The 225169-nt window shown below is 70.4% G+C and carries 229 protein-coding genes, 5 pseudogenes and 1 riboswitch (2 of these 235 only partly in view); of the genes and pseudogenes, 143 read left to right on the top strand and 91 right to left on the bottom strand.

The window, feature by feature from the left end:
* On the top strand, positions 1–1254 hold the 3' portion of the coding sequence (locus tag VV01_RS17090; protein ID WP_050670946.1) for an FAD-binding dehydrogenase. Its footprint begins 414 nt before the window's first position; 1254 of the gene's 1668 nt are visible here — the last part of the coding sequence; the start codon falls outside the window, past its left edge; the stop codon is at positions 1252–1254.
* Between the two features lie 170 nt (positions 1255–1424).
* On the opposite strand, the gene VV01_RS17085 is transcribed toward VV01_RS17090, so the two are convergent.
* Positions 1425–1916 (bottom strand): HIT family protein, encoded by a 492-nt coding sequence (locus VV01_RS17085; RefSeq protein ID WP_197275084.1) that lies wholly within the window; start codon positions 1914–1916, stop codon positions 1425–1427.
* Between the two features lie 128 nt (positions 1917–2044).
* Positions 2045–2875: a DinB family protein gene (locus VV01_RS17080; RefSeq protein ID WP_050670945.1), complete on the bottom strand. Its 831-nt coding sequence runs from the start codon at positions 2873–2875 to the stop codon at positions 2045–2047.
* A gap of 150 nt (positions 2876–3025) precedes the next feature.
* Here VV01_RS17080 and VV01_RS17075 point away from each other — a divergent pair, with 150 nt between their 5' ends.
* From VV01_RS17075 to VV01_RS17060, 4 genes are all read left to right on the top strand, one after another.
* Positions 3026–4180, top strand: coding sequence for an AI-2E family transporter (locus VV01_RS17075; RefSeq protein ID WP_157508898.1), 1155 nt, complete (start codon positions 3026–3028; stop codon positions 4178–4180).
* Between the two features lies 1 nt (position 4181).
* Positions 4182–4691 carry an NUDIX domain-containing protein gene (locus tag VV01_RS17070; RefSeq protein WP_050670943.1) on the top strand — a complete coding sequence of 170 codons (510 nt, stop codon included), beginning with the start codon at positions 4182–4184 and terminating at the stop codon, positions 4689–4691.
* Positions 4692–4887: 196 nt separating this feature from the next.
* Positions 4888–5421 carry a GNAT family N-acetyltransferase gene (locus VV01_RS17065; RefSeq protein ID WP_050670942.1) on the top strand — a complete coding sequence of 178 codons (534 nt, stop codon included), beginning with the start codon at positions 4888–4890 and terminating at the stop codon, positions 5419–5421.
* Positions 5418–5723, top strand: a complete 306-nt coding sequence (locus tag VV01_RS17060) for a DUF2087 domain-containing protein (protein WP_050670941.1) — start codon at positions 5418–5420, stop codon at positions 5721–5723. The genes VV01_RS17065 and VV01_RS17060 overlap by 4 nt, the downstream gene beginning before the upstream one ends.
* A 77-nt stretch (positions 5724–5800) precedes the next feature.
* Here the strand turns inward: VV01_RS17060 and VV01_RS17055 are convergent.
* Positions 5801–6417, bottom strand: a pseudogene (locus VV01_RS17055) (response regulator).
* Positions 6414–7655 carry a sensor histidine kinase gene (locus VV01_RS17050; protein ID WP_197275083.1) on the bottom strand — a complete coding sequence of 414 codons (1242 nt, stop codon included), beginning with the start codon at positions 7653–7655 and terminating at the stop codon, positions 6414–6416. Before VV01_RS17050 ends, VV01_RS17055 begins: the two are co-directional and overlap by 4 nt.
* Positions 7656–7810: 155 nt before the next feature.
* Between VV01_RS17050 and VV01_RS17045 the strand changes: the two genes are divergently transcribed.
* From VV01_RS17045 to VV01_RS17035, 3 genes are all read left to right on the top strand, one after another.
* The gene (locus tag VV01_RS17045) at positions 7811–8857 is read left to right on the top strand and encodes an ABC transporter permease (RefSeq protein ID WP_050670939.1); all 1047 of its coding nucleotides are present in this window, start codon (positions 7811–7813) and stop codon (positions 8855–8857) included.
* A complete protein-coding gene (locus VV01_RS17040; protein WP_050670938.1) occupies positions 8854–9537 on the top strand; it encodes an ABC transporter ATP-binding protein in 684 nt (227 codons plus the stop codon). Before VV01_RS17045 ends, VV01_RS17040 begins: the two co-directional genes overlap by 4 nt.
* Positions 9538–9694: 157 nt before the next feature.
* Complete coding sequence (locus tag VV01_RS17035; RefSeq protein ID WP_050670937.1) at positions 9695–10483, top strand: S1 family peptidase; 789 nt, start codon at positions 9695–9697, stop codon at positions 10481–10483.
* Between the two features lie 262 nt (positions 10484–10745).
* Here VV01_RS17035 and VV01_RS17030 read toward each other — a convergent pair whose 3' ends face one another.
* The 7 genes from VV01_RS17030 to mobA all read right to left on the bottom strand — a co-directional run bounded on the left by VV01_RS17030 (position 10746) and on the right by mobA (position 18902).
* On the bottom strand, positions 10746–11354 hold the full coding sequence (locus VV01_RS17030) for a bacterial proteasome activator family protein (protein WP_050670936.1): 609 nt from the start codon (positions 11352–11354) through the stop codon (positions 10746–10748).
* 285 nt (positions 11355–11639) lie between these two features.
* Entirely contained in the window at positions 11640–14444 is a 2805-nt protein-coding gene (locus tag VV01_RS17025) for an FtsX-like permease family protein (RefSeq protein WP_157508897.1), read from the bottom strand.
* A gap of 1 nt (position 14445) precedes the next feature.
* Positions 14446–15168 carry an ABC transporter ATP-binding protein gene (locus VV01_RS17020; RefSeq protein ID WP_050670934.1) on the bottom strand — a complete coding sequence of 241 codons (723 nt, stop codon included), beginning with the start codon at positions 15166–15168 and terminating at the stop codon, positions 14446–14448.
* Positions 15165–15734, bottom strand: a complete 570-nt coding sequence (locus VV01_RS17015; protein ID WP_050670933.1) for a PadR family transcriptional regulator — start codon at positions 15732–15734, stop codon at positions 15165–15167. The genes VV01_RS17020 and VV01_RS17015 overlap by 4 nt, the downstream gene beginning before the upstream one ends.
* An 87-nt stretch (positions 15735–15821) precedes the next feature.
* Positions 15822–17264 (bottom strand): glycosyltransferase family 39 protein, encoded by a 1443-nt coding sequence (locus VV01_RS17010; RefSeq protein ID WP_157508896.1) that lies wholly within the window; start codon positions 17262–17264, stop codon positions 15822–15824.
* Between the two features lie 37 nt (positions 17265–17301).
* Entirely contained in the window at positions 17302–18279 is a 978-nt protein-coding gene (locus VV01_RS17005; RefSeq protein WP_050670931.1) for an NAD(P)H-quinone oxidoreductase, read from the bottom strand.
* Between the two features lie 26 nt (positions 18280–18305).
* A complete protein-coding gene (mobA, locus tag VV01_RS17000) occupies positions 18306–18902 on the bottom strand; it encodes a molybdenum cofactor guanylyltransferase (protein WP_050670930.1) in 597 nt (198 codons plus the stop codon).
* Between the two features lie 381 nt (positions 18903–19283).
* Here mobA and VV01_RS16995 point away from each other — a divergent pair, with 381 nt between their 5' ends.
* Entirely contained in the window at positions 19284–20234 is a 951-nt protein-coding gene (locus VV01_RS16995) for a PDDEXK family nuclease (protein ID WP_050670929.1), read from the top strand.
* Positions 20235–20378: 144 nt separating this feature from the next.
* Here the strand turns inward: VV01_RS16995 and VV01_RS16990 are convergent, their stop codons facing one another.
* Positions 20379–21143, bottom strand: coding sequence for an IclR family transcriptional regulator (locus VV01_RS16990; protein WP_050670928.1), 765 nt, complete (start codon positions 21141–21143; stop codon positions 20379–20381).
* Positions 21144–21244: 101 nt separating this feature from the next.
* Between VV01_RS16990 and hutH the strand changes: the two genes are divergently transcribed.
* From hutH to VV01_RS16970, 4 genes are all read left to right on the top strand, one after another.
* Positions 21245–22801, top strand: coding sequence for a histidine ammonia-lyase (hutH, locus tag VV01_RS16985; RefSeq protein WP_050670927.1), 1557 nt, complete (start codon positions 21245–21247; stop codon positions 22799–22801).
* Between the two features lie 107 nt (positions 22802–22908).
* Complete coding sequence (hutU, locus tag VV01_RS16980) at positions 22909–24564, top strand: urocanate hydratase (protein ID WP_050670926.1); 1656 nt, start codon at positions 22909–22911, stop codon at positions 24562–24564.
* Between the two features lie 35 nt (positions 24565–24599).
* The gene (locus VV01_RS16975; protein ID WP_050670925.1) at positions 24600–26009 is read left to right on the top strand and encodes a purine-cytosine permease family protein; all 1410 of its coding nucleotides are present in this window, start codon (positions 24600–24602) and stop codon (positions 26007–26009) included.
* Between the two features lie 39 nt (positions 26010–26048).
* A complete protein-coding gene (locus VV01_RS16970; RefSeq protein ID WP_050670924.1) occupies positions 26049–27440 on the top strand; it encodes a hypothetical protein in 1392 nt (463 codons plus the stop codon).
* Between the two features lie 6 nt (positions 27441–27446).
* Here VV01_RS16970 and VV01_RS16965 read toward each other — a convergent pair whose 3' ends face one another.
* Positions 27447–27920 carry an aminoacyl-tRNA deacylase gene (locus VV01_RS16965; RefSeq protein ID WP_050670923.1) on the bottom strand — a complete coding sequence of 158 codons (474 nt, stop codon included), beginning with the start codon at positions 27918–27920 and terminating at the stop codon, positions 27447–27449.
* 180 nt (positions 27921–28100) lie between these two features.
* Between VV01_RS16965 and VV01_RS16960 the strand changes: the two genes are divergently transcribed.
* The 10 genes from VV01_RS16960 to VV01_RS16920 all read left to right on the top strand — a co-directional run bounded on the left by VV01_RS16960 (position 28101) and on the right by VV01_RS16920 (position 39496).
* On the top strand, positions 28101–29279 hold the full coding sequence (locus tag VV01_RS16960) for an allantoate amidohydrolase (protein ID WP_050671992.1): 1179 nt from the start codon (positions 28101–28103) through the stop codon (positions 29277–29279).
* Positions 29276–30592: a formimidoylglutamate deiminase gene (locus VV01_RS16955; RefSeq protein ID WP_050670922.1), complete on the top strand. Its 1317-nt coding sequence runs from the start codon at positions 29276–29278 to the stop codon at positions 30590–30592. The genes VV01_RS16960 and VV01_RS16955 overlap by 4 nt, the downstream gene beginning before the upstream one ends.
* Positions 30589–31746, top strand: a complete 1158-nt coding sequence (hutI, locus tag VV01_RS16950; RefSeq protein ID WP_050670921.1) for an imidazolonepropionase — start codon at positions 30589–30591, stop codon at positions 31744–31746. Before VV01_RS16955 ends, hutI begins: the two co-directional genes overlap by 4 nt.
* A gap of 209 nt (positions 31747–31955) precedes the next feature.
* Positions 31956–33194, top strand: coding sequence for a sensor histidine kinase (locus tag VV01_RS16945; protein WP_157508895.1), 1239 nt, complete (start codon positions 31956–31958; stop codon positions 33192–33194).
* A complete protein-coding gene (locus VV01_RS16940; RefSeq protein WP_050670919.1) occupies positions 33191–33871 on the top strand; it encodes a response regulator transcription factor in 681 nt (226 codons plus the stop codon). The genes VV01_RS16945 and VV01_RS16940 overlap by 4 nt, the downstream gene beginning before the upstream one ends.
* 71 nt (positions 33872–33942) lie before the next feature.
* Complete coding sequence (locus VV01_RS24685; protein WP_269431135.1) at positions 33943–34065, top strand: hypothetical protein; 123 nt, start codon at positions 33943–33945, stop codon at positions 34063–34065.
* 69 nt (positions 34066–34134) lie between these two features.
* Positions 34135–34884, top strand: coding sequence for an ABC transporter ATP-binding protein (locus VV01_RS16935; protein WP_050670918.1), 750 nt, complete (start codon positions 34135–34137; stop codon positions 34882–34884).
* Position 34885: 1 nt separating this feature from the next.
* Positions 34886–37324 (top strand): FtsX-like permease family protein, encoded by a 2439-nt coding sequence (locus VV01_RS16930; protein ID WP_050670917.1) that lies wholly within the window; start codon positions 34886–34888, stop codon positions 37322–37324.
* Between the two features lie 294 nt (positions 37325–37618).
* On the top strand, positions 37619–38836 hold the full coding sequence (locus VV01_RS24955) for a sigma-70 family RNA polymerase sigma factor (protein WP_050670916.1): 1218 nt from the start codon (positions 37619–37621) through the stop codon (positions 38834–38836).
* 234 nt (positions 38837–39070) lie between these two features.
* Complete coding sequence (locus VV01_RS16920; protein ID WP_050670915.1) at positions 39071–39496, top strand: hypothetical protein; 426 nt, start codon at positions 39071–39073, stop codon at positions 39494–39496.
* A gap of 76 nt (positions 39497–39572) precedes the next feature.
* Here VV01_RS16920 and VV01_RS16915 read toward each other — a convergent pair whose 3' ends face one another.
* The 4 genes from VV01_RS16915 to pdhA are packed head-to-tail and all read right to left on the bottom strand — an operon-like array spanning position 39573 to position 43399.
* Entirely contained in the window at positions 39573–39872 is a 300-nt protein-coding gene (locus VV01_RS16915; RefSeq protein WP_050670914.1) for a DUF4333 domain-containing protein, read from the bottom strand.
* A gap of 49 nt (positions 39873–39921) precedes the next feature.
* Positions 39922–41277 (bottom strand): dihydrolipoamide acetyltransferase family protein, encoded by a 1356-nt coding sequence (locus VV01_RS16910; RefSeq protein ID WP_050670913.1) that lies wholly within the window; start codon positions 41275–41277, stop codon positions 39922–39924.
* A complete protein-coding gene (locus VV01_RS16905; RefSeq protein ID WP_050670912.1) occupies positions 41274–42281 on the bottom strand; it encodes an alpha-ketoacid dehydrogenase subunit beta in 1008 nt (335 codons plus the stop codon). Before VV01_RS16905 ends, VV01_RS16910 begins: the two co-directional genes overlap by 4 nt.
* Positions 42278–43399 carry a pyruvate dehydrogenase (acetyl-transferring) E1 component subunit alpha gene (pdhA, locus tag VV01_RS16900; RefSeq protein WP_050670911.1) on the bottom strand — a complete coding sequence of 374 codons (1122 nt, stop codon included), beginning with the start codon at positions 43397–43399 and terminating at the stop codon, positions 42278–42280. The genes VV01_RS16905 and pdhA overlap by 4 nt, the downstream gene beginning before the upstream one ends.
* 69 nt (positions 43400–43468) lie before the next feature.
* On the opposite strand from pdhA, the gene VV01_RS16895 reads away from it, so the two are divergent.
* The 3 genes from VV01_RS16895 (at position 43469) to VV01_RS16885 (ending at position 45600) form a co-directional block, all read left to right on the top strand.
* Positions 43469–44005, top strand: a complete 537-nt coding sequence (locus VV01_RS16895; RefSeq protein ID WP_050670910.1) for an Lrp/AsnC family transcriptional regulator — start codon at positions 43469–43471, stop codon at positions 44003–44005.
* A gap of 78 nt (positions 44006–44083) precedes the next feature.
* A complete protein-coding gene (locus tag VV01_RS16890; RefSeq protein WP_050671991.1) occupies positions 44084–44467 on the top strand; it encodes an ankyrin repeat domain-containing protein in 384 nt (127 codons plus the stop codon).
* A gap of 191 nt (positions 44468–44658) precedes the next feature.
* Entirely contained in the window at positions 44659–45600 is a 942-nt protein-coding gene (locus VV01_RS16885; RefSeq protein WP_050670909.1) for a hypothetical protein, read from the top strand.
* A 134-nt stretch (positions 45601–45734) separates the two neighbouring features.
* Here VV01_RS16885 and VV01_RS16880 read toward each other — a convergent pair whose 3' ends face one another.
* Positions 45735–46022, bottom strand: coding sequence for a DUF4235 domain-containing protein (locus VV01_RS16880; protein WP_050670908.1), 288 nt, complete (start codon positions 46020–46022; stop codon positions 45735–45737).
* A gap of 117 nt (positions 46023–46139) precedes the next feature.
* Positions 46140–46243, top strand: a riboswitch (TPP riboswitch).
* 55 nt (positions 46244–46298) lie between these two features.
* Here VV01_RS16880 and VV01_RS16875 point away from each other — a divergent pair.
* From VV01_RS16875 to VV01_RS16865, 3 genes are read left to right on the top strand one after another with little or no spacing between them, the layout of a single operon-like run.
* Complete coding sequence (locus VV01_RS16875) at positions 46299–47426, top strand: thiamine ABC transporter substrate-binding protein (RefSeq protein ID WP_050670907.1); 1128 nt, start codon at positions 46299–46301, stop codon at positions 47424–47426.
* Positions 47423–49078 carry an ABC transporter permease gene (locus VV01_RS16870; protein WP_050670906.1) on the top strand — a complete coding sequence of 552 codons (1656 nt, stop codon included), beginning with the start codon at positions 47423–47425 and terminating at the stop codon, positions 49076–49078. Before VV01_RS16875 ends, VV01_RS16870 begins: the two co-directional genes overlap by 4 nt.
* Entirely contained in the window at positions 49063–50064 is a 1002-nt protein-coding gene (locus tag VV01_RS16865; RefSeq protein ID WP_331456461.1) for an ABC transporter ATP-binding protein, read from the top strand. The genes VV01_RS16870 and VV01_RS16865 overlap by 16 nt, the downstream gene beginning before the upstream one ends.
* A 47-nt stretch (positions 50065–50111) precedes the next feature.
* Here VV01_RS16865 and VV01_RS16860 read toward each other — a convergent pair whose 3' ends face one another.
* Entirely contained in the window at positions 50112–51815 is a 1704-nt protein-coding gene (locus VV01_RS16860; RefSeq protein ID WP_157508893.1) for a VWA domain-containing protein, read from the bottom strand.
* A gap of 58 nt (positions 51816–51873) precedes the next feature.
* The gene (locus tag VV01_RS16855; RefSeq protein WP_050670903.1) at positions 51874–52728 is read right to left on the bottom strand and encodes a glycerophosphodiester phosphodiesterase family protein; all 855 of its coding nucleotides are present in this window, start codon (positions 52726–52728) and stop codon (positions 51874–51876) included.
* A gap of 155 nt (positions 52729–52883) precedes the next feature.
* On the opposite strand from VV01_RS16855, the gene VV01_RS16850 reads away from it, so the two are divergent.
* On the top strand, positions 52884–54020 hold the full coding sequence (locus VV01_RS16850; RefSeq protein ID WP_050670902.1) for a phosphatase PAP2 family protein: 1137 nt from the start codon (positions 52884–52886) through the stop codon (positions 54018–54020).
* Here VV01_RS16850 and VV01_RS22465 read toward each other — a convergent pair.
* Together VV01_RS22465 and VV01_RS16845 are read right to left on the bottom strand one after the other, a co-directional pair.
* Complete coding sequence (locus tag VV01_RS22465) at positions 53907–54689, bottom strand: thioesterase family protein (protein ID WP_071606422.1); 783 nt, start codon at positions 54687–54689, stop codon at positions 53907–53909. The two genes, VV01_RS16850 and VV01_RS22465, sit on opposite strands and share 114 nt — an antisense overlap.
* 10 nt (positions 54690–54699) lie before the next feature.
* A complete protein-coding gene (locus VV01_RS16845; protein WP_050670901.1) occupies positions 54700–55488 on the bottom strand; it encodes a helix-turn-helix transcriptional regulator in 789 nt (262 codons plus the stop codon).
* A gap of 157 nt (positions 55489–55645) precedes the next feature.
* Between VV01_RS16845 and VV01_RS16840 the strand changes: the two genes are divergently transcribed.
* The 5 genes from VV01_RS16840 (at position 55646) to VV01_RS16820 (ending at position 59451) form a co-directional block, all read left to right on the top strand.
* A complete protein-coding gene (locus VV01_RS16840; RefSeq protein ID WP_050670900.1) occupies positions 55646–56548 on the top strand; it encodes an ABC transporter ATP-binding protein in 903 nt (300 codons plus the stop codon).
* Positions 56545–57741: an ABC transporter permease gene (locus VV01_RS16835; RefSeq protein WP_197275082.1), complete on the top strand. Its 1197-nt coding sequence runs from the start codon at positions 56545–56547 to the stop codon at positions 57739–57741. Before VV01_RS16840 ends, VV01_RS16835 begins: the two co-directional genes overlap by 4 nt.
* Positions 57742–57849: 108 nt before the next feature.
* Positions 57850–58755, top strand: coding sequence for a hypothetical protein (locus VV01_RS16830; protein WP_157508892.1), 906 nt, complete (start codon positions 57850–57852; stop codon positions 58753–58755).
* 135 nt (positions 58756–58890) lie between these two features.
* Positions 58891–59208, top strand: coding sequence for an EthD family reductase (locus VV01_RS16825; RefSeq protein ID WP_050671990.1), 318 nt, complete (start codon positions 58891–58893; stop codon positions 59206–59208).
* Between the two features lie 39 nt (positions 59209–59247).
* A complete protein-coding gene (locus VV01_RS16820) occupies positions 59248–59451 on the top strand; it encodes a hypothetical protein (protein ID WP_050670897.1) in 204 nt (67 codons plus the stop codon).
* A gap of 80 nt (positions 59452–59531) precedes the next feature.
* On the opposite strand, the gene VV01_RS16815 is transcribed toward VV01_RS16820, so the two are convergent.
* Positions 59532–60455, bottom strand: coding sequence for a GNAT family N-acetyltransferase (locus tag VV01_RS16815; RefSeq protein WP_050670896.1), 924 nt, complete (start codon positions 60453–60455; stop codon positions 59532–59534).
* Positions 60456–60459: 4 nt separating this feature from the next.
* A complete protein-coding gene (locus VV01_RS16810) occupies positions 60460–61893 on the bottom strand; it encodes an aldehyde dehydrogenase family protein (RefSeq protein ID WP_050670895.1) in 1434 nt (477 codons plus the stop codon).
* 121 nt (positions 61894–62014) lie between these two features.
* Here VV01_RS16810 and VV01_RS16805 point away from each other — a divergent pair, with 121 nt between their 5' ends.
* Positions 62015–62503, top strand: coding sequence for a glutathione peroxidase (locus VV01_RS16805; protein ID WP_050671989.1), 489 nt, complete (start codon positions 62015–62017; stop codon positions 62501–62503).
* 30 nt (positions 62504–62533) lie between these two features.
* Here the strand turns inward: VV01_RS16805 and VV01_RS16800 are convergent, their stop codons facing one another.
* A complete protein-coding gene (locus VV01_RS16800) occupies positions 62534–62971 on the bottom strand; it encodes a cupin domain-containing protein (protein WP_050670894.1) in 438 nt (145 codons plus the stop codon).
* Positions 62971–63693, bottom strand: coding sequence for a VIT1/CCC1 transporter family protein (locus VV01_RS16795; RefSeq protein WP_197275081.1), 723 nt, complete (start codon positions 63691–63693; stop codon positions 62971–62973). Before VV01_RS16795 ends, VV01_RS16800 begins: the two co-directional genes overlap by 1 nt.
* A 134-nt stretch (positions 63694–63827) precedes the next feature.
* Between VV01_RS16795 and VV01_RS16790 the strand changes: the two genes are divergently transcribed.
* Both VV01_RS16790 and VV01_RS16785 read left to right on the top strand, forming a co-directional pair.
* A complete protein-coding gene (locus VV01_RS16790) occupies positions 63828–64487 on the top strand; it encodes a DUF5819 family protein (RefSeq protein WP_157508891.1) in 660 nt (219 codons plus the stop codon).
* Entirely contained in the window at positions 64484–65503 is a 1020-nt protein-coding gene (locus VV01_RS16785; RefSeq protein WP_082221053.1) for an HTTM domain-containing protein, read from the top strand. The genes VV01_RS16790 and VV01_RS16785 overlap by 4 nt, the downstream gene beginning before the upstream one ends.
* On the opposite strand, the gene VV01_RS16780 is transcribed toward VV01_RS16785, so the two are convergent.
* Positions 65484–66959 (bottom strand): phytoene desaturase family protein, encoded by a 1476-nt coding sequence (locus VV01_RS16780; protein WP_050670891.1) that lies wholly within the window; start codon positions 66957–66959, stop codon positions 65484–65486. The genes VV01_RS16785 and VV01_RS16780 overlap by 20 nt on opposite strands.
* 178 nt (positions 66960–67137) lie before the next feature.
* On the opposite strand from VV01_RS16780, the gene VV01_RS16775 reads away from it, so the two are divergent.
* From VV01_RS16775 to VV01_RS24680, 8 genes are all read left to right on the top strand, one after another.
* Positions 67138–67953, top strand: a complete 816-nt coding sequence (locus VV01_RS16775) for a M57 family metalloprotease (RefSeq protein WP_050670890.1) — start codon at positions 67138–67140, stop codon at positions 67951–67953.
* Between the two features lie 142 nt (positions 67954–68095).
* Positions 68096–68902 carry a TIGR03084 family metal-binding protein gene (locus VV01_RS16770; protein WP_050670889.1) on the top strand — a complete coding sequence of 269 codons (807 nt, stop codon included), beginning with the start codon at positions 68096–68098 and terminating at the stop codon, positions 68900–68902.
* Positions 68899–69624, top strand: a complete 726-nt coding sequence (locus VV01_RS22890) for an acyl-CoA dehydrogenase family protein (protein ID WP_157508890.1) — start codon at positions 68899–68901, stop codon at positions 69622–69624. The genes VV01_RS16770 and VV01_RS22890 overlap by 4 nt, the downstream gene beginning before the upstream one ends.
* A 10-nt stretch (positions 69625–69634) precedes the next feature.
* Positions 69635–70417 (top strand): enoyl-CoA hydratase family protein, encoded by a 783-nt coding sequence (locus VV01_RS16760; protein ID WP_050670888.1) that lies wholly within the window; start codon positions 69635–69637, stop codon positions 70415–70417.
* Positions 70414–71244, top strand: coding sequence for an SDR family oxidoreductase (locus VV01_RS16755; RefSeq protein ID WP_050670887.1), 831 nt, complete (start codon positions 70414–70416; stop codon positions 71242–71244). Before VV01_RS16760 ends, VV01_RS16755 begins: the two co-directional genes overlap by 4 nt.
* 6 nt (positions 71245–71250) lie before the next feature.
* The gene (locus VV01_RS16750; RefSeq protein ID WP_050670886.1) at positions 71251–71862 is read left to right on the top strand and encodes a TetR/AcrR family transcriptional regulator; all 612 of its coding nucleotides are present in this window, start codon (positions 71251–71253) and stop codon (positions 71860–71862) included.
* 47 nt (positions 71863–71909) lie between these two features.
* The gene (locus VV01_RS16745) at positions 71910–73475 is read left to right on the top strand and encodes a long-chain-fatty-acid--CoA ligase (RefSeq protein ID WP_050670885.1); all 1566 of its coding nucleotides are present in this window, start codon (positions 71910–71912) and stop codon (positions 73473–73475) included.
* 108 nt (positions 73476–73583) lie between these two features.
* The gene (locus tag VV01_RS24680) at positions 73584–74018 is read left to right on the top strand and encodes an acyl-CoA thioesterase (protein ID WP_331456459.1); all 435 of its coding nucleotides are present in this window, start codon (positions 73584–73586) and stop codon (positions 74016–74018) included.
* A 22-nt stretch (positions 74019–74040) separates the two neighbouring features.
* Here VV01_RS24680 and VV01_RS16735 read toward each other — a convergent pair whose 3' ends face one another.
* Positions 74041–74316, bottom strand: a complete 276-nt coding sequence (locus VV01_RS16735; protein WP_050670884.1) for a type II toxin-antitoxin system RelE family toxin — start codon at positions 74314–74316, stop codon at positions 74041–74043.
* The gene (locus VV01_RS16730; protein WP_050670883.1) at positions 74313–74582 is read right to left on the bottom strand and encodes a type II toxin-antitoxin system Phd/YefM family antitoxin; all 270 of its coding nucleotides are present in this window, start codon (positions 74580–74582) and stop codon (positions 74313–74315) included. Before VV01_RS16730 ends, VV01_RS16735 begins: the two co-directional genes overlap by 4 nt.
* Positions 74583–74835: 253 nt before the next feature.
* Here VV01_RS16730 and VV01_RS16725 point away from each other — a divergent pair, with 253 nt between their 5' ends.
* Both VV01_RS16725 and VV01_RS16720 read left to right on the top strand, forming a co-directional pair.
* Entirely contained in the window at positions 74836–75267 is a 432-nt protein-coding gene (locus tag VV01_RS16725; RefSeq protein ID WP_050670882.1) for an NUDIX domain-containing protein, read from the top strand.
* Between the two features lie 33 nt (positions 75268–75300).
* Complete coding sequence (locus tag VV01_RS16720; protein ID WP_050670881.1) at positions 75301–76386, top strand: DNA polymerase III subunit beta family protein; 1086 nt, start codon at positions 75301–75303, stop codon at positions 76384–76386.
* Here VV01_RS16720 and VV01_RS16715 read toward each other — a convergent pair.
* Genes VV01_RS16715 through VV01_RS16705 form a run of 3 tightly spaced genes read right to left on the bottom strand, consistent with a single transcriptional unit; the run spans position 76379 to position 78735 of the window.
* On the bottom strand, positions 76379–77185 hold the full coding sequence (locus VV01_RS16715) for a DivIVA domain-containing protein (protein WP_082221050.1): 807 nt from the start codon (positions 77183–77185) through the stop codon (positions 76379–76381). The two genes, VV01_RS16720 and VV01_RS16715, sit on opposite strands and share 8 nt — an antisense overlap.
* Positions 77182–78354, bottom strand: coding sequence for a globin domain-containing protein (locus VV01_RS16710; RefSeq protein ID WP_050670879.1), 1173 nt, complete (start codon positions 78352–78354; stop codon positions 77182–77184). Before VV01_RS16710 ends, VV01_RS16715 begins: the two co-directional genes overlap by 4 nt.
* A gap of 3 nt (positions 78355–78357) precedes the next feature.
* A complete protein-coding gene (locus tag VV01_RS16705) occupies positions 78358–78735 on the bottom strand; it encodes a group I truncated hemoglobin (protein ID WP_050670878.1) in 378 nt (125 codons plus the stop codon).
* 224 nt (positions 78736–78959) lie between these two features.
* Between VV01_RS16705 and VV01_RS16700 the strand changes: the two genes are divergently transcribed.
* Positions 78960–81014: a penicillin acylase family protein gene (locus VV01_RS16700; RefSeq protein WP_050670877.1), complete on the top strand. Its 2055-nt coding sequence runs from the start codon at positions 78960–78962 to the stop codon at positions 81012–81014.
* Positions 81011–81541 (top strand): GNAT family N-acetyltransferase, encoded by a 531-nt coding sequence (locus tag VV01_RS16695; RefSeq protein ID WP_050670876.1) that lies wholly within the window; start codon positions 81011–81013, stop codon positions 81539–81541. The genes VV01_RS16700 and VV01_RS16695 overlap by 4 nt, the downstream gene beginning before the upstream one ends.
* A 9-nt stretch (positions 81542–81550) precedes the next feature.
* Here the strand turns inward: VV01_RS16695 and VV01_RS16690 are convergent, their stop codons facing one another.
* The 5 genes from VV01_RS16690 to VV01_RS16670 form a co-directional block, all read right to left on the bottom strand.
* Complete coding sequence (locus VV01_RS16690) at positions 81551–82234, bottom strand: DUF6445 family protein (RefSeq protein ID WP_050670875.1); 684 nt, start codon at positions 82232–82234, stop codon at positions 81551–81553.
* 123 nt (positions 82235–82357) lie between these two features.
* On the bottom strand, positions 82358–83071 hold the full coding sequence (locus tag VV01_RS16685) for an ABC transporter permease (RefSeq protein WP_050670874.1): 714 nt from the start codon (positions 83069–83071) through the stop codon (positions 82358–82360).
* Positions 83071–84000, bottom strand: coding sequence for an ABC transporter ATP-binding protein (locus tag VV01_RS16680; protein WP_050670873.1), 930 nt, complete (start codon positions 83998–84000; stop codon positions 83071–83073). The genes VV01_RS16685 and VV01_RS16680 overlap by 1 nt, the downstream gene beginning before the upstream one ends.
* Positions 83997–84914 carry a hypothetical protein gene (locus VV01_RS16675; protein ID WP_050670872.1) on the bottom strand — a complete coding sequence of 306 codons (918 nt, stop codon included), beginning with the start codon at positions 84912–84914 and terminating at the stop codon, positions 83997–83999. The genes VV01_RS16680 and VV01_RS16675 overlap by 4 nt, the downstream gene beginning before the upstream one ends.
* Positions 84911–85828 carry an ABC transporter ATP-binding protein gene (locus VV01_RS16670; RefSeq protein ID WP_050670871.1) on the bottom strand — a complete coding sequence of 306 codons (918 nt, stop codon included), beginning with the start codon at positions 85826–85828 and terminating at the stop codon, positions 84911–84913. Before VV01_RS16670 ends, VV01_RS16675 begins: the two co-directional genes overlap by 4 nt.
* A 63-nt stretch (positions 85829–85891) precedes the next feature.
* Here VV01_RS16670 and VV01_RS16665 point away from each other — a divergent pair, with 63 nt between their 5' ends.
* On the top strand, positions 85892–86416 hold the full coding sequence (locus tag VV01_RS16665; protein WP_197275079.1) for a gamma carbonic anhydrase family protein: 525 nt from the start codon (positions 85892–85894) through the stop codon (positions 86414–86416).
* A gap of 130 nt (positions 86417–86546) precedes the next feature.
* Here VV01_RS16665 and VV01_RS16660 read toward each other — a convergent pair whose 3' ends face one another.
* The 3 genes from VV01_RS16660 to VV01_RS16650 all read right to left on the bottom strand — a co-directional run bounded on the left by VV01_RS16660 (position 86547) and on the right by VV01_RS16650 (position 88261).
* Positions 86547–87116, bottom strand: a complete 570-nt coding sequence (locus tag VV01_RS16660; RefSeq protein ID WP_050670869.1) for a GDSL-type esterase/lipase family protein — start codon at positions 87114–87116, stop codon at positions 86547–86549.
* 225 nt (positions 87117–87341) lie between these two features.
* Positions 87342–87533, bottom strand: a complete 192-nt coding sequence (locus tag VV01_RS16655; RefSeq protein WP_050670868.1) for a hypothetical protein — start codon at positions 87531–87533, stop codon at positions 87342–87344.
* An 8-nt stretch (positions 87534–87541) separates the two neighbouring features.
* Positions 87542–88261, bottom strand: a complete 720-nt coding sequence (locus tag VV01_RS16650) for a PaaX family transcriptional regulator C-terminal domain-containing protein (RefSeq protein ID WP_050670867.1) — start codon at positions 88259–88261, stop codon at positions 87542–87544.
* A gap of 72 nt (positions 88262–88333) precedes the next feature.
* On the opposite strand from VV01_RS16650, the gene VV01_RS16645 reads away from it, so the two are divergent.
* From VV01_RS16645 to VV01_RS16630, 4 genes are all read left to right on the top strand, one after another.
* Positions 88334–89962, top strand: coding sequence for an acyl-CoA dehydrogenase family protein (locus VV01_RS16645; RefSeq protein ID WP_082221047.1), 1629 nt, complete (start codon positions 88334–88336; stop codon positions 89960–89962).
* A gap of 123 nt (positions 89963–90085) precedes the next feature.
* A complete protein-coding gene (locus VV01_RS16640; protein ID WP_050671987.1) occupies positions 90086–90421 on the top strand; it encodes an ArsR/SmtB family transcription factor in 336 nt (111 codons plus the stop codon).
* Positions 90421–91326: a cation diffusion facilitator family transporter gene (locus VV01_RS16635; RefSeq protein ID WP_050670865.1), complete on the top strand. Its 906-nt coding sequence runs from the start codon at positions 90421–90423 to the stop codon at positions 91324–91326. The genes VV01_RS16640 and VV01_RS16635 overlap by 1 nt, the downstream gene beginning before the upstream one ends.
* A complete protein-coding gene (locus VV01_RS16630) occupies positions 91323–91778 on the top strand; it encodes a DUF3291 domain-containing protein (RefSeq protein WP_050670864.1) in 456 nt (151 codons plus the stop codon). The genes VV01_RS16635 and VV01_RS16630 overlap by 4 nt, the downstream gene beginning before the upstream one ends.
* A gap of 3 nt (positions 91779–91781) precedes the next feature.
* Here the strand turns inward: VV01_RS16630 and VV01_RS16625 are convergent, their stop codons facing one another.
* A complete protein-coding gene (locus VV01_RS16625) occupies positions 91782–92738 on the bottom strand; it encodes a helix-turn-helix transcriptional regulator (protein WP_050670863.1) in 957 nt (318 codons plus the stop codon).
* Between the two features lie 116 nt (positions 92739–92854).
* On the opposite strand from VV01_RS16625, the gene VV01_RS16620 reads away from it, so the two are divergent.
* Positions 92855–93250 carry a RidA family protein gene (locus VV01_RS16620; protein ID WP_197275197.1) on the top strand — a complete coding sequence of 132 codons (396 nt, stop codon included), beginning with the start codon at positions 92855–92857 and terminating at the stop codon, positions 93248–93250.
* A gap of 35 nt (positions 93251–93285) precedes the next feature.
* Positions 93286–94194, top strand: a complete 909-nt coding sequence (locus VV01_RS16615) for an aminoglycoside phosphotransferase family protein (protein WP_197275077.1) — start codon at positions 93286–93288, stop codon at positions 94192–94194.
* A gap of 4 nt (positions 94195–94198) precedes the next feature.
* Here the strand turns inward: VV01_RS16615 and VV01_RS16610 are convergent, their stop codons facing one another.
* A complete protein-coding gene (locus VV01_RS16610) occupies positions 94199–95128 on the bottom strand; it encodes a DAPG hydrolase family protein (RefSeq protein ID WP_050670861.1) in 930 nt (309 codons plus the stop codon).
* A gap of 103 nt (positions 95129–95231) precedes the next feature.
* Here VV01_RS16610 and VV01_RS16605 point away from each other — a divergent pair, with 103 nt between their 5' ends.
* Positions 95232–95762: a Dps family protein gene (locus VV01_RS16605; RefSeq protein WP_050670860.1), complete on the top strand. Its 531-nt coding sequence runs from the start codon at positions 95232–95234 to the stop codon at positions 95760–95762.
* 13 nt (positions 95763–95775) lie between these two features.
* On the opposite strand, the gene VV01_RS16600 is transcribed toward VV01_RS16605, so the two are convergent.
* Entirely contained in the window at positions 95776–96138 is a 363-nt protein-coding gene (locus VV01_RS16600; protein ID WP_050670859.1) for a VOC family protein, read from the bottom strand.
* A gap of 107 nt (positions 96139–96245) precedes the next feature.
* Here VV01_RS16600 and VV01_RS16595 point away from each other — a divergent pair, with 107 nt between their 5' ends.
* Positions 96246–96665 carry a hypothetical protein gene (locus tag VV01_RS16595; RefSeq protein WP_197275076.1) on the top strand — a complete coding sequence of 140 codons (420 nt, stop codon included), beginning with the start codon at positions 96246–96248 and terminating at the stop codon, positions 96663–96665.
* Positions 96662–96997, top strand: a complete 336-nt coding sequence (locus VV01_RS16590; protein WP_050670857.1) for a YnfA family protein — start codon at positions 96662–96664, stop codon at positions 96995–96997. Before VV01_RS16595 ends, VV01_RS16590 begins: the two co-directional genes overlap by 4 nt.
* Before the next feature lie 25 nt (positions 96998–97022).
* On the opposite strand, the gene VV01_RS16585 is transcribed toward VV01_RS16590, so the two are convergent.
* Positions 97023–97421, bottom strand: coding sequence for a DoxX family protein (locus VV01_RS16585; protein WP_050670856.1), 399 nt, complete (start codon positions 97419–97421; stop codon positions 97023–97025).
* A 129-nt stretch (positions 97422–97550) separates the two neighbouring features.
* Here VV01_RS16585 and VV01_RS16580 point away from each other — a divergent pair, with 129 nt between their 5' ends.
* The 3 genes from VV01_RS16580 to VV01_RS16570 all read left to right on the top strand — a co-directional run bounded on the left by VV01_RS16580 (position 97551) and on the right by VV01_RS16570 (position 99968).
* Complete coding sequence (locus VV01_RS16580) at positions 97551–98066, top strand: putative immunity protein (protein WP_050670855.1); 516 nt, start codon at positions 97551–97553, stop codon at positions 98064–98066.
* A gap of 153 nt (positions 98067–98219) precedes the next feature.
* On the top strand, positions 98220–99512 hold the full coding sequence (locus VV01_RS16575) for a hypothetical protein (protein ID WP_050670854.1): 1293 nt from the start codon (positions 98220–98222) through the stop codon (positions 99510–99512).
* Between the two features lie 102 nt (positions 99513–99614).
* Positions 99615–99968: a VOC family protein gene (locus tag VV01_RS16570; protein WP_050670853.1), complete on the top strand. Its 354-nt coding sequence runs from the start codon at positions 99615–99617 to the stop codon at positions 99966–99968.
* Between the two features lie 38 nt (positions 99969–100006).
* On the opposite strand, the gene VV01_RS16565 is transcribed toward VV01_RS16570, so the two are convergent.
* From VV01_RS16565 to VV01_RS16550, 4 genes are all read right to left on the bottom strand, one after another.
* Entirely contained in the window at positions 100007–100276 is a 270-nt protein-coding gene (locus tag VV01_RS16565; RefSeq protein ID WP_050670852.1) for a type II toxin-antitoxin system RelE family toxin, read from the bottom strand.
* Complete coding sequence (locus tag VV01_RS16560) at positions 100273–100557, bottom strand: type II toxin-antitoxin system Phd/YefM family antitoxin (protein ID WP_197275075.1); 285 nt, start codon at positions 100555–100557, stop codon at positions 100273–100275. Before VV01_RS16560 ends, VV01_RS16565 begins: the two co-directional genes overlap by 4 nt.
* Before the next feature lie 63 nt (positions 100558–100620).
* Positions 100621–101049, bottom strand: a complete 429-nt coding sequence (locus tag VV01_RS16555) for an organic hydroperoxide resistance protein (protein ID WP_050670851.1) — start codon at positions 101047–101049, stop codon at positions 100621–100623.
* Between the two features lie 60 nt (positions 101050–101109).
* A complete protein-coding gene (locus VV01_RS16550) occupies positions 101110–101652 on the bottom strand; it encodes a hypothetical protein (protein ID WP_050670850.1) in 543 nt (180 codons plus the stop codon).
* 144 nt (positions 101653–101796) lie between these two features.
* Between VV01_RS16550 and VV01_RS16545 the strand changes: the two genes are divergently transcribed.
* Positions 101797–102366 (top strand): TetR/AcrR family transcriptional regulator, encoded by a 570-nt coding sequence (locus VV01_RS16545; protein ID WP_050670849.1) that lies wholly within the window; start codon positions 101797–101799, stop codon positions 102364–102366.
* Here VV01_RS16545 and VV01_RS16540 read toward each other — a convergent pair whose 3' ends face one another.
* Positions 102367–102684: an AzlD domain-containing protein gene (locus VV01_RS16540; RefSeq protein ID WP_082221046.1), complete on the bottom strand. Its 318-nt coding sequence runs from the start codon at positions 102682–102684 to the stop codon at positions 102367–102369. It abuts the gene before it with no gap.
* Positions 102681–103367, bottom strand: a complete 687-nt coding sequence (locus tag VV01_RS16535) for an AzlC family ABC transporter permease (protein ID WP_050670848.1) — start codon at positions 103365–103367, stop codon at positions 102681–102683. Before VV01_RS16535 ends, VV01_RS16540 begins: the two co-directional genes overlap by 4 nt.
* 46 nt (positions 103368–103413) lie before the next feature.
* Between VV01_RS16535 and VV01_RS16530 the strand changes: the two genes are divergently transcribed.
* Positions 103414–103764, top strand: coding sequence for an HIT family protein (locus VV01_RS16530; RefSeq protein ID WP_050670847.1), 351 nt, complete (start codon positions 103414–103416; stop codon positions 103762–103764).
* Here VV01_RS16530 and VV01_RS16525 read toward each other — a convergent pair.
* The 4 genes from VV01_RS16525 to VV01_RS16510 form a co-directional block, all read right to left on the bottom strand.
* Positions 103750–105108, bottom strand: coding sequence for a cytochrome b (locus VV01_RS16525; protein ID WP_050670846.1), 1359 nt, complete (start codon positions 105106–105108; stop codon positions 103750–103752). The two genes, VV01_RS16530 and VV01_RS16525, sit on opposite strands and share 15 nt — an antisense overlap.
* An 89-nt stretch (positions 105109–105197) precedes the next feature.
* Complete coding sequence (locus tag VV01_RS16520) at positions 105198–105683, bottom strand: MarR family winged helix-turn-helix transcriptional regulator (protein ID WP_050670845.1); 486 nt, start codon at positions 105681–105683, stop codon at positions 105198–105200.
* A gap of 19 nt (positions 105684–105702) precedes the next feature.
* Positions 105703–106698 carry an alpha/beta fold hydrolase gene (locus VV01_RS22885; RefSeq protein ID WP_050670844.1) on the bottom strand — a complete coding sequence of 332 codons (996 nt, stop codon included), beginning with the start codon at positions 106696–106698 and terminating at the stop codon, positions 105703–105705.
* Complete coding sequence (locus tag VV01_RS16510; RefSeq protein ID WP_050670843.1) at positions 106680–107657, bottom strand: phosphotransferase; 978 nt, start codon at positions 107655–107657, stop codon at positions 106680–106682. The genes VV01_RS22885 and VV01_RS16510 overlap by 19 nt, the downstream gene beginning before the upstream one ends.
* Positions 107658–107703: 46 nt before the next feature.
* On the opposite strand from VV01_RS16510, the gene VV01_RS16505 reads away from it, so the two are divergent.
* From VV01_RS16505 to VV01_RS16490, 4 genes are all read left to right on the top strand, one after another.
* Positions 107704–108459, top strand: a complete 756-nt coding sequence (locus tag VV01_RS16505) for a methyltransferase domain-containing protein (protein ID WP_050670842.1) — start codon at positions 107704–107706, stop codon at positions 108457–108459.
* 69 nt (positions 108460–108528) lie between these two features.
* Positions 108529–109758 (top strand): HNH endonuclease, encoded by a 1230-nt coding sequence (locus VV01_RS16500; RefSeq protein ID WP_050670841.1) that lies wholly within the window; start codon positions 108529–108531, stop codon positions 109756–109758.
* 27 nt (positions 109759–109785) lie between these two features.
* The gene (locus tag VV01_RS16495; protein ID WP_050670840.1) at positions 109786–109992 is read left to right on the top strand and encodes a hypothetical protein; all 207 of its coding nucleotides are present in this window, start codon (positions 109786–109788) and stop codon (positions 109990–109992) included.
* 27 nt (positions 109993–110019) lie between these two features.
* Positions 110020–110475 carry a hypothetical protein gene (locus VV01_RS16490; RefSeq protein ID WP_050670839.1) on the top strand — a complete coding sequence of 152 codons (456 nt, stop codon included), beginning with the start codon at positions 110020–110022 and terminating at the stop codon, positions 110473–110475.
* A gap of 95 nt (positions 110476–110570) precedes the next feature.
* Here VV01_RS16490 and VV01_RS16485 read toward each other — a convergent pair whose 3' ends face one another.
* On the bottom strand, positions 110571–111482 hold the full coding sequence (locus tag VV01_RS16485) for an alpha/beta fold hydrolase (protein WP_050670838.1): 912 nt from the start codon (positions 111480–111482) through the stop codon (positions 110571–110573).
* Between the two features lie 114 nt (positions 111483–111596).
* On the opposite strand from VV01_RS16485, the gene VV01_RS16480 reads away from it, so the two are divergent.
* Entirely contained in the window at positions 111597–112094 is a 498-nt protein-coding gene (locus VV01_RS16480) for a CGNR zinc finger domain-containing protein (RefSeq protein ID WP_050670837.1), read from the top strand.
* 18 nt (positions 112095–112112) lie between these two features.
* On the opposite strand, the gene VV01_RS16475 is transcribed toward VV01_RS16480, so the two are convergent.
* Together VV01_RS16475 and VV01_RS24790 are read right to left on the bottom strand one after the other, a co-directional pair.
* On the bottom strand, positions 112113–112610 hold the full coding sequence (locus tag VV01_RS16475) for a DoxX family protein (protein WP_050670836.1): 498 nt from the start codon (positions 112608–112610) through the stop codon (positions 112113–112115).
* A 91-nt stretch (positions 112611–112701) separates the two neighbouring features.
* Positions 112702–113544 (bottom strand): helix-turn-helix domain-containing GNAT family N-acetyltransferase, encoded by an 843-nt coding sequence (locus VV01_RS24790; protein WP_050670835.1) that lies wholly within the window; start codon positions 113542–113544, stop codon positions 112702–112704.
* A gap of 93 nt (positions 113545–113637) precedes the next feature.
* Here VV01_RS24790 and VV01_RS16465 point away from each other — a divergent pair, with 93 nt between their 5' ends.
* Positions 113638–114990 carry an NAD(P)-binding domain-containing protein gene (locus VV01_RS16465; RefSeq protein WP_050670834.1) on the top strand — a complete coding sequence of 451 codons (1353 nt, stop codon included), beginning with the start codon at positions 113638–113640 and terminating at the stop codon, positions 114988–114990.
* A complete protein-coding gene (locus VV01_RS16460; protein ID WP_197275073.1) occupies positions 114987–115670 on the top strand; it encodes a cutinase family protein in 684 nt (227 codons plus the stop codon). Before VV01_RS16465 ends, VV01_RS16460 begins: the two co-directional genes overlap by 4 nt.
* Positions 115671–116302: 632 nt before the next feature.
* Here the strand turns inward: VV01_RS16460 and VV01_RS16455 are convergent.
* From VV01_RS16455 to VV01_RS24950, 6 genes and pseudogenes are all read right to left on the bottom strand, one after another.
* A complete protein-coding gene (locus VV01_RS16455) occupies positions 116303–116548 on the bottom strand; it encodes a hypothetical protein (protein WP_050670832.1) in 246 nt (81 codons plus the stop codon).
* 76 nt (positions 116549–116624) lie between these two features.
* Positions 116625–117439: pseudogene (gene istB, locus VV01_RS16450) on the bottom strand (IS21-like element helper ATPase IstB).
* Positions 117439–118338, bottom strand: a pseudogene (locus VV01_RS16445) (Mu transposase domain-containing protein); the annotation flags it as partial. The pseudogenes istB and VV01_RS16445, both read right to left, overlap by 1 nt.
* A gap of 26 nt (positions 118339–118364) precedes the next feature.
* Positions 118365–119570 (bottom strand): annotated as a pseudogene (locus tag VV01_RS16440) (IS3 family transposase).
* Between the two features lie 45 nt (positions 119571–119615).
* Positions 119616–120473 (bottom strand): helix-turn-helix domain-containing protein, encoded by an 858-nt coding sequence (locus VV01_RS23430; RefSeq protein ID WP_071606420.1) that lies wholly within the window; start codon positions 120471–120473, stop codon positions 119616–119618.
* Positions 120474–120600: 127 nt separating this feature from the next.
* Positions 120601–121110 (bottom strand): TnsA-like heteromeric transposase endonuclease subunit, encoded by a 510-nt coding sequence (locus VV01_RS24950; protein ID WP_407942940.1) that lies wholly within the window; start codon positions 121108–121110, stop codon positions 120601–120603.
* A gap of 398 nt (positions 121111–121508) precedes the next feature.
* Between VV01_RS24950 and dnaK the strand changes: the two genes are divergently transcribed.
* The 4 genes from dnaK to VV01_RS16410 all read left to right on the top strand — a co-directional run bounded on the left by dnaK (position 121509) and on the right by VV01_RS16410 (position 125656).
* Positions 121509–123413 (top strand): molecular chaperone DnaK, encoded by a 1905-nt coding sequence (dnaK, locus tag VV01_RS16425; RefSeq protein ID WP_050670830.1) that lies wholly within the window; start codon positions 121509–121511, stop codon positions 123411–123413.
* On the top strand, positions 123410–124087 hold the full coding sequence (locus VV01_RS16420) for a nucleotide exchange factor GrpE (protein ID WP_050670829.1): 678 nt from the start codon (positions 123410–123412) through the stop codon (positions 124085–124087). Before dnaK ends, VV01_RS16420 begins: the two co-directional genes overlap by 4 nt.
* Before the next feature lie 85 nt (positions 124088–124172).
* Positions 124173–125210: a DnaJ C-terminal domain-containing protein gene (locus tag VV01_RS16415; protein WP_050670828.1), complete on the top strand. Its 1038-nt coding sequence runs from the start codon at positions 124173–124175 to the stop codon at positions 125208–125210.
* Positions 125207–125656, top strand: coding sequence for a heat shock protein transcriptional repressor HspR (locus VV01_RS16410; RefSeq protein ID WP_050670827.1), 450 nt, complete (start codon positions 125207–125209; stop codon positions 125654–125656). Before VV01_RS16415 ends, VV01_RS16410 begins: the two co-directional genes overlap by 4 nt.
* A gap of 11 nt (positions 125657–125667) precedes the next feature.
* Here the strand turns inward: VV01_RS16410 and VV01_RS16405 are convergent, their stop codons facing one another.
* Entirely contained in the window at positions 125668–126480 is an 813-nt protein-coding gene (locus VV01_RS16405; protein ID WP_050671983.1) for an SGNH/GDSL hydrolase family protein, read from the bottom strand.
* Positions 126481–126591: 111 nt separating this feature from the next.
* On the opposite strand from VV01_RS16405, the gene VV01_RS16400 reads away from it, so the two are divergent.
* Positions 126592–126966, top strand: a complete 375-nt coding sequence (locus VV01_RS16400; RefSeq protein ID WP_050670826.1) for a VOC family protein — start codon at positions 126592–126594, stop codon at positions 126964–126966.
* On the opposite strand, the gene VV01_RS16395 is transcribed toward VV01_RS16400, so the two are convergent.
* Positions 126960–128987, bottom strand: a complete 2028-nt coding sequence (locus VV01_RS16395; RefSeq protein WP_050670825.1) for a discoidin domain-containing protein — start codon at positions 128985–128987, stop codon at positions 126960–126962. The two genes, VV01_RS16400 and VV01_RS16395, sit on opposite strands and share 7 nt — an antisense overlap.
* A 139-nt stretch (positions 128988–129126) precedes the next feature.
* Here VV01_RS16395 and VV01_RS16390 point away from each other — a divergent pair, with 139 nt between their 5' ends.
* Together VV01_RS16390 and VV01_RS16385 are read left to right on the top strand one after the other, a co-directional pair.
* Positions 129127–129714, top strand: coding sequence for a TetR/AcrR family transcriptional regulator (locus VV01_RS16390; RefSeq protein ID WP_197275072.1), 588 nt, complete (start codon positions 129127–129129; stop codon positions 129712–129714).
* A 26-nt stretch (positions 129715–129740) separates the two neighbouring features.
* Positions 129741–130001, top strand: coding sequence for a ribonuclease E inhibitor RraB (locus VV01_RS16385; protein WP_050670823.1), 261 nt, complete (start codon positions 129741–129743; stop codon positions 129999–130001).
* Here VV01_RS16385 and VV01_RS24455 read toward each other — a convergent pair.
* Together VV01_RS24455 and VV01_RS24450 are read right to left on the bottom strand one after the other, a co-directional pair.
* The gene (locus VV01_RS24455; protein ID WP_231635260.1) at positions 129998–130213 is read right to left on the bottom strand and encodes a macro domain-containing protein; all 216 of its coding nucleotides are present in this window, start codon (positions 130211–130213) and stop codon (positions 129998–130000) included. The genes VV01_RS16385 and VV01_RS24455 overlap by 4 nt on opposite strands.
* Positions 130214–130404: 191 nt before the next feature.
* Positions 130405–130584, bottom strand: coding sequence for a hypothetical protein (locus VV01_RS24450; RefSeq protein WP_050670821.1), 180 nt, complete (start codon positions 130582–130584; stop codon positions 130405–130407).
* 191 nt (positions 130585–130775) lie between these two features.
* Here VV01_RS24450 and VV01_RS16370 point away from each other — a divergent pair, with 191 nt between their 5' ends.
* Together VV01_RS16370 and clpB are read left to right on the top strand one after the other, a co-directional pair.
* A complete protein-coding gene (locus tag VV01_RS16370; protein WP_050670820.1) occupies positions 130776–133772 on the top strand; it encodes a S8 family peptidase in 2997 nt (998 codons plus the stop codon).
* Between the two features lie 219 nt (positions 133773–133991).
* Positions 133992–136559 carry an ATP-dependent chaperone ClpB gene (gene clpB / locus VV01_RS16365; RefSeq protein ID WP_050670819.1) on the top strand — a complete coding sequence of 856 codons (2568 nt, stop codon included), beginning with the start codon at positions 133992–133994 and terminating at the stop codon, positions 136557–136559.
* A 105-nt stretch (positions 136560–136664) separates the two neighbouring features.
* Here clpB and VV01_RS16360 read toward each other — a convergent pair whose 3' ends face one another.
* A complete protein-coding gene (locus VV01_RS16360) occupies positions 136665–137582 on the bottom strand; it encodes a hypothetical protein (RefSeq protein WP_050670818.1) in 918 nt (305 codons plus the stop codon).
* Positions 137583–137819: 237 nt separating this feature from the next.
* On the opposite strand from VV01_RS16360, the gene VV01_RS16355 reads away from it, so the two are divergent.
* Complete coding sequence (locus VV01_RS16355) at positions 137820–138380, top strand: peptidoglycan-binding domain-containing protein (RefSeq protein ID WP_050670817.1); 561 nt, start codon at positions 137820–137822, stop codon at positions 138378–138380.
* An 18-nt stretch (positions 138381–138398) separates the two neighbouring features.
* Here VV01_RS16355 and VV01_RS16350 read toward each other — a convergent pair.
* Positions 138399–139096, bottom strand: a pseudogene (locus tag VV01_RS16350) (alpha/beta fold hydrolase).
* A gap of 257 nt (positions 139097–139353) precedes the next feature.
* Here VV01_RS16350 and VV01_RS16345 point away from each other — a divergent pair.
* From VV01_RS16345 to VV01_RS16335, 3 genes are all read left to right on the top strand, one after another.
* The gene (locus VV01_RS16345) at positions 139354–140028 is read left to right on the top strand and encodes a YdeI/OmpD-associated family protein (RefSeq protein WP_050670815.1); all 675 of its coding nucleotides are present in this window, start codon (positions 139354–139356) and stop codon (positions 140026–140028) included.
* 121 nt (positions 140029–140149) lie between these two features.
* Complete coding sequence (locus tag VV01_RS16340) at positions 140150–140881, top strand: LppX_LprAFG lipoprotein (RefSeq protein WP_050670814.1); 732 nt, start codon at positions 140150–140152, stop codon at positions 140879–140881.
* Positions 140859–142565, top strand: coding sequence for an MFS transporter (locus VV01_RS16335; protein ID WP_050670813.1), 1707 nt, complete (start codon positions 140859–140861; stop codon positions 142563–142565). The genes VV01_RS16340 and VV01_RS16335 overlap by 23 nt, the downstream gene beginning before the upstream one ends.
* Here VV01_RS16335 and VV01_RS16330 read toward each other — a convergent pair.
* The 3 genes from VV01_RS16330 to VV01_RS16320 form a co-directional block, all read right to left on the bottom strand.
* Entirely contained in the window at positions 142550–144022 is a 1473-nt protein-coding gene (locus VV01_RS16330) for a flavin-containing monooxygenase (RefSeq protein WP_050670812.1), read from the bottom strand. The two genes, VV01_RS16335 and VV01_RS16330, sit on opposite strands and share 16 nt — an antisense overlap.
* Positions 144023–144159: 137 nt before the next feature.
* Complete coding sequence (locus VV01_RS16325) at positions 144160–144405, bottom strand: hypothetical protein (RefSeq protein ID WP_050670811.1); 246 nt, start codon at positions 144403–144405, stop codon at positions 144160–144162.
* A gap of 23 nt (positions 144406–144428) precedes the next feature.
* Positions 144429–144647 (bottom strand): superinfection immunity protein, encoded by a 219-nt coding sequence (locus tag VV01_RS16320; RefSeq protein ID WP_231635259.1) that lies wholly within the window; start codon positions 144645–144647, stop codon positions 144429–144431.
* Between the two features lie 245 nt (positions 144648–144892).
* On the opposite strand from VV01_RS16320, the gene VV01_RS16315 reads away from it, so the two are divergent.
* The 17 genes from VV01_RS16315 (at position 144893) to VV01_RS16235 (ending at position 159851) form a co-directional block, all read left to right on the top strand.
* A complete protein-coding gene (locus tag VV01_RS16315) occupies positions 144893–146482 on the top strand; it encodes a Re/Si-specific NAD(P)(+) transhydrogenase subunit alpha (protein WP_050670809.1) in 1590 nt (529 codons plus the stop codon).
* Positions 146479–147870, top strand: coding sequence for a Re/Si-specific NAD(P)(+) transhydrogenase subunit beta (pntB, locus tag VV01_RS16310; RefSeq protein ID WP_050670808.1), 1392 nt, complete (start codon positions 146479–146481; stop codon positions 147868–147870). Before VV01_RS16315 ends, pntB begins: the two co-directional genes overlap by 4 nt.
* Before the next feature lie 98 nt (positions 147871–147968).
* Positions 147969–148445, top strand: a complete 477-nt coding sequence (locus tag VV01_RS16305; protein WP_157508886.1) for a DUF3592 domain-containing protein — start codon at positions 147969–147971, stop codon at positions 148443–148445.
* 93 nt (positions 148446–148538) lie between these two features.
* On the top strand, positions 148539–148811 hold the full coding sequence (locus VV01_RS16300) for a hypothetical protein (RefSeq protein WP_157508885.1): 273 nt from the start codon (positions 148539–148541) through the stop codon (positions 148809–148811).
* An 8-nt stretch (positions 148812–148819) separates the two neighbouring features.
* On the top strand, positions 148820–149479 hold the full coding sequence (locus tag VV01_RS16295; RefSeq protein ID WP_157508884.1) for a hypothetical protein: 660 nt from the start codon (positions 148820–148822) through the stop codon (positions 149477–149479).
* Positions 149480–149498: 19 nt separating this feature from the next.
* Positions 149499–150170 (top strand): prepilin peptidase, encoded by a 672-nt coding sequence (locus VV01_RS16290; RefSeq protein ID WP_050670804.1) that lies wholly within the window; start codon positions 149499–149501, stop codon positions 150168–150170.
* Positions 150171–150383: 213 nt separating this feature from the next.
* Entirely contained in the window at positions 150384–151067 is a 684-nt protein-coding gene (locus tag VV01_RS23970) for a hypothetical protein (RefSeq protein WP_197275071.1), read from the top strand.
* Complete coding sequence (gene cpaB, locus VV01_RS23965) at positions 151064–151864, top strand: Flp pilus assembly protein CpaB (RefSeq protein WP_050670802.1); 801 nt, start codon at positions 151064–151066, stop codon at positions 151862–151864. The genes VV01_RS23970 and cpaB overlap by 4 nt, the downstream gene beginning before the upstream one ends.
* Complete coding sequence (locus tag VV01_RS16275) at positions 151864–153447, top strand: AAA family ATPase (RefSeq protein ID WP_050670801.1); 1584 nt, start codon at positions 151864–151866, stop codon at positions 153445–153447. Before cpaB ends, VV01_RS16275 begins: the two co-directional genes overlap by 1 nt.
* Complete coding sequence (locus VV01_RS16270; RefSeq protein ID WP_050670800.1) at positions 153444–153788, top strand: hypothetical protein; 345 nt, start codon at positions 153444–153446, stop codon at positions 153786–153788. The genes VV01_RS16275 and VV01_RS16270 overlap by 4 nt, the downstream gene beginning before the upstream one ends.
* A complete protein-coding gene (locus VV01_RS16265; RefSeq protein WP_050670799.1) occupies positions 153788–155086 on the top strand; it encodes a CpaF family protein in 1299 nt (432 codons plus the stop codon). The genes VV01_RS16270 and VV01_RS16265 overlap by 1 nt, the downstream gene beginning before the upstream one ends.
* Complete coding sequence (locus VV01_RS16260; protein WP_050670798.1) at positions 155083–156009, top strand: type II secretion system F family protein; 927 nt, start codon at positions 155083–155085, stop codon at positions 156007–156009. Before VV01_RS16265 ends, VV01_RS16260 begins: the two co-directional genes overlap by 4 nt.
* A complete protein-coding gene (locus VV01_RS16255) occupies positions 156009–156893 on the top strand; it encodes a type II secretion system F family protein (RefSeq protein ID WP_050670797.1) in 885 nt (294 codons plus the stop codon). Before VV01_RS16260 ends, VV01_RS16255 begins: the two co-directional genes overlap by 1 nt.
* Positions 156890–158095 carry a sensor histidine kinase gene (locus VV01_RS16250; RefSeq protein ID WP_157508883.1) on the top strand — a complete coding sequence of 402 codons (1206 nt, stop codon included), beginning with the start codon at positions 156890–156892 and terminating at the stop codon, positions 158093–158095. Before VV01_RS16255 ends, VV01_RS16250 begins: the two co-directional genes overlap by 4 nt.
* Complete coding sequence (locus VV01_RS16245; protein WP_050670795.1) at positions 158092–158706, top strand: response regulator transcription factor; 615 nt, start codon at positions 158092–158094, stop codon at positions 158704–158706. The genes VV01_RS16250 and VV01_RS16245 overlap by 4 nt, the downstream gene beginning before the upstream one ends.
* Positions 158707–158829: 123 nt before the next feature.
* Positions 158830–159072 (top strand): hypothetical protein, encoded by a 243-nt coding sequence (locus tag VV01_RS16240; RefSeq protein WP_157508882.1) that lies wholly within the window; start codon positions 158830–158832, stop codon positions 159070–159072.
* Positions 159073–159188: 116 nt separating this feature from the next.
* On the top strand, positions 159189–159851 hold the full coding sequence (locus VV01_RS16235; protein ID WP_050670793.1) for a hypothetical protein: 663 nt from the start codon (positions 159189–159191) through the stop codon (positions 159849–159851).
* A 46-nt stretch (positions 159852–159897) separates the two neighbouring features.
* Here VV01_RS16235 and VV01_RS23960 read toward each other — a convergent pair whose 3' ends face one another.
* Positions 159898–160290, bottom strand: coding sequence for a hypothetical protein (locus VV01_RS23960; RefSeq protein ID WP_231635258.1), 393 nt, complete (start codon positions 160288–160290; stop codon positions 159898–159900).
* Positions 160291–160384: 94 nt separating this feature from the next.
* Here VV01_RS23960 and VV01_RS16225 point away from each other — a divergent pair, with 94 nt between their 5' ends.
* The 3 genes from VV01_RS16225 (at position 160385) to VV01_RS16215 (ending at position 163377) form a co-directional block, all read left to right on the top strand.
* Positions 160385–161353 carry an OmpA family protein gene (locus VV01_RS16225; RefSeq protein WP_197275070.1) on the top strand — a complete coding sequence of 323 codons (969 nt, stop codon included), beginning with the start codon at positions 160385–160387 and terminating at the stop codon, positions 161351–161353.
* A gap of 75 nt (positions 161354–161428) precedes the next feature.
* Positions 161429–162787, top strand: coding sequence for an OmpA family protein (locus tag VV01_RS24665; protein ID WP_082221035.1), 1359 nt, complete (start codon positions 161429–161431; stop codon positions 162785–162787).
* Positions 162787–163377 (top strand): hypothetical protein, encoded by a 591-nt coding sequence (locus tag VV01_RS16215; RefSeq protein WP_050670789.1) that lies wholly within the window; start codon positions 162787–162789, stop codon positions 163375–163377. The genes VV01_RS24665 and VV01_RS16215 overlap by 1 nt, the downstream gene beginning before the upstream one ends.
* Before the next feature lie 13 nt (positions 163378–163390).
* Here the strand turns inward: VV01_RS16215 and VV01_RS16210 are convergent, their stop codons facing one another.
* The 3 genes from VV01_RS16210 to VV01_RS16200 form a co-directional block, all read right to left on the bottom strand.
* On the bottom strand, positions 163391–163870 hold the full coding sequence (locus tag VV01_RS16210) for a hypothetical protein (RefSeq protein WP_050670788.1): 480 nt from the start codon (positions 163868–163870) through the stop codon (positions 163391–163393).
* Positions 163871–163873: 3 nt separating this feature from the next.
* On the bottom strand, positions 163874–165427 hold the full coding sequence (locus VV01_RS16205) for a hypothetical protein (protein WP_050670787.1): 1554 nt from the start codon (positions 165425–165427) through the stop codon (positions 163874–163876).
* 116 nt (positions 165428–165543) lie between these two features.
* On the bottom strand, positions 165544–165909 hold the full coding sequence (locus tag VV01_RS16200) for a DUF192 domain-containing protein (protein WP_050670786.1): 366 nt from the start codon (positions 165907–165909) through the stop codon (positions 165544–165546).
* A gap of 218 nt (positions 165910–166127) precedes the next feature.
* Here VV01_RS16200 and VV01_RS16195 point away from each other — a divergent pair, with 218 nt between their 5' ends.
* Positions 166128–167582, top strand: a complete 1455-nt coding sequence (locus tag VV01_RS16195) for an OmpA family protein (RefSeq protein WP_050670785.1) — start codon at positions 166128–166130, stop codon at positions 167580–167582.
* Positions 167583–167591: 9 nt separating this feature from the next.
* The gene (locus VV01_RS16190) at positions 167592–168029 is read left to right on the top strand and encodes a hypothetical protein (protein ID WP_050670784.1); all 438 of its coding nucleotides are present in this window, start codon (positions 167592–167594) and stop codon (positions 168027–168029) included.
* On the opposite strand, the gene VV01_RS16185 is transcribed toward VV01_RS16190, so the two are convergent.
* The 3 genes from VV01_RS16185 to VV01_RS16175 form a co-directional block, all read right to left on the bottom strand.
* A complete protein-coding gene (locus tag VV01_RS16185) occupies positions 167992–170334 on the bottom strand; it encodes a serine/threonine-protein kinase (protein WP_050670783.1) in 2343 nt (780 codons plus the stop codon). The genes VV01_RS16190 and VV01_RS16185 overlap by 38 nt on opposite strands.
* 81 nt (positions 170335–170415) lie before the next feature.
* On the bottom strand, positions 170416–171435 hold the full coding sequence (locus tag VV01_RS16180; protein WP_050670782.1) for a hypothetical protein: 1020 nt from the start codon (positions 171433–171435) through the stop codon (positions 170416–170418).
* Positions 171436–171521: 86 nt separating this feature from the next.
* Complete coding sequence (locus VV01_RS16175; RefSeq protein ID WP_050670781.1) at positions 171522–171878, bottom strand: winged helix-turn-helix transcriptional regulator; 357 nt, start codon at positions 171876–171878, stop codon at positions 171522–171524.
* 150 nt (positions 171879–172028) lie between these two features.
* On the opposite strand from VV01_RS16175, the gene VV01_RS16170 reads away from it, so the two are divergent.
* Positions 172029–172916 carry an NAD(P)-dependent oxidoreductase gene (locus VV01_RS16170; protein WP_050670780.1) on the top strand — a complete coding sequence of 296 codons (888 nt, stop codon included), beginning with the start codon at positions 172029–172031 and terminating at the stop codon, positions 172914–172916.
* Between the two features lie 79 nt (positions 172917–172995).
* Complete coding sequence (locus tag VV01_RS16165; protein ID WP_050670779.1) at positions 172996–174525, top strand: AMP-binding protein; 1530 nt, start codon at positions 172996–172998, stop codon at positions 174523–174525.
* 133 nt (positions 174526–174658) lie between these two features.
* Here VV01_RS16165 and VV01_RS16160 read toward each other — a convergent pair whose 3' ends face one another.
* Complete coding sequence (locus tag VV01_RS16160) at positions 174659–175450, bottom strand: exodeoxyribonuclease III (protein ID WP_050670778.1); 792 nt, start codon at positions 175448–175450, stop codon at positions 174659–174661.
* A gap of 123 nt (positions 175451–175573) precedes the next feature.
* Between VV01_RS16160 and VV01_RS16155 the strand changes: the two genes are divergently transcribed.
* From VV01_RS16155 to VV01_RS16070, 18 genes are all read left to right on the top strand, one after another.
* Positions 175574–176329 (top strand): SDR family NAD(P)-dependent oxidoreductase, encoded by a 756-nt coding sequence (locus tag VV01_RS16155; RefSeq protein ID WP_050670777.1) that lies wholly within the window; start codon positions 175574–175576, stop codon positions 176327–176329.
* Entirely contained in the window at positions 176326–177528 is a 1203-nt protein-coding gene (locus VV01_RS16150; protein ID WP_157508880.1) for an AMP-binding protein, read from the top strand. The genes VV01_RS16155 and VV01_RS16150 overlap by 4 nt, the downstream gene beginning before the upstream one ends.
* Positions 177529–177538: 10 nt before the next feature.
* Positions 177539–178309 (top strand): SDR family NAD(P)-dependent oxidoreductase, encoded by a 771-nt coding sequence (locus VV01_RS16145; protein ID WP_050670775.1) that lies wholly within the window; start codon positions 177539–177541, stop codon positions 178307–178309.
* A gap of 32 nt (positions 178310–178341) precedes the next feature.
* Entirely contained in the window at positions 178342–178896 is a 555-nt protein-coding gene (gene pyrE, locus VV01_RS16140) for an orotate phosphoribosyltransferase (protein WP_050670774.1), read from the top strand.
* A gap of 435 nt (positions 178897–179331) precedes the next feature.
* On the top strand, positions 179332–180726 hold the full coding sequence (locus VV01_RS16135; protein ID WP_050670773.1) for an MFS transporter: 1395 nt from the start codon (positions 179332–179334) through the stop codon (positions 180724–180726).
* A 2-nt stretch (positions 180727–180728) separates the two neighbouring features.
* Positions 180729–182837 carry a molybdopterin oxidoreductase family protein gene (locus tag VV01_RS16130; protein WP_050670772.1) on the top strand — a complete coding sequence of 703 codons (2109 nt, stop codon included), beginning with the start codon at positions 180729–180731 and terminating at the stop codon, positions 182835–182837.
* Positions 182834–184486 (top strand): FAD-dependent oxidoreductase, encoded by a 1653-nt coding sequence (locus tag VV01_RS16125; RefSeq protein WP_050670771.1) that lies wholly within the window; start codon positions 182834–182836, stop codon positions 184484–184486. The genes VV01_RS16130 and VV01_RS16125 overlap by 4 nt, the downstream gene beginning before the upstream one ends.
* Positions 184483–187101 carry a nitrite reductase large subunit NirB gene (gene nirB, locus VV01_RS16120; RefSeq protein WP_050670770.1) on the top strand — a complete coding sequence of 873 codons (2619 nt, stop codon included), beginning with the start codon at positions 184483–184485 and terminating at the stop codon, positions 187099–187101. Before VV01_RS16125 ends, nirB begins: the two co-directional genes overlap by 4 nt.
* Positions 187098–187445 (top strand): nitrite reductase small subunit NirD, encoded by a 348-nt coding sequence (gene nirD, locus VV01_RS16115; protein WP_050670769.1) that lies wholly within the window; start codon positions 187098–187100, stop codon positions 187443–187445. Before nirB ends, nirD begins: the two co-directional genes overlap by 4 nt.
* Positions 187432–188574, top strand: coding sequence for a uroporphyrinogen-III C-methyltransferase (gene cobA, locus VV01_RS16110; protein ID WP_050670768.1), 1143 nt, complete (start codon positions 187432–187434; stop codon positions 188572–188574). The genes nirD and cobA overlap by 14 nt, the downstream gene beginning before the upstream one ends.
* A 16-nt stretch (positions 188575–188590) precedes the next feature.
* The gene (locus tag VV01_RS16105; RefSeq protein WP_157508879.1) at positions 188591–189712 is read left to right on the top strand and encodes a uroporphyrinogen-III synthase; all 1122 of its coding nucleotides are present in this window, start codon (positions 188591–188593) and stop codon (positions 189710–189712) included.
* Positions 189712–190380, top strand: a complete 669-nt coding sequence (locus VV01_RS16100) for a sirohydrochlorin chelatase (protein ID WP_050670766.1) — start codon at positions 189712–189714, stop codon at positions 190378–190380. Before VV01_RS16105 ends, VV01_RS16100 begins: the two co-directional genes overlap by 1 nt.
* Before the next feature lie 133 nt (positions 190381–190513).
* The gene (locus tag VV01_RS16095; protein ID WP_050670765.1) at positions 190514–191263 is read left to right on the top strand and encodes a hypothetical protein; all 750 of its coding nucleotides are present in this window, start codon (positions 190514–190516) and stop codon (positions 191261–191263) included.
* A 165-nt stretch (positions 191264–191428) separates the two neighbouring features.
* A complete protein-coding gene (locus tag VV01_RS24785) occupies positions 191429–192316 on the top strand; it encodes a LemA family protein (RefSeq protein ID WP_071606415.1) in 888 nt (295 codons plus the stop codon).
* A gap of 352 nt (positions 192317–192668) precedes the next feature.
* A complete protein-coding gene (locus VV01_RS16085) occupies positions 192669–193397 on the top strand; it encodes a transglycosylase family protein (RefSeq protein WP_157508877.1) in 729 nt (242 codons plus the stop codon).
* A gap of 248 nt (positions 193398–193645) precedes the next feature.
* Complete coding sequence (macS, locus tag VV01_RS16080) at positions 193646–194782, top strand: MacS family sensor histidine kinase (protein WP_197275068.1); 1137 nt, start codon at positions 193646–193648, stop codon at positions 194780–194782.
* A 22-nt stretch (positions 194783–194804) separates the two neighbouring features.
* Positions 194805–195473 carry a response regulator gene (locus VV01_RS16075; RefSeq protein ID WP_050670763.1) on the top strand — a complete coding sequence of 223 codons (669 nt, stop codon included), beginning with the start codon at positions 194805–194807 and terminating at the stop codon, positions 195471–195473.
* Between the two features lie 97 nt (positions 195474–195570).
* Positions 195571–197289 (top strand): DUF2339 domain-containing protein, encoded by a 1719-nt coding sequence (locus tag VV01_RS16070; RefSeq protein ID WP_197275067.1) that lies wholly within the window; start codon positions 195571–195573, stop codon positions 197287–197289.
* Between the two features lie 62 nt (positions 197290–197351).
* Here VV01_RS16070 and VV01_RS16065 read toward each other — a convergent pair whose 3' ends face one another.
* The gene (locus VV01_RS16065) at positions 197352–197996 is read right to left on the bottom strand and encodes a DedA family protein (RefSeq protein WP_050670761.1); all 645 of its coding nucleotides are present in this window, start codon (positions 197994–197996) and stop codon (positions 197352–197354) included.
* 88 nt (positions 197997–198084) lie between these two features.
* Here VV01_RS16065 and VV01_RS16060 point away from each other — a divergent pair, with 88 nt between their 5' ends.
* Positions 198085–198948, top strand: a complete 864-nt coding sequence (locus VV01_RS16060; protein WP_050670760.1) for an ABC transporter substrate-binding protein — start codon at positions 198085–198087, stop codon at positions 198946–198948.
* Here the strand turns inward: VV01_RS16060 and VV01_RS16055 are convergent.
* Positions 198945–199535 carry a DinB family protein gene (locus VV01_RS16055; RefSeq protein WP_050670759.1) on the bottom strand — a complete coding sequence of 197 codons (591 nt, stop codon included), beginning with the start codon at positions 199533–199535 and terminating at the stop codon, positions 198945–198947. The two genes, VV01_RS16060 and VV01_RS16055, sit on opposite strands and share 4 nt — an antisense overlap.
* Positions 199536–199625: 90 nt before the next feature.
* Between VV01_RS16055 and VV01_RS16050 the strand changes: the two genes are divergently transcribed.
* From VV01_RS16050 to VV01_RS16020, 7 genes are all read left to right on the top strand, one after another.
* Complete coding sequence (locus tag VV01_RS16050) at positions 199626–200585, top strand: helix-turn-helix transcriptional regulator (protein ID WP_050670758.1); 960 nt, start codon at positions 199626–199628, stop codon at positions 200583–200585.
* Positions 200586–200595: 10 nt separating this feature from the next.
* Positions 200596–201252 carry a TrmH family RNA methyltransferase gene (locus tag VV01_RS16045; protein WP_082221032.1) on the top strand — a complete coding sequence of 219 codons (657 nt, stop codon included), beginning with the start codon at positions 200596–200598 and terminating at the stop codon, positions 201250–201252.
* A 41-nt stretch (positions 201253–201293) separates the two neighbouring features.
* A complete protein-coding gene (locus tag VV01_RS16040; protein WP_050670756.1) occupies positions 201294–201677 on the top strand; it encodes a YciI family protein in 384 nt (127 codons plus the stop codon).
* Positions 201674–202033 (top strand): YciI family protein, encoded by a 360-nt coding sequence (locus tag VV01_RS16035; RefSeq protein ID WP_050670755.1) that lies wholly within the window; start codon positions 201674–201676, stop codon positions 202031–202033. The genes VV01_RS16040 and VV01_RS16035 overlap by 4 nt, the downstream gene beginning before the upstream one ends.
* On the top strand, positions 202030–203280 hold the full coding sequence (locus VV01_RS16030) for an RNA polymerase sigma factor (protein WP_050670754.1): 1251 nt from the start codon (positions 202030–202032) through the stop codon (positions 203278–203280). Before VV01_RS16035 ends, VV01_RS16030 begins: the two co-directional genes overlap by 4 nt.
* Positions 203281–203512: 232 nt before the next feature.
* The gene (gene fbaA, locus VV01_RS16025; protein ID WP_050670753.1) at positions 203513–204538 is read left to right on the top strand and encodes a class II fructose-bisphosphate aldolase; all 1026 of its coding nucleotides are present in this window, start codon (positions 203513–203515) and stop codon (positions 204536–204538) included.
* Positions 204539–204540: 2 nt separating this feature from the next.
* Entirely contained in the window at positions 204541–204945 is a 405-nt protein-coding gene (locus VV01_RS16020; protein ID WP_050670752.1) for a DUF3151 domain-containing protein, read from the top strand.
* 101 nt (positions 204946–205046) lie between these two features.
* On the opposite strand, the gene VV01_RS16015 is transcribed toward VV01_RS16020, so the two are convergent.
* Positions 205047–205880: an ABC transporter permease gene (locus VV01_RS16015; RefSeq protein ID WP_050670751.1), complete on the bottom strand. Its 834-nt coding sequence runs from the start codon at positions 205878–205880 to the stop codon at positions 205047–205049.
* Positions 205877–206881, bottom strand: coding sequence for an ATP-binding cassette domain-containing protein (locus tag VV01_RS16010; RefSeq protein ID WP_050670750.1), 1005 nt, complete (start codon positions 206879–206881; stop codon positions 205877–205879). Before VV01_RS16010 ends, VV01_RS16015 begins: the two co-directional genes overlap by 4 nt.
* Before the next feature lie 86 nt (positions 206882–206967).
* Between VV01_RS16010 and VV01_RS16005 the strand changes: the two genes are divergently transcribed.
* The 3 genes from VV01_RS16005 (at position 206968) to VV01_RS15995 (ending at position 210089) form a co-directional block, all read left to right on the top strand.
* Positions 206968–207699 (top strand): TetR/AcrR family transcriptional regulator, encoded by a 732-nt coding sequence (locus VV01_RS16005; protein ID WP_050670749.1) that lies wholly within the window; start codon positions 206968–206970, stop codon positions 207697–207699.
* Positions 207700–207727: 28 nt separating this feature from the next.
* Entirely contained in the window at positions 207728–208717 is a 990-nt protein-coding gene (locus VV01_RS16000; RefSeq protein WP_050670748.1) for a helix-turn-helix domain-containing protein, read from the top strand.
* Positions 208718–208799: 82 nt separating this feature from the next.
* Positions 208800–210089, top strand: coding sequence for an adenylosuccinate synthase (locus VV01_RS15995; protein ID WP_050670747.1), 1290 nt, complete (start codon positions 208800–208802; stop codon positions 210087–210089).
* Positions 210090–210148: 59 nt separating this feature from the next.
* Here the strand turns inward: VV01_RS15995 and VV01_RS15990 are convergent, their stop codons facing one another.
* Entirely contained in the window at positions 210149–210847 is a 699-nt protein-coding gene (locus VV01_RS15990; protein ID WP_050670746.1) for a TetR/AcrR family transcriptional regulator, read from the bottom strand.
* Positions 210848–210938: 91 nt separating this feature from the next.
* Between VV01_RS15990 and VV01_RS15985 the strand changes: the two genes are divergently transcribed.
* Together VV01_RS15985 and lysS are read left to right on the top strand one after the other, a co-directional pair.
* The gene (locus VV01_RS15985; RefSeq protein WP_050670745.1) at positions 210939–211484 is read left to right on the top strand and encodes a dihydrofolate reductase family protein; all 546 of its coding nucleotides are present in this window, start codon (positions 210939–210941) and stop codon (positions 211482–211484) included.
* 62 nt (positions 211485–211546) lie between these two features.
* Complete coding sequence (lysS, locus tag VV01_RS15980) at positions 211547–213322, top strand: lysine--tRNA ligase (protein ID WP_050670744.1); 1776 nt, start codon at positions 211547–211549, stop codon at positions 213320–213322.
* A 15-nt stretch (positions 213323–213337) separates the two neighbouring features.
* Here the strand turns inward: lysS and VV01_RS15975 are convergent, their stop codons facing one another.
* The 4 genes from VV01_RS15975 to VV01_RS15960 all read right to left on the bottom strand — a co-directional run bounded on the left by VV01_RS15975 (position 213338) and on the right by VV01_RS15960 (position 218220).
* Positions 213338–214486, bottom strand: a complete 1149-nt coding sequence (locus VV01_RS15975) for a winged helix-turn-helix domain-containing protein (RefSeq protein ID WP_050670743.1) — start codon at positions 214484–214486, stop codon at positions 213338–213340.
* Between the two features lie 29 nt (positions 214487–214515).
* A complete protein-coding gene (locus tag VV01_RS15970) occupies positions 214516–214809 on the bottom strand; it encodes a chorismate mutase (RefSeq protein WP_050670742.1) in 294 nt (97 codons plus the stop codon).
* Complete coding sequence (locus VV01_RS15965) at positions 214806–217025, bottom strand: HelD family protein (RefSeq protein WP_050670741.1); 2220 nt, start codon at positions 217023–217025, stop codon at positions 214806–214808. Before VV01_RS15965 ends, VV01_RS15970 begins: the two co-directional genes overlap by 4 nt.
* A 148-nt stretch (positions 217026–217173) precedes the next feature.
* Positions 217174–218220: a helix-turn-helix transcriptional regulator gene (locus tag VV01_RS15960; RefSeq protein WP_050670740.1), complete on the bottom strand. Its 1047-nt coding sequence runs from the start codon at positions 218218–218220 to the stop codon at positions 217174–217176.
* A gap of 275 nt (positions 218221–218495) precedes the next feature.
* On the opposite strand from VV01_RS15960, the gene purD reads away from it, so the two are divergent.
* Positions 218496–219764 (top strand): phosphoribosylamine--glycine ligase, encoded by a 1269-nt coding sequence (purD, locus tag VV01_RS15955; RefSeq protein WP_050670739.1) that lies wholly within the window; start codon positions 218496–218498, stop codon positions 219762–219764.
* Between the two features lie 66 nt (positions 219765–219830).
* Here the strand turns inward: purD and VV01_RS15950 are convergent, their stop codons facing one another.
* A complete protein-coding gene (locus VV01_RS15950) occupies positions 219831–221210 on the bottom strand; it encodes an MFS transporter (RefSeq protein ID WP_197275066.1) in 1380 nt (459 codons plus the stop codon).
* A 170-nt stretch (positions 221211–221380) separates the two neighbouring features.
* Here VV01_RS15950 and VV01_RS15945 point away from each other — a divergent pair, with 170 nt between their 5' ends.
* On the top strand, positions 221381–222271 hold the full coding sequence (locus VV01_RS15945) for a phosphoribosylaminoimidazolesuccinocarboxamide synthase (RefSeq protein WP_050670737.1): 891 nt from the start codon (positions 221381–221383) through the stop codon (positions 222269–222271).
* Between the two features lie 11 nt (positions 222272–222282).
* On the opposite strand, the gene VV01_RS15940 is transcribed toward VV01_RS15945, so the two are convergent.
* A complete protein-coding gene (locus VV01_RS15940) occupies positions 222283–223611 on the bottom strand; it encodes a family 4 glycosyl hydrolase (protein WP_050670736.1) in 1329 nt (442 codons plus the stop codon).
* A gap of 160 nt (positions 223612–223771) precedes the next feature.
* Between VV01_RS15940 and VV01_RS15935 the strand changes: the two genes are divergently transcribed.
* Positions 223772–225169, top strand: partial view of an SDR family NAD(P)-dependent oxidoreductase gene (locus VV01_RS15935; protein ID WP_082221251.1) — the 5' portion only. Its footprint extends 54 nt past the window's final position; the window shows 1398 of its 1452 coding nt (coding positions 1–1398); the start codon lies at positions 223772–223774; its stop codon lies beyond the right edge, outside the window.

Genomic DNA, 225169 nt, shown 5'->3' with positions numbered 1-225169 from the left:
CGCTTCCACATCGCCTGGGGCACGGGTACGGGCGTGGTCAAGCCGTTCGTCGACGCCGCGGTCGAGGCGGCCAAGCAGGGGCTCATCACGTTCAAGCACCGGCACCGCGTCGACGAGCTGATCGTCGAGGGAGGCGCCGTCGTCGGCGTACGAGGCACGGTCCTGGCGCCCGACCACGCCGAGCGCGGGGCTGCGTCCAACCGTGATGCTGCAGGCGACTTCGAGCTGCGCGCGCAGGCCGTCGTGGTCTCGACCGGTGGCATCGGTGGCAACCACGACCTGGTGCGCGAGTTCTGGCCCGAGCGCCTCGGGCAGCCGCCGCGCGACATGATCACGGGCGTGCCGGCGTACGTCGACGGCCGTGGCATCGGGATCGCCCAGGACGCAGGGGCGCGTCTGGTCAACCGCGACCGCATGTGGCACTACGTCGAGGGCATCCAGAACTGGGCGCCCGTCTGGCCGAAGCACGCGATCCGCATCCTGCCCGGGCCGTCGCCGCTGTGGTTCGACGCGCTCGGGCGGCTGCTGCCCGCGCCCTACCTGCCCGGCTACGACACGCTCGGCACGCTGAGGTACCTGCGCACCACGCCCGACATCGCGCAGTACGACCACTCCTGGTTCATCGTCACGCAGAAGATGATCGAGAAGGAGTTCGCGCTGTCGGGCTCGGAGCAGAACCCCGACATCACGGGCCGCGACCTCAAGCTGCTGGCCAAGACCAGGCTCGGCAAGGGTGCACCCGGGCCGGTGGAGGCGTTCAAGTCGCACGGTGCCGATTTCGTGGTGGCAGAACGGCTCTCGGACCTCGTCGCCAAGATGAACGCGCTCACCGAGTCGCCGCTGCTGGACGCCGACCTCGTCGAGAAGCAGATCGTCGCGCGCGACCGCGAGATGACGAATCCGTACACCAAGGACGCGCAGGTGCAGGGCATCCACAACGCCCGTCGCTACCGCGGCGACAAGCTCGCCCGCGTCGCGTCGCCGCACCGCGTGCTCGACCCGAAGGCCGGCCCGCTCATCGGCGTCAAGCTGCACGTGCTCACGCGCAAGTCGCTCGGCGGCATCCAGACCGACCTGTCCTCGCAGGCGCTCACCGCCGACGGCACGCCGATCCCCGGTCTGTACGCCGCGGGCGAGGCTGCTGGGTTCGGTGGCGGTGGCGTGCACGGCTACAACGCGCTGGAGGGCACGTTCCTCGGCGGCTGCCTGTTCTCGGGCCGGGCCGCTGGGCGGGCGATCGCTCGCGCCATCTGAGCCGCAGCGCTGGTTGAGCCGGCCCTCGCTGGTCTCGACGCGGTCCTTCGGGAGCGCTCCGGACCAGCTCAACCAGCGGTGTGGCTCGGGCGACAGGGTGGTTCGTCGGTGACTGTGCACTGGTTCGTGTGGTGAGCCAGGTCGTTCGCGCGTGGTCCGACAGCGCCGGTTCAGCCGTCGTAGGCCCGCCTGATGCGTTCCGCGAGCGCGGTGTCGGCGGCGTGATCGGGCGGGAGGACGCCGTGCTCCGTCATGATCGCGACGAACTGCTGCTCCCGGTACGGCGTGCCGGGCGGGAGTGCGGCGATGTGCCAGTGCAGGTGTGCATTTCCTTGCTGGCTTCCGAGCGAGTAGACATAGGTGCGCTCACTGAGCACCACCGACTCCAGTGCAAGGGCGACGCGGTGGACGAACCGCATCAAGGCCGCGAACTCGTTCTCGGTGAGGTCCCGGACGACGTGCTCGACGTGACGTCGTGGCGCGGCCAGGAGCTTGCCGCGAAGGGTCGGGAACCGGTCGAGGAACGCGACATGATGCTCGTCCTCGGCGACGACCAGATGCTCCTTTCCCGGCTCTCCGGCGAGGAAAGCGCAGATGAAGCACTCCTCGGCGAGGGTCTTGCTTTCGTAGGCCGCGAGGTCCATCGCGATACGGTCCGGCACCCCGCCCATCATGCCGGTCCGACCGCGTACACCTGGTCTCGATACGGATCCGGCACCTGGGTTGAGTAGGTGAGCGTCTTCGCCGGTCGAGTAGGCGAGGAACGAGCCGTATCGAGACCCGCTCCGCCCTACTCGACCGGCGAGGGCTCGACCGGCGGGGTGGCGGCGAGGGTCGCGAGGTCACGCTCGGCGTACCTGCGGTGCTCCCACTCCTCGTTGAGGACGATGAGCAGCGGCTTGCGCACGGGGAACGACACCGGCGGCGGCCAGCCCGGGCCGTCGACGGGTTCGGTCTCGCGGTCGAGGTCGGCGTCGGTGAGCCCGTCGACGTACGCGCGCACCGTCGCCATCCGGTCGCGACGCAGCTCGAGCACCGTCGCCATCCGGTCGCGACGCAGCTCGAGCACCTCGTCGAGCGACGGCCGAACGCTCCGATCACGAGGAATACCAGGCGTGTCCGGCATCTGATCCCACGGCAGGTCGAGCGGGCGCCAGGGTGACGGGTCGCCGAGGAGGCCGCGTCGTACCCATGCGTCGGTCGCGAACGACAGGTGCCGCAGCGTCTCGATGAACGACCACTCGCCGTCGACGGACTCGTGCAGCAGGGCCGGGTCGAGGCCGCGGGCGGTCTCGACGGTCGACGCCCAGATCCGCTCGACCTCGTCCCAGGCGCGCCGGAACCCGTCGGCATCGGTCGGTCGCATGAGCACCCGGCCGGGCTGACGGCGATCGAGCTCGGCCTCGATCAGTGGCGTGACGTCGACCTCGTTGATCACCAGGTTGCGCATGTCGCCGGTGACCGTGACGTCGATGAGGTCGACGTCCTGCAGCACCGCTCCGTCGAACGCGACGTTGCGCATCGTCGTCCGGCTCAGGTCGACGTGGCTGAGCCGCGACCCGGTGAGGTCGACCTGCTCGAACCGGCTGTCGGTGAGGTCCTGCTGGATGAACTCGGCCATGCCGCGCACGGACCCGGTTCCGGACGGTCGAGCGCCGGAACACGGCGTGCGAAGGGCGAGGCCGGCGGCGTACGACGGTTGGGCCCGCGCCGTACGACGAGCCGGCGGGCGGCGTACCGGCGCGTCGCCGACCGTGGGAGGCTCGTGCTCATGACCGCTCCCGAGCCGCCTGCGTCGTCCGCGGGCCCGACCGGCGGTGCGCGCGACCCGCGGCTCGAGGTGACCTACGGCGTACGCGTCGCGGCGTGGTGGTCGGTCTGCTTCGTCGCGATCGTGGTCGGCGTCGCCGTCCTAATCCGGCTGCTCAACAGCATCAGCCTGGTCACCATCACCGTGGCGGTCGCGGTCATGATCACGGCGCTGCTCGAACCCGCCGTCCGCGCGCTCACACGGATCGGCGTGCCCCGGGCGCTCGCCGGCATCGGGGTGTTCGTGGTCGGCATCGCCGTGCTCGGGCTGTCGATGTGGTTCGTGGTCTCGCAGGTCACCGACGCGGCCGGCGACATCCAGACCCAGCTCGACCAGGCCGCCGACGACATCAAGAACTGGCTCATCACCGGCCCGCTCGAGCTCAGCGAGCACGACGTCGACGAATACACCACGAGCCTCGGCGACACGATCAGCGACAACCGGAGCAGCCTCGTCAGCGGCTTCCTGCGGACCGCGACCAGTGCGATCGGCGTCATCTCGGGCTCGGTGTTCTGCCTGTTCGCGACGCTGTTCCTGATGCTCGACGACGGCAGCATCTGGCGCTGGTTCGTGCGCATCTTCCCGCCGCACACCCGCGAGCACGCCCACGAGGGCGGGGTTGCCGCGTGGCGCACGCTCGTGGTCTACATGCGCAGCCTGGTGCTGCTGGCCGCGCTCAACGCGCTCGCGATGGTGCCGGTGATGATGATCGCGGACATGCCCCTCGTCGTACCCATGGCCGTGCTGCTGTTCCTCGGGTCGCTCGTGCCGCTGATCGGGGTGCTCGTCGCGGGCGTGATCGTCTGCCTGATCGCGTTCGTCGCCAACGGTGTCACGACCGCGATCGTCATGGCGGTGGCGCTGATCCTGATCGTCCAGCTGTTCGGCAACCTGCTCAACCCGATCATCCTGGGCAAGTTCGTCAACATCCACCCGCTCGCGATCCTGGTCACGGTCACGGCGGGCACGCTGCTCGCGGGCATCTTCGGCGCGTTCGTCGCCGTGCCGCTGGTGGCGGTCATCAACAACGTCGTCCACGCCGTACGCACTCATCACGCCACGATCGCGCCGGCACCGACGGGCGCGACGGCCGGCACGCTCGACGAGGAGGCCTGACATGTCGGCACAGCAGCCCGGACTCCTGCGACGGGTGGGTCTGCGGGCGTTCCGTCTGCTGCCGGCCGGCCCGAGTCACGCGATCATCCGGGTCGCGGCGCCGACCTTCTCGATGGGTGCGGTCGCGCTCATCGAGTACGACGGCCGCATCCTCGCGCTGCGCCAGGACCACCGCACCGGCTGGAGTTTGCCCGGCGGACTGGTCGACAAGGGTGAGCAGCCCGACGAGGCCGTCGTCCGCGAGGTCGCCGAGGAGACCGGGCTGCGCGTGACCGCCGGCGACGTGTTCGCCTGCGTCGTCGACCCCGACGTCCGGCACATCGACATGATCTACCGCGTGCGCTGCGACACCGAGCCCGAGGTCGCGGTGGCCAGCGAGGCGCGGGCGGCGTCCTGGTTCGCGGTGCACGAGCTGCCCGACCCGGACAAGCCGACGATGCGCATCCTGCGCGCCGTCGAGGCCGCCCACAGTGAGCGCGCTCCGGGGCGGGTGCTGGCGTCGGCTTCGTAGGACGGCCCGCCGCTCACAGCCGACCCGCTCATCGCACGCTTCCTCAAAAGGGTGCGCCGCGGTCGGGGCTTCTGGTCATCGCACGCTTCCTCACAGGGTGCGATTGTGCTCACGCTTCTTCACAGGGTGCGCTGGGTCGGGCCGCCGTCCGACAAACGCGTTGACGGCGTACGGCGATGCACGGCACGGTGCGGGGGTGCTGATCCGACGTGAGCAACCGGCCGACATCGAGGCGATCCGTGAGGTGACGGCGGCGGCGTTCAGGGGCGTCGAGCACAGCGCCCCGCCGGTCGAGCCGGGTGGTGACCCGGGCGAGGCGACTCTGGTGACGTGGCTGCGCGCGGACGGCGGCTGGGTGCCCGAGCTGTCGCTGGTCGCGGTCGACGGCGACGCACTGGTCGGTCACGTCGTCTGCACCCGAGGGACACTCGACGGTCGGCCCGCGCTCGGACTCGGCCCGCTCAGCGTCAGCCCCGACCGGCAGCGCGCCGGCGTCGGCTCCGCCTTGATGCACTCGGTCCTCGGCGCGGCCGACGCGCTCGGCGAACCGCTCGTCGTCCTGCTCGGCGACCCGGCGTACTACTCGCGCTTCGGTTTCGTCCCCGCCCGCACGCTCGGGGTGGCGGCGCCGGACGAGGCGTGGGGCGACTACTTCCAGGTCCGCACGCTCAGCGCGTACGACGGTCAGCGCGGCCGCTTCATCTACGCGGCACCTTTCGACCGGCTGTGAGCGCGAGCCTCGCGGAACGGGTGGTCGCCTCGCAGCCCCGGTTGGCGGCGTTCATCCGCGACGAGCGGCTGACCCGGATCCCGCGCCGACCGGCGATCGCGGCTCTCCTGTACGACGCCGTTGCGGCTCAGCTGCCGCCCGGCACGCCGATGTCGGAGACCGACGTCAACAACCTGCTGCGCGAGATCTACGACGACGTGCCCACGTTGCGCCGGGCGCTCGTCGACCACGGTCATCTGTGGAGGTCTGGTGACGGCCAGAGGTACGAGCGGCGCGATCGTGCGCACGCCCGTCAGAAGTGAGGCCACGCACGGTATGACGCACAGAGCGGTGGAGCGCACGCTAAGTCACGCCGAACGGCCAGGCGCCGCGAGCGCCGTCAGCGCAGCAGGCCGGACTCGCGGGCCGCAGCCACCGCGGCCGTGCGCGAGTCGACGCCGAGCTTGGCGTAGACGTGGACCAGGTGCGACTTCACGGTCGCCTCGGTGACGAACAGCTGCTTGGCGATCGCGCGGTTGGTCGCACCGGACGCCACGAGCCGCAGCACGTCCAGCTCGCGCTCGCTCAACGACCGCACCGGAGAGCGCAGCCTCGTCACGAGCCGCTGCGCGACCACGGGAGCCAGCACGGTCTCGCCCGCGGCCGCCCGGCGTACGGCGTCGACGAGCTCGGCCGGCGGCGCGTCCTTGAGCAGGTAGCCCGACGCGCCGGCCTCGACCGCCCGCAGGATGTCGGCGTCGGTGTCGTACGTCGTCAGGATGAGCACCCGCGGCGGCGCCGGCAACGCGAGGATCTGCGTGGTGGCGGCGACGCCGTCGATGCCGGCGCCCATCTGCAGGTCCATCAGCACGACGTCGACCGGCGACCCCTGCGCGGCTGAGACCGCGCCTCACCGCTGGACGCCTCGGCGACCACATCGACACCCGACGCCTCGAGCAGCGCACGCAACCCCGCGCGTACGACGGGGTGGTCGTCGACCAGCAGCACGCGCGTCATGAGCCGGCCGCCAGCGGCACGGACGCACCGATCGCCGTGCCCTCACCCGGCGACGACTCGACCGTCAGCGAACCTCCCACGTCGGCCAATCTCTCACGCATCGCTCGGAGGCCAAAACCGCTGCCGTTGCTGCGAATTCGAGCAGAAGCAGGATCGAAACCGCGCCCGTCGTCGACGACGTCGAGACCCACCGCGTCGTCCTGATAGGTGAGCGTCACGGCCACCCGTGACGCGTCGGCGTGCTGCCGGACGTTGGCGAGCGCACTCTGCGCAAGACGCAGCAGCGCCACCTCGATCGCTGTCGGCAACGCCTGCGCCGAGCCGTCGACGACCAGGTCGGTGCGCAGCTCGGTCTGCTCGCCGAGGCGGCCGAGCAGCCGACCGAGCGCAGCCGGCAACGGTGCTTCCGACAGCTCGTCGGGAGTCAGGGCGAGTACGACGGTGCGCGCGTCCTGCAGGCCCGTCACCGCGGTCTGCTCGACCTGCTCCAGCAGTCCGCGCAACCGCTCGGCATCCGAAGAACCCGTCCGCCCCGCCGCGTCCGACGCCGGCCCCGTCAGGCCCGCCCGCGACAGCAGCACGATCGAGGAGAACCCCTGCGCCAACGTGTCGTGGATGTCGCGCGCCAGCCGCGAGCGTTCGGCGAGGACACCGGCCTGGCGCTGAGCGACCGCGAGCTCGTCGTGCGTGGCGACCAGGTCGTCGCGCGTCGCGGTGAGCTGCTGCACCAGCGACCGCCGCGCCTCGCTCTCGGCGCGCAGCTGGCTGTAGACCCACGCGACGCCGACGGCGACCAGCGCGCCGAAGCACGGCCCGATCACCCGCGCCGCGGTGCCCTCACCGTCGGCGTTGCTCACCTGCGCGATCACCACCACGACGGTCATCAGGACGACGGTGAGCAGCGCCGGGACCCGGGGGAGCAGGTGCATGACCAGGAAGAACAGCGCGAACGCGATCCAGCTGAGCTCGGGGTTGAGCAGCACCCCGACGACCCAGAGCAGGACGAGGCCGGCCACCCACCAGCGCCCGGCCACGGGCGAGGCGCGACGGCGCGAGAGGACCAGGCCCGCGGCGTACCAGAGCACCATCGCCGTGCAGCCCGCGACGACCCACGCCGTGCGCTCGCCGGTCTGGATCGCGCGCACCGTGCCGACCGCGAGGAGCAGCACGAACAGCCCGTGCATCGCCAGCTGCATGCTGCGGATCACGGGACTGCTCGGGGCGTGGGTAGCGGTCACCGCTCCGACCGTAGCCACGGATCCCGCCGTACGCCTGCTCGCGGCATCCATCGAAAGGTTGAGTCACGAGCCCACCGGTTGCGCGATGGCACGCGCGCGAGAACGCGATGTGATTGCCAAGACCTCGAAAAGCACTGAAGAAGAAGGGATCTCGCATGTTCCTCGCGCTGCGCGACCTGCGTTTCGCCAAGGGTCGCTTCGCGCTGATGGGCGCGGTGATCGGGCTCATCAGCCTGCTCGTCGTGCTGCTGACCGGCCTCACCGCGGGCCTGTCCCAGCAGAGCGTCTCGGCCATCACCTCGCTGCCGGGCGACCACGTCGCGTTCAGTACGCCGGCGGACGGCGAGTCCGCGTCGTACAGCTCCAGCCGGCTCGCCGCCTCGCGCCTGCCCGCGATCGAGAAGCAGAAGGGCGTCACGGACGCCGCGGCCCTCACGATCGCGCCCGGTCGGGTCGACGTCGGCGGCCACGACACGGCGGTGTCGTTGTTCGGCGCGGCGCCCGGCTCGTTCGTCGCACCGCGCGGCCTCACCCCGAGCAGCGTCGTGATCAGCACCGACCTCGCCGACGAGCAGCACGTCTCCGTCGGCGACACCGTCCGCATCGGCCGCACGTCGTACGCCGTCGCCGGCGTGGTCGACGACGCGTCGTTCAACCACACGCCCGTCGTCTGGGCTCCGCCGTCGGCGCTCGCGGGCACGGGCGGCGGGGGAGAGGTGATCGCGCTGCGTACGGGCGACGGGTTCGACACGCGCGCGTTCCAGCAGGCTGTCGGCGCGAAGGTCATGACGACCGACGACTCGCTGTCGGCCATCGGGTCCTACACCGCCGAGAACGGCTCGCTCACCCTGATGCGCGCGCTGCTGCTGGCCGTGTCCGCCCTGGTCGTGGGTGCGTTCTTCACCGTGTGGACGATCCAGCGCACGCTCGATCTGGCCGTGCTGAAGGCCGTCGGCGCACGCACCGGCTACCTCGTCCGCGACGCGATGAGCCAGGCGCTCGTGCTGCTGCTCGTCGGTGGCGGCATCGGCACGCTCGTCGCCGCCGGTCTCGGCACGCTCGCCGGCAACGCCGTGCCGTTCGTCGTGGACGCGTCCACCACCGTCATCCCGCTGCTGATGCTCGTCGCCGTCGGCATGGTCGCCGCCCTGCGCCGCATCAGCACCGTCGACCCGATCACCGCCCTGGGAGCCGCCCGATGAGCACTGCACTCGCCCTCACCGACATCACCGTCACCTACCCCGACGGCGACCGCCGCCTCACCGCCCTCGACCGCGTGTCGCTGCGAGTCGACGCCGGCGAGATGGTCGCGGTCGTCGGTCCGTCCGGCTCCGGCAAGTCGACCCTGCTCGCGGTCGCCGGTCTGCTGCTCACACCCGACAGCGGCCGGGTCGAGATCGACGGCCGTGACGTGAGCGGGCTGCGCCGTGGAGACGCGGCCGACGTGCGGCGTACGACGCTCGGTCTGGTGTTCCAGCAGTCCAACCTGATCGAGTCGCTCACCGCTCGTGAGCAGCTGCAGATCGTCGCGCGCGTGGCCGGCAGTCGCGGGCCGGAGGTCGACGCCCGGGCCGACGAGCTGCTGGCCGCGGTCGGTCTGACCGACGCCGCCGGGCGTCGTCCCCACCAGCTGTCCGGCGGTCAGCGCCAGCGCGTCGGCATCGCTCGCGCGCTGATGAACGACCCGGCTCTGCTGCTCGTCGACGAACCCACGTCGGCGCTGGACCACGAGCGGGGCGCCGCCGTCGTCGCGCTGCTCGCCGAGGTCACCCGCGAACGCGGCGTCGGCACGGTGATGGTCACCCACGACCGGTCGTCGCTCGCTGCCGTGGACCACACCGTGGAGATGGGGGACGGTCGACTCGCCGCGCTCGCGTCGTAACGGGGAGCGTTGCTGCTGCTCGACATTCAGCCCGAATACGTTCTGTACGAATGAGGCACCGATGCTTTGCCTGCGCGTGACCGGTCGCTTCCCTCGACCAGGGCGGAACGTTCGTACGGTCATCCGGTCAGTCTTCCGATCAGGACGGATCCCCCCCATGCACCGCAGCAGCAAGCGCACTCGGCTCGCCCTGGCGATCACCGCGGCCACCGCCGCGACGTTCGCCGGTATCGGTTCAGCACACGCCGTGGAGGGCCCGCAGCCCATCGTCGGCGGCGAGATCGCCCACACGTCGGACACGCCGTGGGCGATCCAGATGTCCAACACCGCCTCGCCCTCGCCCACCGGCGAGTACTGCGGCGGCACGCTCGTCGCCGCCAACAAGGTGGTCACCGCTGCGCACTGCGTCGAGGGGACGTCCGCCTCGTCCTGGACTGCCGTCCAGGGCCGCGACGACCTGGCCGACACCAGCGTCGGCAAGGAGTCGGCGATCAGCGACATCTGGTACGACCCGTCGTACGGCCAGGGCGCCCACGACGTCGCGGTCGTCACGCTGGCGACACCGTTCGAGGGTGTGCCCACGCTGCCGCTCAACCAGGACACGTCGGTCGGCGAGAGCGGGGCAACCGCAACGGTGTACGGCTGGGGCGAGACCGAGGGCACCGGACCGGCCGACACGTTCCAGAAGGTCGACGTCCCGCTGATGGGCGACGCCTCGTGCGCGTCGGCGTACGGCAACGAGTACGTCGGTGAGGGCGAGGTCTGCGCCGGCTACGAGGAGGGTGGCAAGGACTCCTGCCAGGGCGACAGCGGCGGCCCGCTCGTCGTCGGCGGCAAGCTCGTCGGCATCGTGTCGTGGGGCCAGGGCTGCGCCGACGCAGGCAACCCGGGCGTCTACTCCGAGGTGTCGACCTACTACGACGAGCTGACGTCGCACATCGGCTGACTCGCCGCGCCGCTGCGCCGACACCTGTGAGGGTGAGCAGCCGGCGTACGCGTCGGCCCGGCGGCCGGCGTACCGAAGACCAGTCCGGGGAGCCGTGGTGGGTCCTTTCCCCGGACTGCAGGGAGAACGGCTCCCGTACGACCTGTGCAGGGCGTACGGGAGCCGTTCTGTGTCTGCGTCTCCGACGAGACGACCCGCACCTTCCGAGACGACCCGCAGATCCGCGAGTCGTCTCGTCAAGGGCGGGTCGTCTCGCCGGACGTCAGAGGTACTGACCGGTCGGGCCGGACTCGCCCGTGTCGGGCCGCTGGCCCGGCATCCCGGGAACACCCGGCATGCCCTCCGGGCCGACGCCGGCCTGGCCGCCGTGGCCCATCGGCAGGCCGCGGCGCATCGCCTGCAGCTGCGCCTGGGCGGCCATCTGCTGGGCGACGATCGCGGTCTGGATGCCGTGGAACAGCCCCTCCAGCCAGCCGACAAGCTGGGCCTGGGCGATGCGCAGCTCGGCGTCGGACGGCGCCTCGTCCTCGGTGAACGGCAGCGCGATCCGCTCCAGCTCGTCGACCAGGTCGTCGGACAGGCCGTCCTTGAGCTCGGCGATCGAACGCCGGTGGATGTCGGCGAGCCGCTTGCGCCCGGCCTCGTCGAGGGGAGCGCCCCGCACCTCCTCGAGGAGCTGCTTGATCATCGAGCCGATGCGCATCACCTTGGCCGGCTGCTCGACCTGATCGGCAGGGCTGGCCTGCGCCTCCTCGCCGTCCTCGGTCGGGGGCTGCGCGACGCCCATGCCGTCGGGCGTGACGACCACGATGCGCTGCTGGTCCGGCCCGCTCTGGTCCTTGTCCTGCTCTGGTGTCTCGTCGTGGGACATGCCCCCATCCTGACTCACGCTGATGACGCCGCCTCCGGTCGAGTGCGCATGGTCGCGATGCGACTCCGCTAGCGCTTCGTCCACTCGACCAGTGGGGCGGGGCTCAACCGGCGGGGCGGTGCTCGGCAGACCTCGTCTGCGAGCAGTGTGCACTGGTTCGCGTGGTGAGCCAGTCGCTCAGGTGGCTCACCACACGAACCAGTGCACAGCAACCGCCGCCCCCTCTCCCGAGCCCAGAGCCCCACCTCCGCAGGCTGCGTCGTCCACCCGAGCCCCGCTTCGCTGTCAGTCGATGCGGCGTACGAGCACCGGCGGCCGGGCGCGTACGGCCAGCGCCGCCAGCAGCCCTGCGAGCAAGGGCACCCCTATGGCGACACCTGCGAGCTCGGCCCAGGGGATCGTGAGGATGTTGCCGATCCGACCGTTGGGGCCGGGGTATGGGCCTGGATCGGTGAGCGGGTAGGTCGCCGCGATGCCGGGCACGAAGCCGGCCGCGAGCCCGAGCAGACCTCCGACCAGGCCGATGGCCGCGGCTTGCCAGCCGGCGATCAGACGGCGCGTACTGCTGCTCGCACCGACCGAGGCCAAGGTCGCCTGATCGCGACGGCCCTCTGCATACATCAGCGCTGCTGTGATCTGGGTGACGACAAGCATGATCGCGGCCATGATCGTCACGAGCGCGCGGATGACCTTCAGCGTCGGATCCTGTGGCCCGCGCTCGACCACGACATACGCATCGTCAGGTGCCCGGTCGGCCACCCGCTGAACGGCGGCGGTCGTGTCCTTCGCCCCTGACATCAGCAGCTCACGGGTTGTCACCTGCCATCCGAAGCGGCGAGCGGTCTCGGGTGTGATGATCAGGGCCCATCCTCGACCGAGCAGTGGCGACCCACGCCCGACTGTCGCGTGCACGAGAGCCACGCTCACCTGCTGGTCGACGCGGAACCCAGTGGGTTGGCCCGCCCGCAATGACAGAGCGCCCGCCACGAGACGCGTTGACCTGCCGTGGGGTGAGGCGGGTGGGTTGTACAGACCCGCCACCGGTTGGTGCACGACGAGTGCAGCGCCGAGTTCGAGGTCCGCCCGCTGCGCCGACGACAGACCGGCGTACGCCTGAGCCAGGCGGGCCGGCATCACGGCCAGTCCGTTGTTGAACGGGCCGTACGTCGAGGGTGCTGCGCATCGACCGCTCTGGTCCTGCAAGGTCTGCACCGCGGTGCAACCAGGTCGTTGTACGACGACGGCTCGGGTGCGACTCGTACTGGCTGCGTCGCTGTCGCCCGCGGCCACTGCGTCACGGACCGTGCCTATTGACTCGACCCTCAGTCCCTCATTGCGGGCTTGCGCCGCGACGGCGGCCAGGGTTGCGGGAACACCCGACGAGTAGCCGTAGCCCAGAGGAGCGCTCGGCGCGTAGTCCTGGCGGGCACGCTCAGCCTGGCTGTTACCGGCGATCGCGAGGGCAGTGGTCAGCGAGACGACCGCAAGGATCGCGGTGACGCCGGCCACGGATCGCCCACGCTGGCGACTGAGGTCGCGGATGGCGACGCGCGCGGTGAGAGGCAGCAGTCCGACGACACGGCCGAGCATGCTGAGCAGCCACGGAAGAATCATGACGGCACCGAGGAACATGGCCACGGCAGCGACTCCGATGGAGCCTTCGCGGTTGTCCAGTGTTGCGTCACGAGCGACCGTGATGATCGCTGCTCCACCGAGCACAGCAAGAATCAGGCCGACGATCGGCCAACCCGTGCGGACGCGTCGAGGTGACACCTGTCCGCGCAGAACCTGGACGAGGTTGGTGCGACTGGCCTGCACGGCCGGGACGAGCGCTGCCACGACCGCGGCGAACGACGCAAGCCCGACGAGGCCGGCGCCGTACGACCAGCGCAGGTCGGCCGGACCCCACACGTCGTCAGGTCGCTGGGACTGGATGATCTCCGAAGCGGCGACGCCAAGGACGCCCCCTGCACCGACGGCGATCACCGACGAGAGTGCGCCGAGGACCAGCGCTCGTGCCAGGACATAGCGGCGCATCATCGCGCGTGTGGCGCCGTTGCTGCCGATCTGACCGAGCGCCTGCCGGTCTTGAGCGCTGCCAGAGGTGAACGCCGGGCCGGCCAGCATCACCGTCAGCAGGACGACTCCGACCACGAGCAGGGTGACGACGAGTCGCATCTCGCCCTGATCTCCGGGTGGCGTGAGCTCGTTCTCCTCGACGTGGGCGCTGCCCGGACTGGTGAGGACGTGGCGGCTGAAGACGACCATGCCGTAGGTGTTGAGCCTGCGCACCTCGTCCCAGACGACGGGCGTGCTTCGGTCGAGGAGGTAGGCCGAGGTGTCGTAACCGGCGGAGGCCGGCAGGGTCACCAGAGCCTCGTGCCGGGGTGTGTCGGCTGTGCCCACCACACGCAGTGTCCGCACCGGATCGGCGGCCTCGCGACCGGTCCGCGTGGACACCGTGCCTGTGGTGGAAAGGCCACGACGCACGCCGCTCGGTGAGACGAGGACCTCGTCCGGTGACGTCGGCCATCTTCCGGAGGTGAGCGTCGCCATGCCCTTGTAGGCACGATCGCGGCCGTCGATACCGAGCACGCTCACCCGAGGCCGACGTTCGCCGAGGTCGACGCGGTAGGACGAGGTCGTCGTGGTCAGCACGCGACCGCCAGTGACCTTCTGCACCGCGGCCGTCGGCGGCATGTACCAGCTGCTGTCCGATGTGCTCGGTCGCGAACCCTGTGGCTCGCCCGGCAGTCGAGCTGCAGGCTTGTCCGCCCAGGTCCTGACTGCGCCGTCGCTGCTGTTCGGATCGGCTCCCTGACTGAGCCGGGTGTCGCCGAATCCGAACTCCAGCCGCGCCTGCGCGTCGCCCATGTCGCGCGTGATCGTCTCGCGCGACGAGGCGTCGTAGGTGAAGAGGACCGTTCCACCTGCAGCCACGATCAGCGTAGGTATGCCGACCAGCAGGGTGACGAGCACTGACCGCCCCCAACGACGGCGGACATCGCGCATCGCGAGGCGCACCATGAGGCGCCAGCTCGCCCACCACGACATCCGCCGTGTCGACGTGAGCTCCCCCGAGCTGTTCACGTCAGGCTCCCGTGGACAGCAGCGACTCGGCCGACGCCGAGATGCCGGTGCTGTCAACGACTTTGCCGTCCCTCAAGAAGACGACGCGGTCGGCCCAGGCGGCGTGCCGCGCCTCGTGCGTGACGAGCAGCCCGGCCGCGCCGTCGTCGCAGCGCTGGCGGAGGACCTGCAGCACCGCGTCACCCGTCGTCGAGTCGAGGGCACCGGTGGGCTCGTCCGCCAGGACCAGTCGGCGCTCGCCGACGAGGGCCCGGGCGATCGCGGCGCGCTGCTGCTGGCCGCCGGACATCTCCTCGGGGAAGCGATCGGCCAGATCGTGAATTCCCACTGCCTCCAACGCTTCTGAGGCGTGCTTCTTCGCGACGCGACCGCTGATGCCGTCCAGCTCGAGAGGGAGGGCAACGTTCTCGACGGCGGTCAACGACGGGATGAGGTTGAGGTCCTGGAACACGAAACCGAGTCGTCTGCGCCGCAGCACCGCGACCGCACGGGCAGGCATCGTGGTCAGGTCCTCGCCGCCGACCAGGACCTGCCCCGACGACGGACGGTCCAGCGCGCCGGCGATGTTGAGCAGGGTCGACTTGCCGGACCCGCTCGGACCCATGACCGCCACGAGCTCGCCCGCCTCGACGGTCAGGTCGACCTGGTCGAGGGCGGTCACCCGGCCTCCGCCGTCGCCGTGCAGCCGGGTCACGCCGATCAGCTGCAGCTCGGGCGCACTCATCGGGAGACCCGCTCGGTCGTCGTACGGCGATCGGTCGCCTCGGCCGGTGCCGTGGGCCGCACCTGCGCGAGACGTGACTCGACGTGGTCGAGCCAGCGGATCTCGGCCTCGGACTGGAAGACGAGGCTCTCCAGCACCAGGCTCCAGGCGAGGTCGTCGCCGGCGTCGCGCTTGAGACGAGTGAGGTCGCGCAGGTGGGTCATGGTCGCCGTGCGCTGAGTCTGGACGACACGCGGCACGTCGACGCCGGGCAGCGTGACGGCGAGCGCCAGCTTGATCGCGAGCTCGTCGCGGGGAGTCTGTGCCCGGTCGACCGGGGCCGACCACCAGCGGTCGACCTCGGCCCGACCGCCGTCGGTCAGGCGGTACTCGATGCGACCCTCGTCGTCGGCTTCTCCGGAACCCTCGACGAGACCGTCACGTTCGAGGCGGGACAGCGTCGTGTAGACCTGCCCGACGTTGAGCGGCCAGGTGCCACCCGTGCGTGACTCGAACTCCTGGCGCAGCTGCGCGCCGTACATCGGGTTGGTGGCGAGCAACGCCAGCAACGAGTGCTTGATCGACATGAGACCCCCGTGGCCTGGGTGAATACTCGGTATGCATCCACCACGCGAGGAGATGTATACCGAGTATTCAGGGGAGTGGTCAAGGGGTCACGAGCATGTCCACAGTGCGACGGCGTTGCGGGAGCCGGTCTCGGTGTGGGTCAGCGCGCAGCCGGACCGGGCGAGCACCCGCATCTCGGCGCGGCCCGTCCACGGCGCCCGGTTGCGATAGACGACGACCACGGTGCGCGGGTGCGTACGACGGACGGCGGCGAGCGCGTCGGCGTCCGGGACATCGGGCAGCATCAGCGCGGTCGGCCGTGGCGGCACCGGCGCTCGTGACAGGTCGGTCAGGCCGACGAACGCCTCCGGGTACGCCGCCGCCAGGGTCCGCGTCGAGGTGTCGAGGAACACGACCGCGCCGCCCTGACGCTCGACGGTGTGGACGACGGCGGCGAGCTCGGCGGTGCGCTCCCATCCCTTGGCGTCGAGGGTGCGTTGGGCGCTCCACGCCGGGACCGCGCTGAGAGCGAGCGTCGCGACGGCGATCAGGGCCGCGCGTCCGGGGAGGCGGGCGAGCCCACGGCCGACGAGGAGTGCGTACGCCGGCAGGCACCACGCGACGTACCTCTCCGCGTACATCGACGAACCCACGAGGCTCGGGGCGAGCAGGAGCAGCGGCGGCCCGAGCGCCCACATGACGAGGGCTCCGCGGGCGGTCGAGCGTGCTGCGACGCCGACGCCGGCGAGTGCGAGCAGGGCGATGAGCAGGACGCCCGACGCGTACGCCGGAGCGCCCGTCGGCGCGGGCCCGGCGGTGAGATGGCCGCCGAGTGCCGACACGACGTCGCTGGCGCCGTTGGTGAGCCAAGCGACCTGCTCGGCCTGCCGCCGGCCCGCGATGACGAACGGGACCAGCACCACGAGAGCCGCGGCCGTCCAACCGAGCCAGCGCCGTCGTACCGCGCGAGTCACGAGGAGCGCGTGCGGCAGCACGATGAGCAGCGCGGTCACCTGCGTGAGAGCGAGTGCGACGAGGCAGAGTGCGTACGCCGCCCACCGGCTGCGGGACGGCAGTGCGTCAGCGCGGGTCGGCAGCGCGTCAGCGCGTATCAGCAGCCAGGTCGCGAGCACGGCGAGCAGGACAGCCAGCGCTGCCGGGCGGGCGTCGAGGCCGGGCCAGCTGAGGCCTGGGACGGTCAAGGACGCGGCGCCGGCGTACCACCCGGTGCGGCGGTCGTCGAGCCGCTGGGCGACGGCGGCGACCAGCCCGCACGCGCCGGCGATGCAGACCGCCGACGGCAGACGCACCGCGAACGCACTGCTGCCCGCGACGTCGACCCACAGGTGCAGCAGGGCGTAGTACGTGCCGTGGACGAGGTCCATGTGGTGCAGCACCGACGCGAGGTCGCGCCAGGGCAGCGCGACGGCCGCCTTGGTCGAGCCCTCGTCTGCCGACAGGCCGGGCCGGCCCAGGTGGATCATGCCGAGCAGCAGCGCGACGACGGCCACGACCCATGACGGGCTCACCCCGCCCCGCCCCCGGTGCACGCACGAACTCTAAGCGCCCGTACGCCGGGCGCGTGCCTCAGACGGTCAGGAGCACCTTGCCGATGTGTGACGACTCGTCGAGCAGGCGGTGCGCGTCGGCGACACGGGCGAGGGGGAGGCGGTCGTGGACGACGGGGTGCACTCCGCCGGTCTCGATCATCGGCCAGACGTGCTCGCGGACGGCGGCGACGATCGTGGCCTTCTCGGCGCGGGGGCGAGCACGCAGGCTCGTGGCGATGACGGCGGCACGCTTGGTGAGCAGCTTGCTGATGTCGAGCTCGCCCTTGATGCCGCCCTGCATGCCGATGATGACGAGCCGGCCGTTGACGGCGAGGGCGTCGAGGTTGCGGTCGAGGTACTTCGCACCGATGACGTCGAGGATCACGTTGGCGCCGGAATCGCCTGTGGCAGAAGCGATCTCGGCGACAAAGTCCTGCTCCTTGTAGTTGATCAGGATGTCGGCGCCGAGCTCGCGGCAGGCGTCGAGCTTGGCCTGGCTGCCGGCGGTCACGGCGACGCGGGCGCCTATGGCCTTGGCGAGCTGGATCGCCATCGTGCCGATGCCGCTCGACCCGCCGTGCACAAGGAACACGTCGTCCGGCTGCAGGTCGGCGGTGAGGAACACGTTGGACCACACGGTGCACGTCACCTCGGGCAGTGCGGCGGCATCGACGAGGTCGACACCCTTCGGCACCGGCAGCAGCTGGCCGGCCGGGACGGCGACCTGCTCGGCGTACCCGCCACCGGCGAGCAGCGCACACACCTCGTCGCCGACCGTCCAGCCCTCGACGCCCTCGCCGACCTGGCTGATCGTGCCGCTGACCTCGAGGCCGGGCAGCTCGGACTCGCCCCTGGGCGGTGGGTAGAACCCCTGGCGTTGCAGCAGATCGGCCCGGTTGACCCCGGCCGCGGCGACGTCGACGATTACCTCGCCCTCGCGCAGCGTCGGAGCGGGCACCTCGGCGAGGGTCAGTACGTCCTCGTCGCCGAACGTCGGAAGCGTGATCGCCTGCACGCCTCCGACCGTAACCCCGACGGCTGTCAGTCGCGGGGTCGCTCCAGTCGTTCGAGGTCGGCGGGGGTGTCGACGTCGGCGGCCTGCTGCTCGCCCACCGGCAGCTCGGCGACGGTCAGCGCGTCGAGCAGCCGGCGCATCGGCGCGTTCGCGGTGGGTTGGGGGAGGGCGCGGCGTACGACGTCGGTCCTGTACGCCGCGAGCAGCGGCTGCCGTCGACCGCTCGGGTCGATGGCGACGACGGCTTCGGCATCATTGGTGTCGGTGGCGTCGTCGTCGGCGGTGCCGGCGCTCGTCGCGCCCAGGGCCGCGACGAGCTGGGAGGCTGCGCGACCGGCGTACGGCATGTCACCGGCGATGAGGACGAGCACGCTGGTGTCGACGAGGGGCAGCGCAGCCTCGACGGCGGCGAGCGGGCCTGCGAATGCTGGGGACTCGCGGGTCCAGGTGACGTCGCGGCTCGTACGCCGGCGCTCGCCGACCGCGACGACCGGCCAGTGCTCGGGCAGGTCGGCGAGGAGGCGGTCGAGGACGGTCGTGGCCCCGAGCGGCGCGCGCGTCTTGTCGGAGCCGAACCGGGACGAGCGCCCGCCGCACAGCACCACAGCGGTCACGTCGCTCATGGCCTCACCGTATGTGCGGGGCGTGGTCCGCGTCCGCACCCTTTGAGGAAGCGTGAGGTGGTGCTCTCGCTTCGTCAAAGGGTGGCTGGCTGACTGGCGCGCACCCTTTGAGGAAACGTGAGGTGGTGCTCTCGCCTCCTCAAAGGGTGGCTGGCTGACTGGCGCGCACCCTTTGAGGAAGCGTGAGGTGGTGCTCTCGCTTCGTCAAAGGGTGGCTGGCTGACTGGCGCGCACCCTTTGAGGAAACGTGAGGTGGTGCTCTCGCCTCCTCAAAGGGTGGCTGGCTGACTGGCCGTCCACATCCGCGCTCGGCGCCGGGCGCTGTCCACAGGCGATGGCGTCGGGCTGGCCGGCCGGGTGGGCGCCGAGCACCGTTGTGGCATGACCTCACCGAAGCGCTCCGTCGTGCGTGGCCGCGAGCGTCGGCTCGCCCGCGAGAAGGCGGCCGAGCCGCTCGCCGCTCTTCACGGCGGTGTCGCATCGCGCTCCATGCTGCGCGCGGCCGGCATCAGTCGGTTCGACGTGCGCTCCGAGGTCGAGGCCGGTCGCTGGCACCTCCACGGTCAGCAGACGGTGGTCGTTGATGGTCGGCGTCCGAGCGGTGCTGGTGTGTGGTGGGCGGCGATCTGGGAGGTCGGCCGCGGCGCGGTGCTCGACGGGGTGGCGTCACTGCTCGCCCACGGCCTGACCGGGTTCGCCAGCGCATGTGTCGACGTCAGCGTGCCGGTGGGCAACCGCCCTCATCGACCGCCCGGCGTCGTGGTGCACGTCCCGGAGCACCTCGGCCCGACGATGGACACGGGTGTGCCTCGTACAGCCGCCGAGGTGGCAGTGATCAGGGCCGCGACCTGGGCGGTCTCCGACAGGCAGGCCGCTCTGCTGATCGCCATGGCTGTGCAGCAAGGGCTGGTCCCCACCGACCGGCTTGCGGCTGGGTGGGCGCTGGTCAAGCGATGTCCGCGACGTGCCTTCCTCGACCAGGTCATCCGCGACGTCTGCGACGGGGCTCACGCGCTCGGTGAGCTCGACTTCGCCGAGCTCTGCCGTGAGCGTGGACTGCCGGTGCCGACGCGTCAGAGCGTGCGGCATGGTCCTGGCGGTCGGATCTACCTCGACGTGGAGTGGCCCGACCACGGTGTAGCGGTCGAGATCGACGGCGGTCATCACTTCCGTGGGCTTCAGCCGATCGACGACGCGCTGCGCCAGAACGACGTCGTGGTCGAGGGTGCGGTCGTCCTGCGGATCCCGCTGCTCGGCCTGCGCCTCGCTCCGGACCGGTTCATGGATCAGGTGGCTCGTGCGCTCACGCTGGCCGAGCAGCGCGCGAGCTGAGCCGCGCCTCGCTGACTGGCGCGCACCCTTTGAGGAAGCGTGAGGTGGTGCTCTCGCCTCCTCAAAGGGTGGCTGGCTGACTGGCGCGCACCCTTTGAGAAGTCGTGAGGTGGTGCTCTCGCTTCCTCAAAGGGTGCAGCGAGATCAGGGCGCGCGGTGGCCGAGGCGACGGGACAGGTCGGCGGCGGCGCGGCGTACGGCGTCGACGGCAGCCGAGCGCTCGTCCTCGGACACGCGCTCATGCGGGAACGTCACGGCGATGCCCGCTGCCGGGTGCCCGTTGTGGTCGAGCGCGGCAGCACCCACGGACGCGAGGCCGGGCGTCACGGAGTCCTGCTCGGCGGCGTACCCGCGGGTGCGTACCTGCGACAGCTCCGACCGCAGCGCCGACAGCGAGAGCGGGCCTTGTCCGTGCCGTTGGACGAAGTCGTCGCGCGAGGCGTAGAGCGCGCGCACCTGTTGGGGCGGCAGCGCGGCCAGGATCGCGAGGCCGGACGCGGTGAGCTGGGCGGGCAGCCGTACGCCGACGTCGGTCACCAGCGACGGCCGGCCCTGGGCGCGCTCCTCGATGACGTAGAGCACGTCGCGGCCGTGCAGCACGACGAGGTGCGCGTTGTGCGTCGTCTGGTCGACCAGGCGGGTGAGCACCGGGCGCGAGATGCGTTGCAGCGGAGCCTGTCTCGCGTACGCCGAGCCCAGCTCGAACGCCGCCACACCCAGCCCCCAGCGCCGGTCGTCACCGAGATGACTGACGAAGCCGGCATCGCGCAGCACCGACAGCAGGTGATAGGTCGACGAACGCGGCAGGCCGAGGTCGCGGGCGATGGCGGCGGCCGGCATGGGTTCGGCGTGGCGGGCGAGCAGCTGGAGCACCGCGATCGCCTGGGCGGCGGCGGGCGCGTTGGTCATGGGCCCAGCATGGCGCAGCCGGGTGCTGCACGTCTCGCATCTGAGACAGGTGAGCGCGCTCACGCCTCGCGCGGGGCTGTGAACGCCGCTCCAATGGACGAATGACCACCGTCACCACCGCCGAGGTCGTCGTCGGCACCGGACCGTTGTCGTTCGAGGACGTCGTCGCCGTCGCCCGTCACGACGCACCCGTTCGTCTGTCGGACGAGGCGCTCGAGGCCGTACGCCGAGCGCGCACCGTGATCGAGGACCTCGCCACCGACACCGTCCCCCACTACGGCGTCTCGACCGGCTTCGGCGCGCTGGCGACCCGGCACATCCCGCTCGACATGCGCGCCCAGCTGCAGCGCAGCCTGGTCCGGTCACACGCGGCAGGCTCGGGCCCCGAGGTCGAGCGCGAGGTCATTCGCGCAACCATGCTGTTGCGCCTGTCGACCCTCGCGACCGGCCACACCGGCGTACGCGAGGAGACAGCGCAGGCGTACGCCAACCTGCTCAACGCCGGCCTGACCCCGGTCGTGCACGAGTACGGCTCGCTCGGCTGCTCCGGCGACCTCGCCCCGCTCGCGCACTGCGCACTCGCGGTGATGGGTGAGGGCCAGGTGCGCGACCGCGACGGCGAGCTGCGCGACACCGCAGAAGCGTTGAAGGCCAACGACATTCGGCCGGTCGAGCTGCACGAGAAGGAGGGCCTGGCCCTCATCAACGGCACCGACGGCATGCTCGGCCAGCTCGTGCTCGCCATCACCGACCTGCGACAGCTGCTCAAGACCGCCGACATCACGGCGGCCATGTCGGTCGAGGGGCAGATGGGCACGGACGACGTGTTCGCCGCAGACCTGCACGAGATCCGCCCTCACCCGGGCCAGGCTCTGAGCGCGGCCAACCTGCGAAAGGTCATGGCTGACAGTCCGATTCGCGAGTCGCACCGCGACCCGGAGGCGTGCACCCGGGTGCAGGACGCGTACTCGCTGCGCTGCTCGCCGCAGGTCGCCGGCGGTGCGCGTGACACGGTCGAGTACGCCGCGCAGGTCGCCTCCCGCGAGCTCGCCTCGGCGATCGACAACCCCGTCGTCACCCGCGACGGTCGGGTCGAGTCCAACGGCAACTTCCACGGTGCGCCGATCGCGTACGTGCTCGACTTCCTCGCGATCGTGGCGGCCGACCTGGCATCGATCAGCGAACGACGGACCGACCGTTTCCTCGACAAGGCCCGCAACCACGGGCTCAACCCGTTCCTCGCCGACGACCCCGGCGTCGACTCGGGCCACATGATCGCGCAGTACACCCAGGCCGCGATCGTGTCCGAGATGAAGCGACTCGCCGCGCCCGCGTCGGTCGACTCGATCCCGTCGAGCGCCATGCAGGAGGACCACGTCTCGATGGGCTGGTCCGCGGCGCGCAAGCTGCGGCGTTCGGTCGACGGCCTCACACGCGTACTCGCCGTCGAGCTCCTCACTGCCGCAAGGGCGCTCGATCTGCGTGCGCCTCTCAAGCCGGCGCCTGCGACAGCCGCCGTCGTCGCCGAGCTGCGCAAGTCGACCGAGGGGCCGGGCACCGACCGCTACCTCGCGCCGGAGATCGAGAACGCCGTCCAGCTCGTCGCCACCGGCCAGGCCCTCGCGGCCGCCGAGACCGTCACGGGCCCACTCGACTGACCGCCGGCGTACGACAACCGAACGACACCGACTGGCGAAGACCGACTGTCCGGCACTCCATGCACTGCCGGACAGACGAGATTCGTCGTACGACGAAGGAGACTGACATGGAAGGCGCACGGCCCGTACGGGCGAACCGCGGGACCCAGCTGACCACGCGTTCGTGGACGACCGAGGCTCCGCTGCGGATGCTGCAGAACAACCTCGACCCCGAGAACGCCGAGCGCCCGGACGACCTGGTCGTCTACGGCGGCACGGGCCGGGCGGCTCGCGACTGGAAGTCGTTCGACGCCATGGTCCGCACTCTCACCACGCTCAAGCCGGACGAGACGATGCTCGTGCAGTCGGGCAAGCCGGTCGGCGTGATGCAGACGCACGAGTGGGCACCGCGGGTGCTCATCGCGAACTCGAATCTTGTTGGAGACTGGGCGAACTGGCCCGAGTTCCGCCGTCTGGAACACCTGGGCCTGACGATGTACGGCCAGATGACGGCCGGCTCGTGGATCTACATCGGCACGCAGGGCATCGTGCAGGGCACGTACGAGACGTTCGCCGCTGTCGCCGAGAAGCGGTTCGGTGGCACGCTCGCCGGCACGCTGACGCTGACGGGTGGCTGCGGTGGCATGGGCGGCGCGCAGCCGCTGGCTGTCACCCTGAACGAGGGTGCTTGCCTGATCGTCGACGTCGACGAGTCGCGGCTGCGGCGGCGCGTCGAGCACCGCTACCTCGATGAGGTCGCCGACAACCTCGACGACGCGATCGACAAGGCCGTCAAGGCCAAGAACGAGAAGCGCGGCTGGTCCGTGGGCGTCGTCGGCAACGCTGCCGAGATCTTCCCCGAGCTGCTGCGCCGCGGCGTACCCATCGACATCGTCACCGACCAGACGTCGGCGCACGACCCGCTGTCGTACCTCCCCGAGGGCATCGACCTCGACGACTGGCACGAGTACGCCGACAAGAAGCCCGAGGAGTTCACCGACCGGGCGCGTGCGTCGATGGCCAAGCACGTGCAGGCGATGGTGGAGTTCCAGGACGCCGGTGCCGAGGTCTTCGACTACGGCAACTCCATCCGTGACGAGGCCCGTCAGGGCGGGTACGACCGGGCGTTCGAGTTCCCGGGGTTCGTGCCGGCGTACATCCGGCCGCTGTTCTGCGAGGGCAAGGGCCCGTTCCGCTGGGCCGCGCTCTCCGGCGACCCCAAGGACATCGCTGTCACCGACAAAGCCGTGCTCGACCTGTTCCCCGACAACGAGCGGCTCCACAAGTGGATCAAGGGTGCTCAGGAGCGAATCGCGTTCCAGGGCCTGCCTGCTCGCATCTGCTGGCTCGGTCAGGGCGAGCGCGACAAGGCCGGCCTCGCGTTCAACGAGCTCGTGCGCAAGGGCGACATCTCGGCCCCGATCGTGATCGGCCGCGACCACCTCGACACCGGTTCGGTCGCGAGCCCCTACCGCGAGACCGAAGCCATGGCGGACGGATCCGACGCCATCGCTGACTGGCCCCTGCTCAACGCGCTCGTCAACACGTCGAGCGGCGCGAGCTGGGTGTCGATCCACCACGGCGGTGGCGTCGGCATCGGCCGTTCCCTGCACGCCGGCCAGGTATCCCTGGCCGACGGCACCGATCTCGCGGCGCAGAAGCTCGCCCGCGTGCTCACCAACGACCCGGCCATGGGCGTGATCCGTCACGTGGACGCGGGCTACGACATCGCCGAGGAGACCGCACGCCGCGAAGGCGTACGAATCCCCATGCAGGAGAGCTGAGTCCGCAGGACTCAGCCGAGCTGAGGGAGACGGCCATGGGTGCCGCGACCACCGTAGAACGACGCAGTATCGAGCCGATCCCCGCTGAGGAGAGGCACGGCAGTCCCCGGAGCCAGTTCACGCTCTGGTTCGGGGCCAACATGCAGATCACGGCGGTGGTCGACGGTGCCCTGGCCGTCGTCTTCGGCGCCGACGCGATGTGGGCGATCATCGGCCTGCTCATCGGCAACGTCGCCGGCGGTGCGGTCATGGCGCTGCACTCGGCGCAGGGTCCGCGCCTGGGGCTGCCCCAGATGATCAGCAGCAGAGCGCAGTTCGGCGTCCTCGGCGCCGCGCTGCCGCTCGTGCTGGTGATCATCATGTACCTCGGGTTCGCCGCGACAGGAACGGTGCTGTCGGGGCAGGCGATCACCAAGATCCTGCACGTCGACGCGTCGTGGATCGGCATCGTCATCTTCGGTGCGCTGACGTTCGTGGTGGCCGCGTTCGGCTACCGCTGGATCCACGCGCTCGGCCGGGTCGCGACGGTCATGGGCATCCTCGGGTTCGCCTGGCTGACGTACAAGCTGTTCGCCGACTACGGCGCCTCGACGCTGCTCGGCGACCCGCAGTTCGACGGCGTCTCGTTCCTGCTCGCGATCTCGCTCGGCGCGGGCTGGCAGCTGACGTTCGGCCCGTACGTCGCCGACTACTCGCGCTACCTGCCCGAGGACACCCCGGAGCGGACGACGTTCCTGTCCACCTTCGCCGGCAGTGTGGTCGGCTCGATGTGGTCGATGACGCTCGGCGCGCTCATCGCCTCGGTCCCGAAGAACGGATTCCTCGGCAACCAGGTCGGTTTCGTCGGCGACCTCGCCGGCGGCGGCGCGATCGCGTTCGTCATCTACTGCGTGATCGTGGTCGGCAAGCTGACCGTCAACACGCTCAACGCGTACGGCGGCTCGATGACGATGCTGACCACCGCGACCGGGTTCACGCGCAGCAGCGTCGTCCGCCCCGTCCTACGCATGGCGTGCGTCTTCGGATTCCTTGCTGCGTCAGTGCTCGTCGCGCTCGTGGCGTCGGCCGACTTCCTCGACTCGTTCAAGAACTTCGTGCTCGTGCTGCTCATGGTGTTCACGCCGTGGAGCGCGATCAACCTGGTCGACTACTACCTCGTGTCGCGCGAACGCGTCGACGTACCAGCGCTTTTCGACCGTCACGGCCGGTACGGCGCGTGGAACGTCCCCGCACTCGTCACGTACGTCGTCGGTGTCGTCGCGCAGATCCCGTTCCTGGCGCAGGAGCTCTACACCGGGCCGATCACGGATGCCCTCGGTGGTGCAGACATCTCGTGGATCATCGGGCTGCTCCTGACCGCCGCGATCTACTACCCGTGGGCCAAGCGCACGAGCAACCCACCCGAGCAGATGATCCGGTACGACGACGATCGCGTGCCGGCCTAGCCACCGGACACGGGCGGCGCACGGCTAGCCTCTGCGCGCATGACCCCTCGTATCCCGCGCATCCGGCCTGCCGTCGCCGTCGTCCTGGTGGTGGCTGTGCTGGTGGCCGGCTGGGGCTGGTCGAAGTGGCACGGGTCGGACGGGCAGGTGGCCCACCGAGCCGCGGCCGAGCTGCGTGACCTGCCCGGCGTCGAGAAGGTCGTGGCCATCGACGATCCGAGCGGCGCCGCTCTGACACTGCGCCGTAGCGCGACCCCGGAGCAGGTCGAGGCTGCGCTCGTGCGGGCTCAGGAAGCGGTCAACGGCGGTGACCTCGGCCTCGTACGCGTGCGCATGGGTTCGGCCGCCACGAGTCTCTCCGAGCACGACTCGGACCGGTCGAGGGACGCGCGAGTTCTGCGGGCTGTCTCCGGGCTGCCCGAGGGAACGGCGAAGGTGTGGGGTGACGGCCAGTACATCGACGTCTCGGCACCGGACGCACGTCGGGTGCCGGTCGTCAGAGCAGTGATGGCCGCGATGGCGGCCGAGGAGATCAGGTCAGTGCAGGTCGAGACCGTGGGCGGCACGTCGCAGGGGCGGGTCCAGGTCGGGCGCGACGTCCGGCCTGCACGGGCGGTCACGGTGCTCGATCATCTGATGCCCCTCGCGCCGCGCACGTACTCCGTCCGGGTCGCTGTTCAGGCGGTGCGACTGCTGCTCGATCCCGGATCGGCCAGCGACGTCGCCTCGGCCCTGCGCACTGAGCAGCGCGCGCTGCGCACGGCGTGGCCCTCGGCCACGTATCTCAGCGCCGTCGCGAGCAGCACCGAGGGCTTGAGGCTGCGAGGGATGGGCGACCCGGCGCCTGCCCTGTCCGTGGTGGAGCAGCTCGGCAGGCGCGGCATCGCGGTGGACAGCATCGACACCGACATCTCGAGCGTCGACCTCGGCGAGGGCCCGGGCCGGGGCGCGGAGAGCTTCCCGCGCGTCGCCGCTGCCGTTGCTGCGCTCGAGCCGTCGCTGCCGACCGCGGCGCGCATCGGGATGGCTGGCACGACGGGCACGACCCGGAGTGCGTTCTACGGCTCGCCCGCCGACCTCGCCAGGTTGGCGGAGCCGATGGCAGCAGTCCAACGTCGCGGGTACGCCGTGTCGTGGGCGGCGGGCCGCAAGCAGGTCGAGATCGCGGCCGTGCTGCCCGAGGGCCAGGAGATCGATGCCGGCACCTCAGCGACTGCTGCACGGCTGCTGCGCGGACTGCCCTGGAGCGGCGTCGGGCAGGTGACCGTTCAGCAGGACGCGACGGACGACGTCAAGGGAGTCCTGGTGCGTCTGCATTCGACCGCCACGGGCCGCGCGCGCGAGGTGACTGGCGAGGGATACCGCGTGGCCGACCCGCACGTCCGGAGGACGTTCGTCGACGCGTGGAACTCCACCGCCACCGAGAAGTGAGCGCTGTCAGGCGGGTTCGGTGACGTCGGCGACCTGAGCCGACAGCACGCGTACGACGTCATCGGCGTCCGCGGTCACCGCCACCCCGTGTGCACCTGCGCCCAGCGAGATGGGGCGCCCCACTGCCGAGGCGTCGGCGATGACGGGCCAGGCGGTGGTCGAGCCGAACGGCGTGATCGTGCCGCGCTCGTAACCCGTTGCGGCGCGGGCGGTCTCGGCGTCCGGCATCGACAGGCGCTTGACGCCGAGGAGCGCCCGCAGCTTGGGCCACGAGATCTGTCGGTCTCCCGGGACGAGCACCAGTAGGTAGTCGTCGTCGGCCCGGCGGACGACGAGCGTCTTGACGATGTCGCGCGGCTCGACGCCACGGGCGGCAGCCGCTTCTTCGAGCGAGCCCACCGGTCCGTGCCGCGTGATCGTGTGCTCAATGCCCGACGCGGTCAGCGCTGCGGCGGCTCGCTCTTCACCGGAAGTGGTCATGCAGGCCAGCCTAGGATCACGCGTCGACGTGGCTGGGCAGAACCGGTGTCGGGTCACCGGGGTCTGCGCAGCCGGTGGCCCGTGTCTCGGATCTGAGACGTACGCCGGTGCTGGCCTGTCGCGTACGACGCCGTCCTGCGGTGTGATGGGCGGGTGAGTGCGCTGAGCGAGTTCGACCGGATGTGGGCCGAGATCCTGCCTGTGGGCCGCGACGGCGGCACGGGCGGCTATCGGCGGTTCGCGTGGACGCGCGACGACCACACCCTGCGCGAGTGGTTCGCCGGCGAGTGCACCCGCCGCGGGCTCGACCTGACGCTCGACCGCATGGGCAACCAGTGGGCCTGGCGGGGCGACCCCGACAGCACTCCCGGCGTCGTCATCGGCTCACACCTCGACTCCGTGCCCGACGGAGGCGCGTACGACGGACCGCTCGGTGTCGTGAGCGCGCTCGCCGTGATCGACGCGTTGCGAGCCAACGGGTTCGAGCCGTCCGTGCCGCTGGGCGTCGTCAACTTCGTCGACGAGGAGGGCGCCCGGTTCGGAGTGGCCTGCGCAGGGTCGCGCGTCATCACCGGCGCGATGACGTCCGAGCGTGCGCTCGGTCTCAAGGACTCCGACGGCCTGACGATGGGTGAGGCGCTGTCTGCTGCCGGGCGCTCGACCGACATCGGGCGTGACGACGAGACGCTGCGCCGGATCGGCACCTTCGTCGAGCTGCACGTCGAGCAGGGTCGGGCTCTCGCCGACCTCGACCCGGCGACCTCGGCCGTCGCCGTGGGCACCGACATCTGGCCGCACGGCCGGTGGCGCCTCGACTTCGCCGGCGAGGCCAACCACGCCGGCACGACCCGCCTGGAGGACCGCCAGGACGCCATGCTCGGCTACGCCCAGACCGTCCTCGCCGCGAGAACCGTTGCGCAGCAACGCGGTTGCGTCGCCACGATGGGCAAGGTCGTCGTCGACCCCAACGGTGTCAACGCGATCCCGTCCCAGGTGACCGGATGGCTCGACGCACGCGGTCCGGTCGAGGACGACGTACGCGGTGCCGTCTCCGACCTCACCGCCCAGGTCGAAGAGCTGGGCGGCACGATGCGCGAGGAGTCGTGGACCGGCACCACGACCTTCGACCCCGCTCTGGCGCAACGGATGCGAGGGCTGCTCGGCGGCGAGGCGCCGATGCTCGGCACGGGCGCCGGCCACGACGCGGGCATCCTCGCCAACGCCGGCGTCTCGACCGGCATGCTCTACGTCCGCAATCCCACGGGCGTGTCGCACTCGCCCGAGGAGTTCGCGGAGGCCGACGACTGCCACCGCGGCGTCGAGGCGCTCGCGACCGTGGTCGAAGGGCTCGCCTCGTGACGGCGTACTGGGCCGAAAGTGCCCTGCTGCCAGACGGACTCGCGTCATCGGTGCGTTTCGACATCGAAGACGGCTACTTCACCGCCATCACGCCCGACCAGTCGCAGGGCAACGCGCAGCGCCTCCCCGGCGTCGTCATCCCGGGCCTGGCCAACTGCCACAGCCACGCGTTCCACCGAGCCCTGCGAGGTCGTACTCATCACGGCGGTGGCACGTTCTGGACGTGGCGCGAGGGGATGTACTCCGTTGCGGCACAGCTGGATCCGGACAGCTACCTCGCGCTGGCGCGCGCGACGTACGCCGAGATGGCGCTCGCCGGAGTCACCTCCGTGGGCGAGTTCCACTACGTGCACCACCAGCCCGACGGCACGCCGTACGACGACCCCAACGCGATGGGCGAGGCGCTGCGGCAGGCCGCCCGCGAGGCCGGCGTACGCCTGACTCTGCTCGACACCTGTTATCTCGCAGGCGGACTCGGCGCCGACGGGCATGAGCCGTTGTCCGAGCAGCAGCGCCGCTTCGGCGACGGTGACGCCGAGGCGTGGGCGTCGCGGGTGGCGGCCTTCGAGCCGGACGCGAACACCGTTGTGGGCGCTGCGATTCACTCGGTGAGGGCCGTGCCGCGAGACCAGATCAGCACCGTCGTCGCGGCTGCCGAGGGGCGGCCGTCACACGCGCACCTGTCCGAGCAGCCCGCCGAGAACGACGCCTGTCTCGCCGCCTACGGTCTGACGCCCACAGCCCTGCTCGACGCCGAAGGCGCCCTGGGTGAGATGACGAGCGTGGTGCACGCCACGCACCTCACCGACGACGACGTACGCCGGCTCGGCGACTCCTCGTCCACGGCGTGCTTCTGCCCGACGACCGAGCGCGACCTCGCCGACGGCATCGGGCCGGCGCGGGCCCTGCTCGACGCAGGCGCCGGGCTCTCGCTCGGCTCGGACCAGCACGCCGTCATCGACCTGATCGAGGAGGCGCGGGCCCTGGAGATGCACGAGCGGCTGGCGACGGGGGAGCGCGGCCGGTTCACGCCGACCCAGCTGCTCGACGCGGCGACCGCGCACGCCTCGATCGGGTGGCCCGAGGCCGGGCGCATCGAGACCGGCCGGCGTGCCGACCTCGTGGCGGTGCGCACCAGCACGCGTCGTACGTCCGGCTCGGCACCCGACCAGATCCTGCTGAGCGCGACCGCCGAGGACGTCGACACCGTGATCCGCGACGGTCAGGTCGTCGTCGAGCGCGGCCAGCATCGTCTCGGCGACGTCGGTCGCCTGCTGTCCGAAGCCATCGACCCCCTGTGGAGGAACGCATGACCGCCACTCTCGTCACCGGGATCGCCGAGCTCGTCACCCATGACGAGGCGTACGACGGCCCGCTCGGCATCGTCCGCGACGCCGCCATCGTCGCCACCGATGGCCAGGTCAGCTGGGTCGGCCCGGCGAGCGACGCGCCCGACGCTGACAGGCGCGTCGACGTCGAAGGTCGTTGTGTCGTACCAGGATTCGTCGACAGCCACTCCCACCTGGTGTTCGCCGGAGACCGGTCGGCTGAGTTCGCCGCGCGCATGACGGGAGAGCCGTACGACGGTGGCGGCATCGCGGTCTCGGTCGAGGCCACGCGCGCTGCCAGCGACGACGAGCTGCGCGCCCTTCTGCGCACACGCGTCGCCGAGATGCGCGCCCAGGGCACGACGACGGTCGAGATCAAGAGCGGCTACGGCCTGGACGTCGCCCACGAGGAACGTGCTCTGCGCATCGCACGCGAGTTCACCGATGAGACAACGTTTCTCGGCGCGCACGTGGTGCCACCCGAGGCGCGCGGCGACCGGTCGGCGTACGTCGACCTCGTCGTCGGCGACATGCTCGAAGCCTGCAAGCCGTACGCGCGCTGGGTCGACGTGTTCTGCGAGCCGCACAGCCCGCACGCGTTCACCGAGGACGAGGCGCGCCGCGTGCTCACAGCGGGCCGCGACGGCGGGCTCGAGCTGCGCGTGCACGGCAACCAGCTCGGGCACGGACCGGGCGTTGCGCTGGCGGTCGAGCTCGGCGCGGCGAGCGTTGACCACTGCACCTACCTGTCCGACGACGACGTCGAGGCACTCGCCAGCAGCGAGACCGTCGCGACCCTGCTGCCGGGCGTGGAGTTCTCGACGCGCTCGCCCTACCCGTCCGGCCGCCGCCTCATCGACGCCGGTGCCACGGTCGCGCTCGCGACCGACTGCAACCCGGGCACCTGCTACTCCAGCTCGATCGTGCTGATGATCGCCCTGGCCGTGCGCGAGATGGGCATGACGCCCGAGGAGGCCCTGACCGCGGTCACGCTCGGCAGTGCCCGGTCGCTGCGACGTGACGACATCGGCCACCTGCGGGTCGGCGCACGGGCCGACCTCACCGTGCTCGACGCACCGTCGTACCTGCACATCCCCTACCGCCCCGGCGTCCCCCTCGCCCGCGCCCTCGACCTCTGAGCCAGTTCCCTCACCGCGAAATCTGTCTGTCCGGCAGTGCATGGAGTGCCGACCAGTCGAGATGCGTGGGAGGTTGCAGCGAAGTCTGTCTGTCCGGCAGTGCATGGAGCGCCGACCAGTCGAGATTCGTACGAGGCCGGACCGTGGTCGTACGCAGGATCAGACCGCGGTCGGACGCCGGCTGGCCCGGACGTGCCTACGCTGATCCGGTGAACATCGAGAGCCGCTACGACGTCCTGCGCCGGCGACCTCGCCTGCTGGACGGGCTGGTCGTCGGCGGCCTCATGGTGTTCACCGTCTTCACGATGGCGTTCGCGTCGTGGTGGCTGGTGCTGCTGAGCGCCGCGATGGTCGGGCCGCTGTGGTGGCGCCGCACCCACCCGCTCGCGTGCGCCCTGGTGCTGGCCGTCGTGTGCGTCCTGCGCCTGGCCGTGCACCGCGAGATGCTGCCCGCCGACATCGCCCCGCTGTTCGCGATCTACGCGACCGCGGCGTACGGCGAACGCCGGTCGGTGTGCCTCACCGGTCTCGGTCTCGGCCTGCTCGGCGCGGCCCTCGGCACGGCCCGCTGGGCGGTCACGCCCGCCCAGGACGACCTCAGCGGCAAGATCACGGCGGTCGGGTTCAGCATGGTCGGGCTGACCCTGGTGGTGCTGGCGACCTGGTTCCTCGGTGACGTGCTGCGCACCCGCCGGGCCGTGCTCGACCAGCTGCAGGCGCAGAACGCCGCGCTCGAACGAGACCAGGAGCAGCGTGCTGCCCTCGCTGCGAAGGACGAGCGCACCCGCATCGCCCGCGAGATGCACGACATCGTCGCCCACTCGTTGTCGGTCGTCGTGGTGCAGGCCGACGGTGGTGCGTACGCCGCCCGGTCCGGCTCGCGGTCACCGCAGGACGCCGTCGACGCGGCAGCGACCACGTTGGAGACGATCGGGGCGACGGCCCGCGAGGCCCTCGCCGAGACCCGCCGTCTCGTCGGGGTGCTGCGCGCACCGGACACCGAGCTCGAGCTCGCGCCGCAGGCCGGCCTCGACGAGATCGTCGGCGTCGTCGAACGCACCTCCACCGCAGGCGTGCCGACGTCGCTGCAGACGATCGGTGCGACCGGTGACGTGTCCCGTGAGGTCGGGCTGGCGGCGTACCGCGTCGTGCAGGAGTCCCTCACCAACGTGATGAAGCACGCGGGGCAGGGGGCGTCGGCCAGTGTGCGGATCGAACGCACAGCCGACGCGCTCACGGTCACGGTCACCGACGACGGTCTGGGGACGGCCGCTCGCGACGACGGTGACGGCAACGGCATCGCGGGCATGCGCGAACGCGTCGCCGTCTATGGCGGATCGCTCGAGGCCAGGCCGCGCGCAGTGCGCGGATTCGTCGTGACCGCAACGATTCCCGTCGCAGACTCACCCGCCACCAGCACCCCCGTCACTGCGAGGAGCAGCGCATGACCGACGACACGATCGGAGTCTTCCTCGTCGACGACCAGCAGCTCGTCCGGGCCGGGTTCCGGATGGTGCTCGACGCCGAGCCCGGTATGGAGGTCGTCGGCGAGGCCGGTGACGGGCAGGAGGCCGTCGACAGCCTCGCGCTCAGCCGCGCCGACGTCGTCCTGATGGACGTCCGGATGCCGCGCCTCGACGGCGTCGAGGCCACCCGCCGCATCTGTGCTCGGCCGGATGCGCCGGCGGTGGTCGTCCTCACGACGTTCGACCTCGACGAGTACGCCTTCGCCGCGCTCAAGGCAGGCGCTGCCGGCTTCCTGCTCAAGGACGCCGGCCCCGCCGACCTGCTCGCGGCCATCCGCACCGTCCACCGGGGTGACTCGGTCGTGGCGCCGTCGACCACCCGGCGGCTGATCGACCGGTTCGCCGAGCACCTCCCGGACGACGGCCAGGACACGCCGCCCGCCGACGAACGGCTGGGCAGCCTCACCGACCGCGAGCGTGAGGTGCTGATCGCGGTGGGGCAGGGCATGTCCAACGCCGAGATCGCAGCGGCCCTCTTCGTCGCCGAGGCCACGGTCAAGACCCACATCGGGCGGGTGCTCGCCAAGCTCGGCCTGCGCGACCGCGTGCAGATGGTGGTGCTGGCGTACGAGACCGGTCTCGTCCGCGTCAGCGGCTGAGCCGGCGCTGGCCGCACCGGGTCTCGATACGCCTCCGGCTACTCGACCAGCGGTGATGTCGAGACTCGTACGTGAGTGCCGGCCCCCGCTGGGTGAGCCAGGCTGCCCGCGGTGTCCGACGATCCGACTTCGGTCGCGCGGCCGCGACCATGGATCAGACCCAGGTCGTACGCCGGGTCGGGCCTGCGGGCTGACGACCCGAACCCCTGCTGATTCCTACCGTCGAGTGGACGAATTGCCCACGGAGACAACGGAAAGCAGCCATGATCCCCACCAGCCAGACGGTCCGCACGAGTGCGGCCTCAGCAACAGACCTGCACAAGTCTTACGGCGAGGGCCGCGCTCGCGTCGCCGCTCTCGACGGCGTCACGGTCGACTTCGAGGCGCGCCGGCTCACCGCGATCATGGGCCCGTCCGGCTCGGGCAAGTCGACCCTGATGCACTGCCTCGCGGGTCTCGACCGACCCACGTCGGGAGGCGTGCGCATCGGCGACACCGACATCACCTCGCTCACCGACACCGAGCTGACACTGGTCCGCCGCGAGCAGGTCGGGTTCGTCTTCCAGGCGTTCAACCTGCTGCCCACGCTGACCGCCGGTCAGAACATCCTGCTGCCGCTCAAGCTGTCGCGCACCAAGCCCGACCCTGAGTGGACCGATCTCGTGCTGCGCACCCTCGGCCTGCAGGATCGTCTCGACCACCGCCCGCACGAGCTCTCCGGCGGCCAGCAGCAGCGGGTCGCCGTGGCGCGGGCGCTGGTCATGCGGCCGCGGGTGATCTTCGCCGACGAGCCGACCGGCGCCCTCGACTCCGTGCGCGGTGCACAGCTGCTCGACTTCCTGCAGCGCAGCGTGCACGAGCTCGGCCAGTCGGTCGTGATGGTCACGCACGACCCGGTCGCGGCGTCGTACGCCGACCGCGTCGTCCTGCTCGCCGATGGTCGGCTCTCGGGCGAGATCGCCCACCCGAGCGTCGACTCCGTCCTCGCGGCGCTGCGCGGTCTGGGGGTCTGACGTGCTGTCACTCACCCTCGCGGGCCTGCGCTCGCACAGCCGCCGGATGATCTCGGCCGGCCTGGCGATCGTGCTGGGTGTCGCGTTCGTCGCGGCGACGCTCGTGCTCAGCAGCACGATGCAGGCCTCCACCGAGAAGTCGATCACTGCCGACCTCGGCAGCCATGCCGCGGTCGTCACCGCGCCCGACCACGGCGTCGTACGTGCCGACGCGCTCTACACGATCCGCGCCACGACCGGAGTCACGGCCGTGTCGCCGACCTCGACCGCGTTCGTCCGGATCGGCGCGCCGGCGCGGTTCGCGGACGTGAGCACAGCGGGCGGCTCGGGTACGGGCACCGTCGCGCAGGGCCGTCTGCCCCGACGTGCCGGCGAGGTCGCCGTCTCGGAGACGGCCGCGAGAAGCCATGACTTCCAGGTGGGTTCGCGCACCACGGTCGTCGGTGCCGGCGGGGAAGGAGACAGTGAGAGCGTCCGCACGCGCACGACCGCGGTCACCGTCGTCGGCGTCATCGACCAGTCCGATGCATCCCAGCGTGCGGCGATCCTTGCGACCAACGCCGACATCGAGTCCTGGCGCGGCTCAACAGGATTCGACCGCGTCGTGGTCGACGGCCCGGACTCGGTGGTGAGTGCGCTGAGCGCCACGCTCGGGTCGGCGTACGACGTGCGCTCGGGCGCCGACCAGGCCGAGGTGGACGTCGACGACGTGCTCGGCGATGCCAACATCCTGACCACGATGCTGCTCGGGTTCGCCGCGGTCGCGCTGTTCGTGGCCGCGATGGTCATCGGCAACACGTTCAGCATCCTGCTCGCCCAGCGCACCCGTGAGATGGCACTGCTGCGGTGCGTGGGCGCGACACGCTCTCAGGTGCGCCGGACCGTGCTGGCCGAGTCGGTCGGCCTCGGTCTCATTGCATCGATCGTCGGTGTGGCGGCCGGCATCGGGCTGGCACGTGCTGCGACGGCGGGCATCAACTCCACCGACTCGATGACCCGGATCGACGGGCTCGCCGTGAGCCCACGGGCGCTGGTCGTGCCGCTGGTGGTCGGGCTGGTCGTGACGGTGGTCGCCGCGGTGCGTCCTGCGTACAAGGCGACCCGGGTGGCCCCGCTCGTGGCGCTGCGTCCCGAGGCGCCGGTGGTCGTCAAGGGCAGGGCCGGACGCGTGCGCCTGGCCGTCGCGGGGCTGCTCACCGCGCTCGGCGCGGCGCTGATGGTCGCGGGCGTGGCGCTCCCGACAGCGGTCGCCGCCGTCGCGGGCGCCATGGTGTCGTTCCTCGGCGTGATGATGCTCGCGCCGGTTGTGGTGCCGGCGTTCGCCCGGCTGCTCGGCCGGCCGCTCGCACGTCTGGCCGGTACGCCGGGAGAGCTCGCCGCCGACAACGTCGCGCGCAACACCCGGCGGACGGCCGCCACGTCGACGGCTCTGCTCGTGGGCGTCGCCCTGATCAGCGCGATGACCGTCGCTGCCGGCACCGGCCGGGCCACCGTCGAGAAGGAGCTCGACCGCCGTTCGCCCGTCGACGTGACCGTCGCATCCGCGTCCGAGCGGCTGCCGGGCGGCGTACGAGACGCCGTCGCGCGGGTCGACGGGGTCGCGGCCACCGCCACGGTCACCCAGGCGAACGTCCGCGTCGGCGGCAGCGCCCGCACGGTCGTCGCCGTCGACCCGACGGCCGCCGCGAGTGTGCTCCGCAACGACGACACGGTGAGCGGCCTGCGGTCCGGGGTGATCGTCGTACCGGAGAGCATCGCGACCGGGCTGCACGTCAAGGACGGCTCGCAGCTGCGGGTCGGCGATCTGTCGCTGCGCGTCGAGACCGACGGGCGCGACGGGTCGTTGCTGATGACGACCTCCGACCTGCGGCAGGTGGCTCCGCACGCACCGGTCGCCGAGGTGTGGTCGCGCATCGCGGACGGCGCCGACGCCGACCGGGTCATGGGCGACATCGGTGCTGCGACCAAGGAGTACGACGGCCTGAGCGTCGACGGCGGCGCCACTCAGCGGCTCGAGCTGCAGAAGCAGACGGACGTGATCCTGCTGATCGTGACCGGCCTCCTCGCGGTCGCCGTGCTGATCGCACTCGTCGGTGTCGCCAACACCCTCGGGCTCTCCGTGCTCGAACGCACCCGCGAGTCGGCCCTGCTGCGAGCGCTCGGACTGACCCGGCGGCAGCTGCGGCTGACCGTGCTGTGGGAGGCGCTGCTCGTCGGCGGTGCCGGGGCGCTCGGTGGGGTGGCGCTCGGGCTCGTCTACGGGATGGCCGGCTCCCTGGCTCTGCTGCGGGAGCTCACCGACGAGACGGTGCCGGCGTTCTCGTGGAGCACGCTGGCCCTGGTCGCGGTCGGAGCGGCGCTCGCGGGCGTCCTGGCCTCGGTGCTGCCGGCGCGGCGGGCGGCGCGCATCGCGCCGGCGTCCGGCCTGGCCTCCGACTGAGGCGGTCGTCCTGGGCCTGCTCGTGCCACAGCGCAGGCCCAGGACGATTCACCGTCGTGGAGGGCCGCCCACGCCAGACCGCGGCCACAGCGGTCCGGCGCAGGGCGGCAAGAGCGTCATCCGTCCCCACAGTGGCGCTCTGCCTCCATACGGGGAGACGACGTACTCCAGGAGGTCTGTCGCGGGTTTCGAGAATTTTTTTTGAAACTTTCTTCGCCGTACCCTGGGCGCGGCCCACGGCGAGCACCAGCGCCGGGTCAGACCACCTTCGACCCACACGCGAGGACTCCCCGGATGGCTCAGACCGCTGACCTGGAGCCGGTGCCTGACCTGCCCGAGGGTGACCCCGAGAGCGATCAGGTCCTGCTGGACGCGGTGCGTTCCGGCGACCGCGGCGCCTTCGGCCAGCTGTGGGCTCGGCACGCCGACAGCGCTCGCCGGCTCGCTGCCAGCATCGCCCCGTCTCGCGATGTGGACGACCTCGTCAGCGAGAGCTTCACCCGCGTCCTGCGCGCGATCGACGGTGGCGGCGGTCCGACGACGGCCTTCCGCCCCTACCTCCTCAGCACGATCCGCCGCGTCGCCATCGACACCGGCCGCACCTACAGCAACCGCGTGCGGCTCACCGACGACGAGGACGAGCTCGACCTGCCGACGCTCATCACGCCGTCCGAGAAGGTCGTCGACCGCGAGGAGCAGCAGGTCGTCTGGTCGGCCTGGAAGTCGCTGCCCGAGGAGACCCAGACCCTCCTGTGGCACCTCTGCGTCGAGGACGAGACGCCCGCTCAGCTCGCGCCCGTGCTCGGCACGACCGCCAACGGCGTCTCCTCACGGGCCAAGCGCGCCAAGGAGCGGCTGCGACAGGCGTTCTTGTCCGAGTACGCCGCCGGCGGTGCCGCGGCCGCCACCAGTGAGGAGTGCCAGGACGTACGCCGACAGCTCGGCGCCCACGTGCGTGACGGCCTCTCCAGCCGTGACCAGGCGGCCGTACGCGCTCACCTCGACGGCTGTGACTCCTGCGGTGTCGCACTGCTCGCCGTCACCGACACCAACGCCGCGATGCGCGTGCTCATCCTTCCGCTCGTCGTGGGCGGCACCACCATCGGTGTGAAGTACCTCGCGGCGGGCACCGCAGCCAAGGGTGCAGCCGCCGTCGTCGGTGCCGGCGCGGCTGCCGGTGGAGGCTGGGCCTGGTGGCCGATCCCGGGTCTGACCAGCCCCGGCAAGGTCGCCGCCGCCGGAGCCGGCGCGGTCGCCGCTGCAGGTATCGCTGCCGCGGCGTTCGCGATGTCCGGTGACAGCGATGCACCGGCCCGCGCCGCCCAGCAGCCGGCCCCGCCCGCGGCATCGGCGCCCGCGCGCCCTGCCCCGGCTGCTCCGAAGGCCGCAGCTCCGAAACCTGTGCCCGAGGCACCGTCCGCTCCTTCCGCGCCTGCGGCGCCGAAGGCCCCGGCCGCGAAGGCTCCGGCGCCTCCTGAGGCGTCGGCGACCTCGCCGGCCTCTCTGCCGTAGGTCTCCCGCCAGGTGCCGAAGCCCGCGCCGCCCGCGGCCGGTCCCGTCGTCGTACCCCCGCCGGCGCCGCAGCCGCCACCCGCGCCCGAGCCTCCGGCCCCGACGCCGCCACCCGCGCCCGAGCCGCCGGCTCCGACGCCGGAGCCGTCCGCACCTGAGCCTCCGGCGCCGACATCGACGCCCACGGCTGAGCCGACGACGCCCGAGCCGCCGGCTCCGACGTCGCCTGAGCCGATGTCGCCGCCGTCGCAGGAGCCGACGAAGCCGCGGCCAACGCACCCCACGCACCCCACGACGCCGTCGTCCTCGTCGAGCACGCCTCCGACGACGCCGCCGCCCTCGACCGAGCCGACCGCACCTGCGCCGACCGCGGCCACGCGGCAGCTCACCTTCGACCCGACCGTGCTGATGCCCTACGACGCGCAGCTGAGGGCCACGGCCGGCTGGGAGATCACCTCGGTGGTCGACTCCTCGGGCGAGGAGCACATCGAGCAGGCCCGGTCGACGTTCAAGGGCCGCCTGCCCAGCGGCAGCGTCGACGTCACCGTGCGCCACGACCGGGCGACCGAACGGGGCACGCTGACGACGCGCTTCACGTTGCCCGACGCCGACTGGCTCGACCTGCCGGGCACGGGCACGTACGACCTCGCCACCGACTGATCTGCAGCTGCCACAGACGCCTCAGGCGCCCTCCCGGGGTGGGGAGGGCGCCTGAGGCGTTGCTGGGCCGGCTCGATCAGCCCTTGACGAAGTCGTAGGACACCTTGTCGCCGTCGACCTTGGTGACCTTGGCGTCGAACTTCTGCTTGGTGCCGTCGACCTCGATGTCGCAGTCGGACTTGGCGCCGACCTCGGCCTTGAGGTCGTCGTGGCACTCGACCTTGCCGTACTTGTGGTCGGGGGCCTTCTGCTGCAGCACCGACTTCAGCTGCTTCTCGACCTGGCCGTTGTCGACCTCCTTGGAGCAGCCGGCGAGACCGAGGACGAGAACTGAGCCCGCCGCGACTGCGGCGAGCGAACGGCGTGCACTGGACATGAGGCTTCCTCCGGGTAGGGGTCTGCTGGTCCGCATCGTACGCACGGGCCTACAGGTCGGCGAGCATCACGACCGGTCGCTCCACCGAATCCGCCACCAGACGCAGGAATCCGCCCGCCGAGCCGCCGTCGCAGGCGCGGTGGTCGAAGGTCAGCCCGAGCTGGGTGACCTTGCGCAGCGCGAGCTCGCCGTCGTGGGCCCACGGACGGTCGATGATGCGGCCGACACCGAGCATCGCGACCTCCGGGTGGTTGATGATCGGTGTCGATCCGTCGACCCCGAACACGCCGTAGTTGTTGAGCGTGAACGTGCTGCCGGTCAGCTGCGCCGGGGTCAGCTCGCCGGCGCGCGCCTGGGCGGTGAGGTCGCGCAGGGCGGTGGCCACCTCGGTGGTCGAGAGCTGGTCGGCGTCCTTGACGACAGGTACGACGAGCCCGCGCGGTGACTGCGCCGCGAAGCCCAGGTGCACGGCCCGGTGCCGCACGATCTCCTGCGCCTCGCCGTCGATCGTCGCGTTGAGCTCGGGGAACTGCTTCAGCGCGGCGATCGTGATGCGGGCCATCAGCGCGAGGACCCCGATGCCTGCGTCCGGGCGCGCAGTCTTGAGCGCGTCCTTGGCGGCGACCAGCTCGGTGGCGTCGGCGTCGACCCAGGTGGTGGCGTCGGGGATCTCGCGCCGGCTCTGCGTCACCTTGTCGGCGATCGTACGACGGATGCCGGTCAGCGGAATCCGTTCAGTACCAACGGGATCGCTGGTCGAGTAAGCCGGAGCGCCAGCGGAGGCCGTATCGAGACCCGGCGACGTCACGGGAGACCCGGCCACGCTCGTACGCGCAGCGGCCTCGACGTCGGCCCGCCTGACGACCGCGCCGTCACGGGCAGCCGGCAGCGCCGCCAGGTTGATCCCGTGCTCGCGCGCGAGCCGCCGCACGATCGGCGAGATCACCCGCACGTGGGCAGCAGAAGCGGACGGTCGTGAGGTCGCCGACATCGGCGCACCACCAGCAGGGCGTACGACGCGGCGGCGTCTCGTCCTCGTCGTCGCGCCGCCCGTGCCGTAGCCGATGAGGACGGCTCCGGAGCCCTCGTCGGCGGGAGCCGTGGCGCCGGCCATCTCCTCCTCGCGGTACTGACGCTCACCTGCGAGAACCGTTGCTTCCGAATCGGATCCGGCGCCCACGGTCACCAGCGGCGAACCCACGGCAACCGTCTCACCGACGGCGCCGTGTAGCGTCTCGACCCGGCCGGCGTACGGGCACGGCACGTCGACGGTCGCCTTGGCGGTCTCGACCGTGACGACGGTCTGGTCGACGGCGACCTCGTCGCCCTCGGCCACGTGCCACTCGACGATCTCGGCCTCGGTCAGCCCCTCACCCAGGTCGGGCAGGTTGAACACCCCGCTCATGCCGGAGCCCCAGCGTGCGACAGATCCGGCACGTCGTCCCACTGCAGACGCGCGATCGCGTCGAGGATGCGCTCGACCCCGGGCAGGTAGGCGTGCTCGAGCTTCGGTGCGGGATAAGGGATGTCGAGCCCGCTGACCCGCAGCACGGGTGCTTCCAGCGAGTGGAAGCAGCGCTCGCTCACGCGCGACGCCACCTCGCCCGCGACCCCTGCGAAGGACTGGGCCTCGGACACGACCACGCACCGGCCGGTGCGGCGTACGGACTCGACCACCGTGTCGTCGTCGAACGGGACGATGGTGCGCAGGTCGATGACCTCGACGCTGCAGCCCTCGCTCTCGGCGGCCTCGGCCGCCTTGAGGGCGGTCGGCACGGACGGACCGTAAGTGACGAGCGTGACGTCAGTTCCCTTGCGCCGCACCGCAGCTCGACCGAACGGCTCGGTCGTGACCGGCAGCTCGAGCTCGGCCTTGGACCAGTAGAGGACCTTCGGCTCCATGAAGATCACCGGGTCGGGGTCGGCGATCGCCTCGCGCAGCAGGCTGTACGCGTCGGCCGGGTTGGAGGGTGTGACCACCTTGAGGCCCGGGGTGTGTGCGTAGTAGCCCTCGCTGGAGTCGCAGTGGTGCTCGACGCCGCCGATGCCACCGGCGTACGGCACACGGATGACCATCGGCAGGTTGACCTTGCCGCCCGTGCGGTTGCGGGTCTTGGCGACGTGCGAGGTGATCTGCTCGAACGCCGGGTAGGCGAACGCGTCGAACTGCATCTCGACAACGGGCCGAAAACCGGTGAGACACATACCGATGGCGAACCCGACGATCCCCGACTCGGCCAGCGGCGTGTCGAAGCAGCGGTCCTCGCCGAACTCGGCGGTGAGGCCGTCGGTGATGCGGAAGACGCCGCCGAGCGTGCCGACGTCCTCGCCGAACATCAGCACGTCGTCGTCCTCGGCGATCGCGTCGCGCAGGGCCCGGTTGAGGGCGTTGCCCATGGTGATCGTCATGACTGTGCCTCGGCTTCCAGCTCGGCGGCGACCATCGCCCGCTGCTCGCGCAGCTGTGGCGTCGGCTCGGCAAAGACGTTGTCGAACAACGACATCGGCTCGACGGTCGGTTCGGAGTTCATGCGGTCGCGCAGGTCGGCAGCGCGCTCCTCGGCCTCCTGCTCGGCGTCGCGGATGCCCGCCTCGTCGAGGTGACCGTTGACGGTGAGCCAGGTCTGCAGCCGCGACAGCGGGTCCTTCGCCAGCCAGGCGGACACCTCGTCGGAGGTGCGGTAGCGCGACGCGTCGTCGGCATTGGTGTGCGCATCCATGCGATAGGTGTGCGCCTCGATCAGGAACGGCCCGTTGCCCGCACGCGCGTGCGCGACGGCAGCGTCCATGACGGCGAGCACGGCGGCCGGGTCGTTGCCGTCGATCTGCTCGGAGCGGACGCCGTATCCAATTCCCTTGTACGCCAACGCCGGAGCCTTCGACTGCTTCGCGAGCGGCACCGAGATGGCGTACTTGTTGTTCTGGACGAAGAAGATCACCGGTGCGCTGAACACGGCGGCGAAGTTGAGGGCCTCGTGGAAGTCGCCCTCGCTGGTGGCGCCGTCACCGATGAAGGCGAGCGCGACCGCATCGGTGCCTCGGCGCTTCTCGCCGTACGCCGCACCGGCTGCGTGGATCAGCTGCGTCGACAGGGGAGTGCACTGCGGGGCGGTCTTGTGCGCCTTGGGGTCGTAGCCGCAGTGCGCGTCGCCGCGCAGCAGCGTGAGCGTCTCGACCGGGTCGATGCCGCGGGTGAACAGCGCCATCGACTCGCGGTACGTCGGGAACATCCAGTCGCGCTCGGTGATCGCCTGCACGGCGCCGACCTGGCAGGCCTCCTGGCCGCGCGAGCTGGGATAGACCGCGAGCCGGCCCTGCTTGGTGAGGGCGGTCGACTGCACGTCGAGGCGGCGGCCGATCACCATGCCGCGCCAGGCCGCGAGCAGGCGCTCAGCACTGGGCACGTCGTAGTGGTGCGCGTCCTGCGGCTGCTGCACGAGCAGGCCGTCCGGGTCGAGCAGCTGGACCGGTCGGGGAGAGGGCAGCAGGTCAGCGGCCACACCTCCCGGCGCGAGTGTGGTCTCCATCACGTCATCGTCCCTCTCCTGGGCCTGTTGGCTCAATCGAGCGGCCGAACGCAAGGCATACTGCTCGGCATGGCCGAACCTCAGAGCCGATCGTCTCGATCTGCCGGTACGAGCGCCGCTCCGGCTGGACAGGCGGCCACGCCCGGTCCGGCGCGTCCGCTCGACGATGCCGACCGCCGCCTCGTGGCCGAGCTCGTGGCCGATGCACGGCTGTCCGTACGCACCCTCGCCGAGCGCCTGCACATCAGCCGCGCCAACGCGTACGCCCGCCTGGAGCGCCTTCAGCGGACGGGCGTGATCACCGGGTTCACCGCACGTTTCGCCCCCGAGCGTGCGGGGCTGGCCACGACGGCGTACGTGTCGGTCAACATCGAGCAGAACACCTGGCGTTCGGTGTCGGCCGAGCTCGCCGAGCTGCCCTACGTCGAGTCGATCGCGCTGCTGGCCTCCGAGTTCGACGTGCTCGTGCTCGTGCATGCGCCTGACAACGCCACCCTGCGCACGCTCGTGCTCGAACGGGTTCAGGCGATTCCCGGTGTCATCGCGACGCGAACGTGGTTGGCGTTCGAGGAGATTCGCGGCAAAGGACCGTTCGCGACGGCGTGACGAGCCATACCGTTCAGGGCGAATGGTGGTCGCCGTGGACTTGTGCCCTACGGGTTAGGAGGGCCTAACATGCCCGACATGACTTCGGACGCTCTCGACCCGCGCCTGGTCGAGATCGCTCATGCGTGCTTCGACTTCGCGCGCCAGGGCGACGCCGACCGGCTGGCCGCCTACGTCGACCAGGGCGTGCCCGTCGACCTCACCGACGCGGCCGGCAACACGCTGCTGATGCTCGCGGCCTATCACGGCCAGACCGCCGCGGTGACGGTGCTGCTCGAGCGCGGCGCCGACGTCAACCGGCTCAACGACCGCGGCCAGTCACCGCTCGCGGGCGCGGTGTTCAAGGGCGAGGACACCATCGTGTTCCTGCTGATGGACGCCGGCGCCGACGTCGAGGCGGGCTCGCCGTCGGCCAAGGAGACCGCCGAGATGTTCGGCCGCGGAGACCTCACCACCCGCTGACGCGTCGACGCCACCCTGTCTGGTGACGAGACTCCCGACGGATGGTGGGGTACTGGTCGGCGGGCAGGGGCGCGCTGGCAATGTCCAGGAGGCCGGAACGAGGTCCACAGCCCGACCGGAGCAGGCGCCCTGTCCACAGGGTTCGGGTCGGCAGTGGGCAGCCGACCCTCGACCGCCGCACGATCGGGGGCATGGCGACCTTCGACGCAACCACCCTCCAGCTCTGCGGCGACCTCCGACGCACCGGCATCGAGCCGACGAGGGCGCTCGACCCGACCGGCGCCGCGTCCTACGTGAGCGTGGGCCACGGCGTCTGCATGCCGGCGACACGATGGCACGGAATGGACGACCGTGACCGACATCGCGCGCTGGTCCACGCGCACGCACTCGGCGACCGCGCGGACGAGCGTCCGGTGTTCGCGCACGAGTCGGCAGCCGCGCTCTGGGGTCTGCCTCTGCTGAACGCCTGGCCCGAGCAGGTGCACACGGTCGTCCCCGCCCGCAGCAGGCGCAAGAGCTCGACCCGTGTGCGTCGCCACCACACGACCCGGCTCGGCGCTGTCGAACGAGACGGGCTGCAGGTCACACCGGCGGCACGCACGGTCGTCGATGTGGCTCGTACGACCGATCTCGCTGCGGGCCTGGTGTGCGCGGACGCCGCCCTTCGGCGCTCGCTGTGCAGCCGACAGGATCTGGAGGCAGAGGTGGCCGCACTGCCGCCGCGGCTGCGTGGGCGTCGGGTCGCCAAGCTGGTGGTGGCGCTCGCCGACCCCTTGAGCGAGTCAGCCGGCGAGAGCCTGAGCCGCGCGCAGATGTTCCTGCTGCGGCTGCCTCGTCCACACCTGCAGGTCGAGTACGCCGACGCCGACGGCTTCATCGGTCGCACGGACTTCGGGTGGGACGGGCTGGTCGGGGAGTTCGACGGCAAGGTGAAGTACCGCGTCGACGGTCTCGACGGCAAGGCCGCCGCTGAGGTGCTGTGGCGCGAGAAGAGGCGTGAGGACCGGCTGCGTCGTCAGGTGCGCGGGGTCGCTCGATGGGTCTGGTGCGATGCGCGCGACCGGGCCCGGCTGCTCACGGTCCTCACCGCGGCCGGACTCCGCCAGGAGGCTCGTTCGACGTGGCTGGACTGACCGAGAGTGTGACTGGACTGACTCGAAAGTCCTGCACATCGACGACGCCACCCTGCGCGGTGACCAGATCCCCGACGGATGCCGGGGATCTCGTCAGCCGGCCGGGTGGCGTCGACGAGAAGGGGCGGTCTCGGTCAGGAGGCCTTGCTGGTCGCCTGCAGGGACGGCGGGAGCTGACCGGTCGTCTTGGTCCAGACCTTCGCGGCCTGCTTGTTGGCCGCCATCTTGGCCAGGCCCATGATCGCGCCGGAGACGACCGCGAACGTGACCGCCTCCTTCCACTGGACATCGGGGTCAGCGGGGTTCTGCGGGGGCTGGCCGCCCATCGTGGCCTTCCAGGTGCCGTCCGTCGCGGCCTTGGCCACCCTGGAGGCCACCAGGCCCGAACCGATCGCGACAACCTTCCACAACGCGTTGCCCATGGGGCGACACCTTCTTCCTCGTCCGTACGCCGGTCGCGGGGTCGCGCGGCTGGGCCGTGCGAACGTCCACCGCTCGTCTCGGGTCGAGCCTGCCACGTCGCGACGTGTACCGTCGACCCGAGACGACAGGGGAGCGCGAGTGCGCTGAGAGTGCGGCCCCGCCGCAGACCCTCGAACCTGATCCGGTTAGGACCGGTGGAGGAAGTCGAGTCACTCCCTCGTTCGCCCCATCCCGGGGCAGCGAGACCCCTCCTTGAGGTTGAAGGAGGACGTCCGATGCGTCGTACGACGACGACCCTGGCCGCAGTGTGCGCGGCCGCCATCACGATGACCGGCTGCTCGCTGAGCAACGGTGACGACCAGACCCCGGCGAGCGACACGGCCCAGAGTGCGGCCGAGTCGGGCGCGGGCGCGAGCACCACGAGCGCCGGCGCGGCGTCGACGCCGGCGAACAAGACCGTCACGCTGATCACGCACGACTCGTTCGCAGCGCCCAAGCCGCTGCTCGCGCAGTTCACGAAGGAGACCGGCTACACCGTCAAGGTGCTCCCGAGCGGCGATGCCGGCCAGGTCGCCAACAAGCTGGTGCTGACCAAGGGGTCGCCCGTCGGTGACGCGGTGTTCGGCATCGACAACACGTTCGCCTCGCGCGTCGTCGACGAGGGCGTGCTCCAGACCTACACCCCGAAGGCGCCCGCCAAGGGCTCCGACCAGTACGCCCTCAAGGACGGCAAGGGTCAGCTGACGCCGGTCGACTACGGCCACACCTGCTTCAACGTCGACACCACCTGGTTCGCCAAGAAGGGCCTCGCCGAGCCGAAGACGTTCGACGACCTGACCAAGCCGGCGTACAAGAACCTGATGGTCGCCCCGGGCGCGCCGACCTCCTCGCCGGGGCTGGCGATGCTGCTCGCGACGATCGGGGCCAAGGGCGAGAACGGCTGGCAGGCCTACTGGAAGGCGCTCACCGCCAACGGCCTCAAGCTCACCAGCGGCTGGGAGGACGCCTACAACGTCGACTTCACCCAGGGTGAGGGCAAGGGCAGCCGACCGATCGTCTGGTCGTACGACACCTCGCCCGCCTTCACCGTCGCCGGCGGCAAGTCGACCACCAAGGCCCTGCTCGACACGTGCTTCCGCCAGGTCGAGTACTCCGGCGTGCTCAAGGGCGCCAAGAACCCCGATGGCGCCAAGGCGCTGGTCGACTGGATGCAGGGCAAGGCGTTCCAGGAGGCGCTGCCGCCCAACATGTACGTCTTCCCCGTCGCCTCCGACGCGGCGATCCCGGCTGACTGGCAGAAGTTCGCCCAGCGACCCACCAAGCCGTTCGCCGTCGACCCGGCCACCATCGCCGCCAAGCGCCAGACGTGGCTCACCCAGTGGCAGGACATCACCTCGAAGTGACACGACGCCGAGATACGCCGACCGCCTGGGTCCTCGCGGGCCTCGCGCTGGTGCCGCTCGCGTTCCTCGCGGTGTTCTTCGTGCTGCCTGTCGCCGGCATGGTCGGTCGGGGCCTGCATCCCGAGGGTCAGTGGGCGCTGGCCGATGTGTTCGACGTGCTCGGTCGCGGCCGCATCCGACGCGTGCTGTGGTTCACCCTCTGGTCGGCGGGTGTCGCGACGGCGATCACCGTCGCGGTCGGCGTGCCCGCGGCGTACGTGCTGCACCGGCTGTCCTTCCCCGGTCAACGACTCGTGCGGGCGCTGGTCGTCATGCCGTTCGTGCTGCCGACGGTCGTGGTCGGCGTGGCGTTCCGCACGCTGCTCGGGCCGTCAGGACCGTTGGGGTTCTTGGGTTCTGACGGCTCGTGGCAGGCGATCCTCGCGGCCCTGGTGTTCTTCAACATCGCCGTCGTCGTGCGCACGGTCGGCGGCATGTGGGAGAGCCTCGACTCCCGCGCCGAGGAGTCGGCGGCGGCCCTCGGCGCGAGTCCGGCGGCCGTGTTCCGCACGGTCACGCTGCCCGCGCTCACGCCGGCGATCGTCTCGGCCGCGACGGTCGTGTTCCTTTTCTGCTCAACGGCTTTCGGTGTCGTGCTGACCCTGGGCGGGCTGCGCTACAGCACGGTCGAGACCGAGATCTACCTGCTGACGACCAACTTCCTCGACCTCCAGGCGGCGGCTGTGCTCAGCCTCCTGCAGCTGGTCGCGGTCCTCGCCCTGCTGGTGATCACCGAGATGACCCGCAACCGGCGCGACCGTGCCGTGACGCGCACCGGCGTACGCCGACCGCAGCGTCCTGGTCGTGGCGACCTCGGCCCCGCCGCGATCACCGCAGCCGCGGTGGTCTTCGTGCTCGCACCCATCGTCACGCTGGTGCTGCGATCGTTGCAGGACGACGGTGAGTGGAGTCTGGCCAACTATCGCCGTCTCGCCTCGCCGCCCGACAGCGACGCCGTGCTGGTGCCCGTGACCGAGGCCATCACCAACTCGTGGCGCACGGCCGTCGACGCCACCCTGCTCGCGATGGTGCTCGGCGTGATCGTGGCGACGATCGTGTCCAGGCGTCCCTCGACCCGACGCGGACGTCGCGGCCTGGCCGTGCTCGACGGCGTGTTCATGCTGCCCCTCGGGATCTCAGCAGTGACAGTCGGATTCGGCTTCCTGATCACCCTCGACCGGCCTCCGCTCGACCTGCGTTCGTCGCCGGTCCTGGTGCCGATCGCGCAGTCGATGGTGGCGCTGCCGCTCGTCGTCCGCACCCTGACGCCCGTCCTGCGCTCGATCGACCCGCGTCAGCGTGAGGCCGCCGCCACGCTCGGCGCGCCGCCGTGGCGAGCCTGGCTCAGCGTCGAGCTGCCCGTCGTGTGGCGGCCCCTGCTGGCGGCCACGGGGTTCGCGATGGCGGTGTCGTTGGGTGAGTTCGGGGCCACGAGCTTTCTGGCGCGCCCCGAGCGGCCGACGCTCCCGGTGGTGATCTACCAGCTGATCGGGCGTCCCACGGCCGACAGCTTCGGCACCGCCCTGGCCGCGTCGGTGGTGCTCGCGGTGATCACGGTCGTCATCATGGGACTCGTGGAACGACTGCGCGTGGGTTCGTGGGGCAGCTTCTGATGGGCGAGGGTCTCGAGATCGACCATGTCTCAGTGCGGTTCGGCGAGACGAGCGCCGTCGACGACGTGAGCCTCACGGTGCCGCAGGGTCAGGTGCTCGCCGTCCTCGGCCCGTCCGGCTGCGGCAAGTCGACCTTGCTGCGGGTCGTCGCCGGCCTCCAACGGCCCGACCGCGGCACGGTGTCGTACGACGGCCGCGACGTCACCGGCGTACCCACGCATCGCCGTGGGTTCGCGCTGATGTTCCAGGACGGCCAGCTGTTCGGCCACCTCGACGTCGCTGGCAATGTCGCGTATTCGCTGAAACGGCAGGGTGTTTCGCGTGGAGAGACCCACGCCCGGGTCGACGAGCTGCTCGATCTGGTCGGGCTGCCCGGTCTCGGTGACCGTCGTCCGGCGACGCTCTCCGGCGGGCAGCAGCAGCGCGTGGCTCTGGCCCGAGCGCTCGCCGGTCGCCCCAGGCTCCTGCTGCTCGACGAGCCCCTCTCGTCGCTCGATCGGTCGTTGCGCGACCGGCTCGGAGCCGACCTGCGCCGCATCCTCGCCGACTCGGGCACCACCGCCCTGCTCGTCACGCACGACCACGACGAGGCGTTCACGATGGCCGACCACATGGCCGTGATGCGTGCGGGCCAGGTCGTCCAGACCGGTCCGACCGCACAGGTCTGGCGCCGGCCCGCTGACCCCGACGTCGCCGAGTTCCTCGGCTACACCACCCTCCTCGAGGGTGCGCCCGCCGACCGCCTCGTCCCCGGTGCCGCCCGGGTCGCACTGCGGCCGCAGGCGTGGCGGGTCGACCCCGCGGGTGCGTACGTCGCGACGGTCCTCAGCGCCGCGCGGACGGCCGACGGCGTACGCCTGCGGGTGGCCGTCGAGGGCGTGGGCGAGGTCGACGCCGTCGGCGCGCTCGAGCAGGTGCCGGACGCAGACGACCGGGTCCGGCTGGTGCCGGACCCGGTCGGGATGGCCGTGCTCCCCGCAGGCTGAGCGCCGCAGGTTGAGCGCCCGCCTGCGGTCCGCCCGCAGGCGGAGTCTCAGCCGCTGGTGGTCTGCCGCTGCTTGACCGCGTCGAGGAAGATCCCCTTGATGTCGGTCGGGTTCTTGGCGAGGTAGGCCTTGCTCGTGCCGCCGGCCGCCTTGGCGACCTGGGCGAGGGCTTTCTGGTCGGTCGAGGGACCGACACCGATCAGCACCAGGCTGACCGGGCGCCGGGCGTCGCGGGTGCGCTCCAGCGACGACAGCAGCGCGGTCAGGCCGATGCCGCCCTTGGGGTCGTCGTCCGCGCCGTCGGTGACCAGCACGACCGAGTTGACCCGGTTGGGGTTGTAGCTGTTCACGGCGGCGCGGTAGGCGGCGAGGATCGTGTCGTAGAGCCCCGTGTCACCGTCGGTCTGCGACGGCAGCGCCTTCAGCCCCTGGGTGATGAGGTCGTACTGGCTGGTGCTGCCGACCTTGGCGTCGAGCCGACGGATCGGCTGGATCTCCTTGTAGTCGAAACCGCCGTCGAGCTGGGTCGAGAACTTCCACAGGCCGATCTCGCTGCTGCGCGGGATGCTCTGCAGGCCCGTGAGGCCGGCGTCGCGGGCGAGCTCGATGCGGGTGCCGTCGTCCGAGGCGAGGTCCATCGAGCCCGAGACGTCCATGACGACCAGCTGGCGGGTGTCCTGGCTGGCCTTGTTCCACAGGTCGAGCAGCGTGGTGACGTCGGCTTCCTTGGGGTCGGGGGTGATGCCGGGCAGGGCGGCGGGCTTGCCGGGCAGGCTCGGCCCGGTGTCGGTCTCCTCGATGCGGAAGCCCTTGTCGCGCATCGTGACCTTGGAGTTGTCGTCGGTGAGCAGCTGCTGGAGGCCGTCGACCCGGTCGGCGTCGAACGTCGGGGCACCGTCGACGCGGACGAACTGGTAGCGCAGCATCGACGCACCCTCGGACGGCACCAGCCCTGACAGCTTGGTCTTGGGGTGCGCGGTGTTGTACGCCGCGATGGCCTGCTCGCTGGAGGGGAACGCCTTGGCCTTGGAGCGGTCGAGCGAGGCCTGCTCCAGGAGCGCGTCGCTGGAGGTGTCGGAGTGGCTCATGCCGACGATCTGCTGGGTGAGCAGGCCCTGCGCCGCCTGGTCCTTGCCGAACGTCTGGGACGCCGAGGTGACGGCCATGATCGTCGCGGTGGACGACTGCGGCCGGTCCATCAGGAACGGGACGCCGTTGAGGATCATCTTCCAGGGGTGGATGCCGGTGGTCTCGGGCTTCGCGATGCTCGCGGGCACGGCGATCATGCTCGGCGACGTCGCGATGGTCGGGCCGAGCGTGACGCCCTTGAGCGCCGGGTCGGCCGACCAGACGGTGCTGTCGGGGATCCATACGGCGGGCCGCTGTGGCGACTTGGACTTGATCGCCTGCGTCACCGCGCTCGGGCTGTTGACGGTGACGACGTAGCGGGCGCAGCCGTCGTCGCCGATGGTGTCCTTGGTGAGGTCGTTGATGACCGGCGCCATCTCGGCCGTGGTGGCGATGCGCAGCGGATCGGCCGGGCAGCCTTCGCCGGCACCGTCGCCGCTGCCGTCGCCCGCGGCCGTCGTGCTGCCGTCGTCCTTGCTCCCGTGGTCGCTGAGCGCCCAGTAGCCTCCGCCGGCGACGAGCGCTGCGATCACGAGCGCGAGGCCGCCCTTGAGAAGGCGGCCTCCACGGCTGTTGTCATCGGGTTCGCGGCTCGAGGGCGGCGCGGCTGAGTGTCGTCCCACAGGGGGCCACTCTAAACGACGTGACGCAAACGTCTGGCCGCTTCGCCACCATCCCGGGTCACGCTGTGATACCTGTCACGCCGGGGTCGGGGTGGCGTACGACGGGGGTCGACCTCGCGGTGATCGCGGCAGTCGGACCCATCGGCACCCAACGGCCCAGGTCGATCAGGGTGTCCCGGGCCAGGTCGGGCCGGTCGGTGATCACGGCGTCGACACCGTCGTCGACGAGCCTGCGGATGTGGACCGGGTCGTTGATCGTCCAGGCTCGTACGACGATGCCGCGGGGGTGCGCGAGCTCGACCAGGCGGGTGGTGAGGCGCCGGTCGGCGAGCCAGGGCACCCCGCCGAGGCGCCACGGCACATGGGCCGCGACCGCACCGCGGCGCAGCGGGCGCAACGGCCGGGTTCCGATACGCGCGGCCCACATCAGGCTCGACAGCGACTTCCACCCCAGCGCCATACTCGTGCCCGGGCTGCGGTCGGCCACCGCCTGCAGCCAGGAGTCCCAGCCGCCCGCGACGCACACCCGCGGCCCGGCACCCGTACGCCGCAGCACCGACGACAGCGGCTCGATGACCGCCTCGTCCTTGACGTCGATCAGCACCTCCGCGTCGGGCAGCGCGGTGAGCAGGTCCTCCATCCGCAGCAGCCCCGGCACGTGCCGCAGCTGCGACCACGGACGCGCGCGGACGGGACCGGTGAGCGAGGTCGTACGGTCCAGCGTCGCGTCGTGGAAGGCCACGACCACGCCGTCCGCGGTGACCTGGGCGTCGGTCTCCAGGGTGCGTACGCCGAGGGCCCATGACGCCTCGAACGCCGCGAGGGAGTTCTCGGCGGCGAGCCCGGCGCCGCCCCGATGGGCGATGACGACCGGGCCGAGAGCAGGAGCCCCGAGGGGCGCGCTGGCGTCCACGTCTCCACTGTCCCGGCGGTGCTCGCGCAAGGGCCAGAGTCCCGCACCGCTCCTCGCGCAACGTTCACCCGCGCTTCACGAGCGGCCGGGCCCGGCATACGACGGACACGTCTTCGTTCCAGACAGTCCACAGGTGCGTTGCCTAGAGTTCACCCATGGCGATCGCGAGCGAACGGGCACCCCTGCGTCCCGAAGCAGCGACCCGATCTCCCGACCTCGCCTTCCGCGGCTACACCTGGCGCCAGGTCCGCCTCGCCGCGCTGGCGGTGTTCGTGCTCGCCCTGGCCGTCTCGATCGCGCTCTACGGCATCCCGCTCGACCGCGTCGGCCTGACCTTGTGGATCCTCGTCGGCCTCAGCGTCGCCGTGATCGGCAAGGGCTGGAAGGCGTGGCTGCGCATCATGCGCGACTGGTTGCCGTTCCAGGGCGTGCTGCTCGCCTACGACTACAGCTACGGCATCGCCGGCCGTTACGGCGCGGGCGGGCACCCCCACGAGGGCGACACCAACGTCGTCGGCATGCCCCTGCACGTCAGCCTCCCGGTCGACGTCGACCGGGCGATGTTCGGCGGCACGCTGCCCAACCAGTGGGTGCAGGAGCACTTCGCGTCCGGGTCCGGCGTCCCGTGGTACGCCGCACTGGTCACCCTGGTCTACTGCAGCCACTTCGTCGTGACGCCCCTGGTCGCGGCGGGTCTGTGGGTCCGCGCTCGCGAGCTGTTCCGCACCTGGGTGTCGCTCGTGCTGGCGCTGGCCGTGGCCGGCCTCGCGACGTACTTCCTGTTCCCGATGTCGCCGCCGTGGCTCGCCTCGCAGCAGGGCGTCATCGACGGCGCCCCGGTCGAGCGCATCACGGGCGAGGGCTGGAGCGTGCTCGGGCTGCACATCGCCGGTCAGGTGCTCGACGACTCGCAGGCCCGCTCCAACCCGGTGGGCGCGATGCCGTCACTGCACATGGCGTACGCCGTGCTCGCGGCCGCGTTCTTCATGTACCTCACGCGCCGGCGCTGGCTGCGCTGGGTGCTCGCGGCGTACCCGCTCGCCATGGGGTTCTCGCTGGTCTACTCCGGTGAGCACTACGTCATCGACGAGATCGTCGGGGCGGTCTACGCCCTGGTCGTCATCGCCGGGTGGCGCATGTGGCGTCGTCGCCGCGAGGCGCTCGACGCCGCCGAGGTCTCAGCTCGCGAAATGTCTGACCGTGAGGCACTGCTCGGCGCGCCCGATGGGTCCGCGCAGGTCGTTGAGCGTGGTCGACGTCAGGCCGATCCCGTGGTCTCCGAACGAGACTGACGTGTCGAGGCCGACCCACGCCGGGTCGGGCGTACGCAGCAGATGGATCGTCAGGTCGACGTTGGGGTAGAGCATCTCGGTCGGGCGCACCCGGGTGGCGATGCCGTTGGCGATGTCGACGAGGCGCACGTACGACGCGACCGGGCCGACCGTCGTACCCGCCACGAGGGGGACGTCGGTGCGCGCCCAGACCTGTCGGCGACCGTCGCGGCCACCGGGCGCTGCGCGGTAGTCGAGGGTCGTGAGGAAGCGGCCCTGCCACTCGGCGGCGGCATCGGTCTCGACGCAGTCGTCGGGCGCGGGCATCGACGGCAGCTCGACGCCCGCGACGTCAGTGGTGTCCTGGGTCTGCAGGCGCCATGCGCGAGCGCGGATGATCACACGGTCACCGATGGTGGCGGTCGCCTCGATCAGCTCGATCGTGCGACCCGGGCGGATCGTCTCGACGGCGATGTGGGTCTCCTGCAGCGGGATCTGACCGAGGATCTCGAACGCGATGCGGGCGAGCACCATGCCCTCGCGCGGTTCGTGCTGCTCGATCTCGTGGGTGATCAGACCGCCGATGACGGCCATGTGCTGCTCGTCCTCGCGCCACGCTCCCTGCACCAGGATCGTCGGCTGGTACCGGCCCGGGCCGAGGGGTTCGTAGGACGCAGTGGGCTCAGTCACGCAGGCCAGGTTAGGACGAGCGGCGCAGGTCGCCGTCGCCCAGGTCGTCGAGCCCGGCGAGCGGCGGCAGCGCGACGCTCAGCGGAGTGACCCAGTCGGGCGCCGGGCTGAGCGTGAGGTCGTACGCCGGTCCGGGCCCGGGTTGCGGCACGGCGGCGATCTCGACCGGCGTGGGGTGCATGGCGGTGACGAGCCCGGGCACGAGCAGCTGGCCGACCGGGTCGTCGTGCGGGACAGCCGCGGCGAACAGCCACCACCGGCCGGCCGGGACGCCGTCGAGCAGGAACCGGCCGGGCTCGACCAGGAACGAACCGGACACGGGCGTCCCCTTGGTGGACGGGCGCGCGAAGAGTCCGACGTAGACGTGCGGTCGAGGCCCGACGAACGGCACGCCGGCCGCGTCGACCGTGACCCGGCCCCGCAGCCGACCCGGCCCGCGTCCCGAGCCGACCACGGGCTGAGGTGTCCGGTCCGCGACGCGGTCGGGCAGCCGTCGGAACGCGCTCGGGCTCGTGCCGACGTGCTCGACGAACCGGCGCGTGAACGTGCCGACCGAGCTGAACCCCACAGCCATGCACACGTCGACGACCGGGTCCTGGCCGGCGAGCAGCAGCACCTTGGCGCGCTGGAACCGGTGGGCCGCGACGTACTGGACCGGCGAGACGCCCAGCGTGCCGGTGAACATGCGCGTGAGGTGGAACGGGGAGTACCCGACGTGGTCAGCGGCGTCCTGGACGGTCACGGGCTCGTCGAGGTGCGCGCGCAGGAACTGCGCCGCCTTGATCGCCGGATCACGCATCGCCCCAGACTAGGCCGAGGCCCCGACAGACACCGGCGCTCTCGGGCGGATCGGGCCGCTCACATCCGTGACAGAACTCCCTGCCGCACCGCCGTCGGCCCGGATACGTTGGCGACGCGGCGGGCGCACGGGGCCCCGTCCGCGACATGGAGGGGCGATGACGGACACCATCGAGGTCGAAGGCCTGGTCAAGAGGTACGCCGGGAAGGCCGTCGTCGACGACGTCGCCTTCACGGTGCGCGAGGGGGAGTTCTTCGGGCTGCTCGGCCCCAACGGCGCGGGCAAGACGACCACCCTGGAGATGATCGAGGGCCTGCGCGAGCCCGATGCGGGCACGGTGCGGCTGCTTGGCGAGGCGCCCTGGCCGCGCAACCCGGCGCTGCTGCCACGCATCGGGGTGCAGCTGCAGGCGACGGCGTTCTTCGACCGGCTGACGGCGCGTGAGCAGCTGAGCACGTTCGGCTCGTTGTACGACGCACCCGCCTCCCGCGTCGACGAGATGCTCGAGCTGGTCGGGCTCACCGACAAGGCCGACACCCAGGCCGAGAAGCTCTCCGGAGGCCAGGCGCAGCGGCTGTCGATCGCCTGCGCACTCGTGCACGACCCCGACGTCGTCTTCCTCGACGAACCCACCGCAGCGCTCGACCCCCAGGCGCGCCGCAACCTGTGGGACGTGCTGCGCGAGATCAACGCGCGCGGCAAGACCGTCGTCCTCACGACGCACTACATGGACGAGGCCGAGCTGCTGTGCGACCGCGTCGCCATCATCGACGAGGGTCGCATCCTGCGGATGGGTCCGCCGGCCGAGCTGGTCCGTGGGCTCGACGCGCCCGTACGCATCTCGGTCGAGCGCGGTGCGTTGCAGCTCGACGAGGCACGCACCCTGCCCGGGGTCGACGAGGTGTCCGAGGACGCCGCGTCGGTCGTCCTCACCAGCCGTACGCCGGCGCCGCTGCTGTCCGCGCTCGCCGACCGAGATGCGTTGGCAGGGCTGCAAGTTCGCGGCGCGACGTTGGAGGACGTCTTCCTCGACCTGACCGGAAGGGCGTACCGCGCATGAGTGACGACATCCGATCCGACCCCGCTGGTCGAGCCGACCCCACGGACCCCACTGGTCGAGCCGACTCCGCTGGTCGAGTAGGCGAGCCCCCCAGGGCGAGCCGTATCGAGACCACCCGGCGTACAGGCCTGAGCCGCAAGGCTTTTCGCAGCCTGGCCACCGCGATGTGGAAGGGCTTCGTCCGAGACCGGGCGAGCGTCTTCTTCACGCTGTTCTTCCCCTTGTTCTTCATCATCATCTTCGGCACGGTCTTCACCGACCAAGGAGCGTCCAAGGGCAAGGTTGCGCTCCTCGGCGACGTCAGCGTGATCCGGCAGCTGCCGCCCGACGCCAAGACCGCGCTCGGCGAGACGATCGAGTGGAAGTCCGGCCTCAGCCGTGACGACGCGCTCGAGCAGCTGCGCAAGGACGACCTCGACGGCGTGCTCGAACAACGGGGCCACCAGCTGCTGCTCAAGGTGTCCAACGGCGACCAGGTCGGGGCGGCGACCGTGCAGGGCGTGCTGAGCTCGGTCGTCCAGACCACCAACGTCGCCGTCACGGGGCAGCAGCCGCGCTACTCGCTGCAGGCGTCGTCGGTGCAGGACGAGTCGCTCAAGGCGATCCAGTACGTCACTCCCGGCATGATCGGCTACGGCATCGCGGTCGGCGCGACGTTCGGTGCGGCGACCACGCTGGTCGAGTGGCGCAAGAGACGGGTGCTGCGGCGGTTGCGACTGGCACCGATCCCGACGTCCTCCGTCGTCACCTCGCGCGTCGCGGTGTCTCTCGCGATCGCGCTCGCCCAGCTCGCGATCTTCATCGGCGTCGCGATGCTGCTCGGGCTGCGCCTGACGGGCGCCTGGTACGTGGCGATACCGCTCACGCTCACCGGCACGCTCGCGTTCTTGTCGGTGGGGCTGCTGTGCGGATCGATCGCGAAGACGTCGGAGGCCGCCGTCGGTCTCGCCAACCTGATCACCCTGCCCATGGCGTTCCTGTCCGGTGCGTTCATCCCGTTGGAGGCCTCACCCGGCTGGATCCAGGCGATCTCCAAGGTCCTGCCGATGGGCTGGCTGGTCGAAGGGCTCAAGGACACGATGGTGCGCGGCGAGGGACCGGCCGCCGCGCTCGTACCCATGGCTCTGACGCTCGCGTTCGCGGCGGTCCTGACGCTCGTCGCGACCCGGTTCTTCTCGTGGGAGGACGACTGAGCTCATACCTGGCGCACAGGTTCCGGCGTGGGCTCGCACAGGTCGTCGTACGACGGTGAGCGCAGTCGGGTGGGCGACCGCGCCCACCCCGGACGAGAGGTCTCACCCATGTCCCGTCGGACGAAGATGACCGTGGCCGCCGCCGGCCTCGGCGTGGTGGCCGCCGGTGCTGTGACCGTGCCGGCGCTCGCCGCGACCGGTTCGGGCGGCCCGTCGACCGCCGTCACCAACGCGCCGTCAGCCACGACAGATCAGCAGGACGACTCCGGCTCACCGGAGAAGTCAGCGGGCGGTCCTCGCATCGGGCTGCGGCTGTTCGGTGCCTCGACCGCTGAGGTCGCCCAGGCCGCAGGTGCCACCGAGGCGCAGCTGCAGCAGGGCCTGCGCGACGGCAAGTCGCTCACCCAGATCGCGGCGTCGCACGGCGTCGCGAAGGCCACCCTCGTGGCGCGGCTCGGCACGCTCGTCGACAAGCACGCCGCCACAGTGGTCGACCGCAAGGTCGGCTCCGGCGGCCCGGACGGTGGGGGCGCCCGGACGAGCCCGCTCGCCGACGCGCTCGCCGACCTGGTCAAGAAGGGCACGATCACCCAGGCGCAGGCCGACGCGATCACCCAGGCCGTCGAGAGCAAGCGCAGCTCGATGCCGGGGCCTGACGGCGCGCGTCATGAGATCCGCCGCGGCGGTGGCGGGTTGCTGGGCGAGCATGCAGCCGCGCTCGCGAGCACGCTCAAGCTGTCCGAGAGCGAGCTGACGTCGCAGCTGCGGTCCGGCAAGTCCCTCGCGGACATCGCTGCGGCACAAGGGGTTTCGCGTGACACCCTCGTCAAGAAGGTCTCCGCGCTGCTCAAGTCGGACCTGTCGACGCTGGTCGACCGAACCATGCCGACGATCCGTGCGGGCAAGGGTCCCGCTGACCTGCCGAATCTGCCGCAGCGCCAGGGCGACTCGTCGGAGCAGGGGTCGTCGTCGGGCGGCACGTCGGCGGACGGTGTGTCTGCCGCGGTCATCTGAGCGAGGGGCGAAGCGGGACCGGGGTGCGCGTCGTACGGATCCGGCGCGCACCCCGCCCGGCAAAAGCTGGCGAGGCGCACACGCATACCTGTGCCTGTCGCCAGCTTCTGCCGGTGGGCTGGGAGAGTGGGTCCCGTGATCAAGGTCAGCATCATGTACCCCACCTCGCCCGAGGCCCGTTTCGACCACGACTACTACCGCGACCGGCACATGCCGCTCGTGGCTGAGCTGCTCGGCGAGGCGTGCCTGCGCTGGACGGTCGACCGGGGTGTCAACGGCGGTCGGCACGGCATCGACCCGCCCTACGTCGCCATGTGCCACATCTACAGCGACTCGGTCGACGCGTTCCAGGAAGCGTTCGGGGCGAGCGCGAAGCAGATCATGGCCGACGTCGGCAACTACACCGACATCAGTCCGGTCATGCAGATCAGTGACGTCGTCGTCGACGGCTGACCCTCGACACCCGGCGGCGCCGTCGGCGATGATCGGGAGATGAGCGACTCAGGGGACATCTCGGCCGGCTTCGCCACTGCGCCCGACAGCGGTGCCGACGCGCACCACGACGTCGACCACTCACACGTGGCGCCGGCGTACGTCACCGACCGGGTCGACCCGGTGGGCGCGGCGATCGACACGTACGCCCACCGCAACGGTGCCGCTCCGCCGCGGGCTCAGGAGACCTCGCAGGACGGGTGACCTTCGACGTGAGGAAGCGTGAGCTCCACCTCACGCTTCGTCACATCGCGCCCGGCGGCCGTGACGACGAGCGCCCGTGGTCAGAGGTCGGAGGCGACGCTGTCCTCGGTGACGACGTAGCCGAGGCCGTCGTACAACGCGCGAGCGCCCGTGTTGTAGCCAAAAACGTTGAGCCCCAACGCGATCGAGCCCTGGCGCTGGCACCACGCGGCGCCCGCCGTCATGATCGCGGCGCCGTAGCCGCGACGACGCTGGGCCTCGTCGACCTCGACGTAGTAGACGAACGCGCGCGGCTGCGAGACGTCGACCCACAGCAGCCCGACGCGGGTGACGCCGTCGTACGCCGTCCAGAACTGCTGGCCCGCACTGTTCTGGCCGTCGGGGACGAGCGCCGCGAACTGCTGACGCGCCGTCGTCCGCGCGACCTGGGGTGAGTCGCCCGCCTTGATGCGAGCCTCGGTGTACGAGCGCTCCTCGTCGGCGATGAACGTCGCGAACTCCTCGGGCGTCATCCGCCGCAGCTCGACCCGCCCGTCGTCCGCGACGGGGTCGCCGGTGAGGTCGAGCCGCATGGTGGTGGCGCGCACGGTGAACCCGTCACCTGCGGCGAACGCGGTCGAGACCGGATCGCCCGCGAACACGCCCGCACCGAGCGAGCGCGCTCCCGCGGCACGCACCTCGTCGATGAGGGCGGCTCGAACGGCACCGGCGTCGGACGTGTCGTCGAGCGCGACGTCGAGCACCGTCGCCTGCTCGCCACCGCCCACCAGCAGCCAGCACAGCGCGCCCAGACGCGTGCCGTCACGCACGACCGACCGGACGTGCGCGTCGGCGGAGGCGAGGCCGTCGGGGAGCACCCGCGCGAGCTGCGCCTCCGCGAGGGCCGTGGCCGCCGCCGGGTCCGCCGTGCAGTGGCGGTAGCGCAGCTCGGCGAGCCGGCGTACGACGCCCGCCCGCCACGCGTCGTACGCCTCGGCTGCGAGGGGCTCGAGTGTGACCGCCACCCGTTCAGTCCTCGGCCGGCGTGTAACCGATGACCGCCTTGGTCTCGAGGAAGTCGCCGAACGCGATCTCACCCCACTCGCGACCGTTGCCGCTCTGCTTGTAGCCGCCGAACGGTGCGTTGAGGTCGACCGGTGCGCTGTTGAGGTTGACCTGGCCGGCCCGCAGCCGCGACGCGACCTTGCGGACGGCGTCCTGGTCGGAGCCCGAGACGTAGGCGGCGAGCCCGTACGGGGTGTCGTTGCCGATCTCGACCGCCTGGTCGACCGAGTCGTACGGCAGGATCACCAGGACCGGGCCGAAGATCTCTTCGCGCGCGATGGTCATCTCGTTGGTGACGTCCGCGAAAACCGTTGGCTTGACGTAGAACCCGGTGTCGAGACCGTCGGGGCGACCGGTGCCGCCGGCGGCGAGCGTGGCGCCCTCGTCGATGCCCTGCTGGATCAGGCCCTGGATCTTGTCCCACTGCGCCTGCGAGACGACCGGGCCCATCTTGGCGTCGCCGGTCGGGTCGCCGACGGTGACCTTCTCGGCCGACGCCTTGGCGATCGCGGCGGCCTCGTCCATGCGGGCGGCCGGGACGAGCATGCGCGTCGGGGCGTTGCACGACTGGCCCGAGTTCGACCAGACGCCGGCGGCGCCGAGCTTGACGCCCTTCTCGAACGCGTCGTCGTCGAGGATGATGTTGGGCGACTTGCCGCCGAGCTCCTGGTGCACGCGCTTGACGGTCGGGGCCGCTGCACGCGCCACCTCGACACCCGCGCGGGTCGAGCCGGTGATCGAGATCATGTCGACGTCGGGGTGGGCGGCGAGCGCCGCGCCGACGGTCGGGCCGTCACCGTTGACGAGGTTGAAGACACCCGCGGGCAGGCCTGCGGCGTCGATGATCTCGGCAAGGACGTACGCCGAGAACGGCGCCTCCTCCGACGGCTTCAGCACCATCGTGCAGCCGGTCGCGAGGGCGGGCGCGACCTTGCAGGTGATCTGGTTGAGCGGCCAGTTCCAGGGCGTGATGAACGCGCACACACCGACCGGCTCGCGCACGATGCGGGTGGTGCCGCGGTCCTCGGCGAACGGGTAGTCGGCGAGCACCTTCGCAGCTGTCGCGAGGTGCCCGAGGCCCATGCCGACCTGGGCGGTGGCGGCGAGCTTGGCGGGGGCGCCCATCTCCTCGGTGACGGCTGCGGCCAGGTCGTCCGCTCGGTTCTTGTACTCGCCGAGGATCGCCTTCAGCAGGTCGACGCGCTCGGCGACCGAGGTCTCGGCGTACGACACGAACGCCTTGCGCGCGGCCTCGACGGCGGCGTCGACGTCGGCCTGTGCGCCGAGGGCGATGTGGCCGGCGACCTGCTCGGTGGCGGGGTTGACGACGTCGTGCGGGCGGCCCTGGGCGGGGTCGACCCACTGGCCGCCGATGTAGAACTGTCCGTACTCGCGCATGCTCGCCTGGCTCCTTCAGCTCGCGCCCGGTCGTCGTTGACGGGGTCCGTTCGAGCATAGGCACCGCGACGAGACCCACGTCACGCCGGTGCGCAGCAGCAGGTCGGCCTACGCTGGCCGGGTGACTCTCCACGACATCCCCCTGAAGACCCTCGACGGCGAGCCGACCTCGCTCGGTGCGTACGCCGGCCGCGCCGTCCTCGTCGTCAACGTCGCCTCCAAGTGCGGCCTGACCCCGCAGTACACCGGCCTGGAGGCCCTGCAGCAGGAGTACGCCGACCGCGGCCTCACCGTCGTCGGTGTCCCGTGCAACCAGTTCGGCGGCCAGGAGCCGGGCAGCGCCGAGGAGATCAAGACGTTCTGCTCGACGTCGTACGGCGTGACGTTCCCGATGACCGAGAAGGTCGAGGTCAACGGCGAGGGCCGTCACCCGCTCTACACCGAGCTCACCCAGCACGCCGACGCTGACGGCGAGGCCGGCGACATCCAGTGGAACTTCGAGAAGTTCCTGATCTCGCCGTCCGGTGAGGTCGTGGGCCGGTTCCGCCCGCGCACCGAGCCCCAGGCGCCCGAGGTCACGCAGGCGATCGAGGCCAACCTCCCCGAGTAGCACTGCTCGACCGGCGGTGGTGGGCTTGCGCTACTCCGGGAGCAGGGTGAAGTCGGCGAAGTCGAAGCCCGGCGTCACGATGCACCCGACGAGCACGGGCTCATCGCCCGCGGGCCGGGCGGCCTGCCAGTGCCCGCCCGGCACCAGCGCCTGCGCGACCTGTCCACCGGCGTAGTCGGCGCCGAGCGTGAATGTCGTTGCAGCAGCGGGCGATTCGTCGGAGCCACCCAGCGTCAGCGCAAGCGGTCCGCCGCGGTGGTGCAGCCACAGCTCGTCCGACGTGACGCGGTGCCAGCGTGACTCCTCACCCGGCATGAGCAGGAACAGGATGCCGGTCGCGTAGGCCCGCGGACCGTCGTACCCGGGCGGGGTGAAGGTCGACCCGTGCCGGTACGTCTCGACGAACCAGCCGCCCTCGGGGTGCGGCTGCAGACCGAGGCCGGCGGCCCAGCCGGGAAGCGGCGACATCAGACCGCACCTCCGACGAGGCTGCCGACGGCGAACGTGATGGCCATGGCGATGGCTCCTCCGATGACGTTGCGTACGACGGCCGGTGCGGGTCGGGCGCTGCCGAGCCGGGCGCTCACGTGGCCCGTGACTGCGAGGGCGATCAGGACCGCGACGAACGTCACCGGCACCCGCCACGACGGCCCGGGCAGCAGCACCGCGGCGAGCGGCAGCAGCGCGCCGACCGTGAACGACACGAACGACGCGATCGCGGCCTGCCACGGGTTGGTGAGGTCGTCCGGGTCGATGCCGAGCTCGGCATCGGCGTGCGCGGCGAGGGCGTCCTTCTCGGTGAGCGCGACAGCGACCTCGCGGGCGAGCTGGGGCGGGAGCCCCTTGTCCTCGTAGATCTCGGTGAGCTCGTCGAGCTCTTCGCCGGGCATCTCACGCAGCTCGCGCTTCTCGAGCGCGAGCATGGCCTTCTCGCTGTCGCGCTGGGTGCTGACCGAGACGTACTCGCCGACGGCCATGCTCATGGCGCCGGCAGCCAGGCCTGCGATGCCCGCGACCAGGATCGACGTGCGGTCCGAGGTGGCCCCTGCGACGCCGACGACTATGCCGGCGGTCGAGACGATGCCGTCGTTGGCGCCGAGCACTCCTGCACGCAGCCAGTTGAGCCGCCCGGAGAGGCTCTCGTCGTGGGGTTCGTCCTCGTGACTCACGCCGGCGATCCTCCCAGACAACCTGCGCGGCCCGCGCAGGTTGTCTGCGACTTGGTCGTACGCCGTCGCCGGGCACCTCCGTCGGAGTCCCGTAGATCCGTCGGCCCCGTTGCTCCGATGCTGCTGCACAGGGGGAACGGATGAGGGGGTCGGTGATGGGGACGACGGTGGCGGGGAGCGCGACGACGCAGCGGCGTTGCGGGGCAGTGGTGGCGGCGCTGGTGGCGGCGCACCTGCTGATGACGCTGGTGTACGTCGCGCGACCGCTGCCCGTGCCGGGGCCGGTACGGGCAGCGGTCACCGCCTATCTGGAGCCGGTGTTCACCCAGACGTGGTCGGTGTTCGCACCCGACCCGGGCACGGTCAACACCTCGCTGCGGGTGCGGGCGCGTACGACGGACCGGCGGGTCACGCCGTGGTTCGACGTGACCGCGTGCGACCTCGGCTCGGCCGTACGCCACCACCCGGTGCCGACCCGCCGCTACCTCACGACGTTCCAGCTCGTGAAGCACTACCGGGGGTCGTACGCCGACGTGCGGGCCGGCGTACCGGATGCGGCTGACCGCTGGGCTCGCAGCGAGCGGGCGATGACGGCGTTCGCCGGGCTGGTCGCACGGGCGCGGTGGGGCGACGTCGCAGCGACGCAGGTGCAGGTCGTCGACGAGCGCACGGCGGCGTACGGCGACCGCGATCGCCCGGGCGTTCGGCCGCGCACGGCGTCCTCGAACGGCCCGTGGAAGCCGTCTGCATCGGCGAAACCCGTTGAGCAGAAAGCGATCACGAAGATCTACGGCACGGGGAGGTGTGCGTCATGACGACACAACAAGTGCGGGTTCGCCTGCCTGTCCTACGCCGCGAGGGCGCCCCTGCGATCACGGTGACCTCGCATCCGCCGGCTCGACTCGGTGCTGCTGGGCGGGTCGTCCGGTGGTTCGCCGACGAGCCGCACGCCTTGTGGGGGACAGCGGTGGCGCGCGTGGTCTACGGGGTCTACACCGTGCTGTTGGTCGTCGTGAACTTCTCCGACCGTGAGCTGCTCTGGGGAGCCGGCTCGTCCTGGACGCAGCCGTGGCGCGATGAGTCCCGTTGGTCTGCAGTGCCTTTCGGGTTCTTCCAGCCGGGCGACCACGGCACCGTCCTCACCGTCAAGCTGATCGTGCTCGGTGTGCTCGGCGCGACGATGGCGCTCGGGCTGTGCAGCAGGACGTCGACGATCGCGGTGCTGTGCTTGTCGACCGGCCTGGTCGCGCTGGGGCCGACGTCGTCCGACACCGAGGACATCGTCTTCAGGATCGTGCTGGTCTACCTGTGCCTGGCCGACACGTCGCAGCACCTGAGCGTGGACCGATGGCTCGCCGCTCGAAAGGGCAACGACACCAGCGAGATTCGTGGTGCGCTGATCCCGAGACCGCTGAGGGTGCCGTTGCACAACGCCGCAGTCGAGCTCATCTGCGGGCAGCTGTCGATCATCTACGTCATGGCGGGCCTGGCCAAGCTGCGCGGCGAGCGCTGGCGCGACGGCTCGGCGATCTACTACACGCTGCACCTCGAGCAGTACTCCCCGTGGCCCGAGCTCGGCCACCTCGTGAGCGGGCTCGTGCCGATCGTGATCCTCGCGTCCTGGGGTGCGGTGCTGATCCAGATCGGCTTCCCCGTGCTGATGCTCAACGCGCGCACCAGGCTGTTCGCCGTGCTGGCGATGATCTCGCTGCACATCGGCATCGCGGTGATGCTCGGGCTGAGCCTGTTCTCGCTCGCGATGGTCGGCGCGGACTTCGTGTTCGTCCGCGACGCGTCGGTGCAGCGCCTGCTCAGCCGGCTGCGACGCTGAGGTCGGGGGCGTCCAGCCCGAAGCGCTCGCGCAGAGCCAGGCGCGCGGCGTACCAGCCGGCGAGCCCGTGCACCGACGGTCCGGGTGCGGCCGCCGACGACGCGAGGTAGACGCCCTCGAGGGGCGTGCGCCACGGCGACGGCGAGAGCACGGGTCGGCGCACCATCTGGAGCATGTTGACCGCGCCGTTGGCGAAGTCGCCCCCCTCGAAGTTGGCGCTGAAGCGGCCGAGCTCGGACGCGGGGGTGGCGGTCGAGGAGATCACCACGTCGCGGAAGCCCGGCGCGTGCCGCTCGACCGCCGCCGTGATCGTCTCGGTCATGTCGGCTGCGCTGTTGTAGGGCACGTGCGCGTAGGCCCACAGCACGGCCTGGCCCTCCGGCGCGCGCGACGGGTCGAGCACCGACGGCTGCGTCACCAGGATGTACGGGTCGTGCGGCACACGACCATGGGCGACGTCGCGCTCGGCGGCGGCGATCTGGGCGCGGGTGCCGCCGAGGTGCACGGTCGGCGTACGGGCCAGGTCGGGGTCGGCCCACGGCACCGGGCCGCTCAGCGCGAAGTCGACCTTGGATGCGGCGTTGCCGGGCCGGAACTGCTGCAGCGCAACGCGATAGCGGTGGGGCAGGCGCGTGCCGTAGATGTCGAGCAGGGCCTTGGTCGAGGTGTCGAGCAGCACCGTGCGGTAGTCGGCGATGTCGTCGTACGACGTCACCTCGCGCCCCAGCAGCACCCGTCCGCCGTGCGCCTCGAGGTCGGCGACCAGGGCGTTGCTGATGGCCTGTGAGCCGCCGCGCGGGACGGGCCACCCGCGGCCGTGGGCGTTGACCGTGAGCGCGAGTCCGCCACCGGCCATCGAGAGCCGCGGGTGCCGGCCGATCACGTGTGCGCCCGCGCCGGTCAGCAGCGCAGGAGCGACCTCGTCCTGGAAGCGGAGGTTCCACGCCGGCGTGCCCTGCTCCAGCGCGCGAAGGCCGAAAAGGAAAGCACCCCAGGGCTTTCGGGGCACACCGATCAACGACTGGGTGGTGAAGTCGTTGACGGCGTCGAGGTGCTCGACCAGGGGAGCGAGCAGCCGTCTGTACGCCGCACCGTCGCGGCCCAGGCCGTCCGCGGTGCGGTCGAGGTCGTGCCAGGCGAGACCGACGCGGCCGTCGGGCAGCGGGTGCCCGAACGAGATCTCCGGCACGAGCAGGTCGATGCGGCGGTCGAGCTCGAACGCGCGGAAGAACGGCGACGCCAGCGCCATCGGGTGCACTGCGGAGGCGAGGTCGTGCACGAAGCCGGGCTCGGTGAGCGGCTGCGTCGAGGCGCCGCCGCCGGCGTACGCGTTGCGCTCGAGGACGTCGACCCGCAGGCCCGCTCGGGCGAGGGTGACTGCGGCGGCCAGGCCGTTGGGGCCGGCGCCGACGACGGCGACATCGGCCGTGCCGCCGCTGGAGCTGCTGTCCGTCATCGAGACCTCGGGGTGGTGGGAGCGGGCGACCTCAGCGTACGGGCCGCCGACCTGTGTCAGGGATCGGTCAAGCCTTCACTAAGGAAGCCCCAAGCCGGTCCGCGAAGCCTGAACGTCCGCTGATACTTCCGGCCAACGCCGCCCTGACCCCGGGCGCCGTTCTCAGAGGAGACAACTCATGAAGCACAACCTGTCGCGCACCGCTGTCGCTGCGGTCGCACTCAGCGCCATGGCCGCCACCGGAGCCGTGACCGCGGCCCACGCGGACGACGCCACCGGTATCCCGACCTACCAGGAGTTCGCCGCCTCGACGTTCCAGGACGTCGACGGCCAGTACGTCGTCAACGGCGACGAGCCGGTCGGCAACAGCGGTGACCTGCGCAAGTTCTACGACGCGATGGTCACCCCGCCCAAGACCGACTCCGAGAGCCTGATCGTCAACACGGTCGGCGGCGCGGACGACAAGTGGAGCGCATCGCAGGTCGGCAACCTGACCTACTGCGTCAGCGACAAGTTCGGTGCCAAGAAGAGCCAGATCGTGCAGGCCATGGCCGGCGGCTCGGCCCTGTGGGAGAACGCCTCCTCGGCGATCGACTTCGTCTACGTCCCCTCGCAGGACGCCAGCTGCAACACGCGCAACAAGAACGTGCTGTTCTCGGTCGAGCCGGTGCAGACCTCGCAGTACATCGCTCGCGCGTTCTTTCCGAGCACGGCCAAGCGTTCGCGCAACGTGCTGGTCGACGACTCGATCTGGAGCGCCGGCTCCTGGACGCCGTCCAACATCCTCGGCCACGAGCTCGGCCACACGCTGGGCTTCCGTCACGAGCACACGCGTCCTGAGTCGGGCACCTGCTTCGAGGACAACAACTGGCGTCCGCTGACCCCGTACGACAGCGCGTCGATCATGCACTACCCGCAGTGCAACGGCGCCTCGGACGACCTGTCCTGGTCGGCCACCGATGGTGAGGGCGTGCGCGCGCTGTACGGCAGCTGACCCACGGCGTACGACGGAGGGCTCGGGCACTGCGGCTGCCCGGGCCCTTCGTCGTACCCGGTTGACCAAAAAAAGCAGAACTGCTTGTTTTTGGTCCCGGCGGATGCGATCGTGCTTCGGGACGGCACGAGAAGGGATCCCGATGGCCGACATCGCGGCACTGCTGGACGACTTGCGCGCAGAGGGCGACGACCTGGAGCGCCTGGTCGCGCCGCTCGCGGACGACGCCTGGTCGACCGCGACTCCTGCCGAGGGCTGGACCATCGCCCACCAGATCGCCCACCTGGCCTGGACCGACGACGCCGCGCTGCTGGCCGTTGCCGACCCCGAGGAGTTCACCGGGCCGCACCTGCGCGAGGCGCTCGCGGCGTACGAGCAGGGTCGCGACCCCGTCGACGAGGGCGCAGCGGTCGGCGTGACGACTCCGCCTGCAGACCTGCTCGACCGTTGGGGCCGCGGGCGGGCCGCGCTGCAGGAGACGCTGCGTGAGCACGCCGCGAGCGGCGCGAAGATCCCCTGGTACGGCCCGCCGATGAGCGTGGCCTCGATGGTCACGGCGCGCCAGATGGAGACCTGGGCCCACGGACAGGACGTCGCCGACGCGCTCGGCGTCACGCGCGAGCCGACGGCGCGCCTGCGGCACGTGGCCCACATCGGCGTACGGACCCGCAACTTCGCCTATGCCGCTCATCAGGAGCAGCCGCCGGAGCAGGAGTTCCGGGTCGAGCTGACCGCGCCGGACGGCGAGCAGTGGACGTGGGGGCCTGACGACGCCGCGCAGCGGGTCACCGGGCCGGCCCTCGACTTCGCGCTGCTCGTCACCCAGCGGCGGCACGTCGACGACCTCGCGCTCGCGGCCGACGGCGAGGACCCCCAGCACTGGCTGACGATCGCACAGGCCTTCGCCGGGCCGCCCGGTGCGGGACGCGAGGCGGGCCAGTTCGCATGAGCGCCAACGTGATTCGTATCGGCAACGCGTCGGGCTTCTACGGCGACCGGCTCGGCGCGATGCGCGAGATGCTCGAGGGCGGCGAGCTCGACGTCCTCACCGGCGACTACCTCGCCGAGCTGACCATGCTCATCCTCGCGCGCGACCGGATGAACGACGCCTCGCTCGGCTACGCCAAGACGTTCCTGCGCCAGATGGAGGACTGCCTCGGCCTCGCGCTCGACCGCGGCGTCACGATCGTGGCCAACGCGGGCGGTCTCAACCTGTTCGCCGGGCTCAACCCCGAGCGCATCATGGCCTCGGCGATGGCGGTCGGCACCGGCCGCTACGCACTCACCAAGGCGACGTCGTACGCCAAGGACCGTGCGGTGTGGCGTACGCCGATCGGTGCGCACCAGGGCATCGCTCACCCCCTCGCGCGCCGCCACGTCGAGCTCGAGCTCGCTCGGCTGATGATGCAGAAGGCGGCGGTGCTCTACGACGGCGGCGACGACGTGGGCGCCGGTGAGGCGGCCAACATGGCCAAGTACGCCGCGGCCGAGGCCAGCATCGCCGCGCTCGACACGGCGGTGCAGACCCACGGCGGCAACGGGCTCACGCGTGAGTACGGCCTGGCGTCGATGCTCGGAGCGGCCCGCGTGGCCCGCGTCGCTCCGGTGAGCCGCGAGATGATCCTCAACTTCGTCGCCCAGCACTCGCTGGGTCTGCCGAAGTCCTACTGAAAGACGAGCAATGTCAACAGAACTCGTCCACTACGCGGTCGACGACGCAGTCGCGACGATCACCCTCGACTCACCGCACAACCGCAACGCGCTCTCGTCGGCGCTGGTCCAGCAGCTGGGTGACCACCTGGCAGCCGCAGCCGCGGACGACGCCGTACGAGCGGTGCTGCTGACGCACACCGGCGGCACCTTCTGCGCGGGCGCCGACCTGAGTGAGGCGTCCGGCGGATCGCCCAAGGACAGCACGGCCACGCTCGTCGCGCTGCTGAAGTCGCTCGTGGCGCTTCCCAAGCCGGTCGTCGCGCGCATCGACGGGCACGTCCGCGCCGGCGGTCTCGGCCTCGTCGGCGCGTGCGACATCGTGATCGCCGGGCCGCAGACGTCGTACGCCTTCACCGAGGTCCGCCTCGGCCTCGCGCCGGCGATGATCTCGTTGACGGTGCTGCCGCGGATCGCGCAGCGGGCCGCCTCGCGCTACTTCCTGACCGGCGAGAAGTTCGACGCCGCGACCGCCGAGCGCATCGGCCTGGTCACCGTCGCGACCGACGACACCGAGGCCACGACGGCCGGTGTGCTCGACGCACTGCGCAAGGGCTCACCGCAGGGTCTGCGCGAGTCGAAGGCGCTCACGACGGTGCCCGTGCTGCGGGCGCTCGACGAGGACGCCGACCGGCTGGCGGACCTTTCTGCGCGATTGTTCGCGTCCGACGAGGCTCGAGAAGGCATGCTGTCGTTCCTCGAACGACGTCCGCCCCGCTGGGCCACCCCCACCCCCGCTGAGGAGACACCGTGACAGACCTTTCCGGACGCACCATCCTGATGTCAGGCGGCAGCCGCGGCATCGGCCTGGCGATCGCGCTGCGTGCTGCGCGCGACGGTGCCAACGTCGCGATCCTGGCCAAGACCGATCAGCCGCACCCCAAGCTCGAGGGCACGATCCACACCGCCGCCGACGACATCCGCAAGGCCGGTGGGCAGGCGCTGCCGGTGCTGGGCGATGTCCGCAGCGACGAGGATGTCCAGCGCGCGGTGGACGCCACGGTGGCCGGGTTCGGCGGCATCGACGTCGTCGTCAACAACGCCAGTGCGATCGACCTCTCGAAGACGACCGATCTGCCGATGAAGAAGTACGACCTGATGCAGGACATCAACTGCCGCGGCACCTTCCTGCTGTCCAAGACCGCGATCCCGCACCTGCAGAAGTCGAGCAACCCGCACATCCTCACGTTGTCGCCGCCGCTCAACCTCGACCCCAAGTGGGCGGGTGCGCACGTCGGCTACACCATCGCCAAGTACGGCATGAGCCTGACGACGCTCGGCCTCGCCGAAGAGCTGAAAGACATTGGCATCGCTGTCAACTCGCTGTGGCCGCGCACCATGATCGCGACGGCCGCCGTGCTCAACCTGCTCGGCGGTGAGCAGGTCATGGCGACCTCGCGCACGCCCGAGATCGTCGCGGACGCTGCCTACGCGATCCTCACCAAGCCGTCCCGTGCGCTCACCGGGCAGTTCCTCATCGACGACGACGTGCTCGCCGGTGAGGGCGTCACCGACCTGTCGAAGTACCACGCGGGCGGTGGCTCGGACGCCGACCTGCAGCCCGACATCTTCCTGGACTGATCGACGATGGCCACCGCTCGCACCCGAGAGCCCCAGCAGGATCGCAGCCGCGCGACGCGGCTGCGGCTGCTGGAGACGGCTGTCGAGTGTCTGGCGGAGCTCGGCTGCTCGGCCACCAGCGTGGGTCTGGTGGCCGAGCGCGCCGACGTCTCACGGGGCGCAGCGCAGCACCACTTCCCGACCCGTGAGGCGCTGTTCATGGCGGCCGTGGACCACATGGCCGACGTGCGCGCCGACGAGCTCAAGCAGCAGGCGGCCGCGCTGCCGGCCGATGAGGACCGCACCTACGCCGTGCTCGACCTGCTGTGCGGGTTCTACGTCGGACCGTTGTTCCGAGCGGCCCTGCAGGTGTGGGTGACCGCGTCCGCCGACGAGGCGCTGCGGTCGCGCGTGATCCCGATGGAGGCGAAGTTCGGTCGCGACGTCTACGCCGCCGCTGTCGAGCTGCTCGGCCTCGACACGTCACGGCCCGAGGTGCGCGAGACGCTCATGGGCACGCTCGACCTCATCCGAGGGCTCGGCCTCGCCGACGTCCTCACCGACGACTCCCGACGCCGCGAGGTGATCCTGCGGCGCTGGGCCAGCACCATCAACCAGACCCTCGACCCCGGGGGCTGAGCACGTCGATTCACGGCAACGGTGCCGTCCGAACCGAGGAGCACGAGATGACCGGTCGCCTCTCCACCCACCGCCTCATCACCGATCCGCTCGAGCAGTGGGCGCGTGAGCGTCCTGACCTGCCAGCCATCGACTACCAGGACCAGTCCGTCACCTGGGCCGAGCTCGCCGACCGGGTGCATCACGTGTCGGGAGCGTTGCAGGAGCTGGGGATTCGCGCCGGCGACCGGGTCGCCACTCTCGACAAGAACACCCTTGCGTCCGTCGAGCTCACGCACGCCGCTGCGGCGATCGGGGCCGCCCACGTCATCGTCAACTGGCGGCTGCTCGCCGACCAGCTCGCCTACGTCCTCAAGGACTCCGCACCCTCGGTCGTCTTCGTCGGGGCCGAGCTGCTCCCGGCGTACGACGAGATCAAGGACCAGCTCACCGGCGTACGCAAGGTGGTCGTCGTGGGTGGTGACGACGACGAGTACGAGGCGTGGCTGGCGGCCGCTTCGCCGGTCGAGCCGGTCGCCGACGTCGAGCCCGACAGCACGGCTCTGGTGCTGTACTCCTCTGGTACGACAGGCTTTCCGAAGGGCATCGAGCTCACGCACCGCAACCTCAACACCCACAGCGCGGCGACCGCAACCCGGTTCGACATGGACGAGAAGTCGGTGTCGTTGGTGGCGATGCTGTTGTTCCACGTCGGCGGCACGTGCTACGCGCTCGGGGGCATCTCGCGCGGTGCGCACCAGATCATCCTGCGCGAGATCGACCCCGTGCAGATGCTGCAGGCGATGGGCCGCGGCGTCACGCACATCTTCCTCGTGCCGGCCGTCGTCGGTGCGGTCCTGGCCGCGGGCGACATCGGCGTGCAAGCGTTCTCGGGTCTGAGCTTCCTCATCTACGGTGCCTCGCCGATGCCGTTGCCGATGCTGCAGAAGGCCTTGGCTGCGTGGCCCGACGTCAACCTCGTGCAGGTCTACGGCATGACCGAGCTGGCCGGCGTGATCACGATGCTCGACGCTCCCAGCCACCGCGACGCCGCGCACCCCGAGCGGCTGACGTCGGCCGGTACGCCGATCCCTGGCGCCGAGATGCGCGTCGTCGACCCCGCGACCGGAGACGACGTCGAGACCGGGCAGGTCGGTGAGGCGTGGTTCCGCAGCGACCAGACGATGCGCGGCTACCTCGGCAAGCCGGAGGCGACCACCGAGGCCAAGACCGACGACGGCTGGATGCGCACGGGCGACCTCGGCCACGTCGACGACGGCGGCTACCTCTACGTCGTCGACCGCATCAAGGACCTCATCATCAGCGGTGGCGAGAACATCTACTCGCCCGAGGTCGAGAACGTCCTGGCCGCCCACCCGGCAGTGGCCGAGGTGGCGATCATCGGCGTACCGGACGAGCAGTGGGGAGAGTCCGTCAGGGCGGTCGTGGCTCTGGCGCCCGAGCAGCAGCTGACCGCGGACGAGCTGATCGCGTACAGCCGTGAGCGCCTGGCGCACTACAAGTGCCCGTCCTCGGTCGACATCGTCGAGGCGTTGCCGCGCAACCCGTCGGGCAAGGTGCTCAAGCGTGAGCTGCGCAAGCCGTTCTGGGAGGGCCGCGACCGCGCCGTCTGACCCGCTGATGCCGACTACCCCCGCTCGTGTGGTGACTGTCTGGGGTGAGATGACCGGTCATCTCACCCCAGGTAGTGCTCGCCTGGGCGGGGTAGTCGCTATCGGAGGGTGCTGCTGAAGCAGTGCGACTTCTGGGCCGTGGAACGAGCGACAGCCGCTTCGCTGTGCAGGGCCACCTCAACCAGGCGGTCTACCTGCAGTACGCCGAGCACGCCCGCTGGACGCTGCTCGAGGCAGCCGGCAGCCGGCATCCGCCAGCACGCGATGCAGGCGGCGGGCATCGGGCCGGTCGTGCTTGAGACCACGATCCGTTATCGCCGTGAGCTGCTGGCCGGCGACGAGGTGACGGTGTTGTGCGCGTTCGAGTCGTCCGGTGCCAAGACGTTCCGTGTCCACCAGCAGATCGTGCGCGCCGACGGCGTCCTGGCCGCCGAGGTCGAGGCCGTCGGTGGCGTTCTCGACCTCACGGCCCGCACGCTGGTCGCCGACCCGGCCGAGGCGATGCGAGCGCTCGCGTCGGACCCCGACCTGCTCGGCTTCTGACCTGCGTCCCGCTCGTCGCCGCTCACCGGTTCTTGTAGACGTGGGCCCGGTGCTCGATGCGGCCGATCCGAAGGACCTTGTCGTCCTCGTGGATCTCGAATGTCACCCGGTAGTCGCCGCGTCGGGCGACGTGCCAGCCCTCGAGCTCGTAGCGCAGGGGCTTGGAGAGGCGGTGGGGGTTGCTCGGGAGGGTGGCGGTGATGAACTCCACGACCGCGGCCGCGACCTTCTCCGGCAGCCGTTCGAGCGAACGGACCGCGCCAGGTGAGACTTCGACGCGCCAGGTCGGTGCGGTCACGAGAGGCCGTAGCGGCGGCGCAGCTCGTCACCGCTGACCACATCACCGGCCTCGAAGTCATGGCGAGCCTGCTGCAGCTCATCGACCGCGCCCGGTGTCGACAGAGCACGCAGTGTCTCGTGCAAGGACTCCAGGTCATCGGCCGACATCAGCACGGCGGCGTCGTGCCCGTGCTTGGTGATCCGGATGATCTCGTGAGTGGTCGCCGCGTCTTCGACGAGCGACGAGAGCTTGTCCTTGGCCTCGCTCAGTGCAACTGTCCGCATGGGCACATATTAGCCTGACTACCGGCCAATGGATAGCCAGATGTTTGGCCTTTCGCGACGTCTGAGCATCTCCGCGAGATCATCCCCGGAAACCGGCGACGCCGGCTCACGAGTGCCCGTGCCCGAGAAGTGCCCACTCGCGTCGCTTCTCAGGTCTGACGTGCTCGCCGGCCCGAGAAGTACCCACTCGCAGCACTTCTCAGGTTCGCGGTTAGCGCCCGGATATGGTCGCGTGATGACTCGCCGAGATGCCGTGAAGCTGCTGCTGATCCGGGCGATTGATCCACCGTCGGGTGCCGAGCGCTGGGCACCGGTCGGAGGCGGTATTGAGCCGGGCGAGACAACGCACGAGGCGGCTGCGCGCGAGGCGTACGAAGAGGCCGGCTTGATCGGGTTGGCGCCGGGTCCAGTGGTTTGGCTGCGCGACCACACTTACACCTGGGACGGGCGCGTCTTCGATGTTCACGAGCAGTGGTTGTTGTGCAAGGTCAAGACATTCGACCCGGTGCCCGCACAGCTCACGGCGTCCGAGGCAAGGAGTGTTCGGGGCTACCGCTGGTGGGCGGCTGCTGAGATGGCCGGGTCGTCGCGCACGTTCTTTCCGCCCGATCTTGGCACGCACTTCGAGATGCTCCTGGCCAATGGTGCGCCCGCTGTGCCCGTCGACATCGGGGCGCGCGGTTGACCTTCGGGTGGGTCGAGGGTTGAGAGTGGGCGGGTGATCGACCCCGAGCCGCTGCTGACGATCAGCTCGTTCGCCCGCCTCGTCGGCCTCAGCCCGAGCGCGCTGCGGTTCTACGACGACTGCGACCTGCTGCGTCCGTACGACGTCGACGCCCGCTCGGGCTACCGCTACTACTCCGCCGACCAGCAGCGGCGGGCGGTCATGATCCGGCGGCTGCGCGAGATCGACCTGCCGCTGCACGACATCCGGGCGGTGCTCGACGGCGACCGCGACGAGGCGGCCGCGCTGCTCCAGCGACATGCCGGTGAGTACGCAGGCCGCGCCCGGCGTACGGGCGACGTGGTCGCCGACCTCGTCGCCGGCCTGGCGGACGACGACACGACCGCGTCCACGGTGACCGTCGGTGGGCCAGAGCTCGCGAGCGCGATCCGTCAGGTGTCACCCGCGGCGGCGCGGATCGCGGATGTGCCTGCGCTGCAAGGGGTTCTGCTCGAGATCGACGGCGCTGAGCTGGCGGTCGTCGCCACCGACCGCTACTGGTTGGCGCTGCGCACGCTGCCCGCGTACGACATCGCCGGGCCCGTACGACGACTGCTCGTGCACGCGGACCAGCTCACCCGGGTGGCCGCCTGGGTCGCTCGCCACGACCGCGTCAGGCTGTGCGGCACCGACGCCGGCGCGACGATCGCCGCCGAAGGTGGCGACGAGTCGCTGCCGCTCGACCTGGTCGACGACGAGTTCCCCTCGTACAGAACGATCTTCGGCGGACTGCCGACCTGGACGAGTCGGGTGATCGTCGACCGGGCGGCGTTGCAGGACGCCCTCGACGCAGCGTCCGCCGACCGGCCGGTCGTGCTGTCGGTGGGCGCCGATCACCTCGACGTGTGCGCGGACGGCGAGGCGGGCGGCGTACGACTCGACGCGATCAACTCGGGTGCCGAGCTCGCGATCGCGTTCTCGCCGACCTTGCTCACAGCCGCGCTCGCGGCCAGCGTCGGCCCGGACGTCCTGCTCGAGATGTCCGCGGAGGACCGACCCGTCGTCGTACGGTCCGCCGACCAGGGGACGTTCACGACGCTGGTGATGCCCGTGCGTCGCGAGGAGAACGAGGTCAGCTGACCTCGCGCGGGTCCCACTGCACGTCGCCGGTGACCGCGTCGGCCGCGTCGTCGTCGGAGGCGTCGCCCTCGACGGGGACGGCAACCGCCTCGGGCGCCACCGGCGCCGGGGCAGCACTCAGACCCGCGGGGCGGGCTGCAGGCGCCGGCCGGTCCGGCTTGGGCAGCTCGGTCAGCGCGTCGACCTGCTCGGCGAGCGCGTCGAGCACGGCGCGCAGCTGCACCTGCGCCACACGCGCATAGGTGCGGACGTACTCGACCTCCGAGACGACCGGCTCGGGAGCCGCCGCACCGGACGCCGAAGCCGCCTCGGCCGCTGTCGCGTCGGCCGAGGCCGCACCGGCTGCCGTCGCTCCGGCTGCCGTCGCCCCGGCCGAGGTCGCACCCTCGACGTCCTCGGCGGTCTGAGCGGCCTTCTCCTCGGCACGCTCGAGGATCTCGCGATACTGGCTGCGCGCCGTCATCATCAGGTCGCGGGAGTACGTCTCGGCGTCGGCGATGCACTTGTCGGCGATCAGCTGGGCCTGGCTGAGCAGCCCGACCGCGTCGACGCGGATCTCGTCGTTGTCCTGGCCGCCGATCTGGTCGCGTGCCTGGGCGAGGTCGGCCCGCAGCGCGGTGCGCTCGTGCTCGGCGGCATCGAGCACGCCACGCAGCTGCTCGACGAACGCGTCGACCTCGTCCGGGTCGTAGCCGTCGCCCGAGCGGGCGAACGTGAGCTCGTCCAGCACCGGCAGGCTGACGCGCTCGGGGCGCTGCGGGCCGGAGTCGAAGAACAGTGGCGTGTCCGACATGGTCATGACTGGTCACCCGATTCGTTGTGCACGTCTGAGGAACTGCGGTCTGCGTCCGGTGTCGAGAACTGCTCGTACCGGATGTCGGCGCGGTCGAGACCGGTGGCCGCGAGGCGGTCGACGGTGTGTCGCACCATGTCAGGAGAGCCGCAGACGAGGGCGACGTGGCCGCTCCAGTCGCGGTCGCGAGCGGCGACGTCGCCGACGAGCCCGCGCTCGCCGGGGTAGGTCGGGTCGTCCGAGACGACCGGTGTGTAGTCGAACCACTCGCGTGACGTGAGCTGGGTGAGCAGGTCGTGCTCGTAGAGGTTCCACGGCAGCCGAGCCCCGTGGAACAGGTGCACACGAGGCGCCTCGCCGGTGCGCTGCCAGTGGTGGTCGATGCGTTCGAGGTGGGCGCGCAGCGGCGCGAGCCCGGTGGAGGCTGCGACCATCACGAGCGGCCGGAGGTCGTCGGCGGGGAGGGTGAGCTCCTGACCGATCGGCGCGCCGAGCCGGACCGTGTCACCCACCTTGACCGTCTTGACCATCGTGGCGCTGACCTGGCCGCCCGGGACCCGTTGCACGTGCAGCTCGAGGGTGCCGTTGCGGCGCGGTGCGTTGGCCGGGCTGAGGTAGCGCCACAGCCGCGGCAGCCGGGCGAGCTCGACGGCCATCGACTGGCCGGGCTCGAACTCCATCCGCTGCGTGGGCCGCACCTGCAGCACGGCCACGTCGAGCGAGCGCCGGTCGACGTCGACGACCTCGGCGTCCCACGCGGACGGGCTGTGCTCCTCGGACTCCTCGGCGGCCTGCACCATGACCTTCGCGATCAGGCCGTACGCCGCAGCCCAGTCCGCAGCGACCTGCGGTGTCCACTCGGCGCCGAGGAAGTGCTCGAGCGTCGCGAGCAGTGAGGCGCCGACGGCGCCGTAGTGGTCGGCGACGACGTGGAAGCGGCGATGGTCACGGCCGAGCTGCTGGATGAACTCGGTGACCTCGTCGAGCTGGTCGACGTTGCTGACGATGCGTCCGAGCGCGCCGACGAGCCGGTCGCGCTGGGTCGCCATCGACACCGGGAACATCGCGCGCAGCTCGGGGTGAGCGATGAACAGGTGCGAGTAGAAGTACAGCGGCACCTCGTCGCCGGCCTTCTCGGCCAGCCCCCAGGTGTGCTTGAGGGCTTCGGTGTCCACGCGTCAGTGCGCGTCGGCGGTGACGATGTCCGGCTGCGTCTGGCCGAGCGCGGCGACGACTCGGTCGATGATCTCCTGCGGCACGTCGAACTCGTGCAGGGCGGCGACGAGGTGCTCGACCACCGCGGCGAAGTGCTCGGAGCGGATGGGCATCTCGGCGTGTGCGGCGCGCAGCTCGCGGCCGTCGTACTCGGCGGGGCCACCCATGACCTGCGAGACCATCAGCACCTGATGGCGCTTGAGGCTGGTCATGTCGATGCCCTCGAAGAACGGGGCCAGGCTCGGGTCGCCGACGATCAGCTCGTAGAAGCGGTTGACGACGGCCTTGATGGCGGGGGCTCCGCCGACGGCGTCGTAGTCGCTCTGGACGTGCTCGGTCATCGGTGCTCCGCATCTCGAGGGGGGGACGGCCGCCGCGATCCTCCCAAGGCACGGCGACACCGGATCGACCGGCCCGTCGATCCTTGCCTCTCGGCGAGGCGGCGACGGCACATTTGACCAATCCCTTACTCAATATTCGGCATTGGGGCATCTGCAGATCAGCGATCGGCATGCCGACGGTCAGTCAGGTAAGGTCACCCTCACTTCGACTGACAGGAGCGCCCGTGCCCAGGCCGTACGACGTCGTCCGTGACCAGCACGGCATCCCGCACCTGCGCGCGGAGTCCGTGGCCGACCTGGCGTACGCCCAGGGCTACGAGACCGTGCGCGACCGTGCCTGGCAGCTCGAGATCGAGCGGCTGCGTGGTGAGGGGCGCGTCGCGGCGCTGCTCGGTGCGACCGGTCTCGACTGGGACGTCTTCGCCCGCCGTGCCGTCCTCGACGAGACCGCGCGCTGCGCCCACGAGGCGCTGAGCGACGAGACCAAGGCGTGGGTCGCGGCCTACGTCGAGGGTGTCGACGCGGCGTACGCCGACGGGCTGAGCGCCCCCGAGCTGCGCGAGCACGGCGCCGAGGTGCGGCCGTGGTCGCCGTGGACGCCGCTCACGATCTTCCTCGTGCAGCACATCCTGTTCGGCAGCTACCCGAGCAAGCTGTGGCGTCGCCAGGTGCTCGACGCGCTCGGTCCCGACGGCCTGACGATGCTCGGCCGCGACGAATCCCTTTCTGGTTCCAACGCTTTCGGCGTCGGCTCTGCTCGTACGACGGCCGGCGCGCCGCTCGTCGCGGGCGACCCGCACCGCATCTTCGAGGCGCCCAACGTCTACGCGCAGGTGCACCTGTCGTGCCCGGCGTTCGACGTCGCAGGCTTCGCGTTCCCGGGTGTGCCCGGCGTCCAGCACTTCGCCCACGCGGGTGACGTCGCCTGGGCGGTCACCAACGCGATGGCCGACTACCAGGACCTCTACGACGAGCACCTCACGCGTCGCGGCGACGAGGTGTGGGCGGCCGGCCCGGACGGCGAGGAGCCCGTACGCCGGTCGGTCGAGGTCGTCGAGGTCCGTGACGGCGAGCCGGTCGAGGTCGAGGTACTGGTCACCGAGCGTGGCCCGGTGATCCTCGGCGGACCCGACGTCGAGGCGCTCAGCCTGGCCACCCCCTCGCAGCGTGAGGGCGATCTCGGGTTCGACGCGCTCCTGCCGCTGCTGCACGCGAGGTCCGTGGCCGATGTCGAGTCGGCGCTGCAGCACTGGGTCGAGCCGGTCAACAACTTCGTCGTCGGCGACCGTGCAGGTGCGCTCGTGCACCTCGTCGCGGGGCGCGTACCCGAGCGTCCGATCGCCAACCGGATCGCGCCGGTCCCGGTCGAGAACCATTGGGACGGTTACGTTCTCGACCTCCCACGGTTCGAGTCCGATGGTGATGGCGCGCTCGTCACCGCCAACGACCGCATCGATGCGTCGTACGACCGGATCAGCTCCGACTTCGCCGGCCCGTTCCGAGCCGGGCGCATCGCCGACCTCCTCGACGGGCGCACCGACCTCGACGCCCAGGCCGCCGTCGAGACGCTCATGGACGTCGAGCAGACCCAGGGCGCAAGGCTTCTCGAGCTCATCGAGGCCCAGTCCGACCTCGACGCGGGCGCGGCCGTCGTACGCCGGCGCCTCCTGGCCTGGGACCGTCGCATGACCGCCGACAGCACTGAGGCAGGGCTGTTCGTCGCTGTTCGCGAGGCCGTGATCAGCCGCATCTGCGCGACGCCCGAGGTCGCGTCGCTGGGGGACGCCCACCGCTTCGGGGCGTTCTACGCGCCGTGGTGCTCGCTGCCCGCGCGGGTCGCGACCGCGCTGCCGGGCCTGCTCGCACGCGAGCGGGTGCTCAGCATCGAGGTCGGAGAGCTCGTCCGCTCCGCTCTGGCCGACGTCGCCGCCGGACCACCGCCGCGGCCGTGGGGTGAGTCCCACCGCTTCCACCCGTCGCACGCGTACGAGCAGCTCGGGCTCCCGTACGCCGGCCGCGCACCCTGGGGTGAGGGCCTCGGCGGCGACTCCGACTGCGTCGCGTGCACCGGCTGGGTCCCGGGCTCACAGCTCACCTGGCGAGGCTCGGTCGCGCGCTACGCGTGGGACCTCGCCGACCGCGACGCGAGCCTGTGGGCAGTGCCGCTCGGAGCGTCCGGCGACTTCGAGAACGCCCACAGCATAGACCAGTTCGAGGCCTGGACGTCCGGCGCGGTGCCGGTCGTCACCGACTGGGCCACCTTGGAAGGACTCCGATGAGCAGCACCGTCGACATCGCTGTCGTCCCGGTCGAGGCCGACCGCGACGCCGAGCTGATCCACTCCTGGACCTCGCAGGAGCGCGCGGTCTTCTGGGGCATGCTCGACAAGCCGGTCAAGGAGGTGCGCGACATCTACGCCTGGATCCAGGAGCAGCCGCACCTGGCGGCGTACCTCGTGCACGCCGACGGCGCACCCGTCGCGCTGTTCCAGACGTACGACCCGTTCGTCGACGAGATCGGTGAGTTCTACGACCGCAAGGCGGGCGACGTCGGTATCCACCTGCTCATCGGCCCCGGCAAGCGCGGCCCCGGGGTGAGCGCTGCACTGCTGCAGGGGCTCGCCGACTGGGTGTGGAGCGACCCGGCGCACGCGCGCATCGTGTTCGAGCCGGACGCCCGCAACGACAAGAGCGTCGCGGTGCTGCACCGGCTCGGTGCCGAGATCGGTCCGCAGGTCGACCTGCCCCACAAGCGGGCGCAGTTCGGGTTCCTCACCCGCGAGGCGTGGTTCTCGGGTCGACGCTGAGCACCTGACTCAGTCGGCCATCCAGAAGAACACCGCGGTCATCCGCCGCTCCAACGGGTGGGTGCCGCAGTAGGCGCTCGCGCTGTGGATCATGTTCGCGCGATAGAGCAGCAGGCGGTTGAACCGGTTGTCGACGCGCACGTCCTCGACGAACGTCTCGGGCGGCACGAACCGCGTGCCGAGCGCGTCGACGAGGTTCTGGTGCGGTGCGACCACGGTGTTGCCGGCGAGCGTGCCGTCGGGCATCCGCTGCCGGTAGAACCCGGTGCCGCAGCGGGCCGGCGCGTCGGGGGTGAGGAAGAGCACCGCGGCGTAGCGGCACAGCGCCCGCGAGTCGGTGTGCGGTTTGACGTGGCCCTCGCTGTGGCCGACGAGCTGGACGCAGTTGTGGTTGAGCCGGCCACCGCCGGGCGTCTCCTGCACCCAGAGCCGCTGTGCACCGGTCAGCGCCCGGACCTTCGCCTCCACGACGGCGAGCTCATCGAGCTCCAGACAGGGGATCGCGCGCATCCCGGGCCACACCTCGTCGGTGTACGGCGCGCCCCGCTGCCAGGTCTTCTTCGCGACGCAGCGGTCGCGGACGGCGCCGGGGTCGGGCAGCGCGTCGTCGACGACGCAGTAGTTCTCGCCGAGGACGGGTGCGGCGTACGGCAGAGCCTGCATCGGTGTCGTGACAAGCGGGTTCGACGCCATGAGGTGCTCCCCGGGAGGTGGCGGGCGACAGCGCAGCGCCCGCGAACCTATGGCCGCCCGGCTCCGGCACCCCGTGACGGATGTCATGAATCACGCCCCGGGAGTGGGGCGGGGGAGGTCGGGTCAGGCGTCGGAGAGCGTCATCGCGGCGAGCCGTCGTGCGGCGAGCACCACGCCGACGACCAGGGCGACGGCAGCGGCGACCACGGCGTAGGCGACGGGCACGGCGGGTGCCTTGGCCGAGACCGACGAGATCGCCTCGACGGTCGAGGTGCCCCACGCGCGCGCCGACAGCCAGCGCACCGGACCGACGAGCGATGAGATCGTCGACTCCCAGACCAGCCAGTAGATCAGGCAGGCGATCACGCTGCGCTGCAGCACGGTCATCAGGACGGTGAAGAGCCCGACGTAGGCGACGCCGGAGACGAGTCCGCCTGCGAGCGCGCCCACCGCGACCTTGTCGGCGCCGCCGACCAGGGTGATGCCGGCGACCCACAACGGGATCACACCGCAGGCGACGACCGCGAACAGCGCGACGAGCGCCTTGCTCGCGATGATCGACAGCCGTGAGACCGGCTTGGTGAGCAGGTAGATGATCGAGCCGTCGTCGAGCTCGGCGTTGATGAGGCTCGCGGTCGAGACCAGCGCGAGCACCGGGATGACGATGCCGATCCCGAAGACCTTCAGGAACGACTCGGCGTTGCCGTTGTCGGGGCTGCCCGTGGCGGTCAGCAGCGCGGCGAGGCCGACGAGCACGACGGGCAGCGCGAGCAGGAGCAGCAGCCGCGACCGGCCGAACAGCGACTGGAACGCGAGGCGGATGATCGGCGTACTCATCACGCACCGACCAGGTAGCCGAAGACGCTCTCGAGCGAGTCGTCGGTGGGCGTGAGCTCCAGGATGCGGATGCCGTGCTCGCGGGCGGCGCGCGGCAGCATGTGCCCGAACTGGCCGAGGTCGTCGGTCTCGACCTCGAGCGCCTTGTCGCCGCGCAGTCGTACGCCGCGCACCGAGGTGTCGGCGAGCAGCAGCGTCGCGAGGAGCCGGTTGTCGGAGGAGCGCACGAGGTACTGGTTGGGCCGGTCGGTCATCATCCGCCGGATCTGGGCGAAGTCACCGGACGCGGCGTGCCGGCCGGCGACGACGACCTCGACCTGGCGGGCGATCTGCTCGACCTCCTCGAGGATGTGCGAGCTGAACACGATGGTGCGGCCCTGCTGGGCCAGGTGGGTGAGCAGGTCCATCATCTGCCGGCGGCGGATCGGGTCCATACCGTTGAACGGCTCGTCCAGCAGCAGGATCGCGGGGTCGTGCACGAGCGCCGAGGCGACCTTGATGCGTTGGCGCATGCCCTTGGAGTAGGTGCTGATCCGCCCGTCCTTGGCCTCGGCCATCTCGACGAGCCCGATCGCGCGGGCCGTCGCCGCGGCGGGGTCGGGCACACGCTGCAGGTCGGCGTTGAGGCGCACGAACTGCTGGCCGGTGAGGTAGTCGTACAGGTCTTCCTGGACGGGTACGAGCCCGATCTGTCTGTACGCCGCGACGTCTCCCCGCACGGGCTGTCCGTTGATGGTGACGGTGCCGACCGAGGGCGGCAGGAGCCCGGCCATCATCGACAGCAGCGTCGACTTGCCGGCGCCGTTGGGGCCGAGCAGGCCGGTGATGCCAGGGCCGATCGTCATGGTCACGTCGTTGACGGCGACGACGTTGCCGTACCAGCGCGACACCTCGTGCAGCTCGAGCACGCTGAGGCCTGAGGTGCTCACAGGGAGGCCGCCTTTCGGGTGCGGGCGAGCAGGATGAGCGTGGGGATGACGATCCACGCGAGCGAGGCGAGCGCGAAGAACGCCGTCCAGCCGGCGCTGTCGGGCTGCGGGAGCACGTCGATCGGGGTGCGCTGGTCGAACAGCCCGCTGACCAGGCCGGCCACACAGCTGAACGGGTTGAACGCCGCGGCGATCCAGCCGCCGGTGCGGCTGCCCTGGTCGTAGGCGGCGCCCATCATCGCGGTGGTCACACCGGACAGCAGCATCATGACGACGATCACGCCGGTCGCCGAGAGCCCGGCCCGGGTGGTGAGCGACGAGACCATCGCCGACAGGGCGGACAGCAGCAGGGCCAGCACGAGCGAGCCGACCATCGCCGCGAGGTAGGCCTTGGTGTGCTGACCGCGCGGCATGTCCGAGCTCATCGCGACGGCGTACCAGATCGTGAGGGGCACCGCGATGATCGCGAACACGGCCGTCGTGAGCGCAGCCAGGCGCACCAGGACGAGCACGGTCCGCGACAGCGGCCGCGCGAAGTAGAGCACGATCGTGCGATATCTCAGGTCGCGCGCGAACAGCACCGGCGCCTGACCGGCGACGAAGATCGTGAGCAGCAGCTGGGTCCAGTACGGGTAGCCGAAGTAGGTCGACAGCGGTCCGAACAGATCGGCCTGGTCCTGCAGCGACATCTTGTTGAGCTGGATGATGATGCCGGCGAGCACCAGCGCCGGCACCAGCATGATCAGCGTGATGAGCCAGGGCAGCACCTTGGACTTGCCGGTGCGGCCGAGCCCGAACGCATGCCGCAGCGAGGTGGCGTACAGCGAACCGGCGACCTGACCCGTCGTACGCCGGCGCCCGGTGAAGCCGCGGTAGCCGAGGTCGTGGATGACGCCGCGGGGCTGGCCGCTCATGCGGGCGCTCCTTGCTGGTGGAAGACCTCTTCGAGGGTGTGCCGGATCTCCTGGATGCGCACGAGCCCGAGGTCGAGGTCGACGACGGTGTCGCGGACGACGTCGAGCTGGGCGGGGTCGCTGATGCGTACGGCGACCTTGTCGCCCTGCGGCCAGGCCTGCAGTCCGCGGTCGAGGAGTGCCTGCCCGATGCGCTGGTCGGAGCCGGACGGGCCGAGCACCTCGACGAGCACGTCGCCGGTCGAGTGGGTGAGGTCGGAGGTGGCCGACGCGCGCAGCAGCCGGCCGGAGTCGATGACCACGACGTGGTCGGCGGTGCGCTCGAGCTCGCCCAGCAGGTGGCTGGTCACGGCCACCGAGATGCCGAAGGAGTGGCCGATCGTGCCGATCAGCTCGAGCATGTCGTCGCGGGCGCGCGGGTCGAGACCGTTGGTGGGCTCGTCGAGCAGCACCAGCCGCGGGTCGTGCACGATCGCCTGCGCGAGCTTGGCGCGCTGCTTCATACCCGTGGAGTAGCCGCCCATCGGCCGGTGGCGTTCTTCGGCGAGGCCGACGTGACGCAGCACGTCCGAGGTGCGCTCGCGGGCGGCGGCGCGGGGCAGTCCCGACATCATCGCCATGTGCATGACGAACTCAGCGGCGCTCACATCGGCCGGGAGGCAGTCGTGCTCGGGCATGTAGCCGACGAGCTCGCGGATCTGGGGGCCGTGCGTCGTCGGGTCCATGCCGAGGACCTGCACCTGACCGCTCGTCGGTCGCAGCAGCCCGAGCAGCACCTTGATCAGCGTCGACTTGCCGGCACCGTTGACGCCGACGACGCCGGTGATGCCCTCGGGGATCTCGACGGTGAGTGCGTCCAGCGCCCGCACCCGCGGGTACTGGACGGTCAGCCCTTGTGTGCTCACGACCCCCATGGCGCACACCCTAAACGCCGCCGTACGCCGTGCGGGTGCGATGCCGCAGGTACGTTGCCTCGGGTGACGATCATCCGCATCCAGGACAAGACGCCCGCCATCGACGAGTCGACCTGGGTCGCCCCGAGTGCCACCGTCGTCGGCGACGTGACGCTCGGTGCCGAGGTCGGCATCTGGTACGGCGCGGTGGTGCGCGGCGACATCGAGTCGATCACCGTCGGCGCACGCTCGAACATCCAGGACAACTGCTCGCTGCACGCCGATCCGGGCAGTCCGTTGCGTGTCGGTGAGGGCGTCTCGGTCGGCCACAATGCGACGCTGCACGGCTGCACCATCGAGGACGACGTGCTGGTCGGCATGGGTTCGCGGGTGCTCAACGGCGCTGTCGTCGGCGCGGGTTCGCTCATCGCGGCCGGTGCCGTGGTGCCCGAGGGGTCGCAGATCCCGCCGGGCTCACTGGTCGCCGGAGTGCCGGCGAAGGTGCGGCGTGAGCTGACCGACGAGGAGCGTGCCGGCATCGAGCTCAATGGCGCGGCGTACGTCGACCTCGCCCGCGTGCACGCCGCGGGCGAGGTCGTCGACGGCTGACCTACAGGCGCGCCTGCTTGAGGGCCGCGGTCGCCATTCCCTTCTCTCCCAACGCATTCGGGTGCACTGGGACGGTCTGCGATGTGCCGAACGCCGGCTCGACCCAGCGGGTGCCGACCGACTGGCACGGCTAGCCGGAGATCGCGACCTTGGCGCCCGGGGCCTTGGCCTTGATGTCGTTGAGGCCCTTGACCAGTGCGGGGTAGGTGCTGGAGTTGATCTCGTCGGTGAACGTGCTGCCGTACAACGTCTTGCACGGACTGCCGAACCCGCCCGTCGCGATGCCGGCCGAACCGCACGCAAGGACCGCGCTGACGAACGTGTTGTTGTCGTTGCCGCCCATCGTGAGCGTGACGACGTCGGTGTCGGCGGTGACCGCGTCGAGCTGGGGCGCCAGGCCCGAGTACTGCGAGGACGTCAGGTCCTTGGTCTGCGCGGCGCCGCAGCTGACGTCGGTGAGTGCGTAGCCCTTGCTGGCCGCGATCACGTGCGACCAGTTCTGCGTCGACTGCATGCACAGCCCGTAGAAGTCGGTGTAGGGCGTGACGCCCGATCCTGCGCTGTAGCTGTCGCCGAGGTTGACGTACTTCACGGGGTCAGCGGCCGAGGCGGTGCTGCTGGTCGAGGCCACGACGCCTGCGGCGAGCAGGGCCGAGGCAGCGGTGGCGAGGGATCGGCGTACGAGGGGAGTGCGACGCATGGGGGAGGGGGGGATCTCCAGTGAGGTGAGGGGGCCGTACAGGAGCTACGCCTCCGTAACGTACTGAGATGTGACCCACGTCACGTCAGAAGCGACGTCATATTTCGGTCAAGCCAGTCAGCGTCAAGACGTCGGCCTGAGAACCGCCCACTCGACGCACTTCTCAGATCGGATGGCACGCCTGGGCCTGAGAACCGCCCACTCGGCGCACTTCTCAGCGTGCGGTCAAGGCTGATCGTCGAGAGCGCGACCCACGATCGCGGATGCGGTGCGGCCCAGGTCTGCGCACTCCTTCATGCTCGCCTCCGACGGCGTTCCCGCGCACTCGGCGTGAGCCTTGTTGTCCATGGATCCATCGATGCCCCACCAGATCTCGACGGGCATCGTGATCGGGATGGAGGTGGTTGTGTCGGCCATGGGCGTTCCTAGGAGAGGGCGAGGTCGCGCAGGCGGGTCTGGTAGGCGGCGTACGCCGCGCGCAGCTCGTCGCCGGGCCAGTCCGACGGCAGCAGGGCCGACGGCAGCAGCGGGTCGGTCGTCAGGTGGCGGACGGCCTGGGCGGCGACCGCGAGCTGCTTGACCGCAGAACGCCGTCCGCGCATGCCACCGAGCAGGCGGCGCGTCTCGGTCGCCCACGCGTCGAGGTCCCACAGGTCGAGGGCGAGCTGGGCGGCCTCTCCGGTCGGGCGCGAACGGAAGCAGGTGAGCACGGGGTTGTCGGCGTACGCCGGTGCGCGGCGCAGGTTGGCGGGTCGGGTCCAGACTCCCTCGCGCAGCTCGGCGAGCCGGGCGGTCTCGAGGTCGACGCGCAGTGCGGCGCGCTCGGCGCTGGAGCGGCCCGACACGACGACGACGGCCATCTCCCAGTCGCCGTCCCAGTCGGTCTCTGCGTCCTCGACGGCCTCGTCCTGGCGGTGCTGGCGCTCCAGCAGGCGCTCGCCGAGGTGGTAGCCGGCCGCGTCTCGGCTCAGCTCGCCCGCCGAGACGGCCCGGGTCAGCGCGACGCGCAGGGTCGCGGGCGAGATTCCGAGGTGCTCGCCCGCCTTGGTCAGCTGGCGGGCCGTCATCGGCTGCGGGTGGGCGCCGAGCAGGAGGCTCAGCACGACGGAACGTGCCGACAGGGGGCGGGGTTCGGCGTACGGCACGAGGCAGACTCTGCCACGAAAGTGCGCTACATCCGTGGACACAGTCGTCGGCGCGAGCGTAACGTCGTGGACATGACTCATGAGGTGCTCAACCAGGTGCCGCCGCTCGTCGGTCACAGCACAGCCGACGATCCGGCGCTCATCGAGGGGCTGCGGCGTGAGGGTGCGGCCTGGGCCGAGGACGAGGTACGCGAGGTCGGTCGCCTCGCGGGGTCGGCGCAGGCGCAGGAGTGGGCCGACCTGGTCGAGCATCACCCGCCAGTGCTGCGCACGCATGACCGCTACGGCCACCGCATCGACGAGGTCGACTACATCCCGGCCTACCACCAGCTCATGCAGACCGCCGTGAGTCACGGTCTGCACGCCGCGCCGTGGGCCGACGAGCGTCCGGGTGCTCACGTCGCGCGCGCCGCGAAGTTCATGGCCTGGTCGGTCGACGCCGGTCACGGCTGCCCCATCTCGATGACGTACGCCGTCGTGCCCGCGCTGCGCCAGAACCCTTCTCTCGCAGCGCAGTTCGAGCCGTTGCTCGTCAACCGCGAGTACGACTTCGGCCTGCGCGACCCGGCCGCCAAGCGTGGCCTGATCGCCGGCATGTCGATGACCGAGAAGCAGGGCGGCTCCGACGTCCGCGCCAACACCACGACCGCCACGCAGGTCGGCGACGGTGCGTACGCCCTCACCGGGCACAAGTGGTTCACCTCGGCGCCGATGTCCGACCTGTTCCTCACGCTCGCGCAGGCGCCGGGCGGTCTGTCGTGCTTCCTCGTACCGCGCGTCCTGCCCGGCGGCGACCGCAACGCGATGTCGTTGATGCGCCTCAAGGACAAGCTCGGCAACCATTCCAACGCCTCCTCCGAGATCGAGTACGACGGCGCGACGGGCTGGTTGGTCGGCGAGGAGGGGCGCGGCGTACGCACCATCGTCGAGATGGTCAACATGACGCGGCTCGACTGTGTGATCGGCTCGTCGATGGGCATGCGTTCGGCGCTCGTGCAGGCGACCCATCACGCGCGCCACCGGCGAGCGTTCGGCACGGCGCTCGTCGACCAGCCGCTGATGCGCAACGTCCTCGCCGACATGGCCGTCGAGTCCGAGGCTGCGACGACGACCATGATGCGCCTCGCTGGCGCCAACGACCTTGCGGTGCAAGGGGATTCGCAGGAGGGAGCGTTCCGACGCATCGCGCTCGCGGTGTCGAAGTACTACATCTGCAAGCGTGGGCCGGTGCTCGCGGGTGAGGCGCTGGAGTGCCTCGGCGGCAACGGCTACATCGAGGACTCCGGCTTGCCGCGCATCTACCGCGAGCTGCCGCTGCTGTCGATCTGGGAGGGCTCCGGCAGCGTCGCCGCGCTCGACGCGCTGCGGGCGATCGCCAAGGAGCCGCAGACCCTCGACGCGTTCTTCGACGAGGTCGAGCAGGCGAGCGGTGAGACCCGTCTGGACGACGCCGTCGCCCGGCTCAAGAAGGAGCTCACCGCGTTCGACGACATCGAGCTGCGGGCGCGGCGGGTCGTCGAGCTGATGGCGCTGGTGCTGCAGGGCTCCCTGCTCGTACGCCACGCGCCCTCCGCGGTCGCCGACGCGTTCTGCGCCTCGCGGCTGTCGCGCGACTGGGGCGGTGCGTTCGGCACGCTGCCGGCCGGGCTCGACCTCGGGCCGATCATCGACCGCGCCGTCGTCGAGGTCCCGACCGCCTGACTCCTTCGACGAAACGACCCGCCCTTTGCGAGACGACCCGCCGATGCGCGGGTCGTCTCGCAAAGGGCGGGTCGTTTCGGGGTTCACGGCAACGCCGAGCAGCGTTAACATCGTCGTATGGCGATGAATTTTGCTCCCTCCGACGCTCCGGTGGTGGCCGGCTCGGTCACGGTGTTCCACGCGCTGGGCGAGCCGTCGCGGATGACGATCCTGCAGCACCTGCTGCTGGGGGAGCACCGTGTCGTTGAGCTGACCGCCCACCTGGGTCTGGCCCAGTCGACGGTCTCCAAGCACCTGGCGTGCCTGCGCGACTGCGGGCTCGTCAGCGTCCGGCCGGTCGGGCGCGCCTCGGTCTATGCCGTGACCCAGCCCGATCTCGTACGCGACCTGCTGGCTGTCGCCGAGCGCCTGCACCATGCGACCGGCGGCGACGCGACCGCTCACCGGGGTGATCACTGATGGGCGCCGGGCACGACCACGGCGCGTCCGCACACGCCGGCGGACGTCATCGGTGGCGGCTCGCGCTGGCGTTCGGCCTGGTCGCGTCGTACTTCGTCGTCGAGCTCGGGTTCGGCCTCTGGTCGGGGTCGCTGGCGCTGCTGTCGGACGCCGGTCACATGGCCGCCGACGTCGTCGCCCTCGGCGCCGCACTGGTCGCCACCCGCATCGCCGCCCGCCCGGACACGACGGGGCGGCGGACGTACGGGTCCTACCGCGCGGAGGTCTTCGCCTCGGGGCTCACGGTGCTGCTCATGCTCGGCGCGGCGGCGTACGTCGCGTTCGAGGCGCTGGCCCGTCTTGGCGAGGACGTCGAGGTCACGACCGGCGCGATGCTTGTCGTCGGCGCAATCGGGTTGGTGGTCAACGTGATTGCGTTGATGCTGCTGCGCGGCGGTGCGTCCGAGAGCCTCAACGTCAAGGGTGCCTATCTCGAGGTGGTCGCCGACACCGTCGGCTCGGTCGGTGTCATCGTCGCCGGTCTGCTCGTCGCCGCCACCGGCAACGTCTGGTGGGACACCGGCATCGCGCTCGCGATCGCGGTGTTCGTCGCCGTCCGTGCGGTGATGCTCGCGCGCGAGGTGCTCGCCGTGCTCGGCCAGCACGCCCCTCGCGGCATCGAGCCCGACGAGGTCGACGGGCGGCTGCGGGCTGTCGACGGGGTGTGCGACGTGCACGACCTGCACCTGTGGACCCTCACCTCGGGCATGAACGTCGCCACCGCCCACCTCGTCACCCGGCAGGGCTCGCAGGCGACCGTCGTCCTCGAGCGCGCCCGCGTGCTGATGCGCGACGAGTTCGACATCGAGCACGCCACCCTCCAGGTCGAAGCCGAGAGCGCCCAGTGTGAGGAGATGTCCTGGTGACTCATCACCTCGCGCAGGTCAACATCTCCCGGCTCGCGGCGCCGATCGACAGCGCACAGCTCGCCGACTTCGTGAGCGCGCTGCGGCCGATCAACCGCGCCGCCAACCTGGCGACGGGATTCATCTGGCAGCCCGGCGAGGAGGGGGCGATCACCCTGGACGCGTTCGCCGACGACGTCGGTGACGGCGCGGGCATCGTCACCAACCTGTCCGTGTGGCGCGACGTCGAGTCGCTCAAGGCCTACGTCTACGGCACGGCCCACGGGCCGGTCCTGCGCCGTCGCCGCGAGTGGTTCCTCCCGATCGCCGAGGCGTACGCCGCGTGCTGGTGGGTGCCGCGCGGTCACCGGCCGACCGTGGTCGAGGCGCAGGACCGCGTTGCCCGGCTGCGCGCGGACGGCCCGACCGCGTACGCGTTCACCCTCAAGGACCCGGTGCCGCCGCCCGACTGAGCGTCAGGAGTAGCCGTCCGCCATCGCCCGTGCTCGGTCGCGCAGGGCGGTCCGCAACGACGCCGGCGTCAGCACCTGCGCCTGCGGGCCGAGCTGCCACAGCGCCCACTCGGCGTGCCAGGCGTCCTGATAGGTCACCTCCAGCTGTGACCACCCGTGGCCGGGCTGCTCGGCGCGCACGGCGACCGCGGTGCTGATCAGCTGGTCGCGTCGCCGGTCGGCAACCCGTACGTGCACGGTCAGATGGTCTTCCGACAAGAACTGTGCGCAGCGCTCGCGCCAGATGCGTTCGAGGTCAACGCTTTCGGGGCGATCGGCGACCTCGTCGAGCGCCTCTGCAGTCATGATCCGTGACAGACGATACGTGCGGTCCGCGCCCGACCGCGTGGCCAGCAGGTAGTCGACGCCGCGCACCGTCACCAGCCCGATCGGGTCGACCGTGCGCCACTGCGGTGCGGCGTCCCGCGCGGCGTACTCGATGCGCAGCCGGTGGCCGGTGAGCACCGCGCGGCGTACGGCCGTCATCGTCGCGGGTACGCCGGTCGCGGGCTCTTGGCGCGACAGCAGGTCGGTCTCCGGCTCGACGAGGAGGCGGGCCGCGGCGTCATCGGCGATCACCCGGTGCTGCTCGGGCAGCGCGTCGGCGACCTTGCGCAGGGCTGATGCGAGGGCCGGTCCGAGGCCGAACACGTCTGCGCCTGCTCGTGATCCGGACGTCAGCAGGGCGAGCGCCTCGTCGTGGTTGAGCCCCGTGAGCTCGGTGCGAAAGCCGGGCAGCAGGGCGTAGCCGCCGTGGCGACCACGCTCGGCGTACACCGGCACGCCTGCCGAGGACAGAGCCTCGATGTCGCGCAGCACGGTGCGGGTCGAGACCTCGAGCTCGCGCGCGATCGTGTCAGCGGTGAGCCGTCCTCGCCGACGCAGCAGGAGGACGAGCGAGACGAGCCGGTCGGCGCGCATGGCACAACCCTAGGCAGATATACGACACAAGGTGTCATGATTGACGACCAGTCTCGTGCTCGCGGGTCGCAGGTGACCCGCATTTCTCACCGACGAGAGGACGAGACGACATGGGTATCGAGCGCACGGCGGTCAACCCGGTGACGTGGTCGCTGGAGATGGGTTTCAACCAGGGAGAGCTGGTGTCCGGGCAGACGCGGACGCTCTACTGCTCCGGGCAGACCGCGATGAGCGCGGACGGCCGACCGCAGCACGAGGGCGACATGGCCGGGCAGCTGGCCCTGAGCATCGACAACCTCGAGGCTGTGCTCCGCGCAGCCGACATGAGCCTCGCTGATCTGGTGCGCCTGAACGTCTACACGACCGACGTCGACGCGCTCTTCCCGCACTACGGCGTGCTGGCGGGCAGGCTGGGCGCGGCGGGCGTGGCGCCGGCGACGACGATGCTGGGCGTGACGCGGCTCGCCGTCCCCGGGCAGCTCATCGAGCTCGAAGGCACTGCGGTCGCCTGAAATCACGCTGCGGCGGCGCCGGTCACGCTGCGAGCATGGGGCGCGTGATGATGCACGCCAACCAGATCGAGCTGACCGTCGCCGACGTGCGGACGCTGCTGCGCGACCAGCTGCCGCAGTGGTCCGACAGCGAGATCCGCCCCGTCTCGTCGCACGGCACTGTCGCTGCGCTGTTCCGGATCGGTGACGATCGGGTGGCCCGATTCCCTTTGGTACGAGGCGATTCCGTCGAGGTGGAGGCCGAGGTCAGACGTGAGCTCGACGCCGCGCGCCGCCTGGCGGGGCTGACCAGGTTCGCGACGCCCGAGCCGGTGGCGCTCGGTGAGCCCGCACCGGCGTACCCGCAGCACTGGGCGGTCTTCACCTGGCTGGACGGCGACGTGGTCACGTCGGCCGACGTGTCGGGCTCGGTCGAGCTGGCTCGCGACCTCGCCGAGTTCGTCACGCAGGTGCACGCCATGCCGACCGAGGGTCGCACCTTCGAGGGCGACCACCGCGGAGGCGTCCTCGGCGACCACGACGCGTGGGTGCGGCACAGCATCGACAACAGCCGCGAGCTGATGGACGCAGCCGCGCTCACGCAGGCGTGGGAGGAGCTGGTGGCCCTGCCGCGGGAGGCGCCCGACGTCTGGTGCCACCAGGACCTGATGCCGGGCAACCTGCTCACCGACGGCACGCACCTCACCGGGGTCATCGACGTCGGCATGCTGGGCGTCGCGGACCCTGCCGTCGACCTGCAGCCTGCGTGGAACCTGCTCGAACCCGTTGCGAGACAAGCGTTTCGGGATGCGCTCGATGTCGATGACCTGACCTGGGAGCGCGGCCGCGCCTGGGCGTTCGCGCAGGCGATCGGCTGCCTCTGGTACTACGTCGAGACCAACCCACCGATGTCGCAGCTCGCCCGTACGACGCTCGCGGCGCTCCTCGACGAAAGCCGCGGCTGACCGCTCAGGGGACGTCTCCGAACTCCGCGTGCAACGACGGCAGGAACGACGCGAGGTGGTTCATCTCGGCGGCGCAGTGCTCGACCATGTCGTGGCAGAGCGTGCTGGGTGTCAAACGCGAACCCACCACGGGCAGAACGCGATTGACGCCCGCGCGCACCGGCCCGGGCAGTGCGGAGAGTGCCCGACCCCGGACGCCGGGCGCGAGGGAACGGGCCGAGAGCGCCATGAGCTCGAAGTGCCGCAGGAAGAACCTGCTGCGCATCTCGCTCCCGCTGTCGGTGGGACGGACCTGGTGCACGAGCCAGCCGATGGCGACCGGCAGGTCGCTGAGCGTCACGCGCGCGCAGATGTGTGTCGTACCAACGCGATCGGCGAGTCCGAGGCTGCTCGGGTCGACGAAACGGATGGCCAGCCGGTGCAGGTCAGCGCCGATGTACTCGTCGACGTACGACACGTTGCCGATGTAGCGCTGGCGGTCGGTGAGCGTGCGGTCGCCGCTGCGGTCCTCGCCGATCGTCGTGAACTGGTGGGCGTCGGGGTGCCACAGCTTGTAGCGGGCGGTGTCGGTGGAGTGCCACCCGAACCACCAGTCCCACATCGAGGCGGTCACACCCGGCATGTCCGTCAGGGTCGACACGAACAGCACGCCGCCCGGCAGCTCGGCCCAGCCGGTCTCGAGCGGGTCGTACCCCGGACGTGAGAGGCGGGCGGACGCCTCGTCGACGTCGTACGCCAGTCGCGCGGGTGAGGGGCCGGCTGCCAGGACGTCGGGCACGTGCGGCTGCACGGGTGAGGTCGCGGTCGCCATGTAGCCGGCGAACGGCCGGTCGAGCTCGGTGCCGCGGTAGCCGAGGTGGCGCGGCTCGGTGCGGTACGCCGGCGGGAGCGGGCGGCGGTCGGCTGCGGTCAGCGCGTAGGAGGTCCGGGCCATGCCGCGCACGCTAGTTCAGGGCAGCCTTGGTTAACTGGAATGATTCCAAAAAAGGTGCCATGGTGGGTGCATCAGGTTCTTCCGAGGGAGAAGGAGAGACACCATGACCGACACTCTCAAGACCGAGGCCACGGTCCACGAGGCGAAGCCGCCGTTCCAGGCGTCCAAGCAGCTCGCCGCGCACCTGCAGGCCGTCCACGTCGACCTGATCGACCTGCACCTGCAGGGCAAGCAGGCCCACTGGAACGTCGTCGGCAAGAACTTCCGCGACCTGCACCTCCAGCTCGACGAGGTCGTCGACGCGGCCCGTGAGTTCTCCGACCAGGTGGCCGAGCGGATGCGCGCGGTCTACATCACGCCCGACGGTCGCGCGGCCATGGTCGCGAAGCAGACCAGCCTCAAGGAGTTCCCCGCCGACGAGGTCGACACCGGCGAGACCGTCGACCTGATCACCGCTGCGATCTACGCGACGGCCGGCACCGTACGCCGGGTGCACGACGACGTCGACGCCGAGGACCCCACGACGGCCGACATCCTGCACGGCGTCCTGGAGCGCCTGGAGCAGCTCGCTTGGATGATCGACTCCGAGAACCGTGTCGCCAACCGGAGCATCCCGCGCCCCGTGCACGAGTGACCGGGGGCAGCCGTCAGTCGAAGTACTGCACCAGGCAGAACACGTGGTCCTCGGGGTCGGCCATGACCATGACGACGCCCTCGTCGTAGTCGTGCCGCTCGCCGGTCGCCCGGCCCCCGAGGTCCTCGACCTGCCTACGTCCGGCCTCGATGTCGTCGACCCGGACGTCGAGGTGCAGCCGGACCTTGCCCTGCTGCGGCTCGGGCACCCGCTGGAAGTTCAGCCGAGGCAGCGGGTCGTCGCGTGAGCCGATCGTCGCCCAGTCGGGGCCCTCGTGCTCCTGCGTCAGCGGGCGGTCCAGGAGCGCGCTCCAGAACGCCGCGAGTCGCGCAGGGTCCGCGCAGTCGATGGTGACGCCCGTCCAGCTGTTCGCCATGCGCCCATCCTGACAACGCGCGGTGGTGGCGTTCACGAGATTTTCGAGCGGTTCACGTTGCGGAGTGCTCTGTGCGCGCCGGGCCGGGGCGACCTAGCCTGGTCGGCATGAGCGAACGCCGCAGGGTGATGTCCCAGGTCGACTGGGCGCCCGCTGACGCCTGCACCCTGCCGTCGGCCGACCGCCCACTGCGGGTCGGCGAGTTCGCCGTGCTCTTCGCCCAGCACCTCGCCGGTGTCGACGAGCTCGAGCCGACCCACGCGGTGATCCACCTCGACGGGGACGGCTCGCTCGCGGACGAGGTTCGGGACCTCGCTGACCGAGAGACGTCCTGCTGCTCGTTCTTCGCGTTCGACGTACGCCGGGCCCCCTCCGGCGAGGTGCTGCTCGACATCACCGTCCCGCCCGAGCGGGCGGACGTGCTCGCCGGCATGGTCAACCAGGCTCGGACGGCCGCAGAGTCTCGTGCGACCTCGGCTGCTGACGCCCACCGTCCCGCATCGCCACGCGTGGCGCCGATCCAGTGACGGTCGCCCGGTCGCTGCTGCTGTTCGTGCTCGCCGCACTGGCGGAGATCGGCGGCGCCTGGCTGGTCTGGCAGGGCGTGCGCGAGCACCGCGGCTGGCTGTGGATCGGCGCCGGCGTCATCGCGCTCGGTGCCTACGGCTTCGTGGCGACCCTGCAGCCGGACGCCCACTTCGGTCGCATCCTCGCGGCGTACGGCGGGGTCTTCGTCGCCGGCTCGCTCGCCTGGGGCATGGTCGTCGACGGCTTCCGCCCCGACCGCTGGGACGTCCTCGGCGCGCTCGTCTGCCTGGTGGGCGTCGCGCTCATCATGTACGCACCCCGCGGCGCCTGACCTCGACGCCGCGGGGCCCGTTGCCTCAGCGCTTGCCGTCGAGCACGACGTAGACGAGGCCGCCGATCATGGCCATGTTCTTGAGGAACTGCGTGGTCTGCTGCGTGCGCGCCGCGGCATCGGGCGCCTCCCAGAACGCATGCCCCGCAACGGTGGTCGGCACGAGCGAGCCGATCAGCGCCAGCCCTGACAGGCGGGGGAGCACGCCGAGGGTGAGTGCCGATCCGGCGACCGCCTGCACGGCCCCGTTGGCGCGTACGAGCAGCTCGTCGTCCTCGGGGAGCGGGGCGACCTGGCGGATGGCGGCGAGCGTCGAGCCGGCGGCCTCGACCCGGCCACCCGGCGTACGCCAGGCCTGATATCCGAGGTAGGCGTAGGTCGTGCCGGTCAGGGCGCGGGCGGCGAAGCGCAGGGGGTTGGCCATGAGGGTCCTTCCGTGGTGAAACCGTTGTCACCCATGACCGTACGACCGAGCGCGACCTACGGGAATGCCCCGGGGTGACATGCCGCGCATGATGTGCTGAGGGTCGCTCGACCATCAGAGAGGCATCCCGTGATCCTGCCGAAGGTCCGTGACCCACGTCTGGTCACGATCCGTCGGGGCGGCACGCTGACCGACGCCGACCATCAGCTGCTCGCGCTGTGGGCGGCCGACTGCGCCGAGCACGTCCTCCCGCTCTTCGAGGCGGCCCGACCGGACGACCCGCGACCGCGCGAGGCGATCGAGCACGCCCGTGCGTGGGCGCGCGGTGAGGTGCCGATGATGCGAGCGCGTGCCGCCGGCGGCCACGCGATGGGTGCGGCCCGCGACCTGCGGGGAGCGCCGAGGTTCGCGGCGTACGCCGCCGGTCAGGCTGCGTGCGTCGGTCACGTCGCGGAGCACGACCTGGGTGCGGCGGCGTACGCCATCAAGGCGGCCCGCGAGGCCGCGCCGGCCGCTGGCCGTGAGGATGCCCAGATCAGCGAATCCCGTTGGCAGCAATCACGACTCGACGACTCCGTTCGCGAGCTCGTCCTCGACGACCAGCGTCGCCGCAACGACATCTGCTGGGGTGTCTTCGACGTCTGAATCGGCTACTGGCCGGTTCGGTCGGCTATGGGATCTTCTGCGATCGGCAAAGTTTGAGCCTGGGATCAGTAAGCGTCCGAACGGACCCGTGAGTAGCCCTGAGCATGGCGTCACGGCCGCTCACCAGTGCGGCCACATCAGGGAGGAAGATCCGTGAGCAAGAGGACACTCGCGAGTGCCGTCACCGCATTCACCGCATGCGCCATGGCCTTCGGGCCGGGGATGTCGCACGCTTCGGCAGCCGGCGACCCCGGCCCGTCGACCCAGAAGCAGTCGACCGCGTTCATGCGGTCCAGCGCTGCGAAGAGCTCGGACAGCAAGGCGGCCTACGACCGCATCGTCAAGAAGCTGCCGGCCGACTGGCAGCAGCGTCGCGACAATGCCCGCAAGCGTCTCGGCATCGAGTCCTCGCCGGTCGAGAACATGCTCAAGGCCAAGCTCGCCAAGGCCTCGGCGGGCACGACCGCGCAGGCCATCGACCCGACCCAGTACCAGTGCAGCGCAACCAAGCTCGACGGTTACGTCGACTCGATCCTCGAGCCGGTCGACACGTTCAACCTGCTCTTCCTGCAGCTCGTGGGCGGCCTCGACATCCCGACCTACGACGCGCTGCTGCTGGGCAAGCCCAACAACCCGGCGTACGCCCTGCCTGCCGCGTACGCACCGTCGCTCATGACGACGTTCGGCTACGCGCAGCGCTTCTGGGACGTGCGCCTCAACGACGTCCAGCTGATGGCGATGCACGGCACGGTCTTCCAGGACGTCAACCGCGTCACCAAGGTGATCGAGTTCATGTACGGCGTGGGCCCGGCCGACGCGGTGGGCATCGCCAAGGACATCATCTCGATGGTCGACAGCGACCCTGCCCTGAAGGGCGGCGACCACCCGATCTTCACGCTCAACGCGTTCGCCTTCACGGGCAAGGGCGACCCCGACCCGGTGATCCGCAAGATCCCGGACAAGATGATCTTCGGTGATGGAATCCTGGCTGCTCTCAAGGCGATCGGGCTCAACAAGGTCGGTCCGCGTGCGGTGCTCGGTCACGAGATGGCCCACCACGTGCAGTACGAGGACAACCTGTTCGACTCGCCGCTCACCGGAGCCGAGGCCACCCGTCGTACCGAGCTCATGGCGGACGGTTTCGGCACCTACTTCCTGACCCACAAGAAGGGTGTCGCGCTCAACCCGACGCAGGTGCTGCAGGCCGAGGAGTCGTTCTACGCGGTCGGTGACTGCTCGTTCGACTCCGACGGTCACCACGGCACGCCCAACCAGCGTCGCGCTGCTGCATCGTGGGGCGCCGCCACCGTGGCGTTCTCCAACAACCCAAACAAGGTGATGCCGAGCCTGACGCTCGCCAAGAAGTTCGACAAGGCACTGCCGGTGATCACCGCTCCGGACGCCCCGACGTCGGTCAACGCGTACCGCTCGCTGGTCGTCAAGTAGTCCACGTACGACGCCCCGGTCACCTTCTCGCCGAAGGTGACCGGGGCGTCGTCGTACGTGACTACGCTTGTAGGACAACGGATTCCGATGAAAGGACCCGCTATGCGCGTGACCGAGATCATCGCCGACCTGCCTGTCGCGGACATCGACGCAGCACGCGACTTCTACGCCGACTACCTCGGGCTGAGCAACGAGGAGTTCAACCTGGGGTGGGTCGCCCGCTTCACCTCACCCGAGTCCGGTGCGCACGTGCAGGTCGTGACGAAGGACGCCACCGCCCCTGAGGACGCCGCGATCTCGGTCAAGGTCGACGACGTCGACGCCGCGTACGCCGAGGCCAGGCGCCGCGGCTACGAGATCGTCCATCCGCTGGTCGACGAGGAGTGGGGCGTACGTCGGTTCTTCGTGCGCTCGCCCGACGGCACCGTGATCAACATGGTCGCCCATCGCGTGTGACGAGCGCTCGGGCGGAGGGCGCCGCTCGGGCGCCCGGGTCAGCGCGAGCGGTAGGCGTCGCGACGGTGCCGGATGTCGATGAGGTGGATGCGGACGCGTCCGTCATCGATCGCGTAGACGACTCTGAACTCGCCGCGGCGAGCGGAGTGCAGCCCGTCGAGCGGTGGGCGCAAGGCCTTGCCGACCCGGTGCGGGTTGTCGCGGAGTGGGCCGAGAACGAACTCCAGGCAGGCGGCGGCAACGGCTTCCGGCAGGTCGTGTGTGATTGCGCGCTTGGCCTGCCGAGACCAGGTGAGCTCGTACGTCACGAGGTACGACGGCCGGCGGCGCGCAGGTCCTGCAGGACCTCGTCGGTGGTGAAGGTCTCACCCCGCTCGTACTCATCGAGTGCGACGCGGATGTCACGGACCGCGTCGGCGTCGGAGAGGACGTCGAGCGTCTCTTGCAGCACGTCGAAGTCGTCGGCGCTGAGGATGACGGCCGCGCGGTCGCCGTTGCGTGTGATCTCGACCCGCTCGTGAGTGCGGATGGCCTCATCGACCACGCGGGACAGCTGGGCTCGGACCTCAGCCAGGGGCATCGTGGTCATGTACAGAATTCTAGCGCACTGGTGGCCTGCCGTACCGCAGTCCACCAGTGCGCAGCCTCGGTGTCAGGCGACGGTGGCGTCGATCGTCACCGGGATGTTGCCGCGGGTGGCGTTGGAGTACGGGCACACCTCGTGCGCCGCGGCGACCAGCGCGTCGGCGGTGGCCTGGTCGACGCCGCCGAGCTCGACGTGCAGCTCGACCGACAGGCTGAACCCGCCCTCGTCCGTCGGGTGCAGGCCGACCTCGCCGACGACGGCCGAGTCGGAGAACGTCTGCTTGCGGGCTGCGGCCACGGCCTTGAGCGCTGAGTGGAAGCACGACGCGTAGCCCGCCGCGAAGAGCTGCTCCGGGTTGGTCGCTCCGCCCGGGCCGCCCATCTCGCGCGGGATCGCGAGGGTGACGTCGAGCAGGCCGTCGTCGGTCGCGGTGTGGCCACCGGCGCGGGCCTCGCCGGTCGAGGTGGCGATGGCGGTGTAGATCGGGTCGGACATGAGATCTCCTTCAGATGGGCGCTCCCTGTGAGCGCGAATGGGGTTGGTAGGTCAGGGGATTCAGATGGTCTGCGCAGAGGTCTGTCGCATGCGCAGCGCTGAGGCGAGGAAGAAGATCCCGCCGAGGGTCGCGTACCCCGCCAGTGGGGTGAGCGCCGCGCCGTCTCGGCCGGCGCCGGCGACGAAGCCCGCCCCGGCGAGCACCGAGATGCCGCCGCTGAGGAGCATCGGCCACTGCCCGCCGAGACTGCGGCGGCGCAGCGCCACGGCGAGCTGTACGGCTCCGGCGGTGATCGCCCAGGCGCCCCAGACGCGCAGCGCGGCGGCGATGTCGGAGGTCGTCGCCACGGCGAGGCCGGCTGCGGCGAGCAGGCTCAGCGCCATGTTGGTGACGAGCAGGCCGCCCGCCCGTCCGCCGGAGGTGCGGTGGTCGTACACCGCGGCGGCCAGGTCGAACAGCGGGTACGCCACCAGCAGGGTGCCGCTGACGGCGTTGAGTGATGAGCCGGTGGCGGCCAGTGCGGCGGCCCACACGACCGCGAAGCCGAAGCGGACGGCGTACAGGCTGCGCAGGTGGGTCGTGCCGGTGGCGGGTGCGGACATGGTGGCTCCTGGGCTCGAGGGCGGCGACCGAATGAGAGAGAACGATCGGTCTCTTTGCAGTCTGAGACCACGACGAATGATTTGTCAAGAACGACCGTTCTGTCTGCTAGCGTGGGCGACGGTCCACGACGCAGGAGGAGAGCGATGTCCGAGGCACGAGAGCGGCTGCTGAGCACGGCGAGTGCACTGTTCTACGCCGAGGGGCTGCACGCCGTGGGCGTCGACCGGATCATCGCCGAGGCGAGCGTCACGCGCGCGACGATGTACCGCCACTTCCGCGGCAAGGACGAGCTGGTCGTCGCCTACCTCAGCGCTATCGACGAGGCCGTCCGCGCCCAGGTCGCCGCAGCCCGCGAGAGTGCTGGTTCGCCGGACGACGTCGTACGAGCGGTGGCACGGGGGATCGCCGAAAGCATTGAGTCGCAAGGGTTTCGGGGTTGTGCGTTCCTCAACGCGGTCGCCGAGTACCCCGATGCCGAGCACCCGGTGCACCAGGCCGTGACGCGGCACCGCGACTGGTTCCGCGAGACCGTCACCGAGCTGCTCGCGGCCACCGGCGACACGGCACCCGAGCCCGCCGCGCGGCACTTCGTGATGCTGCGCGACGGCGCGATGGCTGCGGGCTGCCTCAGCGATCCGGCGCCGGTGTGCGAGACGTTCCTGCTCGGCGTCGAGGGCCTGCTGACCTACCGCGACGCGGCCGCCTCGTCGTAGTCAGATCGCCCGCAGCAGTGCGGTGATGCCGACTGCGACGGCGACGCACAGCACCAGCGGCATCCGTCGCCACAACATCACGCCGGCGACGCCGACGCCGACCGTGTGCGCTCCGACCGACCACGACCGTTCGTGCGCGAGCACTGACGTCACCACGAGTGCACTGAGCAGGGCGGGCGCCATGAGCACGATCACCCGGCTGAACCACCCGGGCAGCTCGCGCCCGCCCAGCAGCACCGGCCCGAACCCCTTGATCAGCGCGGTCAGCACCGCGCACGCGAGGATCAGCACCCAGATCTGGGTCGACGACAACGTCATGCCGGCCTCCTCGCGAGCCCGACGAGGGCGACGGCGCTCGCGGCGAGGATCGGTACGCCGGGCGGTGCGACCGGCACGAGCGCGAGGGCCAGCAGGCCGCCACCGAGCGCGACGCCACGGGAGGTCCGGTCGCGCAGCTCGGCGATCAGCAGTGCGAGGAAGAACGTCGGGTAGATCGCGTCCAGCCCGAGCCGGTCGGTGTCGCCGAGCGCACCGCCGAACACCGCGCCGAGCACCGACCCGAGCGTCCAGGTGACGTACTGCGGCACCGTCGTCCCGAACAGCAGCCACCGGTCGAACGTGCCGTCGCCGCGGTTGGCGAGGGCCCATGAGCTGTCGACGACGGCCTGGCCCTGAGCGCCGCGCTTGAGCGGGCCGCCGGGCAGCGACGGAGCGAGCGCGATGCCCATGGCGAGGAAGCGCGAGTTCATCAGGCCCGAGGCGGTCAGGGCTGCAGCGATGCCACCGCCGCCCACGATCACCGACAACATCGCGAACTGCGCCGACCCCGCGAACACGATCACCGACGTGACCACGGCCTGCGCGATGCTGAACCCGGCCTGGCGCGCGAGCACCGCGAACGACAGGCTGAGCAGCGCGCCGACGAGGGCGTACGGCACGCCGAGCCGAAGGCCCTGCCCGAACGACGAGCGCGCGTCGTCGTCCCGCTCACTGCTGCTCACTCGGCGAGTCTAGGAACGCCCGCAGGCCCTGTGTCAGCCTGTCCGGGTGACGACCGAGGGCGCGTACGACGGTGACGACTTCTACTGCGATGTCGCGATTCCGGGCCGGCAGCCTCTCGATGCGGTGCACGACGACGAGCGCGTCCTGGCCTTCCACCACACGCGTCCGTACTGGCAGACGCATATCGTGGTCGTGCCGAAGCGGCACATCGGCTCGTTGACCACGGCGACCGCTGCGGATGAGGGTGACCTGCGGGCACTCTTCGCGGTGGTGCAGTCCGTCGCGCGGACCGTCGAGGCCGAGTGCGGAGCGGCCGCGGTGCTCACCAACCTCGGCGCCTACCAGGACTCCAAGCACCTGCACGTCCACGTGCACAGCGGGTCACGGAGCCGGTAGCTCCTCGCGGACGTCATCGGCGGGTGCATCGAGCAGGCGCTCGCGCTCGGCGGCGGTGACCGGTCGGCGTACCTCGTGGAACCCGCCCTCGGGCGTGCGGATGATGCGGCCTGTCTCGCGACCGTGCAGAGCGATGTCACGGTCAATACTGTGCAGCCCCAGGCAGATTCGGCGCGTGATCTCGTACGCGAGGGGCGGGCCGGCGACGAGGGCGACCTGAAGGGTGTGGATGACGCCCTCGACGCCGAGCCCGAGCTGAAGGGCCATGGTGTCCGACCCGGCAGCAGCCCACAGCACCCCGTAGAACGTGATGCCGGCGGCGCCGAGGCCGGTACGGGTCGGGGTGGTGCGTGGCCGGGCGAACGCGCGTGCGTCCTGACGCGTCCCGATGACGCGCCGCTCGACGAACGGGTACGCCATCGCCGCGCCGAGGAACAGCGTCGACACCCCGACCGGCACCAGGATCGCGAACGTCCACGTGCGATCGAGCCAGACGACCTCCCACCCTGGTGGTACGAGCCGCTGGGCACCGTCGAGGAAGGCGAGGTACCACGTCGCACCAGCTCCTGCGGAGGCGTTGCCGGGGTCGGCCGGGCCGTACGTCCAGACCGGGTTGACCGTCACGGTCGCGGCGATCAGGGTCAGTACGCCGGCGATCACGACGAGCGGACCGGCGCCGGCGAGTGACCGAATCATGCTGTGACGCAACGAGACTCGCGCGGTGAGCGGTCGACGTACACGCCACACCAGTGCGGCCACGACGGTGAGCATGACGAGCGGCAGCACGATCACGTGCAGCGGGTAGAACAGCGCGATCGACCCGCTCGGGAACTCGCCGCGGAACACCAGGTCCGACAGGTCGGTGCCGACCACCGGGACCGACCTGAGCACACCGTCCATCACCGCGAGGCTGCTGCCCGAGACCATGTCGTCGGGCAAAATCAGACCGGTGAAGCCCGCGCCCATCGTGGTGAGCAGCAGACCCCACAGCAGCAGCCAGGTGATGCGGCGCCGCGACCCGAACGCGCCGATGAAGAACACCCGCAGGATCTGCAGCATCAGCGCGGCGATCAGGAACGACGCACTCCAGTGGTGCAGCTGGCGCAGCAGCAGCCCGCCGCGCACCTCGAAGGACAGGTCGATCGTCGACTCCAGCGCCCTTGACATGGTCGCGCCCTGCAAGGGGGTGTACGAGCCGTCGTACGTCACGGGCCTGGTCGACCGGTCGTAGAAGTACATCAGCACGACGCCGGTGACCATGCACACGACGAAGCTCGCCAGTGCGACCTGGCCGAGCGCGCGCGACATGCGGTCGTCGCGCAGTCGGTGCGCTGCGCCGGCCATGGTCGCCCTCCGCCCCGGGGCGACGGCTGCCGCCCCTCACCCGAGAAGACGCATGGGCGAGCGAGAACGTGACATCGGCGTACGCGCGGTCAGGCGGAGCCGAGTGCCTTGAGCTCGTCGGCGGTGAGGTCGGTGGCGTGCTCGGCCGAGGCGACGAGCCGGTGCAGCAGCGCGTTGAGCTCGTGCAGGTCGGTGTCCTGCAGGCCGAGTCTGCGGATCATGATCGACGGGATGTGCTCGGCACGCGTGCGCAGGGCTCGCCCCTCGGGGGTGAGGTGGATCTCGACGGTGCGCTCGTCGTTCTGAGCGCGTGCCCGGCGGATGTAGCCGAGGTTCTCCAGCCGCCTGAGCAGGGGAGTGACCGTGCCGGGGTCGAGGCGCAGCGCGTCCGACAGCGACCGGTTGGTCTGCGGCTCGTGCTGCCACAGGGCGAGCATCGCGAGGTACTGCGGGTGGGTCAGCCCGAGCGGGGTGAGGACCTCGCGGTAGGCGCCGATCACGCCGCGAGCGGCCAGCGCCAAGGCGTAGCAGACCTGGTTCTCGAGGAGCAGGGCGTCGTCGTTCACGGCAGTCATGGTGCGACGATTCTACGCATTAGTTGGTACACCAATCATTGGTGTACCGTCTTTTCTCATGGACAGCACGACCCGACGTCGGCCGACGCCGATCCCGCGTGACACCACTGGTCTGACCTGGCGCTACCGGTTCTTCTGGCGGCTCGAGTACGCCGTCCTGCACTGGGGCGGCCCGCCGCAGCCGGCCCTCGACCGCGACCCGCGCGAAAAGCTGCGTCGAGAGCGGGCCGCCAAGGTCGAGGCTGCCCGCGCCGAGCTCACGCGCGGAGCGACCGACGAATGACCTGAGCGATCTGCGCGGGCGAGGAGTGGACGACGCCGTGCGCCGCACCGTCGACCTGGACCGCCGTGCCGTGAGGGAGAGCCAGGGCCAACGTCGCGGCCCAGTAGCGCGACACGAGCAGATCGCGCTGACCTCGTACGACGACGGCCCGGTGAGGATGCGCCGCAGGTGCGCCTCCAGGTCGATGTCCGAGGACCCGTGCAGCGTGCGCCACATCCGCCACGGACCCGAGCGCAGGTAGTCCACCGTCGCGACGGGGATCAGTGACGGCCGTTCCAGCGGAGCGTCCAGCACGAGGCGCGCCGCCTGCCGCAACGGTGCCCGAGCCAGCGGGTCGCCGTTCGGGCTGATGAGGACGAGTCCACTGGCCTGCTCCGGATGACGTTCCGCCGCGAGCGCCGCGACCTGGGCGCCGACCGAGTGGCCCACCAGCAGCGGGCGGTCCAGGCCCACGGTGTCGATCCAGGTCGCGAGCGCGTCGGCGTGCTCGGTGACGGTGAGCGGTCGGTCCGGGCGGTCGCTGTCGCCGATGCCGGGCAGGTCCGGTGCCAGCACGTGCAGGCCGTCGAGCTCGCCCATCAGGGGTTCGAGGTAGCGGCCGGACAGGCCCAGTCCGTGCACCAGCACCACCGCCGGATCGCGCGGATCGCCGCAGGTGCGGGCGTGCATGCGGTGGGCGCCCGCGTCGTCGTACCTGCTCGTGATCTCGGCCGTCATCGGGCGTGGCGCCACAGCTGCGAAGCTGCCTCACCCCAGCCGGTCGGGTCGTCGCCAGGCGGCACCATCTGCAGTGAGCACGCGAGCACCAGGGCGTCCCACCAGCTCGCCTCGGCGGCTGAGAGTAGTCGCACCGACTCGTAGCCCTTGCGCAGCTGCGCGTGCACCTCGCGCGGGACCGGGCCCCAGTCGTGGAAGCGGGTGCCGAGCAGTACTGCGCCCTGGGTCAGCTCGCGGATCGGATGGCCGAGATGGGCGTCCTCGAGGTCGAGGAACGCCGCCACACCGGTGCCGGCCCACAGCACGTTGGCCGACCGCACGTCGCCGTGGACGAGGTGTCGCGGCGGCAGGTCGGTGACGGCATCCGCGGACGCGGCGAGCCGGCGTACGACCTCGTGCGCCTCCGGTGGGAGATGTGCCGGGTACGCCGCGAGCCAGGTCTCGATCTCGTCGTCGAGCTCCGTTGAGGGAGAGTGGTGTTCGCCGATGGCTTCCGGATCGGGGTAGGTCGCGAGGGCACTGTGCAGCCGCGCGAGGGCCGCGCCGGCCCCGTGCACCTGGCTGGGGTCGGTGACGTCGAGCAGTGCGCCGTCGATGACACGCTGCACGTGCATCGAGACGCCGCCGGCCTCGACCTGGTGCTGATCGTCGAGCGTTGTGAGCGGCTGCGACACGGGCACCCCTTGGTCGCCGAGCCACGCGGTCAGCCGGGCCAGCTCGGCCAGGCGTGCGAACCGGTGCCGCGCGATCGACCACTTCACGATCAGCCGACCGGCCGGCGTACGCACCCACGCCAGCGCGTTGTGGTCGCTCATGACGATGCGCTCGCACGCCTCGACGCTGATGCCCCAGCGCTCCTCGAGCGTGCGCGTCACCCAGGCGCCGGCATCGTCGGCGTCGGCGAACCCGAACCGGTCGGTGATGACCGTGCTCGCGTCGTCGGGCTCCCACAGCATCTCGACCGGTGTCCCCATGTCCTCACCCCATCACGTGTCAGCCGTGGCGCCTACTGTGCGCGCCATGAACGGGTTCACGGGCTTCGAGGACGTCTGGGCGGCGCGGCTGGGCGGGCTGCGCAACGTCGTACGCCAGCACGTCATCGCGACCCAGCTCGGTGAGCATCTCGGGTCGGCGCGCACCGCGCTCGACGTGGGCTGCGGCCAGGGGACGCAGGCCATCGCGCTCGCACGCCGTGGTCTGGCGGTCACCGGCATCGACCCTGCGCCGGACCTCCTCGACCGGCTGCGTGCCGATGCGCGTGAGCAGAACGTGCAGGTCAGAGCCCTGCAGGGTGACCTGGCCGGTCTCGCCGAGGTCATCGGCGGCGAGCGGTTCGACCTCGTCTGCGCGCACGGCCTGCTGATGTATCTCGACGAGGCGTACGCCGGTCTCGAGGCGCTCGCCGCCCGCGCGACTCCGGGTGGGCTCGTGTCGTTCACGGTGCGCAACGGTGACGCGCTCGCGTACAGACCGGGTATTCGTGGCGAGTTCGGGGCCGCGCTGGCGGCGTTCGAGAGTGTCGACTATCGCAACGAGCTCGGGGTCGACGCGCATGCGCATCGTCGCGCTGACGTCGAGAAGTGGTGCAGCGCAACGGGACTCGACATCGTCGGGTGGTACGGCGTCCGTGTCCTGACCGACGGCGTGACCTCATCGGCGGCGCCCGACGACGTCGACCTGCCGGCCTGCCTGGCGGCTGAGGTCGAGGCCGGGCGGCGTGACCCCTATCGGGCGCTCGGGTCGATGCTCCACTTCGTCGCTCGGGCGGCGCGCTGAAACTGCCTGTTCTTCAACAGGTTTCGGGAAAGCGCGTCATGATCAGTCGAACATGTGTACGATACTGGCATGAGTCGTCAGTCCGTCGCCGAGACGCCCGCCGCGTTGCTGGCGTCCGACGTGCGGGCAGCAGTCGACGCGTTGGCGTGCCTCGACGTTGAGGTGGGCGACGCCGAGCGGATCGACCAGCTGGCCGCGCTCGAGCGGCTGCAGGCGGCTTGTGTCGCTGCGCAGGCTCACGTGATGGTGGCGTTCGCCGAGTCGCAGGTGCACGAGCAGGCTGCGGCCGGCGTACCGGCTCGTCAGCGTGGTCGAGGCGTGGCCGACCAGATCGGGCTCGCGTGCAAGATCTCGCCTCAGGCGGCGTCTGCGCGGTTGGGTCGAGCGCGCGCTCTGGTGGTCGAGATGCCGTGCACGCTCAGGGCTTTGGCATCGGGCGATGTCAGCGAGCGGGTCGCCGAGAGCGCGGTGCGGCACACCTCGCACCTGCAACCTGCTCAGCGGCGTGCGGTCGATGCACTGGTTGCGCCTCGCCTGCCCGACATGTCGGCGCGTGAGGCCGACGCGGCGGTGCGGCGTCTGGCGTACGAGCAGGACCCTGAGGCGATGGTCGAACGCGTTGCTCGTGCCGAGCACGACCGTGCGGTGTGGAGCCGCCCCGCGCCCGACTGCATGGGCGTGCTGTCCGCGGCGCTCCCGGCAGCCCAGTGCGTGGCCGCGTACTCCGCGCTCGACGCGCAGGCGCGTGCGGTCAGGGCTGCTGGCGATGAGCGCAGCCTCGCCCAGCTGCGTGCTGACCTGCTGGTGGAGCGCCTCACCGGGCAGGACTCCGCCGCGGACGTGTCCGTCGAGATCAGCCTCGTGATGAGTGCCGACTCGCTGCTGCACGACGGCGACGAGGCGGCGCACGTCGACGGCTACGGCCCCTTGCCCGCCGCGCTCGGCCGACGTCTCGCCGCCGGCGGGTCGCGCTCAGAGGTCGCGCGCTCCCGGGCGTGGGTGCGCAGGCTGTTCACCGACCCGATCGACGGTACGACGGTGGCGGTCGATGCTCGGCGTCGCGAGTTCGACGGGCCTGTCCGCCGACTGCTCGACGCTCGTGACCGTGTATGCCGAACTCCGTTCTGCGACAGCCCGATTCGTCACCGAGACCATGTCGTTCCCTATGCCGCGGGCGGTTCGACCGCGCTCGACAACGGGCAGGGGGTGTGCGAGCGGTTCAACTACGTCAAGGAGATGCCCGGATGGCGCACCACGGTGGTGCACCCCGGTCACGCAGTGCCCACCGCCGCCGGGTGAGACGGGCCACGCGGGCCCGCACACCGGGTGCAGATCGAGACGCCCACCGGTCACCGCTACTCCTCGCAGCCTCCGCCCGCGCTCGGGCCTGGCGTGATCCCGTGCGCGCCGACGCCGGTTCCGCTCGGCGCATACGACCCCGACCTGCCGCCGCTCGCGCCGGCCGGAGGTGACGCACGCGACCCCGGGTCGCTGATCGCGTTCGTGCGCAACGCCCTCGCCCGCGCGGCCTGATCGGGAGTGGTCCCGCATACTCGGCTCATGCCCAGCCATGACGACCGAGTCCCACCCGAGGTCGAGAGCTTCCTGATCGGAGTCCTCGCTGACGCCGGTGAGCTCGGAGGCACCATCGGTGGCGGTATCGGAGGCGGAGCCGCCGGTGGGGCGGGTGGCCGACGAGGTGGCGCGAAGGGCGGCAGCTGGGCGGCGTCCCGGATGAAGACCCGCGTCGAGGACCGTGCCGTCCCACGCTCGTACGCACCCGCCGACGCCTTCAACCGTGTCGCCTCAGCGCTGCCCGCAGTGAAGCCGTTGCCGGCGCCGGGCGGCGGAGTCGTGCGCGTCGTCGTCCCGTTGGGCCGCACCGGTCTGCAGCAGATCGTGGTCGACCTCCTGCCGTCGGGCGCCGGGACGACGGTGCGCGCGTACGGCAAGGAGGGGCTGCTCAGCCGTCGACCGACCGCTCGTACGGCGGATCAGGTCGCGGCCGCGCTCTGAGGCTCGGACGCGCGTCGCCGCGGCGGCGTGGCCCGTACCGCGGGCTCGGGCCGATCCTGAGCCGCTTCGCGGTACGGGCCTGAGCAGGCCGACCGCTATGCCGCGCTCGACGCTGCGCGAGCGTGACCCTCGGCCGTGCGGTCGACGCTGCGGAGCAGGAATCCGCGAATGTAGCCGACCACGAGGTCCAGGTGGGACTCGAGCAGGAAGTGTCCGCCGCCGTCGATCACGTAGATCTCCGCGTCGGTGAGGTCCGTGGCGAACGCGCGTGCGCCGTCGGGCCCGAAGATCTGGTCGCCGCCGCCCCAGATCGCGAGCAGCGGGACCTGGCGCTCCCGGAAGTACTCGTGCAGCTGCGGATACATCGGCCGGTTGTTGGCGTAGTCCCGGAAGAGCGCGAGCTGCACGAGATCGTTCCCCGGTCGGCTGAGCCCGTGGTCGTCGGCGGCCCAGGTGTCGGGGTCGACGAGCTCGGGCTGGTCGACCCCGTGCTCGTACTGCCAGCGGGTCGCCTCGCGCGTGAGCAGGCCGCGGACGGCGGGCTCGGTGCGCGGGCTCGGGTTCTCGGCGTACTCCCACAGCGGCTTCCAGAAGTCCTTGACGAAGCCTTCTTCGTAGGCGTTGCCGCTCTGGCTGATGACAGCCGTGATCGCCTCAGGGTTGCGCAGGGCGAGACGCCAGCCGATGGGGGCGCCGTAGTCCTGCACGTAGATGGCGTACTCCGTCACCCCGAGCCGGCCCAGCAGGCCCTCGGTGATGTCGGTCAGGGCGTCGAACGTGTAGGTGAATGCGTCGACGCCCGGTGTGTCCGAGCTGCCGAACCCGATGTGATCGGGGGCGATGACATGCCACCGGTCGGCGAGCGCAGGGATGAGGTGACGGAACATGCGCGAGCTCGTCGGGAACCCGTGCAGGAGGACGAGCGTGGGTGCGGTGGGCGATCCCGCTTCGCGGTAGAAGACGCGGTGCCCGTTGACGGTGGCGTAGCGGTGGCGGACGTCGGACATGGCAAGTAACCCCTTAAATGGCTCATGCTGGTTAGTGACGTGCGCGACCCATTAGATGCCGAGGGATGTAACCTGTCAATAGGTTTGATCGGGTTAGGAGAGAGGTGAGGCCGGATGCTGGACGCTGAGGCGCTCCTGGAGGCGTTGAACAGCACGCCGATCCGGGATGGACGGGTCGAGGACGGCTGGCGCGACGACGACGTGCTCGACCGGTGGGCTCTCGACCACGGAGGTCAGGGGGGCGTGCAGGAGCGCCGGTGGCTGAGGCTGACCCGCGACGCGCTGCAGGAAGTTGCATCAGGGCGCGACGCGCAAGAGTCGATCCTGAAGGTTCTCAACGGTGTTCGCCGTGTCCCCGAGCTGACCTCGTCTGGTCTCGAGTGGCATCTGGAAGCACCCGCAGGCCGCGGCCTCGCGGTCGAGCTGGTGCTCGCCTGGGCCGACGTTCAGGAGAGCCTGCCCGCCCGGCTGCGACCGTGTGCCAACCCGGAGTGCAGCCTGTTCCTGATCGACCGCAGCCGCGCCAACGCCGCGCGGTGGTGCTCGATGAAGACGTGCGGCAACCGGCTCAAGGCGCGCCGCCACCAGGCTCGGGCACGCGAGAAGCCCTGATATCGCTGGGGTCTCGGCTCAGGCCGCGTCCGCGTTGACCCGCGACTCGTCCGTCGCAGGCGCCGTACGGTCCTCGCGGAAGTAGTGGAGGGCGACGATCGCCGTGGCAGCCAGGAAGACGATCTGCAGGATCGTGCGCGGCACGAGGTTGTCGGTCCACTCGGCGACGAGGTCGTGCGTCGCGGCGTACACGTTGGCCGGGAACATCGCGATCATCATGAGCCCGAGGCACGCAGCGGCCAGGGCCGTTGTACGCCGCCACACCAGTCCCACCGCACCGGCGAGCTCCAGGATGCCCGTGATGGTGATCAGCAGCCCGGGGTTGGGCAGGTCCGGCGGCACCATGGCGATCAGGTCCTCACGCATCCCGACGAAGTGGGCTCCGCCGGTGGCGACGAACATCGCCGCGAGTCCGTAGCGCAGCGCATGTGCCCAGGGGGCGCCGCGGCCCTCGCGGCGGATGTCCATGAGTCGTACGACGGCAGTGGCGGCCAGCAGGATGATCAGCGGGGCCATGGTCTCTCTTCCGGGAGGCGTGACTCGTGAGGTCGTACGTGCCGAATTGTCCCGGTGCTGTAGGCGATCCGCTACCTCATATCTGCGGCCGTCACACGGATGCGCGACGTTCGAGCAGCACGGTGTCGCGCCACATCCCGTCGAGCTGGGCGATCCGGCTGCGGACGGCCAGGGTGCGGAAGCCCGCCGCGTGATGCAGGGCGATGCTCGCGCGGTTCTCGGGGAAGATCGACGTCTGCAGGGTCCACAGCCCACCGGCGTCCGCCTCGGTGACCTGGCGGTGCAGGAGGGCCTTGCCGACGCCGCGACCACGCGCTGACTCGGTGACGTAGACCGACGTCTCGGCGACCCCGGCGTAGCACTCGCGAGCAGATATCGGGCTCGCCGCAGCCCAGCCGACGACGGTGCCGTCGATCTCGGCGACCCACCGATGACCCTTCAGCCACTTGTCCGCGAGTACGCCGACCGCGGGCACCTCGGTCTCGAACGTCGCGTTGCGGGTCGTGATGCCTTCGGCGTAGATGTCGCGGACCGTGCGCAGGTCCTTCTTGAGCATGGGTCGCGTCGTGACGTCAGCCGGGAGATCGCTGGGGCAGCAAGGGTTTTCGAGCATCGTGCCCATCACGACGTCGGCTGCGTGGGGGAGGCCCGTGCAGCATGCCGGGTTGACCGTGACGACGCTGGACGTGCCGACCTTGTCGACCATGATGAATCCGACCTCGGCCAGTCGGCGCACGTGGTGCGAGCACGTCGACTGGCTGATCCCGAGCTGCGTGGCGAGGTCGCCGACGCGGGCGGATCCGCTGGCGCTGGTGGCGACGGCGTGCAGCAGCCGGACTCGTGTCGGGTCGGCGAGCGTGCTGAACCATCCGGCGTAGGTCTCGGCGGAGGCAATGTCCAGGGTGCAAGGCGTGGCGGGTTGAGTCGCTGTCACGGCCCGATCATACATCGACACAGATCGATTGACGGTTTCGATGCTGGTCGATACAGTCCGAGTATCGATCCTTCTCGATCAAAGGAGTCAGTCATGGAGGCTTTGCCTCTCGTCGTGATCGGAGCCGGTCCGGCTGGCCTGGCCGCAGCGGCCAACGCGCAGCAGCGCGGCGTGCCCGCGGTCGTGCTGGAGGCCGGCGGTGAGGCGGGTGCCGGCGTGCGCGAGTGGGGTCATGTCCGGCTGTTCTCACAGTGGTCGGAGCTGGTGGACCCGGCGGCCGAGAAGGTCCTGACCCCGACCGGGTGGGCTGCGCCAGAGCCGAGTGCGTACCCGACCGGCCGTGACTGGGCGACCGGCTATCTGCAGCCGCTGGCCGACGCGCTGGGCGCGACCGACGAGGTCACGGTGCGCTACGAAGCCCGCGTCGTGGGTGTCACTCGGCAGGGTCGTGACCTGGTCGTCGACTCCGGGCGCGAGGCCGAGCCGTTCGTCCTCCAGGTGCAGACGGCCACGGGTGTCGAGCGCGTCGTCGCGCGAGCGGTCATCGACGCCTCCGGCACTTCGGGAGGCCCCAATCCTCTGGGAGGAGATGGGCTTCCGGCGATCGGCGAGGGCGCAGCACGGCAGCGGATCACCTACCGCGTGCCCGACCTGCGCGCCCAGGCGGTCCGCAGCCGGTACGCCGGCCGCCACGTCGTCGTGGCCGGCACCGGTGCGTCCTCGCAGAACGCTCTGGTTGAGCTGGCAGCCCTCGCCAAGGAGGCACCAGGGACTCGGGTGAGCTGGCTGGTGCGCCGTTCCTCTGCCAAGGGTGCGTTCGGCGGGGGCGACAACGACCAGCTCGTCGCGCGCGGTGCGCTGGGCACCAGGGCGCGAGAGGCGGTCGAGTCCGGTGCAGTGACCGCGGTCACCGGTTTCCGCACCTCCGAGGTGGCGATCGGCGAGGGCGGGCGGCTGTCGCTGACCTCCTTCGACGGGCAGCAGGTCACCGACGTCGACGAGGTCATCGCCGTGACCGGGTTCCGACCCGACATGAGCATGCTGTCCGAGGTGCGCCTGGATCTTGATCCGGTCCTGCAGGCGCCCCGTGCGCTGGCTCCGCTGATCGACCCGAACGTGCACTCCTGCGGGACCGTGTACCCGCACGGGGCCAAGGAGCTCGCCCAGCCAGAGGCCGGGTTCTACCTGGTCGGAATGAAGTCCTACGGCCGCGCGCCCTCGTTCCTGGCGCTGACCGGCTACGAGCAGGTCCGTAGCGTCGTGGCAGCGATCGACGGCGATCACGAGGCCGCCGAGCGGGTCGAGCTGACCCTGCCGGAGTCCGGGGTGTGCGGCGGTTCGGGCCTGTTCGACGAGCCGGAGCAGACCGACGCGCAGGCGGGCGGATGCTGCGGCGCGCCCGCATCCGAGGCGCTCCTCACGATCGGCACCGCGCCCCCGCGATGACGACGAGGTCCGCCACCGTGGTGCGGGCGCCGGTCCTTGTTATCACGGTGCGGGGCAGCACCGAGCCCGCCAGCGGGTCCCGGCTGCTCACCCCGATCGCCCGCGCCGTTGCTCGCCGCTGTCCAGGGGAGGTGGAGGTCCACAGCCTCGCGTACCCGGCGACCTTCGAGCGCTTCGATGCGACCTACCCCGCGAGCATCGATCTCGGCGAGAGCCCCGGGATCGGCGTACGCAACCTGGTGTCCGTCCTCAACGGCCAGGCGGGCGCCCGCCCGGAGCTGCGCATCGTGCTGCTCGGCTGGTCTCAGGGTGCGCAGGTCATCACCGACGCTCTCATCGCGCCCCACCTGCGATGCGCCGGGCGGCACGCTCCCGTGCTCGATCATCGTGCGAGTGAGCTGATCGAGGCCATCGCGCTGTTCGGCAACCCGACCTTCACCGCCGGAATGCCATACAACGCAGGCGAGTTCGCGCCTGGGATCAGCGGCGTCACGCCGCGCACAGGGGACCCTCTCGGTCCTTACGCAGGACGCATGCGCGACTACTGCGCAGCCGGAGACATCTCCGCGCAGAACGCTCCAGGATCGGACGTCGAAGGGCACGTCGCGTACTTCCACAACGGCATGCCCGACCAGGCGGAGACGGTGGCGTTCCTGCCCATGTGCGGCGTCGAGGCGTAGCCGCCCGAGATCGCCCACTGAGCGGAGCCGGGGTAGTTGCCGCTCTGCACGTATCCGCGCATGCCGAGGTTGACCGACTTCCCGCCGTGGCCGGCGAAGCCGTAGTTGGCGTATGGCGTACGGCATGCTCCGTAGATGAAGTCACCTGAACGCGGCGGGTTGTACGGCCCGCTCACGGCATTCGACAGCGTGCCGCGCTTCTGCAGCCCGAGGTAGGTGATCGTGTTGGTCTTGACGTCGACCCGGTAGGCCTTCTGATGCCCGGCTGGCGCGTCGACCGAGGTGTCCGGGTGAGCGCCGACCCACTTCAGCTGCTGAACCACCGGACGAGGCTCCGCTGCGGCACCAGTTGCAGCCGACGCGGCAGCAGTTGACCCCGCTGCCCCCGCAGCGGTCAGCGCGATGGCAGTGAAAGGGATCTTGTGTGACTTCATGAGGTCCCTCTCTGATCGTTTCCCGGGTTCTGGGACGACGAAGGACCATCATGAAACTCCCCCCTCGTGCGATCCCCCCGGATGCCAGGAAGCATGACAAGCAACGTCCGCGGGAAGAAGGCCTCAGGCGATTCCTTGCCAAGACTTGACCGCTGCAAGACCGAACCCTGTCGCGGCATCGAAGGGACGACGCCTGGGTCAGCGAGGCAACTTCACCTGGTCGTCGGCCTGCGTACCGACATAGCGGATCGTGTTCTGCTGCACGTCCACCACGTACACCTTCTGCTTGCCCACAGGGGCATCGATGGAGGTGTCGGGATGGGCACCAACCCACTTGAGCTGCGCGACCTCGCCGTGTGGCTGGCCTGCTGCGGAGGCCGCCGCCGTCGCGCCGGCGAGGCCGGCTGACGCAATCACTGCACCGATGATCAGACGCTTACGCATGGTTCCCCGTCCCGAGATGATGTGGTTGTCAGACGCTAGCAAGCAGCCACGACGATCAGGGGACGCGCGCCGTTGATCACCCGTGCACTTGCCCACGGCTGTTGGCGAGGCGGTAGGAGTGGGTGCCGGTTTCGATGATGGTGCCGTGGTAGATGAGGCGGTCGACGATCGCGGCGCACAGTCTCGGGTCGGTGAAGGTGTCGGTCAGCCGGAGAAGGACTGGTTGGAGGCGATGGCGATGCTGTTCTTCTCCTCGCGTTCGGTGAGGACTTGGAAGAGGAGCTCGGCTCCGCGGCGGTCGAGCTCCATGTAGCCGAGCTCGTCGATGATGAGCAGGTCGACGCGCCCGTAGCGGGCGATTGTCTTCGCGAGCTGCTTCTCGTCGGCGGCTTCGATGAGCTCGTTCACCAGCCGGGTGGCCAGGGTGTACCGGACGCGGTGGCCTTGCTCGGCGGCGGCGGTGCCCAGGCCGATGAGTAGGTGGGACTTGCCGGTGCCGGAGTCCCCGATCAGGCACAGCGGTTCGCCCTTGCGGATCCAGTCGCCCTTGGCGAGCTCGTGCACCGTGGCGGGGTTGATCGCGGCGTTGGCGTCGAAGTCGAAGTCGCCCAACCACTTGTCGCGGGGGAACTGGGCGGCTTTGACGCGCCTGACGGAGGAGCGTCGGTCGCGGTCGTCGACCTCGGCCAGCAGCAGCTCGGCCAGGAATCCTTGGTAGGTCAGCTGTTCCTTGGTCGCCACGGTCAGGGCCTCGTCGACCAGTGCCCGGATGGTCGGGAGCCGTAGTCGGCGGCAGGCCTGGTCGATCGCGGCGACGGCGGCTTCCTCGGTCAGGCCGCGGCGGCGGCGCAGGGTCGGGGTGATCGTGGTTGCGGGTGCGGTCGGTGCCATCAGCTGGTGCTCGCTTTCACATCGTCGGGGTCGGTCGCGGCGCGGCGGCGTGGGAGCAGCTCGTCGTAGGCGGCCACGGACGGGACCAGGCGGGTGTCCGGGGGCAGGCCGGCGATCACGGCGGCCGGGTCGGTCAGCCGGCGCTGGGTCAGCGACACCACCCGTTGCTCGGGCGCACCGTCGCGGGCAACAAGATGACGATCCGAGACGGTCCCACCCTCACTGTCGGTGGCGCGTGTGGCGTGGCGGCGGGCCTCGACCGCGACGACATCGGCGGTCACCGCCCCCACGGAGAGGGCCGCGGTGATCCCCGCCGTGACATCGGCGGCCGTGAGGGAACGGTGCAGCAGCAGGACCTCGACCAGCTCACGAGTACCGTCGGCGTCACCGTTGACCTTCCGGGAGGCCGCCCAGAACGCCTCATGGGCGCTGGTGAACACCCCGGCGGCGCGGGCCTGTGCGAGGGCGGTCGAGCCGGGGAGAGCGCCGGGCTTGTGCCGCAGCACCTCCAGGTAGTGATCCAGGACCACCACGTGCCCGGTGCGGGCCGCGACCCTGGGGTGGACCGCGACCACGGCCCTGCCCTCGAACACGACCAGCTCCGAGGCGCGCAGCGAGACCCGGACGCGGTGGCCGATCAGGTGCGCCGGTACGGAGTACTTCACCATCCGCACGGTGATCATGCTCGCGCGGTCCACCCGCGGACGCAGCACCAGCCCGGGGTCGAACCGCTCAACGGGCAACGGCCGCAACAGGTCTCGCTCGGTCGCGAAGTCGTCCCCGATCGTGCTGGCGTGGCCGGTGATGCGCCGGCCCTCGTCGGCGTCCTCCCAGACCCGGATGCGTTCATTCAGCTCATCCAGCGAGGTCACCTGCGGCATCGGGGACAGATGGGACTGCTGCACGAACAGGTGACAGGTGGTAGTCATGCCGCCTGATCGGCTGGCGTGGTCATGATCGTCTCGTACTCGATGGGGGTCAACCGGCCGAGGCGGTCTTGGCGTCGACGCCGGTGGTAGGTGCGTTCGGTCCAGGTGATGATCGCGATCCGCAGGTCTTCGCGGGTGTCCCAGGTGCGGCGGTCCAGGACGTTCTTCTGCAGCAGCGCGAAGAAGGACTCCATCGCGGCGTTGTCACCGGCAGCGCCGACCCGGCCCATCGACCCGGTCAGCGCGTGCTGGTTCAAGGCGTGCACGAACTTGCGTGAGCGGAACTGGCTACCGCGGTCGGAGTGCACGATGCACCCGGTGACGTCCTGCCCCTGCGCGCGTCGCCGCGCGACGGCCGAGTCCAGGGCTGCCGACCGCGAGGGCTGACCTCATCCGGTCGCTGATGGAGTAGCCCACGATCCGCCCGGAGCAGGCGTCCTTGATCGCGCACAGATACAGCTTCCCCTCACCAGTGCGGTGCTCGGTGATGTCGGTCAGCCACACCTGGTTCGGCGCGGCGGCGGTGAAGGAGTGCCGGATCACACCGTGCTCGTCCTGACCAGCGAGCAGGTCATCGTGCACCGGTGGCCCGGGCTTCTTGCCGTGGCTGCCGCGCTTCTTGCCGAAGACCGACCACCACGCGTTCGCCGAACAGATCCGCCACGCCGTGCGCGGCGTCATCACCTCACCCGCGCCGGCGGCCTCCACAAGCAAGTACCGGTACCCGAACTCCGGATCATCACGGTGGGCATCGAACAACGCGTTGGCCCGGTAGGCCGCCTGCAGCTCACGACCGGTGACCGGACTGGCCAGCCAGGCGTAATACTTCTGACGGTGGAGCTTCAGGACCCGGCACGTGACCGTCACGGGAATCCCGTCAGCGGCCAGCTCACTCACGAGCGGGTAGAGCCTTTTCCCGGCAGATGCGCCTGAGACAGGTAAGCCGCCGCCCGGCGCAGCACCTCGTTCTCCTGCTCCAGCAGCCGTATCCGCCGATTGGCCTCCCGCAGGTCAGCAGACTCAGCCGTGGTCGTGCCCGGCTTGTCGCCATCATCGATCGCGGCCTGGCGCAACCACTTGTTCAACGTCATCGGGTGGACACCGAAGTCCTTGGCGACCTGCTCCAGCGTCACACCCGGCTCACGACCTCGGGCGACGCGCACGACATCATCACGAAACTCTCGGGGGTAGGGCTTAGGCACAGCAACATCTTCCAGGCCACCCTCACGGGCAAGCCAGATCAGATGTCACCTGTTCGTGCAGCAGTCCCCAGTGATGCATCGTGAGTAGAGGTCCATCGCGACCGTGAGCTCGACGTTCACCCATCGCAGAGTGATGGGCTCCATGGCGAACACGTCAAGCCGCGTGCTGTCCATGACGAGGTACTGGCCGGGATAGTCGGCGCGAAGTCGTCCAAGCACACCCGTGGGCCGCTCCGTGACCGAACGACGTTGCTTAGACGGCCCGAATGTGTAGCGCCCCTTGTCGAGCTCGGCGAGCCGTCGATATGCCACGCGGTCTGAAGGCACGCGTCCACCGGGCACCGCCTCCAGGTAGGTCGTGTTGGCGTGTCGGATGACTGTTCGTCGTGTGGGTGTCGATGAGTGGGAGTAGCGGTGAAGGACCTCAAGGCATGCGCTGTCCCAGCGTGGGTCGACCGACCGGCGCCCCTCTTTGAGGAGCCGCGCATCGATGAGTCCCGCAACACCCTGTGCTTCGAAGCGCGCCAGACGTCGTTGAAGAGTCCTCGTCGAAACGCCAAGTTCCTCTGCTTTCGAGCGCAGCCTGTCGGCGCGCGTCCGATCAGGGTCGGGCCGCTGGAGCTCCATCAGATGCAAAGCTTCTTCCTCGAGTGCCTTGCGCGCAGATGGGGGGAGCGCCGCCAAGAGCACGCCGCTGGGCGGCGCGGTATCCACGGGAACGCGGTCGCCGTCGAGGCTCCCGGAGAGCGAGTCGGCTGCAAGTGCCGCGAAGCTGACGGCTTGGACTTCGTCGTCGCGCCGGAGCCGCGCCGCGCTTTCGGTGAGCGACTCGACTTCCCAGGTGGACCCGTCCCACCACACGTTCGCGCCGACGCGGATGACGTGCGTACTGGAGGTGGTCATGCGGCTGTCTGCCGAGCGCGTTCTATGACAGTGGCGCCCGACATGGGCACGTACAGGTCCACCTGCCACTCGCCAGTCCAGATCATTCCGAGGACGGCGCGCCGTGCGAGCCCGAGCTCGAACCCAGTCAGGAGTGATTGAACCTCGTCGAGGGTTCGGCCCTCTGCAGCGATGGTGCGTGCAGCACGCATGACTTCCGGCGAGATGCGCTCAACGCGGCGTCCTGCCCCGAGGAAGCGGACGTTCCGCATGTAAACCCCTGGCGCGCCGGACCAGACCTCGTATCGCCATCCACGGGTTTCGCAAAGGCGCCCGGTCCACCTGAAGACGTCGACCACCTCGGTTCATCCAGCAACGCTGCCGGCTTCACATCCACCACAAGGTGGCTGCCGTCGGCGTACTCCAGCATGAAGTCCGGGGCGTGGCGTCGCAGGGAGCCTTGGTCCTTGCCCGAGCACCAGACGGGCTGGCTCGCGATCCGACACACGCTGGGCTCGAAGTCCGCGAGCCACAAGCGGTCTCGTTCGAGCAGGCTTTCGTATCCGACCAACGAGTCCGTAGTCGCGCACCAGAGCCAGCCCGAGTAGTTCCGTTGGCCGGCTCGGGACCCGAGGCGCCTGACTGGCAGCCCCGTCATGATGGATCGCGTATCGGCGGCGCCGAGCGTCGTGACGATCGAGTGCCCGTCAGCAGTTGCATATCGACACTCTGTGTCGAGCAGCGTCCCCTTGGTCACGAAGACATCCTGTCGTACCCGCCAACTTAGTGGCGAAGCGCCATGGTGACGACAAGATAACGGCGAGGCGACAACTTGATCGGCAACCTAAAGCCGTCGAGGGCGCCGCTGTGACATCTGCCGCTGCGGGGGAATGGATCCGGCTCGACAAGAGTTGAGCCAGGTGAACGCAACTTTACGGAGCGCCAGTTTGACAAGGCGCGTGGCCGGAGAGTTGAGTCTGATCCAGTCAGGGGTGCACCCGGCGTACGACGCCAGCAGCCCTGCCCGAAGCAAGCCACGAGCAAGGAGCAGCACACATGGCACGTGCGGTAGGCATCGACCTCGGCACCACGAACTCCGCCGTCTCCGTCCTGGAGGGCAACGACCCCACGATCATCGCCAACGCCGAGGGCGGCCGCACCACGCCGTCCGTCGTCGCGTTCGCCAAGAACGGCGAGGTCCTCGTCGGCGAGATCGCCAAGCGTCAGGCGGTCACCAACGTCGACCGCACCATCCGTTCGGTCAAGCGCCACATCGGCACCGACTGGAACACCGAGATCGACGGCAAGAAGTACACGCCGCAGGAGATCTCGGCCCGCATCCTGCAGAAGCTCAAGCGGGACGCCGAGTCCTACCTGGGCGACACCGTCACCGACGCGGTCATCACGGTGCCCGCGTACTTCGACGACCACGAGCGTCAGGCCACCAAGGAGGCCGGTGAGATCGCGGGCCTCAACGTCCTGCGCATCATCAACGAGCCCACTGCGGCCGCACTCGCGTACGGCCTCGACAAGGGCAAGGAGGACGAGCTCATCCTCGTCTTCGACCTCGGTGGTGGCACGTTCGACGTCAGCCTGCTCGAGGTCGGCAAGGACCCCGAGGACGGCTTCTCCACCATCCAGGTGCGTTCGACCAGCGGTGACAACAAGCTCGGTGGCGACGACTGGGACGACAAGATCGTCCAGCACCTGCTCACCACGGTGAAGAACACCTCCGGCGTCGACCTGTCCAAGGACAAGATCGCGATGCAGCGTCTGCGTGACGCGGCGGAGCAGGCCAAGAAGGAGCTGTCGTCCTCGACCAGCACCAACATCTCCATGCAGTACCTCAGCATGGGCGAGAACGGCCCGATCCACCTGGACGAGACGCTCAGCCGTGCGCAGTTCGAGCAGATGACCAAGGACCTGCTCGAGCGCACCAAGGCCCCGTTCCAGCAGGTCATCAAGGACGCCGGCATCTCGGTGTCCGACATCGACCACATCGTGCTCGTCGGTGGCTCGACCCGTATGCCCGCCGTGGCCGAGGTCGTCAAGGAGCTCACCGGTGGCAAGGAGGCCAACAAGGGCGTCAACCCTGACGAGGTCGTCGCGGTCGGTGCGTCCCTGCAGGCCGGCGTCCTCAAGGGTGACCGCAAGGACGTCCTGCTCATCGACGTCACGCCGCTGAGCCTCGGCATCGAGACCAAGGGTGGCCTGTTCACCAAGCTCATCGAGCGCAACACCGCCATCCCGACCAAGCGTTCGGAGGTCTTCAGCACCGCTGAGGACAACCAGCCGTCGGTCGAGATCCAGGTGTTCCAGGGTGAGCGCGAGATCGCCAAGGCCAACAAGCCGCTCGGCAACTTCGAGCTGACCGGTATCGCCCCGGCTCCCCGTGGCATCCCGCAGATCGAGGTCACCTTCGACATCGACGCCAACGGCATCGTGCACGTGTCCGCCAAGGACCGCGGCACCAACAAGGAGCAGTCGATGACCATCTCCGGCGGCTCCGCGCTGCCGAAGGAGGACATCGAGCGCATGGTCAAGGAGGCCGAGGAGCACGCGGCCGAGGACGCCAAGCGTCGCGAGCAGACCGAGGCGCGCAACACCGCCGAGCAGCTCGTCTACTCCACCGAGAAGTTCCTCGAGGACAGCGGCGACAAGGTCCCGGACGACACCAAGTCCGAGGTCACGACCGCCCTGACCGACCTCAAGGACGCCCTCAAGAACGACGACGCCTCGCCCGAGGACATCGCCGACAAGAGCAAGACCCTCTCCGACGTCTCGCAGAAGATGGGCGCCGCGATGTACGCCGCGTCGCAGGCCGAGGGCGAGGGTGCCCCGGGCTCTGACGCCGGTACGCCGGGTGCCGAGCAGGCGTCCGCCGACGGCGGTTCGTCCGCTGCCTCGGACGACGACGTGGTCGACGCCGAGGTCGTCGAGGACGAGGACGACAAGAAGTGACGGATGCACGTTCCTCGGCCGGCTCCCAGGAGGAGCCGGCCGAGGGCCCCGTCATCCGCGACAAGCGCCGCCTCGACCCGCAGACTGGCGAGGTACGCGATCAGCAGACAGCAGAAGGGAGCTCGAGCGTGACGGACGACAGCAAGCCCGCCGACGGCGAGGCCCAGCCGACCACCGACGAGACCGTCGAGGCGTCGGCGAGCACCGACGTACCCGAGCAGGACACCCCGCAGGCCGAGCAGTCCGACGCCGATGTGGCCGCCGGACTGCAGGACGAGCTGCTGCGTGAGCGGGCGGCGTTCCACAACTACCGCGAGCTGATGAAGCGCGAGCGTCCCAAGGACCGCGAGCAGGCCATCGGCACGGTCGTGGAGTCGCTGCTGCCGGTGCTCGACGACATCTTCATGGCCGAGCAGCACGGCGACCTCAAGGACAGCCCGTTCGAGAAGATCGCCGTCAAGCTCGAGACCACGCTCGGCAAGCACGGTGTGCAGCGGTTCGGTGAGGTGGGCGAGGCGTTCGACCCGCAGCACCACGAGGCGCTCATGCACGTCGAGGCCGAGGTTCCCGAGGGCGCCGAGAGCACGACGGTCGTGCAGGTCATGCAGCCCGGCTACCGCGTGGGTGACCGCGTCGTACGCCCGGCGCGCGTGGCCGTCGCCGACCCGCAGTAACACCCACGCCGCTGGACGAGCCGGGCCGGGATCCGGCCCGGCTCGACCAGCGGGACCGATCAGCTCTGGAAGGAGGCAGGACCGGATGGCCAGTCAGGACTGGTTCGAGAAGGACTTCTACGCGATCCTCGGCGTCTCCGAGGACGCGTCCGAGGCCGACATCAAGAAGGCCTATCGCAAGCTCGCCCGCAAGTGGCACCCCGATCAGAACCCGGGTGACGACGCAGCCGAGAAGCGTTTCAAGGAGATCGGCGAGGCCAACGCGGTCCTGTCCGACCCCGAGGAGCGCCAGCAGTACGACGCCGTGCGCCAGATGGCCCGCGGCGGAGCACGATTCACCGCCGGCGGCCCCGGAGGCGCCGGTGCCGGTGCAGGCGGTTTCGAGGACGTCTTCGGCTCGATGTTCGGCGGCGGTCCCGGTGGCGGGCAGCGCGTGCGCTTCTCCACCGGTGGCGGCGGCCAGCAGGGCATCAACCTGGAGGACCTCCTCGGCGGGTTCGCCGGCGCCCAGGGCGGCGGCTCGCCGTTCGGTGGTGGCGGCTACGGGCAGTACGGCGCCCCCGCGGGCCCGCGCCCGGGCCAGGACATCCACGCTCGCACCAGCCTGTCGTTCCGGCAGGCCGCGGCCGGCGACACGGTGACGCTCCAGGGCGTCGACGGCAAGCCGCTCACCACGCGAATCCCCGCTGGTGTCAAGGACGGTCAGACGATCCGCCTGCGTGGCAAGGGCCACGACGGTGACCCCGGCGCAGCCAAGGGCGACCTGCTGCTCAAGGTCTCGGTGACACCGCACCCGGTGTTCGGTCGTGACGGCAACAACCTCACCGTCGACCTGCCTGTCACGTTCGCTGAGGCTGCTCTGGGCGCCACCGTCGAGGTGCCGACGCTCGACGGCAAGCCCGTCAAGGTCAAGGTCGCGCCGGGCACCCCGAGCGGACGGGTGCTGCGCGTCAAGGGCCGTGGCATCGCCGCGAAGTCGGGAGCGGGCGACCTGCTCGCCAAGGTGCACGTCGTCGTACCGCAGCGCCTCACCGATGAGGCCAAGTCGGCGTTGGAGGCCCTGCAGGAGCAGGAGAAGGACCTCGACCCGCGCGCCGAGCTCAAGGCCAAGGCGAGCGCATGACCGCCGCCGGCGCACGTGGCGAGCGGGTCCCGCACGACCAGCCCGTCTACGTCATCTCGGTCGCGGCCGAGCTGGCCGGCATGCACGCACAGACCCTTCGCCAGTACGACCGCCTCGGGCTCGTGACGCCGTCGCGCACCCGTGGTGGTGGACGCCGCTACTCCGCGCGCGACGTCGACCTGCTGCGCGAGGTACAGCGCCTCTCGCAGGACGAAGGCGTGAGTCTGGCTGGTATCCAACGGATTCTGCAGCTCGAGCACCAGGTCGAGGCGTTGCGGTCGCGCGTCGCCGAGCTCACCGCCGAGGTGGGTGCGCTGCGCGAGCGGGGCTCGACGCGCGTGTTCGCCGCCGGCCCGGACGGCCGGATCGTGACGCTGCGTCCGGGTGAGCGCCCGAGTCGACGAGCATCGAGCACCTCGCTCGTCGTCTGGCGCCCCGAGGCGTAACCGTCGGCTCGTCAGGCAGGGGAGTGCAGCTCGGCTGCTTGGCGGCGTGCGAGCCGCTTCATGCCTTCGGACGGGTGCACGGGCTGCGGCCACTTGGGCGTGAGCGCGTCGCCCTCGCGTACGCCGCTCATGCGCCGGCGGACCAGCGGGATCACCTCCGAGCGCACGAACACCCGCTCCTCGGCGATCGCCTGGCGCCAGGTGCGTGGCTCCCACGCCGGCAGCTCGGGCAGCTTGAGCGTGTGCGGGATCCCGAGGGCGTCGAGGAAGTGCCCGGCGAGCCGCTTGTGGCCGACCTTCGACATGTGGATCCGGTCGGGGCTCCAGAGCCGCCGGTCGTCATACTCGCGCAGCAGCGTGTGGTCGAGCAGCTGTGCGTCGTACGAGCGTGACAGCTCGCGAACACCGTTGTTGAAGAAGCGAATTCGGCGCCGCAGCGGCTCGAGCATGGAGGAGACCTTCATGTCGAAGGTCGTGAACACCATGACCCTGGCCCCCGACGCGGCGAGCCGGGCGAGGGCCGCTTCGTACCGCTGCATCACCGAGTCCATGTCGACCCGGAGCGAGAGGATGTCGTTGCCGCCGGCGTAGAACGTGACGAGCGTCGGCTGCAGTGCGAGCGCCGCGTCGAGCTGCTCGGCGACGACCTCGTCGAGGACCTTCGAGCGGATCGCCAGGTTGGCGTACTCCCACCCGGGGTCGTGCCGACCCATCTGACGCGCTGCGCGATCAGCCCAACCGCGCACGCCGTTGGGGTACATCACGTTGTTGTCGCCCACACCTTCGGTGAACGAGTCACCGATCGCGACGAATCGCCCGGCCATCGCTGCGAGACGGTACGCCGCGACGGCGAACGTCGGGTGACGTGGCGGCAACGCTTCCTGAAAGAAAGCAAGCGGACACGATCTGTCCGCTGGCCTGGCTACGGTCGCAGCATGGACATGAAGCTGGAGCTGGTGACCGTGCCCGTGAGCGATGTCGACCGGGCCAAGGAGTTCTACGTGAAGGTCGGTTTCAACGCCGACCACGACCAGGTGGTCAACGAGCAGCTGCGGTTCGTGCAGCTGACGCCGCCGGGGTCGGCCTGCTCGATCTGCATCGGCACGGGTCTCACCACGGCCGAGCCCGGCTCGGCGGCGGGCCTGCAGTGCGTGATCGACGACGCCGACGCCGCACACGCTGACCTCACGGAGCGCGGCATCGAGGTCAGCGACGTCGACGAGCAGGCGTGGGGCCGGTTCGTCTACTTCGCCGACCCCGACGGCAACCGCTGGGCCCTGCAGCAGCTGCCCGACCGGTCGGGTCAGTAGACCCCGAGCTCCCAGAGCGAGACGCCGTACGACGTGGCCCGGGCCTGGGCGAGCACGCGCAGGTGCCGGGCCGTCGTACCGTCCGGCAGCTGCTGCACCTCGTGGCCGCCGGCGCTGCCCGTGACCCGCTTGACCGTGCGCCACGTGACGCCGTCGTCGGAGACCTGGATGTCGTAGTCGCGGGCGTACGCCGCCTCCCACCGCAGCGAGACACGGTCCAGCGGGCGTGACGAGCCCAGGTCGACCGCGATCCACTGGCCGTCCTTCCAGCTGCTCGCCCACCGCGTCTGCTCGTTGCCGTCGGAGGCGGGGTGGCGCTGGAAGATCTGGTCCTGCGCGCTGCTCGCCGTGACGAGCCGGCCCGTGGCGAGGTTGGCGGCGGGCTCGGCCTTCGCCTGCTCGGTGCCCGCCCATGTACGCAGGTACGACTCGGGTCCGCGCATCAGGTCGTCGACGACCTTCTGTCCGCCGACCAGTCGCAGGTCCTCGACGTAGTCGGGGACGAGCCCGTAGTGCGCGACGCCGTCGACGTTGACGTCCCAGGTGCGCTCACCCGTGCGCTGCTTGTCGATGACCGAGCCGCCGTCGACGGACCGGAACGGGTACTTCACGGGGTCGGACGCTGCGTCGTCGCGCGGCGGAGGTGTGCCACCGAACCCGTTCATGTCGAAGCCGAATCCGATTCCGGTGCCGTACTTCTCGCGGATCGGCTGGGTGCGCTTGTACTCGGCGACGAAGTCCTTGGACGCGTGCCCGTAGATCGTGGAGAAGCCGCCGAGGGCGTACAGGCGGTCGAGGTAGCCCTCGTCCATCCAGGAGTGCGAGGCGAGGGCGCCGGGGTACGCGCTCTCCTCGAGGAGGGTCAGTGTCTGACCGGCCGCCTTGGCGCTCATGTGGTCGACCTCGACCATCATCCCGCGCTTCATCATGCCCTTGACCATGTAGGCGCCGAGGTCGCTGAGGCCGCGGGTGTTGCAGACGGCGCCGGAGGAGTAGACCGGGGCGACCGGCGGCAGGAGCCTGCCGAGCTCGGGCGGCACCTGTGCGCCGCCGGGGTTGTGGTCGTGCGGCTTGCTGGCGTCGCACGGCTTGGCGTCCCACCAGGTGCCGGTCGAGAGGAACTGGCCGGCGTTGATGATCGCGCCCTGGGTGCCCTCGTCGAACCGCACGCCGCACAGGGCGTTGTCGAACTTGTGGCACGGGAACATCGAACGCACGCCGAGGGCGTACATCTCGTCGAGGCCCTTGTCGATGTCGGCCTTGCTGCACTGCGCGACGCCGAGGATCTGCTTGCAACCAAAGGGTTCTGAGGTCTCGACGCCGAGCACGACCGCGAGCTTGCCCTGCTGGATGACGGTGCGCGCCTCGGCACTGGACTTCACCACCCGGAACCAGCCCTTGCCCGGGCCGCCGTACTGGTTGTCGACGAACGTCTGCAGCGCGTAGGTGTCCTTGGCCTGCAACCGGATCGCATCCATCTCGTTGCACGACTGGTAGGTGCCGGGGTTGATCGAGCAGAGCACGCCGTTGCTGACGAGGTCGTTGACCATGACTCGCTGGCCACCGCGCCAGGCCCGCTCGACCCACCGGTAGTACATCTGCTGGTGGGTCAACGAGTTGTACGACGGCCAGTCCTTGAACGTCGGCCAGCCGGTCACGTCGTGCTTGCGGAACGGGTCGGACCCGTTGGTGAGGTTCTCCAGCAGCGCGGTGCTGCCGTCGGTGCCGTGCGACGGGCAGTCGCGCAGCGCGTCGGCGATGCCCTCCTCGGAGAAGACCTTGCCGCAGACCGCGGCGCCGCCCATGCCGTCCTGCATGAACATGTGCGTGTGCGCGTCGATGAGCCCGCGGACGGTGCCGTCCGGTGCGGTGCCGGTGAACGGCGTACCGGTGACGTTGACCTCGGACTCAGGTGAGGGCAGGACCGGACCGCTGGCCGAGTGAGCAGCCCCGGGCGAGAAGGCCGCGGCGCCGGCCAGGCCGACGGCGGCGAGTGCGGTGCTGAGCAGGGCTGCGCGCATGGGGACGCTCCTGGGGTCGGGTGACCCGCAGTGTGGTGGAGGTCACCTGACTTGGTCAAGAGTCCAACTACGGCGGCCGCGGTCCCGACGGCATCAGCGGTTAGTGTCGCGGTCTGACGAAGGGAACGATGTGGCGCGAGTGTCGGCCGATGAACGACGGCAGCTGCTGGTCGAGGCGGCGATCAGGGTGATGCTGCGCGACGGCGTCGCTCAGGCCACGACTCGCGCGATCGTCGCGGAGGCCGACATGCAGCTCGGCATGTTCCACTACTGCTTCCGCTCCAAGGGCGAGCTGTTGGAGCAGGTCGTCGAGGCCATCACCGCGCACTCGCTCGAGCGCGTCGAGGAGATCGGGCGGGGCGGCGGCACCGTGCGCGACACGCTTCGCAGCACCATGCGGGCCTACTGGGACCACGTGCTCGCGCACCCCGACGAGCACCAGCTGACGTACGAGCTCACGCAGTACGCGTTGCGCCGGCCCGGGCTGGAGGACGTGGCTCGTCGGCAGTACGAGTTCTACCTGCAGACGCTCACCCGGCTGCTCGACGAGGCCGGCGCGGCGTTCGGGCAGGAGTTCTCGGTGCCCACCTCGGTGATCGCGCGCTACCTGATCACCGTGCTCGACGGGCTGACGCTCAACTGGCTGATCCTGCGCGACGACGGCGATCCCGAGGCCGTGCTCGACCAGGCTGCCGACCACGTGTCCGGCCTCGTCTCCACGGTCTGACGCCGGCCGCCTGGCACAGTGATCGTGTGCTGACCTATCTGCTGCTCTTCCCCGAGCGTGACGACGCCGAGAAGGTTGCCGAGGACCTCGCCGAGGACAGTCTGGGCGAGGTCCGCGTCGTCCGCGAGGCGCTCGCCGGCGAGGACGACTCCGAGTCGCACGAGTGGGGGGTCTACGTCCAGATCGACACCATCGACGACCCGTCCAGCGCGCTGGCCAAGGCCTTGACCGAACGGTTCACCGCGGTCGCTCACGAGTACGACGGGTGGCTCGACCAGCACCCCTAGTCGCCCAGGCGCGACAGCTGAGTCTCGAACGCTGCCAACGCTTCTGGGCCGAACAGCACGAATCGGACGAGGCTCAGGTGGGGGAGCAGCGATGAGTCGTGCACCGTGCGTACGCCGACCTCGGCGACCTCGTCGACGACCCACCCGAAGATCCCTGCGCTGATGGCTGGGAAGGCGATCGAGCGCGCCCCGACCCGGACGGCCTCGCGCAAGGACGACTCGAAGCACGAGCCGTGGTGTGTCAACCGTTTCGGGGCAGACGAACGGCCCGCGACTCCCTCAGGAGTCGCGGGCCGTCGAGCGTCGAGGATCAGGCGAGCCTGCTGGCATGGTCGTGACGACCGGAGCTCGCAGACAGTCGATCGAACAGCGGCTGCGAGCCGGACCCGAACGCGGGCCTGGCTCAGTGCGAGAAGGCTGCGTGACGGTAGTAGCTGAACAGCGGCTGGCGCTGCTCGAGGCGCACGCGACGGTTGCGGGCGAAGTACTGGACGGACCAGACGCCGGCGGTGGCGGCGGTCACGATCAGGGCGAGGCCGACGATGATGCTGAGGCCGACGAAGAAGGCGGGAAGAGCGTTCATGATGAGTTCCTTTCTACATCTGTAGTGCGGCTCTGACTAAGAAACTACACCTGTAGTGACCAGGGTGCAAACGCAGGTCGCGTGGCCTTCGTCACGGCTACTCGCGCGTTCGACGTACGAGCGTGGTTCTGCGGATCTAGAGTTTCGCCACCCGTGCCGCTACCGCGGTGCGACCGGCACTAGGAGAGCCCGTGCGCCCGACCGCATCCCCTCATCGATCTCGACGGCGAACGGCCACCGCCGTCGTCGCCGTCGCGGGCCTCGCGCTCGCCCCTCTGGTCGCCGCGGCGACCTCGCCCGCGTCCGCTGCCCCCACGGGGCAGAAGGCCCGCTACATCGTGCAGGTCGCGGGGGCGCCGCTCGCCAGCTACACGGGCGGTGAGAGCGGTCTCGCCGCGACCAAGCCCGCAGCCGGTAAGAAGGTCCAGCGTGACAGCGCCGCGGGGAAGGCGTACGCCGGTCACCTGCGTGGCAAGCGCTCGTCGGTGCTGAGGTCGATCGGCAGCTCGGAGTCGGCCGTCACCCGCACCTACGACGTCGCGTTCAACGGGTTCGCCGCCTCGCTCACCCCGGCTCAGGTGGCCCAGCTCCAGAAGTCGCCCCAGGTACTGCGCGTCTGGAAGGACGAGGAGCGCCACGCCGACACGACCACGACGCCGACGTTCCTCGGGCTCGACGGCCCCACCGGTGTGTGGCAGCAGAAGTTCGGAGGGCCGGACAAGGCCGGCCAGGGCATCATCGTCGGCGACATCGACTCGGGCATCTGGCCCGAGAGCGCGTCCTTCGCCGCCACCTCGCAGACCCCCGCCGAGGCCGCTGCGATCAAGGCCAAGTGGAAGGGCCGCTGCGACGCCGGCGAGTCCGGTACGCCCGTGGTCTGCAACAACAAGCTGATCGGCGCGCGCTACTACAAGGACGCCGCGACCGTCATCCCCGAGGAGTTCGTCTCGCCGCGCGACTTCAACGGGCACGGGACGCACACCGCGTCGACGGCCGCCGGCAACAACGGCGTCGACGCCTCGATCAACGGCTCGCCGGTCGGCAAGACCAGCGGTATGGCTCCGGGCGCCCGCATCGCGGCGTACAAGGCGCTGTGGGAGAAGGCCGACCACAGCGGCGCGAGCGGCAGCACCAGTGACCTCGTCAAGGCCATCGACGACGCGGTCGGCGACGGTGTCGACGTCATCAGCTACTCGATCTCGGGCTCGAGCACCTACGTCGTGACCGCCGACGAGCTCGCGTTCCTCGGCGCTGCCGACGCGGGCGTGTTCGTCTCGACGTCGGCCGGCAACAGCGGTGACACTGTCGGTGAGTCCAGCGTCGCCCACAACTCGCCGTGGACGATGACGGTCGCCGCGAGCACCCACGACCGCGGTGTCGCCAAGACGGTCACGCTCGGCAACGGCCAGAAGTACACCGGCGTCGGTGTGGGCGGGACCGTCGGTCCGGCGCCCGTCATGACGGCGGCCTCGGTGGCCGCGTCCGGCGCGCCGGCGCAGGCCGTCGACCTGTGCTTCAGCGACGTCGACCAGGACGCCTCCAACGGTGTCCAGCCGGCGCTCGACCCGGCCAAGGCCGCCGGCAAGATCGTCGTCTGCAAGCGTGGCAGCAACGCCCGCATCGACAAGAGCGCCGCGGTCAAGGCGGCCGGTGGGGTGGGCATGGTGCTCGCCAACACCTCCGCGAGCCAGTCGCTCGACGCCGACTTCCACGAGGTGCCGACCGTCCATCTCGACAGCACCGCCGGTGCGGCGGTGCTCGCGTACGCCGCGACGTCGGGCGCGACGGCCACCATCGGCGCCACCGACACCAGCGCCGTCCGGGCTCCGCAGATGGCCGGGTTCTCGTCGTACGGTCCGGCGCTCGCCGGTGGCGGAGACCTGCTCAAGCCCGACATCACCGCGCCGGGCTCGGGCGTCATCGCCTCGGTCGCGCCTCCGGGCAACAACGGCAACAGCTTCGACTCCTACTCCGGCACGTCGATGTCGACGCCGCACATCAGCGGGATCGCAGCGCTGGTCAAGCAGGCCCACCCGACCTGGTCGCCCGCCGCGGTCAAGTCGTCGCTGATGACGACGGCGACCACGCTCGACAACGAGGGCAAGCCGATCCAGCGCGCCGGCAAGGACGCCACACCGCTCGACTACGGCGCGGGCCACGTCCGCCCGGCGCAGTCGTTCAACCCGGGCCTGGTCTACGACGCCGGGATCACCGACTGGCTGAAGTACTCGTGCGGGATCGACCAGCTGCAGCTGGTCACCGAGGACGGCACCTGCGACCAGATCGGCCGCATCGACCCCAGCGACCTCAACTACCCGAGCATCGCGATCGGTGACCTCGCCGGCACCCAGACGGTCAAGCGCACGGTGACCAACGTCGAGGGTCGCGCGACCCAGTACACCGCGTCGGTGCAGGCTCCGGCCGGGTTCACGGCCACGGTCACGCCGTCGACGCTCACGATCCCGCCGGGGCAGTCGCGCAGCTTCACGGTGACGCTGACGCGGACCAGCGCGGCGTACGGGAAGTATGCGTTCGGCTCGCTCACCTGGAAGGGCAACCGCGGGCAGGAGGTCCGCAGTCCGATCGCGGTCCAGGCTGTTGCTGCCGCTGTCACGGCCGAGACGGTGCAGAGCACGCCGTCCGGCACGGCCGAGCTGTCGGTGCGCCCGGGTTTCACCGGCACGCTGTCGGCCTCGCCGGTCGGCCTCGTCGCCGGTGAGGTGCACGTGTCACCGACCACGCAGAGCCAGGACAGCAGCGTCCAGGTGACGATCCCGGCCGGCACCAAGGTCGCCCGGTTGGCGACCTACGACGCCGACGTCCCCGCCGGCACCGACATCGACCTGGTCGTCACCAAGGACGGCCATCAGGTCGGGTCGAGCGGCGGCGGCACCGCTGAGGAAGTCGTGACGCTGCAGGACCCGGCGCCGGGCACCTACACCGTCGAGGTCGACCTGTTCTCAGGTCCGCAGGCTCTCGACGTCAAGGTCAACTCCTTCGCCGTCGGCTCGGCCGCGGCCGGCAACCTGACCGCCACGCCGGCGAGCCAGGAGGTCACGATCGGTGCGTCGGCCACGGTCGCGGCGTCGTGGAGCGGGCTGACCGCAGGCACGCACTACCTCGGCGCCGTGCTCTTCGGTGACGGCAGCAACGAGGTCGGGCGCAGCCTGATCACCGTCAACCCCTGACCGAGCAGCGCACGACGAGGCCTCGGACCGCCAGCGGTCCGAGGCCTCGTCGTCTCCGGCCGGGCGCCGCTCAGGTGATGCACCGAGCACAAACTTGAGCGGAATGGACTCAACTCTGTGGGCGTTGACAAGAGTGACGGTATGCTGGGCAGGCTGTCCACGAGAACGCGCTGCCCGGCGTACGGCATCCACTGACGACGATCAAGGGGAGACGACACCTTGGACCTGCAGCTCACGACCAAGGCGCAGGAGGCCCTGGCCTCCGCCGTGCGCCACGCGACCACCGCCGGCCAACCTCAGGTTGAGCCCGCTCACCTGCTGCTCGCGCTCACCGAGCAGACCGACACCACGACCGCGCCGTTGCTCGAGGCGGCGGGTACGACGGTCGCTGCCGCCCGCAGCGCCGCCGAGTCGGCCATCGCCGCCATGCCTGCCGCGAGCGGGTCGTCGGTGGCGCAGCCGTCGATGTCGCGTGCTCTGCTCAACGTGCTGGAGCAGGCTCGTGAGCTCATGACATCGATGGGCGACACGTTCGTCTCGACCGACCACCTGCTGGTGGCGACCGCCCGCATCGGCGACCTCGGGCTCGACGCCGCGGCCATCGAGCAGGCGATCCCCGCCACCCGCGGTGGCGCCAAGGTCACCTCCGCCGAGCCCGAGGGCACGTTCGAGGCGCTCGAGAAGTACGGCACCGACCTCACCGCGGCCGCGCGTGAGGGCCGCCTCGACCCGGTGATCGGCCGCGACTCCGAGATCCGCCGCGTCGTGCAGGTGCTGTCTCGGCGTACCAAGAACAACCCCGTGCTCATCGGTGACCCGGGCGTCGGCAAGACCGCCGTCGTCGAGGGCCTCGCCCAGCGCATCGTCGAGGGCGACGTGCCCGAGTCGCTGCGCGACAAGCGTCTGATCTCGCTCGACCTGGGCGCGATGGTGGCCGGCGCGAAGTACAGGGGCGAGTTCGAGGAGCGGCTCAAGGCCGTGCTGGAGGAGATCAAGGGCTCCGACGGCGAGGTCGTGACGTTCATCGACGAGCTGCACACCGTGGTCGGCGCGGGCGCGTCCGGTGAGGGCGCCATGGACGCCGGCAACATGCTCAAGCCGATGCTGGCCCGCGGTGAGCTGCGGCTGGTCGGCGCGACCACGCTCGATGAGTACCGCGAGCACATCGAGAAGGACGCCGCGCTGGAGCGACGCTTCCAGCAGGTGTTCGTCGGTGAGCCGTCCGTCGAGGACACCATCGCCATCCTGCGTGGTCTGAAGGAGCGCTACGAGGCGCACCACAAGGTCGCGATCGCCGACTCCGCTCTCGTGGCTGCGGCGTCGCTGTCCGACCGCTACATCACCTCGCGTCAGCTGCCCGACAAGGCCATCGACCTGATCGACGAGGCGGCCTCGCGGCTGCGCATGGAGATCGACTCCTCGCCGGTCGAGATCGACGAGCTGCGCCGCGCGGTCGACCGGCTCAAGATGGAAGAGCTGCACCTGCAGAACGAGACCGATGACGCCTCGCGCGAACGCCTCTCGCGGCTGCAGTCCGACCTGGCCGACAAGCAGGAGCAGCTGGCTGCGCTCACCGCTCGGTGGGACGCCGAGAAGGCCGGCCTCAACCGCGTCGGTGACATCAAGGCCCGCATCGACGAGCTGCGTACGCAGGCGGATCGCCTTCAGCGCGAAGGCGATTACGCCGGTGCGTCCAAGCTGCTGTACGGCGACCTGCCGGCTCTCGAGGCCGACCTCACCTCCGCGCAGGAGGCCGAGGCGACGTCCTCGACCGCGGGCGGCGACGCCCCGATGGTCAAGGAGGAGGTCGAGGCCGACGACATCGCCGACGTGATCTCGTCGTGGACCGGCATCCCGGCCGGACGCCTGCTCGAGGGCGAGACCGAGAAGCTCCTCAAGATGGAGTCGGTCATCGGCGAGCGGCTGATCGGCCAGTCCGACGCGGTGGCCGCCGTCTCCGACGCCGTACGCCGGTCCCGCGCCGGCGTCGCCGACCCGGACCGCCCCACGGGCTCGTTCCTGTTCCTCGGCCCGACCGGCGTCGGCAAGACCGAGCTCGCCAAGTCGCTCGCGGAGTTCCTGTTCGACGACGAGCGCGCCATGGTCCGCATCGACATGTCGGAGTACTCCGAGCGGCACGCGGTCGCGCGGCTGATCGGGTCGCCTCCGGGTTATGTCGGGTACGAGGAGGGCGGCCAGCTCACCGAGGCGGTGCGGCGCCGGCCGTACAGCGTCGTGCTGCTCGACGAGGTCGAGAAGGCTCACCCCGAGACGTTCGACATCCTGCTGCAGGTGCTCGACGACGGCCGCCTCACCGACGGTCAGGGGCGCACGGTCGACTTCCGCAACGTGATCCTGGTGATGACGTCCAACCTGGGCTCGCAGTTCTTGATCGACCCGACCCTGTCGGACGAGGCCAAGCGCGAATCCGTCATGGGCGCAGTGCGATCCGCGTTCAAGCCGGAGTTCCTCAACCGGCTCGACGAGGTCGTGATCTTCGACCCGCTGTCGCAGGACGAGCTCGCGCACATCGTCGACCTGCAGGTCGCGGCGCTCTCGGCGCGCCTCGCGGATCGGCGAATCTCGTTGCAGGTCACCGATGCTGCGCGGCACTGGCTGGCCCAGCAGGGCTACGACCCGGCGTACGGCGCCCGTCCGCTGCGACGTCTGGTGCAGAAGGAGATCGGCGACCGACTGGCTCGTGCCCTGCTCGCGGGCGAGGTGCGCGACGGTCAGCAGGTGCGCGTCGACAAGCCGGCGGACGCCGAGGGCCTCACGCTCGCCTGATCCCTACCCTTTCTCGCCGAGAGGCCCACTCAGCGCCGAGAGGACCACTTGTTGCAGCCCAACGAGTGGTCCTCTCGGCGCGTTCTGTGCCTCTCGGCGAGAAGGTCAGGCGGCCCATGAGTCGGCGCCGGTATCACGCACGCCGAGGCGTAGGAGCACCTGGCGGAAGCGTTCGAGGTCGAGCGCATCCGCCCACACCCAGCGACCGACGCGCCGCCGACCGCCACCACGCAGGCGGTCCTCGCGACGCTTCTCGCGCCAGAGCCGCTCGCCCGCCTGGGTGGGCGACTCGTCGTCGTCGACGCCGTACTTCACCCGGCCGTCGAACTCCCCGATCAGACCGAGCTCCTCCCACCAGAAGTCGACCCGGCCGATCAGGCCGTCTTCGTCGCTGAACGTCGTCTGCAGCGCCGGCCGAGGCACGTTGAGCTGGAACATCCTGGCGCGGCTGAGGGACTCGCCGACCGACTCGGACAACGGATCTGCGAGGTGTACGACGAGCGTCGCCTTGCGCTTGCCGCGCGCGCCTTTGGCCAGGGCCTCGACCTCTGCGCGCAGGTCCGATCGGCTGCACAGCCCGAGTCGGAGCGCATGATCTGCGGTGGCGAGCGCGGACTCGAGGCGTGCCTCGCGGGCGAGGTCGATGACGGTACGAGCGGGGGAGGTGACCAGCAGCCCGCGATGCTCGACCGGCGCAGGCTCCGCCTCGCGCCGACGCCTTCGAGCGCCGGGTGAACGTCCTTTGCTCCCAGCGGAAGTCGTGCGCTCGACGAGGGTTGGCCAGGTGCCGACGATCGGCAGGTCCCACAACGCTGCTGCCGCGTGATGGGAGAAGGTGTGTGCTCCCTGCGCGGCGTGATCCACGGCGTACGCCGCGAGCTGGAGACGTTCGGCCGCGGTGAGCTCGTCGAACGCCGCGCGCGGGACGTAGAGCCCGCGTCGCAGTCGGACGTGGGCGCCGTCGTTCATCGCCTGGTGCGCACGCGTCGGCACCAGGAGCTTTCTCAGCGGCTCGTGCTCCATGGCTGCACAGAGTGGCAGCAGCGCGGGCGCCACTCGCCGGGTTGTCCACAGCGCTCGGCGAGAGGCCCACTTGTCAGCGAGCGGACCACACGTCCGGCCCCAACGCCTAGGCCTCTCGGCGCGAAGTGGGCCTCTCGGCGAAGAGGTGAGCGGATGGAACCCGAACCAGGGTGGGGCTCGTCGTGGGTGGAGTGACCGATTAGCGGTTGCAAATCTCGACGAGACAAGGATGAGCTGATGACCGAGCACCACCACCCCATCCCCACGATCGGCCGCCGCACCCTCCTGGCCGGCGTCGGCGCCACTGCGGTCGCCGCCGCCGTCGGGATCGGTGTCGCCTCGTCCGCTGAGGCGGGCGGGTTCCGCTACCCCAAGCTGCGCCCCGGCGTACGGCATCGCGAGAACGTGCTGCTGCTGAAGTCGTGGTTGAAGATGAACGGCTACAACCCGTCGTACGGGTCGCTGCTGCCGCTGTACGACCGCAAGACCGTCGCGCTCGTACGCCACTTCCAGGTGCGCTGCGCCCTGACGACCGACGGCATCGTCGGCCCCAAGACGTGGTGTGCGCTGATCGCCCATCCCGCCCACAAGGTGACGCTGCGCCGGGGTTCGCGCCGCACCGAGGTCCAGGACCTTCAGATGGCGCTCAACGCCCGCTTCAGCTCGGGGCTGTCCTCCGACGGCGTGTTCGGGGGCAACACCGAGCGTGAGGTGCGTCGCTACCAGCGCATGGTCGGCCTGGCCGCCGACGGTGTGGTCGGCGCCAAGACCTGGCAGCGCCTGTCCATCGGCCGCTGACCGGGTCGGCCGCCGCGGTCAGGGCACGAGCGCGCGGACCAGCAGGTCGGGCACCTCGTACGGCGTCATGTGCCCGACGCTGTCGAGGACGTGCAGCTCGGCGCCCGGGATCGCGGCTGCCGCACGCTCGGACACGCGGTGCGGCAGGATCGTGTCGCTCGTGCCTGTCACGACGGTGACCGGCACCAGCGACAGGGTCTGAGCAGCGCGGCTCTCGTCGTGGTCGAGCAGCGCCGAGAAGTACGAGCTGTAGGCGGCGACCCGTGACGTCCGCAGCATCGCCAGCAGGGCCGCGACGTCCGCCGGCGCCGAGGCGGACCCGAACTGTCGCGCCGCCGCCGTCGCCGGGATCAGGCGCATCCGACCCGGGACGCGGTTGGCGAGGGCGCCCACACGGCGTTCGAGCGGGAGCCCCTTGCGGCGTACGCCACTGATCGCGGTCGATGCCAGCAGCACCCGGCGCAGCCGGCGGGTGAACTCATCGGGGTGGCTGCCCGCGTAGGCCATCACCGTCATCCCGCCCATCGAGTGCCCGCCCAGATGCAGCGGGGAGTCGGCGGGCACGAGCTCGTCGACCACCGCGGCCAGGTCGTCGCCGAGGGCACGCACCGTCTCACCGCGCGGGCGCAGCGAGCCACCGGCGTAGGTCGAGCGCCGTGGCCCCGCTGGTCCCAGGCCACCACACGAAGGTCGCCGCGCTCGGCGAGCAGCCGCATCACCGGAAGCCACGAGCGATAGCTCAGCACCCAGCCGTGCGCGAGCACCACGGTGGGAGCGGTCGAGGGGAGCCCGCGAGGTGCGTGGACGTACGCCGACAGCCGGGCGCCGTCGGCCACGGTCACCTCGTGGCGGAGGAGGGTCAGCGGCATGCGGGACAGCCAACCACGGCGGTTACCAACGGGTAGTCAAAGTCGACCGGCCGATCTCCTGTGATCGTCGACCGCTGTCACACCTCGCTGGCACCCTGTGGCGTATGAGCGGTCCGGGCACACCAGGCGGGACGCCCGAGCGCCCGGCTCTGTTCTTCGCCGACGCAGCCGAGTGGCGGGCGTGGCTCGAGCAGCACCACGCGAGCGAGCCCGAGCTGTGGATGGGCCTGCACAAGAAGCACGTGGCCGACCGGGGCCTCACCTGGAAGGCCGCGGTCGTCGAGGCGTTGTGCTTCGGCTGGATCGACAGCGTGTCGCAGCCCCTTGACGACGACTCGCGACGTCAGCGCTGGAGCCCGCGCAAGGCGTCCAGCAACTGGAGCGCGGTCAACCTCGCCACCGTCGAGCGCCTGATCGAGCAGGGGCGGATGCACCCGGCCGGCCTGGCTGCGTACGAAGCGCGCAGCCCCGAGCGTGAGCGCGTCTACACCTACGAGAAGGCCCCGCAGACCCTGCCGCCGGAGGCCGACGCGCTGCTGCGGTCCGACCCGGCGGCGTCCGCGTTCTGGGACGCCGCGACACCGGGATATCGCCGGATCGCGACCGGCTGGGTGCTGGGCGCCAAGCGCGCCGAGACCCGTGAGCGGCGTCTCGCGGCGCTGGTCGAGGACTGTGCTGCCGGGCGGTTGATCCCGAGCCAGCGCTACGGCGTCGAGCCTGCCTGGGTACGCCGGGCGCTCGCCGCGTCCGCCGAGGCACGCACCCTGAGCGACACCTGAGGAACCGACTCGCCACCAATCACGTCGCAAGCCCGGCGCGACCTGTCATCCTGCTCCTGCACCCGGGGCAGGCATGCTGTGCTCGCACCCGGTGAATGACCGACGACAGATAGGTTCCACGATGCCCTTGCGGACGCCTCGCGCCACCCGCCCCGTCGCGGCAGCCCTGGCTGTACTCGCGCTGTCCGCAGCGTGCAGCAGCGGCGCCGACTCCAAGAAGGGCACCGACGGCGGCTCGTCGGCCGCGTCCGAGACCCCGCAGCAGCGCCTGGCCGCCGCCAAGCAGGTGATGGACAAGGCCAGCTCGATGCACCTGGTGCTGACCTCGCAGGGCGTCCCGGCCAAGGCCAGCGGTGTGCTCGGCGGCGAGGGCGACGGCACCCACGCCCCGGCGTTCAAGGGCTCGCTCAAGGCTCAGCTCGCCGGCATCCAGGCCGACGTCCCGGTCGTCGCGACCGGCGGCAAGGTCTGGGCCAAGCTGCCGATCTGGCCCGACATGCGCACGATCAAGCCGTCCGACTACGGCGCCCCCGACCCGGCCGTGCTGTTCTCGACCGACAAGGGCCTCTCGACGCTGCTGCCCAAGACCCAGAACCCCGCCTTCGGTGCCGACAAGCGTGCGGGCAGCGACGTGGTCAAGGTCGTCAACGGCACCCTCAGCGGTCAGGACGTCACCAGCGTGCTGACGATCGGCGACCCGTCGGTGCAGTACAAGGCCGCGTACGAGATCACGCAGTCCAACGAGGTCCGCACCATGACGCTGACGGGCCAGTTCTACAACGACGCGACCTCGACCTACACCCTCAAGCTCGACAAGTACGGCGAGACGGTTGACATCAAGCCGCCGGCCTGAGGCGCTGCTCGCGACGGCGTCGATCGCCGTCGCGCTCGCAGCCGCTGACACCTACGTCGTCGTCCTCGCGCTCGAGGACATGATGTCGGGCGTGGGCCTGGGCATCGACGCCCTGCAGAAGGCCACGCCGATCATCTCCGGCTTCCTGCTCGGCTACATCGCGGTGCTGCCGCTGATCGGTCGGCTCGCGGATCTTGTTGCGCGCCAACGGGTTCTGGTCGCATGCCTCGCGTTGTTCGTGGTCGGCTCGGCGATCACGGCGCTCGCCGTCGAGCTGCCCGTGCTCGTCACCGGACGCGTGCTGCAGGGCATCGGCGGCGGAGGGCTCGTCCCCGCCACGCTCGCGCTGGTCGCCGACCTGTGGCCGCCCGGCAAGCGCGGCACCCCGCTCGGAGTCGTCGGCGCGGTGCAGGAGATCGGCAGCGTGCTCGGTCCGCTGCTCGGTGCCCTGATCCTGGCGGTCTGGGACTGGCGCATGATCTTCTGGATCAACGTGATCGCCGGAGTCGTGCTCGGTCTGATCATCCGGGTCGTCGGTGGTCGAGGTGAGCGTTCGACGCCGCACTCGACGCGGCACCAGTGGTGGGTGATCGCGTCGTCCCTCGCGGCGCTCGCGACCGTCGTACTCCTCGGCCTGGCGCTGTGGGCACCCGACCGGCTCGTCACCGACATCACCTACGGCGAGCCGTTCGTCCCGTACGCCGGTCACACGTCACGTCTGTACACCCAGATCGGTCTGTGGGGCGCGATCGCCCTCGCGATCACCGTCGTCGTGTCGGTGCCGCTGTGGTGGCCGGTGCTGCGCAAGGCCGACCTGATCGGGGCGGCTCTCATCACGGTGGCGCTGGGGTCGTTGGTGCTGACGTTCGCGTCGGCCAACCCCGAGAAGCAGGTCGTCGGCCCGCTCGGCTGGTGGCTGCTGCCGGTCGCGGCCGTCGCGGCACTGCTCTACCTCGTACGCCACCGCACCGCCCGCGAGCCGCTGATCGCCCAGGGCGTCGTCCAGGGCCGGGTGCTGCCGGCACTGATCGTGTCGCTCATGGTCGGCACGGCGATCGTCGCGATCGTGGTCGACATCCCCGTGCTCGCGCGCCTGACGGGCACCGAGGACCAGACCGACGCCGCCCTCGTGCTCGTGCGCTTCCTGGTCGCTGTGCCGGTCGGTGCGCTCGCCGGTGGCTGGCTGCTGCGCCGCTACGGCCCGGGTCTGGTGGCCGCGCCCGGGCTCGCGCTCGCCGCGGTCGGCCTCGGCCTGATGTCGCGCTGGGGCCAGGGCTCACTCGACGACGTGCTCTCGACCATCGTGCTGGTCGTCGTCGGTTTCGGTATCGGCCTGGCGATCGCGCCCGTCAACGACGCGGCGCTCGCGGACGCCCCGCAGACCCACCACGGCGTGGCGTCGGCGCTGGTCGTCGTGGCGCGCATGATCGGCATGGTCGTCGGCCTCGGTCTGCTGACTGCGATCGGGCTGCACCGGTTCTACGCCAAGATCCAGGCCCTGCCCAACCCGACGGGCGACCAGGTCCGCGAGGCCGGCGTCGTCCAGGTGCAGACGGTGTTCGTCGGTGCGGCGATCGCCGCCCTGGTCGCGACCGGCGTCGCGCTGCTGCTCGGACGCGAGCGCGTGGCCCACCACGACCTCACCGACGAGGACGTCCTCGACGAGCGTCAGCCGAACTCGTAGTCGACCATCTCGGGGCGCGTCGTACGCCGTTCGTACTCACTGACCGAACCCGGCCACAGCGTGCGGTTGCGCCCGCTGCGGTCGAGGTACCAGCCCGCACATCCCGACTGCCAGACCGACTTGGCCGTACGCCGGTCGATCTCGGCCAGGAAGCCCGGCACCACCTGCGGGCGCACCGCCACCGCGCGGGCCTGGCGTCGGTCGCGCTCGGCGAGCAGCTTCATGACCAGGCCGACCTGCGCCTCGATCATCTGCAGGTCGGAGGTGTGGCCGAGCAGCGTGTTGGGCCCGAGCAGCATGAACAGGTTGGGGAAGTGCGGTGCGGTCACGCCGAGGTAGGTCGTGGCGCCTTGGTCCCAGTCGTCGCTGAGCAGATGGCCGTCGGCGCCCTTGATGCCGAGGTAGCGGTAGGACCCGACCGGGTCGAAACCGGTCGCCAGCACGAGCACCGTGACCGGGTGGCGTACGCCGGACGCCGTCACCACCGCGTCGCGCTCGACGTGGTCGATCGGGTCGGTCTCGAGCGTGACGTCGGGCCGGGCGAGCGCGGGGTAGTAGTCGCTCGACAGCAGCACCCGCTTGCAGCCCATCGGGTAGTCGGGCGTGAGCGCGGACCGCAGCTCGGGGTCCTTGACGGCGGAGCGCAGGTTGTCGGTCGCGAGCCGTGATGCAGCCTTGAGCACCCGCGGCGCGCTGGTGAGACCACGCTCGCGCAGGTCGGACGTCGCCTTGAGCCGTGCGCGGTGCGCCGCCAGCGCAGCGGGCCGGGCCTCGAACGTGTCGACGACGCGGTCGGCGTACGGCTTGTTGTGGCGGGGCATGACCCACGCGGGCGTGCGCTGGAAGACGGTCAGGTGGGCGGCGTCCTCGGCGAGCGGCGGCACGATCTGCACCCCGCTCGAACCCGTGCCGATCACCCCGACGTGCTTGCGCTGCACGGTCGTGCCGGGGTCCCAGGTCGCGGTGTGCATCAGCTCGCCCGCGAATGTCTCCAGGCCCGGGATCTCGGGGATGTGCGGCTCGTGCAGGGCGCCGACGCCGAGGATCAGGGTGCGGGTGCGGATCGTGCGCAGGGTGCCCCACGAGCTCGCGACGGTGACGGTCCAGGTGGCGGTCTCCTCGTCGTACGCCGCGTCCTGCACCGTGGCGTCGAACTCCACGTGCCTACGGATGTCGTACTTCTCGACGCAGTAGAGCAGATAGTCCTGGATCTCGTCGGCCGGCGCGTAGGTCTGCGACCAGTACGGGTTGAGCTCGAAGGAGTAGGAGTACAGGTGGGCCGGGACGTCGCACTCGCAGCCGGGGTAGCGGTTCTCACGCCAGGTGCCGCCGATCTCGTCGGCCTTCTCGAGGATGGTGAAGTCGTCACGGCCGGCAGCCTTGAGCGCGATCGCCATCGCGATGCCGGAGAACCCGCTGCCGACGATCACAGCCTCGTGGTCCACCGGAATGCTCATGTGCCAAGGGTATTGGCGTGTGTGCCCGCGCCGTCGGACGTCGCCGCTGCTGCGCGTGTACGCCGCGTGGCCCCGGGACAAGCGTCGAGTCCGGGACGTTCGCCTCGGCCGACGAGCTCGCGGCGATGATCGTCGCGTCAGGCGGCGTACGCGGATGAGCCCGGGGGTGACCGCTCGGTCGTCGAGGTCGCGGCGCAGCACGGCGGCGACGACCGTGACTGCACAGCCGAGCGGGACTGCGGCACCAGCAGGGTGAGGACGAGCAGCGCGACCGCGGTCCAGGCCGTTGACCGGACCCGCATCCGACCGAGCTGGTGCTCGAGCTCGTCGACGCGCCAGCCCAGCACCTTGATGTCGCGTTCGACGCCGTCTTCGCCCAGCACGGCGTTCAACCTAGCCGGATGGTTCAGCGCTGCGGGTAGTAGCCGCCGTGCTGGTTGACGACCACCACGGGTGCCGGCTCGGACGTGCAGGCCATGACGAGTGACACGACCCAACCGACGAAGCTCCAGCCGAGCAGGAAGTTCAGCAGCCCGATCACGCCCATGTTGGACTTGTTGCGGGTCACGGCCACGGCCCACGGCAGCATGTACATGCACGTCAGGACCGCCACGATCCACGCCACCGCCACCAGCGCTCCCGACACCGGAGGGCGAACGGGCACCCCGAACGCCGGCGGGGCGAAGCCGGGTGCGCCGTACGCACCGTAGGGCGCCTGGTGCGGGAAGATGGCCGGCTCAGGGTAGCCGCGGCACGCGCCCCGTGGTGGCCGCGCGGCCCGCCGATGTCGGGATCTCTCATGGAGCGGATCCGCGCACCACGCGCCGCCCGTGTGGTGGAGTCTGAGGGCAGCCTGTTGAAGGAGGACCCGTGCGCATCGGCGTACCCAAGGAGTACAAGGCCGGCGAGACCCGTGTCGCCGCGACGCCCAAGACCGTCGGTCAGCTGATCGACCTCGGCTACGACGTGCTGGTCGAGGCCGGGGCCGGCGCGCGGTCGGCGTACCCCGACAGCGCGTACGCCGACGCCGGCGCCCAGGTCGTCGGCACCGTCGAGGCGTGGGACTGCGACATCGTCGCCAAGATCAACGCCCCGAGCGACGCCGAGGTCGGGGTGCTGCGCAGCGGTACGACGGTCGTGTCGCTCATGGCGCCCGCGCTCAGCCCGGTGCTGCTGCAACAGCTCGCCGGTCGGGGTGTCACCGCGCTCGCGATGGACGCTGTGCCGCGCATCTCGCGCGCGCAGTCGCTCGACGTGCTGTCGTCGATGGCCAACCTCGGCGGCTACCGCGCCGTCGTCGAGGCCGCGCACCAGTTCGGCTCGCTCTTCACCGGGCAGGTGACGGCGGCCGGAAAGGTACCTCCCGCAAAGGTTTTCGTCATCGGAGCCGGTGTCGCGGGGCTCGCGGCGATCGGTACGGCGTCGAGCCTCGGCGCCGTCGTACGCGCCTTCGACGTGCGGCCCGAGGTGGCCGAGCAGGTCGAGTCGATGGGCGCCGAGTTCGTCCGCCTAGACGTGCCGTCCGACGACGAGGCGCCGTCGGCCGACGGCTACGCCAAGGAGATGTCCGGCGACCTCGAGGCGCTGGCGATGCAGATGTACGCCCGCGAGTGCGCCGAGGCCGACATCGTCATCAGCACCGCGCTGATCCCGGGCAAGCCGGCACCGCGGCTGATCACGGCCGACACCGTTGCTGCCATGCGGCCCGGCTCGGTGATCGTCGACATGGCCGCGGCCAACGGCGGCAACTGCGAGCTGTCCGAGGCCGACGACATCGTCACGAGCGACAACGGCGTGCGCATCGTCGGCTACACCGACCTGCCGGGCCGTCTGCCCACGCAGGCGTCACAGCTCTACGGCACCAACGTCGTCAACCTGATGAAGCTGCTCACGCCGCAGAAGAACGGGCGCATCGAGCTCGACCTCGACGACCAGGTCGTGCGCGGTCTGACCGTCGCTCACGGGGGAGAGGTCACCTGGCCGCCACCACCCGTCCAGGTGTCGGCGGCTGCGTCGGCGTCCGGGTCCGAGGCAGCACGTACGACGGGTGGCGCGTCCGCGGTCGCGGCACCTGCGCCACCACCTGATCCACGACGTAAGTACGTCCTGATGGCTTTGGGCGCAACGCTGTTCGCGCTCGCCGCTGCCTTCTCGCCGGCGTCGTTCCTCGGGCACTTCACGGTGTTCGCACTCGCGGTGATCGTCGGGTTCTACGTGATCTCCAACGTCGCGCACGCCCTGCACACACCGCTCATGGCCGAGACCAACGCGATCAGCGGCATCATCCTGGTCGGTGCGCTGCTGCAGGTCGGCAGCGACAACCTGCTCGTGCGGGTGCTCGCGCTCGCGGCCACCGTCGTGGCCAGCATCAACATCTTCGGCGGGTTCGCCGTGACAGGACGGATGCTCAAGATGTTCGTCCGCGAGTCCGACACCGCAGGGTCGGGAGAGGCGCGATGACCGACAACCTCGTCCAGGCGGCGTACATCATCGCCGCCGTGCTGTTCGTCCTGTCTCTCGCGGGGCTCTCCAAGCACGAATCCGCCCGCCAGGGCAACGTTTTCGGGATCGTCGGCATGACGATCGCGCTCGTCGCGACCATCTGGCTCGCGGTCGACCGTGCGTCCAACGGCGCGCTCACGCTGGTGCTCATCCTGGCCGCGATGGCGGTCGGGGCGGCGATCGGGCTGTGGCGGGCGCGGGTCGTCGAGATGACGCAGATGCCCGAGCTGGTCGCGATGCTGCACAGCTTCGTCGGTGCGGCCGCGGTGCTCGTCGGCTACAACTCGTACAAGACCTCGCACGGGCTCACGGGTTCGGAGGGCAACATCCACCTGGTCGAGGTGTTCCTCGGCGTCTTCATCGGAGCGGTGACGTTCACCGGCTCGGTGGTGGCCTTCCTGAAGCTCTCGGCCCGCATCCCGTCGAAGCCTCTCGCGCTGCCGCACCGCCACCTGCTCAACCTCGGCGCCCTCGTCGTGTCGGCGCTGCTGCTGGTGTGGTTCATGGCGGCTGAGTCGTGGATCCCGTTGATACTCATGACGATCGTGGCGCTGGCGTTCGGCTGGCACCTGGTCGCGTCGATCGGCGGCGGCGACATGCCGGTGGTCGTGTCGATGCTCAACAGCTATTCGGGCTGGGCGGCAGCGGCGGCTGGGTTCATGCTCGGCAACGACCTGCTCATCGTCACGGGCGCGCTCGTCGGGTCGTCCGGTGCGATCCTCAGCTACATCATGTGCAAGGCCATGAACCGGTCGTTCGTGTCGGTCATCGCGGGCGGATTCGGTTCGGACGGAAGCGTTTCGGGCGAGGAGCGCGACTACGGCGAGCACCGCGAGACGCAGGCCGCCGACGTCGCCGAGCTGCTCAAGGGCGCCAAGTCCGTCGTGATCACGCCCGGCTACGGCATGGCGGTCGCGCAGGCGCAGTACCCCGTCGCCGACCTGACGTCGCGGCTGCGCAAGCTCGGCGTCGACGTGCGTTTCGGCATCCACCCGGTCGCGGGCCGGCTGCCCGGCCACATGAACGTCCTGCTCGCCGAGGCCAAGGTGCCCTACGACATCGTGCTCGAGATGGACGAGATCAACGACGACCTGCCCGACACCGACGTCGTGCTCGTCATCGGCGCCAACGACACCGTCAACCCCTCGGCGTCCGAGGAGCCCGGCTCACCCATCGCGGGCATGCCCGTGCTGAAGGTCTGGGAGGCGCGCGACGTGGTCGTGTTCAAGCGGTCGATGGCAACGGGCTATGCGGGTGTGCAGAACCCGTTGTTCTTCAAGGACAACAGCCAGATGTTGTTCGGCGACGCCAAGGAGCGGGTCGAGGACATCCTCAAGGCGATCTGACCGGCGTACGACGGTCGCTGCCGTCGGGCATGTACGGTCGCGGACCGTCCGAAGCGGGACGAGCTCTGGGTGACCTCGTGCGTGTACGGTCGCGGACCGTGATCACCATGCCTGGAATCGAGCTGGACATCGAAGGCGGGATGGAGCACAGCGGCTGGATCTTTCCCCTGGTTCTCGTTGTCCTTCTGTATGCCTTGTCACGCTTGCTGTGGGCTGAGTGGGTCGAGCGCGAGAAGCCTTGGGTCAAGGGGATTGCTCTCGTGGTGGACGCGGAGATGATTCGTCACACGGGCGGCGACACCGGTGGATTCCGTTACCGGCTGACGGTGGTGGTTCACACCCTCGACGGTCGCCAGGTCGAGACCATCGCCAGGGAGGAGCTGAGCGATCGGGAAGCCGACTCCTGGGTCGGCACCCAACGAGACGTTTGGTATCAGGAGGATGATCCCGCCCGTGCACGGCTGCTGCCGCCCGTTGGTGAGGGATGGTGGCGGACGAGTGGCTGGAGATACTTGTTGTGCGTGCCGTTCATCGTCATCTTCAGCGTCGTGACCTGGACAACGTTCGTCCGTTGACCGTCGTCGTTCGTGACGAGTGGGGAAATTAGGGCCCGGGCCAGGGACAGAAGGCCCTACGCGTCCCGTTTCCCGACCGGCCAGTCTGGTGCGGTGGGGAGATCAACAGGCGTCGCGAGTCCGGTGCTGCCAGCGTGGAGCAAGCCGCTCACTGCTTGGCTGCGCACGGGCGCTTTCTCGACCCGAACCGACGAGCTGACGGGCGACGAGCTCGAGTCCGAGGGCGGCAACAAGGAGTACAACGTCGCAACGGTCGGAGCCGGCGGCGAGAAGAACTCGTCCGATATGACACTGGTCAAGGCCGTCATGAAGAACCCGTGGCGGGGAGGGGCGGAGATGCCGCTCGTCGCCTGCGGGACGAAGTAAGGGATGCAGTGGGACGACGAATCCAGACAACGTTGATCGCAGCCGCCAGCCTGAGCCTGCTCGCACTCGCGGGCTGTGACTCCAGCCCGGAGCAGGACCCGCAGGCGCTGCCGTCGGCAACGGTCGCACCTGATCGTGCGAAGGCACCGTCCGGGTGGATCACCAGGCAGGGCGCAGGCTTTCAGGTGTCGGTGCCCAAGGACTGGACCAACCGTCCCGATGACAGGCGTGGCAACCCCGGCGCAGAGCTCGAGATCGGTCCGGTCTACCAGGGTGGCTCCAACATCCCTCCCACGTTCCTCGCGTTCGTCGAGCGTGAGCAGGTCGGCCCGTTGGAGACGCGAGAGTCGATCCTGCGTGCGCAGCTGCAGTCGCAGATCCCTGAGGCCAAGATCGGCTCGCCCACACAGATCAAGGTTGCAGGTGCGACAACGGCCGTCTACTTCGACCTCACCTACAAGTCGGACGCAGGCACCAGCGTCACGGGCGACAAGCTCGCACCTCAGGACATGCGCCAGCGTGAGCTGTTGATCGAGACGCCTGGGCTGCCGAAGTATGGCTTCCGCTACAACGCACCGGCAAAGAAGTTCGACGAGGACACCTTCAAGAAGATCGCCGGCAGCATCGTCGTACGACCTGAGACGGCCTCCGAAGCCCAGGGCAGCTGATGAGCCAGGGCAGCACGCCGTGATCGTCGAGACCACGACCGGCGCAGCGGCGGGACTTGCCCTCGGGTACGCAGGCCTGACGCGCCTGCGCACCGGTGTCTACCGGTACGACGACGAGCGCGACCAGCCGCTGAGACGGTTCTCCTGGGTGCCGGTCGCAGCGACGGTCGGCGCGGGCCTGTCCGCGGCTGCCCACACCGACGAGCCGTTGCTCGCAGCAGTCCTCGCGATCTCCGCGGCGTTGCTCGTGGTGCTGTCCGGCATCGACATCGACGTGCGCCGCCTGCCGGACCGCTGGACCTGGCCCGGCGCGGGTGCCGCAGCCGTCGCCACGCTCGGATGTGCCCTGGTCGCAGGCGATCTCGGCCGCTGGTGGGGGGCACTCGCCTGCGGGACAGTCCTGAGCCTGACGTATCTGACCCTCGCGGTGGTCGGCGATATCGCACTCGGTGAAGGTTCGCTCGGGCTCGGCGACGTCAAGCTCGCGATGAGCCTGGGCGTGCTGCTCGGCTACCTGGGCTGGGAGCTGGTCCTGGTCGGCACGTTCGCCGCGTTCTTGCTCGCGTCGTGCTACGGCGTATGGCTGATGGTCGTCCACCGGAAGGGCCGCGAGGCCACGATGCCGTTCGGGCCGTTCATGGCGCTCGGAGCCGTTGCCACCTGGTGCCTGCCCGTTCTCGGCACGTTCTGACGGGCGGCCAGCTGGTGTGGATCACAAAAAAACCTTGACTCGCGAAGTCCCAGCTCGCACGAGGGAACGACGATCTTCGGCGCGGCGTCTGGGAGAGGTACGCCAACGACAGGTTTGGGGATGGTTCAGGTCATGAAGCTCATGACGATCGGTGTTGCCCCAGTGGCACCAGACGTGAGGTCACTGCCGCACGGTGCCGAGCTGGAGGGCGTCGTGGCAGAAGTCGAAGCACACCACGGTGAGGACCTCATCGTCCTTGCCAACGTGGCGCATGCGGCCCGCATGAGCGTCCCCCGGATGGCCGTGGCGCTCGCGGACCTCGACGGCGTGGCCTTCGTACCGCTTGCCGTGCCGCCGACGCGGGCCGTGGCAGTCGCGGGAATGGCGTACGAGCTCCTCGCCACGGTCCCGATCGACGTCGTCGCTGCGGTGATTCCTCGTCTCGACGGGCTGTGTCGCACCACTGCACACCTCAGCAGCGTCGCTCGGCTGACCACTCCCAACCCTGGGGTCGTGCGTCACATGACGAGCTGGTGGCCAAGCACGACGTACACCGTCGACTGGGATGCGCAGCGGGTCCGTTCCGGACGGCACCGGCCAGAAGGCAACCTCGAACGGACCGTGCGGTCCTTACGCGGACACGGGGCGCGCTGGGGCGATGGACCCGCGACGATCGATCTCGCCGACGACCCCAACCTCGTCCGTCCGTTCTGGGAGTCGTCTCACGTCATGGAGCTGACGTCCCTCCCGGTGCGCGTGCCGCAGGAGGTGCTCGCGCCGCCGCGGGAGGGGCCGGCCCGCTGCGCCAACTGCGACCGTGCCGGAGCTTCGAGCGTCTGCCTCTTCTGCGGCGTCCTACGCCCCAGCCTGCCCACCGGAAAGGTCCCCGTCTCGTGAACCCCCGTCAGCGTCGAGGAGTCATCCTCCTGGTCGTCGCCGCGCTCGGAGCGATCGCCGTGTTCGTCTCCGTGCTGTCCTTCGTCTCCAGCGTCAATGCGCGCGCGGGTGACTTCACCTCGATCGTCGTGCTGTCTCGCGACGTGAAGGCGTACGAGGCCATCGGCCCGGAGGACGTCGAGCTGCGCGAGATCCCGCAGAAATGGATGTCGGACACGGCCATCCAAGATGCCCGCGACGTGGTCGGACTGGTCCCGACGACGAACACCAAGGCAGGTACCTACGCCCAGTCCGGCATGTTCGTCCCGCGTCCCGGCATCGCCGACGGACACCGTGAGATCGCCGTCATGGTGGATGCCGAGACCGGAGTCGCGGGCAAGGTGAAGTCGGGCGACCGCGTCGACATCATCGCCACCTTCGAGCAGAAGGACCAAGGCTCGCGTGCCACCTCGCAGCTGTGGGCGCAGGACGTCCTGGTCATCGACGTCGGTCTGCCCGAGACCGTCAAGAAGGAGTCCGACGACGGCGGGTTCAGTGAGGGCAAGGCCATCCCGGTCACCTTCGCACTGTCGACGAAGGACGCCCTCCGGGTCGCGTACGCGGAGAGCTTCTCGGTGAAGGTCCGGCTCGCGCTGCGCGCCCAGCAGGACGAGTCCTCGGTCGGCGGCGGTGACCAGGTCTTCCCACAGACGTCCGAGGAGCCGCAGGCACCCTCGTCGCCGGCACCCCGGCCCACAACGGCGCCGGCCAAGCCGAAGCCGAGCTCCGCGCCGAGCAAGACGTCTGGAGGGTCATGATGAGCACCAACAAGGTCGTTCTCGTCAGTGAGCGCGAGTCGCTTGTCAGTGAGCTCGCGTCGATCGCCGGCGAGATGTCTGACCTCGAGTTCGTCGACACGGCGCGGAGCGCTGAGCAGCTCGGCTACGCACTGGTCGAGCACGACGTGCACGTGGTCATCGTCGACGCAGAGTTCGCCGACATGCCCTACCTCGAGCTCGTGCGGTCGGTTGCGCACTCTCATCCGTCCGTCGGTCTGCTCGTGGCCACACCCGAAGCAGACCAGGACCTCTACGGCGCCGCGATGGAGGCAGGCGCACGGGGCGTACTGCGGATTCCGCTGGGCCTGCAAGAGGTTCAGGCAGGCATCGACAGGACGGCGTCCTGGGCGCGGGCACTCCGAGCGGCCGCCGCCGGGCAGGCCGGTCGCGTCGGGGGCGGACAGGGCCGAGTGCTCGCTCTGGCTGGCGCCAAGGGCGGTGTCGGGACGTCGTTCCTCGCCTGCATGATCGCCGCACACGCGGGTCGCCGCGCCAGGGTGTGCGTCGTCGACATGGACCTGCGCTCGGGCGATATCGCCTACTACAGCGGGGTGCGGGCCAAGCGCTCGGTCGCTGAGCTGGCCGACGTCAGTGACGCCCTCACCGGGCGGAGTATCAGCGAGGTAGCCGTCGACAGCCCGGCCGGCTATGCGGTCATCGCCGCTCCCCGCGATGTCGAGCGTGCCGAGGACGTGAGCGGCACAGCAGCCCGACAGATCGTGCACGAGCTCCGCCGGCAGTTCGACCTGGTCGTCGTCGATGTCGGCTCTCGGGTCGAGGAGGCCCAGGCGACGACGCTCGAGCTGGCCGACCAGGTGATGATCGTGGTCGAGCCGGACATCGTCAGCGTCCGTGCGGCGCGCAGCACGATGCACACGTGGCAACGGCTCTCGATCCGAGCCAACAACGACGTGGCGGTCGTCCTCAACAAGGCCGACCGCAAACGCGAGGTCCAGCTCGAGCTCGTACGCAAGGTCCTTCAGCTCACCACGGCGTGGAAGCTGCCATCGTCACTGCCCGAGATCGAAGCAGCAGTCAACACCGGGGACCTCACGGAGGTGCGCTCCGGACCGCTGAGCAAGGCGATCGGCGAGGTGACCGATCAGCTGTGGAGTCCGGGTGTTCACGGGCCGATGGGTGGCGCGGTCCGGGCTGAAAAGCCTGGTCGGAAGGGCTGTTCCAAGCGGCAGCGCGGCCGACGGTCCAAGGCGGCCGGGCAGGCGACCGTTGAGCTTCCGCTTGCGGTGATCATCTTCGTGACGGCCTTCCTGCTGTGCATGCAAGGTCTGATGCTCGGTGCCTCGAACGTCTTCGCGCAGCATGCAGCGAACGCGGCTGCTCGGGAGCTGTCCGTGAGCCCGGACCGCGGCGACGCACGTGCGGCCGCCCAGGACGCGGTCCCGGGTGCCCTGGGCCATGGCTTCAGCATGACGGTCGACGGCGACGGCACGGGTGAAGGGTCCGTGCGCATCAAGGTCGACATCCCAAGGCTGTTTCCGTTCATCGACAAGAACGTCATGCAGGCAGAGCGACGGGCGAGCTTCCAGGAGGAACCGCGATGAAGCGCGAGTCGGGACAGACCTACATCGACCTCGTCGTCGCCATTCCGATCCTCGTGGCGTTCGCATTCCTGATGGTGCAGGGCGTGATGATCGCCGGGGGCGTCGATGCGACGACCAAGGCGGCGCGCGATGCAGCTCGTGCGGTCACGCTCGACCGCGACCCGCGTGCGGCGGCCGCGGCAGCGCTGCCTGACGGGGTGCGCCTCGAGAGCGTCGAGCGCTACGAGTGCGACGGTGTGTGTGTCCGGGTCCGTGCCAATGTGCCGATCGGGGTCAAGGGTTTCGCGACCACCAGCGGCATGGACATCACCCGCACCGCTGAGTTCCCGGATGTCGGCTGATGGGCCTCAAGGACCGCGTTGGCGGCGAAGCGAGCAGGCCGGACAACGGCGTCAACCTGGTCGGTGACTACCTCGGCCGTCTGCTGCAGGAAATCGACCGCGACGAGCTCCGGGGTCTGACAGCGACCCAGCAGCGGGTGCGGTTGGAGCGCCGCCTGGGCGAGATCATCTCGATCGAGGGGCCGGTGCTCAGCCCGTCCGAGCGAGCTGGATTCATCCGCAGGGTGATTGACGAGGCCCTGGGTCTGGGTGTGCTCGAACCGCTGCTCGCAGACGAGTCGATCACGGAGATCATGGTCAACGGCCCCCACGACGTCTTTGTCGAGCGTCGCGGCCAGGTGCAACGGCACAACACGGTGTTCTCCTCGACCGAACAGCTCATGCAGACGATCGATCGCATCGTCTCGCGGGTCAATCGCCGCGTCGACGAGTCGTCGCCGATGGTCGACGCCCGCCTCGACACCGGCGAACGCGTCAACGTGATCATCCCGCCGCTGGCGCTCAACGGACCGACGTTGACCATCCGCCGATTTCCGCGTCCCTTCAAGCTTGCTGAGCTCGTACGCAAGGAGACGCTCGACTCCACGATGGCCGCGCTGCTCGGTTCGCTCGTGCGAGCGAAGGCCAACATCATCATCTCTGGGGGTACGGGCACCGGCAAGACGACCTTCCTCAACGCACTGTCGGGCGTCATTCCGGAGCGTGAGCGCATCGTCACTATCGAGGACGCCGCTGAGCTGTCACTCCAGCAGCCGCACGTGGTGCGCTTGGAGTCGCGGCCGGCCAACGTGGAGGGCCGTGGCGAGATCACCATCCGTGACCTCGTGCGCAACAGCCTGCGGATGCGCCCCGACCGCATCGTTGTGGGTGAGGTCCGCGGTGGCGAGACGCTCGACATGCTCCAGGCGATGAGCACGGGCCACGCCGGTTCACTGGCGACGGTGCACGCCAACAGTGCGGCGGATGCGCTTGGCCGCCTCGAGACGCTGGCGTCCATGAGCGAGCTCCGGCTCCCTGTGGACGTGATCCGCGACCAGCTCAACAGTGCTGTCGACGTCATCGTTCAGCTGGAGCGACTGCCGGACGGCTCGCGTCGTGTCGTTGAGATCGCCGCGCTCGTGTCGGAGCGGCGGGAGACCTACACCGTCGTACCGATCAGCCGTTTCGAGCACGAGCCCGCTGCCCACGGACAGCCCGTGACGGGACGATTCGTGCACGAGAGCCCGCCCGACGGTGTGGCTCGGCTGATGCACCTTGCCGGGGAGCAGCTGCCCAGCGGGCTCGGGGTGGGCGCATGACACCGGCCGCGATCGCCATCGTGCTGTTCGTGACGCTCGTCATCACGATCATTGGCCTGGGCGCGGTACGAGGCTCGACCGAGCGCCGCCTGGCCCTCGAGTACGCCGCCCACGACGGCCGCAGCCGGCGTCGCCTGGACGTCCTTCGGCCGACGCTGAACCGCGCGGTTGGCAAGACCCAGTTCGGCACCGACCTGGATCGACGGCTCCAGGGCGCGACCGTACGGCTGGGGCCAGGCGAGTTCATCACTATCGTCGCTGGTGTCGCCGTCCTGCTGGTGATCCTCCTCTTCCCGATGATGGGGTACCTCGGTTCGATTGTCGTTTTCGGAGGCACCTTCGCTGCCGCGTTGCGGTGGCTGGACAAGCGTCGACAGGCGCGGGTCGACGCCTTCATCGCGCAGCTGCCCGACATCGCACGCGTGATGGGTGGCGGCGCGACGGCTGGTCTGGCGATCCGCAGCAGCATCGAGCTGGTCGCGCGTGAGCTTCCGGAGCCCGCTGCTGGCGAGTTCGGGGAGGTCGCGCGTGAGATGGCACTCGGGCGTTCGCTCGACGGAGCACTCGCGAGTCTCGACGAGCGGCTGCCGTCGCGCGAGCTCAGCGTGCTCACCCGCACCCTGCTGATCCAGAGCACCGCGGGGGGAAAGCTCGCGACGACCCTGTCCAACATCGCGGCGACCCTGGACGCGCGCCGCGAGCTGCGACGTGAGGTCGCGACGATGACCTCGGCCGCATCCTTCAGCGGCTACATGGTCGTCGCGATCGGTGTGGGCAGCGTGTTCGTGATGAACCTCATCACTCCCGGCTCGTTGGACAAGCTCGCGTCCAATCTCATCGGACAGGGCGTGCTCCTCGTCGCTGGGGTGATGTTCTGCATCGGCTTCTTCCTGATGCGCCGGATCTCGCGGGTGGAGGTCTGATGCTGCTGCTCATCCCCACCGTTGCGATGTGCGTCGTGATCGTCGCGATGTACGGGTTCCGACAGCTGAAGTCGACGGGTCTCGAAGAGGCCGAGCTGTACTTCGCGGACGGCGATGACCACATCGAGCGGCCGTCCCGGGTCGCCGAGGTGGTCGATCGCCTCGGCGTCCGGTTCCAGCGCTCACTGCTGAACCTGTACGGACCCCGCCGGTTGGCCGGTCTCGAGCGACGACTCGATCACGCGGGTCGACCCGAGGGGCTGTCCGTCCGCGACTTCGTACGCAGACAGGCCGGGTTCTTCGTCATCGGAGCCGTGTCAGCGGTGTTCTTCGCCCTGGCCGGACAGCTGCTGCTGGGCGGCCTGTGTCTCCTGCTGTTCGGCTGCTGGATGGAGTTCTGGCTGCGCTCGGTGGGGCGCAAGCGTCAGGCCGCAGTCGCCCGGGAGCTGCCAGATCTGCTGGACGTCCTTGCGGTGACGGTGAGCGCCGGCCTCTCGCTCCAGGCTGCGCTGCAACGAGTGGCTGACGCCGCGCCGACAGCACTGGCTGAGGAGGTGCAGCGAGTGCTCGAGGACATGCGCCTCGGCATGTCGCGGCGTACCGCCTTCGCGGCCCTCCGGCGCCGCAACACGGCGCCTGCGATCGAGTCCTGGGTGACGGCGATGCAGCAGGCCGAGGAGCTCGGCACGCCGTTGTCCGAGGCACTGCGCGACATTGCGGGAGAGGTGCGACGTGCCCGAGCCCAAGAGGTTCGGAAGGCCGCCGCGAAGGCAGCGCCGAAGGTGAGTCTTGTCGTCACCATCTTCGTGGTGCCCGCTGCGCTCCTGCTGATTCTTGCGTCGTTCGTCCTGAGTCAGATCGACATTCTCAAGGGTGTGCTGTGAGTGTCGGACCGCTTGCAGGCGCAGGAGCAGCAACGGTCGGAGTGATGCTCGACCTGCGGCTGGCGGCGCTGGTCCTGCTGTGCCTGGATGAGGCCGGTCGCTCGGGCCTGTCGGCGTACGTCCTGGTCTGTGCAGCCATCCCCCTGTCGTTCGTGCCCTTGCGTCGGATCAATCGTCGTGGCGCAGCGTTCATGCACCGATGGTGGTGGGCGGTGCTCGACAGCATGGTCACCTCTCTCGTGCTGGTGACGTTCGGATTGAACAGCGGCGCACTGCTGTACGTCGGCGCCTCCGTAGCGTTCGCGAGCTTCGTCAGTATTCGGGCGGGTGCCGTCACGATCGCTCCGATCATCGTGACCCACATCGTCGGTGTCGTCCTCGACGTGCTCGGACCTGCGGAGCTGGACCTGACCGCGATCACGGCACGCTTCACCCTCCTGGCCGGTGCGGCGTGGATGGGGCGGCGCCTCGCGACTGTCCTGACGGCGCACGACACCCTGCGCGGGGAGATCAGTCAGGCCCGCGAGCTGCAGGCGCGGGCGGAGGAGCGCAACCGCCTGTCGACGGAGATGCACGACAGCGTCGCCAAGTCCTTGCACGGCGTGGCAATGCTCGCCGAGACCCTGCACGATGGCTTGGCCAAGGAAGGGCACGCCCAGCAACAGTCCGCCGCGATCCTGCAGCGTTCGGTCGAGATCGCCCGAGGAGAGGCGAGGACGTTGGTGGGCGCCCTACGCACGCCCGAGGCAGGCGAGCTCGAGGCATCGATGCGAGCCGCGGTGGCGCGGTGGGAGGCGGACCACACGGCGTACACCACAGCGCTCAAAACTCCTGAGACGGCGGTTCGCCTGTCTCCTGAGTCGACGTTCGAGCTGATGCGCTGCGTGCAGGAGTGTCTGGAGAACGTGGCACGCCACGTCCCCGGGGGACATGTCGCCATCGAGTGCACGGCGGTCGACGGGTGGGTCGAGGTGAGCGTCACGGACGAGGGGCCGGGTCTGCCCGAGGGGATCGACATCGACGGACTCGTGCGACGAGGTCACTACGGGTTGGCAGGTCTGCGCGACCGGATGGCACGTATCCGCGGATCCGTGTCGTTCGGTCCTGCGTCTCACGGCGGTGCGGTGGTCCGGATGCGGGTCCCCGCCGCAGTGGACCCCCAGACCGCCCATCAGGGCCAGATGATTGGACCAGTCGCATGAGAGTGCTCGTCGTCGATGACAACGAGGTTGTCCGGGCTGGGCTAGGTGCTGTCCTGACCTCGATCGAGTCCTGTGAAGTGGTCGAGGCGGCCGACGGCGTCGATGCCCTCGCACAGCTGCAGCAGTCCCAGTTCGACCTGGCCCTTCTGGATGTGCGCATGCCACGCAAGGACGGGTTGGCGGTGCTGCGCGAGTTCGACGGCAGCGTGCCGATCGTGATGCTGACGCACTCCGACGACAGGGACATCGTGCGAGAGGCGCTCGCGAGTGGTGCCCGCGGCTTCCTCGTGCACGGGACCATCACGTCCCAGGAGGTCGTGTCGGCCGTACACACGTGCGTGTCCGGCGGACTGGTACTGAGCCCGACCGCAGCCGAGGTGATGCTGAGCCCTGCAGAGCACGCTGATCCCGGCCGGCGCGACACCCTGGGGCTCACTCCGCGCGAGATCGAGCTCATGAGCCTGTTGTGCGACGGCTTGAGCAATCGCGACATCGCCGGCCGACTCTTCCTGTCGGAGAAGACGATCAAGAACCACCTCAACCGGATCTACGCCAAGCTCGCGGTCGCCAACAGGGGCGCCGCGATCGTCGCCTGGCTGGGCCGTGACTAGGGCCCTGAATGGGGCCTTTCTCACCTACCGTGCCCGATCGACGTCGGCCAGTGTTGATGTCATCAGGGACAGGGCGAGCAGCCGAACTGTCTTGAGACAGAATCAGATCCGAGGGAGATCACCATGAGCAGCATGAACCACGCGGCCGCGTTCGTCATGACCTACGTCGCCCAGACCGTCGAAGGCCTGCGCGCCAAGAAGGAGTCCGGCCAGGGCTCGGTGGAGTACGCAGGCGTGGTGTTCGTCGTGGCGGCGATCATCGGTGCGGTCATCGCCGCAGCCGAGCTGCTGACGGACACGAGCGTCGCGCAGGCGATCATGAACAAGCTTTCGTCGGCAGTGGGCTCCGTCAACTCCGCGCCGTGACCCGATCCGCATCCCGCCGGTACCCCGCCACTTCGTGGGCGGGGTGCCTGCGTGTTTCCTCCGTGGCCCGAGCACGTCGATCGTGGCGACGTCATGGTGAGCGCGGCCAGTCGTCGATGATGCTGATCCCGGCGGTCGCTGCCCTCATGGCTGGGGCCATGCTCGTCCTGAGTCTGACCGCCGACGCGTTCGGCAAGCACTCGAAGACCGTCACGAGCGCCGATGCGGCGAGCCTGGCTGCGGCAGGCTCGTTCCAGACGCAGATCAACGGCCGGTGGAACCACCTGAGGAACCATCCCGAGCAGCTCCCGGAGCTGCTTCCCACGCTGCTCGAGGCCACCCTGACGGATATGACGGACACTCCTCGGTCCGCGGCTCAGGCGCAGGCTTCAGCCAACGACGGGTCCCTGACCTCTCTCGAGATCCGTGCGACGTCTGGGGGTCTGGAGTTCACGGCCGTGACGCGCAGCACCGCACCGCTGAAGGGGCAGAGCACGCATGCCACGGCGACCGCCACCGCGCGTCTGACCTTTCGCGGGGGCCCGTTGTGCTTCCGAGGCAACGGCGTTCACCTTGGTCTGTGGATGCACGGTCGGTGCATCGGTCCGGACGACAAGGTGCTGGACGACCTCGATCCGCAGAGCACGCCACCACCCTCGACAGCATCACCGTCATCGTCTCCGAGCTCGGCGTCCCCGACCTCGACCGACGAGATCCCTGACGACCTCAAGGACGTGCTGCGTCGGACGCCGCGATTTGAGGCTGTGCTTGTCGAATAGCTGAGATTCCCCTGCGGCGCTGCGCCTGTGCGCGGGTGCGGTTCCGCTACCGTGCGGGGCGTTTGAGCCCCGAGATGTGAGGTCGATCGTCCGTGAAGAACGTGCACCTGATGATGGTGGCCGCTGTCCTGGCCGGCGGACTGACCGCCTGCTCGGGCGCGGACCACGGCACCGACACCTCGACGACTGCGTCGCCGTCCAGTCCTGGCGCCTCCGACCCGACCGGGCCGCCGACGTCGTCGACGACGCCCACCCGTCCGGAGGGGCGGCCGTACGCCCTCCCTGCGGGTGTGAAGCCGTTGTCGAACGGTCCGGTGCTGGGGACGAAGTCGTCTCCGATGGGCGGCACGTTCTCGTTGAACGGGGTGCAGCGGCTGGGTCCGGATCGGGCGGTGGTGTACGGCACGTGGGACAGCCCGGGCACCAACGTCGCGGACACCTGGACGGAGCCGGGCTACTACCAGGGCGATCACAAAGGTGAGTTCTCGGCGATGTCCGTACGCCGGTCGGGTGATCCGCGCACGTACCTGCCGGTGCGCGACCAGGACGGCCAGTGCATCTGTGGTGCGGTGAGCCTGCTGAACTCGGCGAAGAAGGTCAGCACCTCGGTGGTCGTGACCGTGCCTGAGGGCGCAAGCACAGTCGACGTGACGGTCGCGCCGTTCGGGACGTTTGCCAACGTCCCGGTGGCCCCTTTGTCAGCGAGCTCGCAGGTGCCGTTCGGTGCCGGCCAGAGCCTGGTCGTGCGGTCGGCGACGCGGTCGGCCGGCGTCCTAAAGCTGAAGGCGACGCTGCAGAATGCGTCTACGCAGTCGCTGCCCTACAACACGCGCATTTTCAACCCGTTGTCGAGCGAATCTGCGTGTACGGAGCCGTTTTTCGCGGTCGGCGACAGACAGGCCGGCTGGGGGGTCGGAACCGAGGCGGACAAGACGACCTGCACACCGGCGGCGATTCCGCAACGCGGTCAGGCGGTGGATGTGACGATGACGTTGGGTGATCCGGGGACGCCGGAGGTGACGTTGTTGCCGACGTGGGGTCGGGCGGTTCGGGTGCCGGTGTCGGGTACGCCGGTGAAGGGCACCAAGGGTGTGTCGGCCTTCAGTGCGCGGTCGCGTGTTGAAGGGGCGACGATCAGTGCTGATGGTCGGGTGGCGTTGTCGACCGATGTGCTGTTCGCGTACGACAAGGCGGAGCTGTCGCCGAAGGCGAGTAAGTCGTTGGAGGCGGCGGCTGCGGCGTTGAAGGCGCAGCCGAAGCGGACGCTCACGGTCGAGGGGCACACCGACGCGCAGGGCACGCAGTCGCGCAATCAGACCTTGTCGGGGCAGCGTGCTGACGCGGTGAGGTCGGCGTTGACCAAGCTGCTGGGTCCGGGGTGGTCGATCCAGGCTCAGGGCTTTGGCCAGTCGAAGCCTGCGGTGACCGAGTCGGGTCAGACCGGTGAGGCGTTGAAGGCGGCGCAGCAGCGCAACCGCCGCGTCGAGGTCCGCGTCCAGTAGGTCCCGGCCGGGGCACGGCAAGCGCTGCGCATCAGCCGGTGAGCGGCGGAATGACCGATCAACAATGGGAGCAGCATGCATCGCACGTTTGCCGCGAGTGCCGTGGCTGTGGCCGTCGGCCTGACGACCTCTGCCGGCCCTGCTGGGGCCAGCGCACCTGAGCCGGGTGTGCCGTACCCGTTGAGGGGCGCCGGCACCAAGCAGGTCGTGAGGCCGATGGCGACGGTGAAGGCGAAGCAGGGGTGGACGTTCTCGCTCACGAAGGTCACGCGCGTCGCGAAGGACCGGATCCTGGTCCAGGGCGTGATGGGTGGCCGTGGCACAAGTGAGTTCAGCGCGACCATGTGGTCCGAGCCGGCGGCGGACACACGCCAGGCGATCGAGTTCAGCGGGTTGCGGCTCGTGCGGACCGGTGACCCGAAGGCGTACCTCCCGGTGCGAGACGCGAACGACCAGTGCCTGTGCAGCGTCCTCCCATCCAGGCACGACGGGTTGGTCCCGGTGTTCGTGATGATGACCGCGCCCACTTCCGACGACAGCCTGACCCTGTTGCAGAACGGCGCTCCGCCGATCTCCGACCTGAAGGTCGAGCCTGCGACACCGACGGATCTGAGCGTCGCAGCGCCGGCGGGCGTCGCGCACAGTCTGCGGGTGCGGACGGTGACGCGAGAGGGGGGCCGGTTGGTGGTGCGGTTCGCGGTCGAGGCGAGACCCGGCGCTGCGGAGGTCAACCCGACGCCCGGGTCGCGGGGGTGGATGGAGACGAGCTGCGAGCCGATTGCGGCGGCACCGGCCGGGCAGAGCACGGTGACGGCACCCGGCGAGGGTGAGAGCGCCCGTACGTGCGCGCCCAGCTATCCCAAGGCTGGGCAGGGTGTGCTCGGCGAGGTGGATATGCCCGACCCGGGTGGAAGCACGGTCGACCTGTACCCGCTCGGGTCGTGGCCCGTGCTCGGTGTGCCGGTGAGCGGTGCACCGGCGACATCGGCACCTGCCGGGGAGTCGGTGGTGATGAAGTCTCGAACGCAGGTCGGTCAGACCCGTCAGCGGGCGGGTGCCGCGACCATTCGCCGTGGCGACCAGGTCGCCGTCGACCTGGGCACCGACGTCCTCTTCGCCGTCGACAGCACCACGCTGAACGCCCAGGCCGGCGCAGCGATCGACAAGGCGGTCGCGACGCTGAAGGCTCAGCCGGGTCGGACAGTGGCGGTGAAGGGATACACCGACACCGTCGGCAGCGACGCCCACAACCAGACGTTGTCCGAAGGGCGCGCGACCGCTGTCCGCAACGCGCTCGTCGCCAAGCTCGGCGCAGGGTGGACGGTCACCGCCAAGGGGTACGGCGAGAAGGATCTGGCCATGCCCGAGAGCGGAGAGCAGATCGAGTTCGCGCGCCAGCAGAACCGGCGCGTGACCACGGAGGTGACGGGCTGATGCGTCGTACATCCATCGCGACAGCGGTGCTCGCAGGGTCTGCCCTGCTCGTCTCCGGATGCAGCGGTGACGCCGACGAGCCTGTTTCCTCGGGCGCCGTGACGCCCTCCTCGACGTCGGGCGCCGCGCCCGCGCCGGCCGGCGATCCTCAGGCCGGCGGCGCCTATCTGCAGGTCGAGCCCGGGTCGGCCTCGACCCAGCCGGTCATTGCGACGAAGTCCAAGGGTGGCAGCTCGTTCACGCTCACAGCCGTACGCCGCATCGGTCCCGACCGGGTCGTGGTCGAGGGTCTGGCGAGTCGGTCGCAGCCCAACGCGTTCAACGAGCAGGGCTACTTCGGTGCGGAGCACCCGATCGACGGCGGTGGCCACTTCGGTGGGCTGTCGTTGAAGCGCTCGGGGGACACGTCGACCTACCTGCCGGTGCGCAGCCAGGACCGGACGTGCCAGTGCACGGTGTTTCACCCCGAGCTGGAAAAGCCCGGCACACCAGAGCCGGTGTACGTCGTGATGTCAGCCCCGGCCGGCGCGGGACCAGTGACGGTGACCGTCGACGCGGTCGGGACGTTCTCGAACGTCCCGATCAGCTGACCAGGACAACCGCTCACTGCTGGTCGAGTGTGGCGCGATAACGCATCGGGATGTCCTGGCGCGCGCGCTGACCTGAGGGATCGATGAGCAGGGCACCGACCGACAGCTCGGCGGCCCAGCGCAGCGGTTCCCACAGCAGACGTGCCGACCAGGTGTCGGTGCCGATGGCGGCGCCCATCGCGAGGGCGACGACCTCGTACAACACGCAGCCCAGGATGCCCGCGAGGGCGGCCGACGGGAGGTAGCCAGAGCGCTCGTGCGTCACGTCACGATCGCGGACGACACGCGCTGCGAACATGCCGGCCACGCCGCGGAAGACGAGCACCATCATGAGCACCACACCCGTGGCGACAAGTGGGTCGAGGGCATCGAGGAACGGGCTGAGACCCGGCCCGACGACGATCTCGAACACGATGGTCAGGGCGAAGGCCGCCAGCGCACCCTTCACCACCGCAGCCGGGATGATCAGCTCACGTAGGCGTGCGAGGTCCATGTCTCACTTCTTTCCACAGGTGACGAGGGGCAGGATCTGACCGCCGTTGCGTGGGTCACTCATGACCCCGTCGACGAGGTGCATCTCGGACTCGGTCTTCTGGCCGCCGACCCCGATCTTGGCGACCTTGAGCTCCTTCTTGCCAGCTGTGGCAGACAGCTCGTCGCCGGAGGTCTCGTACTCGAGCCGGGTGTAGATCGCGTCGTTCTTGAGCTGTCCCATCAGCGGTGACCACGCGTCGGCGGTCTGCTGCGGGGTGAGGCCGAGCACCGGCGTCGAGATCTTCGCCGAGCGATCCGTGACAGTCACTCCATTGGTCACGAACGCCTTGTCGAATGCGGCACGGTTGGCCGGGTCCGTGAGGTCGAGCACCTTGGACTCCTGGGTGAGCGTGCCGGTGTCCGACTTCTTCTTGACCCCGCCGGATGCCTTCTTGCGCGTCTCCTCGTTGAGGGTCTTGCTTCCCTTGACGTCGAAGCCGCTGAAGCCCTGCTCGCGCGACTCGCTCATCATGATGAGCTGCTTGGGCTCGCCCTTCTCGTCGTAGATGACCTTGTACGAGTACGTGCCGCCTCGGCCGCCGCCCTGGTTGTAGATCGGCGGCAGCTTGGCCCGCCCACCTGGGTAGCCGACCGTGGCCTCACCCTTGGCGTCCCAGGTGACCTGGCCGGTGTAGGCGCTCATGCCCTTGTCCGGCCCGTCGGTCGTGAGGGCGACATCGACCTGCCCGTTGACCGAGCCCTTGACCTGGCCGGCGCCCCGGACGAAGCCGGCTTCGCCCTTGAGGTTGCCCTCGGCCTGCACGCCTGCCTTGACCGAGACCATGTCGGCCGTGCCCTTGCGCTGGTCGCGGTCACGAGCGGCGAGCTCTTCCTTGGACGGACCGTCGGAGAACGGGTTGTGGTCGCCCACGAAGTTCGTGACGCTGTTCCAGCCACGCTGGGCACCCTCGCGGACGGTGCTCGTCGCGGGGCCGCCGACGATGTCGATCGCCCGGTTGACCGTGCTGCGACGGTCGTCGAGGAAGTCCTGCGCGCCGTCCTGGCCGCCGTACTCCTTGGGGAAGTTGTAGGTGTAGAGGATGTCGCCACCGAGCATGACTTTGCCGTCGGCGTTGACCGTGACGCCCGCGTTGTCCATCGTGGTCTTCTTGGCGTGCTTGCCGGTCGACTGACCACCGATCGGTACGTCGGCCGTGACGCCGATCGCCGAGCCCTGACTGATCGTCACGGCGGCTGAGCCGTCGCCCTTGACGGTGAGCGTGTCAGTGTCCTTGCGCTCGGCCTGCACCCATTTGAAGCTCGCGTCGTAACCAAGAGTGCGGTCGGCTTTGCTGGTGACGCAGGGAATCTTCAGGTCACGCGCGCGCGCCTCGGCCGCCGACTGTCCGCAGGTTGTGCCGATTGCCTCGCAGAGCTTGCTCATGACGGCGTTCGCCACGGAGGCGCCACCGACCGTGGGCGCTTGTGCGATCACTCCGAGCAGGATGCTGGCGACGACGAAGAGAATGCCGGCGTACTCGACCGTGGCCGCCCCGGCCTCCCGATTCCTGCGCACTGTGCCCTCCCGACATCCGCCACTTTCGGCGCAAGCCTGGCGGGCACGACGTCCCGTTGAGGAGGGCCCTTCGGCCCTGAAGTGGTCCCCGAACCGGCGTGGCGGTGGGCGGAGGCTCAGCTCGCGGTCGAGAGGGTGTCGCCGACGGTGACGCCCCACTCGACGAGTGCGCCGGCCGGCGCTTCGAGCGTCGCGCTGACCCGCAGGCGGGGGAGGGTCATGCCCCAGCCGGGGCGCAGCGTCTTGACGGCGAGCACCCGCCCGCTCTTGTCGAGGGAGGCGACGTCGATGGCGTACTTCATGCCGATCATGTGCACGGACGGGCACTTGGTGATCCAGAGGGCGCCGATGAGCTCGGTCGACCCCAGGAGCCCGCGGCGCCGGCTCTTGCGGTCGTCAGCCACGACGAGCGGGGCGACGTCGCGGCCGTTGACGAGCAGGCGGTGCGGGCCGGGGCCGAACGTCCCGTTCTGGTCGGTCACGATCAGCGAGGCTAGCCCAGACAGTGCGCGTCAGCGGGAGACCGGTCAGCGGATCTGGACGACTCGCGCCTCTGCGCGGGGGCGAGTGCGCTGGCTGAGCGGACGGTTCTCAGATCGTGGTCGGTCGAGATCCGGCCCTGTGGGAAGTCACCACGGGTGCTGCGGGGCCGCTAGCGTTCGGCGCGTTTGTGCTGTCGACAGGGTGGGACGGGTTCGTGATGAACACGCAGGTTCGGCTGGCGGCTGCGGTGGCAGTGCTGGCGGTCGGTGTGGCCGGGTGCTCGGGGGAGGCCTCGGTGAGTGGTCCTGGAGCGGGTACGCCGACGTCGGCCACCTCGCCGGTAGGCGCGTCGGCGGGTGCGTCGGCGTCCGCCACGGGTCGGCCCTCGGGATCGCCTGCGGTCGAGACGTCGCAGCGGAAGGACGGTCGCCCGTACGACCTGCCTGCGGGGGTGAAGCCGTTGTCGAACGGTCCGGTGCTGGGGACGAAGTCCTCTCTGAAGGGCGGCACGTTCGCGTTGAACGGGGTGCAGCGGCTGGGTCCGGATCGTGCGGTGGTGTACGGCACCTGGACGCCGCCGTCGACTGATGTGGTGGACACCTGGACCGAGCCGGGCTACTTCGACACCATTGCGATGGGCGAGTTCTCGTCGGTGACGATCCGTACTGCGGGTGACCCGCGTGTGTATCTGCCCGTGCGCAATGCCAGCGGTGACTGCCTGTGTGGCACTGTCAACGGCTACCTGGCCGAGGAGAAGCGCCTGTCGACCGCTGTGGTGGTGAGCCTGCCGCCGGGTGCGAGCACGGTCGACGTGAGCGTGGCGCCGATCGGGACGTTCGCCAAGGTCCCGATCACTGAGCCGACGATGAGTGCTCAGACCGCGCTCGGCGCCGACATGAGTCTTGTGGTTCGGTCGGCGGCCAGGAGCGGAGGCACGGTGACCGTGAAGGCAACGGTCCAGAACCCGGGTGCGCAGGTCCCGGTGTACAACATGCGGGTCTTCAACTCGTTGGCCCGGGACACCTGGTGCGCTGAGCCGCTGTTCGCGACCGGTGGCACCGGTGTGGTTGGTCTCGGTGTCGGCGACAAGGACGGCGAGGTCGGCTGCACGGCCGTGGTCGGCGTACCCGACCCGGGCAAGGCGGTGGATGTGACGATGACATTGGCTGATCCGGGGACGTCGGAGCTGGCGTTCTTGCCGACGTGGGGTCGGGCGATTCGGGTGCCGGTGTCGGGTACGCCGGTGAAGGGCACCAAGGGTGTGTCGTTGTTCAATGCGCGTTCGCGTGTTGAGGGGGCGACGATCAGTGCTGATGGTCGGGTGGCGTTGTCGACGGACGTGCTGTTCGCGTACGACAAGGCGCAGCTGTCGCCGAAGGCGTCCAGGTCGTTGGAGGCGGCGGCTGCGGCGTTGAAGGCGCAGCCGAAGCGGACGCTGAAGGTGGAGGGTCACACCGACGCGCAAGGCACACAGTCCCGCAATCAGACCTTGTCGGGGCAGCGTGCTGATGCGGTGAAGTCGGCGTTGGCGAAGCTGTTGGGTCCGGGGTGGTCGATCCAGGCGCAGGGGTTCGGTCACTCGAAGCCGGCTGTGACCGAGTCGGGTCAGACGGGTGAGGCGTTGAAGGCGGCGCAGCAGCGCAACCGCCGCGTCGAGGTCCGGGTCGGCTGAGGACACACCATGGTGTTCACCGACATCTTCCTCGCGGTCGGCCTGCTCATCGTCGGCTATCTGTTGTACGCCGACATCAGCGCGGCGCGCCTTCGCTCGGCCACGGTGCGAGTCATCGGCCTGCGCGACGCCGGGGTGAGCATGTCCGAGTACGCCTCCGGCCCGGTCTCGATCGTGACCGGCGTGCTGCAGACGCCCGGTGGCCCGGTCAGCTCGGAGTCACGAGGAGCCCTTCGCACGTCGGAGGTCCGCGACTGGGTCGGCACCGAGCGGCGCGTCCGGTACGACCCGAAGGACCCGAGTCGGTTCGAGATCCCGGACGGGCCGTTCCTGCACCTCCTCGGATACGGCGTCGGCGGCGTCATGCTGCTGGTCGGCGTCCTGCCCGTTGACCCGGCAGATCCGAGCATCAGGTCGGGCCACCGCCTGACTGCATCATGCAGGTGATCACGGCGTCCTGGGCGCCGCTCTCGTCGGTGCCGGGGATGTCGCGCTCGGTAGTCGGGTCGTCGACGAACGCCCACAGCGCCGAGTCGGTGCTCTGGGAGTCGTACATCTTCTGGCCCATGCAGTCGTACATGCCGGGCGGGTACTGACTCGCTGAGCCGCTGGACTGCGCGCTCCTGCGCATCGCGGCCGAAAGCATCGCGGGCGTCGGGCGCTTCGGTCGCGCGGCTGCCGACGTGGGGCTCGCGGAGGCCGGGGCGTCGGTCAGGGAGAGGCGACCACCGGCGTACGTCACCTGGCTGCGGTGCTCGACGATGTCGAAGCCGGCACCTTCGTACGACTTCCACACCAGGTCGACGACGTTGCCTCGCACGGTCATCGACGTGACGTCGGCGTGCTCCTTGCGGTCGCGCTGGCCGAGGTCGAGCGAGCCGAGCAGCTCGCCCTTGTCGCCTGTGAGGACGAGCACCTGCGGCCACGAGACCCCGCCGGCGCTGCAGTCGTACGCGAAAAGCCCCTGCTTGTAACCGATTCCGGCGATGTCGGCGTACACGACCTTGTCGGAGATCTGCCCGAGGCCGCCGCCGAAAGGCTTCGGTGCCTTGCCGCCCACGAGCCGCTGGGCGCTCGCCTGGCAGGCCGCCGGCACCTGAGCGGTCTGCAGGGTCGCGGCTGTGACGTCGGCCGGGCGAGCAGCGCCACCCGCTGGGACGGCCCGAGTCGCGCCCGTGACGATGTCGGCGACGGTGAAACTGCTGAGGGCCGCGACGCTGGGTCGTACGACGCGAGTTCGACTGGGGCTGTAGCCCTTCCACGCCGCGCCGACGACCTGACGACCGTCGGCGGGCGGCGGTGGCAGCAGCGGGTTGCCGCAGTTGCACTTGGTGCGCGGCACGCCGTTGCGGTCGACCAGCACCGCGGTGCCCGCCTGCAGGATCGCGGGGTAGGACTCGGCCCTGCCGCCCTTGTAGATCGTGTTGGTGACGTAGGTGTCGTGCCGCAGCAGCACCGACGTCCAACTCTTGATCGTGGCGGGGATCTGCTCGACCGTGACGCCCTGCAGCTGCGCCCACGCCTTCGCCACCGCCGGCTCGGCCATGAGCATCTCGATGAGTCTGCTTGAGTCACAAGCGGATTCATCGCCCTCACGGCCGTAGAGGCCGGCGTCGCCACCACGCGACGTCTGGGGTACGAGCGGCGCAGCAGCCGTGGTCGCGGTCGCGCCGCCCGATGAGCCGTCGGCGCGTACGTGTGACTGCTTGAGCACGTCCGACGGTCGCTGGGTGACCGCAGACGCGGTGAACCGCTCGGGCGGCGTCTGGTCGGCCGGGATCAGCTGGACCGCCTGTGCGGGCGGGTCGTCGGAGCCGGCGAACCGGTTGACGAGCATGCCGGCGATCAGGCCGATGCAGACGGCGGCGACGAGGGCGGGGATCGCCCAGCGCTTCCAGACCGAACCGGACCCACCGGCGTACGACGGTGAGGGCAGTGCCTCGCGCGCGGCCTGCGCGAACGCCCGCGCCGACGGGTACCGGTCCGTGGGCCGCTTCGCGAGGCAGCGGGCGATCACTGCGTCGAGAGCGGCCGGCAGCCCCGGGCGTACCTGTGACACCGGCCGCGGCTCGCCGTGCAGGTGCGCCTCGAGAAGCGCGTGCTGCGACGTGGCCGGGTAGGGCGGCTCGCCGGTGAGGCACTCGAACAGGACGCATCCGAGCGCGTACGTGTCGACCGCGCCCGTGAGCTGCTGGTCGTCGGTGAACCGTTCGGGCGCCATGTAGGCGAACGACCCGATCGCGACACCGGTCGAGGTGATCCGGGTGTCGCCCCGGCCGCTCGCGATGCCGAAGTCGGACAGGTAGGCGTGCCCGCCCGAGACCATGATGTTGGCGGGCTTGACGTCGCGGTGGACCAGGCCGGCGGCGTGCGCGGCGTCGAGCGCGCTCGCGATCTGGCCGATGACCGAGACCGCCTGGCGCGGCTCCAGCGGGCCGCGCGAGCGGATCAGGCTGCCGAGGTCCTCGCCGTCGATGAACGCCATCTCGATGAACAGCACACCCTCGATCGAGCCGAACGTGTGGATCGGCACGATGTTGGGGCTCTGCACGTGGGCGGCGGCGTGGGCCTCACGCTGAAAACGCGCCTGGTACGACGGGTCCTGGGCCAGGTGGGGCGGCAGCAGCTTGACCGCGACGACCCGGTCCTTCTCGGTGTCGAGCGCGCGGTAGACCTCACCCATGCCGCCGCGCCCGAGCAGCGCCTGCAGGAGGTAGGGGCCGAACCGTTGTCCTGACCGGTCGGATGCCATGTCACGCGCCTCGTAGGGCCGCCGTCGTCACGTGGCCAGAGCGTACGCGGGCCCGCCACCTCGCGGGCCCGCGTACGTCGGTCAGTCGCCCTGGCCGTACAGGCCGGCGAGCGCAGAGCCGCCCGCCCAGTGGATGTGCTTGACGATGTTGCGCGGCTTGTCCCAGGCGTTCGCGTACGTGTTGGCGCCGCTCTCGTAGATCGCCCAGACATGCTTGTTGCCATCGGAGTTGCCGTACGCCAGGCCCTCGATCATCGACGGGGCGCGCATGCAGAACGACGTGCCGTCAGTGATGTCACCGGTGTACGACGACGGCCGCACCCAGACGTTGCTGCGGTCGTTGCGTCCCAGGGACGTGGCGAACACGTACTTGTCACCGACGACGGTCATGCCCTGTGTCTTCGCCGGGACCCAACGCTTCTTGCCCGTGTAGGTCAGCTTGCCGGTCGAGCTCGGCTTGTACTGCCACATGCTCGAGTGCTTGTTCTCGTCGTGGGTGCCGGTCCACAGGGTCGTGCCCGCGCCGCCGCCCTTGCCGAGGAAGGAGCCTGCGCCGGCGAGGTTCTGGTAGCCGTTGGGGGCGACCGTGCCGCCGTTGGGCCCGGCGAGAGCCTTGCGCACCTTGCTCGCCGACCAGTAGAGGACGTCGACCTTGTTGCCCTTGTAGGTCGTCCCACCGCTGACGTAGACGTAGCCTCCGACGATCGCGATGCCGCCGGCGTGGGTCTTCGGGATGTTCATGTGGCCCAGGCTCTGGCCACGGCGCGAGCCGTTCAGCACGACGCCCCAGATCGCGGCGGCGTCATCCTTGTACGCCGAGATCAGCAGCACGTCCTCGCTGGTGCCGTTCCAGTTGTTCCAGTACGCGAGGCCTTGCGGGATGTAGCCCGCGGAGTACAGACCCTTCGGCACGACCACGCTGTTGTGGAACGTCTTGTCGTACGTCGCGCTCGCCGACGGCCCGTCGTAGAAGTCCTTGCTCCCGGTCGTCGTCTGGCACATGGAGTCCTCGGCGGACGCCGACGTCGCGGTGGCAGTCGCCGCCACACCGGCGGTCAGGGCCGCTGCGGCGGCGATGGACACGGAGCGCTTGGAGAGCATGGGATGTGGCCTTTCCGTCGGGTCGTCTGCTGCGCGATCGCTCGCACAGGGGGTCCGACGTGACCGCGCGCGGCCCGGGTTCCGTCTCAACCGGTGCGCGTCGCCGGCTGTCGCGCGGCCGCGATGCGGTCCATGCGCTCGTGGCCCCAGTCGGCGAGGGGTTCGAGCGCGGCGTTGAGAGCGACACCAGCGGGGGTCAAGGAGTACTCGACCTTGGGCGGCACCTGGGCGAACTCCGTACGGAGCACGATCTCGTCGGCCTCGAGCTCGCGCAGGTGCCGGATGAGGACCCTCTCGGTGATGCCGGGCACGAGGCGTCGCAGCTCGCCGAACCGCTTGGGCCCGTCCGCCATGCGCCACAGGATATACGCCTTCCACTTGCCGCTGATCACGTCGATCGCGGCGTCGACACCGCACGCGTAGGGCTGGGGCGAACGGCTCATCGAGGCCACCTCACTGACTTCCGGGACAGGTACTGACTTCAAAGTCGGTACTTGTGGAGAGTAGTCCCGGTGACTGACGCTGGTCTCAGCACCGGCGGCGGGACGACTCGGCTCCGCGCGGTGAATTCCCTTATCCCACAAGGAGATTCGATGAGCCCTGCCCTGCCTTCGACCACCCTGATCGGCCTCGGACCGATGGGTCGTGCGATGGGCCGCGTCCTGCTGGAGCACGACGTACCCCTCACGGTCTTCAACCGCACACCGGCGCGCGGTGACGCACTCGTGGCCGCCGGCGCACGGCGTACGACGACCGTGGCCGAGGCGCTGGACGCCTCCGACCTGGTGGTGCTCAGCCTCACCGACTACGCCGCGATGTACGACCTGCTCGGCGACGTCACCGACCACCTTGCGGGCAAGACCCTGGTCAACCTCAGCTCGGACAACCCGCAGGAGACCGAGTGCGCGGCGGTGTGGGCGGCCGAGCACGGCGTTCGCCTGCTCGTCGGCGGCGTGATGGTGCCCGAACCACTCGTCGGCAGCGAGGTCGCCTACGCGTTCTACAGCGGGCCGCGCGCGGCTTTGGAGGAGTACGACGACGTGCTGCGGCTCATCGCGGCGCCGCGCTACGTCGGCGAAGCCCACGGCCTGGCGCAGCTGCATTACCAGGCGCAGCTCGACATCTTCCTGACCTGTCTCGCCGGCGTCCTGCACGGCTACCAGCTCGTCGCGTCGGCGGGCGTACGGGCGGCCGACTTCACGGCGTACGTCAAGGACAACGTCGACTCGCTGTCGATGTACCTGGAGGAGACCGCTCGCCACCTCGACGCCGACGATCACCCCGGCGACGCGGCGAACCTGCGGATGATGGGCGCGACCGCCGACCACGTCGTACGCGCGAGTGAGCAGGCCGGGTTGGACGCGACACTGCCGCGCGCCGTGCAGGCGTTGTACGCGCGCGGCATCGCAGCCGGCCACGGTGACCAGAGCTGGACGGCGCTCGCCCGCGTCATCAGCGGCCGCAGGTCGGTGGAGCGCTGAGGGGGTGCCCTGCCGCGACACGGGCGAGCGACCGGCGTACAAATAGGTGAGCCAGATCACGCCGAGCCGGAGGTTCCCCGTGGAGTACCCGCTGACCGTTCGCGACTTCCTCGACCGCGCCACCACGGTGTACGCCGACCGCGTCGCCGTCGTCGACGAGCCGGACCAGCCGGCGCCGCCGTTCGGTGGTGGGCGCATCACGTACGCCGAGATGGGTCGCCTCGCGCGGGCGCAGGCGGCCAACCTCGACCGGATGGGCGTACCTGTCGGCGGACGTGTGGCGGTCGTGTCGCACAACAGCGCACGCCTGCTGACGTCGTTCTACGGCGTCAGCGGTTGGGGTCGCATCCTCGTGCCGGTCAACTTCCGGCTGTCGGTGCCCGAGGTGAAGTACATCGTCGAGCAGTCCGGCGCCGAGGTGCTGATGGTCGACCCCGAGCTGCGGCATCTCGTCGAGGACGTCCCGTGCGAGCGGTCGTTCGTGCTGGGGGAGGACGACGACCAGCTGTGGGGCGGCGACGCCGAGCCCGCCGAGTGGGAGGGCGACGAGCACGCCACCGCCACCATCAACTACACCAGCGGCACGACGGCCCGCCCCAAGGGCGTGCAGATGACGCACCGCAACCTGTGGCTCAACGCGACCGTATTCGGTTGGCAGGCAACGGTTTCGGACCGCGACGTCTATCTGCACACGCTGCCGATGTTCCACGCCAACGGCTGGGGGCACCCGTTCACGGCCACCGGTGTCGGGGCGACGCACGTCGTGCTGCGCAAGGTCGACGGCACCGAGATCCTGCGCCGCATCGAGGAGCACGGCGTGACCTACCTGTGCGCGGCGCCGGCCGTCGTACAGGCCGCGCTCGACGGCGCCAAGACCTGGGAGGGTGAGATCCCGGGGCGCGACCGGGTGCGCATCATCGTCGCGGGCGCCCCGCCGCCCACCAGCACGATCGAGCGCGTCCGCGCAGACCTCGGCTGGGAGTTCATCCAGATCTACGGCCTCACCGAGACCGCGCCGCTGCTCACGATGTCGCGGATGCGCGCCGAGTGGGACGACCTCGACCCGACCGAGCAGGCCCGCCGGCTCGGTCGCGCCGGTGCGCCCGCGGTCGGCGTACGGCTGTCGATCGACGAGTCCGGCGAGGTGCTCGCACAGTCCAACCACAACCTCGAGGCCTACTGGGACAAGCCCGACGAGACCGCCGCCGCGCAGGAGGGCAACTGGTTCCACACCGGTGATGGCGGCTCGATCGACGAGGGCTACCTGACGATCGCAGACCGCAAGAAGGACGTCATCATCACCGGCGGTGAGAACGTCAGCTCGATCGAGGTCGAGGACGTGCTGATGTCGCACCCGGCCGTGCGCGAGGTCGCCGTCATCGGCATTCCGGACGAGAAGTGGGGCGAGATGGTGACCGCGCTCGTCGTCCGCGACGGCGACATCAGCGAGGACGACCTGATCGCCCACGCTCGCACGTCGCTCGCGGGCTACAAGTGCCCCAAGAAGGTGGAGTTCCGTGACGAGCTGGTGCGGACGGCGACCGGCAAGCTGCAGAAGTTCAAGCTGCGCCAGCCCTACTGGGAGGGCCACGAGCGCCAGGTCAACTGACCGCCGCTGCGCTCAGACGCCGGCCAGGCAACCGCGTCGCCTGAGTCTGACCGACGTGCAAGCCGGTCAGACTCACGAGACGCAGTTGCCTCGCAGGTGACGCAGTTGCCTGGTGCGGGGTCGTCCCTGGCGATCAGTCGGTGAGCTCGATGATGACTGGCGCGTGGTCGGAGGCGCCCTTGCCCTTGCGCTCCTCGCGGTCGATCGACGCACCGGTCACGCGTGCGGCGAGCGCCGGCGTACCGAGGGCGAAGTCGATGCGCATGCCGCGCTTCTTGGGGAACGCGAGCTGGGTGTAGTCCCAGTAGGTGTAGACGCCCGGGCCGGGGGTGTAGGGACGCACGAGGTCGGCGTACCCCGCGTCGACGAAGGCCTCGAACGCCGACCGCTCGGGCTCTGAGGTGTGCGTCTTGTCGGCGTAGTACTCGACGCTCCACACGTCGTCGTCGGTGGGCGCGATGTTCCAGTCGCCAGCCAGGACGATCTGGGCGTCGCGGTCGTCGGCGAGCCAGCCCGCGGCGTTGTCGCGCAGGCGGGCCAGCCACTCGAGCTTGTAGTGGTAGTGCGGGTGGTCGAGCTCGCGCCCGTTGGGGACGTAGAGCGACCACACGCGTACGCCGCCGCACGTCGCGCCGAGCGCGCGGGCCTCCGAGACGAGCGGGTCACCGAACTGCGGCATGTCAGGGAAACCGCGCTCGACGTCGTCCAGGCCGACCCGCGAGATGATGCCGACGCCGTTCCACTGGTTGAGGCCGTGGTTGACGAACTCGTAGCCCGAGCCCTCCAGCGCCATCGCCGGGAACTGGTCGTCGCGGCACTTGGTCTCCTGCAGCAGGAGCACGTCGAGGTCGTGCCGTTCGAGCACGCCCATCACCCGGTCGATCCGGGAGCGGACGGAGTTGACGTTCCAGGTCGCGATACGCACCCGGACACCTTAGGTGGCGAGGCCGACACCGAACCGGGGGTCGTGCCGGGAGCCCTACCTCCCGTTGCGACCCCCAACTCGAGAGCGGGGTGCACGCGGCGGGTCACTTCTAGACTGCGCCGCATGGGCCGGGTCCTGATCACGGGTGCGTCATCGGGGATCGGTGCGGCGCTCGCGCGTCGTCTCGCGGCGCCGGGGCACGAGCTCGTCCTCACCGCCCGCAGGCAGCACGAGCTCGACGCGGTCGCGGCCGACGTACGCCGGTCGGGCGGTTCCGCGCGGGTCATCGCCGCCGATCTGCGTGACGACGACTCGGTCGATGGGCTGGTCGCGTCGCTGAGCGCGGCGCCCGACGCGGTCGTGTGCAACGCCGGTCTGTCCATCGCCCGCAGCGCGGCCGAGCAGGTCGGGCGCCACCACGACCTCGAGCGCTCGATGCGCGTCACCTTCCTGGGCCACTCGCGGCTCGTCCTCGGGCTGCTGCCCGCGATGGCGGCCCGCGGCAGCGGCCACGTGGTCGGCGTCCCGACCGTCAACGCGCGCATGCCGGTGCCCGGCTGGGGCGCGTACTGCGCCTCGAAAGCCGCGATGGACGGGTGGCTGCGCGCGATCGGCCCCGAGCTGCGCAGGGACAGCATCGACGTGAGCGTGGTCGAGCTGGGGCTGGTGCGTACGCCGATGAGCGCCCCGACGTACGGCGACCGGCCTCCCTTCTCGGAGTCCGCCGCCGACGCGGCCGCCCGGATCGAACGAGTGCTCCGACGTCCCCGGCCGCTGGTGTCACCGGCGTGGGCGCGTGCCGGTTCGACACTCACCGCGGCGGCGCCTGCGCTGAGCGCACGGCTGATCGGCCTCGGCTCGCTGCGGCGGCGCCGATGACCTGGCTGGTCGATGCCCGCGGTGGCTGGTCGAGGCGTGATCTGCTCCGTGAGGCCAGGCGTGCTGCGTCCGGAATCGACCGCACCACAACGGTTCTCGTCGCCACGACGTCGTTGCACGACACGATCGTCACGACCTGTGCAGCCCTTCACGTCGGCGCGCCGGTCTGGCTGGTCGGCGCGCGTCGCGGCCGCCTCGACCTCGTCGACCTGATGGCCGAGGCCGGCCCCGGAGCTCTCCTCGTCACCGATGGTGATCTGGGCGTCGCGGGGGAGAGGCGACTCGCCGACCTGGTGACCGGCCGGCGTACCCCTCTGCCGCGTGTGCCCGCGCCGGTGACGCTGCACACGAGCGGTACGACGGGCCGTCCCCGGGCCGTGCGCCGCAGCCTCCCGTCGCCCGCCGTGGTGGCTCAGGTCGGCAGCGTGCTGCGACGAATACCGTTGCGGCCACGGCGAATTGGCGTCGCTGTACCTCCGACACAGTCGCACGGTGTGGCGGCCTGGACGGGTGCATGGCTGACCGGCGTACCTGTGATCGACCTGCACCGACTGACGCCACCTGAAACGGCCGCGCTCTACGCCGAGTCGGGTGCTGACGCGGTCACCGCAGTGCCGGACCAGCTCGAGAGCTGGTGCGCCCCCACGGGACTCGTGATCTCAGGCTCCGACCGACTCGCCCCGGCGATCGCTGCCCGGCTCACCGACGGCGGCGCGCAGGTGGTGGATGTCTACGGCACGACCGAGGCCGGACCGATCACATTGGCCGGTCCCGCCGAGCGCGCACTCGACCCGGCGACGGTCGGCCGGCCGCTCGCGGGTGTTCGGATCCGGGTGGTCGACGGGGCCGGTCGCGAGGTCGAGCCGGGCGCGCTCGGCCGGGTCGAGGTGTGTACGCCCCTGCTCGGCCGCGGGCGGACGCTGGCCACCGACCTCGGGCGGATGCGTGACGGCCTCCTCCGGCTGGAGGGCCGGGCCGACGAGCTCACGTCCACCCGCGGTGAGCTGGTCTCGTACGAACGGGCGGAGCAGTACCTGCGTACCCGTCATGGTGTGACGGGAGTGCGGACGACGGCTGCTGGCCTGCACATCACCGCCGACGACACCGGTCTCACCGCGGACGTGCTCCGCCGGGCGATGCTGCGTGACCTGGGCCCGGCGTACGCACGGGTCGAGCTGTGCGTCACTCGACGTCCCTAGACTCACGGTCATGGCTACTGCCCTCATCACCGGCGCCAGCGCCGGCATCGGCAAGTCGTTCGCGCACGAGCTGGCCGGTCGCGGCCACGACCTGGTCGTGGTCGCCTGCGACGAGACGCGCCTCGCGGCGCTGCGCGACGAGTTGTCCACCATGCACGGCGTCGACGTCGAGATCCTGCCCGCCGACCTCACCGAGCGGCTCGACGTGCAGACCGTCGCCGACCGGCTGGCCGACCCTGACCGCCCCGTCGACCTGCTGGTCAACAACGCGGGCTACTCGCTCGGGTCGAGCTTCCTCGACAACGACGTCGTCGACGAGGAAGCGGTCCTCGCGGTCCTGGTCCGTACGCCGGTCGTGCTCAGCCACGCCGCAGCACGGGGCATGCGCGAGCGCGGCCACGGCGCGATCATCAACGTCTCGTCGGTCGCGAGCTTCCTGGCCACCGGCACGTACGCCGCCGCCAAGAGCTACCTGACGACGTTCTCCGAGTCGCTCGCGGCCGAGCTCGCCGGCACGGGCGTGACGGTGACCGCACTGTGCCCCGGCCTCACACGCACCGAGTTCCACGAGCGGGCAGGCATCACCGGGCAGGGCATGCCCGACGCGCTGTGGCTCGACGCCGACAAGGTCGTACGCCAGTGCCTCGCCGACGTCGACCGCGGCAAGTCGATCTCGGTGCCGGGTGTGCAGTACAAGGCGGCCGTCGGCCTGCTCGACATGCTGCCGCGGAAGGTCTCGCGGGCAGGCGCGTTCAGGCGCCGCCACCGTCCGCAGAACTGACCTCATGGGCCCGCGCGTTAGGCTCAGGGTCTGTGACTGACACGAGCAACGACCGCACCGCACTCCAGCAGATCATCCGTGACGAGGCCGTGGTGCACGGCAAGGTCACGCTCTCCTCCGGCAAGGAGGCCGACTACTACGTCGACCTGCGCCGGGTCACGCTCTCCGGCGCCGCTGCCCCCCTCGTCGGCCGCGTGATGCTCGACCTGACCCGCGACCTGTCGTACGACGCCGTCGGCGGGCTCACGATGGGCGCCGACCCGGTCGCGACGGCCATGCTGCACGCGGCGTCCGAGGACGGTCGCGCGCTCGACGCGTTCGTCGTCCGCAAGGCGGGCAAGGCGCACGGGCTGCAGCAGCGGATCGAGGGCCCGTCGATCAAGGGTCGTCGGGTGCTCGTCGTCGAGGACACGTCCACCACGGGCGGTTCGGCGCTCGAGGCCGTCGCCGCGTGCCGTGAGGCCGGCGCCGAGGTCGTCGCCGTCGCGGTCATCGCCGACCGCGACACGGGCGCCAAGGAGAAGGTCGAGCAGGACGTGCCCGCCTACGTGTTCGCCTACGGCCTGGACGACCTCGGCCTGCGCTGACCAACGGCGGCTGCCGGCTCAGTCGGCGACGTCGGGGGGGTCTCCGGACAAGCGCAACATCGTTGCGCGTTTCCGCAACGTGGTTGCGCATCGTGGGAGGGTCCCCTCGCCATCATCGTGGCTGGTCGCGGGGTTCCGGAGTCTCCCGTCGCAGCACCAGGTTTCGACACGGCCCTCGGCTAGCGCCTCGGACCGGCTCAACTAGCGGTGGCGGCGGACCGGCTGGGACCGGCCGGTCGGTGTGAGATAGGTCTCTCTCGGCCCCGGCGTACGACGAAAGCGCAGGTCAGGCGCCCTTCTCACATCAGGACTCAACACGTGTGAGCGAACGGTGACGCCGGCGAAACGCAACGTACGCGTTCGTCGTAACAGCTGATTCCTACCTTTCCCGACATCGCTCGCCATCCAGGTGAGCCGCGTCGGGAGGCCCACCACATGGCAACGTCCGTGGCAGAGACCACCACGTCAGCATCGCCGTCCGTCTCAGGGCTGCACCGTCGTCCGGGCCGCTGGATCGACGGCTGGGACCCGGAGGACACGGTCCAGTGGGCCGCCGAAGGTCGCTCGGTCGCGCAACGCAACCTGCGCCTGTCGGTGTTCGCCGAGTTCCTCGGATTCGGCGTCTTCGCGCTCTGGGGCATCGTCGTCCCGCAGCTGAAGCACTACGGGTACGCCGGTGCTGCGGCCCTGTCGGACTCGCAGCAGTTCTGGCTGCTGTCGATCCCGACCCTCGTCGGCGCCACGCTGCGCATCCCTTACACGTTCGCGGTGCCGAAGTTCGGCGGCCGCAACTGGACGATCATCTCGGCGCTGCTGCTGCTCTTCCCGACGATCGGGCTGGCGCTCGCGATCGGTGCGACCGCGCCGTTCCCGGTGCTCCTGCTGATGGCCGCACTCGCGGGTGTCGGCGGCGGCAACTTCGCGTCGTCGATGACCAGCATCTCCTTCTTCTTCCCGCAGGCGGAGAAGGGAAAAGCGTTGGGGTTCAACGCTGCTGGCGGCAACCTGGGTACGGCGGCGGTCCAGTTCGCGGTGCCGTTCGTCGTGGTCTTCGGTGCGGCCACGGCCACTGATCCCGACCTGCCGCTGGCCGGCTGGGTGTTCGTCCCGCTGATCCTCGTCTCGGCCGTGCTCGCCTGGCGCTGGATGGACAACCTCTCGACGGCGAAGTCCGACCCGCGCAGCTTCGCGGTTGCGGCGCGGCGCAAGCACACCTGGGTCCTGTCGTTCATCTACTTCGGCACGTTCGGGTCGTTCATCGGCTTCGCCGGCGCGTTCCCCAAGATCATGACCGACGCGTTCCCCGACCACGGTCTCAAGCTCGCGTTCATGGGCGCCCTCGTCGGCTCGGTGGCGCGCCCCATCGGCGGCATCGTCGCCGACAAGGTCGGCGGCTGGATCGTCACGGTCGTGTCGTTCGTCGCGATGGCCGTCGGCGCGTTCGGCGCGATCTTCGCCCTGCAGGACAAGAGCTTCGGGCTGTTCATGGCGACGTTCCTGCTGCTGTTCGTCTTCACCGGCATCGGCAACGGCTCGATCTACCGGATGATCCCGATCGTCTTCCAGGCGACCTCGGGCGGCGACATCGCCGGCACCCGCAAGATCGCGGCCGGTGCCATCGGCATCGTCGGTGCGGTCGGCGCGTACGGCGGGTTCGTGATCCCGCAGGGCTTCTCGTTCGCCAAGTCGCACACCGTCGACGCGACGCACGCCACGGGCACGATCGTCCCCGCGCTCTGGGCGATCATCGGTCTCTACCTCGTGATGGCGACGCTCACCTGGGCGGTCTACGGCCGCAAGGGAACCCACCTCGGCGACGCACGGGTGTGAGCATGACGACCACGGACACGCACTGCCCGTACTGCGCGCTCCAGTGCGCGATGCGGCTCACGGTCGACGACGGCGGGGTGACGGTGGAGCCGCGCGACTTCCCGACCAACCTGGGCGGTCTGTGCCAGAAGGGCTGGACGTCGGCCTCGCTGCTCACCGCCCCCGACCGGCTGACCAGCCCGCTGGTGCGGGATGCGTCGGGCGAGCTCGTGCCGACGACCTGGGACGCGGCGTACGACGTCATCGTCGAGGCGATCACCCGGGTGCAGCGTGAGAGTGGCAAGGACGCCGTCGCGGTCTTCGGCGGAGGCGGCCTGACCAACGAGAAGGCTTATGCGCTGGGCAAGTTCGCGCGTGTCGGCCTGGGCACCGCGATGATCGACTACAACGGCCGGTTCTGCATGTCATCGGCCGCGGCGGCGGGTACGCGGGCCTTCGGTCTCGACCGCGGGTTGCCGTTCCCGCTCGCCGACCTCGGCGGTGCCGACGCCGTGCTCCTGGCTGGCAGCAACCTCGCCGAGACGATGCCTCCGTCGGTGCAGCACCTGGCCGGTGTGCGCTCACGCGGTGGCCTCATCGTGATCGACCCGCGCCGTACGCCGACCGCGCAGCTCACGCAGGACGGCGGAGGCATCCACCTCCAGGCGCTGCCCGGCACGGACATCGTCGTCCTGCTCGGCATCCTGCACTGCGTGATCGCCGGCGCAGCCGTCGACGAGACCTACATCGCCGAGCGCGTCAACGGCTGGGACGCGGTGAAGCGATCCGCCACGCAGTGGTGGCCGGAGGCCGTGGAGCGCGCGACCGGCGTACCGGCTGCACAGATCCGTTCTGCTGCAACGCTTCTCGCGCAGGCGTCGCCGTTGCGCGGCGGAGCGGGAGCGTACGTCCTCACGGGTCGCGGTGCCGAGCAGCACGCGCACGGCACCGACACCGTCACAGCCGCGATCAACCTGGCGCTCGCGCTCGGGCTGCCCGGCACGGTCGGGAGCGGCTACGGCTGCGTCACCGGCCAGGGCAACGGTCAGGGCGGTCGTGAGCACGGGCAGAAGGCTGACCAGCTGCCCGGCTACCGCAAGATCGTCGACCCCGCCGCGCGGCAGCACGTCGCCGCCGTGTGGGGCGTCGACGCCGATGACATCCCCGGACCGGGCGTGCCGGCCGTCGAGCTGCTGAGCCGACTGGCCGAGCCGGGCGGTCCGCGGGTGCTGATGGTGCACGGTGCCAACCCGGTCGTGAGTGCGCCCGACGCGTCCGAGGTACGACGTCGGATGGCCGCGCTCGACCTGCTGGTCGTCTGCGACTTCGTACCCTCCGAGACGACGCACCTCGCCGACGTCGTCCTGCCCGTCACCCAGTGGGCCGAGGAGAGCGGCACGATGACCTCGCTCGAGGGCCGAGTCCTGAGGCGGCACAAGGCTGTTGACGCTCCTGAGGGCGTGCGCAGCGAGCTGACGATCCTGCACGACCTGGCCCAGCGACTCGGCTCGAAGGCGACCTTCGACACCGACCCGTCGACGGTCATGGACGAGCTCGCCCGCGCCAGCGCCGGTGGAGTCGCCGACTACGGCGGCGTCAGCCACGAGCGGCTGGACAGCGGCGAGGCGATCTACTGGCCGTGCCCCGACTCCGAGAGCGCAGGCACACCAAGGCTTTTCCTCGATCGATTCGCTCACGACGACGGCCGCGCAGTGATGGTGGACGTACGCCCGGCGCCGGTCGCCGACGACCTGCGGTCCGAGGCTCCGATCTATCTGGTGACCGGTCGGCTGCTGCAGCACTACCAGTCGGGCGCTCAGACCCGCCGCGTGCGCGAGCTGGTCAAGGCGCAGCCCAGCGCGTTCGTCCAGATCCACCCGATCACCGCGCAGCGCCTCGGCATCGACGAGGGCGAGCGGGTGCGTGTCGAGTCGGCCCGCGGCGTGACGGTCGCACCCGCGCGGCTGTCGGACGAGGTGCGCCGCGACACCGTGTTCATGCCGTTCCACTACTCGGGCGGTGCCTGCGTCAACGACGTCACCAACCCCGCGACCGACCCCATCAGCGGCATGCCCGAGTTCAAGGTGTGCGCAGTGAGTCTGTCGCGGGTCGACGAGGCGGTGGCGTCATGAGCGGCGGCACGCGCGCGCACCGCGTGGTCCTCGTCGGGCACGGGATGGTCGGTGCCCGGTTCCTGGACGACCTGGACCGCCTCGCCCGTACGACGGACGCGCGCCTCGACGTGACCGTGCTGGGTGACGAGCCGTACGAGCCCTACAACCGGCTGATGCTCAGCGAGGTCATCGCCGGACGCGCCGACCTCAACGCGCTCACCCTGCCGGCGCCGCCCGGTCAGGTACGGGTGCACCGGGGGAGCGCAGCCGCCATCCTCGACCGTGACCGCAAGCTGGTCATCGACGAGTTCGGTCGTGAGCACCCCTACGACACGGTGGTTCTCGCCACCGGCAGCGCGGCACGGATCCCGCCGATCGAGGGGTTGCACGACGACGAGCACGGTCTGGCCGGCGTACGAGCCCTGCGGAGCATCGACGACTGCCGCGACCTGCTCGCCGCCTGCAGCCGGGTCGGACATGTGACGGTGCTCGGCGGAGGCCTGCTCGGGGTGGAGGTCGCGTGCGGGCTGCGTACCCGCGACGTCCAGGTCACCGTCGTCCACCTCGGTGGGCACGTCATGGAACGCCAGCTCGACGCCACGTCGGCGGCCGTCGCCGGCAGCACGATGGCCGACCTCGGCATCGACGTGCGCACCGGCGTCGGACTGCAGCAGGTGCACCGCGATGGTGCTGGCATCACGCACGTGACGCTGAGTGACGGCGGCCAGATCGAGACCGACCTGGTCGTGCTCAGCGCCGGGGTGGCTCCGCGCGTCGAGATCGCTTCTGCTGCAGCGCTTTCGGTCGGCCACGGCATCGTGGTCGGTGACGACCTCCGGTCGGTCGACGACCCTTCGGTCGCCGCGATCGGCGACTGCGCCGAGACGCCGACCGGGTGCCCGGGTCTGCTCGCACCAGGCTGGGAGCAGGCCCATCGCCTGGCGGCCTCGCTGGTTGAGCCGACCGGAGCGCTAGCGGAGGTCGAGTCGAAACCGGGTGACGAGCAGGGAGAGTCTCCCTACGGCTCACCGGGTTTCAACACGGGCTCGCCCAGCGGCTCGCCCGGCTCAACCAGCGGCTCGCCCGGCTCAACCAGCGGCTCGCCCGGCTCAACCAGCGGTGGGTCCGTGGTGAAGCTCAAGGCGGTCGGGCTCGACGTCGTCGCCCTCGGCGAACCTCTGCCCGCAGATGACCATGCGATCGACGGCCCGCACATCGTGTCGCTCGTGGACCCGCGCGGACGCCGAGCCATCCGAGTTCTCCTGCAGGACAACAGGATTGCTGGGGCGGTGTGCGTGGGCAGCCCGGAGGTCGCGGCCGATCTGACCGTGGCGTACGAGCACGGCACCGAGGTGCCGGACGACCCGGCCCTGCTGCTGGTGCGTGGTCCTGCCGCGGCCGGCGTACCGACGGTGCAGAGCCCGACCGCGATGCCCGGCTCGGCCACGGTGTGCCGCTGCAACGGCGTCACCAAGAAGGAGATCGTCGACGCCCACGTGTGCGGCGACCGCTCGATCGCCGACGTGGCCTGCCGTACGCGTGCCACCACCGGCTGCGGAGGCTGCACCGGAGTGGTCCAGGGCCTCCTGGACTGGATGGACGACGTCAACCCCGATTCCACGGAGTCGCCTCTCACGGCGCTGGAGCACCAAGGAGAAACCGTATGAACGTCAACGGAACTCGTCACGTGGTCGTGGTGGGCGGCGGCATGGTCGCGCACCGCTTCGTCGAGGCACTGCGCTCCCGCGACACCGACGGACAGCACCGCGTCACGCTGCTCAGCGAGGAGCCTCGCCCGCCGTACGACCGCGTCGCGCTGACGTCGTACTTCACCGGCCGCGACCCCGAGGACCTGCACCTCGGTGACGATGCGCTGTGGGCCGACCCGCTCGTGCGCCTGCGAAAAGGCATCAGTGCCAAGGCCATCGACCGCGACACGCGCACGGTCGAGCTGTCGACCGGTGAGACCGTGGAGTACGACCACCTCGTACTGGCGACCGGTTCGTACGCCGCCGTGCCGCCCGTCAAGGGCAACGACATCCGCGGCTGCTTCGTCTATCGCACCATCGACGACGTCGCCGACCTGCGCGGCTATGTCGGAAAGCTGCGCGCCGACCACCCGGACCGACCGGTCCGAGGTGCCGTGATCGGTGGTGGACTGCTCGGACTGGAAGCAGCCGGTGCCCTCCAGGCGCTCGGCGCCGAGTCGACAGTGGTCGAGTTCGCTCCACGTCTGATGCCCCTGCAGGTCGACCAGGGCGGCGGCCAGGAGCTGCGCCGCCTCATCGAAGGCCTCGGGGTCCAGGTGCGGGTCGAGACCGCCACCTCGGAGGTGGTCGGCAAGCGCGGCGTGGTGAGCGCGATGAAGTTCGCCGACGGCGACCGCATGGACGTCGAGGTCGTGATCTTCGCGACCGGTGTGCGGCCGCGCGACGAGCTCGCCCGCGAGGCCGGCCTCGATGTCGGCGAGCGTGGCGGCGTGATCGTCGACAACGCCTGTGCCACCACGGATCCCGCGATCTCCGCGATCGGTGAGGTCGCCTGCATCGAGGGCCGCGTGTGGGGCCTCGTCGCTCCGGGTTACACGATGGCCGAGATCGCCGTCGACCGCCTGCTCGGGGGCGAGGCGACGTTCCCGGGCGCCGACTCCTCGACCAAGCTCAAGCTCCTCGGCGTCGACGTCGCGTCGTTCGGTGATGCGTTCGCCACCACGCCGGGCGCGCTCGAGATCGTGTACGCCGACTCGGTCACCGGTGCCTACAAGAAGCTCGTCGTCTCGGACGACGCCAAGACGTTGCTGGGCGGCATCCTCGTCGGCGACGCATCGTCGTACGCCGCGCTGCGGCCGATGGTGGGACGCGAGCTGGCGGGCGACCCGTCGTCGTACATCGTGCCCGAGTCCGCAGGCGGCACAGCCGGACTCGAGCTCCCGGACGACGCGCAGGTCTGCTCCTGCAACAACGTCGACGCCGGCGCGATCCGGTGCGCGGTCAGCGAGGACGGCTGCGACCTCGCCGGTGTGAAGGGCTGCACCAAGGCCGGTACGAGCTGTGGCGCCTGCCTGCCGCTGGTCAAGAAGATCGTCGAGACCGAGCAGGAGCGGGCCGGCATCACCGTCGACCGCAGCCTGTGCGAGCACTTCGCGATGACGCGGGCCGAGCTGTTCAACGCCGTGCAGGTCAGCGGCATGAGCACGTTCACCGACATCATCGAGCGGCACGGACGTGGACGCGGCTGCGACATCTGCAAGCCCGTCGTCGGCTCGATCCTGGCCAGCCTCGGCAACGGCCACATCCTGGGCGGCGAGCAGGCGACGCTGCAGGACACCAACGACCACGTGCTCGCCAACCTGCAGAAGGACGGCACCTACTCCGTCGTCCCGCGCATCCCGGGCGGTGAGATCACGCCCGAGGGGCTGATCGTCATCGGTGAGATCGCCCGCGACTTCGGGCTCTACACCAAGATCACCGGCGGTCAGCGCATCGACATGTTCGGCGCGCGCATCGACCAGCTGCCGGCGATCTGGAAGCAGCTCGTCGACCACGGGTTCGAGTCCGGCCACGCCTACGGCAAGTCGCTGCGCACCGTGAAGTCGTGCGTCGGCTCGACGTGGTGCCGGTTCGGCGTCCAGGACTCCGTGGGCATGGCGGTCGAGCTCGAGCTGCGCTACCGCGGCCTGCGCTCACCGCACAAGCTCAAGGTCGGTGTCTCCGGCTGTGCGCGTGAGTGCGCCGAGGCGCGTGGCAAGGACGTCGGCGTCATCGCGACCGAGAAGGGCTGGAACCTCTACGTCGGCGGCAACGGAGGCCAGACGCCCAAGCACGCCGTGCTGCTGGCCGAGGACCTCGACGACGCGACGCTGATCCGCAGCATCGACCGGTTCTTCATGTACTACATCCGCACGGCCGACCGCCTGCAGCGCACGGCGCCGTGGTTGGAGGAGATCGAGGGCGGCATCGAGCACGTCCGTGCCGTGGTGATGGACGACAGCCTCGGCATCGCCGCCGACCTCGACGCGGCGATGGCCCAGCACGTCGGTGCGTACCGCGACGAGTGGGCCGAGGTGCTGGCCGACCCGGTCAAGCTCGCCAAGTTCTCCTCGTTCGTCAACGCGCCCGAGCGCACCGACGACTCCCTTTCCTATGTGGTCGAACGCGGTCAGCGCCGCCCGGCCACCGACCACGACCGCGAGCGCGCGGCCAGGGGAGAGGTCGAGCTCGTCGGAGCCGCCGACCGCGATCCGGTCGTCATCGCGGGAACTCGCCTGGAGGTGCGATCATGAGTGCTTGGATGCCCGTGTGCCGGCTCGAAGAGCTGCAGCCGGAGCGCGGCGTCGCGGCCCTGGTCGGCGAAGCCCAGGTGGCGCTCTTCCGGCTGCTCGACGGGTCGGTGCACGGCACTGATCACGCCGACCCCGTCAGTGGGGCCAACGTGATGGCTCGCGGCATCGTGGGCTCGAAGGTCGTGGAGGGCGAGGAGGTCCCCGTGGTGACCTCACCGATGTACAAGCAGGCGTTCGACCTGCGTACGGGCGCCTGTCTCACCGACGAGTCGGTCGCCCTTCGGATCTGGCCCGTACGCGTGCGTGACGGGTACGTGGAGGTGAGTGAGGATGCACGCTCTTGACCTGACCGGTCGGCGCGTTCTGGTGCTGGGCGGTGGCCCGGCCGCCGAGGTGCGCGCCCGTGCCCTGCTCTCCGAGGGCGCCCACGTGCGCGTCGTCGCTCCGCACGTGTGCGAGGGCCTGCGCGACCTGGCCGCCCGCGACGAGCGCGTCACCGTCGTACGCCGTGACGTCGTCCGCGCCGACCTCGCCGACGTCTGGCTCGTGTCGCCGCAGGACGTCGACGCCGCCCGCGACGAGCAGGTGCGCGCGTGGTGCGAGGCCGACCGCATCTGGTGCGAGTCCGTGGACGCCGAAGCCGTGCCGACCGCACAGGTCGACGGTACGACGGTGGGTGTGTGCGGCGACGCCGCTCAGCAGGTGCTCGCCGACATCACCACGGCACTGCACGAGGGCTCGGTCACGCTGCCTGCCCGAGGTGCCGGGGGCAAGGTCGTCCTCGTCGGTGGCGGCCCGGGCAGCCCCGACCTGCTCACGCTGCGCGCTCGTCGCGAGCTCGCGCGCGCCGACGTGGTCGTCACCGATCGGCTCGCCCCGACCGCTGTGCTCGCCGAGCTCGCGCAGCACGTCGAGGTCGTCGACGTCGGCAAGACGCCCTACCACCACCCGATCCCGCAGCCCGAGATCAACCGCATCCTGGTGGAGCGGGCCCAGCGCGGTCAGTACGTCGTCCGTCTCAAGGGCGGCGACCCGTTCGTGCTCGGCCGCGGCGGCGAAGAGCTGCTCGCCTGCCGTGAGGCCGGTGTCGACGTCGAGGTCGTGCCCGGTGTCACGAGCGCGCTCGCCGCGCCGGCCGCCGCCGACATCCCCGTCACCCATCGCGGTACGGCGACCGGCTTCCTCGTGGTGTCCGGCCACGACGAGATGGAGACCTCCGTCCTCGCCCAGTGGCCCGGCACGATCCTGGTGCTGATGGGCATGAGCCGGTTGCACGAGCTGACCTCGCGGCTGCTGCGCGACGGGCGCGCGCCCGAGACGCCCGCGGCCGTCGTACACAAGGCATGGACGCCCGAGCAGCGCGTGGTCCGCGGGACGCTCGCCGACATCGCCGAGCGGGTCACGCTCGAGGGCGTCGCCAACCCGTCCGTCATCGTCATCGGTGACGTCGCGTCCGTTCTCGACCAGGCTTAGGCGTATGCCGGAAGCCATGAGCTCGCAGCTCGCGGGCAGCACCGTCGTCCTCACGGCGCAGCGGCGCGCGAACGAGCTGGCCGCTGCCCTGGAGCGCAGGGGTGCCGAGGTCGTCCACGCGCCGTCACTGTCGGTCGTGCCGCACGTCGACGACCCCGAGCTGATCGCCCGCACGCGCGAGCTGCTCGCAGCCTGGCCCGACGTCGTGGTCGTGACGACCGGAGTGGGATTCCTCGGCTGGGTCGAGGCCGCCGACGCCGCCGGCCTGCAGCACGACCTGATGGAGATGCTCACCTCCTCGCGCATCATCGCCCGAGGCCCCAAGGCGCGCGGCGCGCTGCAGGCGCAGGGTCTCACCGCCGACTGGGTGGCCGAGTCCGAGACGAGCGCCGAGATCCAGGACCTCCTGCTCACCGAGGGCGTCCACGGTCAGCGCATCGCGATCCAGCACCACGGCGCGGGCGCAGACGGGCTCGACGAGGCGTTCGCGCTCGCCGGCGCCGACGTGTGCTCGCTGGTCGTCTACCGCTGGGGACCCGCGCCCGACCCCGCGGCGGTGCGTGACGCCGTACGCCGGGTCGCGGCTCGGGCGTGCGACGCGGTCGTGTTCACCAGTGCGCCGGGTGCGACGGCGTTCATCGACGTCGCCCGGACCGAAGGCGTGCTGCCCGAGGTCGTCGCGGCCTGCAACGAGCCGGACGGCGTCGTGGCGGCGGCCGTCGGCACAGTCACGTCCGCACCCCTGGAGACGGTCGGCATCCGCGCGCTGGTCCCGGACCGGTTCCGGCTGGGCGCGCTGGTCCGTGCGCTCGTGCGCGAGCTCGCCGAACGCCGCGGCCTGCGCGTCCTCACCCCACGCGGTGAGCTGCGCGTCCTGCGCGGGGCCGCCGTGCTCGACGGCGACGTGCTCGCACTCTCGCCGGGCTCGCTGGCCGCCCTGCGCGTGCTCGCGCTCGCCCAGGGCGGTGTCGTCTCGCGCGGCGACATCCTCGCGGCGCTGCCCGGCGGCTCCAGCGACCTGCACACCGCCGAGGTCGCCGTCGCGCGGCTGCGCGAAGGGCTCGGCTCGCGCGACCTGGTGGCGACCGTGGTCAAGCGCGGCTACCGGCTGGCGGTGGCCGACGGCGAGGACGGCTGATGCGGCCCGTGGTTCTGTGCGCGCACGGCACGGCCGACCCCGACGGCCAGCAGACGGTGCTCGACGTCCTTGCCGGTGTACGCGCCGCACGACCCGGTCGACGTGTCGAGCTCGCCTACGTCGACGTCCAGGAGCCGACCCTCGCCGATGTCGTCGCACACGTGTGCGCCTCGGACGGTCCGCCGCTGATCGTGCCGCTGCTGCTCAGCACCGGCTACCACGTCCGTGTCGACATCGCTCGGGTCGTCGAGGCACACCCGGGCACGTCCGCCGCACCGGCGCTCGGGCCCGCCGCGCGGCTGGCGGCCGTGCTGCACGCCCGCCTGGTCGAGGTCGGGGCGACACCGGCCGACCAGGTCGTGCTCGCGGCCGCCGGGTCGTCGCGCTCCGAGGCGGCCGAAGACGCGCTCGAGACCGTACGACTGCTGAAGGCGACCTGGGACGGCCCGGTGCGGGTGGCGTACGGCTCAGCCGCCCAGCCCGATGTGCCGACAGCGGTGGCGGCAGCCCGCGCGGCGGACCCGTCCGCCCGCGTCGTCGTGTCGGCGTACCTGCTCGGGCGCGGCCACTTCCACCGGCAGCTGCTGAAGGCCGGCGCCGACCTGGTCACGGCGCCCCTGGACGCTGACCCGCTCGTGGTGGAGCAGGTGCTGGCGCGCACCGTCTGAACGCGGGCTGAGAAGAAATCGCCGTTCCGGTGCGACGCAGGTCACATTCTCCATAACATGCGCGCACGCGCTACTGCGGAGTAGCGCCCGAGGGGTTTGCGCCAGGGTGCGCCGCCCGAGAAACGAGGGGACCGTGGACACGACCACCACGCGACGTCGGCTGGCAGCACTGGGCGCGGTCGGCGGGGCCGTCGCCCTGTCGATGGGGCTGGCGACACCGACCGCGCACGCGGCCAGCACTGCACCGGGCACCGGGCCCGTGCCGATCACCTGCACCCTGACGACCAACTTCGTCACCAAGACCTACCACTGGACCGCCGACATCTCGACCAACGCCCGGGCCACCGTGCCGGTGAGCTCGCTCATCGCGGCGCCGACGGTCAAGGCCACGATCACGACGGACACCGCCTACGCGGACGACGTGCGCAAGCAGCTGCTCAAGCCGAGCAGCTTCCTCGCCGGAGTCGGCAACACGCTGCCCTACGCGACCTCCGGCCCGGTGCTGCTGCCCGGCGTGCGGTTGGCACCGCTCATGGCCATCCCCAGTACGCCGATCCCCGCATCCGGTCCCATCACCACGACCGCCACCGGCCTCGGCTCGCTCGAGACCACCACGTCGACCCCGGGCGTCGTCCGACTCGCGGCCAGCAAGCTCACGGTCTCGTGGACGACCAACACGCTGGTGCTGACCGCGGGCTCGTGCACCTTCGACACGCCCAACCCGGCATTCGCCACCATCACCGTGGGCCCGCCGGTCGACGGTGGTGTGGCCGCGGGTGACGGCGGCAACACCCTGACCGCAGCCGGCCTCGGCGTCGGTGCCGTGGGCCTGGTCGGTGCCGGCGCGACCGTCCTGGTCGGCCGCCGGCGACGTCGCGGCTGAGACCACGTCCCCGCCGAGCGGCGCGACTCCCGGATCGACGGCGGGTCGCGCCGCTCGTGCGGTCGCGGCCGGCGTACGCCGCACCTGTGGAGAGCGGGTACGAGCGGGCTCGCCTTGGCTAGGCTCATCGCAGTCCTCGAATCTGCGAGAAAGCAGGTAACTCCCATGATGTGGGTCCTGATCGGCATCGTCGTCGTCCTGGTCCTCCTCGTCCTGTGGGCGGTCTTCGCCTACAACGGCCTGATCAAGCTCCGCAACCTCGTCCAGGAGGCCTGGCACCAGGTCGACGTCGAGCTCAAGCGCCGGCACGACCTCATCCCCAACCTCGTCGAGACCGTCAAGGGGTATGCCGCGCACGAGCGCGGCACGCTCGAGGAGGTCATCCGTGCCCGCGCGGCCGCGGTCAGCGGTGCGAGCACGCCGGCCGCTGCGGCGCAGAACGAGAACATGCTGACCCAGGCGCTCGGCCGCCTGATGGCGGTCGCTGAGGCCTACCCCGACCTGAAGGCCAACCAGAACTTCATGGCCCTGCAGAACGAGCTGTCTTCGACCGAGGACCGCATCGCAGCGGGCCGGCGCTACTACAACGCCAACGTGCGCGAGCTCAACACCAAGGTCGAGACCGTGCCCACCAACATCATCGCGGGCTTCGCCAAGATCACGAAGGAGGAGTACTTCGAGGTCGATGAGCAGGCGCGCAACGCCCCGAGCGTCAGCTTCGGAGCCGGTTCGGCAGCGGGCGGCCCGGGTGCTCCGGCCGTCTCCGACGCCGGCTCGCCGGTGCAGCCGGGCTCGGTCCAGACCGGTCAGGCGGCCGCACCGACCCAGGTCCCGCCCCAGTCGCAGCCGTACCAGCAGGGCGGACAGCCCCAGCCGTACCAGGCGCCCCAGCCCCAGTCGCCTCAGGCGCCCCAGTCGCCCCAGGGCGGACAGCCCCCGTACGGCCCGGGCAGCTCGCCCGCCGGTCCGTCGCAGGGCCCGGGTTACCCGCCGCCGGGCGGAAATTTCCCCGATCAGGGACAGCCGCCGCAGGGTTCGACTCCTCAAGGTTGAAGTCCCAGGTCAGCCCGGCGATTTGCCTAGCGCATCCGGCCGTTCGACGGTAGGTCAAAGATTGTGATGCCCGTCACAATCGACCTTTTCCGGTAACGAATCACGGTCACGAAACGGTTACTCCCCTGACCTCGCGGTCATGCTCAACCCAGTCCTCCTGACCTGTATGGGCTGAGCATCTGGTGCGCTCACTCGCCTATCCCTCCTGTGAGCGCAACACCGGAACTACCGGAACCAGGCGAGGGGCGGAGCACAACACCGCGGCACGACACCCGGATCGGGTGCCTTGCCACTGTGCGCTGCGAGGCGGCAACACGAAGGGAAGACTTTGCTCAACAATCGCAAGGCACGAGTGACCACCCTGGTTGCGACCGGCGCCGCGGCTGCTGCCGCCGTCTCGGTTGGGACCGCTGGCCAGGCCCACGCAGACGGCAACGTCTGGGACCGCGTCGCGCAGTGCGAGTCCGGCGGCAACTGGAGCATCGACACCGGCAACGGTTTCTCCGGAGGCCTGCAGTTCACTCCGTCCACCTGGCGTGCGTTCGGCGGCTCCGGCTCGCCCGAGAACGCCAGCCGCTCCGAGCAGATCCGCGTCGCTCAGCGCGTCCTCGAGGGCCAGGGCCCCGGCGCGTGGCCGGTCTGCTCCAAGCGTGCCGGCCTGACCCGCTCCAACGGTGGCGCCGCCTCCGCGGGCAGCGACTCCGACCGCGCCTCGCGTGGCTCCGACGTCAAGGTCGAGAAGAAGTCCGAGCGCAAGGTCGAGAAGAAGTCCGAGCGCAAGGTCGAGAAGAAGGCCGAGCGCAAGGTCGAGCGCAAGCACGTCGACGCGCCCAAGGTCGAGAAGAAGGCCGAGCGTCACGAGGTCCGCGCGCCGAAGCACGCGACCAAGCGCCACGTGCACTCCGTGCCGTCCGTCAAGGCCGGTGACAAGCAGATCACCGTCGAGGCCGGCGACACCCTCGGCAAGCTCGCCGAGAAGTACGACGTCAGCAGCTGGCGTCAGCTGTGGGCCGCTAACAGCAAGACTGTCAGCAACCCCAACCTGATCTTCGTCGGCCAGGTGCTCAACCTGCCTGCGTGATCCAGCACGTCTGAAGAGCCCCGGAAGCCGCACGGCTTCCGGGGCTCTTGGCGTCCCCCAGGAACGCCCTGAAAGATCTCCGAAAACTTTCTGCCCGTCGGCGCAACCTTCGTGGGGGGTCATCGCGTCTAGGCAGTAGCAGTGACAGCCGAGGGGTCGGTTGAAAGGGGCTGGGCGTCGGGGGACGCTCAGCCCCTTCGCTGTGCCCGGGGCGCTCCCGCGGGGCCCGACGCAGCATGATGTGGACCATGGCTGACGACGTCGACGACCCGACCCGGCCGTTGTGGCGCGCAGCCCAGGCCTTCCGCATCGCCACCGTCCTGTACGCCGTCGGCACTCAGGTCCAGGTCACCTCCGACGGTCACCACACGCGGCCCACCCTCAGCTGGGCTCTCATCGGCGTTCTCGTCGCGTGGTCGCTCGTCGCGACGGTCGCGCTCGCGGCGGGCCGCCGACGCCAGCAGGTCGTCATCGCCGATCACGTGGTCGCGGTGCTGCTGATGTACGCCAGCCGCCTGGTCAGCGACGAGAGCTGGTGGACGTCGCACCAGACCTTGCCCACGACCTTGTGGGTGACCAACGCGGTGCTCTCGACGGCGGTGCTGTGGGGGCCGTGGGGCGGTATGGGCAGCGGTCTGCTGCTGGGCCTGCTCAGCCTGCACGTGACGCACGACCTCGGGCGCGTCCTGCAGGACTCCACGGTCCCGGTCATGGTGACCGCCGGCCTCACGATGGGCGTGGCGGCGTCGGCTGCCCGGCGAGCCAACGAGCAGCTCGCCGAGGCGGTCCGCATCAGAGCCGCCACCGCTGAACGTGAGCGTCTCGCGCGCGAGGTGCACGACGGCGTCCTGCAGGTGCTCGCGCTGATGCGACGCCGCGGTGCTGGTGCGAGCGGCGAGATCGGTGAGCTCGCGCGGCTGGCGGGTGAGCAGGAGCAGGCGTTGCGCGTGCTGCTGTCGGAGCAGGCCGCCCCCACGCAGGGTTCCGGCGGGCTCGTCGACCTGCGGCGGCACCTGCGTGCGGTGGTCTCGTCGGAGGTCGAGGTGTCCGCACCGGCATCGGCCGTCCTCGTCCCTCGTCACGTCGCGGACGGTCTTGAGGGCGCCGTACGCACGGTGCTCGCCAACGTCGACCGGCACGCCGGCCCCGACGCCCGCGCCTTCGTCCTGGTCGAGGACCTGCCCGGCGAGGTCGTCGTCACCGTGCGCGACGACGGCGTCGGGATCGACCCGGGTCGCCTCGCGGCCGCCGAGGCAGAGGGCAGGATGGGCGTGAGCAAGTCGATCCGCGGGCGCGTCGAGGAGCTGGGCGGTCAGGCCCTGCTGGAGACGGCCCCGGGCGAGGGCACCGAGTGGGAGCTGCGCGTCCCGCTCGCCGGCAGCTGAGTGACGAAGGAGAGCAGCACACGTGGGTGACGACGACGTACAGGTCACGGTGATGGTGGTCGACGACCACCCGATGTGGCGTGACGGGGTGAGCCGCGACCTCACCGCGGCCGGGTTCGACGTGGTCGCGACGGCCGACGGCGTCCAGTCCGCCGCGAGGCGCGCTGCCGCGACCACCCCGCAGGTGGTGCTGATGGACATGCAGCTCACCGACGGCAACGGCGCCGAGGCCACGGCTGCCGTCCTCGAGGCGGCGCCCGAGGCCCACGTGCTGGTGCTGTCGGCGTCGTCCGAGCGCGACGACGTCCTCGACGCCGTCAAGGCGGGTGCGTCGGGCTACCTGGTCAAGTCGGCATCCGCCGCAGAGCTGGTCGATGCCGTGACCGCGACGTCCACCGGCCAGGCCGTCTTCACGCCCGGCCTCGCCGGCCTCGTCCTCGGCGAGTACCGCCGCATGTCCACGGCGCCACCGCCGAGTGACGGCCCCCAGCTGCCGAGCCTCACCGACCGTGAGACCGAGGTGCTGCGGCTGGTCGCCAAGGGCCTCACCGCCCGCCAGATCGGCACGCGGTTGAGCCTGAGTCACCGCACGGTCGAGAACCACGTGCAGTCGACGCTGCGCAAGCTGCAGCTCGCCAACCGGGTCGAGCTCGCCCGTTACGCCATCGAGCAGGGCATCGACGAGGGCTGACCGCGGCAGCACGCACCCGGCGTACGGCGAAGTCCCCGGGTCGCGCGGGTGGTTCTACTCAGGCCGGATGCCCCTGGCCGGCGCGAGGCTCGTACACATGAGCACCTCGACTCCGCCCGCACCCGTTCCTCCGTCGCTTCCCGCGCAGCCTCCGCCACCGGACGGACCTGCGTACGCCGTCCCTCACCAGCCGCCGTACGGCGCCCACCCGGGCGGTCTCGGCCCCGGCGGCCCGTTCGCGCCTCCTCCGGCGCCACCGCGCGTGCCGTGGTGGCAGCGCGACGGTGTCATCAGTCGTCTGCTCGTGCTCGCCGGTGTCGCCGTCACTCTCGTCGGCGTCGTCATGCTCCTCGTGATCGCTGCCGAGCACGGACTGCTCGGACCGCAGGTCCGGGTCACCGGGGGCACTGTCCTCGCCGGCGCACTGCTCGCCGCGGGTGGTCGCGTGATCAGCCGTCCCGGAGGCCGCGTCGGCGGAACGGCCCTGCTGTCGACCGGATTTGCCGGCCTCTACCTCGACATCCTGGCCGTCACCACGATCTACGACTGGGTGCCCGCGGCGGTCGGGCTCGCCGCTGCCCTGGCGTGCGTCGTGGCGGGCTCGCTCGTCGCGATGCGCTGCAACAACCAGCTGCTCGCCGTCATCGTCACCGCCGGAGCCGCCGCGCTCGCTCCGGTCCTGACGCACGGCGTGACGCCGACCCTGCTGATGTTCCTGACCGTCTTCGCCGTCGTCGGCGCGGTGCCCGAGGTACGGCGTGGGTGGTCCTGGCTCGGCGCCGTGCGGACCGTCCCCGCCGTGATCGGGGCCTGCGCGCTGATCGCCGCACGTGCCGCCGACGACCGCATGATCGGCTCCGCTGCCCTGGGCTCGGTGCTGGTGCTCGGTGCTGCCGGTGTCGCGGCAGGTCTGCTGGTGCTGCGTCGACGCCCCGATCAGGTCACTGCGGGGGTCGTGATGGTGCTGGCCGCGCTGCCGGTGATCGCGGTCGGCGCCACGATGGAGTCGCCGGTGAGCTCGGTCTGGTCGGGTGCCGTCGCGGTCGCCGTGCTGCTGGCCGCCGTGGCTGCCCGCCCGTTGCCGGCCACTGCCACCTGGTCGGTCGCGACCATCGCCGGCCTCGCGGTGCTGCAGGCCTGCACGGTGCTGACCGCCGACTACGACACCTCGGCGCCGTTCCTGGTCGTCGCTGTCGTCACGGCCGTGCTCGCCGGCCAGCACCGGTCGTTGCCCGCCCTCATCGGCGCGGCGCTGATGCTGCTGATCGGCACGCTCCACCTGCTCATCGTCAGTGCCGATCCGCACGCCCTGAGCGTCCCGAAGGCCGCCCTCGCGACCCTCGGAGCATCGACGGCCGCCTCCGGTCTGGTGGCGAGTGCCGCGGCGGCCGCCCTCGGCTTGGCCGGTGTCCGCATGAGCTCGCAGGACGACGAGCGCGCCCTGTCGCTGGTGCTGCCGTCACTGATGGGCCTGTACGCGGTCGTCGTCGCCGCTGTGAGCGCGGGCGTCGCGGTCGAGCACAGCACGGGCGGGTTCTTCGCCGGACACTTCGTCGCGACCGCGCTGTGGGTGGGTCTCGGCTACGCGCTGCTGATGGCGGGGCTGCGCCGGCCGGCGTACGCGCGGGTCGTCCTGGGTCTGGGCCTGACGGTGATCGTGGCGGCCCTGATCAAGCTGTTCGTCTTCGACCTCGACGCGATCGGCGGGATCGCCCGAGCCGGGTCGTTCCTGGTCGTCGGCCTGGTGCTGCTGGTGGCCGGCACGAGGTACGCCCGCATCTTCGCCGAGCGCAGCGCCGGCGGGCCGACGGCGTGAGGTGAGGCGGGCGAGGCGGCCGTGGGCTCAGGGGGGGGTCCACGGCCGCAGCCGTGCTCCGATCAGGAGACGGTGACCCGAGAGGCCTTGCGGTGCTTGTAGTACTCCCAGACCATCGGCAGCACCGAGACGAGCACCACGAGCAGGATCATGATGTCGATCTTGTCGCCGAGCCACGGGAAGGCGTTGCCGAGCAGGTAGCCGGCGAGCACCACCGAGGCGACCCACAGCACAGCGCCGACAGCGCTCCACACGAAGAAGCGGCGGCGGTCCATCCGGCTGACGCCGGCGACCAGGGTGATGAACGTGCGCACGATCGGGACGAAGCGGCCGATGACCAGCGCCTTGTTGCCGTGCTTGTCGAAGAACTCCGAGGTCTGGTCGAAGTACTTGCGCTTGAGGATGCGGCCGTCACGCTCGTACAGGCTGGGACCGATGAGCCGCCCGATCTCGTAACCGGCGACGTTGCCGGCGAACGCCGCGATCATCAGCAGCGGCAGCGACTGCCACAGGGGTACGTCGAAGCCGGTCTGGTCGGACGTCGCGGTGAACAGGCCGATCGCGAACAGCAGCGAGTCGCCGGGCAGGATCGGGAACAGCACACCGCACTCGATGAACACGATGAGCATCGACAGCCAGAAGAACGCCCCGCCGAACTCGGCGAGCAGGTAGTTGGGGTCCATCCAGCTGGGACCGAGCGCATGCATCACGGGGCCCAAGGGTACGGGGTGCAACCTGGCAACACCCTGTCACTGCGTCCGGTCGCCGGTTCGGGGAGTCGTTAGGGTCAGGCCCATGAGCTTTCTGCGCTCGGCCGCCTCGCTGCTCGCCGCCGCCCTCGCGCTGAGCGCGTGCTCGGCACAGGCCGGCACCGACTCCACGCCGAGTGCGGCCGGCCTCGTGCAGACCAAGGGGTGCAGCAAGGACTCGCTCAAGACCGTCACCGACGGCAAGCTCACGATCGCGGTCAACGAGCCGGCGTACGCGCCCTGGTTCATCGGCGACGACCCGGGCAACGGCGAGGGGTACGAGGCGGGCCTCGGCTACCGCATCGCCCAGCACCTCGACCTCGCGCCGAGTGACGTCACCTGGGTGCGGCAGCCGTTCGAGAAGGTCGTGGCGCCGGGCGCGAAGAACTTCGACCTCGCGCTGGTCGAGGCCCAGGTGACGCCGCAGCGGCAGCAGGCGGTCGACTTCTCGACGCCGTACTACAGCGTCCGGCAGGCGCTGATCACCTGGAACGGCAGCCCGATCGACGGCAAGACCACGCTGGCCGAGCTGCGGACGGCGCGGCTGGGGGCCGCGGCCGGCACGACGTCGTACGAGGAGATCAACCAGCACATCAGGCCGACGACGGCACCCACCAGCTATCCGAGCATCGGGGCGGCCAAGGACGCGCTGGCCGCGCACCAGATCGACGGCCTCGTCGCCGACCTGCCGACCGCGCAGTACCTCGCGTCGTCGGTGCTGGACGACGCGAGCGTCGTCGGCGAGCTGCCGGCCGACGCCGACGAGAAGGTCGGTGCGGTCCTGCCCAAGGGCTCAGCCCTGACCCAGTGCGTCAGTGCCGCCGTCGACCAGCTGCGCGCCGACGGCACCCTCGACACGCTCGCCGAGCAGTGGCTGTCGTCGAAGAAGACCGTCCCGCAGCTGAGCTAGACGGTCGCGGGCTGCCAGGGCTTGAGCCAGGGCGTCTCGGGCCAGCCCTCCAGTCCGGCGAGCAGCTCGTACATCGTCGCGCCGTCGATCGCCTCGCGGATGATGTCGGCGTGGCCGGCGTGCCGGGCGACCTCCTCGACCAGGTGCAGCAGCACCCAGCGCACGTTCCAGGCGCCGAGGTCCTTCGGGAACCACGGCGCGTCGGGCACGGGGACGGCGGCGGTGAGGTCGAGCCCGGGCACGTCCTTCTCGACGCGAGCGATCACGGCCTCGAGACCGGCCAGCAGGGAGGCAGCGCTGTCGGCGGCGGTGACGGTGAACTCCTCGCCGTACGCCGCCCGTGCGGCCTCGGGGTCGACCTCCGGAGGAGTGCCGGGCGCGGCGAACGCTCGGTCCAGCCAGCCGGTCGCGCACGACGTGACGTGCTTGACCAGACCTCCGACCGACAGCGATGACGTCGTCGGGGTGAGGGCGACCTGCTCGTCGGTGAGGCCGTACGCCGCGGCGCGTACGCCGTTCAGCTGCTGGACGACGTAGCTCGCGAGCATCTCGCCCTCGTGGGTGGTCATGGCGGCCTGTGCAGGCATGGTTTCGCTCCGTTCGTTCGGTAGGTGCTGAGAGAACCGTCGCGCACCAAGCGGACAGGATCGGTCCGCTGGTCGGGTCATGATGGGCGCATGAGCGATACGACAGCCCGCGTGCTGCAGCTGCTCGGCCTGCTGCAGTCGCGGCCGGTGTGGTCCGGGCCCGAGCTGGCCGAGCGGCTCGGTGTCACGACGCGCAGCGTCCGGCGCGACGTCGAGCGGCTGCGCGACCTCGGCTATCCGGTGCAGGCGTCGCAGGGCGTCGGTGGCGGCTACCAGCTGGGGGCCGGCAAGGCGCTGCCACCGCTGCTGCTGGACAGTGAGGAGGCCGTGGCCGTCGCGGTGTGCCTGCGCCTGGCGGCCGGCGGCACGGTCGCCGGCGTCGGTGAGGCAGCGGTGCGCACGATGGCCAAGCTCGACCAGGTGCTGCCCGTCCGCCTGCGCACGCAGGTGGCCGCGGTCCAGCAGTCGACGATCACGCTCGACTCCAACCCGGTCACGGTCGACTCGGTGGCCCTGCTCGCGCTCGCGCAGGGCATCCGTGAGCACGTGCGGGTGACCTTCGCGTACGAGTCGCGCACCGGCGAGCGCACCGAGCGTCGGGTCGAGCCCTACCGCCTCGCGGCGACCGGACGGCGTTGGTATCTCATGGCTTTCGACCTCGACCGAGACGACTGGCGGACGTTCAGGCTCGACCGGATGGCCGACGTCACGACGGGCACGTGGCGGTTCAAGCCGCGCGAGTCGCCGGACGCCGAGGAGTTCATCCGCAAGGCGATGGCCCACGGCGGCTACCAGTACAACGCGCGCCTGCGGATGGCCGCCGGCGCCGACACGATCCGTCGCATGATCCCGCCTTCCGTCGGCACCGTCACGCCCATCGACGACGACTCGTGCGAGCTGCTGGTCGGTGCCGAGGACCTCGACGTGATGGCTGCGCACCTGCCGCGGTTCGGTGTCGACTTCGTCGTGCTCGACCCGCCCGAGCTGAAGGACGCCCTGCGGCGGGTCGCCGACCGCATCGCCCGCATTGCCAGCGCGGCGGCGGGCTAGGGTGCCGGGCGTGACGGACGAGGTCGGCGTGGGGCCCTGGCAGGGCGCGTGGCCGACGCTGCCCGACGGCACCCCGGACCCGGCGTACGACGAAGAGCTCCTGCGTGAGGGCGACCGCCGCAACGTGGTCGACCGCTACCGCTACCGGACGCTGGAGTCGATCGTCGCCGACCTCGACACGACCCGCCACGAGTTCCACGTCGCGGTCGAGAACTGGGGCCACGACTTCAACATCGGCTCGGTCATCCGCACGGCAAATGCGTTCAACGCCAAGGCTTTTCACATCGTCGGCAAACGACGGTGGAACCGCCGCGGCGCGATGGTCACCGACCGCTACCAGCACGAGCACCACCACGCGAGCGTCGACGACCTCGTGACGTGGGCGGCCGGCGTACCCCTGATCGGGATCGACAACCTGCCTGGTTCGCGACCGCTGGAGACGTACGACCTGCCGCGCGAGTGCGTGCTGGTGTTCGGGCAGGAGGGGCCGGGGCTGACGCGCGAGATGCAGGACGCGTGCGACGCCGTCCTGCACATCGAGCAGTTCGGGTCGACGCGGTCGATCAACGCCGGCGCGGCGGCGGCGATCGCCATGCATGCCTGGGTGCGGCGGCACGTCTTCGGGCAGGCTGTCGATACGGGGCGTGCTCGCTCGTCAGGGGAGTGAGGCCGCGCCCGCGGCCTGACATCCGACGCAAGGAGCACGTCATGACCGAGTACGTCGTCCTCATCACCGGCGACCCCGACCGCTGGTGGACCTCGATGACCGAGGAGCAGCGCAAGGCCGGGTACGCCGAGTACGAGCGGTTCGGCGCCGAGCTCACCCGGCGCGGCCACAAGATCACCGGCGGCGCCGAGCTGCACGGGTCCTCGGACGTCAAGCTGATCCCCGCCGGTGGTGGCCCGGCCACGGACGGGCCGTTCGCCGAGACGACCGAGCAGGTGGGCGGTTTCTACCAGGTCGAGTCCGACGACCTGGACGACCTGCTCGACTGCTGTCAGATCATCGCTGCGCTCGGGGATGGCATCCAGGTGCGACGCACCGTCGCCCAGGACGAGCGTCCTGGAGCGCCGCAGGGCAGCCAGGGATGAGGTACGTCGTCCTCATCGCGTGCGACCCGGGTGACTGGGAGCGCGCGGACGAGGCGACCCGGCAGGAGTACTTCGACGCCCACCACGCCTTCGAGCGGTACGTCGACGAGCGCGGCCGGCGTACGAGCAGTGCGGCCTTGTGCGATGCCGACCTGGCCACGACTGTGCGGCGCGACGGTGATGCGGATGTGGTCACCGACGGGCCGTTCGTCGAGCTGACCGAACAGCTCAGCGGCTACTACGACGTCGAGCTGCCCGACCTCGACACCGCGATTGCGGCGGCCAGGCTGCTGCCGCGGGCGTACACGCTCGAGATCCGGGCGGTGGTCGGCGTGGAGGGGTACGAGTCGGTGTGAGCGTCGAGCAGGCGGCGCTCGCCGAGGTGGTGCGCGAGGAGTGGGGACGGCTGACGTCGCTGCTCCTCGCGCACTTCCGACGGCTCGACCTGGTCGAGGACGCGCTCGCCGACGCCGTCGAGACCGCGACCACGCGGTGGCCGCGCGACGGCGTACCCGACAACCCGGCGGCCTGGCTCCACACGGCCGCACGTCGACGCGTGCTCGACCGGATCCGGGCCGAGGCGATGGCTCAGCGCAAGATGCCTCTGCTGGTGATGGACGCCGAACACCGTTCGACCGCAACGGCTTTCGCGGATCCTGGCGACCTGGTGGAGGACGACCTGTTGCGGCTGGTGCTGATGTGCACCCACCCCGCGCTCGACCCGGCGGCGGCGAGTGCGCTCGCGCTGCGGCTCGTCCTCGGTGTGAGCACGGCCGACATCGCGCGGCTGTTCCTGGTGCCCGAGCCGACGATGGCGGCCCGCCTCACGCGCGCCAAGAAGAAGATCGTGACGGCAGGCATCCCGTTCGCGGTGCCGTCGGCGGACGTGCTGCCCGAACGGCTGGAGGTCGTCGCTCAGACGGCATACCTCGCGTTCACCGCCGGTTATGCGCCGGGCAGTGGACCCGACGTCGTGCGAACGGCGTTGGCAGCAGAGGCGATTCGGCTCGTACGCGTGGTGCTGGTTCTGCGGCCCGACGAACCCGTGCTGGTCGGTCTGCTCGCGCTCATGCTGCTGCAGCACTCGCGACGCGATGCGCGCGTGGACGCCGACGGCGGGCTGGTGCTGCTGCCCGATCAGGACCGCAGCTCGTGGCACCAGGACGAGATCGACGAAGGAGTGGCGCTGCTGCAGTCGGCGTCGCTGACCGGGCCGATCCCGGTGCGGGCAGCGGCGTACGTCGTACAGGCTCGCATCGCCGCCGAGCACGCGACGGCCACGTCGTCGGACGACACCGACTGGGGGCGCGTCGTCGACCACTACGACGACCTGCTCGCGCTCGCGCCGACGCCGAGCGCCCGCCTGGCCCGCGCGGTCGCCGTCGCCGAGGCGTCCGGGCCGCAGGCCGGTCTCGACGCGATGGCCGACCTCGATGACCAGCTGCCGCGCAGCCATCGCCTCCCGGCCGTGCGAGCCGCGCTGCTGGAGCGCGCGGGCGAGCTCGACGCCGCGCGGTCGGCGTACAGCGTGGCGATCGACCGCTGCGGCAACGATGCCGAGCGTGCCGACCTCCTGCGCCGCCGCGACGCCCTGGACGGCTGAGGCGGTCCGCCTGGGCGGAGGTACCCCTCCTGGCAACGTCAACATCGTTGCGGTCGAAGCGCAACGATGTTGACGGTCGTGGGCTACCCAGTCGCTGTGCTGAGCGCGGTCGGCGCGCGTGACCGATTCGTACGCCGAGACCGGGCCACCCGGCGTACCCGCGCGTGCGAGACTGGCCGCTGACCTGGCCCGCGACGACGCGTGGCCGATCAGAACCACGAGGGAGTGACAGATGCCCATCGCGACCCCTGAGGGCTACGCGGACATGCTGGACCGGGCCAAGAAGGACGGCTTCGCCTACCCGGCCATCAACGTGAGCAGCAGCCAGACCCTGAACGCCGCGATCCGCGGGTTCGCCGAGGCCGGCAGCGACGGCATCATCCAGGTGTCGACGGGCGGCGCCGAGTACTTCTCCGGCCCGACGGTCAAGGACATGGTCACCGGCTCGCTGGCCATGGCGGCGTTCGCCGAGCAGGTCGCGAAGAAGTACGACGTGCAGATCGCGCTGCACACCGACCACTGCCCCAAGGACAAGCTCGACGGGTTCGTGCGCCCGCTGCTCGCGGCGTCGACCGAGCGCGTCAAGGGCGGCGGCCTGCCGTACTTCCAGTCGCACATGTGGGACGGCTCGGCCGTGCCGCTCGACGAGAACCTGCAGATCGGCGAGGAGCTGCTCGGCCTGTGCAAGGCCGCCAAGGTCATCCTCGAGATCGAGGTCGGCGTGGTCGGTGGCGAGGAGGACGGCGTCGCCCACGAGATCAACGACAAGCTGTACTCCACGCCCGAGGACGCCATCGCGACCGCCAAGGCGCTCGGCACCGGTGACAACGGCTACTACATGACCGCGCTGACCTTCGGCAACGTGCACGGCGTCTACAAGCCGGGCAACGTCAAGCTCAAGCCCGAGGTGCTCAAGGCCGCTCAGGAGGCCGTCCACACCGAGTTCAAGACGGCCGACGACAAGCCGTTCCACCTGGTCTTCCACGGCGGCTCCGGCTCGACCGAGGAAGAGATCAAGGCCGCGGTGTCGTACGGCGTCGTCAAGATGAACGTCGACACCGACACCCAGTACGCCTTCTCGCGCCCGGTCGCCGGCTGGATGCTCAAGAACTACGAGGGTGTCCTGAAGGTCGACGGCGAGGTCGGCAACAAGAAGCAGTACGACCCGCGCGCGTGGGGCAAGGAGGCCGAGGCCGGCATGGCGGCCCGCGTCGTCGAGGCCTGCGAGCACCTCGGCTCGGCCGGCACCAAGGCCTGATCGTGGCGGACAACCTGCTCGGCATCCCCGAGACGCACCTGCCGCAGGACCCGGCGGCGGCCAAGCTCGCCGACGGTGTCGACGCGCGGGACGTCGCGGCGGCGTACCCGACGTCGTCGCTCGCCTGGGCGACGCTCGCCGAGGACGCGTTCGAGGACGACCTGACCATCGAGGCCTACGCCTTCGCCCGCACCGGCTACCACCGCGGGCTCGACGCCCTGCGCAAGGCCGGCTGGCGCGGTCAGGGCCCGGTGCCGTGGGAGCACGAGCCCAACCGCGGGTTCCTGCGGGCGCTCGCAGCGCTGTCGAAGGCCGCCGGTGCGATCGGTGAGTCCGACGAGCAGCGTCGGTGCGCCGACTTCCTGCGTGACTCCTCGACGACGGGCGCGCGCGAGCTCGGCCTCTGACGCCCTCGCCGACAGGCACACACATCACCGAGAGGACCACTCGTTCGACCCGAACGAGTGGTCCTCTCGCGTGCTGCTGGGGCCCCTCGGCGAGGCCGATGTCAGTGGCTGAGGCTCTGGTACCTGCGCACGGCCCACGGCAGGAACACTGCCGTGATGACGATCGGCCACACCACCGCCATGAGCAGGGCGTGCGACTCGATCCACGTGTCACCGGTGGCGACCGGGTTGCCGAACAGGTCGCGCACGGCGTTGGCCGTCGAGGAAACCGGGTTCCACATCGCGATCGCACCGAGCCAGTCGGGCATCAGGCTCGGGGGCGTGAACACACTGGAGACCATCCCGAACGGGAACGCGACCGCGAACAGGTTCCCGGCGGCCTCCTCGTTCTTGACGGCGAGACCGAGGACGATGCCGACCCAGATGAGCGCGAACCGCAGCAGGAGAAGCAGCCCGAACGCCGCGAGCGTCTCGAGCAGGCTGCCGTCCGAGCGCCAGCCGATGACGAGCGCGATGACCGCGAGGACGAGCAGGTCGAGCGCTGCTCGCAGCACGTCGGCGACGCCGCGACCGGTGACGACGGCCGACGGCGCCATCGGCATCGACCGGAAGCGGTCCATCACACCGCGTTCCTTCTGGATGGCCACGATGTAGGCGGTGTTCATGAATCCGAACGCCATCGTCATCGCGAACAGTCCGGGCATCGCGTACGTCTTGTAGTCGGCTCCGCCGCCGACCTCCATCGCACTGCCGAACACGTAGACGAACAGCAGGACCGACACGATCGGGAAGCCCAGCTGCCAGGCGATCTCGGAGGGCTGCTTGACCAGGTGCGTCAGCTCGGTGCGCACGATCGTCCAGCAGTCCGAGACCGCCCAGCGCAGTCGTCGACCAGCCGGCGGAGCGATCGCCGGTGGAGCGGTGGTGGCAGTCATGACAAGACCTCTTCCTGGGTACGCGCGGGGTCGGCTGCGGGGGAGTCCTCCTGGGCGGTCCTGCCGGTCAGCCGGAGGAAGACCTCGTCGAGGGTGGGTTGGCGCAGGCCGATGTCCTCGATGGCGATGCCTTCGGCCTCTGCGGCGCGAATCACGTTGCCCACAGCGGAGACTCGGTCGGTGACGGCGGCGTGGACGCGGAGCGCGTCGACGTCCTGACGAGGGTCTGGGTCGCCGGTCGCGGAGGCGAGCAGCGCCGTCGTACGAGGAAGGTCGTCCGGGTCCTGGACGACGACCTCGAGCCGGTCGCCGCCGATCATGTTCTTCAGGCCGGCGGGGGTGTCCTCGACGACGGCTCGTCCGCGGTCGATGACCGCGATGCGGTCCGAGAGCCGGTCGGCCTCGTCGAGGTAGTGCGTGGTGAGCAGGACGGTGGTGCCGCCGGCTGCGAGGGTGCGTACGGCGTCCCAGACCTCGCGACGACCACGGGGGTCGAGCCCCGTCGTCGGCTCGTCGAGGAAGAGCACCTGAGGCGCCAGGATCATCGACGAGGCGAGGTCGAGGCGGCGCTGCATCCCGCCGCTGAACGACTTGGCCTGCTGGTCTGCGGCCTCGGTGAGGCTGAACTGCTCGAGCAGCTCGTCGGCGCGGACGGCCGCCTCGCGCTTGCTCAGGTGGAACAGGCGGCCGAACATCCGCAGGTTCTCGCGGGCCGTGAGGATCTCGTCGAGTGCCGTGCGCTGCCCGGTCAGGCCGATCCGGGAGCGCACCTCGCGCCGTTCGCGCTGGACGTCGAAGCCGCCGACCCGAGCGCTGCCACCGTCCATCCGCGACAGCGTCGTGAGGATGCGCACGAAGGTCGTCTTGCCTGCCCCGTTGGGTCCGAGGAGCCCCAGGACCGTGCCGGGAGCCACGGTCAGGGAGAAGTCGTCGAGGGCTGCCTTGTCGCCGTACGTCTTGCGCACGGACTCCGCCTCGATCGCGGGTTGTTGGGTTCGCACCTGCCACCTCCAGTTATGGGTACGCCGTACGCAAACGATAAAGCGTACGGCGTACGCATCGCAACTGCGGCCGGTAGCCTGCGCCCATGAGCGATTTCAGCGGGGCAGGTGACATCGACGCGTCGTTGGCGCTGCTGTGGGGGATGCACGAGCCGCCGACCCGCGGCCGCAAGCCGAATGTCACGCTCGACCAGATCGTCACCACAGCCGTCGAGATCGCTGATGCGGAGGGTCTCGACGCGGTGTCGATGCGCCGGATCGCGAGCGAGCTCGGGCTCGGCACGATGTCGCTCTACCGTCACGTGCCGGGCAAGAGCGAGCTGCTCGACCTGATGCTCGACCGGGTCAACGCGCCCCGCAAGCCCGGCTCCCAGGGCGGGTGGAAGGCGAGGCTGCGCGAGTGTGCCTACGGGTTCTACGAGCTCTACACCAGCCATCCCTGGTTGCTGCAGGTCGACCAGTCGCGGCCGCTGCTCGGACCCAACACGATGGCAGGACTGGAGGCGATCATGGGCGGCCTGTCCGATCTGCCGATGACCGACCAGCACAAGATGATCGTCGTCATCTCCCTCGACAGCCTCGTGACCGGCATCGCCCGCCAGGAGATCAACGCCGTGCGCGCAGTCGAGCGCACCGGTGTGACCGACGAGCAGTTCTGGGCGGCGCAGGCACCTGTGCTGGAGAAGGCCATGTCCTCGGGCGACTACCCAGTCATGGGTGCGCTCGACGAGGACACGTTCAACCTGACCTGGGAGGACACGATGGACCTTGCTGTCAGCGCGTTCATCGACGGCATCGAGAGGCGCCTGGAGCGTTGATGCGCAACAGGATTCGTAAGGTGGAGGCATGACCGGACGACTGCTGGTGCTCGGCATCGGCGCTGAGGGCGAGGACCTCTACCGCCATGTGCTGCGTACGTCGGGGCTCACCCTGGCGGCGCACGTCGCCCGGCTCGGCTGGACCGACTACGAGGCCGAGCACGCTCTCGAGCAGCTGCGCGCGAGGCGCCTGGTGCGTACGACGGAGGCCGGCGAGCTGCACGCCGACCACCCGCGGGCCTCGCTCGAACGTGTGCTGAACGCCGAGGAGGCCAGGCTCGCCACCCGCCGTCAGGACCTCGCCCGGGTGCGTGACGCGATCGACCAGTTCGCCGCGGATCACCGCATGGGACAAGCGGGTTCGGACTCCAAGCAGCCTGCGCGCGAGCGAGTCGACGCCGCCTCGGTCGTGACCGTGCACGAGCAGCTCGCGGCGAGCACCGTCGGCGCGATCCGGGTGGCGCACACGTCGGCGGCCGAGTCACCTGAGGCATACCCCGTCGTACGCCAGCTGCTCGACGGCGGGCGCGAGCAGCGAGGTCTCTACATCCCCGAGCTGATCGAGACCTCGACCGTCATGGGCGAGTGGGCCACCGCGGGTGAGCAGCAGCGGGTCGCAGCGTCGCTGCCGTCGTCGTTCGCATGCTTCGGCGACGACGTCGCGCTCGGCACCACCGAGTGGGGCAAGGCCGACGGCGACTGGGTCGTGCTGCGCGACCCGATGGTCGTGTCGGCGTTCGTCGAGCTGTTCGACCGGCTCTGGGCGACGGCGACGCCGCTGGCCGAGGGCGAGGTCCACGACGCCACCGCGCTGGTCGACCTCATGCGTCAGGGCCTGAAGGACGAGGCGATCGCCCGCGTCATGGGCGTCTCGTTGCGCACAGTGCGCCGGCGCATCGCGGGGCTGATGGAGGAGCACGGCGTCGAGACCCGGTTCCAGCTGGCGATGTCGCTCGCGACCGGTCACGGCCGTCGTCGCCGTGCCGCCGCCGACGCGGGCGAGCCCGACGGGTCCTGACGGCCGAACGGTTTCGGCGACCGTCCGGCGTACCAGATAGCCTGCATGCGGCCCGAGACCGACAAGGAAGGCGGACCGACCTATGCCAGGCATCGTGCTCGTAGGAGCCCAGTGGGGCGACGAGGGCAAGGGCAAGGCCACCGACCTGCTCGGCGACCGCGTCGACTACGTCGTGAAGTTCAACGGCGGCAACAACGCGGGCCACACCGTGGTCATCGACGGTGAGAAGTACGCCCTCCACCTGCTGCCCAGCGGCATCCTCAGCCCCAACGTCGTGCCGGTCATCGGCAACGGCGTGGTCGTCGACATCGGCGTGCTCTTCGAGGAGCTCGAGGGTCTGGACAAGCGCGGCGTCGACACCTCGCGGCTGCTGATCAGCGCCAACGCGCACGTCATCACCGGCTACCACACGACGCTCGACAAGGTCACCGAGCGCTTCCTCGGCAAGCGCAAGATCGGCACGACCGGCCGCGGCATCGGCCCGGCGTACGCCGACAAGATGAACCGCGTCGGCATCCGCGTCCAGGACCTCTACGACGAGTCGATCCTGCGCCAGAAGGTCGAGGCCGCACTCGACGTCAAGAACCAGATGCTGCTCAAGATCTACAACCGTCGCGCCATCGAGGTCGACGAGATCGTCGAGGAGCTGCTGTCGTACGCCCCGCGCCTGAAGCCGATGGTCGCCGACACCTCGCTGGAGCTGTCCAAGGCGCTCGACGCCGGCAAGAACGTGCTGTTCGAGGCCGGTCAGGCGACGCTGCTCGACGTCGACCACGGCACCTACCCCTACGTCACGTCGTCCAACGCCGTCTCGGCCGGCGCCTGCACCGGCTCGGGTGTGCCGCCCACGCGCGTCGACCGGGTCATCGCGATCCTCAAGGCCTACGCCACCCGCGTGGGCGAGGGTCCGTTCCCGACCGAGCTGCACGACGACAAGGGCGAGTTCCTGCGCAAGACCGGCGCCGAGTTCGGCGTCACGACCGGGCGCCCGCGTCGTACCGGCTGGCTCGACACCGTCGTCGGTCGCTACGCCACCCGCATCAACGGCGTCACCGACTTCGTGCTGACCAAGCTCGACATCCTCACCGGCCTGGACACGGTCCCGGTCTGTGTCGCGTACGACGTCGACGGCGTCCGCCACGACGAGATGCCGGTCAACCAGACCGACTTCCACCACGCGACGCCGATCTACGAAGAGCTGCCCGGCTGGTGGGAGGACATCAGCAAGTGCCGTTCGTACGACGAGCTGCCGGCCAACTGCAAGGCGTACGTCGAGTACGTCGAGAAGCAGATCGGTGCGCGCATCTCGGTGATCGGTGTGGGCCCGGGCCGCGACGAGGTCATCGTCCGCCACGACCTGCTCGCCGACTGATCGATCGATCAGGGGCTCTGCCTGATCCGACCGCCCACGCACATCGGCGGTTGAGCGGCTCAGGCCTTCTTGGCCAGGTGCGCCTCGATGCCGTCGAGGATGCGTTCGAGCCCGAACGTCCGCCGGTCCGGTGAGACCGCGCGCCCGGTGACGACCGCGTCGAGCGCGGGATAGGCGCGGCCGGAGCGGCGCATCACGTCGCCGAGCATGGGATCGGCGTGCAGGTCGGGCGTCCACGGCTGTGAGCCTGCGGTGCTGGTCGCGTGTGAGCTGTGCAGGTGCGCGCTCAGCAGGGCGACGGCGTCGACGGTCTCGGCGCGCGACAGGCCGCTGCCCTCGAACGCCTCGAGGCCCGCGACAGACCAGCCGACCTCGTGGGGCCCGACCGCGCGGTTGCCGACCGTGACCTCGGGCACCCAGGGGTGCTCGTCCCAGCAGTCCCACATCAGGTGCGCCCAGCGGCGTGCCCGCGCGCGCCAGCCCCCGCGGACGCCGGCCAGGCTCGGCGGCTCGCCGATCGCGAGCTCGATCATGACCGCGAGCAGCTCGGCCTTGCTCGACACGTGCCGGTACAACGACATCTTCGTGTAGCCCAGCGCAGCCGCCACCCGCTCCATCGACACCGCGTCGTAGCCCTCGTCGTCCGCGATCGCGACAGCAGCTGCGGCGATCTCGGGTACGCCGATCGCGGCCTTGGGACCGCGGGTCGAGGCGGCCCGCAGCCCCCACAGCAGCTCGAGGGTGGGGTCGGCGCTCATGCGGCCTCCTCAGACATATCCGTTGGCAATATTGCGTCCTGCGGATACTGCATCTGCTGGAAACTGTTTCTCCCAGTCGAGAGGCCACATCATGGGCACCATCGCAGCGCACGAGTTCATGGCGGTCGACGGAGTGTTCGAGGACCCGTCGTGGACGTTCGAGTACGGCTTCGACCCCAAGATGGGAGAGACTCTCGGGGCGATCACCGGTTCGGCGAGCGCAATCCTGTTGGGGCGCAAGACTTTTGAGATGTTCGCGCCCGCGTGGCGCGACCGCACCGCGGACGACGACCCGGGTGCGCCGTTCTTCAACGAGACGACCAAGTACGTCGTCGGATCCCAGCAGCCCTCGCAGGAGTGGGGTCCCTCGGAGCTGCTCGGCGCGTACGACGCCGACCGCATCCGGCGCCTCAAGGGCGAGGTCGACGGCACGATCTACGTCTCCGGCAGCGGCGAGCTGGTGCGCGGCCTGCTCAAGGACGGACTGCTGGATGAGCTCCACCTGTTCGTCTACCCGGTCGCGATGGGGCAGGGCGCTCACCTGTTCGGCGACGGCGTCGACCCCACCAAGCTCGCGCTCAAGGCCAGCGACGTCTACGACAACGGCGTGGTGCACCTCGCGTACGGCCCGGCCTGACCGTCCGCCGGCGTACCCAGGGATTCGGAGCCGGGCGGCGTACGGGCCTAAACTTCACGGTCGTGACTGAGCAGCAGCTGGATGACTGGGTATCCCGACTCGCGGACGAGGCCATCGAGGCCGCCGAGAAGCAGGGAACGACGGTCGTCTGCGCCTCGGGCATCAGCCCGTCCGGCCCCGTCCACCTCGGCAACCTGCGCGAGGTCATGACGCCTCACCTGGTCGCCGACGAGATCCGCCGCCGCGGCGTCGAGGTCGAGCACATCATCAGCTGGGACGACTTCGACCGCTACCGCAAGGTGCCCGCCGGCATCGAGGGCGTCGACGAGTCGTGGGCCGAGCACATCGGCAAGCCGCTGACGTCGGTGCCCGCGCCGGCCGGGTCGGCGTACGACTCGTGGGCCGCCCACTTCCGCGCCGAGATCGAGGACGGCCTGGCCCAGCTCGGCATCACCTACCGCGGCATCAGCCAGACCGAGCAGTACACCTCGGGCGCCTACGTCGAGCAGGTGCTGTTCGCGATGTCGCGCCGCGACCAGATCGACAAGGTCCTCGACCAGTACCGCACGCTCCCGGCCCAGCCCGGCGAGAAGCAGAAGCAGGGTCAGAAGAAGCTCTCCGAGGACGACGCTGCTGCAGCCGCCGCCGCTGCTGAGGGCTCGGGTGCAGCCTCCGAGGACGACGGCTCGGCCGGCTCCGGCTACTACCCGTACAAGCCGTACTGCTCCGTCTGCGGCACCGACTTCACGACCGTCACCTCTTACGACGACGCGTCGACCGAGATGACCTACACCTGCCGGTGCGGCCACACCGAGACCGTCCTGCTGCGCGAGCACCGTCAGGGCAAGCTGGTCTGGAAGGTCGACTGGCCGATGCGCTGGGCCTACGAGAAGGTCACCTTCGAGCCGTCCGGCGTCGACCACCAGAGCCCCGGCTCGTCGTACGCCGTCGGCAAGGAGCTCGCCCCGATCTTCGGGTGGGAGCGTCCGCTCGGCCCGATGTACGCGTTCGTCGGCATCCGCGGCATGGCCAAGATGTCCTCGTCCAAGGGCGGTGTGCCGACGCCCGTCGAGGCGCTGCAGTTCATGGAGCCGCCGCTGCTGCGCTGGCTGTACGCCCGCAAGCGCCCCAACCAGGCGTTCGACGTGGCGCTCGACGCCGAGATCCAGCGCATGTACGACGAGTGGGACTCGTTGGTACGCAAGGTTTCTGGCGACTCGGCGCAGCCGGGCGACATCGCCGCACACACCCGCGCGGTATCCGTCGCGGAGGGCGAGCTGCCCCTGACGCCGCGCCCGCTGCCGTACCGCACGATCGCCTCCGTCGTGGACATCACCACCGGCGACGACGAGCAGACGCTGCGCATCCTCGGCTCGCTCGACCCGTCCGCTCCGCTCACGTCGCTGGACGAGCTGCGCCCGCGCCTGGACCGCGCGACGGCGTGGGTCGAGCAGCAGATGGCGCCCGAGGACCGTACGGTCGTGCGCACCTCTCCCGACACCGAGGCTCTCGCCGCGCTCACCGACGATCAGCGTGAGTCACTGCGGATCCTGTTGGACGGCAAGGGATCCGAGCTCCCAGCCCTCGACGCCGACTGGTCGATCGACGGTCTGACCCACCAGGTCTACGGCGTGCCCAAGGTGCAGGCCGGCAAGTCGGCCGACTTCAAGCCCGACCGCAAGGCCGACCCCGAGACGGCGGCCGCGCTCGGTGCGGCGCAGCGCGAGTTCTTCAAGCTGCTCTACAACCTGCTGATCAGCAAGGACACCGGCCCGCGCCTGCCCACGCTGCTGCTGGCGATCGGCGCCGACCGCGTCCGCGAGCTGCTCACCCCCTGACGCGGCCTGCTCGTGTCAGCGGGCGAGCTGGAAGGCCTCGAACCGCTCGAGCTCGCCCTCGACCAGGGCTTGGTGTGAGGCAGCGTTGCCGGTGCCGACCCAGGTCCACTGCTGCACCAGCAGCCGGCCCGCATCACGGTCGGTCTTCAGGTCGAGCACTGCGACCACCTCGTCGCCGACGAGCACCGGCAGGGTGAAGTAGCCGTAGACGCGTTTGGCCTTGGGGACGTAGGCCTCGAAGACGTGGTCGTAGCCGAAGTACGCGGACAGCCGTTTGCGCTGGATGATCAGCGGGTCGAACGGTGACAGCACGTGCACCAGCGGTGGCGTGACCGCCGGCACCGCGTCGAGGACGGCCGGCTCAGCCCAGTGCTCGACCTTCTCCAGGCCCTCGACCACGACCGGCACGAGCTCCTTCTTGCGCACCCGCGTCGCGATCACCCGCCGGATGCCCTCCTTGCCCGGAGGCCGCTGGCCGTAGCCCGCCGAGTCGACGCTGACCACGCCCTGCGCCCGCAGCGCCCGGTCGAGCAGGTGCGTGTGCACCTGGCGCTCGGTCGCCGGTCGCGGGGGAGAGTCCCAGCCGAAGTGGCGGTCGACGAGGTCGTACGTCTTGACCATGCCGTCGCGCGCACTGACCGTGAGCAGGCCGCGGTTGAACGCGACCTCGAGCGCTGCCTTCGACGGCTTGCGGCTGGCCCACGGGTGGTCCTTGTCGACGAGCACGTCGTTCTTGAAGTCGCGGATCGTGAGCGGACCCTCGGAGCGCACGGTGCGCAGCACCCGGCGTACGTCGGCCTCGGTGATCGACCCGCGCCAGGTCTGGATGGCCTCGGCGCGCTCGGCGCGCATGCGCGGCAGGGAGTAGCGGAAGTGCTCGACGGGGACGTACGACAGCGCGTGCGTCCAGTACTCGAAGACGCCCTTGTCGACGCTCTGGACGTGGTCGAGGTCAGCGCGCGTGTAGGTCGGGATGCGGCTCCACAGGATGTGGTGGTGGCAGCGCTCGATGACGTTGATCGTGTCGATCTGCACGTAGCCGAGCTGCTCGACCGCAGCCCGCGCGGCCGCAGGCCCCGCCCCGAACGGTGAGCGCTGGTCGAGGCGTTGGGCGTGCATCCAGACGCGACGCGCCTCGGGGAGGGTCAGGTGGACGGCGCGCATGCGGTGACGTTAGCCGCACCCACCGACACTCAGGCGTCGTCGCGGATGCGCTCGTGGTGGTGGATGACCTCGTCGATCACGAACCGCAAGAACTTCTCGCTGAACTCCGGGTCGAGCTGGGCCGACTCGGCCAGCCCGCGCAGCCGGGCGATCTGCTGCTCCTCGCGGCCAGGATCGGCCGGGGGCAGCTCGTGCTCGGCCTTGTAGCGGCCGACGGCCTGTGTGATTTTGAACCGCTCGGCGAGCATGTGGATCAGCGCGGCGTCGATGTTGTCGATCGACTGCCTGTACGAGGCGAGCGCGTCGTGCTGGGGCGCGGTCACGAGGGCACCTCCAGCACGGTCATGCGGTGGGCCGCACGGGTGAGGGCGACGTAGAGCACGCGAATGCCTCCGGGTGACTCGCGGGTGATCTCGGTCGGGTCGACGACGACCGTGGCGTCGTATTCGAGGCCCTTGGTCGACATCGGGTCGATGACCATCACCCGGCCGGGTGCGAGGTCGGCGACGTGACCGAGCCTGTCACGCCATCGGGCCGGTGCGACGACGGCGACCGCACCCTGGACCTCGTCGAGCAGCAGCTTGGTGGCCTCCTGCGCGGCGTCGGCGATCGAGTCGGGCGCGACCGACGTCACGACCGGGTGGACGCCGGTCTCGCGGACGGCGTCCGGGATGTCGGCGTCGGGCACCTCACGGCGGATGACCTCGGCGGCGTAGTCGAAGATCTCGCGCGCGTTGCGGTAGTTGGTGCTCATGTGGAAGCGCTGCCGCTGCTTGCTGCCGAACGCCTCGTTGCGGGCCTCCAGCGCCTCGGCCTCGACCGGCCACGACGACTGTGCGGCGTCGCCGACGACGGTCCACGACGCGTAGCGACCACGGCGGCCGACCATGCGCCACTGCATGGGGGAGAGGTCCTGCGCCTCGTCGACGAGCACGTGGGCGTACTCCTCGGCCTTGCTGATGCGCGCGAGCAGCAGGCGCTCACGGGCGTCGGCGGGGTTGCGCTCGTACGTCACGTCGGCGGCCTGCGAGCGGGACCCGGCGACCTCGACCTCGGTGACGCCGTAGTCGGACAGGTTGTCCAGCTCTTCGATCTGGTAGAAGCCGCGCTCCTCGCGCGGCTTGTCCTGGACCAGCCCGAGGCGGGCGGACACGTCGTCGACGAGGGCGATGTCGGCGGCGCTCCACTCACCGGTACGCAGCGCCTCGGCCATCGACTGCTGCAGCGCGTCGGCGTCGGCGTCGGAGAGGAGGTCCTGGGTGTAGCGGCGCACGCGCGCGGGCTCGGCCAGCCACAGCAGCACCTCGCGCGGGTCGATCGGGCGCCACCAGTCCTGCACGAACGCCTCGACCTCGAGGTGGTCCTCGAACCGGTCGAGGAACTCGGGCTTCTCCATGCTCGCGACGTGCGGGCGGACCTGCACCCACGCAGCCTCACCGAGCGCCTCGACGACGGCGTCGTGCGCGAGGTTGTGCTGGTGGTGGCGCAGCACGCGACGGCGGATCTGCTGCAGCAGCTGACGGTCGAGACGCACCGGGTGGCCGGCGACCATCGTGCGCAGCTGCTGAGGTGCCTCGGGCGGCAGGTCGCGGGCCGCACGCGACAGCACGCGGCGGATCGTCAACGAACCCTTGACCCGGGCCGCCTCGGGCTCGTCGAGGCGTGCGCCCGTCGTCCCGTCGACGACGTCGCCGAGCGAACGCAGGGTGACGGTGTCCTCGCCGAGCGAGGGCAGCACGCGCTCGATGTAGGCGGTGTAGGCGGACGACGGGCCGACGACGAGGATGCCGCCCGACTCGTAGCGGCGGCGGTCGGAGTAGAGGAGGTACGCCGCCCGGTGCAGGGCGACGACCGTCTTGCCGGTGCCGGGGCCGCCGGTGATCTCGGTGACGCCGCGCGAGCTGGCCCGGATCGCCTCGTCCTGGTGACGCTGGATGGTGGCGACGATGTCGCGCATCTGGGCCCCGCGCGTACGGGTGAGGGCGGCCATCAGGGCGCCGTCGCCGACGACGACCATGTCGTCGGGTGCCTCGGCGACCATGAGGTCGTCCTCGACCCCGAGGACGACGGCGTCGCGGCAGCGCAGCACCCGGCGGCGCAGCACATCCATCGGCTCGACCGGCGTCGCCTGGTAGAACGCCGAGGCGGCGGGTGCGCGCCAGTCGATGACGAGGGGTTCGTAGTCGTCGTCGCGCACACCGATGCGGCCGATGTAGCGGACCTCGCGGCCGCGCTTGTCGTGGTCGAGGTCGAGGCGCCCGAAGACCAGGCCTTCGTACTGCTGCTCGAGGGAGGCCCGGCGCTTGCCTGCGCTGAACATCAGCGCGTCACGCTCGAACAGGCCGGTGATCTCCTCATCGCGGGCCACGCCGGTGCGGTCGGTGCGCCCCCGCGCCAGACCCTCCGCCTCGACCAGCTCGACTCGTCGGCCGGCCTTGGCCAGCTCGGAGTAGACCTTGTCGACGTGCGCCTGCTCCAACGCCACCTCGGCCGCCACCTCTGGTGGAACGACCGGACCGGCGGTCCGATGTGCTGTCACGCTCACATGCCCCCATGTTCGAGTGCGCCCCGCGGACACGGGACGAACGGGCAAGTTTACTGGCTGTGGGCGGCCCCGCGACCCCCGTCCCACCGTGCGGCGACGGCGAGTCGGTGGACACCGGGTGACGGGTGGGCGAACGAGCCCGTCAGATCCAGCCGCGCTTGGCCGCCTGGACCCCGGCCTGGAACCGCGTCGAGGCGTTCAGGTGGTCGAGCATCCGGCGTACGCGACGCTCGACCGTGCGCTGCGAGATGCCGAGCTGGCGCGCGATCGTGGCGTCGGCCGCCCCGGAGGTGAGCAGCGTCAGGATGTCGGCGTCCTTGGGGTCGAGGACGACGCCCTCGCCGACCACCTCGCCGTCGCGGCCTCGCCACGGCAGGCCGGTCTGCCAGGTGCTGTCGATGACCCGCCTGATCACGGCACTCACCCCGGGGTGGGTGATCTGCAGGCCGATGATCGAACCGCCGGGGTCGTCGATGTCGACCACGCACATGCCCGCGTCGGACACGGTCGCGGTGAACGGCACCTGGGTGCTGAACCGGACCTGGTCGCCCACGCGCCGCCGGATCTCCACCGCGCGGTGCAGGTTGGGATGCTGCAGCAGGTCCTTGTCGAACGACACCCGGAGGTGGATCTCGCGGCCCTCGGCGTTGAACACCGGCTCCTCGTGGGTCTCCTCGGGCTGGTCGAGCATGTGCAGGACGCGAGGCGAGGCGCGCCGCATCGAGACCACGTCGTCCTCGGCGCCGGCGAACAGCTGTCCCATGGCGCCGCTGATCTCGTCGAGCGTCCGCAGCAGCTGTACGCGGACGGGCAGCTCGTCACCGCGGCGCGCGGCGGTGCTGCTCTCGTGCAGTCGCGTGAGCCCGACCATCGAGGAGCGGACGGCACGGGCCCGCTCCTCCAGGCGGGAGGCGTACGAGCCCAGTGCCCGCTCGGGAGGGAACACCGCCCAGCGTTCGGAGTCGACCCGTCGTACGAGCCGTCCCGACTCCAGGGCGTGCAGCGCCAGGGCGAGGTCGTCCTGCGACGCGTCCGGGTCGATCTCGGCGCGCAGCTGGTCGGCCGTCACGGTCGGGCGCTGCAGCAGTGCGAGGTAGACGTTGGCGGTCAGGTCGCTGCCGAGCAGGTCGCCGAGACCGCGGCGTGGTGCCCGGCTCGGCTCGGTGAACTCCTGATGGACGTCCGACATCGCTCTCCCCTCGTGTGGCGGATTCCCGACGTTGACTGTAGTCCGACAATCTCAAATGGCCCCACGCCGACATGTCGTGCCATATTTGAGCTTGCCGGTCCTCGGACCGGGCGAGCATTTTGGACGTGTCGCCGACCCCCGTGGCTGACCCCTTTGCTCGCAGCGCGGGCTCTCCCGGGAGACCTCCCCCCTGACTTCCGGGGGAGCCCGCCTACTCTCCTTCCTCCTCACCGCCCCGCGGCGCCGTCCGTACGCCGGGGCCTACCCTCGTGTCCGTGAAGATCCTCGTCATCGGCACCGGCGCCCGTGAGCACGCGATCGTGCACGGGCTCTCTCAGGACCCCCAGGTCGACGCGATCATCGCGGCACCGGGCAACCCCGGCATGGCGCTCGTCGCCGACTGCCGCCCTCTGCCGGGAGGTGTACTCGACGGTGAGGGCGTCGCCGACCTGGCGCAGGAGGTCGCCGCCGACCTGGTGGTGATCGGCCCCGAGGCGCCGCTGGTCGCCGGTGTCGCCGACTCCGTACGCGCTCGCGGCCTCGCCTGCTTCGGCCCGTCCAAGGACGCTGCACAGCTGGAGGGCTCGAAGGCGTTCGCCAAGGAGGTCATGGCCGCGGCCGACGTGCCGACCGCACGCTCCTACGTGTGCGACACCCTCGACGAGGTCACCAACGCGCTCGACGCGACCGGTGCGCCGTACGTCGTCAAGGACGACGGCCTCGCCGCGGGCAAGGGCGTCGTGGTGACCGACGACATCGACGCGGCCGTCGAGCACGCCCAGGCCTGTCTCGACGCCGGCTCGTCGATCGTGGTCGAGGAGTTCCTCGACGGACCTGAGGTCTCGCTGTTCTGCATCACCGACGGGCAGACGGTCGTGCCGCTCGCACCCGCGCAGGACTTCAAGCGCGTCGGCGACGACGACCAGGGGCCGAACACCGGTGGTATGGGGGCGTATTCGCCGCTCGACTGGTTGCCGGACGGGTTCGTCGACGACGTCGTGACGCGCATCGCGCAGCCCACGGTCGACGAGATGCGTGGCAGGGGAACGCCTTTCGAGGGTGTCCTCTACGTCGGGCTCGCGCTCACGTCGCGCGGGCCGCGCGTGGTCGAGTTCAACGCACGCTTCGGCGACCCCGAGACCCAGGTCGTGCTGGCCCGGTTGCGTACGCCGCTCGGCTCGCTCCTGCACGCCGCGGCGCGCGGTGTGCTCGTCGACCACGCCGAGCTGGCCTGGCGTGACGAGGCCGCCGTGACCGTGGTCGTCGCGTCCGACGGCTACCCGGTCGCGCCTCGCTCGGGCGACCCGATCAGCGGTCTCGACGACCTCGACGACGCCTACGTCCTGCACGCCGGCACGGCCACCGGCGACGACGGCGTGCTCGTGTCCGCGGGCGGTCGGGTGCTGTCCGTGGTCGCGCTCGGCGACGACCTCGCGCAGGCGCGGCAGCGGGCGTACACCGCGGTCGGCCGCATCGAGCTCGAGGGCTCGCACCACCGCACCGACATCGCGCTCAAGGCGCAGCAGGGCGAGATCACCGTCTGACGGACTGCGCGCCGCCACTGCCCGAACGGCCAGAACAGCAGTGGCGGCTCGCACTCCGCGCGCGGCTCAGTCGGGGCGTAGGCCGGCGGCCGGCGCGAGCCTGAACCCGAGGGCGCCCATCAGCACCGCCGTGGCGATGATGACCGCGAAGACCCAGCCCTCCAGGTGATCGGCGCGGGTCGCGACGAGTGCCCCGCCGAGGGCCGTGCCGACCGCGCCCGACAGCGACGCGGCCATGTTGGACGCCGCGCTGTTGGCGCCCTCCTCGCCCTTCTTCGACAGCCGGAGCATCTGCGTCGACAGTGTCGGGGATGCGACACCCATACCGAGCCCGGCGATCGACCACAGCACCAGAGCCGGTACCAGCGGGATCGCGTCGACGGCGAGCAGACCCGGCCCGGCGAGGCCGACGGTGATCGCACCGAACCCGAACCGCAGCCGCGTCGTCGGCGCGAACCTCGCCTGCACCGCGTCGAGGCCGTGCACGAACGAGCCCGTCGCCCAGAACACGCCGGTCAGTGTGAGCGTGACGCCGGCGAGCGCCGGGCTGAGCCCGCGTGTCGTGGTGAGCATCAGTGGCAGGAACGACCCGGCCGTCCCGAACGCCGCAGCGGCCAGCCCACGCGATGCGGTGACGGCGGGGATCCCGACGGTGCCGGTGAGCGTGCCGTCCGGGAGGACCCGGCGTACGAGCAGGGCCAGGCCCGCGACCGCGGTCACCATCACCGTGAGCGCGACGGTGACCCAGGCGGTGCCCGCGAGCGAGCCGGCGGCCGTCACGACGGCGAGCAGCGCGGCGGCACCGGCGGCGCTGCGCGCGACGGTCCGCTGGTGGGCGTCCCACGAGGCGAGGGGCTCGACCGGCGTACGCCGCATCGACGGCAGCAGCAGCGCGAACGACGGCACGAGCAGCACGACCGCGAGCAGGAACACCCAGCGCCAGCCGAGGTGCTCGGCGATCAGACCCGCGACCGACGGCCCGACCAGCGAGGGGACGACCCACGCGGCGGCGAACGTCGCAAAGACCTTGGCGCGCAACGACTCCGGCAACGCACGAGCCATCAGCACGGTGAGCCCGATGTCGAGGAACGCCTCGGCGAACCCGGACAGCAGCCGGCCGAACGCGAAGACCAGCATGGTCGGCGCGAGGCTCGCGAGCAGCTGTCCGACCGCGAACGTCGCGGCGCCCAGACGCAGCACGCGGGTCGGGCCGCCGCGGTCGGCGAGCGCTCCGGCGACCGCGGTCGCGACGACGTACGTGATCATCGGCGCCGCGCTCGCCGCGCCGAACAGTGTCAGCCCGTCGAGCTCGTCCGCGACGACGGGGAGCACGGTGCCGGTCGCGCGGTTCTCGAACGCGCCGAGCGTCACGAGCGACACGGCGCCGACAGCGAACGGCAGGTAGGTCGCGAACAGGAGCCTTGGCGGCGCGGAGGTCGTGGTCACCCGCGACACTCTTGACCCTGAAGTCGACTTGAGGTCAAGGTCGTTGTCGTCGACATCTCTGAGAAGCGCCGCGAGTGGGCGGTGCTCAGGTGGTCCGGGACGGGTCGGTCTGAGAAGCGCGCCCAGTGGGCGGTTCTCAGGCCGTGTGAGCGCCTGCGAGAATCGCGGCCATGACGACGCCGCTCGACCTGCCCGGCTACGCCCACGTCTACTCCGGCAAGGTGCGTGACCTCTACGCACCGCTCGACGCCGACGGCACGCCGCGTGAGGACCAGCTGCTGCTGGTGGCGTCCGACCGCATCTCGGCGTACGACCACGTGCTCACCACCGAGATCCCCGACAAGGGCGCGGTACTGACGCAGATGTCGCTGTGGTGGTTCGAGCAGCTGGCCGACATCGTCCCGCACCACGTCATCTCCACCGACGTGCCCGAGGCCGTCGCGCGCCGGGCCGTGCTCGTCGAGCGCCTCGACATGGTGCCGGTCGAGTGCGTCGCGCGCGCCTACCTCACCGGCGGCGGACTGGGCGAATACACCGCGACCGGCACGGTGTCCGGCATCGCGCTGCCCGAGGGGCTCGTCGACGGCTCGAAGATGCCCGAACCGATCTTCACACCGTCGTCCAAGGCGCCGGCCGGTGAGCACGACCAGCCCATCTCGTACGACGACGTGGTCGCCGAGGTCGGCGCCGACCGGGCCGCCGAGCTGAGCGACCTCACCCGCCGAATCCTGGTGCGCGGCAACGAGATCGCCACCGAGCGCGGCATCATCATCGCCGACACCAAGGTCGAGTACGGCTACCGCCCGGACGGCCAGGTCGTGCTCGCCGACGAGGTGCTCACGCCCGACTCGTCGCGCTTCTGGCTGGCCGACCAGTACGAACCCGGTCGCACCCAGGCTTCGTACGACAAGCAGTTCGTCCGCAACTGGCTGACCTCGGAGGCGAGCGGCTGGGACAAGGCGTCCGACACGCCACCGCCTGCGCTGCCCGACGAGGTCGTCGAGCAGACGCGCGCGAAGTACGTCGAGGCCTACGAGGCGCTCACCGGTCAGACGTTCTGATCGGGCGCGACTCAGGCGAAGACCGCGTCCAGGCTCGGGATGCGCGAGCGGTACGCCCAGAGCAGCTGGCGCGCCACCACCGCCGAGTCGACCAGTGGGTGCAGCGCCATCGCCTGGCGTGCGAGTCGCTCGGACCTCTCGCGCGCGGCGCGGATGACGAGCTGCTCGACGGCCTTGACCTGGTGAACCAGCCCGGCCGGGTGCCCGGTCAGGGGCGCGACGTGATCAGGGCGCGGCCCCTCGCGCCCGACCGTGCACGGCACCTCGACGACGGCGTCGGCCGGGAGCCACGGCAGCGTCGTACCGTTGCGCACGTTGACCACCAGCCGCTCCGGCTCACCACTCACGATCGCACGCAGCACGGCGACGGCGACCTGCTCGTAACCACCTGCAAGGACGGCCTCGGGGTCGCGCTCGCGGCCGCTGTCACGGCGTTCCTGCCCGTACGAAGCCTCGCGCTCGCCGCGCACGAACTGCCACTGCCGCAACGCATTTCGCGGGTTGGTGTAGACGCGGTTGTAGAAGCGGGTCTGCTGGTAGAGGAGGTATTCGCCTCGCGTCTCGGGGCCGCCCTTGATCGCTGAGATCGCATCGCGGGTGAAGTAGAAGTAGTAGAGGTACTCGCTCGGGATCATGCCGAGGTCTTGCAGCCACTCGGCCCCGAACAGCCGGCCCTCCTCGAACGACGTCAGCCGCCGGGTGTCGGCGAGCAGTGCGGGCAGCACGTCGGTGCGACCGAGCGGGAGCGTGCGCAACCAGCCGAGGTGGTTGAGGCCGACGTAGTCGCAGGAGTCGGTGCGGATGCCGAGGGCGCTCGACGCGCGCCGGCCGAGGCGGGTCGGTGAGTCGCAGACGCCGACCACCCGCTCGCCGAGCACGGCCTGCATGGCCTCCGTGACCAGACCGGCCGGGTTGGTGAGGTTGATGACCCACGCACCCGGCGCGTACGCCGCGACGGCCTCGGCCACCTCGACCGCGACGGGCACGGTGCGCAGGCCGTACGCGACCCCGCCCGGACCGGTCGTCTCCTGACCCAGCAGGTCGGCGTCGAGAGCGACCCGCTCGTCGATGGCGCGCCCGTCGAGCCCGCCCACCCGGATCGCCGACAGCACGAACGCGGCACCGCCGACGGCGTCCTCCAGCAACGACGTCGTCCGGACCGACGGACCGCCGCCGTCAGCGCGCAGCTGCGACAGCACCAGGTCCATCACGAGCAGCCGGCGCACGTCGACGTCGTAGAGGACGACCTCGGAGACCGATCGCAGAGCGGGGTCGCGCTGGAGCGCGGAGTAGAGCAGCGGAGTGCGGAACCCGCCGCCCCCGAGGACGGTGACCTTCATCAGGTCCACGATCCCAGCCGGGGACGGCGCCCGCTGGCTGTTGGCGAAGGTCCCGCCTACGATCCTCGGCGTGACTGCCCAGACCGCCTCGCCGGACGAGCCCGTGGAGTCCGGCGACGCCGGGCTCGATCCCGACGACCTCGCGACGGTGCTGCGGGTCATGGAACAGCTGCCGACCCTGCCGGCCGACCACCCCGACATCCAGACGGTCAAGCGGGCCACCGGGCGGATGTACAAGCAGATCCGCAAGGCTCGCCGCCGTGAGGCCAAGCGCCCGGCCCTCGAGCACGACATGGCGATCCTGGAGGCCACCGCCACCGGGTCGCCGATGCGGATCGACGACGAGACCCAGGGCATCCTGCTCACGTCGACCACGACGGCGTCGTACGCCGGCGAGCTGATCAACCCGCGCGGCTGCTACATCTGCAAGGCCGACTACACGCTGGTCGACGCGTTCTACCACTGGCTGTGCCCGACCTGCGCCGAGAAGTCGCACGCCAAGCGCGACCAGGGCACCGACCTCACCGGTCGCCGCGCCCTGCTGACCGGTGGCCGCGCCAAGATCGGCATGTACATCGCGCTGCGGCTGCTGCGTGACGGCGCCCACCTGACGATCACGACGCGCTTCCCGCGCGATGCCGTGCGGCGGTTCGCCGCTCAGGAGGACTCGGCCGACTGGATCGACCGCCTCAAGATCGTCGGCATCGACCTGCGCGACCCCACCCAGGTCGTGGCGCTCGCCGACGAGGTGGCCGCGGCCGGCCCGCTGGACATCCTCATCAACAACGCGGCCCAGACCGTACGCCGGTCGCCGGGCTCGTACAGCCGGCTCGTTGACCTCGAATCCGCCCCACTGCCAACAGATCTCGCGCTGCCGGACGTCGTGACGTTCGACCGCATCAGTGAGGCGCACCCGGCTGCGCTGCTCGGCACGTTCAAGCAGCACGCCGTCGCGCACCACGAGGACGAGTCGGTCGAGGAGGCCGAGGCCCGACAGCTGGCGTCGCAGAACGCCGCGTCGATGACGGCGCTCGCGCTGCAAGCCGGCCACGCCAGCCTCGACGCCCACCTCGCCGGCACGGCTGTCGATGCGGGCGGTCTGCTGCCCGACACCCAGCGCAACAACTCCTGGACCCAGCGCGTGCAGGAGGTCGACCCGCTGGAGCTGCTCGAGGTGCAGCTGTGCAACTCCACCGCGCCGTTCATCCTGATCTCGCGACTCCGCCCGTCGATGCGCGCGGCGGTCGAGGCGGGCGCGCGGCGGGCGTACGTCGTCAACGTGTCGGCGATGGAGGGCCAGTTCTCGCGGCGCTACAAGGGCCCGGGCCACCCGCACACCAACATGGCCAAGGCCGCGCTCAACATGCTCACGCGCACCTCGGCGGGCGAGATGTTCGAGACCGACCGGATCCTGATGACGGCCGTCGACACCGGGTGGATCACCGACGAGCGCCCGCACGACGAGAAGCTGCGCATCGCCGCCGAGGGCTGGCACGCCCCGCTCGACCTGGTCGACGGCGCGGCCCGCGTCTACGACCCGATCGTGCGCGGTGAGCGC

The organism is Luteipulveratus halotolerans, from assembly GCF_001247745.1.
Classification (GTDB): domain Bacteria; phylum Actinomycetota; class Actinomycetes; order Actinomycetales; family Dermatophilaceae; genus Luteipulveratus; species Luteipulveratus halotolerans.
The sequence above is the reverse complement of the archived record's forward strand: the minus strand, read 5'-3'. Positions and strand labels throughout refer to the sequence as shown.

Coding starts and splice junctions, on each gene's coding strand:
- VV01_RS17080 (WP_050670945.1), bottom strand. CDS start 2,875: ATGGCCGAGTTCATCCAGCAGGACCTCACCGACAGCCGGTTCGAGCAG.
- VV01_RS17075 (WP_157508898.1), top strand. CDS start 3,026: ATGACCGCTCCCGAGCCGCCTGCGTCGTCCGCGGGCCCGACCGGCGGT.
- VV01_RS17070 (WP_050670943.1), top strand. CDS start 4,182: ATGTCGGCACAGCAGCCCGGACTCCTGCGACGGGTGGGTCTGCGGGCG.
- VV01_RS17045 (WP_050670939.1), top strand. CDS start 7,811: ATGTTCCTCGCGCTGCGCGACCTGCGTTTCGCCAAGGGTCGCTTCGCG.
- VV01_RS17040 (WP_050670938.1), top strand. CDS start 8,854: ATGAGCACTGCACTCGCCCTCACCGACATCACCGTCACCTACCCCGAC.
- VV01_RS17035 (WP_050670937.1), top strand. CDS start 9,695: ATGCACCGCAGCAGCAAGCGCACTCGGCTCGCCCTGGCGATCACCGCG.
- VV01_RS17030 (WP_050670936.1), bottom strand. CDS start 11,354: ATGTCCCACGACGAGACACCAGAGCAGGACAAGGACCAGAGCGGGCCG.
- VV01_RS17020 (WP_050670934.1), bottom strand. CDS start 15,168: ATGAGTGCGCCCGAGCTGCAGCTGATCGGCGTGACCCGGCTGCACGGC.
- VV01_RS17015 (WP_050670933.1), bottom strand. CDS start 15,734: ATGTCGATCAAGCACTCGTTGCTGGCGTTGCTCGCCACCAACCCGATG.
- mobA (WP_050670930.1), bottom strand. CDS start 18,902: ATGAGCGACGTGACCGCTGTGGTGCTGTGCGGCGGGCGCTCGTCCCGG.
- VV01_RS16995 (WP_050670929.1), top strand. CDS start 19,284: ATGACCTCACCGAAGCGCTCCGTCGTGCGTGGCCGCGAGCGTCGGCTC.
- VV01_RS16990 (WP_050670928.1), bottom strand. CDS start 21,143: ATGACCAACGCGCCCGCCGCCGCCCAGGCGATCGCGGTGCTCCAGCTG.
- hutH (WP_050670927.1), top strand. CDS start 21,245: ATGACCACCGTCACCACCGCCGAGGTCGTCGTCGGCACCGGACCGTTG.
- hutU (WP_050670926.1), top strand. CDS start 22,909: ATGGAAGGCGCACGGCCCGTACGGGCGAACCGCGGGACCCAGCTGACC.
- VV01_RS16975 (WP_050670925.1), top strand. CDS start 24,600: ATGGGTGCCGCGACCACCGTAGAACGACGCAGTATCGAGCCGATCCCC.
- VV01_RS16970 (WP_050670924.1), top strand. CDS start 26,049: ATGACCCCTCGTATCCCGCGCATCCGGCCTGCCGTCGCCGTCGTCCTG.
- VV01_RS16965 (WP_050670923.1), bottom strand. CDS start 27,920: ATGACCACTTCCGGTGAAGAGCGAGCCGCCGCAGCGCTGACCGCGTCG.
- VV01_RS16960 (WP_050671992.1), top strand. CDS start 28,101: ATGTGGGCCGAGATCCTGCCTGTGGGCCGCGACGGCGGCACGGGCGGC.
- hutI (WP_050670921.1), top strand. CDS start 30,589: ATGACCGCCACTCTCGTCACCGGGATCGCCGAGCTCGTCACCCATGAC.
- VV01_RS16940 (WP_050670919.1), top strand. CDS start 33,191: ATGACCGACGACACGATCGGAGTCTTCCTCGTCGACGACCAGCAGCTC.
- VV01_RS16935 (WP_050670918.1), top strand. CDS start 34,135: ATGATCCCCACCAGCCAGACGGTCCGCACGAGTGCGGCCTCAGCAACA.
- VV01_RS24955 (WP_050670916.1), top strand. CDS start 37,619: ATGGCTCAGACCGCTGACCTGGAGCCGGTGCCTGACCTGCCCGAGGGT.
- VV01_RS16920 (WP_050670915.1), top strand. CDS start 39,071: ATGTCGCCGCCGTCGCAGGAGCCGACGAAGCCGCGGCCAACGCACCCC.
- VV01_RS16915 (WP_050670914.1), bottom strand. CDS start 39,872: ATGTCCAGTGCACGCCGTTCGCTCGCCGCAGTCGCGGCGGGCTCAGTT.
- VV01_RS16910 (WP_050670913.1), bottom strand. CDS start 41,277: ATGAGCGGGGTGTTCAACCTGCCCGACCTGGGTGAGGGGCTGACCGAG.
- VV01_RS16905 (WP_050670912.1), bottom strand. CDS start 42,281: ATGACGATCACCATGGGCAACGCCCTCAACCGGGCCCTGCGCGACGCG.
- pdhA (WP_050670911.1), bottom strand. CDS start 43,399: ATGGAGACCACACTCGCGCCGGGAGGTGTGGCCGCTGACCTGCTGCCC.
- VV01_RS16895 (WP_050670910.1), top strand. CDS start 43,469: ATGGCCGAACCTCAGAGCCGATCGTCTCGATCTGCCGGTACGAGCGCC.
- VV01_RS16890 (WP_050671991.1), top strand. CDS start 44,084: ATGACTTCGGACGCTCTCGACCCGCGCCTGGTCGAGATCGCTCATGCG.
- VV01_RS16885 (WP_050670909.1), top strand. CDS start 44,659: ATGGCGACCTTCGACGCAACCACCCTCCAGCTCTGCGGCGACCTCCGA.
- VV01_RS16880 (WP_050670908.1), bottom strand. CDS start 46,022: ATGGGCAACGCGTTGTGGAAGGTTGTCGCGATCGGTTCGGGCCTGGTG.
- VV01_RS16875 (WP_050670907.1), top strand. CDS start 46,299: ATGCGTCGTACGACGACGACCCTGGCCGCAGTGTGCGCGGCCGCCATC.
- VV01_RS16850 (WP_050670902.1), top strand. CDS start 52,884: ATGGCGATCGCGAGCGAACGGGCACCCCTGCGTCCCGAAGCAGCGACC.
- VV01_RS16845 (WP_050670901.1), bottom strand. CDS start 55,488: ATGCGTGATCCGGCGATCAAGGCGGCGCAGTTCCTGCGCGCGCACCTC.
- VV01_RS16840 (WP_050670900.1), top strand. CDS start 55,646: ATGACGGACACCATCGAGGTCGAAGGCCTGGTCAAGAGGTACGCCGGG.
- VV01_RS16835 (WP_197275082.1), top strand. CDS start 56,545: ATGAGTGACGACATCCGATCCGACCCCGCTGGTCGAGCCGACCCCACG.
- VV01_RS16830 (WP_157508892.1), top strand. CDS start 57,850: ATGTCCCGTCGGACGAAGATGACCGTGGCCGCCGCCGGCCTCGGCGTG.
- VV01_RS16820 (WP_050670897.1), top strand. CDS start 59,248: ATGAGCGACTCAGGGGACATCTCGGCCGGCTTCGCCACTGCGCCCGAC.
- VV01_RS16810 (WP_050670895.1), bottom strand. CDS start 61,893: ATGCGCGAGTACGGACAGTTCTACATCGGCGGCCAGTGGGTCGACCCC.
- VV01_RS16800 (WP_050670894.1), bottom strand. CDS start 62,971: ATGTCGCCGCTTCCCGGCTGGGCCGCCGGCCTCGGTCTGCAGCCGCAC.
- VV01_RS16790 (WP_157508891.1), top strand. CDS start 63,828: ATGGGGACGACGGTGGCGGGGAGCGCGACGACGCAGCGGCGTTGCGGG.
- VV01_RS16785 (WP_082221053.1), top strand. CDS start 64,484: ATGACGACACAACAAGTGCGGGTTCGCCTGCCTGTCCTACGCCGCGAG.
- VV01_RS16780 (WP_050670891.1), bottom strand. CDS start 66,959: ATGACGGACAGCAGCTCCAGCGGCGGCACGGCCGATGTCGCCGTCGTC.
- VV01_RS16775 (WP_050670890.1), top strand. CDS start 67,138: ATGAAGCACAACCTGTCGCGCACCGCTGTCGCTGCGGTCGCACTCAGC.
- VV01_RS16770 (WP_050670889.1), top strand. CDS start 68,096: ATGGCCGACATCGCGGCACTGCTGGACGACTTGCGCGCAGAGGGCGAC.
- VV01_RS22890 (WP_157508890.1), top strand. CDS start 68,899: ATGAGCGCCAACGTGATTCGTATCGGCAACGCGTCGGGCTTCTACGGC.
- VV01_RS16760 (WP_050670888.1), top strand. CDS start 69,635: ATGTCAACAGAACTCGTCCACTACGCGGTCGACGACGCAGTCGCGACG.
- VV01_RS16750 (WP_050670886.1), top strand. CDS start 71,251: ATGGCCACCGCTCGCACCCGAGAGCCCCAGCAGGATCGCAGCCGCGCG.
- VV01_RS16745 (WP_050670885.1), top strand. CDS start 71,910: ATGACCGGTCGCCTCTCCACCCACCGCCTCATCACCGATCCGCTCGAG.
- VV01_RS16730 (WP_050670883.1), bottom strand. CDS start 74,582: ATGCGGACAGTTGCACTGAGCGAGGCCAAGGACAAGCTCTCGTCGCTC.
- VV01_RS16715 (WP_082221050.1), bottom strand. CDS start 77,185: ATGACCATGTCGGACACGCCACTGTTCTTCGACTCCGGCCCGCAGCGC.
- VV01_RS16705 (WP_050670878.1), bottom strand. CDS start 78,735: ATGACCGAGCACGTCCAGAGCGACTACGACGCCGTCGGCGGAGCCCCC.
- VV01_RS16695 (WP_050670876.1), top strand. CDS start 81,011: ATGAGCAGCACCGTCGACATCGCTGTCGTCCCGGTCGAGGCCGACCGC.
- VV01_RS16690 (WP_050670875.1), bottom strand. CDS start 82,234: ATGGCGTCGAACCCGCTTGTCACGACACCGATGCAGGCTCTGCCGTAC.
- VV01_RS16685 (WP_050670874.1), bottom strand. CDS start 83,071: ATGAGTACGCCGATCATCCGCCTCGCGTTCCAGTCGCTGTTCGGCCGG.
- VV01_RS16675 (WP_050670872.1), bottom strand. CDS start 84,914: ATGAGCGGCCAGCCCCGCGGCGTCATCCACGACCTCGGCTACCGCGGC.
- VV01_RS16670 (WP_050670871.1), bottom strand. CDS start 85,828: ATGGGGGTCGTGAGCACACAAGGGCTGACCGTCCAGTACCCGCGGGTG.
- VV01_RS16660 (WP_050670869.1), bottom strand. CDS start 87,116: ATGCGTCGCACTCCCCTCGTACGCCGATCCCTCGCCACCGCTGCCTCG.
- VV01_RS16655 (WP_050670868.1), bottom strand. CDS start 87,533: ATGGCCGACACAACCACCTCCATCCCGATCACGATGCCCGTCGAGATC.
- VV01_RS16645 (WP_082221047.1), top strand. CDS start 88,334: ATGACTCATGAGGTGCTCAACCAGGTGCCGCCGCTCGTCGGTCACAGC.
- VV01_RS16640 (WP_050671987.1), top strand. CDS start 90,086: ATGAATTTTGCTCCCTCCGACGCTCCGGTGGTGGCCGGCTCGGTCACG.
- VV01_RS16635 (WP_050670865.1), top strand. CDS start 90,421: ATGGGCGCCGGGCACGACCACGGCGCGTCCGCACACGCCGGCGGACGT.
- VV01_RS16625 (WP_050670863.1), bottom strand. CDS start 92,738: ATGCGCGCCGACCGGCTCGTCTCGCTCGTCCTCCTGCTGCGTCGGCGA.
- VV01_RS16615 (WP_197275077.1), top strand. CDS start 93,286: ATGGGGCGCGTGATGATGCACGCCAACCAGATCGAGCTGACCGTCGCC.
- VV01_RS16610 (WP_050670861.1), bottom strand. CDS start 95,128: ATGGCCCGGACCTCCTACGCGCTGACCGCAGCCGACCGCCGCCCGCTC.
- VV01_RS16605 (WP_050670860.1), top strand. CDS start 95,232: ATGACCGACACTCTCAAGACCGAGGCCACGGTCCACGAGGCGAAGCCG.
- VV01_RS16600 (WP_050670859.1), bottom strand. CDS start 96,138: ATGGCGAACAGCTGGACGGGCGTCACCATCGACTGCGCGGACCCTGCG.
- VV01_RS16595 (WP_197275076.1), top strand. CDS start 96,246: ATGAGCGAACGCCGCAGGGTGATGTCCCAGGTCGACTGGGCGCCCGCT.
- VV01_RS16585 (WP_050670856.1), bottom strand. CDS start 97,421: ATGGCCAACCCCCTGCGCTTCGCCGCCCGCGCCCTGACCGGCACGACC.
- VV01_RS16570 (WP_050670853.1), top strand. CDS start 99,615: ATGCGCGTGACCGAGATCATCGCCGACCTGCCTGTCGCGGACATCGAC.
- VV01_RS16560 (WP_197275075.1), bottom strand. CDS start 100,557: ATGACCACGATGCCCCTGGCTGAGGTCCGAGCCCAGCTGTCCCGCGTG.
- VV01_RS16555 (WP_050670851.1), bottom strand. CDS start 101,049: ATGTCCGACCCGATCTACACCGCCATCGCCACCTCGACCGGCGAGGCC.
- VV01_RS16550 (WP_050670850.1), bottom strand. CDS start 101,652: ATGTCCGCACCCGCCACCGGCACGACCCACCTGCGCAGCCTGTACGCC.
- VV01_RS16545 (WP_050670849.1), top strand. CDS start 101,797: ATGTCCGAGGCACGAGAGCGGCTGCTGAGCACGGCGAGTGCACTGTTC.
- VV01_RS16540 (WP_082221046.1), bottom strand. CDS start 102,684: ATGACGTTGTCGTCGACCCAGATCTGGGTGCTGATCCTCGCGTGCGCG.
- VV01_RS16525 (WP_050670846.1), bottom strand. CDS start 105,108: ATGGCCGGCGCAGCGCACCGACTGCGCGACGACCGCATGTCGCGCGCG.
- VV01_RS16520 (WP_050670845.1), bottom strand. CDS start 105,683: ATGACTGCCGTGAACGACGACGCCCTGCTCCTCGAGAACCAGGTCTGC.
- VV01_RS16510 (WP_050670843.1), bottom strand. CDS start 107,657: ATGGGGACACCGGTCGAGATGCTGTGGGAGCCCGACGACGCGAGCACG.
- VV01_RS16505 (WP_050670842.1), top strand. CDS start 107,704: ATGAACGGGTTCACGGGCTTCGAGGACGTCTGGGCGGCGCGGCTGGGC.
- VV01_RS16500 (WP_050670841.1), top strand. CDS start 108,529: ATGAGTCGTCAGTCCGTCGCCGAGACGCCCGCCGCGTTGCTGGCGTCC.
- VV01_RS16490 (WP_050670839.1), top strand. CDS start 110,020: ATGCCCAGCCATGACGACCGAGTCCCACCCGAGGTCGAGAGCTTCCTG.
- VV01_RS16485 (WP_050670838.1), bottom strand. CDS start 111,482: ATGTCCGACGTCCGCCACCGCTACGCCACCGTCAACGGGCACCGCGTC.
- VV01_RS16480 (WP_050670837.1), top strand. CDS start 111,597: ATGCTGGACGCTGAGGCGCTCCTGGAGGCGTTGAACAGCACGCCGATC.
- VV01_RS16475 (WP_050670836.1), bottom strand. CDS start 112,610: ATGGCCCCGCTGATCATCCTGCTGGCCGCCACTGCCGTCGTACGACTC.
- VV01_RS16465 (WP_050670834.1), top strand. CDS start 113,638: ATGGAGGCTTTGCCTCTCGTCGTGATCGGAGCCGGTCCGGCTGGCCTG.
- VV01_RS16460 (WP_197275073.1), top strand. CDS start 114,987: ATGACGACGAGGTCCGCCACCGTGGTGCGGGCGCCGGTCCTTGTTATC.
- VV01_RS16455 (WP_050670832.1), bottom strand. CDS start 116,548: ATGCGTAAGCGTCTGATCATCGGTGCAGTGATTGCGTCAGCCGGCCTC.
- VV01_RS23430 (WP_071606420.1), bottom strand. CDS start 120,473: ATGACCACCTCCAGTACGCACGTCATCCGCGTCGGCGCGAACGTGTGG.
- VV01_RS24950 (WP_407942940.1), bottom strand. CDS start 121,110: ATGACGGGGCTGCCAGTCAGGCGCCTCGGGTCCCGAGCCGGCCAACGG.
- dnaK (WP_050670830.1), top strand. CDS start 121,509: ATGGCACGTGCGGTAGGCATCGACCTCGGCACCACGAACTCCGCCGTC.
- VV01_RS16415 (WP_050670828.1), top strand. CDS start 124,173: ATGGCCAGTCAGGACTGGTTCGAGAAGGACTTCTACGCGATCCTCGGC.
- VV01_RS16410 (WP_050670827.1), top strand. CDS start 125,207: ATGACCGCCGCCGGCGCACGTGGCGAGCGGGTCCCGCACGACCAGCCC.
- VV01_RS16405 (WP_050671983.1), bottom strand. CDS start 126,480: ATGGCCGGGCGATTCGTCGCGATCGGTGACTCGTTCACCGAAGGTGTG.
- VV01_RS16400 (WP_050670826.1), top strand. CDS start 126,592: ATGGACATGAAGCTGGAGCTGGTGACCGTGCCCGTGAGCGATGTCGAC.
- VV01_RS16395 (WP_050670825.1), bottom strand. CDS start 128,987: ATGCGCGCAGCCCTGCTCAGCACCGCACTCGCCGCCGTCGGCCTGGCC.
- VV01_RS24450 (WP_050670821.1), bottom strand. CDS start 130,584: ATGAACGCTCTTCCCGCCTTCTTCGTCGGCCTCAGCATCATCGTCGGC.
- VV01_RS16360 (WP_050670818.1), bottom strand. CDS start 137,582: ATGGAGCACGAGCCGCTGAGAAAGCTCCTGGTGCCGACGCGTGCGCAC.
- VV01_RS16355 (WP_050670817.1), top strand. CDS start 137,820: ATGACCGAGCACCACCACCCCATCCCCACGATCGGCCGCCGCACCCTC.
- VV01_RS16345 (WP_050670815.1), top strand. CDS start 139,354: ATGAGCGGTCCGGGCACACCAGGCGGGACGCCCGAGCGCCCGGCTCTG.
- VV01_RS16340 (WP_050670814.1), top strand. CDS start 140,150: ATGCCCTTGCGGACGCCTCGCGCCACCCGCCCCGTCGCGGCAGCCCTG.
- VV01_RS16330 (WP_050670812.1), bottom strand. CDS start 144,022: ATGAGCATTCCGGTGGACCACGAGGCTGTGATCGTCGGCAGCGGGTTC.
- pntB (WP_050670808.1), top strand. CDS start 146,479: ATGACCGACAACCTCGTCCAGGCGGCGTACATCATCGCCGCCGTGCTG.
- VV01_RS16275 (WP_050670801.1), top strand. CDS start 151,864: ATGAGCACCAACAAGGTCGTTCTCGTCAGTGAGCGCGAGTCGCTTGTC.
- VV01_RS16270 (WP_050670800.1), top strand. CDS start 153,444: ATGAAGCGCGAGTCGGGACAGACCTACATCGACCTCGTCGTCGCCATT.
- VV01_RS16265 (WP_050670799.1), top strand. CDS start 153,788: ATGGGCCTCAAGGACCGCGTTGGCGGCGAAGCGAGCAGGCCGGACAAC.
- VV01_RS16260 (WP_050670798.1), top strand. CDS start 155,083: ATGACACCGGCCGCGATCGCCATCGTGCTGTTCGTGACGCTCGTCATC.
- VV01_RS16255 (WP_050670797.1), top strand. CDS start 156,009: ATGCTGCTGCTCATCCCCACCGTTGCGATGTGCGTCGTGATCGTCGCG.
- VV01_RS16245 (WP_050670795.1), top strand. CDS start 158,092: ATGAGAGTGCTCGTCGTCGATGACAACGAGGTTGTCCGGGCTGGGCTA.
- VV01_RS16240 (WP_157508882.1), top strand. CDS start 158,830: ATGAGCAGCATGAACCACGCGGCCGCGTTCGTCATGACCTACGTCGCC.
- VV01_RS16235 (WP_050670793.1), top strand. CDS start 159,189: ATGATGCTGATCCCGGCGGTCGCTGCCCTCATGGCTGGGGCCATGCTC.
- VV01_RS24665 (WP_082221035.1), top strand. CDS start 161,429: ATGCATCGCACGTTTGCCGCGAGTGCCGTGGCTGTGGCCGTCGGCCTG.
- VV01_RS16215 (WP_050670789.1), top strand. CDS start 162,787: ATGCGTCGTACATCCATCGCGACAGCGGTGCTCGCAGGGTCTGCCCTG.
- VV01_RS16210 (WP_050670788.1), bottom strand. CDS start 163,870: ATGGACCTCGCACGCCTACGTGAGCTGATCATCCCGGCTGCGGTGGTG.
- VV01_RS16195 (WP_050670785.1), top strand. CDS start 166,128: ATGAACACGCAGGTTCGGCTGGCGGCTGCGGTGGCAGTGCTGGCGGTC.
- VV01_RS16190 (WP_050670784.1), top strand. CDS start 167,592: ATGGTGTTCACCGACATCTTCCTCGCGGTCGGCCTGCTCATCGTCGGC.
- VV01_RS16185 (WP_050670783.1), bottom strand. CDS start 170,334: ATGGCATCCGACCGGTCAGGACAACGGTTCGGCCCCTACCTCCTGCAG.
- VV01_RS16180 (WP_050670782.1), bottom strand. CDS start 171,435: ATGCTCTCCAAGCGCTCCGTGTCCATCGCCGCCGCAGCGGCCCTGACC.
- VV01_RS16175 (WP_050670781.1), bottom strand. CDS start 171,878: ATGAGCCGTTCGCCCCAGCCCTACGCGTGCGGTGTCGACGCCGCGATC.
- VV01_RS16170 (WP_050670780.1), top strand. CDS start 172,029: ATGAGCCCTGCCCTGCCTTCGACCACCCTGATCGGCCTCGGACCGATG.
- VV01_RS16155 (WP_050670777.1), top strand. CDS start 175,574: ATGGGCCGGGTCCTGATCACGGGTGCGTCATCGGGGATCGGTGCGGCG.
- VV01_RS16150 (WP_157508880.1), top strand. CDS start 176,326: ATGACCTGGCTGGTCGATGCCCGCGGTGGCTGGTCGAGGCGTGATCTG.
- VV01_RS16145 (WP_050670775.1), top strand. CDS start 177,539: ATGGCTACTGCCCTCATCACCGGCGCCAGCGCCGGCATCGGCAAGTCG.
- VV01_RS16135 (WP_050670773.1), top strand. CDS start 179,332: ATGGCAACGTCCGTGGCAGAGACCACCACGTCAGCATCGCCGTCCGTC.
- VV01_RS16130 (WP_050670772.1), top strand. CDS start 180,729: ATGACGACCACGGACACGCACTGCCCGTACTGCGCGCTCCAGTGCGCG.
- VV01_RS16125 (WP_050670771.1), top strand. CDS start 182,834: ATGAGCGGCGGCACGCGCGCGCACCGCGTGGTCCTCGTCGGGCACGGG.
- nirB (WP_050670770.1), top strand. CDS start 184,483: ATGAACGTCAACGGAACTCGTCACGTGGTCGTGGTGGGCGGCGGCATG.
- nirD (WP_050670769.1), top strand. CDS start 187,098: ATGAGTGCTTGGATGCCCGTGTGCCGGCTCGAAGAGCTGCAGCCGGAG.
- cobA (WP_050670768.1), top strand. CDS start 187,432: ATGCACGCTCTTGACCTGACCGGTCGGCGCGTTCTGGTGCTGGGCGGT.
- VV01_RS16105 (WP_157508879.1), top strand. CDS start 188,591: ATGAGCTCGCAGCTCGCGGGCAGCACCGTCGTCCTCACGGCGCAGCGG.
- VV01_RS16100 (WP_050670766.1), top strand. CDS start 189,712: ATGCGGCCCGTGGTTCTGTGCGCGCACGGCACGGCCGACCCCGACGGC.
- VV01_RS24785 (WP_071606415.1), top strand. CDS start 191,429: ATGATGTGGGTCCTGATCGGCATCGTCGTCGTCCTGGTCCTCCTCGTC.
- macS (WP_197275068.1), top strand. CDS start 193,646: ATGGCTGACGACGTCGACGACCCGACCCGGCCGTTGTGGCGCGCAGCC.
- VV01_RS16070 (WP_197275067.1), top strand. CDS start 195,571: ATGAGCACCTCGACTCCGCCCGCACCCGTTCCTCCGTCGCTTCCCGCG.
- VV01_RS16065 (WP_050670761.1), bottom strand. CDS start 197,996: ATGCATGCGCTCGGTCCCAGCTGGATGGACCCCAACTACCTGCTCGCC.
- VV01_RS16060 (WP_050670760.1), top strand. CDS start 198,085: ATGAGCTTTCTGCGCTCGGCCGCCTCGCTGCTCGCCGCCGCCCTCGCG.
- VV01_RS16055 (WP_050670759.1), bottom strand. CDS start 199,535: ATGCCTGCACAGGCCGCCATGACCACCCACGAGGGCGAGATGCTCGCG.
- VV01_RS16050 (WP_050670758.1), top strand. CDS start 199,626: ATGAGCGATACGACAGCCCGCGTGCTGCAGCTGCTCGGCCTGCTGCAG.
- VV01_RS16040 (WP_050670756.1), top strand. CDS start 201,294: ATGACCGAGTACGTCGTCCTCATCACCGGCGACCCCGACCGCTGGTGG.
- VV01_RS16035 (WP_050670755.1), top strand. CDS start 201,674: ATGAGGTACGTCGTCCTCATCGCGTGCGACCCGGGTGACTGGGAGCGC.
- fbaA (WP_050670753.1), top strand. CDS start 203,513: ATGCCCATCGCGACCCCTGAGGGCTACGCGGACATGCTGGACCGGGCC.
- VV01_RS16015 (WP_050670751.1), bottom strand. CDS start 205,880: ATGACTGCCACCACCGCTCCACCGGCGATCGCTCCGCCGGCTGGTCGA.
- VV01_RS16005 (WP_050670749.1), top strand. CDS start 206,968: ATGAGCGATTTCAGCGGGGCAGGTGACATCGACGCGTCGTTGGCGCTG.
- VV01_RS16000 (WP_050670748.1), top strand. CDS start 207,728: ATGACCGGACGACTGCTGGTGCTCGGCATCGGCGCTGAGGGCGAGGAC.
- VV01_RS15995 (WP_050670747.1), top strand. CDS start 208,800: ATGCCAGGCATCGTGCTCGTAGGAGCCCAGTGGGGCGACGAGGGCAAG.
- VV01_RS15990 (WP_050670746.1), bottom strand. CDS start 210,847: ATGAGCGCCGACCCCACCCTCGAGCTGCTGTGGGGGCTGCGGGCCGCC.
- VV01_RS15985 (WP_050670745.1), top strand. CDS start 210,939: ATGGGCACCATCGCAGCGCACGAGTTCATGGCGGTCGACGGAGTGTTC.
- VV01_RS15975 (WP_050670743.1), bottom strand. CDS start 214,486: ATGCGCGCCGTCCACCTGACCCTCCCCGAGGCGCGTCGCGTCTGGATG.
- VV01_RS15960 (WP_050670740.1), bottom strand. CDS start 218,220: ATGTCGGACGTCCATCAGGAGTTCACCGAGCCGAGCCGGGCACCACGC.
- VV01_RS15945 (WP_050670737.1), top strand. CDS start 221,381: ATGACGACGCCGCTCGACCTGCCCGGCTACGCCCACGTCTACTCCGGC.
- VV01_RS15940 (WP_050670736.1), bottom strand. CDS start 223,611: ATGAAGGTCACCGTCCTCGGGGGCGGCGGGTTCCGCACTCCGCTGCTC.